Source organism: Actinoplanes sp. L3-i22, from assembly GCF_019704555.1.
Taxonomy (GTDB): domain Bacteria; phylum Actinomycetota; class Actinomycetes; order Mycobacteriales; family Micromonosporaceae; genus Actinoplanes.
On sequence record NZ_AP024745.1, the window covers coordinates 4979585 to 5206509 of the forward strand.

Genomic DNA, 226925 nt, shown 5'->3' on the forward strand with positions numbered 1-226925 from the left:
CCGCGGGTCAATGCCGGCTTTGGCACCCGGGAGCGGGCCTGCCGCACGGTACGAACCTCTCGTGGGAGCCCAATCCGATCAGCTTTGTCGCGCGAAACCTGCCGCTCGAATAATGCCGATATGGGCGATCTGCAAGATCGTCCATCATTCGTCCACTTTAGTCGGCTGAGTACGCGCCTTCCACCGGACCTGCTAGGCAGGGGCCGGATGAAACCGACCCGGAAGGCGGAACCGATGCTGATCAAACGAATCGTCAGTGCCCTGACCGTCGCCGTCACGTTCGTCGCCGTCGCGCTGTGGATCTCGCCGGGCGCGGCGTCGGCGGACAGCGGCTGGTACCGGCTGAAACCGCGGGCGAACACCGGCGTGTGTCTGAACAACCCGAACAGCAGCATGGTCAACAACACCCAGATGATCATCTACACCTGCCACTCGATCTCCCAGGTGAACGAGCTGTGGTCGTTCATCCCGTCGGTCAACTTCGCGAGCGGCAAGTGGATCGAGAACATCGCCAGCAACAAGTGCCTGACGACGAAGAACGCGGACACCGCCCCGAACACCGTGGTCCTGCAGTTCACCTGTAACGACAACGGCAACGAGGTCTGGAAACCGACGCTCGCCCAGCGCGACGTCGACGGCCACGACTACTACGTGCTGAGCCCGGAGAACGCCGGCGACAGGTGCCTGGCCCCGCTCGGCAGCAGCACGGCGAGCGGCACGAAGATGGTCATCCAGGCGTGCACGTACTCCTACGCCCAGCAGTGGACCTGGTATTGATCGGCGGGCGGCTCAGTCGACGATGAACAGGGTGGCGCCGGTGACCGTGCTCGACCGGTGCGGCTCGCTGTCGTCGCCGACGGTGTAGCAGTCGCCGGGATCCAGTGTCGAGGTCCGGCCGTCGGCGAGCTCGGTGCGCAGGCTGCCCTCGACGCACAGCAGCACGTGGCCCTTCGTGCACCAGTGATCGGCGAGGTAACCGGGGCTGTAGCTCACCCGGCGAACCCGTACGTCGCCGAAGTTGTGGGTTTGCCATTGGGCCGTGCCGGTCTCACCCGGATGCAGCGTGACCGCCACCCGGTCCCAGTCGATGGTGCCGAACGGATGACGGGAGATGTGCACGCGCGCCCCTGAGCCGAGATCCACTGAAGATCCAGACTCTACCTTCGCCCGCCCGGGCCGCGCCGCCATCGGGCTACGGAGCGGGGCGAGTGACATTTATTGGACATATTTGGATAATTGACTCGTGACCGCTTCACTGGTGCGATCGGCGTCCTAGGGTACGGACATCCGCGCTCGCTGCTCCCGGCAGCGCGCGGCTGTCCCCTTGACCCGGCAGCATCAGGAGGCGCGGTGACCCGGCTGGGCGATTACCAGGTGAAGGCCGCGGACGGCGAGCGGACCCTGATGGTCAACGTCTCGGGTGCCGAGCACGGCTGGCCCATCTTCCTGCTGCACGGAACACCGGGCAGCAGGACCGGCCCGATGCCCCGGCCGGGGGCGCTCTACCGCCGGGGGATCCGGCTGATCTCGTACGACCGGCCCGGCTACGGTGGCTCCACCGAGCACCGTGGCCGCCGGGTCGTCGACGCCGCCGCGGATGTCCACGCCATCGCCGAGCAGCTGGGGCTGACCCGTTTCTCGGTGGTCGGCCGCTCCGGCGGCGGCCCGCACGCCCTGGCCGTCGCGGCCCGGCTGGCGTCCCGGGTGCACCGGGTCGCCACCCTGGTCAGCCTGGCGCCGAGCGCGCCGGACCTGGACTTCGCCGCCGGGATGACACCGGACAACGCCGCGGGGTTCGACCGCTCCGCCCAGCCCGAGGCCGCCGGTCTCAGCGAGCGCCTGCTCCGGCGGGCCCGGCGGGTCGCCGACGATCCGCGCGTCCTGCTCGACCAGCTGCTCGCCGACATGACCGACGCCGATCGGCTGATCGTCGAGGAGCCGGCCATCCAGCGGCTGCTGTTGATCTCGTACCGCGAGGCCGTCCGCAGCGGCCCGTACGGCTGGATCGACGACGTGCTGGCCCTGCGCCGGGACTGGGGGTTCGACGTCGGCGAGATCAAGCTCCCGGTCTACCTCTGGCACGGGGCGCAGGACAACTTCGCGCCGGCCGCACACGCGCGCTGGCTGGCCCGCAACATCCCCGGCGCGATCCTCGACATGCAGAGCGCACGGGCCCACTTCGGTGCCGTCGAGGCCCTGCCCAAGGTCCTGACCTGGCTGGCCGGCGGTGACCGGCCCGAGTCGTTCGAGATGCCGGAGATCGCCGGACCGGTCTCCGTCGAGCCGGTCTGATCCGTCAGAACGGCAGCGGATCGATCAATCGCGGCAGCAGGCGCCGGTTCGCGACGGCGGCGACCGCGGGATGCTCCGTGCCGCAACGCTCGCCGATCCGGCGCCCGATGGTGTCCGGATCGCCGCCCGCTCCGGTGCGTTCCAGCAGGATCGCCAGGTTGGCCTGGCAGCTCAGGGTGTCCGGATGGGTGGGGCCCAGCCTGGTGAGCGCGCGGTCGACGGTGGATCGCAGCGTGGTCAGAGCCGCGTCGTCGCGTCCCGTCCCGGCCAGGCAGACGGCGAGGTTGGTCTCGGCCGCCAGGGTGTACGGATGGTCCGCGCCGAGCGCTTCCGCGAACTGCCGGGCGGCCTGTCCGGCCAGGTCGTGCGCCGAGTCCCCGGCCTGCCCGGTCCCCGTCGCCAGCACGGCCATTGCCAGGTCGTTGACGCAGACCAGCGTGTGCGGATGCGCCGGGCCGAGCCGGCTCCGGTACGACTCGTGCACCGCCCGCAGTTCCGGCAGGGCCTGCTCGTCCGCGAAGCCGAGCAGGCTCACCGCCCGGCTGAGCCGGCAGGCGAGGGCCGGCACGCTGGGGGAGGCCTCGTTCAGGAGCCCGTACACGATGTCGAGCAGCCGCCGGCCCTCCTCGACCCGGCCGGCGGCGCGCAGCGAGATCGCGAGGTTGACCTGGGCGTTGAGGGTGTCCCAGGCCTCCGGGGCCAACTCCTCGGCGAGGGCCTGCGCGACGTGGCGCAGGTGGGCCACCGATCGCTGGTACTCGCCGGCCTCCCGCAGGTCGATACCGATGTTGGTCATCGAGAGCAGGGTGCCCGGGTGCCGCTCGCCGAGGACGTCCCGCCGTCCCGCCAGCACCTGCTGATCGAGCTCCAGGGCCCTCTCGTAGTCACCCGTCAGCCGCCAGGACGTGGCCAGATTGTTCAGGCTCGCCAGGGTTCGCGGGTGCTGCTCGCCGAACACGTTGCGCCAGCGTTCGTGGGTCGCCCGGTCCAGGTCGACGGCCTGCCGGTAGTGGCCCAGGCCGCGCAGGTCACCGCCGAGGCCGCCGGCGGTGGTGAGGGTGTGCGGGTGGTCGTCGCCGAGCAGCTCGCGTTGCTCGCCCAGGGTCGCCTCGTCGACCGCCCGGGACTCGGCGAAGTGGCCCAGCGAACGGATCAGGCCGGCCTGGTGGAACCGCAGATGCAGCAGCTGGCGGCGCAGAGCGCGCTGGTCGCGGTCGTCGCCGTCATCGCGGGACATCTCCTCCAGCTGTTTCTGCCAGGCGGCCTCGGTCTCCTCCGCCTGCTGAAGTCCGCGCGGGAAGTCGCCGGCCAGCCAGAGGTAGCGCACCCGCTCGATGAAGAGCTGACGCACCGAGGCGTCCGGACAGTTGATCGCGCCGGACTCGGGCAGATGCGGCCAGATCATCGCGAAGGCCGGCCAGTTCTGCGGGTCGTCGATCTCACCCCCGGGCCGGAACCGGGCCAGCGCGAGGTGTACCCGATGCCGGACCTCGCCCAGCTCCGGCTCGCTCATCCGGGCTCGGACGCTCTCCTGGATCAGGCGGTGCACGGTGACCCCGTCGGCTCGGGATTCGATCCGGGCCAGGGCGAGCCGGCTGAGTTCGCGGATCAGCCGCCCCCGCAGCAGCCGCTCGCTCAGTTCGGGATCGATCGGCAGCAGCTCCTGGTTGAGCTCGTCGCTGTAGACGAAGTCGAGGGCAACCGAGGCGTCCAGCACCGAGAGGAACTGCAACAACCGGTACGCGGCGGGCGACCGCCGCTCGAGTTCGTCGAGGGAGGCATCCCAGACGGCCGGCAGCGGCCGGTCCCGCGGCTCCCCGCCGGCCGACTCGTCGCCGGGCACCGTGAGTGGGACCAGCCCGCGGGTGCGCACCGCATCCAGGAACTCCTCGACCGGGAACCTCGTCTCGGCCAGGAACGCGGCGGCCGCGGCGACCGCGAGTGGCAGGTCCCCGAGCCGGGCGGCGACCTGGTCCGCCTCCTGCGGGCCGATCCTCGGCACCCGGGTGCGAAGCAGTTCGATGCTCTCGACCCGGGGGAACACGTCGACCGGGACGACCGCCGCGGCCGACCCACCCCAGCCCGGGCTGCGCGAGGTGACCAGGACGTGGCCGGACCCCGTGGGCAGCAACGGGCGAACCCGTTCGGGATCCTCCGCGTTGTCGAAGATGATCAGCCACCGGCGGTGCAGCGGATCGCGGCCGAGCGAGTCCAGGACGGTCCGGGCATTCTCGATCGAGGCGCCGGCGAGCGGGAGTCCCAGCCGCAGCCCGAGCTCGGCCAGCTGGGTGTCGACGAAGGTGACCGGGTCGGCCTTGACCCACCACACCACGTCGTAGGCGGCCCGGAACCGATGCGCGTACTCCAGCGCGATCTGGGACTTGCCGGCACCGCCCATGCCCTGCAGGGCGACGATCGACACCGGACCGGAGCCGCCGGCCAGCAGCTGACGCCGGACCTCGCTCAGCTCGGACTCCCGGCCGGTGAACCGCTGGTTGCGCGGATCCAGGTTGGACGCGAGGGGCTCGTCGAGCGGGTATCGGACGGCGCCGGGCCCGACCGCCCCGGCGTGTCCGACCAGGCGCAGCACGGCCTGGATCGCGTCCTGTTCGCCGAGCCCGGTCAGGAAGGTCGCACGCCGGTCGGCCGGCGGCGCGGTCCGTGCGCTGCCGGTGACAACGACCGCCAGGGCGGTGGGCCGCAGCCGGCTGACCGAGCTCAGCCGCGGATCGCCCTCGACCTCGGAGCGCTCCGACACGATCAGCAGGTCCCGATGGCCGCCGGTGTCCGCCTCCGGGTCCGCACCCGGGTCGGCGACCCGGATGCCGGCCCGGTTCAGCACGTCGGTCAGCCATTCGGCCCAGATCCGGTCGCCGCGGGCGTACCACAGCGCGATGCCGCGCTCGGCCACGGTCAGCCGCCGCTCGAACATCTCGTTGACCCGTTGCCGTACGTCCGGGTCCATCCTCGGCAGGGCCGACACCTCGCCGTCGGTGAGCCGGCTCGTCAGCAGCTCGTACGCCGCCAGCAGCGTGCCCTGGGCGCCGGGCGTGTCGCCGATGGCCGCCAGCCGCTCCTCGTAGTTGTAGTACGCCTGGTAGGGAACGAAGACCTGATCCCAGTACGCCTCGCGGGCCGCCCGGTCCGGGGCCTCCGGCAGGCCTTCGAAGCGCTCCTTGGCGAACGCCCGGGCGGCGTCGGACCGGTCCTTCTCGGCGGCGTCGATCCGCATCGGCACCGGCAGGATGCGCACGTGCCGCTGGTGGTCCTCGACCTGCCGGGCCACCGTGGCCGAGCCCTCGATGCTCTGCTCGTTGAGGGTGAAGCAGACCACCAGCGTGTCCGGCATGTGCACGGTGCAGACGTCGGCGATGTCGCTGTATCCGGTGCGGCTGTCGATCAGCACGTAGTCGTAGTCGCTCTTCATCCGCGCGCGCAGCGCGTCGAGGAAGTGGCCGCCGGCGTGCCGTTCGTAGAAGTCGTCCCAGTCGAGCCCGGCGAGCACGGTGGCGTAGTCCCGGTTCAGGCGCCCGGCCGCCAGCAGGTCGAGCCGCCCCGGAGCGGGGAACCCCGCCCACCGCAGCGGGATCACCCGATCGGCCAGGTCGGCGTGCCGGGCATAGTCGGGTTCATCCAGGTCGATCTCGTCGCGGCGGGCCATGTGGTCCTGGAAGTCCTGGATCAGGCCGATCACGGTGCGCCGGCGCTTGATGGCGTCCCGGTCGAGGAACGGCGAGAAGTACCGGTTCAGCGCGGGCGACTCCAGGTCCCAGTCCACGGCGAGCACCCGTTTGCCGTTCGCGGCCAGGATCCAGGCGACGTTGGCGAGCGCCATGGTGCGGCCGGTGCCGCCCTTGAACGAGTAGAACGTGACGACCTTGCCGAGCGGTTCCGTCGTCATCGTGGCTCGTCCCTGGTGGGCCGGCGCCGTGGCTCGGCCGTGGCCAGCCTCGGCTTCTTCGGGTACCGCCGGGGCATGTCGTGCAGGTAGCGGCTGCGGGCCTGGGTGAGCAGGCCCGGCAGGAACTCCGCGAGGGCCCCGGCGTGATCGGCGACCGGCAGGGCCGATCCGGCGCCGAGCGCATCGAGACGGGCCCGCAGTTGCCGCGCCTCGGCCGGCCGGTCGCGGTCGGCGATCACCAGGGGGAGCACCCACCGGGGCAGCGCGCGCAGCACGCCGGCGAGCTGCTCGCGCCGGTCCGGGTCCGCGGCCAGTCCCGCGTCGATCAACAGGACCGCGGGCCGGCGCTGCCAGAGCCGCACCGCGCCCGGCATGGTCACCACGGCGGCCGTGAGGTCCAGCCGCCGGGCCACGCCCCGGGCGTGCTCGGCGATCGAGTCGTGCGGCGCGCCCGAGTACGGCGCCCACTGCTCCGCGGTGGTGCCGGCGGCCGGGTGGACCGCGATCAGCACGGCCGCGCCGGCCGGGCCGACCGGGCTGTCCGCCGCGACCTCGGGCACCTCCGAGGGGCCGATCGGCGCGCGCTCGGCGGTCCGCACGATCCGGTCCGCCACCCGGTCGACGATGGTCCGGTACGCGTGGTCGAGCCGCCCGGCGTGACACAGCACCCCGAGCCCGAGCTCCTTGTACCGCGGGACGTCGTCGTCGAGGCCCCGCAACCCGAACTGCTCGGCGTCCTCGCCGGGCAGCCACAGCACGGGTTTGATCCGATCGGCCGGATCGGCGTGGGCCAGCTCCACGCGTTTGGCGAAGCAGCGGCGCTCCCACGCGGTCCAGTCGCTGCGGGCGTATCGCGCCGAGCACAGCGGCACGAGCACCTCGGCCCGGCCGAGTCCACGGCGGACCGCGGCCCGCTCGTCGGCGCCCGGATCGAGCACGCCGTCGTAGAGGCCGACCTGCGGCGAGCCGCCGCGGGCCAGCCGTCCCACCGATGCGGACAGGTCGGTGAAGAACGTGTGGACCAGGCCGTCGCGGCGCTCGAACGGCCGGCCGAACGCCGGTGGGACCTTCGCGTAGCTGAGGTAGAAGTACAGACTTCCGGGCGGGACCATCGGGCGCACCCTTCCTGCAGGTACCGTTCCTCAGCGTATCGGCCATAGTTGGTCAATGCGTCGGTCCCGACCGGGGGTCGGGGGCCTCGCGAGCGGTCTTCGAGGCCGGGGAACGCCGGGGTTTCTGGTCGGGGCCGGGCGCGTCTTGTCCACGGGTGTGGTGCGTGCCGTCTCGACCGGGCCGTGTTGTTCCCTGACGCCCGTGGTGTGGGGTGCGGCCTGGCCGGTAGTTTCCCGGGCACGATCCGCTGGTCGTGTCCGGGTGACACCTGACCGTCGCCGCGCCGTGAAGCCGTGGGCGCGTCGTGCGATCACCACCGCGGCGGCGTGATGCCGGGTCGCGGTGGGAGTCTTGCTGGTGAGGGCGGGTTTCCAGTGCTGGCCGCCCCATTTGGAGGTGTATGCGGGGTCGACGGCGATCACTGCGATCCCGGCGGTGGAGGCCATGCCGGCGAGACGGTCCCGGAACTGTGCGGTGGGGATCCCTGCGACCGTGCGCCGGAACCGCTTGCCGCGCACCGCGGCCGAGGGTCTCCCGGCCGGTGGCACGGGCGTCGGCGAAGCCCAGGTTCTCGACCGCGATCGCCGGGCAGCCGTGCAGGTGCGCAAGGTGCAGGGCGTGGCTGATCGCGGCGCGCAGCCGTCCGTCACGCTGTGAAGCCGGGCCGGAAAGGTCGAGCGGGATGGTGATCGGGGCGCCGACCGGGTTGCCGTGCGCGTCGATGACATGCGCGGCGAGATGATCCGCGTTCAGGTCGATACCCAGCAACCTGCCGCCGGCGAGCGCGTCCAGGCCGGGCGTGTAGGCCGGAACTGTCCAGGACGCGTCCAGGTACCAGCGGCCCCGCACCGCATCGAAGCGGATGTCGTAACGCACCGACCGGTCGGCGGTGACCCGGTCGGCCCACTGCCCGGCCCGATGCGTGAACGCGACCGGTTCGGTGAGCCGGTATCGCCCGCGTCCGGCGTTCGCCAGATGCTTGAGCTGGGACGGGAGCGCGATCGACACGACGCCGCCGGGCGTGACGGTGATCGTGTAGTTGCCGTGCGGGACACCGGTCTCGCCGTCGGCGGTCAGGAACATGCGGGACGCGTCCCACCGGGCCCGCCACTGCGCCGCGGTGAGCCCGGCGCTGCCGAGCCGGTGGCGGGTCTTGGCCAGCCGCCGTCCGCCCGCAACGATCGCCGGACGACCATCGGCCAACCGATCTCGGGCGGCGGTGTGGCGGGCGGCCACGGCTTGGCGGCGCTGTTGCTTGGCGGCCCGCTCGCGGCGGCTGGCATAACCGAATGTCCGGCCGGCCCGGCCGCCGACCGGGGCGCCGATCCGCCCCTCCAGGACGGTCAGGGCCTTGCTCAGGCTCGACACGTCGGCTTTGAGAGCCCGCATGCCGAGTTGGTATTGGTCTTCGGCGGTCCGGGTGATCGAGCCGGCCCACCGGGAGGTCGTGACCGCGGTCAACTCCCGCTTACGTCGCGCGCGCTGGGCGTCCTTGCCGGACACGTTGCCGAGCCGGACACGCCTGGCCAGATCAGCCCGGTACAGCCCACCGAGGAAGGCTCCGACCTGTGCCAGGACAGCAGCCTCGCCGGTGCTGGGCCGCAGCCTAGTCCGGATGCGGGTGCCCGTAGGCGGGGCGACGACGAACGGCGCCGCGATCGGCCGCAACGCCTTCCTCCGCCGCTTCGCCTTCACCCGGCGAATAGTACATCCGTTCGACGGCGGCCAACAATGACCAACAACCTGGTAAGCAGTTTGGGAACCCGTGCATCGTAGAGAGCCGTCACGATGCGTGTCGACACCCGGACGGGTTCACCCGGCGATCTGGTCGAGGACCGCGGTGTACCGGATCCGCCGGTCCGGCCGGGCGTGGGCGGCCGCCCGGGTGAGCGCCGGAACCGCCGCCGGTCCGAACCGGACGAGCCCGTCCGCGGCGGCCCGCCGCACCGTGACGTGCGAATGCCCGAGCAACTCGACCATCGCCGCGATCGCCGGCCGATACCCGGCATGGCTGAGCGTGTTGATCGCCGACCGGACCACACCGGGCTCGGGATCGTCGAGCAGCACCACGGTGTGCCCCAGATAGGTGGCCCGGCTCAGCGCCCGCCGCCCGATGCGATGCGCGTGCAGCCGCACCCGCGCCTGCGGATGCTCCAGCAGCCCGGCCAGCAACTTCTCCAGTTCCGGATCGTCCGGACAGGTCTCGGCGAACAGCGTCAGCGCCCGCCGCACCTGCTCGGCCCGACCGGTTCGGATCAGCTCGACCAGCTCCTGCCGCGACGGCCCGCCGGCGGCCGGCGCCGGCCGCTCCCGCAGCGCCGCCAGCGCGGCGGCGTCCTCGGCTGCAGCGCCCGGATCGCGTAGCGGCCCGTCCACCAGCACCAGCGGATCCTCGCGCCCCTCGGCCCGCAGCCGCCGGGAGAGCTCGGTCAACGCCGGCGTACGCAGCAGCGGCCGCCCGGCCAGCAGATCGAGGAACCCCCAGGCCCCGGCGTCGAGCCGCTCGCGCAGATTCTCGGCCAGCGCGTCGGCGGATCCGGGAGACCCGCGCAGCGCGCGCCCGGCGGCCGCCCGGGTGCGGGCGTCATCGTGCTCCCACCACTGCAGCAGCGCCGGCACAAGCCGTTGAAAGGCCGCCGCGTCGAGCTGCCACGCCAGCCGAGCTGTCCGTTCCGGATCGGCGCCGGCCTCGATGAAGTCCACCGTGCCGGTGATCGTCACATCGACCCGCCCGTGCAGGAACGCGTGCACCACGGCCTGCCGGATCTCCGGCTCGGGCCACTCCAGCAACGCCACGGCCGCGGCATCGCGCCGGCTCGCGTCCGCCGATTCCAGAAGAGCCAGCAGACGTGCGCGCTGGGCCGCCGACCGCGGTTGATCCAGGTCACCGTCGTGCGGCTGCCGGGCAACCTCGGCGGGGCGTCGCGCGCTCTCGGCGATCGTCCATCGTGGCGCGTCGATCGGCTGCAGGGCCTCCATCCAGTCGAGCAGCACGCCGCGAACATCCTGACCCGCCGCCGGGAACACCGCGATCAGCGCGTTGAGTCGCGCCGCCGAGGCCACCGTGCGATCACCATCAAAAGACCGAAATTCCTTGATTTGGTACGTCGTGCGCACCGCCGCCTCGACCGCGACCCGCCACGCCGCGTCCTCGTCCGGCCCGGGCTCGAACGCCTCCCGCAGCAGAGCCGTCTCGGCGAGCCACGGATCAGGCCCCAGCCGCGCCGCGGCGAGCGCCTGCTCCACGTCCGTACGAGTCAGAATCGCACCGCACCGCCGAAGCAGCGCCAGCGGCGAGCGCCGCCCGCCCGCGCTCGGCGCCAGCCCCCGGATCCGCGCGGCCACCTCCAGCGCCCGCGCCGCTTCCATGGCCGGCACGACCGCCTCCAGCACCGCGAACAGCTCGTCGCGCTCACCCGCCAGCCCGTCGACCAGCGCGGGGACCGCCCGCCCGAACGCGTCGACCTCGCCGGCCGACCACGGCGCGGGGCAGATCCGCAGCGCCAGCCGCAGCGCGCCCGTCCGGACCTCCGGCACCAGCGTGGCCAGCCGGAGCCACCCGGCCAGCGTCGGCCGCAGCCGGTCGAGCTGCCCGGCGCCCAGCGACGCGCTGCGGTCCAGGATCCGCCGGGCGATCCCGTCGTCCCAGTCGTCGAGCGTGAGCAGGTCGATGTCGTCGTCGCCGGGGGTCACGGCCGGCCCGGCCGGCGCCGCGATCCCGTGCGCCGCCAGCTGCGCCGCCAGGTCCTCGACCGTCCCGGCGCCCAGTGGCACCCGGCCCGCGGCGACCAGCTCCAGCAGCATCGGCGCGACCGGCGAGCCCTGCTCGGCCAGGGCGCCGACCGCGCGCGCCGACAGCGCGTGCCCGAGCCCGTCGAGCAGCAGCTCGCGCGTCCGGTCGTCGCCGGCCCGCTCCGCCGCCGCGAGCACGGTCGCCGGGTAGGCGGTGCCCAGGACGGCCCGCAACGCCTCGACCAGGGTGGCCCGCAGGCCCGGGTTGTCGTGGTGGCCGAGCCAGAACAGCAGCGCGGGCACCGCGGCCGGCGTGCCGGCCCGCACGAGCGCCGCGGCGGCGGTCTTCTTGACGTTCATCACCGGGTGTTGCAGGCACGCCGCGATCGCCGGGGCGGCCCACCGGGCCCGCAGCTCGCCCAGCGCGAGCAGCGCCGACCGGACGGTCTGCGGGTCCGGCGCGGTGGTCAGCGCGATCAGGCTCGCCGAGAGCGCCTCGGCGTCGTCGCCGGTGAGCACGGCGATGACGTGCTTGCGGACGTGCGGGTCGGGGTGCCGCAGCAGCCGGTGCACGCGGGCGCGGGTGCCGGGGTACGGGGCTTCGCGCAGCAGCGCCAGCAGCACGGCCCGTTCCGGGTCGGACAGATCGGGGCGGTCGAGCAGGTCCAGCGCGATCGTCGCGACCAGCGCGTGCCCGGCGGCGTCCGCGCTGCTCGCCGCGCGCAGGCAGAACGGCCGCAGCTTGCCGCGCTCGTGCAAGCGGGCACCGAGCGCGTGCACGGCGGCCACCACCTCGCCGGGCACGGCGGGTTCGCCCGGTTCGGTCCGTACCGTCACATCGGCCGTGACGCGCAGCAGGAGATCGGCGATGGCCGGCAGCACCGTCGCGTCGCCGTTGCGGGCCAGCCGGATCAGCGTCCGCACCGCGTCGCCGGGATCGGCCCCGGCCCCGGCCCGGGCCGGTTCGCCGCGGTCGACACCGGCGCTGAGCAGGGCCAGTTCGTCGCGGTCGGGTCCGCCGAGGTCGCTCCGGATCCGGCGCGGCACGTCGCGCGGGTCGAGCCGGGCCAGGATCGCGCGCCGCAGGCCGGGCTCGTCGGCGAGATGCCAGAGCAGTTCGAGCGCGCGATGGCGCACCGGACGCAGATGCGCCGCGACGCCATCACCGGCCGGGCCCAGTCCGAGCCCGTCCCGGAGCACGGTCACAGTCGGCGCACCGCCGATGGCTTCGAGCGCGTCCAGCGCCGCCGCGGGCGCCCGGGGCAGCAGGTCGAGAACCGCGGTTTCCGCCGGCTGGTAGCCCAGCGTACGGATCGCGGCCAGGAGGACCTCGGGACGCGAGGCCGAGGGCAGCAGCCGGGTGACGGCGTCACCCACCGCGAGGTCGTCGCTGCCCTGCTGGGCGAGAGCGACCAGCAGCGCCAGCCGCCGCGGCCACCCCGGATCGTCGGCTTCCCCGCTCACCAGCGCGTCGAACGCCTGGTGCCGGCAGGTGAACAGGATCGTGGCGACCCGCGCCGCGTCGATCGTGTGGTCGGCGAGCGCCAGGGCCACCACGGCGGCCGCGTCGTCACCGCCGGGGAACAGCCCGCGCCGGTGCATCGCCCGCAGGCAGTCGACCGCGGCCGCGCCCAACAGCAGCGGGTCGGCGTTCGCGGTCGCGATCAGCTCCGGGAGGTGCTCGCGCCCGGCCAGCTCGCCCAGCGCCCGCAGCGCCGCCTGCCGCGCCCGTGGCGGCCGGGCCTCGTCGGCGAGGATGTCCCGCAGCAGCTCCGGGTGCCCGTGCCGGGCCGCGACCGCGATCACGTCGTCGACGGCCGGCAGGCGCTCGCGGGGGATCGGCGTCACCGCGGCCCAGGGCTCGGCCAGCTCACGCAGCGCGGCGGCGGCGCTCGGGCCGTCGAGCAGCTCGACCAGGTGCTCGCGGGCCCGGCCCGGGGCCAGCAGCGCGCCGTGCACCCCCTCCCGGATCAGGCGCACCGCGGCTTCCCGCAGCACCGGATCCCCACTGGCGGCCAGCTCACGCACCAGTTCCTCGGGCCGGACCGCGTCCGCGGCGGTGATCGACTCGACGGCCTGGTAGAGCAGCTCACCGGCCGGTTCGTGCCGTACGGTCGCCGGCTCGTTGCGGAGCTCGGTGCGCAGCCAGGCGATCCGCACCCGGGCCGGCAGGCCGGCGGTCCGCCACCGCGGCCGGGCGGCGTAGCGCCAGAGCCGGTGACAGAGCTCGGCCAGCAGCAGCGCGGTCTCCGGCGGCCCGTCCGGGGTCCGCGGCAGCAGCTCGGCCAGTTCGGCGAGCTCGGCCGGGTCGGCCCGGTGCGCCGAGAGCCGCGCGTCGAGGCGGTCCAGGCCCAGGTGCCGCAGCCGCGGATCCGCGTGGCGGACCAGCAGCCGCAGCACCGCCGGCGTGCACCTGCCGGCGCCGAGGTGGGCGCTGAGCCAGTCGAGGTCGGCACGGTGCACGGCCGCCCGGACCGGCCCGCTCACCGGTGTCATCGGAGCCCTTCGACCGGCCGGGTGGCGAGCTTCGTGGGCAGTGCAGCAACCATGTCCGGCACCGTACCGTCCGTCGCGCCGCGGCCGCGCCCGTAGGCGTTCCAGCCGGCGATCGACGCGATGCCGGCCCCGCCGACCGGGCCTGTCGTCGATGGCCGTTGCTGGCTTACTCTGTGCACAGCCGTCACCGCGGCGGTGCAAGCTTGCCGGAAGGGTCCTCATGTCGGCCGATGAGCGGGACCAACCGGGGGAGCCCGCCGAGGCGGCTTCCCGGCTCACGTTTCCGGATCTGCCTCGCCTGGAGCTGGACCAGCTGCTGAGTCAGCTGGTCGGCCGGGCCGAGGAGGTGATGGCCACACAAGGCCGGCTGCGCGGCCTGCTGCGGGCGAACCGGTTGATCGTCGGTGAGCTGAAACTGCCCGTGGTGCTGCAGCATGTCGCCGAGGCCGCCCGGGAGCTGGTCGGCGCCCGCTACGCGGCGCTGGGCATCATCGCCCCGGGCGGGGGGCTGAGTGAGTTCGTGCACGTCGGCATGCCGGACGACGCGGTCGACCGGATCGGGCATCTCCCGCACGGCAAGGGCCTGCTCGGCGCGCTGATCGACGATCCGCGGCCGATCCGGTTGCGCCGCATCGCCGACGACGCCCGGTCCTCGGGTTTTCCGTCCGGGCATCCGCCGATGGACAGCTTCCTCGGCGTGCCGATCGAGATCCGCGGAACGGTCTTCGGCAACCTGTACCTGGCCGAGAGCGACAAGGGCGAGTTCAGCCAGGAGGACGAGGAACTGGTCCGCGCGTTGGCGGCGACCGCGGCGGTAGCGATCGAGAACGCCCGGCTGTATGAGTTCGCGCGGGGCCGCGGCGAGTGGTTGCAGGCCTCCGCGGCGATCACCGCGGAGCTGCTGGCCGCCGACGACCAGGAGGGCACGGCGCTGCGTCTGATCGCCGACCGCAGCCGCGAGCTGGCCCGGGCCGACCTCGTGGTCGTGGTGCTGCCGGTGCCCTCCGGGGATGCGCTGGGTATCGAGGTGGCCGTCGGCGACGGCGCCGACGGCCTGGTCGGCCGGGTGCTGCCGATGGACGGTTCACTGAGCGGCAAGGTCTACCGGGAAGGGGAGCCGCTACGGCTGAACGAGCCGCACGAAGCCGGCATCAGTCCGGCGCCGGTCGGCGCCCTGGACGTGGGACCGACCATGATGCTGCCGCTGCGCGGCCCGTCGCGGGTGCTCGGCGTGCTCGGCGCGTTCCGCCGCCGCGGGTCGGCCGGCTTCGCCGCCGAGGAGCTCGAGATGGCCGGCAGTTTCGCCGCGCAGGCCGCGGTCGCCATCGAGCTGTCCGAGGGCCGGGCGGAGCAGCAGCGCGCCGCGATGCTCGACGATCGCGAGCGGATCGCCGCCGACCTGCACGACCACGTCATCCAGAAACTGTTCGCCGCCGGCCTGTCGCTGCAGACGGTCGCCGCCCGGGTCGGGCCGGGCGCCGCCGGCGACCGCATCGGCACGGTCATCGACGAGCTCGACGACACCATCGGCCAGATCCGCACCACGATCTTCGCGTTGCAGCAGAGCCGGCGCCACGACGCCGGCACCACCCGGTCCCGGCTGCTGGAGCTGGTCGTCCAGTCCCGCGATACGCTCGGGTTCGAGCCGTCGCTGCGGTTCTCCGGCCTGCTCGACACGGTTCGCGGTGAGCTGGTCGACGACCTGGTGGCGGTCCTGCGCGAGGCGCTGTCCAACGTCTCCCGGCATGCCAGGGCGCGTTCGGTGGAGGTGACCGTTGCCGCCGCCGACGGGTGGCTGACCCTGCAGGTGTGCGACGACGGCATCGGATACGCCGCCAACGGCCGCAGCAGCGGGCTGGCCAACCTCCGGCAGCGGGCCGAGCGTCACGGCGGCACGCTGACCGTCGAGGCCGGCGCGAACGGCGGCACCGTCCTGACCTGGTCGGTGCCCTGCTCCTGACCCGCGGGTCCGCGGGTACAACGCCGGGACCAGCAGGCACGCGACTGCCAGCCCGAGGAACTGGGCCAGCAGGAAGGCCGGCACGTCGGCCGGCGCGATACCGGACTCGGTGCTGGTCAGCGTGCGGGCCAGGGTGACCGCCGGATTGGCGAAGCAGGTCGACGACGTGAACCAGCAGGCGGCGCCGATGTACGCGCCGACGGCGGCCGGGCCGTGGGCGCCGCGACCGGTGCGGACCAGCGCGGCGATCAGCACCAGGAGGCCGGCCGTGGCGACCACCTCGCTGAGCATCAGATGCCGGCCGGCGCGGGCGGTGCTCGCGACGGTGATCGCGGGCCGGTCGAACATCAGATTTCCCAGCACGGCGCCGGCGGCGGCGCCGGTGAGTTGGGCGCCGGCATAGCCGGCCAGCTCACCGGTGGTGAGCCCGGTGCCGGTGCGACGGCCGAGGAACCAGTCCGCGGCGGACACCACGGGATTGAAGTGCGCCCCGGAGACCGGGGCCAGGGCGACGATGATCGCGGCGAGGGCGAGCGCGACCGTGCTGGAGTTCTCCAGCAGCCGTAGCCCGGCATCGTGGGGCGAGAGCTCGGCGGCCATGGCGCTCACCCCGACCACGGCCACCAGGAGGAGCATCGTGCCGAGCAGCTCGGCGAGCAGCCGGCGCCACAGCGGTGGGATCTCCATGAGCGGCTCCGGGGTAGGGGCGACGCCCGGCCGTGAGCGCCGGTGCGCCGCCACCGTAGGCCCGATGCCGGGCGGCCGGACAGGGCTTTCGGCCCGGTTGGTGGCGGGCCGTAGTCCTCGAACACGACGACGGAAAAGCCTTCTCGCGACCGGGACCGATGGCCCCGACGGAAGGTCTGACGGTTCTGTCCGGGCAGGTCGCTCCGGCCATACCGTCAGGTGTGGCCGGGCCGCGTTTCAGCCGCTCGGCAACGATCAAGCCGTTGACCAGGAGGTGGGTCATGACGTCGTTGAGCGTCTTCGATCAGTTGGTCATGCACGACTTCGCCGCCGACCTGCCGGCCGAGTGGTTGAGCCGGTGGGCGGCTCACGGGCGGCCGGTGTCGCACGCCGGCCGGACCCGGCTGTTCTCGACCGGCGACCCGGCGAACCGGTTCTGGTTGATCAACTCGGGATCGGTGGTGCTCGATCTCCCGGTTCCCGGTCGCGGCGACATCGTCATCGAACGGCTGCGGCACGGCTCGGTTCTCGGCTGGTCCTGGCTGTTCGCCCCGTACCGGTGGCGCTTCGGCGCCCTGGTCGCCGAGGACATGCACGCCATCGAGTTCGACGCCGCCCGGGTTCGCGAGCTGATCGCTGACGACCCGGAGATCGGCCGTGATCTCAACAGTCGTTTCCTGGCGGTGCTCGCCGACCGGCTGCACGCCGCCCGCGGGCGGCTGGCCGAGCTGTACGCCTATCCCGATGACCCGCCGGACCGGCCCACGACGGGATGAGGTCACCGGGACGAGATCGCCGGGCGACGCCGTGCCCGGTGGTGCGCCGTTCCGCGCGACGCGTGTCGGGGCCAGGGTGCATGTCCGGTTCAGCCGGTGACGGTGTTCAGGAACGTCGCGAGGTCGTCGGTGACGGTGTGCACCTTGCCGGCCGCCTCGGCGAGACTGCGGGTGATCTCCTGGTTGGTGGCGGTCTGCTCCTCCACGGCGGCCGCGACCGAGTTCTGGTTGGCCCGGACCGCGTCCACGATCGCCGCGATCTTCGAGATCTCGCCGCCGGCGAGGGTGCTCAGCGTCTGCACGCCGGCGATCAGTTCGCCGATCCGCTGGGTCGCCGCCTGGGTGGCGCTGGACAGATCCTTGACCTCACCGGCGACGACGGCGAAGCCCTTGCCGGCGGCGCCCGCCCGGGCGGCTTCGATCGTCGCGTTCAGCGCGAGCAGGTTCGTCTGCCGGGCGATCTGGGAGATGGTGCTGACCACCTCGTCGATCCGGCCGGATGCCTCGGTGAGCCGGTCCATCGTGCTGGTCGCGGCCTCGATCGCGGCCACCGCGTCGACCACGACGCCGGAGGCCTGGCTCTCGCTGCGGGCGATCTCGGCGACCGTGGCCGACAACTGCTCCATGGCGCTCGCCACCGAGTGCAGGGAGCCGCTGGCCTGGCCGGTCATGGTCAACGTGTCCCCGAGCCGGTTCGTCACCACCCGGGAGTGCTGTTCGGCCGCGGTGCGGGCGCTGACGTCCTCCCAGGCCACGACGTATCCGACGACCGCGCCGCCGGTGTCCTTGACCTGGTTGATGTGGGTGTCGAGGGTGATCGAGCCGAAGGTGAAGGCGGCATCGCGGGGCTGGAAGGCGGGATCGGTGAGGATCCGGTCGATCCGGCCGGGGTCCTTGTGGAAGCGGTGGATGCTGCCGTGGAGGATATCGGCGATCCGCACCCCGAAGACACGTTCGATCTCCGGCCCGATCAGGTGCAACGTGCGCATCGCCCTGGGGTTGGCGTAGACGATGTTCAGGGCGAGGTCGGCTACGAAGATGTTCGCCTGGACGCAGTCGAGGATGTGCCGAGCACCTGCTCCGGCGATGATCATCGCAGCCTCGTCGTCGGGTGACGGGCCGGCGGCCGTCGTCGTTCGTCGTTCGTTCGACTTCCGGGACAGAGTGGTGATCATGTCGGCGGCATCCCTTGATCTCGTGGTGGATGTACGGGAAGCGCGAACGGACGACCTGACTCTCAGGCATCGGCAGCCGCGTGTCCGGATAGTTCGTTTTATAGCTTTGATGAGGAAATGATCGGCGGCTAGGGCCGAAAGTCCCGCGACCCGCTCCGCACCCGGGGCGCGCGCCATCCGATCACGGGCCGGACGCCTGCCCGTGATCGGATGATCGTCGGCCGCGCGGCGCGTCGTCGCCCGCGCACCGATGTCGTCAGCGGGCCGCCGCCGCGCCGCCGGCCCCGTTGGTGATGCCCGTGCCGGGCTGTCCGGGAACGCCGCGGTGGCTGGCCTCGCTCTCGTGGGTCAGGAAGTTGCCGAGCTCGCCGATCGTGCTCATCAGCGGTGCGGGGAAGACCACGGTGGTGTTCTTGTCGACCCCGATCTCGACCAGCGATTGCAGGTTGCGCAGTTGCAGGGCCAGCGGGTGGGCCATCATGGTGTCCGAGGCGTCGCCGAGTGCGGCGGCGGCCAGGGACTCGCCCTCGGCGTTGATGATCTTCGCTCGCTTCTCGCGCTCGGCCTCGGCCTGCTTGGCCATCGCCCGCTTCATCGCCTCGGGCAGCTGGATGTCCTTGAGCTCGACCAGGGTCACCTCAACCCCCCATACGACGGTGGTGACGTCCAGGATCATCCGGATGTCGTCGTTGATCTTGTCGGTCTCGGAGAGGGTCTCGTCGAGGGTGTGCCGGCCGACGACCTTGCGCAGGGTGGTCTGGGCGATCTGGTTGATGGCCGCGCGCACGTTCTCGATGGCGACGACGGACTTGATCGCGTCCACCACCCGGAAGTAGGCGACGGCGGAGACGTCGACGCTGACGTTGTCGCGGGTGATGATGCCCTGCGACTGGATCGGCATGGTGACGATGCGCAGCGAGACGCGGTGCATGATGTCGACGATCGGGATCAGGAAACGCAGGCCGGGATTGCGGGTGCCGACGACCCGGCCGAGCCGGAACACCACGCCGCGCTCGTACTGCTTGACGATGCGCACCGACAACAGCAGCAGCGCCAGCGCCACCAGCCCGACAACGACCAGAACAACGGTGAGCGTATTCATCGCAGGCTCCTTCCGCACGGGTGGAGCGGACGGGGAGCCCGCCGGCCCGCGTGCCTCACCTCAACAGCTACGCCGCCGGCGACGCGGACAGCAGGGCCGGACGTCCTGCGTGAGCCGTCCGTTGGACGGCCGGACCGGATCCGCGAACAGTCCGGCCGGCCGCGGAAGCGGCCGGCCGGACTGTGGTCTGCTGCGATCAGATCAGCCAGCGGTTGCGCTGCACCAGCGGAAGTCCGGCCCACCAACGCCCCAGGCCCCAGGTGTGCCCGGCGTAGGTGAGTGCGGTGACGATCGCACCGATCGCGTAGATGATGTGGTAGTCGACGATCGGATTGGTGGAGTGGGTGGCCTCGCCCGCGTCGGTGGTCTTGGCCGGCGGGAACTCGGCGAACCACATCAGCGCCATCATGAGCGTGGCGGCGACGGCGGCGATCCGCATGCCGATGCCGAGGACCAGGGCGATCCCGATCCCGAGCAGCCCGAGCATGAACAGCCAGTCCGCCCAGCCCTGCCCGGCGATGTCGTTGAAGAAGCCCTGGAACGGGCCGACGTCGACGCCGGACAGGAAGCCCTTGGTCGGCGAGCCGCCGTTGATCCAGGAACGCTCGGACGGTGTGGCGTAGCCCCACCCGAAAGTCTTGTCGAAGAACGCCCACAGGAAGACGAAACCGGTCGCGATCCGCAGCACGGCAAGGCTGCGAGCCGCAGCGGTACTGAGCATCGATCCGGGCGCCGGGACGTGCTCGAGACGGTTGGCCGACTCGCGGCCGGTGGTGGTCATGGTCTCCTCCTCGTTGATTGACTCCTATGACTGACTATTCGCCGTACCTCTGCTTGGTCACCTGGGCTGCTGGACCCGACCACGCCGGGCCGAAAGGCCCGGATGCCGGGCTCAGGGCGGCCAGCGCCCGATCGGTGCCGCCCGGGGTGTCGGTGTCGATCACCGTGGCCTGCGGCCAGTCCGCGGCCTCCCGGATCATCGCGGCCGCGATGCCGGCGTCGGCGTCGGAGAGGCCGCCCGCGGGTCGCCGGGCCAGCCGGGCGGCGATCGTCGCCGGTTCGGCGGCACATCGCAGCTCGGTGAGCTCACTGTGCGTGCAGGCGGCCAGGCGCCGGGCACACACGCGTCGCTGTTCGCTGGTCCAGGACGCGTCCAGCAGCACCGACTCGCCGTGCTCGAGCAGATGGCGCGCACGCCAGAGCATCTCGGCGTAAGTGTGCTCGGTCCACTGCTCGGTGTAGATCCCGGTGCGGTAGGGGACCGGCGCGCCGCCGGCGAGGCCGGTCCCGGCCAGCTCCTTGCGGATCCGGTCGGTGGACAGCACGGTGGCGCCGAGACGGTCGGCGAGGTGCCCGGCCAGGGTGGTCTTGCCGGTCGCCGGCGAGCCGCCGACCAGGACCAGCCGGACGGCGCCGCTACGCAGGTGCCGCAGCGTGAGACCGGTGTAGGCGGCGACGTCGGCGGCCGCGGCCGGGTCCGCCTGCTCGTGCCGCAAGCAGCCGACCTTGGCCCGCACGAACGCGCGGTAGGCCGTGTAGTGGTGCACCAGCGCCGCCGGCGCCACGTCGCCGCTGAACTCCAGATAGGCGGCGAGGAAGATCTGCGCGAGGTCGGCCGCGCCCAGCTTCTCCAGGTCCATGGTCAGGAACGCGACGTCGTCGAGCACGTCCAGATGGCGCAGCCGGTCGTCGAACTCCAGGCAGTCGAGCACTCGGGGACCGTCGTCGAGCAGAAAGATGTCGTCGGCGATCAGGTCGCCGTGCCCGTCCACGATCCGTCCCCGCGCGACCCGTTCGGCGAACAGCGTCTCCCGGCCGGCCAGGAACTCGTGGGTCAGCCGCTGCACCTCGTCGGCGTCGGTGGTGTCCAGCACCCCGCCGCGGAATCGGCGGACCTGGTCGAAAGTGGCGTCCCACCGGTCGATCAGCGCGGTTCGCGAGCCGTCGAGGTCGATGGCCGGCCCACGTTGCGCACCGCAGTGGAAGACGGTCAGCATCCGGGCCAGCTGCCGCAGCTGTCCGGCGATCGGCGCCGACTGCCCGGCCAGTGTTGACAGCCGGCGCTCCGCCGGCATCCGGCGCATCACCACAAGATGATCGCAGCTCTCCCGATCGGGGCCGAGCACGTCGGCGACCCCGAGGTAGACGTCCGGCGCCAGCCGCCGGTTGAGCTGTACCTCGCGGTGGCAGACCCGGAACCGGGCGGCACGGGTGCGGAAGTCGAGAAACCCGAGATCGACCGGCTTCTTCAGCTTGTACACCCGGTCACCGAGGAAGAACAGCACCGCGGCGTGTGTCTGGAGCATCTGCGCCGCGAAGGGCACGTCCATGAGCCACCGCCTCTCCTGGCCTCTGTCTCCACCGTGGCCGCCGCACGGCGGCACCGGTAGGGAACATCGGACCGGAATCGGGACCAACAGCACTGTCTGGCGGCGGGCACCGGCATTGGGATGGGAGAAAAGCCGACCGTGAGGGGGCAGTGATGATCCGCACCCGGACGTGGACTGTCGAGATCACCATCGACGAGCACGAGGACGAACGCCGGACCCGGGCCGTGGCGGTCCTGCGTACCGAGGCCCGACCGCAGGTGCGGGGTGAGGGCTCCGCCCACCGCGCACCCCGGGACCTGGAGGTGCCGGAGATCGGTGACGAGCTCGCCACCGCTCGGGCCCTGGCCGACCTGGCGTACCAGTTGCTGGACGCGACCGCCGCCGACATTGAGGCGATCACCCGCCGGCCGGTGCATCTGAGCAGCTGAAACGGGCGGCGCCCTCAGTGGACCACCAGCACCGGGCAGTCCGCGTGGTGCAGCAGCTGCGAGGTGGTCGAGCCGAACCAGGCCCGCCCGAGCAGCCCGTGACCGCGAGCGCCGATGACCACCAGCTGCGTGCCGTGCGAGATCTCGGTCAGGGTGGCCGCGGCGCCCTCGCGCGACAGCAGCATCTCCACCGGCACCTGGGGGTATCTCGCCTGCCACGGGGCCAGCTGCTCGGCCAGCCGCCGGCGTTCCAGCGTGTCCTGATCGGGCATCTCGTCACCGAGCACCGGCACGTCGCCCAGGTGCGCGGCCATCGGCGGCAGGTAGGACCGGACCACCACCAGGGTGGCGTCGCGAGCCGCCGCGGTGGCGAACGCGGCGCACAGTGTCCCGTCGGCGGACGCGGAGTCGTCGACCCCGGTCGCGACCGGCCCGGCCGGTGGATCGTCCCGGCCGCGCACCACCACGACCGGGCAGTGGGCGTGGGCCACTACCCGCCGGCTCACCGAACCGGGCAGCAGCCCGGCGAGCCCACCCCGCTCCCGGTCGCCGATCACCAACTCGGTCGCGCCGGCCGAGAGGTTGAGCAGCTGGGCGACCGGGCGCCCGAGCGGCAGGTGTGCTCGTACGTCCACTCCCGGCGCCGCCTGCAGGGCGGTGCGGAGAGCTTGCTCGGCCACGGCGCGAGCCGAGCACCGGGCCGCCTCGAAGGCCAGACCGCCGAAGTCGTATCGCGAAACCGCCCAGTCCCACTCCAGGACGTGCACGACGCGCAGCGGCAGGTCCCGGCGGGCGGCCTCGCACGCGGCCCAGCGGACCGCGGCGGTGCCGTGGTCGGTGCCGTCGGCGCCGACGAGAATCCCAGCAGTCCGCATCACGGGCTCCTTCCCGTTTCCTGTATCGATCGTCGACCGCGCCGGTCGGCATCGGTTAGAGCCATTCGGCCCTGACCACGGCATGTGCCGCGCGCTGCGATGGAAGTGGAACACCGGAAGGAGGAGAAACATGACGTCGCTGTTGCCCCGGCTGTTCGGGGACATGTCAGACTGGCTGGAGGTCGACTTCCCGCGTCCGCTGCCGGCCATCCGCGTCGAGGACCGGATGACCGACCAGGAGTACGTGCTGCGCGCCGAACTGCCCGGGATGGACCCGGAGAAGGACGTGCGGATCACCGCGCTCAACGGTGTGCTGACGGTGAACGCGGAACGTCGCGAGGAGAAGGCGGCTGCCGGTCGCACGGAGTTCCGGTACGGGCTGCTGCACCGCTCGGTGCGGTTGCCGGCCACCGCCGACGAGACCGCGATCACCGCGACCTACGAGAAGGGCATCCTGGAGATCACGGTGCCGCTGACCGCCCCGGAGCAGGGTGGCCGGCAGATCGCGATCACCAAGAAGTGAGACCGCCACAGTGATCGGGCCCGGGCCGGCGCACCGCGCCGGCCCGGGTGTTTCCGACGTCCCCGCGCAACCGGGACGTTCGGCCCTGACCGGGTCCGTGTCGCCGGGCCAACCCTGGGGGCATGGCTCAGACGATGACTGCTCCGGCCGAGGTCGACGAGCGACAGCCGCCGACCGAACTGTTCCGGCACCTGCGTTCCGGGCCGGCCGGGCTGCGCTCGCGCGAGGCGGCCCGCCGGCTCACCGTGTACGGGCCCAACGAACTGTCCCGCCGGCACACCCGGCGCTGGCCGCGGCAGTTGCTCGCCCAGTTCACCCAGCCGCTCGCGGTGTTGCTGATGATCGCCGCGGTGCTCGCCTGGGCCGGGCACACCCCCGCGCTGGCGCTGGCCGTGGTCGCGGTCATCCTGCTCAACGCCGCGTTCGCGTTCGTGCAGGAGCAGCAGGCCGAGCGGGCCGTCGAGGCGCTCGCCGCGTTCCTGCCGGAATCGGCGCGGGTGCTGCGCGACGGGATGCTGATCGAGGCGCCGGCGCGTGACCTCGTACCCGGGGATGTCGTCGAGATCGCCGAAGGCGATCGCATCTGTGCCGATGCCCGGCTGATCGACGGCAGCGTGGCGGTCGATCTGTCCGCCCTCAACGGCGAATCCGTGCCCGCATTGCGCGCCGCCGACGCCGAGCTGGTGCCCGGCCCGTTGCTGGAGGCCCGGGAGCTGGTGTTCAGCGGCACCTCGTGCACCGCCGGGCAGGCCCGTGCGGTGATCACGCACACCGGGATGCACAGCGAGATCGGACGGATCGCCGCGCTGTCGCAGCGTGGCCGGGCCGAGGACAGTCCGCTGGAACGGCAGGTCCGCCGGGCCACCTGGATCATCGCGGCCGCCGCGGTGGGTGCCGGGGTGGCGTTCCTGCCGATCGGGGTGCTGGCCGGGCTCGGCTGGGCCGCCGCGATCAGCTTCGCGATCGGCCTGATCGTCGCCAACGTCCCGGAAGGTCTGCTGCCGACCATCACGCTCGCGCTCGCCGCCGGAGTCCGGGAACTGGCCCGCGCCGGCGCGGTGGTCAAGCGGCTGTCCGCGGTGGAGACGCTCGGATCGACCACGGTGATCTGCACCGACAAGACCGGCACGCTGACCGAGAACCGGATGCGGGTCACCGAGCTGTGGCTGTCCGACGGTGAACGCGACGCGGCGACCGCGGCCGGCGACGGCCGCGCCCGGGCCCTGGCGATCGCGGCCGCCACCTGCACCACCGCCCACCCGGCCGGCGACGGTGCCCCGTCCGACAGTGGCGATCCGACCGAACTGGCCCTGATCCACCTGGCCGCCGCGCTCGGCGTCCCGGTGCGGGCGACCGTCCGCGACGCCGCCCGCAGCACCCTGTACGCCTTCGACCCGCGCACCAAACGCATGTCCACCGTGACCGGCGGCCATCTGCACACCAAGGGCGCCCCCGAATCGGTGCTGCCGCTGTGCGCCCGGATCCTCGACAGCACCGGGCGTCCCGCCGAGCTCACCGACGCGCAGCGCGCGGACGTGTCGGCCGCCGTCGACCGGTACGCCCGCAGCGGCCTGCGCGTGCTGGCCGTGGCCGAGCGCACCGCCGCCGCCGAGGTGCTCTCGGCCGGGCGGGACAGCGCGGAGAGCGGGCTGACCCTGCTCGGGCTGGTCGCCATGGTCGACCCGCCCCGCGAGGCGGTGCCGGCCGCGGTCGCCGACGCCCACCGGGCCGGGATCCGGGTGCACGTGATCACCGGCGACTACGGCACGACCGCGGCGACCATCGCCGCTCAGGTCGGGATCGGCGACGGCCACCAGCAGGTGATCACCGGCGCCGACCTCGAGGCGATGAGCGACGCGGACCTCGACCGGCTGCTCGGCGACCAGCGCGAGGTGGTCTTCGCCCGCTCGTCGCCGGAGGGCAAGCTGCGGATCTGCGAGGCGCTGCGGGCACAGGGACACATCGTGGCGATGACCGGCGACGGCGTGAACGACGCCCCGGCGCTGCGCCGTGCCGACATCGGGGTGGCGATGGGCCGCTCGGGCACGGACGTGGCCCGCGAGGCGGCGACCATGGTGCTCACCGACGACAACTTCGCCACGATCGTGCGCGCGATCGAGGCCGGCCGCCGGGTCTTCGACAACGTGCGCAAATTCGTGCTCTACATCTTTGCCCACGCCGTACCGGAAGTCGTGCCGTTCTTGATCTTCGCCCTGTCCGGCGGTGCGGTGCCGTTGCCGCTGACCGTGCTGCAGATCCTCGCCATCGATCTGGGCACCGAGACGCTGCCGGCCCTCGCGCTGGGCCGCGAGCGGGCCGAACCCGGTCTGATGGATCGGCCGCCGCGGTCCCCGAAGGAGGGCGTGATCGACCGCCGGCTGTTGTGGCGGGCCTGGGGACTGCTCGGCGTCACCTCGGCGATCCTGGTCTCGGCCGGATTCTTCTGGACCCTGTGGCGCGTCGGCTGGCAGCCCGGGGTGACGCTGCCCGCCGCCGACTACGCGCGGGCCACCACGATGACCTTCGCCGGGATCGTCGCCTGCCAGATCGGCACCGCGTTCGCCGCCCGCACCGACTACGCCGCGCTGCGCGCGATCGGGGTGTTCAGCAATCGGCTGCTGCTCGGTGGGATCGCGTTCGAACTGGCCTTCGCCGCCGCGCTGATCTACCTGCCGCCGTTGCGGACGCTGTTCGGCACGGCCGCGCTCGGCGGCACCGAGCTGCTGTTCCTGACCCCGTTCCCGCTGGTGGTGTGGGGTGTCGACGAGTTCTACCGCGCGCGGCTGCGGCGCCGCGCACCGAAGGAGGAGGAATCATCATGCGAGTCCACGACATCATGACCAGCCCGGCCCAGGTCGTCCGGCCCGACGCGCCGGTGGAGACGGCCGCCGACCTGATGACCACGTATGCGGTCACCGCCCTGCCCGTGGTGGACACCGGCGACCGCCTGCTCGGCATGGTCAGCGACAGCGACCTGCTGTGGCATCGGGTCCCCGCCGAGCCACGAACCGATCCGATCCGGCATCCCGACGTCGTCGTCCACCCCGGGCACCGGCCCGGCGTGGTGGTCGAGGTGATGTCCGACCACCCGGTCGTGGTCGGACCCGGCGCCGACGTGGCCGACGCCGCCCAGCTGATGCTGGAGCACGACGTACGCAGCCTGCCGGTGGTCGAGGACGGCGTGGTCGTCGGCGTCGTCAGCCGCCGCGACATCCTGCGGGCGGTGGTCCGCGACGACAGCGTGCTGGCCGCGGACGTGCGGCGCCGGCTCGACGACTACGCGGGTCGCCGCGACCGGTGGACCGTCTCGGCCGAGGCCGGCGTGATCACCGTTGCCGGGGAATTCCCGAACGAGCAGCAGCGCGCGGTCGTCGCCCTGCTGGCCCGCACGGTTCCCGGTGTCGCCGCGGTCCGCCTGCCCGGCGAGCCCGCCGCCGACGAGGCGCCCGTGCCGGCCTAGCGGTTGCGGGTGCGCGAGGGCCCCGGGCGGTCACCGCCCGGGGCCCCGGTGTGGGCGCGATCTCGTCGGCCCGGGGAAAGGTCCAGGATCAGGCCCGCATCAGGGTGTCGTGCACCACCGCGACCGTGCAGGAGCTGTGGCGCAGCAGGTGCTGGCTGACCGAGCCGAGCAGCAACCCCTGCACGACATTGCGGCCCCGGCTGCCGACGACCACGAGCTGGGCGGCGGCACTCTCCCGGACCAGCGCCGCCGCCGGGTGCTCCACGATCGCCTCGGACTCCACCGTGATCTCCGGGAAGGTGTCCCGCGTCTCGATCACCAGCGAGTCGAGGCGATCCCGCTCGCGGTCGCGCGCCTGGGCCAGCGGCCACGCCTGCACCACGCGGAGCGGCACCCGGCGGGCGGACGCCTGCGCCGCGGCGAAGTCCAGCACCGGCGTCGCCAGCGCGGAGCCGTCGATTCCGGCCACCACCCGGGCGTTGCTGGAAGCGGCGCCACGGATGACCACCACCGGGCAGTGGGCGTGCGCGCTGACCGCGGAGCTGACCGAGCCGAGCAGGTCCGCCACCGCGCTGTGGCCGCGGCCGCCGACCACGATCAGCCGGGCGCGGCGGGACCGGTCGATGAGCGCGGGCCCGGGGAAGGCGCGCACGGTCTTCGTGGTCACGTCCACCATCGGGTGGGTCTGCCGCGCCGTGGCCAGGGCACGCTCCATCATGCCGCCGATGACCTCGACGGCGTAGCTGTCCGGGCGGTCCGGTCCGGACGAGGCGCCACCGGTCGGCGTCCAGGCCGGCCACTCGTCGGCGTAGAACAGCTCGACCGGGCAGTGGGTGCGGTCCGCCTCGTCCAGCGTCCAGTCGAGCGCGGCACGGGCGAGCGGCGAACCGTCGTACCCAATAATGATCTTTTTCAGCATGGTGATCACCCGCGCTCCTCGACGCCCGCGGCGCCCCCACCGGCCGGTCGCGTCGCCGGTGCCCGTCTTGACGACGGTGGGTCTGGTGGCTCGACGGCCACGCTGGTCGTTCCGGCGGCGGTGACGCTCCGGGTGGGGCCGGAGGGGCGCCTGGGATCAGCGTCCCTCGGGATCGGTGGCGCCGGACAGTGTCGTAGGTCCTGACTGCTGCCATTCGGCCCTATCGGCGCCCCCGCCGCCCGCGCACGCTTCAGGGGCAGACGAAATCCTTCAACGACGAAGGAGAAAGACCATGAAGGCACTTGTGTACGGCGGAGCCGGACAGCGCACCTGGGCCGAGGTCCCGGACGCCACCATCCACGATCCACACGACGCGGTGATCCGCGTGGACGCGGTCACCATCTGCGGAACCGACCTGCACATCCTGGCCGGGGACGTGCCCGAGACGACACCCGGGCGGATCCTCGGGCACGAGGCGGTCGGCACCGTGGTCCAGACCGGCGCGGCGGTGAGCCGGCTGGCGGTCGGCGACCGGGTGCTGGCCTCGTGCATCACGGCCTGCGGCAGCTGCCGGTTCTGCCGCGAGGGGCACTACGGGCAGTGCCGCGGCGGGGGCGGCTGGCGGCTGGGCCATCACCTCGACGGGGTGCAGGCCGAGCTCGCCCGGATCCCGTTCGCCGAGCTGTCCACCTACCAGCTGCCCAAGGGCCTGCCCGACGAGCAGGCGGTGCTGCTGGCCGACATCCTGCCGACCGCGTACGAGGTCGGCGTGCTCAACGGCGGCGTCCGCCCGGGCGACACGGTGGTGGTGATCGGCGCGGGCCCGATCGGGCTGGCCGCGATCATCACCGCGCGGTTGTTCTCGCCGGCGCACATCGTGGCGATCGACAAGGCGGAGAGCCGGTTGCAGGCGGCCAAGAACCTGGGCGCCGACATCACCCTGATTCCGGAGCGGGTGCCGCTGGGCTCGATCCGTGCGCTCACCGGCGGCCTGGGCGCGGACGTGGTGATGGAGGCGGTCGGCATTCCGGAGACCTTCGAGATGTGCCAGAGCCTGGTGCGTCCCGGCGGCCGGATCGCCAACATCGGGGTGCACGGCAAGCCCGCGACGCTGCACCTGGAGGAGCTCTGGATCAAGAACGTCACGATCACCACCGGGCTGGTGGACACCTACTCGACCCCGCGGCTGCTGGACATGCTGGTCGCGGGGCAGTTCGACGTCGCGCCGATCATCACGCACCGGTTCGGCCTGGACGAGTTCGAGCAGGCGTACGACGTGTTCGCCCAGCCGGCGCGCACCGGGGCGCTCAAGGTGGTCCTCAGCCGGTGAGCCGGGGTGCCGAAGGTCGTGCCAACTCGGGGACATCGGCTCTGACGGCAGTTAGCAGTGCGCGGCTAACCTGCTAATTGAAGAGGAAGGGAGGTTGCGATGACCACCACGACCACCCGGCCCGCCAAGCAGGCCGAGCAGAGCAAGGAGCCGGTCCCCGCCGCGAAACGGCGCCAGATCGGCCGGGAGATCGGCACTCTGGCCGTGAACGTCTACGAGCGTGGCGTCGCCGGCTTCGTCGCGTTCGAGAAGGACGCCGCGAAGATCACGCCGTACCCGTGGATGAAGAACACGCTCGCCGTGAGCGCGGGACTCATCGAGGACGTCGGCGCGGCCTACGTCCGGACGGCCCGTCAGATTCTGCGATGACCGCCGCCGTGGGCGGCCCGGGACCACTCAGGTCCCGGGCCGCCCGTCGTTTGCGGGACCGCGTTCGCGCCCGCGCCGGGCGATCGTGACCTGGGCCATGGCGGAGTAGACCTCGCCGAGCGCCTGCCGCTGCCGGGCGGTGAGGTTCGGGTCCGCCGCGATCGCCCGCAGCACTTCCGGCGGCCCGGGCGTCGCCGGGCTCGCCTGCGCCACCAGCGCGTCGGCCGTGGTCCGCAACGAGGTCGCGATCGCGTGCAGCACCCGCCCGGACGGCGCGCGCAGCCCACGCTCGATCTGCGACAGGTACGGGTTGGAGATCCCCACCATGGATGCCAGCTGCCGCATCGACAGCTCGGCCAGTTCCCGCTGCCGCCGGATGATCTCCCCGAGCGTCACCCGGGACTCCTCGTCCTCCATGGTTACGAATGGTGACACGAGCCGACCGGCAGGACGGGACATCCGGCCCTGCCCGGGGGCGGCCTCCGGAGCCACGGTGAAGGGGTTGATGACCCACCGCGCGAAGGGGACTGTCATGGATCAACTGAGCCCGCTGGACACGTCCTTCCTGGATGCCGAGGACGAGGACCCGCACGTCTCGCTGGCCATCTCGTCGACCGCGGTGCTGGACGGGCCCGCGCCCGGCCTGCAGGAGTTCGCCGCGCTGATCCGGGGCCGGCTGCCGCTGGTGCCGCGATACCGGCAGCGGGTGCGCCGGGTGCCGTTCAACCTGGGCCGCCCGGTCTGGGTCGACGACCCCGGCTTCGATCTCGACTACCACCTGCGGCGCACCGCGCTGCCGGCGCCCGGCGGCGACGCCGAGCTGGCGAACCTGGTGGGCCGGGTGATGAGCCAGCGCATGGACCGCGACCACCCGCTCTGGGAGGACTGGCTGATCGAGGGGCTTCCGCAGGGCCGCTGGGCGCTGCTGTCCAAGGTGCACCACTGCCTGCTCGACGGGATCTCCGGCAACGAGCTGTACCGGATCATCTGTGACACCGGCCCGGAGCCCGGCGCACCGGTCCCGGACCCGTGGACGCCCGAGCCCGCCGCCGGCGCCCTGGGGCTGTCGCTCGGCGCGCTCGGCGACCTCGCCCGGTTCCCGCTCGACCAGGCCCGGCTGCTGTGGGCGACGCTGCGCGACCCGGGCCCGGCCGGCGAGACCGCCGCCGGGCTGGCCGTGCTGGCCGAGGGGTTCCTGCCGGCCACCGAGACTTCGCTGCTCGGCCCGGTCGGCCAGGCCCGCCGGTACGCGATCGCCCGGGCACCACTGGCCCAGCTGGCCGAGACCGCCCACGCGCACGGCGTGACCGTCAACGACGTCTACCTGGCCGCGGTCGCCGGCGCGCTGCGCCGGCTGCTGCTGAGCCGGGGCGAAGAGCCCGATCCGTACGCCGTGCGCACGCTCGTGCCGGTCAGCACCCGGCGCGCCGACCAGCACGACCGGCTCGACAACCGGCTCTCCGCGCTGCTGGTGCAGCTGCCGGTCGAGCTCGCCGACCCGGTCGCCCGGGTGGCCGCGGTGCACCAGCGCATCGCCGGCCTGCGCGCCGCCCACGAGGTCGAGGCGACCGCCGGGCTGATCGATCTGGCCGACCACGAGCCGTTCGCCGCGGTGTCGCTGCTGATCCGCACCGCGTTGCGGCTGCCGCAGCGGGCGCTCTCGACCGTCACCACCAACGTGCCCGGCCCCCGCAACGGCCTCTACATCCTGGGCCGCCCGATCCGCGAGATCCTGCCGTACGTGCCGATCGGCGACCGGATGCGGGTCGGCGTGGCCGCCTTCACCTACACCGATCAGGCCGCGTTCGGCGTCACCACCGACCAGGTCGCCGTGCCCGAGGCCGGTGACCTGGCCGGCTGGCTGGCCCAGGAGCTGACCGCGCTGCACGAGACGGCGCCGCGCGGCAAGCGCCGGCGGCGGTCCGCGACCACGGCCCGGCGGCCGGCCTGAGCACAGAAACGGAGCCGACGATGTTGAACCTCGCAGTCATCCTGCGCGAGTCGGCGAACGCCCGTCCCGGCGCGCCGGCGATCATCTGCGATCAGGGCGCCATGACGTACGCCGAACTCGACGCCCGGTCCGACGCGGTGGCCGCGGCCCTGACCGCCCGCGGCGTGCGGCCCGGCGACCGGGTCGCCCTGCAGCTGCCGAACGTGCCGGAGTTCCCGATCGCCTTCTACGGCATCCTCAAGGCGGGCGCGGTGGCCGTCCCGCTCAACGTCCTGCTGCGCGCCCCGGAGATCGCCTACCAGCTGAGCGACTCCGGCACCCGCCTGCTGATCACCTGGGGCACGCTGCTCGGTGACGCCACCAAGGGCGCGGCGCAGGCCGGGGTGGCCGACTGCTACGCCGCGGGCCCGGGGCCGGTCGATCCGGTGCGTCCGTTCGCCGAGCTGACCGTGCCGGTGCCGCTGCGGCAGCCGCTGGCCGACCGGGAACCGCAGGACGTCGCGGCGATCGTCTACACCTCCGGTACCACCGGACGGCCCAAGGGGGCCGAGCTGACCCACCTGCAGCTGTACATGAACGCCGACATCCCGGGCCGGCTGTTCGAGCTGCGCCCCGACGACGTGGTGCTCACCGTGCTGCCGCTGTTCCACGTCTTCGGCCTGTCCAGCACGATGAACGCCGGGATCCGCTTCGGCGCGGCGCTGTCGCTGGTGCCACGGTTCACCCCGGACGCCGTGCTCGGTGCGATCGCCCGGGACCGGGCCACCATCTTCGACGGCGTGCCCACCATGTTCACCGCGCTGCTGGCACATCCGGATGCCGCCCGCTACGACACCTCCTGCCTGCGGGTCTGCATCTCCGGTGGCGACGCGATCCCGGCGCCGGTGATGGACGGCTTCGAACAGCGCTTCGGGGTGCCGATCCTGGAGGGCTACGGGATGACCGAGACCGCCGCGACCATCTCGTTCAACTGCACCGAGAAGGACCGCCGGGTCTACAGCGTCGGGCGCCCGGTCTGGGGCGTCGAGGTGCAGGTCTGGGACGAGTCCGGGTATCCGCTGCCGGCCGGATCGTCGAACGTGGGGGAGCTGGTCACCCGCGGCTACCACACGATGCGCGGCTACCACGACGACCCGGCGGCCACCGCGGAGGCGTTCGCGGGCGGCTGGTTCCACACCGGCGACCTGGGATATTTCGACGCCGACGGCTTCCTGTTCATCGTCGACCGGAAGAAGGAGATCATCATCCGGGGCGGGTACAACGTCTACCCCCGGGAGGTGGAGGAGGTGCTGCACCAGCACCCCGGCATCCTGACGGCGGCGGTGATCGGTGTCCCCGACGAGCGGCTCGGCCAGGAGGTCAAGGCGTTCGTGGTGCCGCGGCCCGGGCCGGCACCCACCGCGGCCGAGGTGATCGCGCACTGCCGCGAACGGCTCGCCGCGTACAAGTACCCGCGCGTCGTCGAACTCCGCAGCAGCCTGCCGCTCAGCGGCGCCGGCAAGGTGCTCAAGAAGGAACTGCGCTGAGCGTCGGCGCCGACGCCGACGCCGACGGCCAGTTCTCCAGGACGGCGGCGAACCTGTCGTGCAGCTCGGCGACCTGCGCGTTCAGGTCGTCGGTCGTCCAGCCGCCGGTGGGGATCGGGTCCAGCACCGCGACGTCGACCGTGCCCGGGCTGACCACCAGTGACCGCCGCCAGGCCAGCTCGCCGGTGTTGCGCAGCACGATCGGCACGATCGGCACCCCGGCCTGCGCGGCGAGGTGGAAGGCGCCCTTCTTGAACCGGCCCGGGCGGGGCGTCGGCATCCGGGTGCCCTCCGGCAGGACCAGCACCGACTCGCCGTCGCGGATCCGGCGGACCGCCCGGCTCATGCTCTGCCGGGCTCGCTGCGGATCCGACCGGTCGATCCACACCGGATCGAGGAACGTGCCGATCAGCGCCATCCGCGGGTCGAAGCGGGCCTCCTGCTTGGCCACCGCGGTGAAGTCGTGCCGCAGCAGCGCGGCCAGCACCAGCGCGTCCAGCGTGCTCTGATGGTTGGCGACGAACACCGCCGGGCGGGCCTTCTCCAGGTTCTGCGCGCCGGTGACGTTCACCTTCACCCCGGCGAAGGCCAGACCCGTGTCGGCGGCCAGGCCGATGCCGAGATTGGCGCCCCGCCGGTGGTCGCCGGTGAGCCAGCCGTAGGCCATCCCGAGGCTCAGCCCGGTGTCCACGCTCAGCAGGGCGCCGAGGGTGCCCAGGTAGGCCCACGGGCCCGGCGAGGCCGGCTCCCGCAGCTCCAGCACGGGCCAGCCGTGCCGGTCCGCGGCCTGGTGCAGCGACGGGTGCGGGTTCACCGCGTACGGCCGGCCGACCGCGCCCAGGAACGCCACGTCCTCGGCCCCGTCGGCGTAGCCGTAACTGCGCCGCAGGCTGATCCGCGAGGCCCGGGCGAACTCGCGCACCGCGCGGGCCTTGGCCTCCCCCCACAGCATGCCGCCGGTGCTGCGCCCGGTGAGCACGCCCTCGTGCTCCTCGAGCTCGGTGCACAGGATGTGCCGGATGCCGAGGTCCTCGGCGATCGGCTCGACCTGCATCCGGCTCGCCGAGGAGGCCACCACGACGGTGTGCCCCTGCCGCCGGTGGGCCCGGATCAGCTCCCGGGCGTCGGGCCGGATCGTGCCGGCCACCTTCTCGGTGAACAGGCGCCCGGCCAGTGCCGTCAGCTCGTCGACGGTGTGGCCACGCAACTGCGCGAACCCGGTCCGGCCCAGCGCCTCGCGGCCGCCGTCGGCCGCGGCCAGCAGCAGGCGCGCCAGGTCCCGCGGCCCGGCCTGCCCGCGGCGGATCCGTTCCTGAAGGGCGGCGGCCGCGGTGTAGCCGCGCACCAGGGTGCCGTCGAGGTCGAAGAACGCGCCGACGCGTGCTCCGGACGGGCCGGTGCGGATCTGTTCGACCAGGTCGGCCGCGGTGACGTTCATGACGACTCCCCTTCGGCGAGCCCGGCGATCGTGTGCACGCGCCGGAGCGTTTCGTCGATCTCCCGCAGGAACGCGGCGCGGCGTTCGGCTAGCCCCGGCGTTCCGGCGATGACCAGATCACGGTGGCGGGCCAGCCGCAGGGCCGGCTTGAACAGCTCCAGCGACACCGACTCCTCGCTGGCCAGCCGTTTCTGCAGGGCCCACTGCCGGCCCACCCGCAGGCATTCGTCGAGGAACCGTTGCTCGACGATCGGATCGTCGCAGGCGTCGGCCAGCCGGTCGGCGACGACGTGATAGGCGTCCAGGAACGGCCGCAGCACCAGGTGAGCGACCAGCGGCCGGGTCTGCCGCAGCCAGCGGCGCGCGTCGGCCGGGCCGAACTCGTGCGGACCGTCCGCCTGGCCGGGGTCGGCCAGCGCCAGCTCCGCGGTCATCTGCTCGGCGAAGGCCCGGCGCGACGGGAAGAAGAAGTCGAACTTGAGCAGGTCGCGCAGCCGCAGCGCGGCCCGGCCGGCGACACCGAGGCCGTCCTCGCCGCCCTCGGCCGCGGCGATCAGGGCCAGTTCGCCGATCGCCCGGTCGACGAGCATGTGTACCGCCGTGTTGCGGTAGAACGCGGCGACCAGAAACTGGCCCGGGGCGATCCGCCAGATTGCGTCGGTGCCACCGTCGTAACCGGACAGCACGCCGGAGCGGACCAGATCGTCGAGGGTGCGCCGGATGGTGGCCCGGTCGGTCAGGTCCGCCGCGCCGGCCACCGGCCGCCCACGTCGCGTCAGGTACCGGGCCAGCGGCGTGATCGTGGCGAGCACCTCGTCCAGGGTCATCGCCCGGTCGGCGGCCAGCAGCGCCAGGCACACCACCGCGGTGGTGGTCACCGGGGTGGCCTGATTGATCCGGTGGCAGGTCTCCAGCGCGATCCGCTCCACCAGGTGGGTCTCCCGGGGGTCGCCGGCGCGCAGTTCCGCCAGCCGGTCCGGCAGCGGGATGGGCTCGCCGAACTCCAGGTAGGCGCGCCCGAACCGATCCCGCTGCGAGCGCCCGAAATTCCACAGCCAGCGCAGATCCTCCGGGCGCTTGCGCAACCCGCGGGCCTCGCCGGTCACCGACGCGACCTCGTGCAGCTGCTCGTAGACGATCGACACCGGGACGATCAGCGCGCGGTCGCGCTCCGAGGCGTCGAGCGCGTCGACGACATAGCGCAGCACGCCGTACGCCGGCGGGCGCAGCTTGCCGGTCCGGGTCCGCCCGCCCTCGATCGACCAGCACAGGTTGCGGCGATCGCGGATCAGCTCGGCGATGTAGCAGCGCAGCGTCAGCCGGTAGACGGGTAGATCGGCGGTGGACCGGCGCACGTAGACGAACCCGGAGCGGCGCAGCAGGTGATTGAACGGGAACACGTCGAGGTTCGCGCCGGCCAGCACGAACGAGGGCGACATGCCGTTGCCCGACACCGCGGCGGGCACGGTGATGCCGTCCAGGTAGGACCGGTGCGAGAACGGGAACAGCAGCGACCGGGTGTCGTCGAGCGCGCGCAGCCGGCGCAGCTGCTCGGGATCCAGGACCAGCTCGTGCGCCCGGGCCAGCCACCGGCTCATCCGGCCCCAGTCGTCCACGGCCCGCCGGGTGTGGGTGGCGCCCATCTCGCGCAGGTGACCGGCAGCCTCCGCGCGTACCTCGCCCGGATCCCGGCCCAGCGTACCGGCGAGTGCGGTGACCTGATCCAGGAAGCCCTCGTCGCAGAGCAGGCGGCTGACCTCGGGCGGGTCGGAGGGCAGCGGTTCGGTCGGCTCATCGACGACGCCGAGGTACTGCAGCGGGCGGCGCGCCGCCACCCGGTCGAGCGCGGCGACGACCGGCGGCCGGCGGACGGAACGGAGCGCCCCGGTCGGTGTCACGTGGCTGAGCACGGCGAACGATCGGCCGGTCAGTGCTCTTCGGATCTTCATCGCTGCCTCCCTCAACAGCTGTCCGGTCCGCGCAGGCGGCGCAGGGCCGGGTCGGGTTCCTGCCCTGCCGGGGCCAGTCGCAGGTCGGCGTCGTGCACCCACAGCCCGTCCGGGGCGGCGAGCACGTCCAGGTCGAGCCCGGCGACCTCGGGATGGTTCTCGGCCAGCCGGCTCAACCGCAGCAGCAGATCCCGCAGCGCGGTGCCGCCGGATCCGGTCAGCAGCGGCGCCCGGCGCAACGTCCGGCACATCGCCGCCGCGTCCGGTTCGGTCAGCGGAGTCAGCCGCACGGCCCATTCGCCGGGCAGCCGGGCCGGTCCCTCGCCGAGCAGGACCATCGCGCCGAACAGCGGATCGTGCACGGTGGCGGCGACCAGGTGCACCGCCGAGTCCGGGCGGCGGCCGGCCACCCGGATCCCGTAGGCGTCCAGGATCCCGGCGGTCCGGGCGGCCGGCTGCCGCCCGGACCCCTCGGTCAGGGCCATGGCGATCAAGCTGCGCGCCCGGGGCGGGGACAGCCCGGGTGGGCCGGCCGGGGCAACCGGCGGGGTGCGGCGCCACCGCGCGTACCCGGCGGCGTGCGCGAGCGCCTGCGCGGCCCGCTCCGGCAGGTCGTAGACGGGCACGCCACGGGCGCCCAGCCGCGGCGGCGGGTCACCGGCACCGACGACCGCGGCGGCGACCGGCAGCGCCGGGTGCCGGTCGACGACCGGGGCGAGGGCGGCGAGGATCTCCTCGGCCGGATGAGTCCGCGTGCCGGTGATCACGAGCAGCAGCAGGTCAGCGGCGCCGGTGACGGATTCGACGGCCGCCGCGATCTCGGCCGCCGGGGCACCGCTGCCGAGCTCGGTGAGCACGTCGGCGTCGCCCAGCCCGGGGATCGTGGCCAGGCCGGCCGTGTTGCCGACCACGGCGAGCCGGCGGCCGGCCGGGAGCGGCTGGCCGACCAGCATCCGGGCCGCGTCCATCAGCTCGCCCAGGTTCTCGGTACGGATCACGCCCGCCTGGGTGAACAGGGCGTCCACCGCGGCCGGCGCTCGGGGATCGCGCAGGGCCAGCACCGGCTTGTGCCGGGACAGGGCGCCGGCGAGCCGGGCGAAACGGGCCGGGTTGCCGAACGACGTCAGGTGCAGGGCCACGGCGGTTGTGGCCGGGTCGTCGTACCAGTAGGAGAGCAGCTCGTTGCCGCTGACGTCGGCCTTCTCGCCCAGCGAGACCAGGCTGGAGACGCCGAAGCCGGTCCGCACCGCGTGCTCGGTCATGGCCAGCGCCACTGCGGCGGCCTGCGCGGCGATCGCCAGCCCACCGGGCGGCGGCAGCACCGGCAACAGGCCGGCGTGGAGCCGGACGCCCGAATCGGTGTTGAGCACGCCGAGACTGCCCGGGCCGATCAGGCGGAGTTCCAGCGAACGGGCCAGCCGCAACAGCTCCGCCCGCCGCCGGTGCCCGTCCGGCCCGGGCAGCCCGGTGAGGATGACGGCGGCCCGCGCCCCGGCCGCGGCACCGTCGCGCAGCACGCCGGCGATCTGGTCCGCGGGGACCGCGACGACCAGCAGCTGCACCGGCTCGGGAAGGTCACGCAGAGCGCGGTGGGCGGGTGTGCCGGCGACCGGGGCGCCGCTGCGGTTGACCGCGTAGTACCGGCCGGTGAAGCCGTACTCCTGCAGCGCCCGCAACGCCTCGTGCCCGGCGCCGCCCGGGCGATGACCCGCGCCCACCACGGCAATGGTGGCCGGAGCCAGGACCGCGCGCAGCGAGGCGCGTTCGGCGACCCGGTCGCGGACGTCGATCACCGAGTCCAGGCAGTCGACGTCGCCGGTGTCCACGGTGACGTCCACGATGCCCTGGACCACCTGCGCGCGGCCGTCCGGGCCGAACTCGCGGGCGACCCGCAACATGCCGGTGTTGCTCGGCAGCACCTCCCCGGTCAGCTCGGTGATGCCGTGCCGCCGGGCCCGGGCCGCCAGGTGCTCCAGCAGCAGGGTGCCGATCCCGCGGCCGTGGTGCCGGTCGGCGACGAAGACGGCGAAATCGCCTCGCGGTCCGTCCCCGGCCCGGTCGCAGGACGCCACGCCGACCAGCTCGGCACCCTCGTAGCCGACCATCGCCAGAAAGTGCGGCGACTGGGTGCGGCACAGCCGGTCGACCTCGGCGGCCAGGGTCGCGGCGGTCGGCTGGGCGAAGAAGCGCAGCCGCAGATTCTCCGGAGCGGCCCCGTCGTACAGCGCGGCGATGGCCTGACGATCGCCCGGAATCACTGGCCGGATCGAAACGATCCCGCCGTCGGTTGTCAGCGCGTCCGCCGGCAGGGTGCTCATCGGCTCGTCGCCGGCGTGCCGCAACGGACGACCAGCGCCGGGGCCCCGCAGCCGCCGCCGATGACGCTCCGTGTCCGCATGATGTCCGTTCCTTCCCGGGCTCCTTCCCGAATCGTCATTCCGGCCGATGCCGTTCGGCAGAGGCATAGGTCCCGGAGGCGCCCTGCCGGTTGAGGCCGCAAGTCCCTACTGGCCGGGCCCGGGGACGACCACGGTGGAGGACAGGAGAACAACGAAGGAGGGATTGCGGTGAGGACCTGGAGGGTCGAGGACGTGATGACTCGCGACGTGGTGTCCGTCACCGAGGACGCTTCCTACCGTGAACTGGTGGATCTGCTGGTCGGGAAGCGAATCAGCGCGGTCCCGGTGGTCGACGCGCTGGGCCGGGTCGCCGGCGTGGTGTCCGAGGCGGATCTGCTGCGCAAGATCGAATATGCCGGTGTGGACCACCCCCGGATCCTCGAGCGGCGCCGCCGCCGTGACCAGCGGGCCAAGGCCTCGGCCCGGACCGCCGCCGGTCTGATGAGCGCGCCACCGGTCGTGGCGATGGGGCGGACCTCGATCGCGGCCGCGGCCCGGCGGATGGATGCCCACCACGTGAAACGGCTGCCGGTCACCGACGACCTCGGACGCCTGGTCGGGATCGCCTCGCGCGGTGACCTGCTGCGCATCTGTCGCCGCTCGGACGAGCAGATCCGCGACGACGTACGGACCGGCGTGCTGCGCACGTTCCTTGTCGACGAGGCCGATGGGGTCACCGTGCAGGTGCGCGACGGCGTGGTCACCCTCTCCGGCAAGGCCGAGCGCCGCTCGTCGGCGGAGCTGGCGCGGCGGCTGACCCGGCAGGTCGCCGGCGTGGTCGCGGTGGTTTCCAGCCTGACCTGGTCGTTCGACGACCGGAAGTTCGACAAGCCGCACCCGCCGTACGCGACGGACTGAGCGGCCGCGCTCAAGCGGCGCCGCCCACCACCACCGGTGGTGTGGCGGCCCGCTGCTGTTCGGCGAGCGCCAGGTACATGCGTCCCCAGTCGCGCTGTTTCTGCTCGGCGTGCCGCAGGCCCTGGGCCGGTCCCGACAGCCGCCACCGCCACAGGGCGGTGACCTGCAACTGCCGATCCGACATGCCCCGGAAGCGGGGATCCTTGCGGGCGGCCAGCGCCCGGACGCGTTCCCGTTCCCGGTGCAGGCCGGCGTCCCACTGGTCGCGGTAGCGCTCGGCGGCGCGCAGGCAGGCGACGGCCTGGTCGTTGAAGGTGATCCGGCACTGCCGGCAGCCCGGCGGAACCCAGACCGGCCAGCACCGGGGATCTCCCTCGGCCGGTCCGACCAGGCGCCCGGCGCACGGCACGACCCCGTCGCGGCCGGCGTACGGGCAGGACCCGGCCGGCGTGGGCCCCTGGCAGGTTCCGGTGACCGCTCCGGTGGCCGGATTCCGGATCTCGACTACTCGCGTGTTCATCGTGTCCGCCTCCCTCGGCCGGCGACGTTGCCTACCGCCAGTGTCCCGGGCGCCCGGGAAAGGTCAGCAGGGCCGAACGGACCGGCACGACAGGGCGGGCGTCGGTGTCCCGGCGCCCGCCTGATGATCCGTAGCGGCTCCCGGCGTCAGTGCGCCGGCTCGATCCGGGCTCGCGGTCCCGGGTAGATCAGCGTCGTGTGGCCGTTCTCGAGCCACTGCACCCGGTACGGCGGAAGCCCGTCGGCCCGCCCCACCGCGGTGATGATGCCCTCGCGACGGTGCCCGTTCGGGCCTTCCACCTCGATCACGATCCGGTCGCCGACCCGGGCCTTCATGACAGCTCTCCCGACTCGCCGAGGTCGTGCACGATCGCCACCGGGCAGGCCGCGTGCCGCAGCGCGGTACGGCTCACCGCGCCCAGCAACAGACCCCGCACCGAGCCACGGCCACGGCTGCCGACCACCAGCAGCCGGGCCGTGCCACCGGCGGCCACCAGCGCGGCGGCCGGGTTCTCCGGAGGGGCATCGATCTCGACCCGCAGGCCGGGGAACTCGTCGGTCAGTGAGCCGAGCAGTTCGCCGACTGGGTCGTGGTGGTCATCGACCCGTTGCAGGCGGATCACCCGCAGACCGGCCCGGTGCCCGGCCGCCTGCTCGGCGGCGAAGCGCAGCACGGCCGCGGACAGCGGCGAGTCGTCGACTCCGGCGACCACCGGCCCGACGCCGGTCACCTCGCCGTGCACCACCACGACCGGGCAGTGGGCGCGCGCGCCGACCGAAGCGCCGACCGAGCCGACCAGCCCGGCCAGGGCGCTGTGGCCACGGGTGCCCAGCACGATCATCCTGGCCCGGTCGGAGCGGCCGGCCAGCCCGGCCGCCGCGAACGCCTGAACCGTGGTGGCCGAGATCGGGACCGTGGGGTGGGTCTGCCTGGCCGCGGCGACGGCGTGCTCCAGCATGCCGCCGATCACCTCGTCGGCGTAGCCGTCCGGGCGCAGCGCGGGCGCCGGCACCATGCTGGCGGCCGGAGCCCAGACGGGCCACTCGTCCGCGTACACCAGTTCGGCGGCGGCACCGGTGCGGTCCGCCTCGTCCAGCGCCCACGTCAGGGCGGCCCGGGCGGTGGACGATCCGTCGTACCCGATGACGATCTTCTGTCGGTTCATGGTTGCGGGCCTCCTTCCGGTCCCCTTCCATCGGACCCCCGAGGCGGCCGTGCCGAACAGGGCGTCAGGTCCCGCCGGGACGGGCCGGCCGCCCCGTCCGGCGAGGCCGCATGTGGGCCGGCGGCGGGTCCGCGCCGGTGGGCGGTTCCACCGTCCAGCCCGGTGGGATCAGCACCACCGGGCACAGGCCGTGATGCCCGCGCCGGCGACCGTCGGCCGGACCGAGCAGGTCGGTGAGCTCACCACGGCCACCGGTTCCGGCCACCAGCAGGCGGGCCCGCCGGGAAGCCCGGTCCAGGGTGTACGGCACGTCCAGGTCGGGTACGACCAGCGGCCGGACCGCGACCTGCGGCAACTGCCAGGAAAGCGCGGCCAGGGCCGCCGCCAGCGCGTCGGCAACCGCCCTGCGCTGCGGATCCTCGGCTTCGATCGGCAGCGGGTGTCGTCCGGCGCGGCCGGCCGGCCGGCGCCAGGCATGTACCGCGACCAGGTCGGCGCCGGTCTGCGCGGCCTGGGCGAACGCGTACCCGAGCGCGGGTTCTCCCGGCCGTGCCGAGACGCCGACGACGACCGGACCGTGTGCGTCGAAGCGCCCCCGGTGCACCAGCAGCGGACAGTGGCAGATCCGGGCGAGCGCGCGGGCGGTCGAACCCCAGTCCAACCGGTCGAGCTGGCCGTCCCGGTGCCCGATGACGACCAGTTCGGCGTCATGGGAGCACACGGCGAGCACGTCGGCGGGCAGCCCGGCGCTCATCCGGGTCTCCACGGGCGGCCCGGCCCCGGCCGCGGTGGCGTGGGCGGCCGCCTGCGCGAGCAGGCCGCTGCCCTCCGCCTGGCCGTGATGGGGACCTCGGATGCGGAACCGGCCGCGATAACGTCCGGGCCAGGCGTGCACGATGAGCAGGCGGCAACCGCGGCGGGCCGCCTCGGTCGCGGCCAGATCGACGGTCACCGTGCTGGTCAGGGTGCCGTCGACGCCGACCACGACGGTTCGGTGATCTTTCGACGTGAGGGCATTCTCCATGACCGTACGTTATGGAGTCTTCACCGCAGGCCGATACGGCCGGTGGTCCGGCATGCGCGGGCCGATGAGCCCTGACAGCCCGGTGCCGGCCGGTCGACGATGGAGGCAGGGAAGGAGCACGGCCATGATCTACGCCTACCCGCACTTCATGCCGACCGGATCCGGATGGGCCGGCATCGTCATCCCGCTTCTGCTGGCGGTCGCCGTGGCCGGCCTGATGGCCTTCTGGCCGGCGCACCACGACAGCGGCGCCGACCCGGAGCGGAGACCCGGCTCACGGTCCGCCGGTGGCGAGACCGGCATCGGTGAGCACGAGCGGCACCCCCGGACGCCCCAGGCGGCCCATCGCTGAGCGGCAGCCGTCGCCGTCGCTTACGTCGTGGAGGAGGGCCTGCCGATCGACGATCTGCGGCGGGTGGCGGCCTCGGTAGGGGCCGCGGGCCCGGGCGGCCGGTGTCGCGGTGGTCACCGGCGACACCAAGGCGGTCGGACGCGGTGCCGGCCGCGATGCCGGCCCCGGTGCCGGAGGGCGCCGGCGCGGTCCGCATCGGCGAGGTGTACGTGGACGGGCCGGTGGCGGTGCGCACCGCGGTCGGCTCGCGGCGGGTGCTGGACATGCCGCTCGGCGAGCAGCTACCCCGGATCTGCTGAGCCGGCGGGGACCCAGGCGCAAAGGTAGTCGACCGACTTGACCTCGGCGGGTTCCGGTCAGATCGAGGCGCTCGGTGGCGTCGCTTCTGGACACGGTGCATCCCAGGGTTGTTCCTTCGGCAAGCCTGGCATCCACGGGACTGCCGACGGCAGATTCGAAGGAAGGCAGTGCGGCCGACATTCGTCACGTAGCAAGGCTTCCGATGGGCGGGTGCTCACCAGGAGACGCGGCGGCGAGCGGCGACCAGCAGACCGAGCACTGTCCAGGCTGCCAGCACCGCGAGGTGGCCGGCCGCGAACCCGGGACCGGTCACGGCCGGATCGGTGGCGGCCAGCACCGCACGCAGCAGGTGGCGCAGTGGAAGGACGTTCGCGGCGGTGGTGAGCCAGCCCGGTAGCGGCTGGTCGCCGACGACGAAGATCTCCGAGGCGAAGCAGAGCGGCAGGAGCGTGCCGAGCGTGACGGCGATGAGCGAGCGGGCCGCCGGCATGAGCGTGACGATCGCCAGGCCGAGCGCGGCGAAGCAGAGCGAGCCGGCGACGATCGCCAGCAACAGCGCCGGGAGCCGCACCAGGTCCAGCCGGACCCCGAGGAAGCCGACGCCGACCGCGGTGAGCAGGACGGCGGCCAGGGCCGAGACGACCAGCGCGGCGCAGAGCCGCCCGGCGAAGTACCAGCGGAATCGCAACGGAGTGGCCCGCAGCCGTTTGAGGACGCCGGCCGAGCGGGCCGCGACCACCGACTCCGGCAGGTTGACGTACGCGGTGAGCGCCGCCGTATAGGCGATCATTGCGGCGTACAGGTACTGGGCCAGCGCCATCCCGTGTACCCGGCCACCGCCGAACACCGCCGGGAACAGCGCCAGCAGCAGAGCCGGGAAGGCCACCGAGAAGAACACGCCGAGCATGTCACGGCTCTGGCCCAGCAGGGCGTACGCGATCTGCCCGGACAACAGCGCCGGCGCGGACCGGCGCTGCCGGATCGGCGGCGACAGCCGCACCGGCGCCGGTGCGGCCGGCTCGGGGACCGTCCTCGGCGCCCGGACGCCGCGCGGCTGCCAGGCGAACCACCTGCCCGCTACCAGGGCACCGGCCACCGCCCAGACCACGAGCACGGTGAGGTGCCCGGGGGAGAAGCCGTACCCGGGGGTGGGTTCGAAGGTCTCGGCCATGGCCCGCGCGAAGTGCTTCAGCGGCAGCGCCGAGCCGAGCCCCTGCATCCAGCCGGGCAGGGTGACCCCGGCCAGGAAGACGTCCGAGAGGTAGGCCAGGGAGATCAGCAGCCCCTGCGCCAGCGACTGCGCGGCCAGGACGGTACGGGTCAGCGCGGCCAGCGCCAGCCCGAGCGCCGCACAACAGCAGGTGCCCAGCAGCAGGGTGATCAGCATGGCCGGCACCTTGCGCCCGATGATCTGCACGTCGTACGCGAGCACGCCCACCGTGGTCAGCAGCAGCACGGCGAGCCCGGCGGCGAGGACCGCCGCGGCGATCCGGGATGCGAGCACGGTGCGCGCCGCGACCGGGGTGGCCCGCAGGCGCAGCAGCACGCCGCTCTCCCGCAGGCTCGCCGTATCCGCGGCGACCAGCACGAACGACGCCTGGGCGGCGCCGAAGACGGCGAACGGCGAGACCAGGTACTGCACGATCGGGACGCCGTCCTCGGTGCGCTGGTCACCGATGATCGCGGCCAGGATGATCAGGAAGGCGAGCGGGAACACGAGGGTGAAGAACGCCGCGACCGGGTTGCGGGTGAAGGCGAGCACGGCGTGCCCGGTCAGCGCCCACATCGCGGAGCGCGGCCGCGCCCGGCGCTCAGCCAGGACGGTCATCGGGACCCTCCTCCTCGGTGAGTGCGAGGTAGACGTCCTCCAGCGTCGGTGGGCTGACAGCCAGGTCCGGCAGGTCGACCCGGTGCTCGTGGGCCCACCCGGTCAGCCGCCACGTGTCGGCGACCGGATCCCGCGAGGACACCTGGGCCGTCGCGCCGAGTACCTCGAGCGGCGCGCTGAGCGAGGGCATGCCGGCGGCACCGAATTCCGGCGTCCGGGCGAACGTGATCATGGTGGGTAGCTTGCTGCCGGCGCGCAGGTCCTCCGGGGAGCCGGCGGCGAGCAGCCGCCCGGCCCGCATCACGGCGACCCGTTCGGCGAGCCGTTGCGCCTCCTCGAGGTAGTGCGTGGTCAGCAGGATCGTGGTGCCGAGCCGGCGCAGGTCGGCGATCAGCTCCCAGGCGTGGCGGCGGGCGGCCGGGTCGAAGCCGGTCGTCGGCTCGTCGAGAAAGAGCAACTCGGGCGCGCCGGCCAGGCCGAGGGCCAGGTCCAGGCGCCGCCGCTGGCCGCCGGAGAGCCCCTTGACCCGGGTGCTCCGTTTGTCACCGAGCCCGACCAGGGCGATCAGCTCGTCCGGGTCGTGGCCGTGCGGGTACAGCCGGGTCTGGAGCCGGACCAGCTCCCGCACGGTGAACTCCTCCTCGAATCCGGCCGACTGCAGCACCACACCGATCCGGGCGCGGTACGCCGGCCCACCGGTCGCCGGGTCGTGGCCGAGCACGCTCACCGTGCCCGCGTCGCGGGTGCGATATCCCTCCAGGATCTCCACCGTGGTCGTCTTGCCCGCCCCGTTCGGGCCGAGCAGCGCGAAGATCTCTCCGGTGCCCACCGCGAAGCTGACGCCGTCCACGGCCCGCACCGATCCGTATACCCGGGTCAACCCGTCTACCTCGATGGCGGCCATGTCCCCAGCCTTACCCTCCGGCCGGCGCCCGGGGCAGCGCGCAAGGACCTGCCGTGGCGGGTCGTTCGGCCGCTGCCGGCGACGGCGCGCCGATCCACGATGAAGGTATGCGGAACTCGGTTCCCGGCGAGGTCTGGCCGGCGTGGGTGGCGACCGTGACGGTGGCCGAGTTCGCCGGCTTCGCGGTGCCCGCCACGGCTGGGGCGCTCACCGCCTGGTCGGCGGCGCCCGTCGCCGCCGGGACCCTGCTCATGGCCGGTGCGGTGGAGGGCATGCTGCTCGGCTGGGGGCAGGCGGTGGTGCTGCGGCGGGTGCTGTCCGGATTTCCGGTACGGCGCTGGGCCACGGTCACCGCGGCGGCGGCGGTTCTCGCCTATGGAATCGGTCTGCTTCCGTCGAGTTTCGCCGGCGTGTGGCCGCACTGGCCGCTCGCGCTGCTGATCCCGGTCGCCGTGCTGCTCGGCCTGGCCCTGCTCAATTCCGTCGGGGTGGCGCAGTGGACGGTACTGCGCCACCTCGTCCCGCGACCCGGCCGGTGGGTGCTCGCCAGCGCGTGCGGCTGGCTGGCCGGGCTCACGGTCTTTCTGGCCTTCACCATGCCGCTGTGGCACCCGGGCCAGGCGCTCGGCGTGGTGATCCTGATCGGTGTCGCCGGCGGGCTGCTGATGGCGGGCACCATGGCGGCCGTCACCGGGGTGGTGGTGCGTTCCTGGAGCCGGACGAGCCCGACCGAACTCGGGCCGGCTCCACGACCGGGGGGTGTGCGGCGATGAGCGTGCCACCTGTCGTCGTCGGCGTCATCGGTGCGGATCCGGCCGAGACGGCGCTGCGGTACGGCTTCGAGGAGGCCGGCCGGCGCGGTGCCCCGCTGACCGTCGTCGGCGCCGGCCCGGCGTCCGCGGAGGAGGACATGCACCTGATCGACCTGGTGAGCCGGTGGTCCGGGAAGTACCCGGAGGTCGTGGTGAGCCTGACGGCGCGTCGCACCGTGGACGCCGTGATCACGCTGGCCGCCGCGAGCCGCCGGGCCGGGCTGCTGGTGCTGGAGGCCGGAGCGACGCCGCGCACGGCGGCCTCCGTCGCCGCGCTGGCCCGCCGGGCGCACTGCGGGCTGCGGATCGTCGGCGGTCCCGCCGTGGCGCTGACGGCGTGCCGCCTGCGGGGAGGCCGGATGGCCCGGCCCTGCCCGGCCGGCAGGTGACCTGCGGCCCTGCCCGCCCCACCGGTTCCCGGGTGACGGTGGGGGTACGGACCCGCGCCGAGGAGAGAAGGTGGACCACCATGACGACGACGTCCGGTGTCCCGGCCGCGCATCCATCGGGAGACCTGCGCCAGACCGCGCTCACCCGTCTACGGAAACGCCGTGAGCTGCAGGCGCATGTGCTGGCCTACGTGCTGTCGAACCTGTTCCTGGTGACCATCTGGTGGCTGACCACGCCGGATGGCTTCTTCTGGCCGATGTTCCCGCTGTTCGGCTGGGGTATCGGCGTCGCGTTCCACGCCTGGGACGTGCTGGTCGGCCCTGAGCCCTCCGAGGACGCCGTCCGGGCCGAGATGGACCGGCTCAGCAAACCGTGACCGGGCGTGGCCAGGACCAGTACTGCGGACGCGGCGGCTGTTGCCGGCCGCGTCCGGGACTGCTGGTCCGGCGGCCCGCCGCCGCGCCGGGCAGGGCCGAAAGCCCTTGACCGCCCGGCCGGATCGCGGCCTTGTGGGATCGGCCGGTGCCGCGGATAGCCCCGCGTCCGACGGCCACTGCGGCAACCGGGCCGGACGGCCCGCGAACAGGTCCAACAGCACTGTCGCGGACGGTGGATCCGCGATGACATGGAGTCAGGAGCGCCGGTAACGTCGCCGGCGCCCCGGCCTTTTCGGGGCGCCGCGACAGTTCCCGCGCGCACAGGCGGATGGGTCGGGAGGCGGTCATGAGCGACCTCGACAAGTTCAATGTGGAGCAGCAGGCTCGGCAACGAGCCGGTGACCCGCATCGGATATCGCCCTACCACGAGATGATCAACCGATACCTCAGGACCTTCTCGTACGTCGATCCGTATGTCCCGGCACCCGCGAGGACGCCGGTCGCCGCGGCCCGGCCCGCCGCGGACCCGGCCACCGCGGGCACGGTGATCGTCGGCGTGGACGACATGCCCACCAGCCACGTCTCCGTCGATCAGGCGGCGATCGAGGCCGAGCTGCACGGGGCCGCGCTGCTGATCGTGCACGCCGGAGCGCCGCCCCGCGATCCCCGGCTGCTGGAGCACCTCACCGAGCGGGTGCGTTCGTTCGCCCCGTCGGTCCCGGCAACGACTCAGGTCACCGTCGGGATGAGCCCGGCCGAGCTGCTGCTGGCGGCGGCCGGCGCCACCGATCTGATCGTGGTCGGGCACCGGCACGGCCGGGCCCGGGGCGCGCTGCGGCGTAGCGTTGCGGACCACGTGGCGGCCGAGCACACCGGCCCGGTGCTGGTGGTGCGGGAGCCCGGCTGGCCACCGGGGCCGGAGCTGGCCACCCGGCCACTGGTGGTCGGGGCGAACGGCTCCGCCGCCTCCACCCGCGCGTCCGAGTTCGCCGTGCAGGAGGCGAAGGCCCGCGGTTGCGACATCGTGCGGCTGCGCGTCACTAAGGAACCCGTCGAGGAACTGGATCGCACGGATCGGATCGGCGGCGTGACCGTCCGGAGCCGGACCGTGGCCGGGAACCCGGTGAACGAGATCGTTGACGCCTCCAGCCGGGCCGCCGCGGTGGTGCTGGGCCGGTCCGCCGGCCGCGGCCGGCTCAGCTCGGTAGACCGGGCGGTCCTGCACCACGCCCACTGCCCGATCTTCTTCGTCGGCTGAGCGATGCCGGGCCGATGGGCGCCCGCCCACCGGCCCGGCGTTCCTACTCGCTGGAGGTGGCCTGCCATGGTGACGCCGTCGCACAGTGGCCCGCGGACGCTGCGCCGCAGCCGGTCGGATCGGGTGATCGGCGGGGTCTGCGCCGGGCTCGGCCGGTATTTCGACGTCGACCCGGTGCTGCTGCGGATCGTCGCGGTGGCCCTCGCCCTGGCGAGCGGGGCCGGTGCGCTGGCCTACGTCATCGCCTGGATCGTCGTCCCGGACGACGACGGCGGACCGGAACCGGCCGGGCCGAGGCCCCCGGCCGGCCTGCTGACCTGGTATCTCGGTCTGGTGCTGATCGCGCTGGGCGGCGTGCTGCTGCTGCGTCTGTTCGTGCCGTGGCTCGCCTTCGAGATGGTCTGGCCGGCGATCGTCGTCGTCGGCGGGATCCTGGTGCTGATCGCCGCGACCCGGGACCGGCGGCCGTGAGGAGCACCGGGCGGGCCGGTGGCTGAGTGGGGACCTTGTGCCCTGACCGCCGTTGGTGTGGCGGAGCAGGATCGGATCAGGGAGGTGGCTGCGATGGCACGCATTCTCGTGGCCTTTGCCACCAGGAAGGGATCCACTCGCGAGGTGGCCGAGATGGTGGCGACCGTCGCCACCGCGGACGGGGCGGACGTGGTGCTGACGCCGGCCCGGGCCGTCGGTGAACCGCTGGGGCAGTGGGATCTGATCATTCTCGGCGCTCCACTCTATTCCGGACGCTGGCATCCCGACGCCCGCAGGTTCCTGCGGCGGCACCGCGACGAGCTGGGCGCGATACCGGTCGCCGTGTTCGGGATGGGGCCGCGCCGCGACGACGAGGAGGCCTGGCGCAGCAGTTCGGACCAGCTCGGCCGGGCGCTGGCCCGCCGCCCGTGGCTGGTGCCGGTCAGCGTCGGCGTGTTCGGCGGCGCCGACCCGCCGGGCCGGAGGTATCCCCGGCGTGATCTGCGGGACTGGACCGCCATCGCGGAGTGGACCCGCAAGGTGCTGGTGATGACCGGTGACGGGGCGGGGGAGGACCACTGATGGGCACGGCACGCAACGGCGACATCGATATCGCGTACGAGGTGGAAGGCCCAGAGGACGGCGTCCCGCTTCTGTTGATCATGGGGCTGGGACTGTCGATGTCCTTCTGGCCGGAAGGGCTCCGCCGGGAGCTGACCGAGCACGGGTTCCGGGTCGCCCGCTTCGACAACCGTGACGTCGGCTCCTCGACCCGCCTCACCGGGCTGGGCCTGCCGTCGCCATTGGTCTGGGTGACCCGGCGCTGGGACGGGTACTCCCTGGCCGACATGGCCGGCGACGCGCTGGCCGTGCTGGACGACCTGGGCTGGGGCGACGCCCACATAGTGGGGATATCGCTGGGCGGCATGATCGCCCAGACGCTCGCCGGCCGGCATCCGGAGCGGGCGCGCACCCTGACGTCCATCTCGTCCACCCCGGCGGCGCACATCGGCCGCCCGCACCCGAGTGTGCTGCCGGCGCTGATCCCGCTGCCTATGCACGACCGGGACGCGGCGGCCCGGCGGATGGTGCGCATCTTCCGGATCATCGGTTCGCCCGGTTATCCCCGGGACGAGCAGCTCATCGCCGAGGCCGCGCGCCAGAGCTTCGACCAGGGGCATGACGCCAACGGTGTCCGCCGTCAGCTGGCGGCCATCCTGTCGGGCGAGGACCGGCGCCCGCTGCTGCGGGGTCTGCGCATGCCGGTGCTCGTCGTGCACGGCACCGAGGACCCGCTGATCCGGCCGGCCGGCGGACGGGCCACCGCACGGGCGGTCAGCGGCGCCAAACTCGTGGAGTTCACCGGCATGGGGCACGACCTGCCGGACGCGTTGTTCCCGGCCATCGCCGGCGAGATCGCCGACCTGGCCTCGCTGCGTGCCCGGCGCGGCTCCGCCACCTAAGGGATCAGCCGGGTGCGGTGCAGGGGGCTGCGTCCCGGCGGCTGCGCCGGCGTCGCGGTCAGTGGCGTGATCGGCGGGATCGGCCGGGCCACCGGGGCGGCCGTGGTCAGTACCAGCGGCTCGCCGTGATGGGTCAGCTCGAGCTTCGCGTCACCACCGGCCGCGCGCAGCGTGTAGACGGCCTCGGCGGGCCGTACCGTCACGTGCAGCCGCAGCCCGCGCCACAGCATGGCGAAGGCCAGCCGGTCGATACGGCCGGGCAGCCGGGGCGTGAACGAGAGCGTGCCGCCGTGGTCGCGCATCCCGCCGAGCCCGGCAACCAGGGACAGCCACGCCCCGGCCAGTGATGCGATGTGCAGCCCGTCGCGGGTGTTGTGGTGCAGGTCGTACAGATCGGTCAGGACCGCCTCGCCGATGTAGTCGTGCGCCAACTCCAGGTGCCCGACCTCGGCGGCGAGGATCGCCTGGGTGCACGCCGACAGCGAGGAGTCGCGGACGGTGCGGCGCTCGTAGTACGCGAAGTCGCGGGCCTTGTCCGCCAGGCTGAACTCGTCGCCGCACCAGTGCAGCGCCAGCACCAGGTCGGCCTGCTTGACCACCTGGGACCGGTACAGATCCAGGTACGGGAAGTTCAGCATCAGCGGGTAGTCCTCGGCTCCGGTGGCGGCGAAATCCCATTCCCGCATCAGGGTGAACCCGTTCACCTGCGGGTGCACCCCGAGTTGCTCGTCGTACGGGAAACTCATGGCGGCCGCCGCGGCCCGCCAGGCCGCCGCCTCCTCTTCGCCGACCTTGAGCTCGCCGGCCCGATCGGGATGGCGCGCCGCGGCGTCGGCCGCGGCGATCAGGTTCCGCCGCGCCATCAGATTCGTGTACACGTTGTCGTCGGCGACGGCGGTGTACTCGTCCGGGCCGGTGACCCCACCCAGGTGGAAGCGACCGTCGCGGTCGTAGTGACCGAACGAGGCCCACAGCCGGGCGGTCTCCACCAGTAGTTCGAGGCCGACATCCCGGTCGAAGGCAGTGTCGCCGGTGGCCTGCACATAGCGGACCACCGCGTCGGCGATGTCGGCGGCCAGGTGCACCGCGGCGGTGCCGGCCGGCCAGTAACCCGAGCACTCCTGCCCACGGATCGTCCGCCACGGGAAGGCCGCGCCGGCCCAGCCCAGCGTCGCCGCCCGTTCCCGGGCCAGGCCCAGCGTCGCGTGCCGCCAGCGCAGCGCTCCGGAGGCGGCGTCCGGCCGCAGGTAGGTGAGCACCGGCAGTACGTATCGTTCGGTGTCCCAGAAGACGTGCCCGTCGTACCCGGCGCCGGTCAGGCCCTTGGCGGCGATCGGCCGGCGATCGGCCCGCGCCCCGGCCTGCAGCACGTGGAACATCGCGAGCCGGACCGCCTGCTGCACCTCGGCGTCGCCGTCGAGCTCGATGTCGGCACCGTCCCAGAACTCGTCGAGCCACGCCCGCTGCGCGGCGAGCAGGCCGTCCCAACCCTCGAACCGGGCGCCGGCCAGCGCGGCGGCGACCTGGTCGTGCACCGCGGGCCGCGACCGGCGGCTCGACCAGCCGTACGCGATGATTTTGACAAGCCGCAGCCGCTGCCCGGGTGTCAGCCGGCAGGCGATCGTGGTGCGCGCCAGATCCGGTTCCGCCTCGGTGTCGTACCGCAGCCCGGATGGGCCCTGCACCAGATGGTCCATCGCCGCGGCGACACGCAGGCCACTTTCGCGGGTGACGTGCGACAGCACCGCATGGGTGCCGTCGGCGTGGTGCTCCTCGGCGATCAGCGGCGCGCGCAGCACCGCCGACACCCGGGGATCCCGGAGCGGACCGGGCAGCGTCTCGTTCGCGACCAGCTCGGACTGGACGATCACCCGCAGCGGGGTGTCCACCGGAGTCACCTCGTACTCGATCGCGGCTATCGAGCGCTGCGCGAAGGAGACCAGGCGGGTGGAGCGCACCCGGACCGCCCGCCCGGCCGGTGACTCCCACTCCACCTCGCGGCGCAGCACCCCGGCGCGCAGGTCCAGCTCGCGCTCGTGCCGGAGCAGCCGGCCGTCCCGCACGTCGAACGGCTCGTCGTCGACCAGCAGGCGGATCACCTTGCCGTCGGTGACGTTGACGATCGTCTGGCCGGACTCGGGGTAGCCGTACCCCGCCTCGGCGTAGGGCAGCGGCCGTAGTTCGAAGAACGAGTTGAGGTAGGTCCCGGGGGTGGCGTGCGGGTCGCCCTCGTCGAGGTTGCCGCGCAGCCCGAGGTTTCCGTTGGACAGGGCGAACAGCGACTCGGAGCGGGCCAGGATCTCCCGGTCCAGGTACGTCTCGCGCACCCGCCAGGGCTCCACGGTGTACGCCGGATGCCGGATCACGACTCCTAGTCCACCTGATCGGCCGCCCGGCGGACAGGGACTTCCGGCCCTGCCCGCGCGGTCGTCGTTGTCCGACGGTGGAGATGAGCGACGAGAGGGGGACCGGATGCGGTGGTGGTCCCAGCGGCGTGAGCAGGTCCTGTTCGCCGCGACGACGCTGTTGTCGCTGGCCGGGTTGTCGCTGGCCGCGGCCGATGCCCGGGGCCCGGCGGACCGGGTGTGGGCCTCCGCGGCGCTGCTGGGTCTGGCGTACTCGACGGTGACGCTGGTCGCTGCGCTGCGCCGTGGTGAAGCCGGCGTCGACGTGATCGCCTGGCTCGCGCTGGCGGGCGCGCTGTGGGTGGGGGAGGCCGCGGCCGGCGCGGTGATCGCCGTCATGCTGGCCAGCGGGGCGCTGCTGGAGGCCCGCGCCCAGGCCCGGGCCCGCCGCGAACTGAGCGTCCTGGTCGCGCGGGCGCCGCGAACCGCCCGGCGCCAGACCCCGGCCGGCCCGGTGGAGGTGCCGGTGGCCGAGGTGGCCGTCGGTGATCGGCTGGTGGTCGGCGCCGGCGAGATCGTTCCGGTGGACGGGCGTCTGCTGGGGCCGGCCAGCCTGGACGAATCCGCGCTGACCGGGGAGCCGCTGCCGGTCGAGCGGCGGGCCGGTGAGGACGTGCGAAGCGGCGTGGTCAACGCCGGCCAGGCGGTGCGGCTGACGGCCACCGCGACCGCGGCGGCCTCCACGTACGCCGGTGTGGTCCGACTGGTCGAGCAGGCGCAGGCGGGCAGCGCGCCGTTCGTGCGGATGGCCGACCGCTTCGCGGTGGCGTTCGTGCCGCTGACGCTGGTGCTGGCCGGTCTGGCGTGGGCGCTCGCCGGTGACCCGGTGCGAGCGGTGGCGGTGCTGGTGGTGGCCACCCCGTGCCCGCTGCTGCTGGCCGCTCCGATCGCGATCATCTCGGGGATCTCCCGGGCCGCGCGCGGTGGTGTCGTGGTCAAGGGCGGCGGCGCCCTGGAGCGGCTGGCCGCCGGCCGGGTCCTGCTGTTCGACAAGACCGGCACGCTGACCGCGGGCCGGCCGGTGCTCGCCGGCGTGGTCACCCGCGCGGGTGCGACGGTGCCCGCCGACGAGGTACTGCGCCTGGCCGCCAGCGTGGATCAGTGCTCGGCGCACGTGCTCGCCGGGGCGATCGTCACCGCCGCGCGAGACCGGGGACTGCCGCTGTCGGCCGCCGACGCCGTCGAGGAACGTCATGGGTACGGCGTCGAAGGTGTCGTCGACGGCCACCGGATCCGGCTGGGCAAAGCGGCGAACGTCGTGCCCGGCCCGCTGCCGGCCTGGGCCAGGCACGCCCAGCGGCGTGCCGCGCTCGACGGCTCGCTGACGGTGTTCGTGGCGGTCGACGGCGTGCCGGCCGGTGTGCTGGTGCTGGAGGACCGGGTGCGGCCACAGGCGCCGCGCATGGTGCGAGCCCTGCGGGCCGCCGGGATCAGCCGGGTGGTGCTGGTGACCGGCGATCACCCGGACGCGGCCGCGGCCGTCGGGCGCATCGTCGGCGCCGACGCGGTGCACGCCGACTGTGACCCGGCGGACAAGCTGGCCCTGGTCCGCGCCGAGCAGGACCGGGCGCCGACGATCATGGTCGGCGACGGGATCAACGATGCCCCGGCGCTGGCGGCGGCGGGCGTCGGGGTCGCGCTGGCTGCCCGCGGCGCGACCGCCTCGGCGGAGGCCGCCGACGTGGTGCTCACCGTCGACCAGATCGGTGCGCTGGCCGACGCGATCCTCGTCGCCCGGCGCTGCCGCCGGATCGCGGGCTGGGCGGTCGGGGCCGGGATGGGAATGTCGTTGCTGGCGATGGTGGCGGCGGCCGCCGGATACCTGTCGCCGGTCGCCGGGGCGGTACTGCAGGAGGGCATCGACCTCGTGGCGATCGCCGTCGCGCTGACCGCGCTGATCCCGGGGCGGGCGCACACCGTGGCGCTGCCGACCGCGGACGCGGCCATCACCCGGCGGCTGTACACCGAGCACCAGGAGGTGCGGCCGCTGGTCGAGCAGGTGCGCACGGTCGCCGACGCGCTGGACCGGCCGCCGTACGACCTGGGCCCGGTCCGCGGATTGCTGGGCGATCTCGAACTGCGGCTGCTGGCCCACGAGCGTGCCGAGGAGGCGGAGCTGCTGCCGATCATGGCAAGGGCCTTGGGCGGGGCGGAGGCGACCAGCGGGCTCAGCCGCACGCACGCGGAGATCGAACATCAGATCGGCCGGCTGCGCCGTACCGTCGACGACCTGCTCCAGGAGGCGGAGGCCGAGGACGTCACCGACGTGCGGCGGCTGCTCTACGGCCTGTACGCGATTCTGCGCCTGCACAACGCGCAGGAGGAGGAGGCCGCGTTCAGCCTGGTGTCGTGACCGGCCGTCAGGCCAGTGACAGGAACAGCTTCTCCAGCTTGGCCACATCGACGCTGGAGTCTTGACCGTCCTGCTCGGCGGTCACGCACTGGCGCAGGCCGGTAGCAATGATCTTGAAGCCGGCCCGGTCGAGGGCCTTGGACACCGCGGCCAGCTGGGTGACCACGTCGGCGCAGTCGCGCCCGGACTCCAGCATGGCGATGATGCCGCGGATCTGGCCCTCGGCGCGGCGCAGTCGCTTGATCACGTCGGTGAGGGCGGCGCCGTCGATCTCCATCGCCCAAACGTACCCCCGCGGGTATGCGCTCTTCACCAATGGGGTCTCGCGGTGACCGCGGCCCGGGCCTGCCGCGCCGTCCCGGCGGGACCTTCGTCCCTGCTGATCTCGGTCGTTGAGGGGCAGGGTGAGCATTGATGGGAGGTGACCGTCATGCTGGGCCTGATTCTCTACATCTCGCTCATGATGCTCTTCCTCGGCCTGGCCGTCCGGTCCGCGTTCCGGCCCGCCGGGACGAAGACCTCCGGCGCGAGCAGGGAGGAGGCCGGGGCGCCTGGTGGCCCCGAGGCCGGGAACACCGCGGCGGAGCCGGCGAGCCTGGAGGGTGTGCTGGCCGCACAGCTGCTTCGCGGTGAGATCAGCCACGGGCAGTACCAGCATGCGCTGGAGCGGCTGGCCGCCCGCGACGACGTCGAGCGCCCGCTGTCGGTGCCGCGGAATGGCGACTCCGGCGCCGGTACCTGAGGAGCGGCAGGCGGTGACCGATGGATTGCACTGCCCGGCCCAGGAGGGAGGACGCGAAGCCCGTGTCCGGCGTCGTTCTGGTCGTCGAGGACGACCGTGAGTTGCGGGAGTTGGTCCGGCGTTATCTGGAGCGGGCCGGCCACCCGGTGCGCACCACCGGCACCGGGGCCGAGGCCATCGGCGTGCTGGCCGGCGGCGGGGTGGACCTGGTCGTGCTGGATCTCGGTCTGCCCGACGTCGACGGCCGGGAGGTGCTGTCGGCGGCCCGGGACGGCCGCGACCTTCCGGTTATCGTGTTGACCGCGCGCAGCGGTGTCGAGGATCGCATCGAGGGGCTGCGGCGGGGCGCGGACGACTACATGACCAAGCCGTTCTCCCCGATCGAGCTGGTGCTGCGGGTCGAGGCCGTGCTGCACCGGGCCCGGGGCGCCGCGGCGGCCGACGACATGACGAGCTTCGGCGGCGGCCGGCTGCGGTTCGACGAGGTCCGCCACGAGGCGTGGCTCGACGGTGCCCGGATCGAGCTGACCCGGACCGAGTGGGGGCTGCTCACCGCGCTCGCGTCGGTGCCGGGCCGGGTCTACTCCCGGTACGAGCTGATCAATCAGGTGCGTGGGTACGAGTTCGCCGGCTACGAGCGCACCGTCGACTCGCACGTGAAGAACCTGCGCCGCAAACTGGGCCCGGACGCGGCGCGGATCGTGGCCACGGTGCTGGGCGTCGGGTACCGGCTCGGGTGGTCACGTGACCAGTGACCGGGCCGCGCTGACCGGTCCGCTGGGCCGCCGGCTGCTCGCCGCCTTCCTGCTGGTCGCCGTCTCGTCGGTCGCGGTGCTCACGGCCGGCGCGCTGATCGCCGCCGGCCTGGGCCTGGCCGGCGCCCGGGAGCAGGACCGCCGGCAGGTCGCCGGCCGGGTCGCCGCGGCCGTCGCCGACACGTACGCGCGGTCGGGGGGCTGGGACGGGATCGACCTGTCCGCGGCGTCGGCCGCCGCGGCCGCGGTCGGCGCACGGCTGACCGTCACGAACGCCACCGGCGCCATGGTGTGGCCGGGCCACGGGATGGGGCCCGGCATGGGCGGCACGCAGAGCATGGGCAACGCCGCCGGCCTGGTCGTCGAAGCGCCGGTGAGCGTGCGGGGCGAGCGGGTGGGTGCGGTGCGACTGACCTTCCCGGCCGGAGCGTCCAGCGTCCGTACGGTGGCCTGGTCCTGGATCGCGACCGCGGCGGTGGTGGCCCTGCTGTCCGGGTTGACGGTCAGCGCGTTCGTGGCGCGCCGGCTCGCCCGGCCGCTGGTGATCCTGGCCGCGACCGCCCGCCGGTTCGCCGCGGGTGAACGCACCGCCCGGGCCGGCCTGCGCGCCCCGGGCGAGCTGGGCCAGGTCGCCGCCGCCTTCGACACGATGGCCGACGAGGTGGTCCGGGCCGACAGCGTGCGCCGCCGGCTGGCCGCCGACATCGCCCACGAACTGCGGACGCCGCTGGCCGGGCTGCAGGCCGGACTGGAGGAGCTGCGCGACGGTCTGCGCGCCCCGGAGCCGGAGCGGCTGGCCGCGCTGCACGACCAGAGCCTGCGGCTGGGGCGCGTCGTGCAGGACCTGGCCGACCTGTCGGCCGCCGAGTCGGCGGCGTTGTCGCTGCACCGGGTCCGCACCGACCTGGCCGGGATCGCCGCGGCCGCGCTGGCGGCCCAGCGGGCCGGGCTCGACGCCGCCGGCCTGACCGTGACCGCTGACCTGGGCATGCCGGTGCCGGTGCACGGAGATCCCGACCGGTTGCATCAGGCGGTGGCCAATTTGTTCGCCAACGCCGCCCGGTATTGCCGGCCCGGCGACCAGGTGCTGGTCCGGGTGCGCGCCGAGGGCGGCTTCGCGGTGCTGACGGTCGCCGACACCGGTCCCGGCATTCCGGCCGATGAGCTGCCCCACGCGTTCGAACGGCTGTGGCGCGGGCGCGGCGCGACCGGCACGGCCGGCACCGGCATCGGGCTGGCCGTGGTCCGGGAGTTGATCACCGCCCACGGCGGCACGGTCGCGATCACCTCACCGGACGGGGTCACCGTCACCGTGCGGCTGCCGTTGTGGCAAGCCGGAGCCGCCGGCCGTGCCGCATCGCGGTGAACGGCGAGGTTGTCACGTTTCCCCTGCCGGTACGGCCGGTCGGCTCTACCCAGCGTGACTTTCCGGCTCCAGGATCGAGATAGGTACGGACGTGGCCCTTGAGGAGGCGAGTCCGGTGAATGGGCACAGATCTGATGTTCTGGCCGACGTGACCGGCATGACAGCGGACACCGGGATCAGCAAGGAACAGGCGAACGGATCGAGGGCTCCCGCGATCGTCAGGGTGGCCTGCCGGTTCACCGGCGCCCGGAACCGACCCGCGTTGTTCCTGCTGCTGGGTGAGGGTGATCTGGCCGCGGACCGGCTGGACGTGCCGATCACCAGGCGGATCGTCGACCACGTGATGAGTGCCGTCGGCGACGACCGGTTCCACGACCTGGATCTGGTGATCAACTCGTCCGGCGGAGACATCCACGCCACGTACCGCATGATCGCGATGCTGCGTGGCCGGATGATCGGCGACGGTGAGCTCGCCGCCTGTGTTCCACAGCGGGCGCAGAGTTCCGCGACGCTGCTGTGTCTGGGCACAGATCGGATCCTGCTGGGCGAACTGGGTGCTCTGGGCCCGCTCGACGCGCAGATCCACACCGGCGTCACCGACGCCGGCACGCCGGACTTCTCGTCGGCGCTGCACCTGTTGAAGGCCCTGAACCGGTTGCAGGACTTCGCGCTCGACACGTTCGTCGAAACCGTGGCCCGACTGTACGAACACCGCGCTGTGCGCCCCGACGACCTGCTGCGTTGTGGCATCGACATGACGCGGGTCATCACCGCGCCGCTGTTTGAACGGATCGAGTCGCACCGGGTCGGCTACTGGGACCAGATGCTCAAGACCGGCGAGGCCTACGGGCGGCGGCTGCTCTGCGGCGCGGACAACAAGTTGCTGCTCAACCCACGGCATCTCGACCGCGACGACCTCGTCCAGGACGTGCTGCACGATCTGGTGTACGGCTTCGCCTCGCACGAGTCGGTTCTCGGCGTCCGGGAGTTGGCGGGCGAGCTGGGCCTGCGCGCCGAGTTGCTGCCGCGTGACCTGCTGCCGATCGCCCACGAGTTCAGTGTGTGTTCCCCCGAGACGCTGATCATGCTGGTCAGCCCGGCCGACGACGACGGCTCCGGCGATTCCGGGCCGAAACCGCCGGGCGTCGGTATGGTGCGCGAGGGCGATCGGGTCTACCGGACACGGCTCGGGCTTTACCTGCCGCGCATGGTCAAGACCCGTAACCCGTGGCGCCGGGAGAACGGCAAGCCGGGCGAATACGCGCCGGCGAGTCAATTCATGGCCGGGGCCGCGCTGATTCCGGGAAGTCTGCCGGGCGACACCATCGGCCTCAGCACCGATCTGCCGGGTGGCCCCGGAACGGCGCCGTGGCAGATGCCGGCGCCGGATACGCGCTGATCAGTCGCGGGCCGCCCAGGCCCGCAACTGATCACCGGTCGGCGGCATCGTGTCGTGGGCGTCGGCCGCCTGCGACAGATGCCGCCGCAGCGGCGTGAGCCGGTTGCCGGTCACCTCGGCGCGCAGGACGGCCAGGCTGTCGATGCCCTCCTCGATCAGCATGCTGATCCAGGAGGTGGCGAGTTCGGCGTCGGGACATGCCTGAGCCAGTTCGCAGACGCCGCGGATCCAGGCCATGGTCGCGGATGTCACCTTGAGCTGATCGACCAGGTCGTGATCCTCGGCTGGACCGCGGCGCAGCAGCTGGGCCGGGTGGAAGATCCCGTTGCGGTGCAAGGCCTCGGCGTGCGGACCCAGGACACCGATGGCGGCGATCTCCGGCGGACCGCTCGTGATCGCGCGGAACCGTGGATGTCCGTGCAGCGCCACGAGGTACGGGTCGGCGGCGGCGCCCCGCCGCAGGTTCGCGTTACCCACGGCGATTTCCAGCAGGTCCAGCACCTCGTCCGGCCGGCCGGTGCCGGCCAGGAAGCAGGCCTGGGTGTAGTAGGAGTGTAGTGAGGCCAGCCCGGCGGCCGGCCGGTCGGCGGACCGCGGGGGCGGCTCGGCGTCCGGTATCGCGTTGACGTGCGCGGACAACTGAGCGGCCAGCGGACGTACGGTCTCGAGGAATTCCACCAGGCCCTTCTCCCGAGGCCGTGTGTCGTCGTGCACCTCCGCGTCCAGCCAGGCGGCATACTGCTGGGCCCGTCCCGCGATCCGGTTCCGGGCAGCCCCCTCGCTGTGGGCCCGATACGAGTTGCAGGCGGTGGTGGTGAGCATGTAGAGGACGCGGATCCGCAGGGCGGTCTCGTCGTCGAGCTTGCTGCGGCTCGCGATGTCCCTCCACAGCGTCTCGAGCAGTTCGACCCGGCGCTCCAGCGCCTCCGGATATGGCCGGGTGTACCGCATGTGCTGCAGGTAATTGAGCCAGGCCGAGGCGTTCGCCGGGTCGGTGTCAACGGCTTGGGCGAGCAGCCTGGTCAGCAACCGTGCGTCGCCACGCCAGGGCGGTGTGCCGGCCAGCACCTGGCAGGCGTAGCTGCTCCAGCGGGTCGCACCGCCGAGTCCCTGCCGGATTTCCCGGTAGGCCCGGGTGAGCTTGAACAAGATGTACGTGGACGCCACCGTGAGCAGCGCGGTCGGACCGCCGGCCGGCAGCCCGAAGTCGGCGGCGAAGATCACCGTGGAGTCGACCTGCCGGCCGTTGCGGCTGATGACCACGGTGACGGCGTGGTCGTCGACGAGCGTCACATGCGCGTGCCACGGCGTTATCGAGGCCACCGCGCGTATCGCCATGATCAGCACGGCCGCCGTCCTTGCCTGCGGAATGGTGGAGATCGCGGCCTCGGGCAGCCGGACGATGTCGCTGCCCTCCGGGGCGCTCAGCCCTCCGGGGTGACCGGAGCCCATCGCGTCGATCCGGGTCGCCACGTACGCCGTGCCGGCGCCGCTGACAGTGCCGTCGGGACCGCGGACGTCCACCGTGACCCGGAGCCGGAAGCCGAGCCCCGATCCGAAGACGATCACGCCGGCGCTGCTGCTCAGGGCGGCAGTGACCAGCAGGGGCACCGATCGGCCGGCTGGCGCCCCGGAGGTCGCCGCCGCGGTCCACATACCCGCGCCGGCGATCACCAGGCCCATCCCGGCCCAGGTGAGACGACGCCAGACCGCCTCGGTCCACGGCCAGCGGCTGTCCGGCCGCACGACGATCCAGCCGAGCAGCCGAGCGACCGTGAGGCTCGCCAGGAAGACGCCGGTGAACCAGGTCAGGATGTTGACGGTGGGGCCGCCGACGTCGGAGTACCAGCGGGCCAGGGCGTCAGCACGGTCCTGGAGCCAACCCTGGGATCCGGCCGCCAGGACATTCATGGCCTCTCCCTACCGGTGCAGGCAGTCCGCCCGAGCCGCCGGCCTAGATGAACAACAGTTGGGCGCCGTCGGTCTTCTCGATGAAATCCGCGGCGCTGATGATGTCCTCGACGCCGTCGTAGAGGTCGTCGAGGCCCAGCCGCATCATGTCGGCGGACATCCGGCAGGCCCACAGGTGGCCGCCGGAGGCGACGATCTGGTCCAGGAACTCCGGAACCTCGGGTATGCCGATTCCGGCGATCTGCTTGCGCATCTGGTGGGTGGCCATCGTGGTCATCCCGGGCAGCCCGCCCAGGCCCTGCGGCAGGTGTGTGGCGGTGTTGCCGAGCATGGTGAACTTCAGCTGCCCCATCCGGGATTTGGTGATCATGTCGAAGCCCCAGAACGTGAAGAACAGGTGGGTCTCCACGCCCTCCCCGAGGGCGGCGTTGGCCAGCACCAGGCCGGGGTAGGCCATGTCGAGATTGCCCTTGGAACAGATGATGGCCAGTTTGCGGCCGGAGTTCTGCTGGTCGTCGAAGTCCGGCACGATCGCCGGCCCGGCATCGGTGGTCATGGCGAGCCTCCTGGGGTCAGACGCAGCCGTGTGGTTTGGGTAGACCGGCGATGTACGCCATCTTCTTGGCCGGCTTCTTCGGGAAGAGCGTGAACAGCTCCTTGACCGGGATGCCGCCCTGGGTCGAGACCCGGCGCAGGGTCGCGGTCTCGCCCTGGCGGGCGTAGTCCTGGCGCAGGAAGGTGAGCGCCTTCCAGTGGGCGTCGGTGAGCGTGACGCCGATCTGCGCGGCGAGGCGTTCGGCGAGCTCCGGGCTCCATTCGTCGTACGAGGTCAGGAAGCCTTCCTCGTCCACGTGGATCCGGTGGCCGTCGATGGTGGTGACGGGCATGGTTGACTCACTCCTCGGGCCTGTTCTTGCCGGCCATCGACATGTGCGCCGGCAGCGGGACGGGACGACCGGGCAGCAGCAGGTGCCAGTACATCCACCGGAACGCGAGCTTGCCCCAGTGGTTGACGGCGGTTTCCCGCAGCAGCCGGAACGGGCCGAGGCCGGGCACCGGGTAGGTGCCCGGCAGCGGCTCGGTGTCGTAGTTGAAGTCGATCAGCAGGCCCTTGCCGTGCCCGGACTCGACGAAGCAGTTGGCGTGCCCGTCGAAGCTGCCGGTCATCGGGCGGCCCGCGGCGTGCTCGACGAAGTTGGCGGTGAAGACCTCGGCGGCGAAGTGCGCGACCGAGCCGGCCTTCGAGGTCGGGATGTCGTTGGCGTCGCCGAGCGCGAAGATGTTGTCGTACCCCGTGGCCAGCAGCGTGTGCCGGTCCACCGGCACCAGGTTGAGCTCGTCGCCCAGGCCGGAGCGGGCGACGAACTCCGCGCCCACGTTCAGCGGCACGGTCACCAGCAGGTCGAACGGGATCTCGCGCTCGTCGTAGGAGACGAGCTTGTGCCCGTCGACCCGCTCGACCAGGAAGTCGGGCTCGACCGCGATCTTGCGCTCGTCGAGCATCGAGCCGAGCCGGGCCGCCGCGATCGGCTTGGTGAACGCGCCCGGCAGCGGTGTCGCGTACGTCAGGTCGACCCGGTCGCGCAGGCCACGTCGCCGCAGGAAGTCGTCGGCGAGAAAGGCGAACTCCAGCGGCGCCACCGGGCATTTGATCGGCATATCGGTGATGTGCACGACCAGCCGCCCGCCGTCGAACCGGTCCAGGGCCGGCGCCAGGGCGACGGCCCCGTCGTAGGTGTAGAAGTCGAAGATGCTGCGGCGCCACTGACCGCCGTCGAGCATGCCGGGCGTCTGGTCCGGGCGCGGGCGCACCCCCGTGGCGATCACCAGGTAGTCGTAGGGCAGTTCGCAGCCGTCGGACAGCACGACCCGGTCGTGCGCCGCGTCGACCTGCCAGATCTGCCCGCGGATCAGCTCTACGCTGTCGTCGAGCAGCCGCTCGGTGGGCTTGGAGACCTGCTTCGGGGCGTACCGCCGGAACGGCAGGAACAGGAATCCCGGCTGGTAGAAGTGCCGGTCGCGCTCCTCCACGACGGTGATCCGCCACTGGTCCCGGTTGAGCCGGCGCCGCAGCTTGTTGACCACCATGGTGCCGGCCGTGCCGGCGCCCAGAACGAGTAGCCGTCGCATCTCGACCACCTCCCGATACCCCCTACGGTATGCGCGGGTGGTGATGGCGCCCAGGGACCTACGGCCCCACGGCCAGGTCCGGCCGCCCCACGCTCGCCGAGACTCGCTCTCAGCGTTCGTGCACGACGGCGACGGTGCAGGCGGCGCGCCGCAGCAGGTGCTGACTCACCGAGCCGAGCAACAGGCCGCGCACGGGTCCGCGTCCGCGACTGCCCACCACGATCAGCTGGGCGGCGACGACCTCGTCGAGCAATGCGGTCACCGCCTGCTTGACGTCGACCGGCGGGCCGGCCGGCGGAGTGGGCACGTAGCTTGCTCCGGGGATCCAGAACGGCTCCTCGAACGCGTGCCGGATCTCGACCGGGGCTCCGGTGCGCGGCGTGGCCGAAAGCCTATGTCGCCGCGGCACGGGAGTCCGGCGATCCGCCGTAGCCTACGACGATCTTCTGCGGACTCATGGCGGCCTCCTCACCCGGGGCCGGAGGATCAGTTCACGGTACGGATCGCGGCGGTGGCCCCGTTGTTCCACGGGATCGCCTCGCTCTTCTGCGGAACCGTGGCGAGTTCGACGGTCAGCTCGCCGCCGCCGGCCGTGGCGGCCCGCCGGAAGGCGAACGTGTAGTCGGCGCTGCCACCGGCCGCGGGTGCGGGGACCGTCACGCTGAACGAGGTCGGCTCGACGGTCACCGGCGGCCATCCGGTGCCGGCCCGCTCCAGCCCGGCCGGCGGGTAGAACCACAGGGTGACCTGTCGGGTGTGCACGCCCCAGCGATGCGTGACCCGCACGTCCAGGGTGCCGTAGCGGTATCCGGCGGTCACCGGGCCGAGCACCAGGTCTCCCGCGGTGATCCGGCACTCGGTGACGTACGGGTCCACCGGCATCCGGGTCGGCCCGGCTACCTGCTCGAAGCGGCCGTGCCGCAAGGCGTACCCGCGGGTCTGCCAGGTCTGCGGGGTCTGGTCGTCACAGCAGCGCTGGTAGTCGCCGACCAGGGCGGTGACGGTGCCGGACGCGGCCACCCGGGCACTGCCGGTGCGGATGTCGCGGACCTGGCCGGTGGTGGCGGCCACCTGGCCGACGGCGACGATGTGGCCGGCGCGGTCCCGGTCGTAGGCGACCAGTTGCTTGCTGCCACCCTCGTTCAGGCAGCCGAGCTCGACGACGGTCTCGTCGGCGCCGTCCCGGTCGACGTCGCCGTAGGCGACCGACAGGATCACTACGGACGAGCCGTAGGGCGGCTGCCCGGTGGCCGGGATGCGTTGCTCGACCGGCGCGGATCCGTTGTGGAAGCGCACCCGGCCCGACGGGCCCTGGGTGTTGTCGGCCGGCCAGCGCGGCACGTAGAGCGTCGCCTCACGCAGTGTCGCCAGGGTGATGTGGCCGTCGGGCGCCGCCGGCCGCGTGCTCGGGCCGGTCCCGGAGACCGACGGCACCGGCGAGGACGGCGAGGCGACCGGGGGCGGCTGCGCGGGCCCGGCCCGGTTGCTGTCCGGACCGCGCATCAGCAGGTAGACGCCGAGCGGCAGGGACACCGCCAGAGTCACCAGAGCGACGATCAGGGTGGCGAGCCAGCCCCGTCGCCTGTGGCCCGGCGCAGGAGGGTCGGGCAGGTCGGGAACGGGAGGGAATTGGACAGTGGGCCGGTCCGACATCGCGCACCTCCTGTGCCGCGGTCACCGTGCCATCACTTCGAGGCTCGACCGGCCGGGCGCACCGTTGCCAGAGCCGAAGGTCGGCTACCGCGGGCGGAGGTCCCGATCCGGTTGAACCGGACGGACAGGACGGCTGCAGTCGTGCACTAGGAAGCCAACGCGGCCCCGCCGGCAGGCGCGCGCGCCGCGGGCGCCGGGGACAACCGGCGCAGGGTGGCGTCCGGCACGGCACCGACGACGTCGAGCCTCATCCGGGCGTCGGCGGCGATGATCCCGTCCGGGCCGGCGAAGACCGGCGCCAGCTCCAGCGCGGCGATCTCCGGATGGTCCTCGGCGAGGCGGCCCAGCCGGAGCAGGAGATCCTCGGTGCCGGCCGCCTCGGACGGCGGCAGCCGGTGGCCGCCGGGCCGCGGCGCGCCCAGCAGTTCGGCCCGCATGCGCCGGGCATCGAGATCGGTCAACGGCTCCAGGCGTACGGTGTGCCGGCCGCCGGCCTCCAACCGGACCAGCGACCCGAACAGCGGGTCGTGCCGGATCCCGGCGCTCAGTCGCAGCGTCGCCGCCAGCTGTCGTTGGATCAAAACGCCGGCCGACCGGCCGCTCGTCGCGGTCACCGCGTCGAAGGCGTCGCGGACCGCGGTGGCGCTGGTCAGATCGAGCCGGACGGCTCCGGGGTGATCACCGGCCGCACCGTCGGCCCGCATGACGACCGGATAGCCGAGACGTTCGGCGACGGCCACCGCGGCCACCCCGGTGGATGCCGGGAAGACCGGGATCACGACGATCCCGTAGGCGTCGAGGATCGCGCTCACCTGATGCCGGGGCAGCCATCCCGGTCCGTTCGCCAGGCACTGCCCGATCAGTTCGCGGGCGCGGGCGGGCACGACCCCGGACAGCTCGGGGCGCCGGCCCAGCGGCTGGTCGTGCCATACCGCGTACCGGCGGGCGTGGGCGAGCGCCCGGATCGCCTGTTCAGGCTGCTGGTAGACGGGGGCGCCGCGGGCGCCGAAGGTGGCGACGTCGGCGTTGCCCCCGGTCAGCACGGCCGCGATAGTGACGTCGGGGTGGTTGTCCGCGACCTCGCCGAGCGCGACCGTCATACCGATCGGGCAGTTGGCCCGGGTGCCCACGATCAGGAGCAGCAGGATGTCGACCTCGCCGCTGTTGGCGACGATCTCCGCGGTCGTCGCGATCGCCGCTGAGGTGGCATCGATGCCCAGGTCGACGGGGTTGTCGCGGCCCCGCGGCAGCTGGCGCCGGGTGTCGGGCGACAGCGGCGCGCAGGTGAACCCGGCCGCCTCGGCCTGGCCGGCGGCGAGCGCGGTCAGGCCGCCGGCGTTGCCCACGATCCCGATCCGGGTGCCGGTCGGCAGCGGCTGGCCGATCAGCATCCGCGCGGTGTCGAGCATGTCCCCGATGCCGGTGGTGCGAATGATGCCGGCCTGCGTGTACAGCGCGTCCAGCAGGTCCGGGGGTGTGGTCCCGGGACGGTGGCTCTCGATCGCCAGGACCGGCTTGCGCCGGCCGAGGGCCCGCACGATACGGGCGAACCTGCGCGGGTTGCCGAACGACTCCAGGTGCAGGGCGACCGCCCGGGTGGCCGGGTCGTCGTACCAGTAGGCGATCAGATCGTTGCCGCTGACGTCGAGTTTCTCCCCCAGGGACACGAAACCGGCGATCCCGCAGCCGGCCCGGGCGGCCTCCGCCAGCAGGGCGATGCCGATCGCGCCGGACTGCGAGGCCACCGCCAGACCACCGGCCGGCGGCCGCACCGCGGACAGGCAGGCGTCGAGCCGGACGTGCGGATCGGTGCTGAGCACGCCGATGCTGCCCGGTCCGAGCAGGCGGATGCCGCTGTCCCGGGCGATCCGCAGAATCTCGCCACGGCGTTGCCGGGCGGCCGGACCGGTGCCGCCGAAGCCCTTGCTGAGCACCACCGCGGCTCGTACACCCCGTTGCCCGGCCGCCTTCAGCACGTCGGCGACCAGATCGGCGCGCACCGCGACGACGGCCAGGTCGACGCCTTCGGGCAGGTCCGCCAGGCTGCGCAGCACTGGCACGCCGCAGACCGGCCGTCCGGACGGATTGACCGCGTACAGCCGGCCGGTGAACCCGAAGTCGCGGAGCGCGCGCAGGGCTTCGTGACCGGCGCCGCCGTGCCGTTGCCCGGCGCCGACGACCACCACCGAGCACGGTGCCAGCAGCGGGCGCAGCGAGGCCCGTTCGGCGACCCGGTCGCGGGCGTCGACGGCCCGGTCGAAGGCCGGCTGGTCGGTCAGGTCGATGTCCAGGTCGACCAGTCCGGCCCGGGTGCGCGTGCGGGTGTGCTCGTGGAAGTCGCGGATCATGCGCAGCACCCCGGCGTTGCCGGGCAGGGCCTCACCGATGAACTCGGTGATGCCGGCCCGCCGGGCGCGGGCGGCCAGGTGCTCCAGCATCAGCGTGCCGATACCCCGGCCGTGGTGGTCGTCGGCGACGAAGACGGCGATCTCGGCCATCCGGCCGGTGGTGTCGAGGCGAACGCAGGTGGCGACCCCGATGATCCGGTGTCCGTCCAGGGCGACGACCGTCAGCTGATCACGGGTGTCCGCCTGGACCAGCAAGTCGAGCTCAGCGGCGATCGTCAAGCGGCTCGGCACGATGAAGAACCGTAGCCTCAGCTCTCGGGAGGCGCCGCTGTACAGGCCGGCCAGACCCGGGCGGTCGTCCGGCCGGACCCCTCGGATGGTGACGATTGATCCGTCGGAGGCCAGCGCGTCGGCGCCCGCCGCCTCGTCGATGAACTGGTCGTCTTCCATCGATATCACACCTCTGCGGACGGACACCCACCCTCCGAGCATCGGGCCGGCTGCCCCGTACCGGCCAGGGCCACAGGTCCCGTCCGGCGGCCGGATCAGGCCCGACTCCCGCTCCACCTCCGGTGGGGCGGGTCCCCGCCGGAGCCCACCCCTGCGAACCGCGGCCGGATCTCGCGGTCCCGCCGCACCGGGCCGGCCGGCCCTGTTCGACCCGGACGAGATGTGGCAACGCTGGAACCGGCAACTGTGGTGGGGGAGGTGGCGGCATGTCCGTCGTAAGGCTGGAAAATCTCACGAAGGTCTTCTCCGGTAGGACCACCGCGGTCGACGACGTCAGCCTGACCATCGGCGATGGCGAGTTCCTCGTCCTGGTCGGGCCGTCCGGCTGTGGCAAGTCGACGATCCTGCGCATGATCGCGGGCCTGGAGGAGGCGACCGGCGGGGACGTGTTCATCGACGACCAGCAGGTCACCGAGTGGCCACCCAAGCAACGGGACATCGCCATGGTGTTCCAGAACTACGCCCTGTACCCGCATATGACCGTGCAGGACAACATGGGCTTCGCACTGAAACTGCGGCGGGTGGCGAAGGAACGGATCAACGAGCAGGTCGGCGAGACCGCCCGTCTGCTCGGTCTCGCCGAGCTGCTGGACCGCAAGCCCAAGGCGCTCTCCGGTGGCCAGCGTCAGCGCGTCGCCATGGGCCGGGCCCTGGTCCGCGAGCCGCGGGTCTTCCTTCTGGACGAGCCGTTGTCCAACCTCGACGCCAAGTTGCGGGTGTCGATGCGGGCCGAACTGGCCCGGCTGCACCAGCGGTACCGGGTCACCACCGTCTACGTCACCCACGACCAGATCGAGGCGATGACGCTCGGCGACCGCATCGCGGTGCTGAATCAGGGCCGGCTGCAACAGGTCGGGAGTCCGGAGGAGTTCTACCTGACACCGGCGAACCAGTTCGTCGCCGGCTTCATGGGCTCGCCCAGCATGAATTTCGCCACCGTCGGGCTGGGCGGGGGCCCGGATCGGATCACCGTGCTGCTCGACGGGATCGAATGGGAGATCCCTGACGCGTCCAGCCGCTATCCGGGCCTGGCGAAGCATGTCGGATCACCGGTGGTGCTGGGGCTGCGCCCGGCCGCGCTGAGCCTGGCCGGTCCCGGATCGAAAGCCGTGGTCGACGTCGTACCGCTGGGCGTGGAGTCGCTCGGCGACGAGAAGCACGTGCTGTTCGAGGCGCCGCGTGACGGCAGCCATGGCAGGCCCACCGGCATCGACGACGTGCCGGTGGCGGTCGACGAGGCCGGGGCCGCCCAGCTGTGGACGGCCAAGGTGACCCAGCACGCCGACCTGGCGATCGGCCGGCCGGTCCGGCTGGCGGTGGACCTGAGCCTCGCGTACTTCTTCGAGGCCGACGGTGGCCAGGCGATCTGCCGCCGGGAGCCGGCCGCCGCCGTGACCTCTCAGGCGGCGTGACCGGAGCGGTCCAGCGGGTGGCGCCGCGCCGCCGGGACCGGGCGCACGACCGCGACCGGGCAGCCGGCCCGGTAGATCAGGTGCTGGCTGACCGAGCCGAGCAGCAGACCGGCGAAGCCGCCGTGCCCGCGGCTGCCCACCACGACCAGTTGCGCGTCGCCGGACAGATCGGTGAGCAGCTGGCGGGCGGTGCCGTGCCGGACCTCCCGCTGGACGGCCAGGTCCGGGTGCCGCTCGGCGATCCCGGCCAGCGCCTCGGCGAGTACCCGGCGGTGCTCCTCCAGGCTGTCCCAGCTCTCGTAGGTCATCGGGAGGGTGTCGTTGAGCTCGGTGGTCGACGTGGTGTTCCAGGCGTGCAACGCGACGAGCCGGGCGCCCCGGCGATCGGCCTCGTCGGCGGCGAAGTCCAGGGCCGCCGACGAGCCGGGGGAACCGTCGACGCCGACGACGACCGGGCCGTCCGTGCGACCGCCGCGAACCAGCATCACCGGGCAGCGGGCGTGTGCGGCGGTGTGCGCGGCGACCGAGCCGAGCATCATCCCGGCGAAGCCGCCGACACCGCGGGTGCCGAGCACCAGCAGCTCGGCCTGGTCGCTGAGCTCCAGCAGAACGGCCGCCGGGTCGCCGAGCACGGTGCGGACGTCGCCGGCGACCCCGGGGGCGACCCGGGCGGCGTGCCAGGCCGCGTCGTTGAGGATCTCGGTGGAGCCCCGGCGCAAGCTCGTGTCGGCCGAGGCGGCCACGCCGGGGGAGAACGGAAGGGCGACGGGGGGCCAGACGTAGGCGTGCACGATCAGCAATGGGCGGCGCCGCAGGGCGGCCTCGGCCGCCGCGTACTCGACTGCTCGCAGCGAGGGTGCGGAGCCGTCCGCGCCGACGATCACCGGTGCCGAGGTACGGGAAGTCATGATCTCTCCTAACAGGTGAGGTGTCAGTGCGCGACGGCGATGTCCCGGCGGGCGAGCCGGGGTGCCGCGGCCGCCATGACCAGCACCGCCACCGCGGGCATGGCCAGGTAGGCCCAGCGGAATCCGGCCCCGATCGGCCCGCCGCTCATCGCCTGGTCGAACGGGGACAGCGGGCGCCACGGCTCGATCGAGGTGACCAGCTGCCCGGCGACGTAGAGAAGATAGGAGGCGACCGCGGCCGCCGCGGCGACCCCGATCGCGGTGGCCCGGCGTCCGGTGACCGCGCCGACGGCCAGCGCGAGAGCGCCGAACTCGAAGGCCAGCAGCACCATCGCCAGCGTCGCGAACAGCAGCGGGCCCAGCCCGATGCCCAGGCCGAACAGCGCCGATCCGAGCAGGATCGCGGCGTACAGCACGGCCCCCAGCGCGAGCAGGCCGCTGAGCAGCGCCGCGGCCTGCTGCACCAGCAGCCCGGTCGTGGTCACCGGAGTCACCAGCAGCACGTCGAGGGTGCCGGACTCCTCCTCGCCGGCGATCGCCCGGGCGCCCCGGCCGATCGCGTAGGTCAGGAACAGCACCGGGACCAGCGCGCTGAACAGCTCCCCGTTGACGAAACCGGTGCCGGTCCCGAAATCCTGCAGGTTGAACAGCTTGCGCATCGCCTCCGGGTAGTCGGCGAGGAACTGCTGCAGGTTGGTCATCTTGCCGATGGACGGCCACAGGGCCGACTCCAGCAGAACGACCAGTGCCAGGCCGAGACCCCAGCCCAGCAGGGATCGCCGCTGGTCGTGCAGGGCCTTGGCGAAGACCGTACGCATGGCTGTCTCACTCCTGCCGGTCGTAGTAACTGAGGAAGACGTCCTCGAGGTCGGGCTCGTGGGTGACGATCTGCTCGACCCCGTAGGGCGCCGCCACCCGCAGCAGCTCCGTGGTGTGGCCCTCGACGACCAGGTGCGCGGTGTGCCCGGAGACGGTGATCTCGCGCGCCGCGGCCACCTTGGCCAGCAGCCCGGCCGGCGGAGTACCGGTGAAGGTCAGGTCGATCCGGCGCACCGCCTGTGCCTTGAGCTTGTCGACCGCCTCGACCACGGCGAGCCGGCCACGCACCAGGATGCCGACCATGTCGGCGACCGCCTCCACCTCGTAGAGGTTGTGCGAGGACAGGAACACGCTCTGCCCGTGCTCGCGGGCCTCCCGGACCAGGCCGAGGAACTCCCGCTGGATCAGGGGATCGAGACCGGCGGTCGGCTCGTCGAGCACGAGCAGGGCCGGCTCGTGCATGAACGCCTGCACGATGCCGACCTTCTGCCGGGTGCCGTGCGACATGGCACCGATGCGCACCCCCAGATCCAGGTCGAGCCGGTCGGCCAGCGCGCGGATGCGGGCCCGGTCCGGCCCGCCGCGCAGGTGACCGAGGAAGTCCAGGTAGGCCGCCGCGGTCAGCCGTGGGTAGGCGGCGAAGTCGCCGGGTAGGTACCCGATCTGGCGTTGTGCCTGCTCCCGGGCGCTGACCACGTCGTACCCGCCGACCTCGGCGCGTCCGCCGGTGGGCCGCAGCAGCCCGGCGAGCAGCCGGATGGTGGTGGTCTTGCCGGCGCCGTTCGGGCCGAGACAGCCGAAGACGACCTCGCGCGGCACGATCAGGTCCATGGCCGACAGCGCCGGCCGGCCACCATAGGTCTTGCTCAACTGCCAGGTCTGGACCGCGTTGGGCACGGTGTCCTCCTGTCGGACGGATGTGGGTCAGGGCCGCGCCCCGACGTCATGGGCGGCCGGAGCGCCGCCGAGCCGGACGACGCCGACCACCCGGCCGACGTCTCCGGAGGTGAGCACGCCGCACGGCCGTTCCTGATCGACGACCACCAGGGTGCGCAGCGGGTTGTCCAGCCCGTTGAGCACCCCGAGCAGTGGCTCCGAGGGCTGGACCACCGGCAGCCGGCCGGCCGGGATCATCAGCTGCGCGAGCCGGGTGCACGCGCGTCGCTCCGGCGGCACCGCGACCAGGGCGCCGACCGTGACCAGCCCGGCCAGCCGGCCGTCCAGGTCGGTGACCGGGTACACCTGGTGCGGGCACCACTGCGCGGTCCGGGCCACGAACGCGGTCACGGTCTGCCCCGCGTAGCCGCACACCGCGGGCGTGGACATCGCCTGGCTCACCGTGACACCGCGCAGCTTCTCCGACAGCTCGGCCCCGGCCTGTTCGCGGCGGGCGGCGAGCCCGAGGTACCAGCCCAGCACGACCAGCCACAGTCCGCTGGGCGTGGCGTACCCGAAGACCAGCGCCAGGCCCAGCCCGGTGAGCAGGATTCCCAGCGCCGTGCCGGCCCGCGTGGCCACCCGCCGGGCCGCCGCCCGATCGCCGCGGGCCCACCACAGGATCGCGGTGAGGATCCGGCCGCCGTCCAGCGGCACCCCGGGCAGCAGATTGAAGATCGCCAGCACCAGGTTGGCGCCGGCCAGCCAGGTGAAACCGAGCTGCGGCAGCCGCGAGGACATCAGCCCGGCCGGATACGTCAGGGCGGCGAACAGGCCGGCCGCGACCAGGCTGGCGGCCGGTCCGGCGAGGGCGATGAACAGCTCGGCCCGCGGGTGGCGTGCCTTGTCGTCCAGGGTGGAGACCCCGCCCAACGCCCACAGCGTGATCGATTGAACGCTGATCCGGTAGTGCTGGGCGACCAGGGCGTGCGCCAGCTCGTGCCCGAGGAGGGCGGCCATGAACAGCACCGTCGTCCAGGCCGCGGTCAGCCAGTAGGCCACGGCCGGGTAGCCGGCGGCCCCGGCCGGCAGCAGGCCCACCGCCAGGCTGTCGGCCACCAGCAGAAGGACGACCAGGACGGACCAGTGGGCTCCCACCGGGATTCCGCGGATCGTGCCGAGGCGGACGGTCTGCCGCATGACGGCCACCTTCTTCGCGTCATTCGTCGGCTGTGTCGTGCCACCGGATGCCGCGCCTCCGGCCGGTGCGCGGCGCCCGGTGGACGTGTCAGGCCCAGCGTCCCCCGTCGCGGCGTGGCGAGGCCAGGGCCGTAGGTCCCAACGGCGCGCGTCCGCCGGCGGCGGCAGCGAGTCATCGCCGGACGCGGCGCGCCCGTTCCGGTGTCGCCGGACCGGGGCTCAACGCCACTGCCGTGGCCGCCAGTACGGACAGCTCCCCGTCGGTTCCGGCGCGGCGCCGGGACGTCGGCCGGATCAGGCGGCCGGCGACGCGCCGGGCGTCGAACTCGATCGCCGCGACGGCGTTCTCGTCGAGCTGGTGATCCAGGCGCATCCGGGCGATCAGCGCCGCGATCGGGTCGAGGTGCTCCCGGCCCGCGCCGGTCACCATGGTGAGCATCCAGGTGGAGTCCCAGGCCCGGACCGCTTGTGCCGCGCCGGCCGCGGCCGCCGCCACCGCCTCGACGTCCCAGCCCTCCACCGTCAGCGTCCTGCGGATCCGGCCGTGATGGCGGGTGAACAGGGCGCAGACGCGATCCGGGCCGGCGAAACGGGCCAGCTGGACCGACACCGTCCGCGGGGGCGGGTCGACCGCGACCGGCAATGGCCGCCGGCCGACGATCAGGAGCGTGTCGGCGGGCCCGAGGGCGGTCCCGATTCCGGCCACGACGGCTTCGGTGCCGGGTCGCCGGGGTGGGCGGCTCAGGGCGGCGAGGCGCCGCAGGACCATCATCCGATGGAGCAGATCGGTGCGCTCCAGGGCGGGCAGCTCCGGCGCGAGGCCGCTGGTGGTCCGGGATTCGCCGGCGTACGCCGTACCGGCCTGGTCGTGTCGTGGCATGTCATCGCCTCCGTTGCGGGGTCCCGGGTCCACCGTGGTATCCGCGCGGAATACCGGGCAGAGGCGGACATCATCGAGTTCCCGCCGTTGGGCCCCGGCGCTGCCGGCCGGTTCGGTGATCGGGACAGCGGCGGGACCAACGGCCCTGGCCGGACCGGGCGGTTCGCAGTCTGGTGGAGGGAAGAGTCCGGTGTCCGCGAAGGAGGAGCGATGAACACATCCTTCGTCCCGCCGTCGCGGGGGATGCTCACCGAGTGCGTGGGGTCCGCCGTGCACGCGCCGTCGCTGCACAACAGCCAGCCGTGGCTGTTCCGGATCAGGCGGCCGGCGATCGAGGTCTACGCCGATCCCACCCGCAGCCTGCCGGTGGTCGATCCGGACGGCCGCGAGTTGCTGATCAGCGTGGGCGCGGCGGTCTTCACCCTCCGGACAGCTCTGCGGCGGGCCGGCTACGACTCGGACTGCGAACTGTTGCCCGATCCGGGCCGGCCCACACTGGCGGCCAGGGTCACCGCGACCCGGGTGCGGCCGGTGGACGCCACGATCGAGGCGCTCGCCGCGGCGATCCCGTACCGGCACACCGATCGCAGGCCGTTCGCCCAGGTGCCGGTCCCGCCCGATCGGCTCGGCCGGCTGCGGGACGCGGCGCGCCGCGAGGGCGCCGTACTGACCAACGCCGACCAGGCCGGCCGCGACGCCGTGCTGGACCTGGCCCGGGCCGCCGACCGGTGGTTGCGCGACCAGCCGGAATACCGCCAGGAGCTGGATCACTGGACGGATCACCGGCGTCGTCACGACGGTGTCCCGGTCTGGGCGGCGGGGCCGTGGGACGCCCTCGAGCTGGTGCCGCTTCGCGACTTCGCGGCACTTTCCCCGGTGCGCCGCGAAGTCGAGCCGTTCGAGCCGTACCCGACGATCGGGCTGCTCTCGACCGCCGGCGACACGCCGCGGGACTGGCTGCGCGCCGGGCAGGCACTGCAGCGGGTGCTGCTGACCGCCACCTGGCAGGGGCTGGCCACCATGCCGATCAGTCAGCCGGTCGAGGTGCCCGCGATGCGCAAGGCGCTGGCCGGCCGGGCGGCGGGCAGGTTCCCGCAGATCGTGTTGCGGGTCGGCTACGGCCGGGTGCAGATGCCCGGTGCGACGCCGCGGCGGTCGGTCTCCGAGGTGCTGATCCAAACCGGCTGATCCAAACCGGCTGAGCCGTCGTTGGTCCCGCCCGGCCGGGCCGATGCGTCCTGCCCCTTCGCCCGGTACCGGCCTAGCGTTGCGGGCGAAGGAGCCGATCCCGGGGAACCGGCTGGCGAGTCCGGCCGGCTCGCGCGGTTCCGCATGCGGGAGGTGGCAGCATGCCGCGGCCGAACACATCGAGGATCATCGCCGGGTACGACGGCTCGGTGCCCGCCGGCGCCGCGCTCGAGGTCGCGGCGCGGCTGTCGCCGAGCGCAGACGCCTCGATCGCCTATGCGTGGGCGCCGCCGTTCGCGAGCGAACCGCTGCGGCGCCGGCTGTGGCACGGCACCCGCAATGTCAACGACTTCGTCGCTGCGATCGAACGCGAGGGTGACGCGGAGGCCCGCCGCCTGGCCGCCGTCGGCGTGACCCTGGCCCGCGCGTACGGCTGGTCGGCCACCCCGGTGGTGGAGCGCGAGTCCGGCGCGGAGGGGCTGGAACTGGCCCGGATCGCCGGTCGGCTCAAGGCCGACCTGCTCGTCGTGGGTGCCCGTGGTCTCGGTGGCGCGCGGGCGGTGCTCGGCAGCGTCTCGGACATGGCCGTGCACTACTCGCCGTGTCCGGTCCTGGTGGTGCCGTATCCGCTGCTGGTGTCCGAGCGTCTGGCCCTGGCCGAGGGGCCGGTGCTGGCCGGCTGGGACGGTTCGCCGTGCGCCGCGGCCGCCGCCCTTGCCGCCGCCCGATTGTTCCCGGGCCGCGAGGTGGTGCCCGCGTTCGTGCGCGACGGCGACGAGCCGACCGGTTCACCGCCTGAGGGCCTGGTGAGCCTGCCCCGGCACGGCACCGGGATGGAACACGGCCGGTCGATCGCCGCGGCGCTGATCGGGCAGGCCCGCAGCCGTGGCGCGGCCCTGATCGTGGTCGGCTCGCTGGGCCGCTCGGCACCCCAGGAGATCCTGCTCGGCAGCGTGGCCATGGCCACGCTGCATCATGCCTACCGGCCGGTGCTCGTGGTGCCGCGCGGACCCGACCAGGAGCCCTGACGCCAAGGGACCTCCGGCCCTACCACCCGTGCCGCGGCCCGGGCGAGGCTGGTCGAGGCACGCCCCGCTTCCGCCGATGCGGGGCCGGCGGCCCCGGGTCCGGACCTGACGGCCGGAACCCGCCGCTGGTCCCCGGCCGGATCCGACTCCTTTCCGGCCGGGGACCGGTCGGGCCGCCGGAGCGGGACCTTCGTCCCTGTCGATCCGGGAAGCGTGCGACGACAGTGATGGGTGACGGAGGTGGTCAACATGTTTTTCCTGGTCCTGTTCATAGTGGTGCTGCTGGCCATCGCCGCGTTCGCCGCGCTTCCGGCGCTGCGCCCGGCGAAGGCGCCCGGCGGCACCGTTTCCGGTGACGCGCCGAAGGGCGGCGTGACTCCGCAGCCCACCACCCTGGAGGGCGCGCTGGCCCGCCAGCTGATGCACGGCGAGGTCAACCGCTCGCAGTATCGGAACGCGCTGGAACGGCTGGCGGCCCGCGACGACAAGGAACATCCGATGTCGGTGCCGGACCGGGGCGACTTCAGCGCGGGTGCCTGACCCGGCGGATCGACGCCCCGGGGGCGCACGGCCCGGCCGTGCGCCCCCGGCGTGACCAGGGTCAGCTCGCGTTCAGCGGTTCGCCCTGCAGCAGCCCCACGGTGTTGCCCGCGGGATCCTGGAACATCGCGAACGACAGGGAGTCGTTGATCCGGGTGGGTGGCACGAGTTGCCGCCCGCCCAGCCCGGTGACGGTGCTCAGGGTCTCCCTCAGGTCCTCGACGTCGACGTAGATCGTCACGTAGGGCGGCATCTGGCCGTGGGTCTGCATCAGCCCGCCCCCGGTTCCGCCGTCGACCGGCCGGACCAGGCAGTAGCCGTCGCCGGCGTCGTCGATGGTCCAGGCGAAGGCCTTGGCGTAGAAGTCGCGCAGCGCGGGCAGATCCCGGCCGGCGATCTCCCAGTGCACCACCGCGTTGGTCATCGTGATCACCTCGATGTGGTTGCCGTTCGCCGCCAGTGTGCGTCCCGGTCGGCCGGGCCGGCCAGGGCCGGTGGTCCCGGATGACCGGCCCGGGCGGGCGTTCACCGGCGGGCGTCGGCCGGGAACCGCTCCGGCCCGTGTGCGGCCATCTCCTCGTACACCCGCCAGCGCTGGTCGACGGCTTCCTGCGCGAGCCGCGCCAGCCGCTCGGCCTCGGCCGGGTCGGTGTCGCGCAGCTGCCGGAACCGCAGCTCCCGATCGGTGAACTCGGTCAGCGGCAGCCGAGGGCGAGGCGAGTCGAGCAGGAACGGGTTGGCGCCGGCGGAACGCAGCACCGGGTCGTAGCGCATCAGCGGCCAGTACCCGGTGGCCACCGCCCGGTGCTGCTGGGTCAGGCCGTCGCGCATCTCGATGCCGTGGGCGATGCAGTGCGCGTACGCGATGACCAGTGACGGCCCGTCGTAAGCCTCGGCTTCGCGCAGCGCCTGCAACGTCTGCTGCGGGTCGGCACCCATCGCCACCCGCGCGACGTAGACGTTGCCGTACGCGATGGCCTGCAACGCCAGGTCCTTCTTCGGGGTGGTCTTGCCCCCGGCGGCGAACCGGGCGACCGCGGACAACGGGGTGGCCTTGGACATCTGACCGCCGGTGTTGGAGTACACCTCGGTGTCGAGGACCAGCACGTTCACGTTGCGGCCACCGGCCAGCACGTGGTCGAGGCCGGCCGCGCCGATGTCGTAGGCCCAGCCGTCGCCGCCGACGATCCACACACTGCGGCGGACCAGATGATCCAGGACGCTGCGCAGATCGGCGACCACCGGATCGCCGGCCGGCAGCGCGGCCAGGCGGCGTTCCAGCTCGGCCAGCCGGTCCCGCTGGCCGGCGATCTCCGACTCCCGCCGTTGCGGCGCGTCCAGGAGCGCGTCGACCAGCTCCGGGCCGAGCGGCTCGCGCAGTTGGCGCAACCGGCTCTCGGCCAGCGACCGGTGCAGATCGGCGGCGAGCCGGAAGCCGAGCCCGAACTCGGCGTCGTCCTCGAACAACGAGTTCGACCAGGCCGGTCCCCGTCCCCGGGCGTCGTGGGTCCACGGTGTCGTGGGCAGGTTGCCCCCGTAGATCGACGAGCAGCCGGTGGCGTTGGCGACCATCAGCCGGTCGCCGAACAACTGCGAGAGGACCTTGAGGTACGGCGTCTCCCCGCATCCGGTGCAGGCCAGCGAGAACTCGAACAGCGGTTGCAGGAACTGCGTCCCGCGCACGGTGCCGAAGTCGACCCGGGACCGGTCGGCGTACGGGAGGGTCTCGAAGAAGTCGATGCCGGCCCGCGCCGTCGTCAGCTGTGGTTCACGCGGTTCCAGGTTGATCGCCTTGTGCTGTGGCGTGCCGATCGGGCACGCCTCGACGCACAGCCCGCAGCCGGTGCAGTCCTCCAGATAGACCTGCAGGCTGAACGCGGTGTCCGGCAGCCCGCGAGCGTTGAGCGGCGCGGCCGGGAAGCCGTCCGGCGCGGCCTCGAGCTGCTCCTGATCGAGCAGCTTGGCCCGGATGACGCTGTGCGGGCACACGAACGCGCAGGTGCCGCACTGGATGCAGGTCTGCGGATCCCAGGTGGCGACCAGGTCGGCGAGGTTGCGCTTCTCGTAGGCGGTGGTGCCGCCCGGATAGGTGCCGTCGACCGGCAGTGCGCTCACCGGCAGCCGGTCACCGCGCCCGGCCAGCATGGCCGCGGTGACCTCACGCACGAACCGGGGCGCGGTCTCCGGGATCGGCGGCGGCGATTGCCGGGTCGAGGTTTCCCGCTCCGGTACGTCGATGTGCCGCAGCCCGGCGAGCGCGGCGTCCACCGCGGCATGGTTGCGGGCCACCACCTCCGGGCCCCGCTTGGCGTACGTCTTGGTGGCGGCCGCCTTGATCCGGGCGACCGCTTCGTCGGCCGGCAGCACGCCGGAGATGGCGAAATAGCAGGTCTGCAGCACGGTGTTGCTGCGCCCGGGCAGCCCGGCCGCGGCGGCCACCCGGTCGGCGTCGATCGCGTACAGCCGCAGCCGCCGGTCGATGATCTGCCGCTGGACCGGCCGCGACAGCGACGCCCACACGTCGTCCGCGGCGGTGTTGAGCAGCAGGACGGCCCCGGGAGCGGCGGCCGCCAGCACGTCGACGCGGTCGAGCAGCGCGGCGTGATGGCAGGCGACGAAGCCGGCCGAGCCGATCAGGTAGGGCGCGCGGATCGGCTCAGGCCCGAAGCGCAGGTGCGAGACGGTGAGCCCGCCGGATTTCTTCGAGTCGTACACGAAATAGCCCTGGGCGTGCACGCCCGGGTCGGCCGCCAGGATCTTGATGGTGTTCTTGTTCGCGCCGACCGTGCCGTCCGAGGCGATCCCGAAGAACACCGCCCGGTTGGTTCGCGGCGACTCGATGTCCAGTTCGGTCCAGGGCAGGCTGATCCCGGTGACGTCGTCGAGGATGCCCACGGTGAACCGCGGCCGGGGCCGGGCCGCCGCCAGCTCGGCGAAGACGGCGGCGACCATGCCGGGGGTGAACTCCTTGGAGCCGAGGCCGTACCGGCCGCCGATCACCGCCGGCATCGGCCGTCCGGCGGCGGCCAGCGCCGCCACCACGTCCAGGTGCAGCGGCTCGCCGGCCGAGCCGGGCTCCTTGGTGCGGTCCAGCACGGCGACCCGGGTGACGCTCGCCGGCAGCGCGGCGACCAGTTCGTCGGACGGGAAGGGCCGGAACAACCTGACCTGTACGACGCCGACCCGCTCGCCGAGCCCGGTCAGATGTGTGACGGTCTCCCGGGCGGTCTGGGCGCCGGAGCCCATCAGCACCAGCACCCGCTCGGCGTCCGGCGCGCCGTGGTACTCGACCGTGCGGTACCCGCGTCCGGTCCGCCCGGCCAGCTCGTCCATCACCGCCTGCACCACCTCGGGCACGCGGGCGTGGAACGGGTTGACCGTCTCGCGGCTCTGGAAGTAGACGTCCGGGTTCTGCGCCGTGCCGCGGATCACCGGCCGTTCCGGTGACAGCGATCGGGCCCGGTGCTCGCGAACCAGCTCCTCGGGCACCAGGGCGCGCAGGTCCTCGTCGGTCAGGACATCGATCGTGTTCAACTCGTGCGAGGTGCGGAAACCGTCGAAGAAGTGCACGAACGGCACCCGGGTGCGCAGCGAGGCGGCCTGGGCCACCAGCGCCAGGTCGTGCGCCTCCTGCACCGAGCCGGCGGCCAGCATGGCGAACCCGGTGGCACGGACGGCCATCACGTCCGAGTGGTCGCCGAAGATGGACAGCCCCTGGGTGGCCAGCGATCGGGCGGCCACGTGCAGCACCGCCGGCGTCAGCTCCCCGGCGATCTTGTACATGTTCGGGATCATCAGCAGCAGGCCCTGCGACGCGGTGAACGTCGTGGTCAGCGCGCCGCTCTGCAGCGCGCCGTGCAGGGCGCCGGCCGCCCCACCCTCGCTCTGCATCTCGACGACCGAGGGCACCGAGCCGAAGATGTTGCGGCGCCCGGCGACCGACCACTGGTCGGCCAGCTCGGCCATCGGCGAGGACGGGGTGATCGGGTAGATGCAGCAGATCTCGTTGAGCCGGTACGCGACCGACACCGCGGCCTCGTTGCCGTCCACGATCGCGCGGGTCATGGCCGTACCTCCGGAATGAGTTCGATCGCGTGCACGGGACACTGCGCGAAGCAGGTGCCGCAGCCGGTGCAGCGGTCGTAGTCGAAGCGATACCTGCGGCCTGGTCCCAGTTTGATCACCGCGTCCTCCGGGCAGGCGCCCAGACATCCGTCACATTCGAAACAGTTGCCGCAGGAGAGGCAGCGCCCCGCCTCGAAGCGCGCGGCGCTCTCGTCCAGCCCGGCGACCACCTCGGTGAAGTCCGCGACCCGGGCGGCCGGGTCCCGCTGCGGCTGGACGCGGCGCGCTGCGTCGCCGAAATACCACGGATGCAGCAGGTCGAAGCTCGCGATCGGATGTTTGGCCGGTGCGCTCGCCGGCAGGCCGCTGAGGTAGGCGTGGATGTGCCGGGCCGCCTTGCGGCCGTGGCCGACCCCGACGGTGACCGTGCGCTCGGCCGGCACCATGTCCCCGCCGGCGAAGATCCCGGGGCAGCCGGTCATGAACGACTCCGACACCAGCACGGTGCCGTCGGGATCGAAGGCGACGCCCGGCACGTCCCGCAGGAACGCGGTGTCGGCCCGCTGCCCGAGCGCGAGCACCACCGTGTCGGCGGCGAGGGTCTCGGTACGCCCGGTCGGCACCGGCCGGCCCTCGCCGTCGAGCTCCATGACCTCGACGGTCAGCTCCGGACCGTCGAACGCCTGGATGGTCCGCAGCCAGTTGATCGTGACGCCTTCGCGTTCGGCCTCGTCCGCCTCCTCGGCGTGCGCGGGCATCTGCGCCCGGGTGCGCCGGTAGACGATCAGCGCCTCCGCGGCGCCCAGCCGCTTGGCGACCCGGGCGGCGTCCATCGCGGTGTTGCCGCCGCCGTAGACCGCGACCCGCCGCCCGATCGCCGGACGCTCGCCGGAGGCGACGCTGCGCAGCAGGCCGACCGCGTCCACGATCCGCCCGGCCTCCCGGGCCGGGATGTCCACCCGCCGCGACAGGTGCGCGCCGACGGCGACGAACACGGCGTCGAACCGGCCGGCCCGCCGCTCGGCCTCCAGGTCGTGGACCGGGTGCCCGGTCTCGATCACCACGCCGAGCGCGGTGATCCGGGCGATCTCCGCGGCCAGCACGTCCCGGGGCAGCCGGTAGGCGGGGATGCCGTAGCGCATCATCCCGCCCGGCTCCTGGCCGGCGTCGTGGATCTCCACCTGGTGGCCGAGCCGGGCGAGGTGGTAGGCGGCGGAGAGCCCGGACGGCCCGGCGCCGATCACCAGGACCCGCCGGCCGGTCGGCGCCGCCGGCGGGTCGAACGCCCAGCGCTGCTCCAGCGCCAGGTCGCCGAGGAACCTCTCGACGCCGTGAATCGAGACCGCGCTGTCCAGTTGCAGCCGATTGCAGACCGACTCACACGGGTGGTAGCAGACCCGCCCGTGCACCGCGGGCAGCGGATTGTCCGCGGTGAGCACCCGCCAGGCCGACTCGTAGTCGCCGGCCCGCGCGTGCGCGAGCCACGCCTGGATGTTCTCCCCGGCCGGACAGCCGGCGTTGCACGGCGGCAGCAGGTCCAGATAGACCGGTCGCCGTTCCCGGACCGGGCCGCCGCGCGCCTGGTCGTGCACCAGGTCGGGTAGCGGCGTCATGTCGGGCCGGTCGGCGTGCATGACCGGCTCCCCGCGGTGTCCGGTCCGGGCACGATCGCGATTCTCTTCCATGGGACGGACCTCCTTGCCGGACGCGGCCGTCTTTTCTCCATCGGACGCAGGACGTGCCGGTCCCGGCAGGGCCGGACGGCCCGGTCTGCCGGGACCGAAGTCGCCGCGTCGCTCAGGCCGAGGTGGTCGAGAGCGGTGGCGCCGCGGCCGGCTGCGACAGTCCCCGCCGGGCCGGGAACCTCGGGTCCTTCGCCCCTGACCGTGAGCAGGGCCGGTCCGTAGCGTCGGCGCAAAGGACCGCGCCTGCGTGAAGGAGGCGGCGATGACCACGGTGGGGGTGCTGCGCGAGACGGCCGAGCACGAGCGACGGGTGGCGCTGACCCCGGAAGCGGCGCGCCGGCTGCGCGACCGTGGCATCGCTGTGCTCGTGGAATGCGACGCGGGGAAACGCTCCTGGTACGGCGACCGGCAGTATCTGCTGGCCGGAGCCGCGCTGGGTGACCGCGAGCAGGTGTACCGCGACAGCGACGTGCTGGTCTGCCTGGCGCCGCCCCCGGATGCCGACCGGGCCCGGCGCGGGCAGATGCTGGTCGGCCTGCTCGCGCCGCTGAGCGACCCGGCCTGGGCTAAGCGGCTGGCCGCCGCCGGGGTGACCGCGATCAGCCTCGATCTGCTACCCCGGACCCTGTCGCGGGCGCAGCCGATGGACGCGTTGACCTCGCAAGCGAATGTGGCCGGTTACAAGGCCGCGCTGGTCGCCGCGGAAGCCTACGGCGGCTACTTCCCGCTGCTGATGACCGCGGCCGGCACCGTCCGGCCCGCCCAGGTCCTGGTGCTCGGTGCTGGCGTCGCCGGTCTGCAGGCCATGGCCACGGCCCGCCGGCTCGGCGCGGTGGTCACCGGCTACGACGTACGGGAGCAGGCGCGGGCCGACATCACCTCCACCGGCGCTGCCGTGCTGGACGCGGGCGGCCCGCAGGTGTCCTCGGCGGACGGCTACGCCCGCGCGCTCACCGCCGAGCAGAGCGAGGCCCAGCGGCAGCTGCTGGAGGCCGCGGCCGCCCGCTTCGACATCGTGATCACCACGGCCCGGGTGCCCGGGCGCCGCCCGCCGCTGTTGATCCGAGCGGCCGCGCTGGCCGGCCTGCGACCGGGTTCGATCGTCGTCGACCTGGCCGCCGGCCCGGACGGTGGCAACGTCGAGGGCTCGGTGCCGGGCACCACCGCGGTGCTCGGCGGGGTCACCCTGATCGCCGCCGGCGACCTGGCCGCGACGGTGCCACGGGCGGCCTCCACGGCGTACGCAAGAAATCTTCTCGCTCTTCTCGAGACCCTGATGCCGGGCGGCGTGCCGATGCCGGATCTGACCGACGAGATCCACGCGGCGGTGACCGTCTCGCACGCCGGCGAGGTCGTGCACCCCGCCGTCCGCAAGCTGCTGGAGGCGAACGAGCCGTGAACTCGCTACTGATGGCCGATCTGACCGTTTTCACCCTGAGTCTGCTCGTCGGTTTCGAAGTGATCAGCAAGGTGCCGGCCACCCTGCACACTCCGTTGATGTCCGGCGCCAACGCGGTGCACGGCGTCGTCCTGATCGGCGTCATGCTGCTCGCCCTGACCGTCACGACCGCCGCCGGGTACGTGCTGCTCGGCACCGCCGCGTTCTTCGGCGCGGCCAACGTCGCCGGCGGCTACGCCGTCACCGACCGCATGCTGACCATGTTCCGGAGCCGGTCATGACCGGCTTCGACACCACCGTCCACCTGATCTACCTGGTCTGCGCCACCCTGTTCGTGGCCGGGCTGCACCTGATGAACGCCCCGGGCACCGCCCGCCGCGGCAACCGGTTGTCCGCGGCCGGCATGGCCGTCGCGATCGCCACCACCGCCGCCGTCCTGATCCACGACGGCCGGCCGGCCATGACGGCGGTCACCGTGCTGACGCTCGGCGCGGCCGCCGGCGCCGCGGCCGGCCTGATCGCCGCCCGGCGGGTGCGGATGACCGCGATGCCGCAGCTGGTCAGCCTGTTCAACGCGGTCGGCGGCGGCGCGGCCGCGCTGATCGCGCTCGGTGACCGGGCCACCGGGACCCAGGCGGCGATCACCGGAGCCCTCGACGTGCTCATCGGCGCGATCACCTTCGGCGGCTCCCTGATTGCCGCCGGGAAGCTGGCCGGACGCATCCCCGGGCGCCCGATCGTGGTCCCCGGGGGCCGGGTCGCCTCGGCGCTGCTGATCGTGGCCGCCGTGGTCCTGGCCGTGCTGGCCGGGTCCGGCCGGGCCCCGGGACCCCTGGCCGGGGTGGCCGCCGCCGCCCTGATCGTCGGGGTGCTGGCCACCCTGCCGATCGGTGGAGCCGACATGCCGGTCGTGATCTCGCTGCTCAACGCGTGCACCGGCACCGCCGTGGCGATGGCCGGCTTCGTCCTGGGCAGCACACCGCTGATCATCGCCGGGGCGCTCGTCGGCGCGGCCGGTGCCATTCTGACCAAACTCATGGCCGACGCGATGAATCGCCCGGTCCGCGCGATCCTGGCCGGCGGCTACGGCAGCGGCGACACGGTCGCGGCCGCCCCGGTGCCGGGTGCGGCCGGGGTACGCCGGATCGCCGCCGACGACGCCGCCATCCAGCTCGCGTACGCCACCCGGGTCGTCATCGTCCCCGGGTACGGCCTCGCCGCCGCCCAGGCCCAGCACGAGGTGGTCGCCCTGGCCAAGGTGCTGACCGGCCACGGGGTCGAGGTCAGCTACGGCATCCACCCGGTCGCCGGCCGGATGCCCGGGCACATGAACGTGCTCCTGGCCGAGGCCGACGCCCCGTACGAGCAGCTCAAGGATCTCGACGAGATCAACCCGGTGTTCCCGGCCACCGACGTGGCGCTGGTCGTCGGTGCCAACGACGTCACCAACCCGGCGGCACGCCGGCCCGGCAACCCGGTCTCCGGCATGCCGATCCTCGACGTGGACAAGGCCCGCAGCATCATCGTGATCAAGCGGTCGCTGGGCCACGGCTACGCCGGCATCGACAACGAGCTGTACCAGGACCCGAAGACCGCGATGCTGTTCGCCGACGCCAAGGCAGGCCTGGCCGCGCTGCTCGCGGCCGTCCAGACCTACGCGGCCTGACCCGGCCGGCGCCTCGTTCCCGCAGGCCTGCGCCTCATCAGGGCGGGCCTGCGCTTCATCACGGCGGGCCGACGCGGACCTGCTCGCGGGCGCTGACCGGATCCAGGTAGCGCCCTTCCGGCCCGGTGACCGGACGGCCCCGGCGATCGAGGCGATAGCGCATCGGTACGGCGGTCGGGATGTCCAGCCGTTCCACGTCGGCGGCCCCGATGCCCTCCAGGTGCATGACGAACGCCCGCAGACTGTTGCCGTGCCCCACCACCAGCGGCGTGCCCCCGGCCAGCACCAGCGGCCGCAGCACATCCGCCCAGTAGGGCAGGGTCCGGACCCGGACGTCGGCGAGGCTCTCGGTGCGCGGCCGGGCATCGGGTGGCAGGTCCGCGTACCGGGCATCGGCGTACAACGCGGCGGCGTCGGTATCGGCCATCGCCGGCGGGGCGATCGCGTACGAGCGCCGCCAGTCCCGGAACGTCTCCGCGCCGGACTCGGCGGCGACAGCGCGCTTGTCCCGTCCGGTGAGCGCGCCGTAGTGGCGTTCGTTGAGCCGCCACGACCGCTGCACCGGCAGCCAGCCGCGGCCCAGCGCGTCGGCGATGATCTCCGCGGTCGCGATCGATCGGCGCAGCAGCGAGGTGTGCACGCTCGTCGGGCGCACGCCGATCTCGCGCAGGGTCCGCGCGGCCTGGCGGGCCTGCGTGACGCCGAGCGCACTCAGCGGCGGGTCGGACCAGCCGGTGAAGACGTCGGCCGCGTTGCTGACGCTCTGCCCGTGCCGCAGCAGTACCAGGGAGCCACCGTCACCAATAGCGGTCACGTGGCTCAGGCTAACGGCGAAGGCATCCGGTACGAACCGCGCGGGAGTGTCTCGGCGGCTGCGGGACCTTCGGCCCTTGGCCGTCCGCGAGTGGCGAACCAGTCTGAGCTTGACCACGGTTCTCCGGACGGGAGGAAGCCATGAAGGCTCGCATCGGCGACCGGATCATCATCGAGAACAACCGCCTCGGGGAAAATCGGCGGATCGGGATCATCACCCGGGTGGGGCATGACGACGGAGGTCCGCCGTACCACGTGCGCTGGCTGGAGGACGACCACACCACGGTGGTGTTCCCGGGTCCCGAGGCGCGGATCGAGCCGGCCATCGGGAACGAGTCCCCGGCCGCCGGCTGACCGCTCATCGGCTGCGCTTGCTCGGCCGCCGTCGTCGGCTGCCGAGCAAACGCAGCAGGTCGTCGACGACGAAGACCGGCTTCGTCAGCTGCCGAGCAAACGCAGCAGGTCGTGGACGACGAAGACCGGCCAGATGATCGACTTGAGCACGCCCAGCACGCCGACCCAGAATCCGTCCGCGGCCCCGATGTAATAGATGAGGGCGCCGATCAGGCCCAGGCCGTAGACGGCACCACCGCCGGCCCCGGCCGGGCCACCGCGCGACTGCCTTTCGTTCATCTTGTGCCTCCTTCCGAAACGACTCCGACGCGCATGTCGCGGGCGGCGACCGGGCGGGCGCGGCGAACCACGACCACCGGTCCGCGCCCGTGGTGCAGCAGTGTCTGCGCGACCGAGCCGAGCAGACCGTGGTAGGGCATCTCGCCCCGGGCACCCACCACGATCAGCGAGGCATCCCGTGCCTCCTCGCGCAGCACCTCGGTGGGGTCGCCGGTGAGGACCCGGAACCGCAGGCCGACGCGATGGTCGAGCGCCAGCCCGGTGACCATGGCCTCGACCGCGTGCGCCCGTTCGCCGATCTCACCGACGTGCACGACGATCAGGTCCGTGTCCTGCCGGGCGGCTTCCTCGACGGCGAGGCGGAGCACCTGCTCCGAGTCCGCGGCGCCGTTGATTCCGACCAGGACCGGACCGGCCGGCGGGCAGGCGGCCCTGGTCACCATGACGGTGCCGAAGGCACGCGCCGCGAGCTGGACCGCCGTCGCGTCCCGCGGCAGACAGACCCGGTCGTTCAGGTCGCCGTCGCCGATCACGGTCAGGCCGGCCCGCCGGGACAGCCGCAGCAGCCCGGTCACCGGATGGCCCTCGATCAGCTCGGTGGTGATCCGCAGGCCCGGAGCGGCCGCGGCGGCGAGCGCCTTCGCCTGGCGGAGCAGCTCCGCGCTGCTCCACTGGTGTTCCGCCAGATCGGGCAGCCAGCTGAACGCGTGCACCAGCCGCAGCGGGCACCCCCGCGCGGCGGCCTCGGCGGCGGCGGCCTCGACCGCCCGCCGGCTCGCCGCGGAACGGCTGACCCCGGCGACGACTGGATGGACCGGTTCCGTACCGGCCAGCCGTTCGAGCATCACGATCACCCCCGAGTTCACGGGACGGGATATTTGGCCAGGATCTCGCGGAGCCGGTCGACCAGACGTAGCGAAGCGTCGTGGTCGCGCTGCCACACGTTGCGCCCGAAGATCAGCCCGGTGGCGCCGGCTGCCATCGATTCCTGCGCCTTGACCAGCATCGCCTCGTCGCCGGCCTTGCTGCCGCCGGAGACCAGCACCAGCGTGCGACCGGCGGCGCGGACCACCGCCTCCATCGCCTGGGGTGCGGTGAACGCCGAGGTGTAGGCATCCGGCACCGCCGTTTGTTTCTCCGGATGCGGGAAGTTGACCTTGACGACGTCGGCGCCGAGCTCACTGGCCACCCGGGCCGCGTAGTGCACGGCGTAGAAGGAGTCCTTGCCGCCCTTCTGCTCGATCGCCTCACCCCGCGGGTAGGCCCAGACGATCAGCGGGATGCCGAACCGCTGTGCGTCGCGCCGTACCTGCTGCAGTTGGGTGCAGTCGGCGGCCTGCGCCGGCGATCCCACATACAGGGTGTAGCCGACCGCGTCGGCGCCCAGCCGCACCGCGTCCTCGACCGAGGCGTGCAACGGGGACAGGGCCTGCAGGTCCGGAGGGATGTCGGTCTTGCCGTTGAGCTTGAGGATCAGCGGCACCTCACCGGCGTAGTCCCAGTAGAACTTCTCGGCCAGTCCGATCTGTACGGCGATGCCGTTGAACCCGCCCTCCAGGGCGAGCTTGATGATGTACCGCGGGTCGGTGGCGGCCGGATCCGGGAAGAAGTCCCGCGGTCCGTGTTCCAGACCCTGGTCGTACGGCAGGAACAACGCCGTGCCGTTGCCGAGTCCGTGCTGGTAGAGGATGCGGTGCAGGCGGGCCCGTTTGCCCGCGCTCAGCCCGCACCGGGCCAGCCGTAGTCGCGTGGTCATGGTGAACCTCCAATCCATCACCCTCCACCTTCGACCACGGCCGGACCCGTTGGTCAGGGCCGGTCGGCCCGCGCCGCGGCCGCAAGCGTCCCGCCCTCGGCAGATCCGGGCGCACGTGGGACGGCGCGAGGCGGTTCGGGACTTCCGCCCCTGACGGTGACCTGCCGGCGGAGTGACAGTCGAGATGTGGCATCCGGTCGCGTGCGCCTCCACACACCGGCGGCCGGGCGCCCGGATGCCCGTCCGGCAATGCGGTGAGGGGAGACCCTGATGTTCGTCCGATGTCGCGCACTCCTGCTGTCCGTCGCCGCCGTCCTGCTGTGTGGGGCGGCCGTGATCGCCGGAGTGACCACACCCGCCGCGGCGGCCGCGCCGGCCGCGGCGGCCGATCACGTACTGACCGTGCTGGGCGCCGGTCCCTATCGGATCGGTGGCAGCCTCGACCGGCTGGTCACAGCCGGTCTGATCACCGAGCCCAGCGCGCCCGACGCGAACGGGGCCCAGGTGGCCACGTCGCTCGGCGACTGGCCGGGCGAGCTGTTGCTGACCTTCTACCACGGCCGACTGGCCGTCCTGGACACCTCGGCCGGCACCGTGCGCACCGCGGCCGGTGCGCGCGTCGGCATGTCCTTCGACCAGGTCGACGCGCTCTATCACGGCACCGGGCGGCTGATCACCGGCACCGGCGGGAGCACGGCCTACGTGCTCTGCTACCCGCCGATGGCCATGGTCTTCGGCGACCACCCGATCCGGCCCGGCGTCGGCTCCATCACCGTCGGGCCCGCCTGGCTCGTCCTGCGGAACGTCACCAGCTGAGAAAGGCGTCCAGGTGACCTGGTCCGCGACCGCGCACGGAGGCCCGTATGAAACCGCAAAGCTATGCCGCGCGCACCCGCTACCGCCCGCCCGCGCCCTGGTACCGGCGTCTCAACCGGCTCGGGGTGCTGCTGACCTCGATCGGCCTGGCACCACGTGACGCCGTGACGCTGCAGGTGCGCGGGCGTACGTCGGGCAGGCCACGCCGCATACCGATTCTGCGTACCCGGTACCTGGGCGACGACTACCTGGTCGCGCTCGCCGGTGAAGCCCAATGGGTCCGCAATGTCCGGGCGGCGCGCGGCCAGGCGGCGATCCGCCGCGGCCGGACCCGGCAGGTGCACCTCGAGGAACTCCCGGCCGCCGAACGGGCGGAGATCATCCTGCAGTACCTGTGGGCGCTGCGGGGACGCAGCAGCGCGACGTCCGCGGCGGACCAGGCGAGGTTCTATTTCGGGCTCGGCGTCGAGGCGACCCTCGGTGACGTCGCGACGATCGCCGCCTTCTACCCGGTATTTCGGATCACCTACCGGACGTGAGGCCGAAATGACTCGATGTGAAGCGGACCCGGCAGCCGGCGGCCCGGGATGGGAATCGTTGTACCGGGCCGGTGCGGTCTGCGCGATGTCGGCGGTCGCCGCGTACGTCGCGGCCCTGATCCTGGTCACCGTGACGGATCCGCCGCCCACCAGCGGTGGTGCCGCCGTGCTGGCGTTCGTCGCCGCGCACCGGACGGTCTACGTCCTTCGGCAGCTGCTGTGGCTCACGCCCGCCGTGCTCCTGATGGTGGTCTCCCTCGCGCTCGCCGTGGCGCTGCGCGAGCGCGGCCGAAGCTTCGCGGCGGTGGGGGGCCTGATCGCGATCGCCTCCTGGGCGATGTCGTTGGCCTGGCCGGCCACCGGTGACGGCGCACTGGCCATGGTGGTTCTCAGCGACAGGTACGCCGATGCGGGCACCGCCGCCGGGCAGGCGCCCTTCGCCGCCGGCGCGGAGGTGCTGATCGCTCTCAACGATGTGCCCGCCGTGATCGGGGTGCTCCAGTCGATCGGCGTCCTGCTGATCGCATTGCTGATGCGCCGGGAGCCGTCCGCCGCGGCACTGGCCTGGCTCGGGATCGCGACCGGCGTGGTCGGGGTGATCTCGGAGTTGCTGCGGCCGGTGCTCGGCTGGGCCTACGCGATCTACGGCGTGCTGCTGTTCGCCTGGCTGATCGGAGTCTCCGGCACGCTGTGGCGCCTGGGCTCCGGTCAGTCACGGTGGAGCACCCGGTAGTCGCCGGGTTCGACGGCGTCGGCGTGGGGCTCGCCCGGAGTGGGCCGGCGCGTGACAATGCCGACGGTGGTGATCGTCAGGGTGGTCCAGGCGGTGCCGAGGGCGAAGCCGCCGAGGACGTCGGTGAGCCAGTGCGCTCCCAGGTACAACCGCGAGAATCCGACGAGGGCGACGATCAGCACGGCTACCGTCCACACGGTGACCCGGTGCCCCCAGCGCTGGAGCCGGCCGGCCAGCAGGTAGGCGATGGCACCGTAGGCGGCCGCGGCTTGGGCGCTGTGCCCGGAAGGGAACGCGTATCCCGGCGCCGAGGTGAGCAGATCGGTGATGTCGGGCCGGATCCTGGTGGTGAGCAGCTTGATCGCATCGATCAGGACTGCCGTGCCGGTCACCACGACGGCCAGCATGACGGCGGTGGACCACCGGCGTCCCGGCCGCGCGAGCACCAGCACGGCCAGGACGAGAAGCACGGTCACGACCCGGCCGCTGCCCAGAGCGGTGACGACCCGCATGACGGCGGTCAGCCAGCCGGTGCGATGATCGACCAGCCAGGCGGCGACCGGGCTGTCCCGGGTGGCGAGCTCGTTCTTGTGCAGCACGCCGACCAGAATGCCGCCGAAGGCCCACCCGGCGAGTCCGATGGCGATCAGGCCCACGGTCAGCGAGAGCCCCAGTGCCGTACCGGGTGTGAAGCGCCGGCCCACGAAGGCCAGTTCCCGGCGGTAGCGCCGGCGCAGCCGGAGCATCCCTGGCCGGTCGATCGCCCGGCCGAGCAGGGCCCGCAGGCGTTCCGGATGTTTGGCCACCCATCGGGCCGCCGCCGTGGTCACCCCGATCAGCGCCAGCAGGACGACCAGGACCAGCCCGGCCGGACCGGTCACAGCGGCGACCCGCTGATAGGAGTTCCCGGCGAAGTAGCCGATCAGTACCGAACCCGGACCCCAGATCAAACCACCGATCACGGCGTACGTCGTGAAGGTGCGCAGACGCATCCGGGCCATCCCGGCCGCCATCGGCATCACCGCGCGCAACACTCCGATCAGGCGCCCGAACAGAATCGCCCGCGCGCCCCGCTCGATCAAGGCCTGGTCCACCGCGGCCCACCGCGCCGGGCCGATGCGCCGCCCCAGCCGGCTGGTTCGCAGAGCCGGCCCGAACCGGCGCCCGATCGCGTACGCGAGCAGGTAGCCCCCGACGGACCCGGCGCCGGCCAGAATCAGCATCACGGTGAGGCTGACCCGGCCGTGGAAGGCGAGCAGCCCGCCCAGGACGAGCACCAGCTCACCGGGCAGCACCAAGCCGAGAAACATCGATTCCGCCGTGGCCAGGACACCGACCACCAGGTACGCCAGGGCAGGCGGCACCGCGGCCATGACCGCGCTGAACCAATGTCCCATCACCGCTGCCCTTCCTGCGGGCCGGCGACCACGCCGGGTGGCCGCGCCTCATCCCGTTCGCGGTCGGCCCCACCTGCTCACGACTGCTGGAGCAGGTCGGTGCCGTCACGCGGTTCGAGCACGACCACGGCAGTCTCCCTCTGCCGCCGCGCGGCGTACGCGTCGAGGTGTTCGTCGATCTCCGCCCAGCGGCGCCACAGGCGTTCACGCTCGTCCGGGCGGGCCGGCCGGGCGTGGAAGGGCCGCCTCCCGTCGCGGGTCTCGACCATGGCATCCGGGTTGGCCCGCAGGTTCAGCCACCACGCGGGCTCGGCCGCACCCCATCCGTTCATCGCCAGCGTGATCAGGTTGCGGCCGTCCGCGATGTAGCCGAGAACGACCTGCCGGGGCTGCCCGGTCCGCCGGCCCGTCGCAGTGAGGCGCAGAGCTCCCCAGCCGTCCGGCTTCGGCCGCCACAGACCCACCCGGCCGCGGGTCACCCGCACCAGTGCGCGATGACCGTGCCAGAACAGTGTGATGAACCAGCGCGGTGGCAGCCAGGGGCGCCGTACCGGCACCGAGGCGTCTCGTGGCGAATGCGTGTTCGACATGTCCCCGCCGATCGTCGTCGGTCGACCGGTCGAGATCACCGGGCCCGGCGGCGTCGCCGCCACCGTCGCGGTTGGATCACCTGGCCGTACCGATGGATGTTGTCCGCCGCCGAGCCGGCCGGGGCACGGCCGGCTACGGTTCAGCGGCGCCCGTCGACCGATCGTGGCCCGGTCTCCCGTCCGCGGGGTAGAGGCGAACGTCCCCGCTCGCACAGGGGTATCGGTGCCCGGACCGGACGCCGGCCGGGGCCGCCGACGGGGGCTGTTCGGCGGTATTCTGACCGGGATCCTCGTACGGGAGGACGTGATGGCTCGGCACAGAGGGCGGGTGGTCGGGGCGATGATCGCCGTGGCGGCGGTCATGGCGGCGACGGCCTGCGGTTCAGCAGGTGGTTCCGGCCCGTCGCCGGGCATCCCGGTGGTGATGCCGTCGAGCGGCACCGCCACGGTGACGATCGGGGGCCGGCCGGTCACCGTGCACGTCCCGGACTCCTACGACCCGGCTCGTCCCGCGCCGCTGGTTGTCGCGTTGCACGGCTACACCTCCGACGCCGCGGAACTGGAGACGTACCTGCGGCTGACCCCCGAGTCGCAGCGGCAGGGATTCGTCTACGCCTACCCGGACGGGTCGACCGATGATCACGGTGATCGTTTCTGGAATGCCACCGACGCGTGCTGTGACCTCTTCGGAGCGAAACCCGACGACTCGGGCTATCTGAGCGCACTCATCTCTTCGATCCAGAGTACCTATCGGATCGACCGTGGCCGCGTCTACCTGATCGGCCACTCCAACGGCGCGTTCATGGCCTTCCGGATGGCCTGTGATCACGCCGGCCAGATCACCGCGATCGTCGCCGTCAACGGTGCCGGCTGGAACGACCCCGCACGGTGCCGGCCGTCCGAACCGGTGAGCGTGCTCGCCATCCACAGCACCGACGACGAGAGCATCGCCTTCGCCGGTGGCGCGATCGACGGCGTCACCTACCCGTCGGCGGCCGCCACCGTCACGCAATGGCTGGGCTACGACCGGTGCGTGGCGGAGGGCCGCGACGCTCCGGGGCTCGATCTGGTCACCGACCTGCCGGCCGCGGAAACGTCGGTTCGTACCTACCAGCAAGGTTGTGCCGGTGGATCGAGTGTGCAGGCATGGACGATCAACGGTGGCACGCACGTGCCCCGGCTGGGGCCCGCCTTCGCCCCCGCGGTGACCGGTTTCCTGCTCGCCCGGTCCAAGCCCGCTCGTTAGCCCGGCACGACCGGTCGCGGGGGAGGGCCGGCCCTATCGCCGCGGGGCGGGGGTGACCGGCGTGTCGTCGTGCAGCACCGCCCATACGACCTTGCCATCCGGTGTGGGCAGGGCACCCCAGGACCGGGCGGCGGCCTCGACGATGCGCAACCCGTACCCTCGCTGTTCGTGCGGCCCGGTGTAGCTCAGCTCCGGAGCCGGCAGCCGGGGCAGCTGTGGGTCGCGGCCGTAGACGGAGACCCGAAGCCGGCTGGGACCTCGGACGATGCCGCGCCGGAGCGGGCCGAGCCGGGTCACCACGAAGTCGAGATAGGTGCCGGCGTGCTCGACCGAGTTGCCGACCAGTTCGGAGACCACGAGCTGGGCCCGGGGCAGGAGCGTCTCCAGGTGCCACTCCTGGCAGGCCGCTCTGATCAGATCACGGACCACGGCCGCGGCGATCGGCTCGGGGGCGAGCTTTAGACGGATCTGATCGGTCGACGGCCGGCGGTCGTTCAGGGCGGCACGCACCTCCTCGAGGTCGGCGTCGACCGTGAGGCGGCGGCGTGCACCCAGCCGTTCCAGTCGCTCGGTCAGGACCGATCCGATCGGCAGACACGCCGCAACCGGGACCGGTGGCTGCAGCCGGGCCGCCTGCTCGCCGACGCTGAGCCAGAGCGGTGCACTACCCGCGGCGGGATCCTCCAGGTACTTCAGGTCGAGCAGCAGGCCCGGTGGGTGGGCGGACAGGTTCTCGCGCACGCTGTCGTGCGCCTGCTGCCACAACGGCCGCCCCCAACTCCCGGTGACCGTCATCTCGATGATGGCCGTCTCGTGGTCCACGAGCGAAAGGACCTGACATTGCACCTCGAAACCTCCGTCTCCTGGCGGCTGACCCGGCTCGGTCGACCGACGCGAAATGCATGGATCATTATCGATATGGAAAGTCGTTCGACCGACGGCGGCTGCGAAACCCTTCGAGTAACGGGAGAGGGCTCACCGCCGCGGCCCGTCCGCGCCCGGCCGGAAGGTCAGCCGGCCGGCGAGGGTCTCGGAGACGACCTCGTGTATCGACCGCGCGTTCTCCTCGGCGTAGGCCCGGAGCAGGTGCAGCGCCGCGTCGGCGTCGGTGCCGGTGTATGCCATGACCATGCCGACGGCTTGTTGCACCGACGCGGCGCCGACCGGCATCGTCATGGCGGGGTGGCCGGTCCCGTCGGACTTGATGGTGTCGAGCAGCAGCACCGCGGCGGCAAGCGCGTAGCGGGAAGCAATCTCGCCGGCGTGGAGCGTGAGCGGCCCGGCGACGCCGCGGTAGAGGGTGAGAACGCCGATCGGCTTCCCGTCGTGTGTGACGGCGAAGGCGAACACGGCACGAATGCCGCGGGCCGGCGCCTGGGCGGCGAAGGCGGGCCAGCGCCGGGCCGCGGCCGGTGTGCTCAGATCGGCGACCGCGACCGGCTCGCCGTGGGCGAAGCTGTCCAGGCGCGGTCCCTGCCGCAACTGGTCCTGCAGGTCCTCCAGTTGATCGGACCGCGGGCCGCTGTCGCTGAGCAGGAGCCAGCCCGACGACCCGGCGTGGATGCTGAGAGCGACGCCGTCGAGGTCGGGTAGCTGCCGGTGACAGTCGGTGGCCAGCGCGGTGATGCCCCCGCGAGCGCGAAGCGCGGAGACCAGCTGACGCAGTAGCCGGTGTGCTCGGCCGTCGGGTGCGGTCATGGATTCTGCCCGGTTTCCGGGATGCCGTCGTCCGCGGGCGCCGGGAAGGTTCCGGAGACGACTCGCGCGGCGAGTTCGTGAAGGCTCTGGTTGGTGTCGCGGGCCACCTGACGGAGCCGGGTGAACGCGGCATCCGGGCTGGTCCGCCAGTACACGGCTAGCATGCCTTTGGCCTGCTCGATGGTCACCCGGCTGGCCAGCGCGGTTTCCAGGTGCTGGATTCGCAGACGACCGCGGCGCAGCGCGTCGAGCTGGCGTGCGGTGTACGCGGCGGCCTCGGCCAGCGCGCTGGCCGAGGCGATGGTCTGCTCGTCGAGCGGCCCGGGCTCGGCGTGGAAGAGGTTGAGCACCCCGAGTGGCCGACGCCGGCCACCCAGCATCGGGATGGCATGCACCGACCGGGCGCCGGTGGCCAGGATCGCCGGTCCCAGGCCCGGCCAGCGGGGGTCGGTGATCTCGGCGTCGGGGTACACCACGGCAACAGCCCGGCGGTGCGACTCCACACACGGTCCGCGGCCGGCCGCCAGTTCCGCCGCTTCGAGGCGTCCCACCTCCGGGGAGGTCACCGCGACCACCCGGAGTCGATCCTCGGGATCGGCCAGTGACACCCCGGCGCCGCTGGCGTGCAGGAGCCGCCGGCTGGATCGCAGCAGGGCACGGACCGGTTCCAGGTGGTCGTCGCCCCCGGCGCCCGCGGTAATGATCTCCAGGATCGCGGTGCTGAGGTGATCGGGGCCGGGCCCGGTCACGGTCGCGTCATCCGTCATCACCGCCCCTTCCCCGTCCGGTCGCCTCGTCCTGTACGTAAGAGCCCGGCCCGACGCCCGATCGGGCACCGCCTGGCCCCATCACCGTGACGGCCCCGGCCGGCACGGCGTCCGCAGCCCGCTCGTCAGTCATCGTCGGCATCCAACGGATCCACCAGCAGCGGAAAGTCGACCGTTGCGGTTCCCGTGAGCACCGCTTCGGCGAGTTGCCCCACCCGCAGCCGCCGGGCACGAGCGGTATGCCGCAGCACCGCCGACACGGTGTCCAGATCGAGTCGCCACCGGACCGCGAGCATGCCCTTGGCCCGCTCGACAACGGTCGCCTCGGCCAGCGCCGCGGTCAACTCGTCGATCCTGACCGGGGCCTGGGCGTGCGTCTGGAGCCGGTGCACGGTTTCGCCGGCCGTGGCCGCCATCGACCGGGCCAGTCGTGAGTCCGGCCCGCCCAATCCGCCCGTGCTCGGCCGGAACAGGTTCAGTACCCCGACCGTCGCGTCCCCGGCGAACAGCGGGATCGCGTGGATCGCGCGGATGCCGTTGGCCCTTGCCAGCACGCCGAGCTCCGGCCATCGCTCGTCGGTGACGTCGACATCGGCGAACACGAGTTCGCGAGCCTGACGATGCGATTCCACGCAAGGTCCGCGGTCCGCGGCCAGCTCCTGTTGTTCGAGCAGGCGCACGGCCTCCGACGACACCGCCATCGACGTCAGCATGCCGCGCTGATCGGGCAGCATCACGCCGGCACCGCTGACATCCAGCAGCCGCAGACTCCATCGGGCCAGGGTGTGTGCGACGTCCAGCTGGTGGCCCCCCTCGCCGCCGATGGCCGCGAGCTCGACGAAGGCCTGCGAGATCGACCCGTTCCGATCGCCCGGCGGTGTGCTCTGGTGAGGGTTCATGGCCGGCTCCGTCCGCTGGTCCGACACCGCGGTCTGGAGCTTGTCGGGCATACCAGATCACCTGGATGTGTCAGTCTCATGCCCACCATGCCAGAGCCGGCACCCGTCGCTCACTTCCGTCGGTCGGAGCCGCGTCCGAGGCAGCCATCGCACAGCGGCCAGCTTGCTGAACCGAGGACATCATGGCAACTCCGAAACGCCGCGTGGATCAGAACTAGTGGGCGGATGGACGGTCGACGCACCGGCGGCCACTGGCTGCGAGCCGAGCGGGAAGGCCTGCGCGGGTCGCTAATCGTCGTACGGCGCCGGGATCCGAAGGTCCAGCAGCAAGGTGGTGCCGGTGCGGTCGCTGCTGAGCCTTACCTGATCGCACACGTAGTTGATCAGCCACAGCCCGCGTGGCGGCATCACCCCGTCGCGTCGTCGATGACCATCGAGGTGCCATTTCGCGGGGATGCCGGGCCCCTCGTCGGTGATCCTGCAGCACAGGCGATCCGCTCGCCGCCACAGGACCAGCCGGCCCCGTCCGCCGCCGTGCTGCACGGCGTTCGCGCACCCCTCGTGCACCGCGAGCACGAACCGCGCCAGCCGCGGACCGGCCAGTCCCCAACCGCGGCTGCGGTCACGCACCGCGGACCGCAGACGACCCAGGTCAACCGCGCGGAAGTCGACAGTCAGCAAGCCGGCGTCCGGCTGCGCACCGGTGTCGTCCTCGGCTTGTCGCATCTGATCATCCGGTGTTGCCGGAGACCGTGACGGATCCATGACCGCTCCACGAACGGACGCACGTGTGACTCGCCAAAGGTCGCCGCCGGGGTCTGGAGCAGCGCCAGGACCGTTGCACCGGGCGGACTGAACAGCCCTGGGTCACGGCCCACTACCCGGACATGCTAGCTACACGTGACCAACCGTGCCAGCGAGGAGCCCCCGTTTGAGTGGATCCCAGGCCGGACGCGGACAGATCCGGGCCACAGCTCGAGTATGCCAATCGGGGGGCCGTGACCGCCGCACCCAGGCGGCCACTCCGATTCGGTGGGCTCACAGCTCGGGCCGAGGGGCCGGATGACAACTCGTCGGATCAGCCCCTGAGCCTTACGCCACCGGGGTGTGGCCCAGCAAGGAAACGGCTGTCCGCAAAGCGGGGACACCGGCGGCGGGAGCATCCTTGAAGGCAACCGCAAGGCATCCGGTGAGGGATGCCCGGCGTGCTCTCGCCCCGGACCCCGGCGATCCTCAGCCGATGCTGTTCCGCAGGAGGGCGCCATGTCCCGATCAGATCCCGAAGCCCCGGTGGCCCGCCGGGACAGTCGGCCGTCCGCGGTCGTCGATGATTCGTGGCGGGACCCGCCCGATCCCAAACCGGTCATGCGCGGCTGGTCGCACCTGGTCTGCTTCGAGGCCTCGCTGATCCTCGGGACGCTGGTCGTGGTGGCCGCCGACGGGGTGCTGGCCACCGTCGGGGCGGCCGTCTACGCGGTCAGCGTCGCCGCGATGTTCGGCACCAGCGCGCTGTTTCACCTCGGGCGGTGGCGGCCCCGGGCCCGGCGGGTGCTGCGGCGCGCCGATCACGCGACGATCTCACTGCTGATCGCGGGGACCGCTACCCCGATCTATCTGCTGGCGGTGCCGCGTACGTACGGAATAGTTTGTCTTTCGGTGTTGTGGTTGTTGACCCTCGGCGCGGTCGGCATGCACCTCGCGTGGCCGCGGACCCATGATCGGTTCCGGGTCGTGATGTACCTGGCCATGGGCTGGACCGCGTGCCTCGCGCTGCCCTCGCTGTGGGTGCGCGGCGGGGTGGCCGCCGCCGTGCTGGTCGCGGCCGGGGGAGTGCTGTACACCGTGGGTGCGCTGGCCTATCACCGGCACCGCCCGGACCCGAGCCCGGGCGTGTTCGGCTATCACGAGGTGTTCCACGCCTACGTCTGCGTCGCCGCCGCCTGCCAGTACGTCGCCATCGCGATCTTCGTCCTCTGAGGCGGGCCGGCCCGGTTCGGCCCGACCCGCCCCGTCCCGTCCCGCGGATCAGAACGAGTACATCCCGCTGACCAGCGCCTGCCAGGTCATCGGGCCGACGATGCCGTCGACCGCCATGGACGGCTCGTCGGCGCGGACCGCCTGCTGGAAGCCGCGCACGGCGGCCTCGGTCTGCGGGCCGAAGATGCCGTCGATGGCCAGCCCCTGAGCCGGCTCGCCGGAGAGGTCGCGGTACTGGAATTCCTCCTGCACGCCGCGGACGGCGTCGCCCTCGGCGCCCCGCTGGACCTCGATGATCAGTTTGCCCCAGGTCTGCGGGCCGACGATGCCGTCGACCGTCAGACTTTTCTCCCGCTGGAAGCTGCGCACCGCGGCGTCGGTGTTCGGGCCGAAGATGCCGTCGACCGCGACCGTGTGCCCGCGGGCCCGCAGCAGGTACTGCAGGGTCGGTACCGGGTGTTCCTTGGCGCCTTTCCTGACTTGCGGCCAGGGTTGCAGTCCGTTGGCCATGTCACCGGCCTCCCATCGGTATCGCTCGGGAGCCGGGTCCTCGCACAGCCCGGCTCCGGGGGCCTCCCCGATCGGGGAGGTTTCGGCTTTCCGCACCAGCACAACCGGGCTCGGCGCATGGTCGCCAGGGTCTTTGGTCCCGGACTGCCGGCTCGGGCCGCACGCACCGGTCGGTCAGGCACGTCCGTCGGGCACCTCGCCGGTCTCGACGATCTCGGCGGCCAGGTCGTGGATCTTCCGGTGCCGGTGTCGCGAGGATCGTCGCAGGACCTCGAAGGCCTGCTGGGCGGTCACCCGGCGCTGGTTCATGACGATGCCCAGCGCCATCCCGATCAGCCGGTTGGACCGCAGCGCCTCGGTCAGTTCCGTATTGCGGGCCCGGGTGGCCGCGCCGGACAGCGCCAGAGCGCCGTGCAGGGCGAGAGCGCCGCCGAGGGTGACCGACGACGGCCCGAACGCGCGGGGCGACCGGGCGGCCAGGGTCAGCGCGCCCAGCATCTGTGTGCCCGCGGCGATGGGCAGCGTCAGGACGCATCTGAGCCCGGACACCTGCTCGGCGCGCCGGCTGACGTCCGGCCACCGGTCGTCCTCCAGCAGGTCCGGGACCTGATGGACACCGCCGTCGCGGATCGCGACCGGGCACGGGCCCGCGTCCGTGGCGTGCCAGAGGCGGTCGGCCGCCGCCACCGGGTCACTGGTCGCGGCGGCCGGCACGATCTGGCCGTGCCTGGTGAGCAGGCACAGCGCCGCTTCCTCGCCGCCGGGCACCAGCTCGGCGGCGGCCGCGGTCATCTGCTGGGCGATGACGCCGGGATCGGCCAGGTACCACGAGCGGGTCAACTCCGCGAACGTCTCCACGAGCTGCTGGTCACCACGCATGACCGTGCCTCCTTCCGAGGTCACGGTCGCCGACCTGGGTTCGGGCCCACCAGGGGCCGAGGTCCCGGCTATCGCGTGCGGACGGCTTCGCCGGCCAGTTCCGGCAGCGTCGGGAAGAGCATGCGCAACATCAGCGGTGGCCGGAAGGGACGCCAGTCGTCCTCCGGCTGGGCCAGCCGGTCGGCGACCGCCCACAACACCGCGGGATGCTGCCCGAGCCCGAAATGGCTGCTCATGACCGCGATGTTCGCCCGGTTCGCGCCCGGCGGAAGCATCGACGCCCGGTAGGCGACGATCCCGTCGCAGCGGGACAGGATCGACGTCGCCGGCATCTTCAGCGGCGGCTGATCCCACTCCGAGGGCGGCAGCAGGCGCTCGGGCACGTGCCGGTGGGCGTTCCACCGGTAGTAGGCCATGGCCCGGGTCTGGGCCGGATGCGTCATCCGGACCGGACTGCCGAGGGTGATCACCTGACGGACCAGGCCGGGATGAGTCCGCGCCGCGGCGTAGGCGTAGATCCCGCCGAGGCTCCAGCCGACGAGACTGACCCGGCGCTCGAAGCGGTCGGCGAGCGAGGCGACCCGCTGCGGAACCTGTTCGATGACGTCCGCGGTGGGGCCACGGTTGCGGCCCAGGTCCCAGCCGTGCACGGCGTAGCCCAGGTGGTGCAAGGTGCGGCGCAGAACGATGGTGGACCAGTCGCCGGCGCCCAGACCCGGCAGGACCAGGACCGGATGGCCGTCGCCCCGGGGGGCCGCCAAGAGGATGTGGTAGCCGAGCGCGCTCAGCCCGGCTCCGGTGATCGCCCGCCCGGCGTCCGTGCCGGACAACAGCCAGCTGGGTGGCCGCTCGTGCGGCCGCGGCCGGTGGCCGGGGTGAGCGGCGCCGGGTGTCCATGACCGTTCGGATGGTTCCGTGGCCCAGTCGTCCTCCGGAAAGGGGACCGTCATCAAGCTGCCGCCCTTCGCGGCGCGCCGGCCTGCTCAGTGAGCTCTGGCGTACCGGACGACCAAAGCGTAGCTCGCGATCATCGGCGTCAAGAGGTGTGTCACCCGGGACGACTGCCGCAGGAGGATCGCGACGGCGGCCTGGACCCAGCCGACCCGCGGGGTACCCGGCAACATGGCACCGGCAAGCTCAGGACTTGCGGCCCTGTCCGGGGCACCGGACACCGGGCAAGTATGAAAGTGCGCCCACCGGCGCAGGGGTGCGACACCTCGACGGCGGACTGAAGGAGAACGGCTTTCCGGCCGACGACCCGCCATCGCCACAACGGGTCAACCGCCGTCGGTGGCCGCCGGTCCGCCGGTGGGCGCCCGACCGTGTTTCTGGGGTGGTTACGCATGAGCGGACTGCAACCGATCACGACGGCTGACGTCGCGGCCGTGACCCACGGACGTGTTCCCGCCGATCTGGTCGACTACACCCGGCACAAAGTTCTCCAGGCCTGCCGCCACAGCCGGCAACCGATCCTGCACGTACGCCTGAAGCTCACCTACTTCGAGGACGCGGGGGAGCCCCGGCCGGCCCGGGCCCAGGCGAACCTGGACGTCAACGGCCGGCTGGTGCGCGGCCAGGTCACCGCCTCGTCCCTGCGGGAGGCGGCCGATCTGCTCGAGGACCGGCTGCGGCAGCAGTTGTCACGCAGCGCACGGCACTGGGAGGCACGGCGAGGCGGCCGGCCGCGGCCCGGCGAGTGGCGGCACGCCTCGGACGAGCGGCATCCGCTGGCCTACTTCCCTCGTCCGGAGGCGGAACGCCAGGTGGTACGGCACAAGTCGTACGAGCCGGCGAGGACGACCCCCGACGAGGCGGTGTTCGACATGGACCTGCTCGACTACGACGTGCATCTGTTCACCGACGACGGCACCGGCCAGGACGCCGTGGTCTACCGGGGCGGCCCCACCGCCTACCGCCTGGCCCGGCTGCGTCCGGTCGACCGGCCGGAGCCGGTGACGGCCGTGCCGCTGTCGGTCAGCGATCGTCCGGCGATGCGCCTCACCCTCGCCGAGGCGGTCGCCCGTCTCAACCTGACCGGGCAGCCGTTCCTGTTCTTCGCCGACGCCGCCGACGGGCGTGGCCGGCTGCTCTACCACCGCTACGACGGGCACTACGGACTGGTCACGCCGGCAACCTGAGCCCGGTCAATCCTTGTCACGGACGACGACGACGGGGCAGTGGGCGTGGTGTACACACCGCTGGCTGACCGAACCGAGCAGGCCCCCGGTGAACGTCCCGTGCCCGTGCGAGCCCACCACCAGCAGCGCGGCACGCCCGGATGCCTCGATCAGGACCTGCGCCGGGTGGCCGGCCACGACACTCTCCAGGACCGGCACGTCCGGCGCGCCGACGCCGAGCGCTTCGCGCACCGTCTCGCCGAGCACTTTGCCGGCGGTCGCGGGCAGATCCTCGTACGGGTAGGCGGGCGCCCAGCCGTAGAAGACCGGAACCTCCCAAGCCATCACCGCCAGCAGCCGGCCGCCGGTGATCCGGGCCTGATGCGCCGCCCAGCGCAGCGCGGCTGTCGACGACGACGAGCCGTCGACCCCGACGACCACGTCGTCGGCGCGGACGTCGTTCAGCTGCGAAGTTTGTCCTGTCATCGCGAATCTCCTCGTCGAGCGATTGTCACGGATGGCCCGTCCGGCGGGTCATCGCCCGCCACACATCGCGGGCCGGCGAGATGCCCGGCCGATCGTCCATCCGGCGCAGCGCGGCCACGCCGACCGCGATGCCGCAGCCGCCGGCGAGCAGGTACAGCACCCGGCTCCCGTCGACCGGCCCCTCGACCGGCCCGAGGACCATCCGCCAGGAGCCGGTCAGCCCGGCAAGAGCGCCGGCGGACGCGACCGCCAGCAGCAGCACCACCCGGGCCGCGGACTGGATCACGCTGAACACCCGGCCGCGGACCGCGTCGGGCACCTCGGCGCCGATCAGGGTGATGCCGTACAGGAAGGCCATCCCGGCACCGGCGCCGGTGAGCATCACCTCCGGCAGCGCCACGGTGAGCCAGGGGGTGACCGCCAGCAGGACCACGCCCAGTCCGGCCAGCTGCACCGACAGACCGAACAGCCGGCGCCGCGAGAGACGCCCCACCAGCCGTGGCCCGGCCAGCACGCCGAGTCCGAACCCGACGAACAGGGCGCCGAACAGCAACCCGAAGGTGGCGTCGCCGCCGCCGAGCGAACGGGCGTAGAACCGGGCCGCGCCGATCACGATCCCGGCCCCGGCGAACGACCCGAGCAGGCCCACGACCAGACCACGCAGCAGCGGAGTACGGCTCACGTACCCGACGCCTGCCGTGATCGCCTCCCGCGCCCCTTCGCCGCGGCCCGACGGCCGGCCGCGGCCGGAGATCTCGCGAACCCCGAACCCGACGACGCCCGCGCAGGCCAGGAACGTCAGAGCGTTGAAGTAGAGGGCGGCCGCGGCGGCGCCGTCACCGCCGATGACCGGCAGCCGGAAGGCGCCGGCGAAGACCAGCGCGGCGAGCACCGGCGTGACGCCGTAGGTGGTGATGATGGTCAACTGGTTGGCCGTCTCCAGCCGGCGCACCGGCAGCAGATTGGGAACCGCGGCCTCTTTGGCCGGCGCCCACAGCATCGCGCCGACCTGGGCGGTGAACGAGGCGATCGCGGCCCACCCCACCGCCACCGCGTGATCACCGGTCAGCGACGCCATGGCCGGGATCGAGGCGAACAGCGCGAACCGCGCCACGTCCACCGACACCATGATGTGCCGGCGATCGAAACGGTCGGCCAGCACACCGGTGAGCGGGCCGAGGACCAGCCAGGGCAGCAGCTGCACGACGATCACCCCGCCGAAGGCCGCGCCCTGCGCCTTCGGCGAGCTGAGCTGCGTCGACGCGAACGACGACGTCGCGAGCAGACCCAGCCAGTCGCCGAGCGACGACAGCCCGAACACCAGCCACAGCCGGCGGAACGGCCGAAGGCTCACCACCTCAGCGAGCGCCGACCGCGACAGGTGCGCGGTGATCGTCACCCTTTCACCATCCGCCGCAGCCGGCGGCGTGCACAGGGTCGAAGGCCCCGGCGGCGCCCCGGACCGGACGGGACCAACGGCCGCGACTACGCCGGTGTCGCCTCGGCGGGCGGTCCGGAAGCGGGGTCGCGGGTCGCCGCCGTCCAGCCCGCCTGCTGCGCCACGTTCAGCACCGCGTCCACCACGCCGGTCATGCTCACCAGCGCGTCCCGGCCGGCGGCGTCGTTGAGCATCCGGGCGATCGCCACGATCACCACCACCACCGCGGCGTCGACGCCGTCCCGGCCGCCGGCCAGTTCGTGCACGTCCCGGTCGGTCAGCGGCCCGATACTGATCCGGCGGCCCGTCTGCAGCTCGACCCCGGCGATCAGGTGCCCGGCAGCGGTGAGCGCCGTCCAGGTGCCGGCCACCCGGAAGCCGGTGTCCAGGCCGGTCTCGTAGTAGGTGTCCTCGTCGGCCAGCCGCAACAACGTGGCGATCGACGCCGCCGTCAGCGGCTGCTCGCACACGCTCAGCTGCGCGCTGGGCCAGGTGGCGTACGCGCCCGGCCCGGCATCCTCGAACTCGAACCGGTCGAGCCAGCTGCGCAGGTATTCCTCGTCGACGTCGAACACCGGTGGCGGCGGCACACCCCGCACCGCCCGCTCCACGTCGAGGCACACCAGATTCCGGTTCAGCGGGCTGTCCCAGCCCCGGCTCTCGGCCCAGCCGTCGACCGCGAGGTCGCCGATCGTCGACCGGTACCGGTTGAGCTCGGCGACCTCGGCGGCGATGCAGGCGGCCTGCCGCAGCGCCTGCGGATCGAGATCCAGCGCGCCGGTCGCCGGCAGGCCGGGATGACCGGTGATCTCCGGGTCGAACCAGCCGACCCGGCCGGTCCCGTCGCGCAGGATCAGCGGGCGGATGTCGTGCACCACCAGGCTGTGCGCGTCCGGCGCCACCTCGCGCACCAGGGCCCCGGCCAGTTGCAGCCGGACGACGGCGTACTGCTCCAGCGCGGTGTGGAACGCCAGCCAGGCGGCGTGCGACTGCTGCCGCAGCGCCGCCAGGTCGGCCCGCCCGGTGCCCGAGGTCATCGTGATCCCTCCCGCCTCAGATGAGCCGGCTCTCGTCATCCTTGTCGTACGGGCGGATCTCGGCCAGCCGCCCCTCGCGCACCTTGGTCGGCCAGGCCGGCTCGGACAGCAGCGCCCGCCCGAGCGCGACCAGATCGAACTCACCCCGCTCGAACAGCTCCAGCAGCGGCGCGATGCTCAGCGTCGAGGCCGGCTCCTCGTGCTCCCCGCGGAAGGCCTGCGCCACGCCCACCGACCCGATCGCGACGACCGGCAGCCCGGTGACCTTCTTGGTCCAGCCCGCCAGGGTCAGCGCCGACTCCTCGAAGCCCGGCAGCCAGTACCGCCGCGTCGAGACGTGCAGCCCGGTGACGCCCGCCTCGACCAGCGGGGTCAGGATCTGCTCCAGCTCCCCGGGCGTCTCGGCGATCCGCGCGTCGAACGCGCCGCCCTTCCACTGGGAGAACCGGAACAGCACCGGGAAATCGGGCCCGACACTCGCCCGGACCGCGGCCACCACCTCGGCACCCAGCCGGGCCCGGTTCGCCGCGCTCCCGCCGTGCCGGTCACCGCGCCCGTTCGTCCCCGACCAGAGGAACTGGTCCAGCAGGTAGCCGTGCGCCCCGTGCAGCTCCACCCCGTCGAACCCGGCCAGCTGCGCGTCCCGGGCCGCCCGCGCGAACGAGGCCACCACCGCGTCCAGCTCGGCGGTCGTCGCCGGCTCACCGACGACGCTGCCGTCGGCGCGCCGCCCGGACGGACTCAGCACCGGCGCGTCCGGATGCGGCGGCGCACCCGCGGCCCGGGTCGCGCCCAGATGCCACAGCTGCGGCACGATCTTCCCGCCGGCCGCGTGGACGGCCTGGGTGACGCCGCGCCAGCCGGCCAGCGCGTCGTCACCGTAGAACCGCGGCACCCGATCACTGGACCCGGCCGACGGATGGTCGACGTAGGTGCCCTCGGTGACGATCAGCCCGACGTGCGGGGCCCGCCGCGCGTAGTAGGCCGCGACGTCCGCGCCGGGAACCCCACCGGGCGAGAACTGCCGGGTCATCGGCGCCATCACAAACCGATTGACCAATTCAAGATCACCCATTGCGTACGGGGTGAACAACGGCGCCGCATCGACGGCCGCCGAAGCGCCGCCCGTGGTCGATTCGAGAGTCACAACACGATCAAATCAGCGGCACCCACCCTTAATCCGGCAGCCGCAAAGGTGTGGCCCGTCTCATACGCCTGGGCACGCGCCTATCCGTGTTCCGGTGGATAGCCGATCTCGGCGAGGTCTTCGGCCAGATCGACGAGCCGGACGTCCGGATTCAGGCGTTGCACCAGCTCGTCGGTGAGCGGACCCAGTGCGAAGATCGCAGCGACGGCGTCGCCGTGGACCGCGGTCTCGTAGTAGTCCTCCGCGAAGCGCTGGTAGGCCGTCCCTGTTCCGTCGAGCAGGGTCTCGAACAGCCAGTCGGCTCCGTCGGGATCATCGCCGTCGGGCAGCTCGACATCGCCCGCGTGCCAGCGGTCGTCACCGTGCTGGCGCCACAGGCAGACCGTGGCCTCCAAGACGCCGCTTCGGTGGCTGAAGGCGGGTTCGTCAAGGCTGCCGGCGAACACGTCCGGGCGGATCCGTCTGAATGGCGCCGGCATAGTCGGGGCTGCGATCCGGTACCAGCTCACCGATCAGGAGTCAGCCGATTCGATCACGGCTACCGCCCCGGCGCAGCGGCCGTATCACGGGCCGCACATGGGTGCCGTCGGATGAGCGACATCACCCTGCGGCTTCTGGCTGACACGAACGCGAGCAGCTTCGCGCAGGCCTCCGATGCATGGGACCGGGTGGCCGCGGGCCTCGACTCCAGCCTGGGCAAGTTCATCACCGCGTCGCAATACCTTTCGGCGGTCTGGCCGACCGGCGACGCCACCCAGGAGAAGGTTGACGCGCTCCGGGCGGAGCTGAGCAGCACCCACGACCCATGCCAGAAGATCAGCCGGGCGTTGCGCACGCACGGCGACACGATCCTGAGCCTGCAGTCCATGCTCGGCGACATTCAGCGCGAGTGCGCGGCGGAAAACCTGGTGATCGACCTGGCCACCGGGACCGTCTCCGCGCGCAGCATCCCGGACAGCGCGCAGGCCGCGCGTATCCCCGCGCTGGTGCAGGACTACACCCGGCAGTTGGGTGAGCTGCTGACCAGGGCGAAAGGCTTGGACCTTGAGACCGTGCAGGCGCTCGGCCAGATTCCACCGACGCCGGGCTCGGGCAGGACCGGACCGAGGATCACCGCGAACGACTTCGCCGCGCTCACGGGCAAGACTCCGGCGCAGGTGCACGACTGGTGGGAAAGCCTTACCCGAGATCAGCAGGATCAGGCCATCCGCGACTTCCCGCGGGAGGTCGGCTGGATGGACGGCGTGCCCGCCGGCGACCGGGACAGGGCCAACCGGATCGGACTGGCGCAGGAGAAGCAGTTCCTGCAGGACCGGCTCGAGATCGACGACGGGTCGATCGACCAGAACGAGGTTCTCGATCAGCTGTATCGCGTGGAGGCGATCGAGCGGGGCCTGGAGATGATGGGCCCGCGCGGAATGCTTCTCGGATTCGACACCACCTCGTATGCCGGAGACGGCAAGGTGATCATGGCAATGGGCAACCCGGACACGGCCCGGCACACCGGCGTCTGGGTTCCCGGCCTGAGCACGACACTCGAAGCCAGCATGGACGAGAACATCGGCCGGATCATGGCGATGAACAGCAGGGCCGACGCTTTGACTCCGTGGCGAGCAGGCGATGTCTCCACCGTCTACTGGCTCGGCTACGACGCGCCGGACCTGAACAACACGTCCGTCGCCTTCAACGACCGCTCGCTGGCCGGCCGGGATCCGTACCTGAGCTATATGCAGAGCTTGCGCGTCACTCACGAAAGCGACGTCGGGCATCTGGTCGCCATCGGCCACTCGTACGGGACGACCGTCATCGGCGAGGCCGCGAAGAGCGGCCAGCTCCCGGTCGACGACATCGTGACGGCCGGGAGCCCGGGCATGCACGTGAACTCGGCAAGCGACCTGATGGCCGATCCGCGGCATGTGTGGGCCGGCGCTTCCACCGGCGACCCGGTTGCCAGGGCGTCGGCGGCCGAGCCGTGGGACACCCTTGGTGCCGCGGTGGTGAACCCGATCGCACCCCTCGCCGTGCCGTTCGTCGAGGTCGCCGCCGACGATCTGCATGGCGTGGCGCCGACCGACCCCGGCTTCGGCGGCAACAACTGGACGGCCGACACCAATGGTCACACCCACTATTGGGATCCCGACAGCGAGAGCCTGAACAATCAGTCCCGGGTTCTGGCCGGTGCCTACGACCAGACCACGCTCAACAGCGGAGAAAGACCGGAGAACTGGCGATGACCCGACCGACGACGAGCCGGATGGCGGCGGTGTGGATGGCCGCCGCGGCCTTGACCTTGGCCGCTTGCCTGGGCGGCGACGTGGAGACCAAGTCCGAGAAGGACGTGAACACCGAGGTGCAGCAGCACGCCGACGGTGTCGCCGCGGTCGCCCACCAGGCGTTGCAGAACCCGAGCCTGCTCTCGCGGGGATGCACCGGCCGGGCCGGCGAGATCAGCAAGTCGGTCTTCACCGTCCAGGGCGTCTACAACCTGCCGGCGCCCACCAGCGAAACGCACCTGGAGTTGATCTCCCGGGTCCGTGCGGACTGGACGAGCAAAGGCTACGAGATCACCGACGACCGCACCGTCGACACGGATCGAGGCGTCCTGGCCGCCAAGACCCCGGACGGCTACAAGCTCGACATCGAGACCGGCGAACCCAGCGGATTCGCCGTCTTCGTCGACTCGCCCTGCTTCGAGCGCCCCTGACCGCCGCGGCGGCACTGGCCATCAGATCGAGCGGAGTGCGACCGGGAAATCGAAGTAGGTGTCCGGGTACGGCTCCCCGGCCAGCGTGTAGTGCCACCACTCCAGGTCGTAGTTGGTGAACCCGGCATCGGTCATGATCCGCTTGAGCAGCAGCCGGTTGTCCAGCGGCCGCCCCGTGACCCGCGGATCCAGAGTGTTCGCGAGCGTGTCGAAGCAGTCATACCCCGTACCCATGTCAATGGTGTTGTCCGGAAAACGCTCGGACACCGGCGCCTTGCAGGACACCAGCGGCTTTCCCGGGCGATAGGCCGGCTGCGCCCGAGGCGGCAGTTTCACCAGCGTCAGGTCGAGCGTGCTGCCCCGGCTGTGCCCGGACTTCGCCGCGATGTAGCCCTGCTCGAACAGCACCGATTTGTCCAGATCTGGATAGAACTCGGCCTTCATCGCCGTGTCCCCGAGATCCTCGGCCCACGCGACGAAATCGTCGACCGCACGTTGCGGCCGGTAACAGTCGTAAACCTTGAGCGAATAGCCCCGACGCACCGCCGCCCGCTGCGCCACACTCAACGCCGTCGCCGCCTCGGTCGTCAGGATGCAGAGCGGCTCCCGGTATCCGTCGATCGGCCGCCCGATGAAGTTGTGCCTGCTCGCATACCGGATGTCGGACAGGATCGAGGGGTCGGCCCGCGAGATCGCCACAAAGCCGGGCACCCGCGCCGCGGCCGGCGCCGGCGCCACGAACGCCATCGACAGAGCCGCGACACCGGCCAGCAGGCGTGCCAAAGCCATCATGAAAGATTTATATCCCTCTATTGTTTCGCCCGCTCGCCCACACCCAAGATCAAGATCAAATTCCGTCTCCCGTACGTCGTGAGCAGCCCACCGCGTTCTAAACTGCCGTGCCCGCCACCAAGCGCAACGAGACCGCAGCAGAGGAGCAACGATGAGCGACATCGCCGACCGCCTCACCGAACTCGGCCTGACCCTCCCGCCCCCGCTCGTCCCGCCGCCCGGGGTGCGTCTGCCGTTCCGCTCCGTGCACGTCGTCGGCGACCTCGCCTACATCGCCGGGCACGGCCCGCAGACCGCCGACGGCAGCCTGTCCCCGCTGCGCGGCAAGGTCGGCGCCCAGCTCACCCCGGAGCAGGGCTACCAGGCAGCCCGGCTGACCGGCCTGTCGATCCTGTCCAGCCTGGCCCGCGAACTCGGCGACCTGGACCGCATCGCCGCCTGGGGCCGCGTCTTCGGCATGGTCAACGCCGCCCCCGGCTTCGACCGCCTGCCCGAGGTCATCAACGGCTTCTCCGACCTGGTGCTCGACGTGTTCGGCCCGGAGACCGGCGCACACACCCGCAGCGCGGTCGGCCTGGCCGAGCTGCCGTTCGGCCTCCCGGTGGAGATCGAGGGCCAGGTCCACCTGCGCCGCTGACCGCCCACGGGCCGGCGCGACGGGCGTCCATCATGGAGTTGATCCGGTTACGCTGTGGGCGTCATGGGCTTTTTCAGCGATCTGATCCGTGCCTGGGGTGTCTGGCTCGACGGCCAGTCGACCAGCGCGCTCACGCTCGCCGGGTGGCCGATGCTGCTGTGGGCCCGGGGCGGCAAGCTGCTGCAGTTCGCGGGCGGGCTCATCGTGCTGCTCGACCTCGCGGACGCGGACAAGTTGCGCGACCGGGGTGAGGCCGCCAAGGAGCGCTGGCGTGAGTTGCGGCGCTCGGTCAGCCGGATCCGGAAGTACCGGGACTCCGTGGAGGTGGCCGACCGGCTCTTCGACCGGCTCACCGTGCGGGTCGGGCGGCACGGCAAGGCGAAGTTCCGCTATCTCCGGGAGGTTCGCAGCCCCATGGAGCTGGAGCGGGCGTTCGATCTGGGGGAGTGCCAGAAACTCTTTGACGAGATCGTCGCCAAGGTGCCGACGGCGCATTCGCACGATGCGGAGATCCACGGTCCGGAGAAGCGCCTGTGCGGAGATCAGATCTTGTTCATCCAGCGGGAGATCAACCGGTTCCTGCAGTATTGGATGCAGCCCGACCAGTTGCGGGGCCGGGCCGAGACGGGCGGGCCACGACTGATCGCGGAGCTGTCGGGCACCGTCGCCTTCTTCATCATCGTCATCCCGCTGGCCATCTGGTACACCGGCGATTCGGATCGGGTGCGTGCCACCCTGATCGCCGCCGTCACGTTCGCCGTGGCATGGCGGGTGTTCCGCCGCTTCGACTGGCTGGCGACGCTCGGACTGGCGGTGACCGCCGGCATCCCGATCGCGGCGCACCGGATGGTCGGCTTCCTGTTCGCCCGCAAACGGCCCGGCCACCATCTGCGGTGGCTCGCCTTCATCGTCTTCGTCGTCGGTTTCCACTTCGACCTGCTGGCATCCTGATCGCATGGCACAGCCGCCGGCTCGGAACCGGGTCGCGCCGACCGGTCTGATCGTCGCCAGCGCCGGCCGCGGCGCCTGGATGGGCAACCGCGGCCGCCTCCACGAGGGCCGCGGCACCCGTGACGTGGTCCGCAACCATCAGGTCAAGGCGTGGATCACCTGCGCCCTGACCTACCGGGACTGCCGGCTGCCGCAGTGGGAGCCGCGGCACTACACCCAGCTGTTCTTCCTCGACGAGGCGGTCGCCCTCGCCGCCGGTCACCGGCCCTGCGCCAGGTGCCGCCGCGGCGCGTACAACGCCTACCGCGACGCCTGGGCGCTGGCCACCGGCGAGCAGCGGCCGCGCGCGTACCAGATGGATGCCCGACTGCACGCGGAACGCATCGGCCGTGGCCGGCGGCACCCGCACCCCTGGCGTGAGCTGCCCGACGGCGTCTTCGTCGACACCGGCCGCGGCCCCGCCGTCCTCACCGGCGACCACCTCACCGTGTGGGACGAGGCCACCAACACCTACCACCAGCGGCTGTCCCGCCCGCCCGCCGGCACCGCCCAGGTCATCACCCCACCCAGCACCGTGAGCGTCCTGACCGTCGGCTACCCGGTGCAGATCGGGCCGCCGCCCGGTTGAGCGCCGGTCTCAGCCGGTGGCCCCGGGTGCCGATGAAAGGGCAGCTATCGCCGCAGGTCACGAGGGGACGTTCATGCCGCAACGCACCGAAACGGCCGAGCAGGTCGCCGACCTGCTCCGGACCGCCCGGCAGTCGCTCGGGATGGGCCTGGCCTTCCTGAGCCGGATGGACGGGACGGTGCAGACCCTCGAGGTGGTCGACTCGGAGCTGCCGTTGCCGGACGGCACGACCCGGCCGCAGGCGACCTCGTTCTGTCAGGTGATCATGGATGGCGAGCTACCGCCGGTGATCCCGGACGTCACCGGCTTCCCGGCGGCGATGCGGCTGCCCGGCGCCCAGCTGGGCATCCGCAGCTACATCTCGGTGCCGGTGGAGCTCAGCGACGGCAGCGTCTACGGGACGTTCTGCAGCGCCGGTTTCCAGGCCGACCCGCAGCTCGCCGACCGCGACCGGGTGCTCATGCAGGTGCTGGCGCACGCCGCCGCGCTGATCATCGAACCGGACGTCCGGCGGCGGCGCCGCAACGCCGGGATCGAGCAGCGGCTGCGTCCGCTGATGGACTCCGGCCCGGTCGTGTTGCTGCAGCCGATCATCGACCTGGCCACCGGGCGCCGGGTCGGCGCCGAGGCGCTCAGCCGGTTCCCGCGGGAGTGGAATCAGCCGCCGGACGAGGTGTTCGCCGACGCCGGCCTGATCGGCGAGCGGGAGAGTCTCGAACTGGCGGCACTGCGCCGGGCCGCGGACCATCTCCCGGACGTCTCCGGTTACGTCGCGATGAACATCTCCCCGGCGACGCTGTTCACGCCGGCCGGCGTGCAGCTGCTCAGCGCTCTGCCGCTGCCCCGGATCGTGCTCGAACTCTCCGAACACGACCCGATCCACGACTACGACCACCTGACCGCGGTCCTGGCGCCGCTGCGGGCCCGGGGGATGCGCCTGGCCATCGACGACGTCGGCGCGGGCTTCTCCTCGCTGCGGCACATCGTCGCCACCGCCCCCGACGTGATCAAGCTGGACCGCAGCATCGTCGCCGGCGTGGCCGGCGACCGCGTGCTGTCGGTGGTGGTGCACGCCCTGGTCGAGCTCGCCGACGCGGTCGGCGCCACGGTGGTCGCCGAGGGGATCGAGGTCGCGCCGGACGCGGCCGCGCTGGCCGGCCTGGGCGTGGGCCTGGGCCAGGGCTGGCACTTCGACCGCGCCACCACGGCCGACCAGCTGCGCGACGACTACCAGCTCACGACAACCGCCGTCTAGTACGTAGGCCGGTTACGCCGTCCGCTCCATCTCGACGGAGCGGACGGCGTAACCGTCTCCGATCGCGGGTCGGCGTGGCCCGTCGCCCCAGTCGGCCGCCGTCGCCGGCAGCCGGCCCCGAACTGGGATCGACGGCTCAGACTCGCGGACCGCAGGCGCCGTTGACCACGCGGAAGAGATGAATCTGCCAGTCGTAGTTCCACCAACTGCTGTTGTAGTCACCGGCGCCGGGATAGGTGACGGGCCCCACGCCGGCGACGGCGATGTCCCAGGCGGCGGTGGTACTTCCGGCCGTCTTCCGGTAGGCGGTGAAGCAGTACCCGGAGCCGACGTAGAACTTCGATGCGTGGTCCCAGCCCCACTGGTCTTTCGTTTTCGAATATGCCGACAGGACGCCGTCGTAGGTTCCGGAGTGATAGTCGTGCCACACGCCGATACCGACCGAGCTGTTGTTGAAGATGTAGTTGTTGGGCACGGCGGCGTGCGCCGCGCTCGGCGTGATGGCAACGGCAGCCAGGACCGCTACCAGCAGTGCCAGTAAGCGGCGAGGGAACGATTCCAGGAGGAGTATGCGTTTGCGATTCATCTGTATCCCTTATCCCTTCTGCGGAACGGAACGGATCGGTCGCCGCGCGATCGCGGCTCTGGTCCTCGAGGTCCTGATGACAGGCGTTTCCATCGACTGCCACCGAGGGCCTGAGTCCATCGGTAGTGACGAACATGCCTGTTCTCCCGGGCGAGAAGAAGCGGCACGACGGCCAAGGATCGAGGGTTTCGTGCCATCATGCTGCGGTGAGTGCCTTCCACCATGTGGTCGCCTACGCACCCCCCGGCGTGACCGGGCTGAGCATCGGCGTCGTGAGTGGAGTCTTCGCCCCCAGCGGAGTTTTTGATCTCCGACCCGGTCTGCCCGCCTTCGACCTGACGCTCTGCACCCGCCGGCCGGGCACCCTGCGGACCGACGGTGGCCTCACCCTGCAGATCGAGCACGGTCTGGAGGCGTTCGCCAAGGCAGAACTGATCATGGTGCTGCCGGGGACGAGCTTCCGCGAGGATCTCAACGACTGTGCGCTGGACGCGCTGGGCGCCGCCCACCGACGGGGCGCAATCGTGGCCGGTCACTGCGTCGGTTCATTCCTGCTGGCTGCCGCCGGCCTGCTCGACGGACTGGACGCCACCACCCACTGGCAGTATGCCGATGAGATGGCCGCCATGTTCCCGAAGGTCGTGGTCCGCCGCGACGCGCTCTATATCGACCACGGTCAGGTCTCGACCGGCGCGGGAGCCACCGCCGGGCTCGACCTGAGCCTGCATCTACTGCGGGCACACCACGGCGCGACGGTGGCGAACCGGATCGCCCGCGACCTGGTCACCCCGCCGCACCGGACCGGTGGCCAGGCTCAGTACCTCGACACCCCGGTGCCCAGCTACGACGACTGCCGCCTCGAAGCGGTACTCACCTGGGCCAAGGCGAATCTCGGCGAGCGGCCATCGGTGGACCAACTCGCCGCCCGCGCCATGATCAGCCGCCGCACCTTCCTGCGCCGGTTCAAGCAGACGACCGGAACTTCACCGCACGCCTGGCTCACCAGCCAGCGCCTCAACCAGGCCGAAGAGCTGCTGGAGACGACCGACCTGCCGATCGAGCGCATCGCTCACCACGTCGGCTACACCAGCGGCAGTGCGCTGCGCGACCAGTTCGTCCGGCAGCGCGGAGTGCCACCCCAGGACTATCGGCGCACCTTCCGCGGCCAATCGGTGCAGGCGAAACGTCATGCCCGCGGCAAATCCGCCCAGTGAAGCCGGGTGGTCACGGCCGGGACGGGGTGGGCAGGGACTGTTCGACCCAGCGGCGCAGCACCGCGGCCGGCGCCGCCCCGGACTGGCGGGCCTTGACCTGCCCGCCGTCGAGCAGCAGCAGCGTCGGCACGGCCTGCACGGCGAACCGCCGCGCCAACCCGGGCGCCTGGTCCACGTCCACCTTGACCAGCTTGACCCGGCCGGCCAGCTCGCGCGCCACCTGTTCCAGCGCCGGCCCGACCGTGCGGCACGGCCCGCACCACGGCGCCCACATGTCCACCAGCACCGGCATCGGCGACTTCTCGGCCACCGCGGCGAACGTGTCGTCGCCGGCGTCGGCGATCCAGGGCAGGGCGGCACGGCACTTGCCGCACACCGGTTTGCCGGTCGCCGCCGCGCCGATCCGGTTGCGCTGCCCGCAGGCGGGGCAGGCCACGATGTCGGCCATCGCACTCAACTCCTCGAGGAAAGCTTTTCGACGCCAGTAGAGACAACGCGGACGGCGGGCGCATTCCTCCGCCGTACGTCGCAATCGGTTTGGTCTTAAGGGAGGCGCAAGCCGACCGGATCGGGCAGGCCGTAGCGCAGGTTGAGCACCTGGATCGCGGCCCCGGCGGCGATCACGTCGGTGCCCAGGCCGGTCAGCGTGACCTCGGCGGTGAGCCAGTCGGCCCGCGGGACCTGGGTGCGCACCGCGTCCTCGACGACCTGCCGGTAAATCTCGCCGTGCCGCAGCAGGTCGGCCCCGGCCAGCACGATGTGGCCCAGGTCGAGCGTCTGCAGCAGGTTGACCACGCCGACGCCGAGGATCGCGGCGGCCGCGGCCGGGTCGGCGGCCCGGTCGTGGACGGCTTCCAGGCAGCCGCGGCGGCCGCAGGCGCAGGCCGGCCCGTCGAGCTGGATGACGGTGTGCCCGAACTCGCCGGCGTTGGTGTGCGTGCCGCGGTGGGCGGCGCCGTTGAGCCACAGCCCGGCCCCGACCCCGCTCTCCACCATGATCAGCGCGGCGTCGCGGAAGCCGGCGTCGCGGCGCCAGGCCTCGGCGGTCACCGCGGCGGTGACGTCCTTGTCGACCAGGACCGGCCGGCCGAGCCGCTGCCCGGCGAGCTCGGCGAGCGGGATGTCGTGCCAGTGGCGCAGCCGGTGGGCGTCGCGGACGGTGCCGGTGGCCTGGTCGAGCGGCCCGACCATGCCGATGCCGACGCCGATCAGGGGCCGCGGGCCGTCGTCGTCCAGCCGGTGTTCGCGGATCATCGCGGTGACCCCGGAGTCGAGCCGGCCGAGCAGGTCGTCCGGGGTGAAGTCGGCCGGCAGGGCGGTCGTCGCACTGGCGTGCACGGTGCCGGCCAGGTCGGTCAGGACCAGGCGCAGGGCGCGCCGGGTGACGTGCGCGCCGATCGCCCACCGGCTCTCCGGCACCAGGCGGTAGACCGCGGCCGGTTTGCCCAGCGCGGCCCGGCGCACCCCGGCGGTGGCGATCACGCCGTCGTCGAGCAGCCGGGTGAGGACCTTGGAGACGGCCTGCGGGGTCAGGCTGGTGATCTCGGCGACGGTGCCGCGCTCGATCGTCGGCCGGGTCCGGGCCAGGGCGATGACCAGGGCCTCGTGGTAGTCGCGCAGGAACGCCAGGTGCACAGGCTCACACTACAACTAACGCAACGGCGTTGCTAAAGTCGCCGCCATGACCCTCGAAGGCAACAGCGTTGCGGAAGTCGGCGACGTGCACCACCGCACCCGCCGACGATGGCCGGCCCTGCTCGCGCTCGCCTTCGGCGCGGTCGCCATCGGCCTGACCGAGTTCGTGCCCTCCGGCCTGCTGCCGCAGATCGCCGCCGACGTGCTCGGCGCCGAGTACGCCCGCTCGCAGTCCGGCGCGGTCGCGCACGCCGGGTGGATGGTCACCGCGTACGCCCTCGGCGTGGTGGCCGGCGCCCCGCTGATCGCCGCGCTCACCGCCCGGCTGCCGCGCCGGCGCCTGGTGCTCGGCCTGCTGGTGCTGTTCGTGGCCGGCACGCTGGCCTCCGCGCTGGCCCCGAGCTTCGAGCTGGTGCTGGCCGCCCGGTTCGTCGCCGGCCTGCCGCACGGCGCCTACTTCGGCGCCGCCGGGCTGCTGGCCGCGTCCCTGATGGGGCCGGGCAGCGAGGGCCGCGGCTTCGCGATCGTGCTCAGCGGGCTGACCGCGGCCAACGTGGTCGGCGTGCCGGCGATCACCCGGCTCGGCCAGGCCGCCGGCTGGCGGGTCGCCTACCTGGTCATCGCCGCGGTCTTCGGGCTCGCCCTGCTGGCGGTCGCCGCGACGGTGCCGGACACCCCGGCGGCGGACAGCTCACCCGCCGCCGAACTGCGCTCGCTGCGCCGTCCGCAGGTGTGGCTGACCGCGGTGACCGCCGCGATCGGCTTCGCCGGGTTCTTCGCGGTCAGCAGCTACCTCGCGCCGGTGACCACCGAGGTCACCGGGCTGTCCGCGGGCGCGGTGCCGTGGGTGCTGGTCGCCATGGGGCTCGGGATGACCGTCGGCAACGCGCTCGGCGGCTGGTACGCCGACCGTGACCTGCGCCGGGCCACCCTGCTCGGCTTCACCGCGCTGATCGCCGCGTCGGCGTTCTTCGCGCTGGCCGTGACCAGCACGCCCGGCCTGTTCGCCGGCGCCTTCCTGATCGGCGCGACCAGCCTGTTCCTCGGCCCGGCCCTGCAGTCCCGGCTGATCGCGGTCGCCCCCGGCGCCCAGCTGATGGGCGCGGCCGTCAACCAGTCCGCGATGAACATCGCCAACAGCCTGGGCGCGGCCGTCGGCGGCGCGGTCATCGCGGCGGGCCTGGGCTACCGCGCCCCGGCCTGGGTCGGTGTCGCCCTGGCCGTCGTCGGCCTGGCCCTGGCCGCCGCCGGCTTCACCCTCGACCGCCGCCGCCCGGCGACCCGGTGACGACCGGGAGTCCGCGTCTCGACCCGGCGGCAAGCGGGGAACGGGGCGGTGGCCGCCGGGTTCCGGGCATCGGTGCGTCCACCGGGCACTGACGGTCGGGTCAGGAGAGGTGGGCGGCGTCGAGGGCGGACTGCAGCGACTCGAGGTAGCCGTTGCTGGTGACGGTCGCGCCGGAGACGGTGTCGATGCCGGCGCTCTGCGCGGTCAGGGTCTCCTGCCGCAGAACGGGCAGCGCGTAGGCGTTGATCTCCTGGTCCCGTCCGTTCTCGCTGGGGTAGACCGGAACTGCCACGTCGGTGATCTTGCCGTTGGCGACGGTGATCGTGACCTGCACGTCGCCCCAGCGGGTGGCGGCCACCGATCCGGTGTAGGTCTTCGCCGCGGTCGACGTGCTGGTGGTGCTGCTGCTGGTCGTCGGCGCGGCGCCGGTGCCGCTGGTCGTCGGTGACGTGGTGGTGCCGGCGGAAGCCGTGGGGGACGGGCTCGCGCCCGTCGTCGCGGGTTCGCTGATCGTGGTCGTGGCCGCGCCGGCCAGTGCGGGACTGCCGGTGCTGGTGCGGTAGCTGAACAACAGCACCAGGGCCGCCACGGTGGAGAACAACCACCAGGTGATTCGTCGCATCGTCGAGATCCTCTTCGGTTACCAGGAGAACAGTTCGGTGTGCAGGTTCGCGGGCTCGACCCCGGCGTCGTGTGCCGCGGTACGGGCCGCCTCGGTCCACGCGTCGGGCCCGCAGACGTAGACGTGCGAGCCGGCGATCCGCGGGGCGATCTCGCGCAGCGCGTCGGCGTCGGCGCGATCGGCGTACTGGGCCGGCAGCCAGGACGGCCGGGTCGCGCGCGGGCCGAGCAGGTAGACGATCCGGACCCCACGCTGCGCGGCGAACCAGTCCAGTTCGGTACGGAACGCCACCTCGGCCTCGTTGCGGGCTCGGTAGATCAGGGTCGCCTCCCCGGGCCGGTAGGGGAGTTCGCCGAGCAGGGCCAGCAGCGGGGTGACACCGATTCCGCAGGCGAGCATGACCACCGGGCCGCCGGTGTAGGTCTCGCCGGTCAGCCTGCCGTACGGGCCCTCGACGATCGCCGTGGTGCCGGGCCGCAGGGCGGCCGCGCGGGAACTGCCGTCGCCGAGGTCTTTCACGGTGATCCGCAGCAGCTGCCCGTTCGGGGTGGCTGACAGGGAGTAGGGATGGGCGCGGGACCAGCCGGGGCCGTCGAGGAATCGCCACTGGAAGAACTGCCCGGCCCGGGCCGGCAGCGTGTCCAGGTGCCGGCCGGTCAGGTAGACCGAGGTCAGACCGGGACCCTCCGGAGTGACGTGGCTGACCACCAGGCGGTGCCGCCAGGAACGCCAGGCGGGCAGCCCGAGCCGGTAGACCAGGACCCCGCCGGCGGAGACCGCATACAGGGTCCACCAGTAGGCGATCGCGGCCGGCGAGCCGATGAAGTCCGTCCCGGTCCAGAGCTGATGCGGCAACGCGAGCCCGACGCCGAGGTAGGCGTACAGGTGGATCAGATGCCAGGACTCGTAGCGCAGTTTGCGGCGGGCCGCGCGGATCGAGGTGACCACGACCATGATCAGCGCCAGAGTGCCGGCCGTGGCGAGGAGCATGCCGGGGTACGTCCAGATCATGTCCCACAGTTCGGCGAAGGCGTTGGCGTGCGCCGTGCCGGCATAGCCGAGGGTGATCAGCACGATGTGGGCGATCATCAGCCAGAACGAGGTGAACCCGGCCCACCGGTGCCATCTGGCCAGCCGGTCCTGGCCGAAGGCCCGTTCGACCAGCGGGACCCTGGCCATCAGCAGCACCTGCAACAGCAGCAGGTCGGAGGCCCAGAGACCGGTCAGCCGGCCGATCGCCGACACCGCGTCCGGGCCGCCGCCGGCGACCTGCCGTGCGCTGCCGTTGCTCACCCACAGGGCGGTGACGATCAGCAGGCTCACGCCCGCGCCGAGGCCGCCCGCGTCGCCCCACCAGCGCGGGGTCGCGCGGCGCCGCGACGAAAGGGCGCGGGGCGGTGCGGCCGTTGGCGGGGCGTCGGTCGTCGTGGTCATGCCGTCACCATCGGGCCCGAAGTTGAGAAAGCGAGGCCCGCAAGCTAGGGATCGGCTATGTGTTCGCTATGAACGCCCGTCACCGATCTGCGGGCGCCCCCGTGCACCGTTGCCGGCCGGCCCGCCGCGGTTGATGCCACGAGGCGAATCGCTCAGTGGCGACCACCGGCCTGCCGATCAAGAAGGTTCCGGGACCCAGGAGCGCGAGGAGGCGACGAGCGATGGTCGGCCGATCCGGTTTGGCGCGCGCTGCTCGTTACTCGGCGCTGTTCCTGGGGCTGCTGGTGCTGGTGGCCAGCGTCGTCGCCAGTGTGGTGACCGCCCGGGACAAACAGGCAGCCGCTCAGGACAGTCAGTTACGCGTCGAGCTCCGACAGCAGATCGATGTCCTGGACAGCTATTTCGAACGGGCCCGCAGCATCGACGCGTTGCTGGCGGCCAATCCGGTCTTCGCCGACTTCTACCGGGTGCCGGGGACGAATCCTGCGAAGATCAACGCCGGTGGGGCGACGATCACCCGGGTCAACAACGCTCTGGCGTATCTGGAGGAGATGTATCCGGGCCGGATCGGTGAGGCGTGCTTCATCGACAGCAGCGGAGCTGAGATAGCCCGGGTCGTGAACGGTGTTCCGGCCCGGCCCGACAAGCTGTCGCAGGACGAGGGCAGCAACGCGTTCTTCGCACCCACCCTCGCGCTCGGCGCTGGGCAGGTCTATCAGGCCGAGGAGTACGAGTCGCAGGACACCCACGATGAGGTGATCTCGAACTCGACCGTGGTGGCAGCGGCAGGTCACGTGGGCATCGTGCACTTCGAGATCACCCTCGAGAGCTTCCGGACCCCGACATCGGCCGACGGGTTCGCCGCCTCGATCCTCGATGCCGGTACCGGCCGGGTCATCGTCGACAGCCGGGCCGCCACCACGACGGCCGGCCGGCCGGATCTGAGCCTGGACACGCTGATCGGCGGCGGCTCGGATTCCGGGGTGCGCACCGCCGGTGGGCGGCGTTTCGCCTACCAGCACCTGCCGTCGGTTCCCGGCAACGTGAACAACTGGTACGTCGCGGTCTCGGCGCCGGCATTCGGCAGCGGCTGGACACGCGGGCTCAGTGTCGGCTCCCTGGCACTGGTGGCGGCGGCGATGCTGACCGTGCTCATCGCCGGCGCGAGCTGGGCCGGTCACCTGCGTGCCGCCCGTCGAGCAGCGGTGTACGACCCACTCACCGGTCTGCCCAACCGGATCCTGCTGTCCGAGCGCATCGAGGCGACGCTGCGGACCGGCCGGCCCGCCACCGTCGTTCTTCTCGACCTGCAACGGTTCCGGGAGGTCAACGACCTGTTGGGGCACCACCTCGGGGACGTGCTGCTGAATCAGGTCGCGGAACGTCTCCTCGCCGCTGTCGGACCGGACGCCATGGTCGCCCGGCTCGGTGGCGACGATTTCGCCGTCTTCCTGCCCGGCTACGCTGACCTGGCCGTGGCCGACAAGAGCATTCTGGCCGCGTTCGGCTCCGGGTTCGTCGTCGGCGGCCTGACCGTCGATCTGGATGCCGAGATCGGCGTTGCGTACGGGCCGCAGCACGGCGAGGACGCGGCTGCGCTGCTGCGCAACGCGGACAGCGCGCTGCGGCTTGCCAAGCAGTACTGTGCGCGCCTCCAGGTCTACGATCCGGCGGCCGAGCAGTCCGCGCCGAACCGGCTCGCGCTGCTCGGCGATCTGCGCCGCGCGCTCGACACCGGCGACCAGATCACGGTGCACTACCAACCTAAGATCGACCTGCGCACCGGCGAATTGGCCGGAGCCGAGGCCCTCATCCGCTGGCACCACCCCGAGCTGGGCCGGATGAACCCGGACATGTTCATCCCGACGGCGGAGACCACCACCCTGATCCACGCCCTGACCGACCGGGTCCTCACCCTGGCGGTGGCCGAGGCCACGGCCTGGGCCGGCCAGGGACTGCAGGTGCCGGTCGCGGTCAACCTCTCCACCCGCTGCCTGCTCGACCCGACGCTGCCGGGCCGCGTTCTCGAGCTGCTCGACCGTACGGGTCTGCCGGTTGCCTCGCTCGAGCTCGAGGTCACCGAGAGCATGGTCATGGCCGACCCCGTTCGCGCGGAGATGACCCTTCGCGAACTGCACGACGCCGGTATCCGCTTGTCGATCGACGACTTCGGCACCGGTCACTCGTCGATGGCCTATCTGCAGCGACTGCCGGTCGACGAACTGAAGATCGACCGGACGTTCATCCGCGACATGGCCGGAGACCGGGAGAAGGCCGTGCTGGTGAGCACCATGATCACCCTCGGTCACAACCTAGGGCTCTCGGTGGTGGCCGAAGGAGCCGAGACCGAACAGGACGTCGCGGTGCTGCGCGATCTCGGCTGCGACATCGTCCAGGGCTACTATTTCGCCCGCCCGATGCCCGCCGGCGAGTTCCGTGCCTGGTGCGCCGCCTGGGTCGCCGCGCATCCGGACCCGCAGCGTGCGCAACCGCTGGCCAACGCCGGCTGACCCGGTCCGTACCGGCGGCGGTGGCTCAGTCGCCGTCGCGCCGGCCGGGCCCGTCCTGGCGGGCGGTGGAGCTGAAGTTGCCGGTCCAGGACGCTTTCGCGCCGGAGTCGCCGATGCGGTACGTGTCGTAGACGGCCGAGCCGGCGATGACGACGGCGAGCACGGCGACGATCCGGGTGAGCGTGGTGGACCCCGGCGCCAGATAGCTGCGCTGCCGGACACCGGCGGCGACCGCTGCCGCCGCGGTGGCCTCGCGCTGCCGCCACCAGACCACCAGGGCCAGCACCGCGACCGGAAGAGCGGCCCAGATCGCGGTGTCGCCGAGCTCGGTGTGGTCGCGCAGCAACGCGGTCTCGGCGACCCGGCGTTCCAGCCATTCACCGGCGCTCGTCGTGACCGGGACGAGGCCGACGACGATCACGGCCAGGATGGCGTTCGGGCCGGCGAGGCGCCGGCGGGCCGCAGGCCAGACCGCGGTCAGCACCAGCAGCAGGGCGGCCAGCGGTAGCAGTACCACGACGGCGTGGACCAGCAGGATGTGTGCCGGCAGTCCGTTGACGGTGCTCATGAAATTCCTTCCGGAACGGCCGAGGAGGCGACGTGGTGGCGACAGCGGCCGGCCGTGGCGTCGCAGCGAGGGCTGGAGTCGCAGGAAAGGCTAGGCAGTGAATCTTCACGTCCTCCCATTTTCGGCCGGTCAGGCTCGACGGGTACCGGAACGAGAAGGACGGTCGTGATCGCCGGGTCTTCCGGTCCTGCGTACGACCGTGACCGCCTGCGAGAGTGACACCATGACCGATGCCGCTGTGCCCGCCGCGAGCCTGCTGGTGGTCGAGGACGACCGGGAGCTGGGCCCGTTGCTGGTGCGCCTGTTCCGGGGCGCCGGGTACGGGACGGACCTCGCCCCGGACGGGCAGGCCGGGCTGCACCTGGCGCTGACCCGTCGCTATGACGCGATGATCCTCGACCGGGGTCTGCCGGCCATCGAAGGCCTGGATCTGCTCGGCCGGCTGCGGCGCTCCGGGGTCACGGTTCCGGTGCTCGTGCTGACCGCGCTCGGCACGCTGCCGGACCGGGTGGCCGGCCTGGACGGCGGAGCCGAGGACTATCTCGTCAAGCCGTTCGAGATCGACGAGCTCCTGGCGCGGGTCCGGGTGCTGCTGCGCCGCCGTCCCGGCTCGGCGGACCGGTTGACGGTCGCGGGGGCGGAGTTCGACCTGATCTCCAGGACGGTGACCGGACCGGCGGGCACGGCGGTCGCGCTGTCCGGGCGCGAGAGCGATCTGCTGCGACTGCTGGCCCGGAATCCGGCGCGGGTGTTCACCCGGGAGGAGATCGTGGCCCAGGTCTTTCCCGACGCCTCCAGCGTCACCCTGGCGGACACGTACGTGCACTACCTGCGGCGCAAGCTCGGCGCCGAGGTGGTGTCCACCGTGCGGGGCGTGGGCTACCGGCTCGGGCAAGGATGAAACGCGCCGCCCCGGTGAGTGCCGGACCGGATCGGGTGATGCTGGCCCGGGCCCGGCGGATCATGGCCCTGCAGACCGCCGCCGCGATCACCGTCAGCCTGCTCGTCCTCGGCGCGCTGGTCCTGATCGTGGTGACCTACAGCCAGAATGCCGCCGCCCGGACGCTGCTGCGGGAGACCGCGGCGAGCGCGGACGACGTGAAGGACCCCGCACCCGGCGTGTGGATCTTCGTGCAGGATGCCGCCGGCACGGTCGAGGCCACCGAGGACGCGCCCCGCGGGCTACCGGACCGCGACGCGCTGGACCGGGTCCGTGCCGGCGGGGCCGCCGAGACGGTCCGCATCGGTGGCCGGGAAGGCGGCTACCTCGCGCTGACCAGGCGCCGTGGCGCCCGGGTGGTGCAGGTCGTCATGAGCCGGCACGAACAGCACGACGAACGCGAGCGCCTGCTCGGCGCCCTCGCCGTCGGCGAGCTCATCGGACTGCTCGTCGCGCTGTTGTCAGCGGCGCTGCTCGCCCGGCGGGCAACCGCCCCGCTGGCCGAGGCACTGGCCCGGCAGCGGCACTTCGTCGCCGACGCCAGCCATGAGCTGCGCACCCCGCTGACCCAGTTACACACCCGGGCCCAGCTGCTGCAGATGGACCTGCGCGCCGGTGCGGGCCTCGCGGACGTCACGACGGACGTCGACCACCTCGTTACCGGCACCCGGCACCTCGGCGAGGTCGTCGAGGACCTGCTGCTCTCCAGCCAGCTCGGCCGCCGCGACGATGTCCGCGTGCCCGTCGACCTGGCCACGGTCGCGGCGGAGGTGCTGGCGGAGCAGACCGATCGGGCCGGCGCGCAGCGGGTGGAGCTCACCCTGCTCGCCGGCGCCGCGGACACGTTCGTGGTGCTCGGCCACCGAGCCGCGCTACGCCGGGTGCTGACCGCTCTGCTCGACAACGCGCTGAGCCACACCCCGTCCGGCGGACACGTGAGTGTCGAGCTCGGCACGGCCGGCGCGGCGGTCGCGGTCGTCGTCCGCGACGACGGCACCGGCTTCGACCCGGCCGACACCGAGCGGCTGTTCGCCCGCTTCGCCCGCGGTGGCCACGGCGATCACCGCCGCTTCGGGCTCGGGCTGGCGCTGGCGAAGGAGGTCATCACCGGGCACGGGGGCACCATCGACGCATGGGGACGCCCCGGTCAGGGCGCGGCGTTCACCATCCACCTGCCCTCGGCGAACCGGGACGAGCAGTAGGGCCGATCGGCCCGCCGACAGGTGCCGGCCGGGGATTGACGGTGACGTGACGTCACAGCGGAGACTGCCGGTGTGCGCATCAAGGAGCTCGCGGAGCTGGCCGGCACGACGGTCCGCACGATCCGCTTCTACCACCAGATCGGGCTGCTGGCGGTGCCGCGGCCGACCGGCGGGCGCCGCGACTACGACCTGGCGCATGTCGCCCGCATGATCCGGATCCGCTGGCTGGCCCAAGCCGGGATCCCGCTGTCGGGTGTCGCGGAGATGCTCGACGGTCAGCCGGTGGACGATCGGCGGGCGACCGTCCTGGCCGACCTGCACGCCGTCGTGGCGACGCTGGACGACCAGCTGCACGAGCTGCGGGTGCAGCGGGACCGGATGTGCCGGCTGATCACGACCGTGCGGCGCGACGGTCACCTGTCCCCGTTGCCGGCGCCGATCGCCCGGTTCTACGACCGGATGTACGAGCGGGCCACCGACGAGCGCACCCGGCGGGTCATCCGCGACGAACGCGACTTCATGGAGCTGGCCTGCTACCGCGGTGACATGCCGCCCGAGGCGGCGATCGTGTACGAACGGCTCACCGCCGCCGGTCTGGCCGACAGTTTCGCCGCGTTCGGGCAGATCGCCGAGCGAGTGGACCGCGCGCACCTGCTCGGCGACGAGGAGATCGCCGGGATCGCCGGTGACACCGCCGACCGGCTGATCCGCCAACTGGGCGAGGACGCGCCGGGCGCGCTGCGCTCGATCGACCCCGACCTGGCCCGGCAGGCGGCCGACCTCTACGTACAACTGGCCGAACCGGGTCAGCGGCGCCTCGCCCGCGCGATCGGCGACGCCCTGCTGGCCACGATCGAGAAGGGCCGGACACCGTGAACGACACGCTGGTCATCGACGTCGGCGGCCTGGTGAAGAGGTTCGGCGCGTTCACCGCGGTGGACGGTCTCGACCTGGCGGTGCACCGGGGCGGCGTGCACGGATTCCTGGGCCCCAACGGGGCGGGCAAGTCGACCACCATCCGGGTCCTGCTCGGGCTGTACCGGGCGACCGCCGGACGGGTACGGGTGCTCGGTCTCGACCCGGCCGACCGGGCCGCGGAGATCACCCGGCGTCTGTCGTACGTACCGGGCGAGGTGACCCTGTGGCCCAACCTGACCGGCCAGCAGGTCCTGGACGCCTTCGCGGGGTTGCGTGGCAGCCGCGACGAGGCGGCCGAACGCCGGCTGTGCCAGGAGTACGCCCTGGATCCCCGGCGCCAGGTGCGCACCTATTCCAAGGGCAACCGGCAGAAGGTCGTGCTGGTCGCGGCGTTCGCCGCGCGCACCGACCTGCTGGTGCTCGACGAGCCCACCGCCGGCCTCGACCCGCTGATGGAGGAGGTGTTCCGGCGCTGCGTGCGCGAGGCCGCCGCCGCCGGGCGCACCGTGCTGCTGTCCAGCCACATCCTCGCCGAGGTCGAGCAGCTCTGCGACGCGGTGACGATCATCAAGGACGGCCGGCTCGTCGAGTCCGGCCGGCTCGCCGACCTGCGCCACCTCGCGGCGGCGACGGTCACCGCCCGCCCGTCCGCGGCACAGCTGGCCGAGGTCACCGCCCGGCTGCACCGGCTGGGTGTCAGTCCGGCCCACGATGACGGGCAGCTGCTCGTGAGCGTGCCGCGGGTGCTCGTCCCGCCGGTTCTGGGCGTGCTCGCCGAGGCCGGCGCCGACGACATCACCTGCACGCCGGCCAAGCTGGAGGACCTGTTCCTGCGGCACTACACGGTGGCCGCGCGATGACGCTGACCCGCCTGCTGCTGCGCCGTCACCGGCTCACCCTGACCAGCTGGCTGTCGTTGCTGATCGCGATGTCGGCCGGCACCGTGACCGCCTACCAGGACACCTACGCCGACGAGCGGCAGCGTCGCCTCGCGGTGGACCTCGCCCAGCACAACGCCGCCACCACCCTGATGTACGGGCGGCTACCCGGCCCCGGCACGCCGGCGCAGATGTACGCCTGGGAGATCGGCGCATTCGTCACGATCCTGGCCGCGGTGATGGCCGTGCTCGTCGCGGTGTCGCTGACCCGCGCGGCCGAGGAGGACGGCACCCTCGAGCTGCTCCGCGGCTGCGGGCTGGCGCCGAGCCGGCCGTTGCGCAGCGCGATGAGCATCCTGGTGGCTTGCGCGGCGGCGCTCACCGCGGGGTGCGCCGTGGCCGCCGGCCTGCACGCCGGCACGGTCGACGGGGTGAGCTGGGCGTCGGCGGCCGCCTACGGCACGGTCATCGGCGCGACGTTTCTGGTCGTCGCCGCGGTCACCGTGCTGCTCGCGCAGCTCACCCCGGCTGCCGGCCAGGCCCGTCTGCTCGGCCTCGGCGTGGTCGGCCTGTCGTTCGCGGTCCGCGCGCTGGCCGACACCCGTCGGCTGAGCCGGCTCAACTGGGGCACACCCCTCGGGCTGCGGGCGACCGTCGGCCCGTTCACCGCGGACCGCTGGCCCGCCCTGATCGTGCCCGTCGTGGCCGCCTGTCTGGCGGCGGCCGCGGCCGTACGGTTGTCGAACCGGCGTGAATTCGGCGCCGGCCTGCTGCCGCGGCGCGACACGCGGGGCGGCCGGCTCCGGATCCGTTCGGCCACCGGTCTGACCGCCCGTCTGGACCGGAGCACGGTGCTGACCTGGACGGCGGCGGTCGCGGTGATCGGGGCGCTGTTCGCGGCGATGGGCTCCGGCGTCGTCGAGCAGCAACGTGGCGGGGACGTCGGCGGCTTCCTCGGCGCCCAGCTGGCCGGGGGCGACCCGGCCGCGGGCTACCTGTCCTATTGCGGCACCGTCGTGGGCATCATCGTCGGTGTCTACGCGGTGCTGTCGGTGTCGCGGAGCCGGACCGCGGAACGCCTCGGCCGGACCGACCTGGTACTGGCCACCGGCGTGCGGCGGTGGGCCCCGTTGGCGGCCCAGTGCGCGGTCACCGCCGCCGGCGCCGCGGTCGTGCTCGTCGCGACCGGCGCGCTCACCGCGCTGATCGCGCCGGCGGTCATCGACGGACCGCACGTCGCCGCCCGCGCCTTCGTCTGCATCGCCGGTCAGTGGCCGGCGGCCGCGGTGCTGATCGGCTGGTCCGCGCTGCTCGCCGGGGCGCTGCCGCGGCTGCTGCCGCTGGCCTGGCTGCCGCTGCTCGCCGGTGCGACTCTGGCCCTGCTGGGCGACCTGCTGCGGGTGCCGCAGCGGGTCCAGGACCTCGGCATCTTCGAGCACGTGCCCGACGCCACCGGCGCCGGCCCCTCAGTGACCGCGTCGCTGCTGCTCACCGGTGCGGCGGCGCTGCTGTGCCTGGCCGGGCTGGCCGCGCTCGACCGGCGCGACCTGCGGCCCGGATGACCTCCACCGGGCCGGCCGGGTGCCACCTCGGTCCGGGACCTTTGTCCCTGACCCCGGGCCGGTGCCCGGACGACGCTGAAAGGAGAGGCAAGGAGGACGACGATGACCTACCGCATCGCGATCAACGGCTTCGGCCGGATCGGCCGCAACTATCTGCGCCGCCTGGCGGCCAAGGACATGGTCAACAGCGGCCTGCAGGTGGTGGCGATCAACGACCTGTACGACGCCGCGACGCTGGCCCATCTGATCGAGTACGACTCGACCTTCGGCCGCCTGGACGTCGAGATCGGGCACGACGACGACCAGCTGATCGTCGGCTGGCACCGGATCCCGACGTTCGCGAGCCGTACGCCCGATGCCCTGCCCTGGGGCGAGCTCGGCGTCGACCTGGTCATCGAGGCCACCGGCCGGCTGCGCACCCGCGACGACGCCGCCCTGCACCTGAAGGCCGGCGCCGGGCGGGTGCTGATCTCGGCACCGGGCCGGAACGTCGACGCGACCCTGGTCCCCGGCGTCAACGCCGACGGCTACGACCCGCACGAGCACCAGATCGTGTCGGCCGCGTCGTGCACCACCAACTGCGTCGCACCGCTGGTCAAGGTGCTGCACGAGACGTTCGGCATCGAGCGCGGCCACCTGACCACCGTGCACGCCTACACCAACGACCAGAACGTGCTGGACGCGCCGCACAAGGACGCCCGGCGGGCCCGTGCGGCCGCCGTCAACATCATCCCGACCAGCACCGGCGCCGCCAAGGCGGTCGGCCTGGTCCTGCCCGAGCTGGCCGGGAAGCTGGACGGCGTGGCCCTGCGGGTGCCGGTGGTGGACGGCTCGATCAGCGACCTGACCCTGACGCTGGCCGCGGAGGCCACGCCGGAGCAGATCAACGAGGCGGTCGCCGAGGCGGCGGCCGGGCCGATGCACGGCATCATCCGCTACACCGAGGCGCCGCTGGTCTCCACCGACGTCATCGGCGACCCGGCGTCCTGCGTGTTCGACGCCCGGCTGACCCAGGCCCGGGGCAACCTGGCCAAGGTGTTCGGCTGGTACGACAACGAGTGGGGCTACACCAACCGGCTGGTCGACCTGACCACGCTGATGGCCGGCCGCGCGGCGTGAACGAGCGGGACCGACCCGGCCGGTGCGCGCCATGGGCACCGGCCGAGCGGCCGGGTCAGAGCTTGCCGGCGGTCCGGGTGCGGATCAGCGCGATCAGCCGGGCCGCGGTGGCGCGGTCCGCCTTGTCCGTCGTCTCGGTGACGACCTGCAGGTAGCAGGCCCGGTTGGCCAGCACGAAGTTGGCCGTGCTGTCGGCGGCGAACCGGATGCCGTCCGGCCCCTTCTGCGCGGCGCCGGCCAGCACGTCGGCGGGCAGCTTGCCCTTCGGGGCGGTGCCGTCGACGCCGATGTTGACCGTCACCGAGTGGAAGTCGGTCGGGTTCTCCCAGACGCACAGGCTGTCGCCGACCCCGGCGCCGGGCTGGCCGCCGTTGCTGGCGCCGATGATCGCCTCGACCTCGGTCTTGTCGAGCAACGCGCACGCGTCGAGGTCGGTCGACGCTGGGGTGCTCGCGGCGGCGCTGGCCGCGGGTTGCCCGGCGGTGGTGGTCTTGGGGTCGTCGGAGCACCCCGCGACCGTGCCGAGCAGTGCCAGAAGGGTGGCGCCGGTCAATATCCCGTGACGGTTCGATCTCACGCGGGGATCATCGCAGGGCCGGTCGAGCCCATGGTCACCCGGGGTGTTCGGCCCGCTCAGAGCACGGCCGCCCGGCCGGCGGTCAGCCAGGCCGGCAGGTCGTCGCCCGGCATCGGCCGGGCCAGCAGGTAGCCCTGGGCGATGTCGCAGCCCGCGGCCTTGAGCAGCGCGGCGACCTCGGTCGTCTCGACCCCCTCGGCGACGACCTGCAGGCCCAGGTTGTGGCCGAGATCGATCACCGACCGGACGATCGCCGCATGGGCCGGGTTGTCCGGCAGGTCGTCGACGAAGCTCTTGTCGATCTTCAGCTCGTGCAGCGGGAGGGTGGCCAGGTAGCCCAGCGAGGTCTGCCCCCGCCCGAAGTCGTCGATGCTGATCCGGATCCCGGCCTCGGCCAGGCGGTTCAGCACGTCGGCGGCGACCGCCGGGTCGGTCATCAGCGCCGTCTCGGTGATCTCGACGACCAGCCGGGCGGCGGGGACGCCGGCCTCGGCCAGGGTGGCCAGCACGGTGTCGGCGAAGTCGGCGCGGCCCAGGTTGCGGGCCGACACGTTGACCGCCACGCTCAGCGTCTCGCAGGCCGCTCCCCACGCCGCGACCTGGGCCAGGGCGGTGGCCAGCACCCAGCGGGTCAGCGGGTCGATCAGGCCGGTCTGCTCGGCGACCGGCAGGAACGCGTCGGGCGGCACCGTGCCGCGCCGCGGATGCTGCCAGCGGATCAGCGCCTCGACCGCGCAGATCGTCCCGGTCCGCAGCTCGGCCTTCGGCTGGTAGTGCAGCACCAGCTCGTTGGTCTCGATCGCCCGGCGCAGCTCGGCGACCAGGGCCAGCTGGGCCGCGTCGTAGTGGTCGCGCCGCCGGTCGTAGCGGGCGGTGCCGCTGCGGGTGCCCTTGGCCAGGTACATCGCCATGTCGGCGCGCCGCAGCAGGGTGTCCACATCGGTGCCGTCGTCGGGCGCCAGCGCGTACCCGAAACTCGCCTCCGGCGACAGCGGCAGCGTGCCGACCATCGCCTCGGCCTCCAGCGCGGCCCGCAGCCGGTCGAGCAGCGGCCCGATCCCGTCCGGCCCGATGTCCGGCAGCACCAGGCCGAACTCGTCGCCGCCGAGCCGGGCCACGGTGTCCCCGGAGCGCACCGTGGCGGCGAGCCGGCCGCCCAGCTCGCGCAGCAGGGCGTCGCCGGTGCGGTGCCCGAGCGTGTCGTTGACCTCCTTGAACCGGTCGATGTCGGCCAGCACCACGGCCGCCGTGCGGCCCTCGCGCCGGGCGGCCTCGACGGCCGCGGCCGCCCGGCGCTGGAACACCGTGCGGTTCGGCAGTCCGGTGAGCGCGTCGTGGCCGGCCTGGTGGGTGATCCAGCGCAGGGTGGAGCCGCTGATCGCGGCCAGGATCATCCACAGTGCCAGCAGGCCGGCGGCGAGGGCGAGGTAGACGGTGTGCAGGCCCTGGCTGACCTCGCGGGCGATCGGGTCGTACGGCAGGTAGATCTCCAGCACGCCGAGCACCGCGCCGCCGCGCACGATCGGCTGGTAGACCTCGACCACCTGCTGCCCGGCCGGCCCGATGTCGTTGCGGTCGGAGTTGAGCCTGGTCAGATGGGCCACCACGGCGCCGCCGGCGGCGTCCAGCACCTCGTCCTCGATCTCGGTGCCCAGCCCCGAGCCGTCGTCGGAGAAGACCACCCGGCCCGCGGTGTCGCGCAGCCGCAGCCGCACGACCGCGCCCGAGCCGACCGCGCTGTCGGCCAGCCGGTGCAGCTCCCGCAGCTCCTCGGCCGTCAGGGGAGCGGCCAGGGAGCGGTCGCCCAGGTTCGGCTCGATCGCGGTGCGTGCGACCAGGGCAGCCTCGACCCGGGCGACACCGATTCCGCGGTCACGGGCCTCGTGTGCCAGTGCGAACGACAGCACCACGCCCAGCAGCAGCACCGGGACGAGACTCGCGCCGGCGTACGTGAGGAACAACCTCCACGACGAGGGCACGGGGGCACGGTACGCCGTCTCGACGGATCGCGGGGTCCCGGTGACCCGCCGGCGACGGTCAGGGCACGGTGAACGCGAACGTGTAGGGCTTCTGCATCGGCACCCCGTCGGAGACCGCGCTGGTCACCTGGTTCACCGTGGCCGTGTACGTGCCGGCCGGCAGGCTGGCCGCGGGCGTCCAGACCAGCGTTCCCGGCTCGGTCTCGGCGACCGTGCCGGCCACCCCGGTCACCGTGATCGATGCGGACCAGTCGGTCCCGGTCGGCTGGACGTCGCGCTGGAACCGCACGGTGACCGCGCTCGCGCTCGCGGACGTGCTGACCACCAGCGGGTCGCGCCAGAACTGGATCGCCTTGTGCAGGTCGGGCCCGTCCCCCCAGGTGGTCGCGGTGTCGTCGACCAGCATGGTGTGCGTGATCCCGCCGTCGACGCTGACACTGCGGTTGTTGGTGCCGGTGATCGAACCCCACTCCTCGACCGTGTCCCAGCTGCCCCGGGTGTACTTGTACTGCAGATCCGTGCCGTCCAGGATCGACACGGTCGCCTCCCAGACGCCGTTGCCGCGGTCGGTCATCGGCTGCTTGGCCGGGTCCCACGGGCCGAGCTGGGCGATGCTGCCGGGGACGTAGAGCGTCGCGTCCGGCGGCGTGCCCGGCGGCGCGAGCACCCGGAAGGTCACCGCGACCGGTGCGAGGGGCACGGTGAGCGAGGCGGGCACGGCTCCGGCGCTGCCATCGGGATTACGGTACGTGATCTGCACGGTCACCGGCTGGGTCCGCGGCGAGGCCCCGGCCGGCGTCGCGTCGTACCGCGCGGTGAACGTGGCGCCGGGCGCGAGCGAGGCCACCCCGGTCGGCCCGCGCGGCGTGACCACCCAGCCGGCCGGCGCGCTGACCGCCGCCGAAACGCCGGTGATCGTGCCCGGCCCGTGGTTGGTGACGGTGGCCACCAGGGTGCTGGTCGCGCCGGACTGCAGCCCGTCCGGTGCGACGAAGGTGGTCTCGACCGCGGGCTGCTGGCCGGGCGAGAGCACCGCGCCGTCGTGCTCGACGGTGACCGCCCGCCCGGACGCGGTCGCCGGCACGGTCACGGTGAGTAGATGCCGGGCGGCGTCGTAGCTCCACGACGCGGGCCGCCCGCCGACGCTCACCTGGTGCGGGCGGGCCACGCCGGCGAACGCGACGGTGTAGCGGCGGGTGGCCGGAGCGCCCGGATAGCCGCCGGTGACCGGACCCACGGTCAGCGCGGAGCGCCGCCCCTCGGTGTAGCGGACCGGGATCCGCGCGGACTGCCCGGTGCGGTAGCCGAGGCCGTCGCCGGCGTCCTCGTACACCGAAGTCGTGGTCGAAGCGTGCGGGTAGGCGGTCAGGGTGAGTTGGTCGCGGGCCTGACCGGCGACGTTGACGTCACCGGCGCGCTGGGCGAGCACGCCCCCGGCGCGTACGTAGACCGGCATGTGATCGGGGGTCGCGCCGACCGTCCGGGTGGCCGGCCCGCGGAACGTCTCGCCGGTGAAGAAGTCGGTCCAGGTGCCCGGCGGGAACCAGACCGGCACGGCGGTGCTGAGCCCGGGCGTGGTCACCGGCGCGACCAGCAGCGAGTCGCCCAGCATGTACTCCGTGTCGTGCTGGTAGGCGGCGGCCTGCTCGGGCCAGTTCAGGTAGAGCGCGCGGGCCATCGGCAGCCCGGTGTCGTAGTTCTGCCGGGCCGCGGTGTACAGGTAGGGCACCAGCGACTCGCGCAGCCGCAGGAAGTCGGCCGCCGGCCCGCCGACCACGTCGTTGTACTCCCAGGGCAGCCGGTCGCCGTGATCCGAGTGCAGCCGCAGGATCGGCTGGAACGCGCCCAGCTGCACCCACCGCAGGTACAGGTCGTCGCTGAGGTGCTTGCCGGCGAAGCTGCCGATGTCGTGACTCACATAGGACTCGCCGATGCCCGCGCCCTCGGCCGGGGTCATCGCCGCGGCGAAGGCCAGCGTGGCGAAGGTCGCCTCGGTGTCGCCGGTGAAGTGCACGGTGCTGCGATGTTCGGCCCAAGGACCGGAAGAGCCGACCATTTGGTACGACGGGAAAGCCGCCCCGATCCGCGACAGCGCGAAGCCCCGCAGCCCGCGCGCGTCCCCGTCGCGCCGGTACAGCTCGTTGACCCAGCTGTCCGGGGTGACCCCGGGCGTGCTCACCGTGCTGTCGTCGCAGCAGTAGTCCAGCCACCACTGGCGCACGCCCTGCTGCTCGAACTGCTGGTGCAGCTGGGTGAACGCGGCCGCCTGGTCCGGGTCACCCCAGTCGAAGCGGTACGGGTTCGGCGCGAAGCTGTTGGCCGACGGCTGCAGTTTGCCCTTCGCGGTGGCCTGCGCCTGCGCGAACCGCGGGTCGTCGCCGCTGATCGCGGCGTGCACGTTGAGCGTGGCGTTGACGCCCTCGGAGCGCAGCCGGGCCAGGAACGCCGCCGGGTCCGGGAACAGCGCGGGGTTCCAGTTCCAGCCGGCCCACTGGTTCGGCGCCTTCCAGTCGGTGTCCATCACCAGCGAGTCCAGCGGCACCCGGTGGTTCTTGAACGCCGGCAGCAGCTCGTTCTCGTAGTCGGCGGTGCTGTAGGCCTGGTACTTGGAGAACCAGGTGCCGAACGCCCACTCCGGCGGCAACACCGACGGACCGGTGAGGGTACGCAGGTCGGCCAGCGCCCGCGGATAGTCGTGGCCGTACCCGAACAGGTAACCGTCCTGATAGGTCCCGGCGTGCGCCGGGCGGGCGGTGAGCTGGTCGCCGGCCGTGCGCACCGCGGTCGCCGTGTCGTCGAGCAGGTACCAGCCCCGCTTGTCGAGCAGGCCCGGGTGCAGGCTGAGCTGGTCGACCGGGCCGGCCTGCCCGGCGTAGTAGTCCAGGCCGCGGTACCAACCGCCGAGCGGCTCCCCGGCCGGCACCCCGAAGCCCGGGTGCACGCTGGTGCGCCGGCCGGCGACGGTCAGGTCGAGGGTGGTGTTGGCCGGCGTCACCGGGCCGCTGTCCAGGTCGTAGTGCAGCGTCACGGCGCTGGTGCGCACCCGCAGCTCGCCGCCGCTGGTGCCGGCCTGGAACCAGGTGTGCCCGGGCGCGCGGTCGACGGCGTTGAACGTCGCCCGGTCCTCGAATTGGTCGTCGGCCGCGTACTCCAGCCGCAGCATCGTCGGGCTGAGCACCTGCACCCGCAGGTGCCCGGCCTGCACGACCTGACCGCGGACCTGCGGCGGTTTCGGTGCGGCCAGTGCCGTGCCCGGCGTGGCGACCAGCGCCAGCAGCCCGGTCAGCAGAACAGCCAGTCTGGTGGTGAGAAAGCCGCGGCCCGCCATGACGCCCCCTCGACACTCGTCGCCCAGCGGAGTTCAGCCTTCGCCCGCGCGGTCGGCGGTGTCAATAGGCGCACGTCGATATCGGCCGTTCGGTCGGTGGCCGGCTGATATTGCACTCACAGTGCAAACACTTTAGCGTCGGGGTATGCCTGATTCGTGGACCTTCGCGGTCCTCCGCGACGACCTCGCCAAGACCACGCTCACCGCGGGGGTGACGCCCGCGCCCGGCGACGGCGAGGCGCTGCTGCGGGTGGACCGGGTCGGCCTGACCGCCAACAACGTCACGTACGCGGTGCTCGGCGAGGCGATGCGCTACTGGCAGTTCTTCCCCGGCGGGCCCGGGCCGCAGTGGGGACTGCCGCCGCTGTGGGGGTTCGCCGACGTGATCGCGTCGCGGGCCGCCGGGGTCGAGGTGGGTCAGCGGGTCTACGGCTACCTGCCGCCGGCGTCGCACCTGGTGGTGCGGCCGGAGCGGACCGACGCGTCCGGATTCCGCGACGCCAGCGCGCACCGGGCGCAGCTGCCCTCGCCGTACAACGCCTACCGGGCCACCACCGGCGACCCGGCGTACCGGGCCGACCAGGAGGACCTGCTGGTGCTGTTCCGGCCACTGTTCTTCACCTCGTTCATGCTGGCCGACCAGGTCGCCGACAACGACTTCTACGGGGCGCGCTCGCTGGTGCTGTCCTCGGCGTCGAGCAAGACCGCCTACGCCGCCGCGTTCGAGCTGCGCGGCCGCGGCCCCCGGGTGATCGGGCTGACCTCGCCGGGCAACGCCGAGTTCACCGCCGCGCTGGGCTGCTACGACCAGGTGCTCACCTACGACCAGGTGGACCGGCTCGATTCGGTGCCGACCGCCTACCTCGACCTGTCCGGCGCCCCGGCGCTGCGGGCCGCGCTGCGCGAGCGCCTCGGTGACCGGCTGGTACGCGACGTCGCGGTCGGGCTCACCGGCCAGGTCCCGAACGCCGAGCAGGCCGGCGAGGTGTTCTTCGCGCCGGTGCAGATGCGCAAGCGGCGCCTGGACTGGGGCCGCGACGGGCTCGACGAGCGGTTCGCCGCCGCCTGGCAGCGGTTCGCCGCGGTGGTGGGGCAGTGGCTGGAGGTGCGCGAGGGCGCCGGCCCGGAGGACCTGCGGCAGGCGTGGCTGGACGTGCTGGACGGCCGGGTCCCGCCCCGGGTGGGCAACATTGTGTGTCTCTGAGCAACGGTCAGATCGCTCGGAACCGGGCGGCGATATCGCGAAACGGCGGGCCGCCCGACCCCCGGGTGTCGATAGTGAGGGGGACAGCGACCTCGGGGGACAACGTGGCAGCCAGGAACTGGTTCGGCGATCTGGGCGTGCAGACGAAGGTGCTCGCCGCGGTCACGGTGGCCGCCGCGGTCGCCGTGGCGGTCGGCACCGCCGGGCTGATCGGGCTGGCCAAGACCAGCGAGGTCGCCCGGCTGATCTCGACGAGCAACGTCGCCAGCATCACGGCGGTCGGGCAGCTACGGACCGCCGCGGAGAAGACCCAGGCGGACTCGGCGAACCAGGCGCTGTCGCCGGACGCGACGGTCGCCAAGGCCTTCACCGAGAGCTTCACCGCCGACCTGCAGGCGTTCACCGACGCGATGACCGCGTACCGGGCCAGCAATCCGGCGGGAAACCCGGACACCATCGCCGACCTGGACACCGTCTGGGGTCAGTACGTCACGCTCGCCAACGACAAGCTGCTGGCCCTGGGCACCGCGAACAAGCTGTCGGACTGGTCGACGGTCCGCGACACCGCCGTCAAACCGGTGATCGACAAGGTGCGCACCGACCTCGAGGAGTTGGACAACGCCGAGAAGGCCGACGCGGTGAAGAACGCCGACAAGGCCCAGAGCACGTACTCGTCCAGCCGCACCCTGGCCCTGGTCCTGCTGATCACCGGCGTACTGGTCGCCCTGGGTCTCGGGTTGTTCGTGGCCCGCCGGATCGTGCAGTCGCTGACCAAGGTGCGCGAGGTCTGTGACGCCCTCGCCGTCAACGACCTGACCAAGCTCAGCGGGCTCACCACCGCCGACGAGCCGGGCCGGATGGGCCAGGCGCTCGACGCGGCCATCGTCAACCTGCGCCAGACCGTGTCCACCATCGACGAGTCCGCGTCGTCGCTGGCCGGCGCGTCGGAGGAGATGACCGGCACGGCCAGTCAGATGGCGAACTCGGCGCAGGAGGCGTCGGCGCAGGCCCAGGCCGTGTCGGCCGCCGCCGAGCAGATCTCGCGCAGCGTCGACACCGTCTCGGCGGGCAGCGAGGAGATGGGCGCGTCGATCCGGGAGATCTCGCAGAACGCGTCGGAGGCGGCCCGGGTCGCGGCCGAGGCGGTCGGCGTCACCGAGAGCACCTCGGCGATCATGAACAAGCTCGGCGAGTCGTCGGCCGAGATCGGCAACGTGATCAAGGTGATCACCTCGATCGCCGAGCAGACCAACCTGCTCGCCCTGAACGCCACCATCGAGGCGGCCCGGGCCGGCGACATGGGCAAGGGCTTCGCCGTGGTCGCCTCCGAGGTCAAGGACCTGGCCCAGGAGACCGCCCGGGCCACCGAGGACATCTCCGCGCGGGTCGAGGCGATCCAGGCCGACACCAGCGGCGCGGTCGCCGCGATCGAGGAGATCTCCCAGGTGATCTCGCGGATCAGCGACTTCCAGACGACCATCGCGTCGGCGGTCGAGGAGCAGACCGCGACCACCGCCGAGATGAGCCGCAGCGTCTCGGAGGCGGCCGGCGGCACCAACGAGATCGCCCAGGGCATCACCGGGGTCGCCAACGCGGCCGAGGCGACCAGCCGGGGCGTCGCCGAGACCCAGCAGGCGACCGCCGAACTGGCCCGGATGTCGCAGCAGCTCAGCACCCTGGTCGGCACCTTCCGCCGCTGACCGGCCCGGATAGGGTGCGTGGATGGCCGATGTCCTGCCCTACCTCGACGCCGACGACGTGTTCGCGCTGCCGCCGGCCGAGGCGGTCGCGGCGATCGAGGCCGCGCTGCACGCCGGTCTCGACCCGTCCGCCGGAGTCCCGCGCAGCAGTGTGCCGCTGCGCCACGGGTCCATGCTGGTGATGCCCGCCGAGTCCGGCACGCACGCCGGGGTCAAGCTGGTGACGATCGCGCCGGGCAACGCCGAGCGTGGCCTGCCCCGGATCAACGCGCTCTACACCCTGTTCGACGCGGTCACCCTGCGACCGGCCGCGATCCTCGACGGCACCGCGCTGACCACCCTGCGCACGCCGGCGGTCTCCCTCGCCGCCGTCCACCGGTTCCTGCCGTCGGCGCCCCGGGTGGTCGTGTTCGGTGCCGGGCCGCAGGGCGCCGGGCACCTCGCGACGCTGCGCGCGCTGGTCACGCCCGCCTCGGTCACGGTGATCACGCGCAGCGGCGACGTCGGGCCCGGCGAGGCCGAAGCGGCGCTGCGGGCCGCGGACATGGTCGTCTGCGCCACCACCGCCCGGGCGCCGCTGTTCGACTCGGCGCTGCTGGGCGAGCGGGCGATCGTGATCGCGGTCGGCTCGCACGAGCCGGACGCCCGGGAGGTCGACGCCGCGTTCTGCGCCCGCGCCACGGTGATCGTCGAGGACCGGGCGACCGCCCTGCGCGAGGCCGGCGACGTGATCCAGGCCGTCGCCGCGAACGCCTTCGACCCCGGCACGCTGCTCACCATCGCCGACGTGCTCCGGGGCGCGCCGGTGCCCTCCGGCCCGATCCTGTTCAAGGGCACCGGCATGGCCTGGCAGGACCTGGTCGTCGCCGAGGCGGTCCTGACCCGCTTCCGGAGCGCCCGATAGCGTGTCGCGGTGATTGATGGATCGGCCGGATGGCTGCCGTGGGAGGTGGCCGTGGCCCTCGTCGAGCACGGTCACGCCGAGGTGGCCCGCCGCTACGCCGCGGACGGGGACGGGAACTGCGCCCGGGCGCTGGCCGGCCGCGACGAACCGGACGCCGCGCCGGCCGTGCCGCGCGACGGTGATCATCCGCACGAGCCGGCGCACGGGCCGGCCCGCAACGATCGGGAGGCGGAGCTTCGCGCGCTGCCCGGGCCACATGCGGCCGGCCGGCTCGCCTCCTGGTTGCAGGGCCAGGGCCGGATCGAGGAGGCGGTCGCCGTGCTGGAGCCCTGGGCCGGCGACGCGAACCTCGCCGCCGAGCTGGCCATCATGCTTGCCCGGCACGGCCGGGTGGACGAGGCCGCGGCGGTGCTGCGTGGCTTCCTGGCGGCCCACGAGCACGTCGAATGGGTGCTCGACCTGCTGTGTGACCTGTTGAGCCGGCACGGGCGGGCCGACGAGGCGCTGGCCGTCCTCGACGAGTGCGCGGGGCGGTATGCGGGTCTGACACCGGAGCTGCGCTACCGGCGCAGCGCGGTGCTGGTCGACTGCGGCCGGATCGAGCAGGCGGTCGCCGAGCTGCGGGATCATCCGGTGGAGGCCGCCGAGTTGCTGCTCGAGGCCGGGCGCCCGGAGCAGGGCCTGGCCGTCCTGCAATCCGGGCCGCACGGCAATGCCGGTCTGCTGGCCAGGCTGCTGATCCGGCTGGGCCGGGTCGAGGAGGCCCTCGAGCCGTTCCGGGCGGAGGCCGCCGCCCGGGCGGACGCGGACGGAGCGTTCTGGCGCCGGTTCAGCGCCGATCGCTGACCGCCGCCGGGGACTGGTCGCCGGGCACGCTTGAGCACTTTTGCTTCCTCTGACAAAAGTTGGCGTTGGTCGATGGGAAAGATGGACACCGGGATTCAAAACTTTTAATGTCCCGGTAACAAGCGCCGATCGGCGTGTGTCAATCAACGTGTGGGGCGCCCGGGCATCCGTATGCCGGAAATGCCCCTCCGGGGAAGGGGCTCACTCCCATGCCAGCCGTCCCTCGCCGCATCACCCCGTACCGAAGCAAAGCTCTTGCCTTTGCTCTTCTTCTTGTCGCCGGGCTCGTCGTGGTACCCGCCCCGGCGGCCGCGCATGACATCGATCCGAGTGACTTTCAGCAGGTCACCCTGGCCAAGGGCGAGCCCGAGGTGGGGGAGCCGATGAGCCTGGCGGTGCTGCCGGACCGGTCGGTCCTGCACACCGCGCGCAACGGGACGCTGCGGCGGACCGACGCGTCCGGCACCACCGCCGTGGTCGGCACGCTCGCGGTCTACTCGCACGACGAGGAGGGGTTGCAGGGCGTCGGGGTCGATCCCGGGTTCGCGAGCAACCGATTTGTCTACCTGTACTACGCGCCGCCGCTGAGCACCCCGGCCGGCGACTCGCCGGACTCCGGCACCGACTTCTCGGCCTGGCAGGGCGTCAACCGGCTGTCGCGGTTCACGCTGACCGCGGACTGGAAACTGAGCGCCGAGAAGACCGTGCTCGATGTGCCGGCCTCGCGGGGCATCTGCTGTCACGTGGGCGGCGACATCGACTTCGACGCGGCCGGCAACCTGTACCTGTCGACCGGTGACGACAGCAATCCGTTCCAGTCCGACGGGTACGCGCCGCTGGACGAGCGCACCGACCGGAACCCGGCCTTCGACGCGCAGCGCTCGGCCGGCAACACCAACGACCTGCGCGGCAAGATCCTGCGCATCAGGGTCGGCGCGGACGGCTCCTACACCAGCCCGGCCGGGAACCTGTTCGCGCCGGGCACCGCCGGGACCCGGGCGGAGATCTACGCGATGGGCTTCCGCAACCCGTTCCGGCTCAGCGTCGACAAGCCGACCGGCGTGGTCTACGTCGGCGACTACGGGCCCGACGCGGGCGCGAGCTCGACCCGCGGACCGGGCGGGCAGGTCGAGTTCAACCGGATCACCGGGCCCGGCAACTTCGGCTGGCCCTACTGCACCGGCACGAACACCACGACCGAGACGTACGCCGATTTCAACTTCGCCACCGGCACGTCCGGCGCCAAGTTCGACTGCGCCGGCGGGGCCACCAACAACTCGCCGCGCAACACCGGCCTGAGCAAGCTGCCTCCGGCAAAACCCGCATGGATTCGGTACGGCGGTGACGCCGGCACGCCCCCGGAGTTCGGCACCGGCTCGGAGTCCCCGATGGCCGGCCCGGTCTACCACTACGACGCCGCCAACCCGTCGGCCACCAAGTTCCCGGCCGACCTGGACGGGCACTTCTTCGCCGGCGAGTTCGGCCGGGGCTGGATCAAGCCGATCCACCTGAACGCCGACGGGTCGGTCAACGAGATCGCGAACTTCCCGTGGAACGGCAAGCAGGTCATGGACCTGGCGTTCGGCCCGGACGGGGCGCTCTACGTGCTCGACTACGGCACCGGGTACTTCAACGGGGACGCGAACTCGGCGCTCTACCGCTACGACTACGTGGGCGGCGGCAACAAGGCGCCGACCGCGGTCGCCACGGCCGACAAGACGAGCGGGCAGGCGCCGCTCGCGGTGAACTTCTCCTCGGCCGGATCCTCCGACCCCGAAGGCGGGGCGCTCACCTACGCGTGGAACTTCGGTGACGGCGCGACGTCGTCCGCGGCGAACCCGGCTCACACCTACAGCAGCAACGGCACCTACAACGTCACGCTCACGGTCACCGATCCGCAGGGCGCGACCGGCAGCGGGGGAGTGCAGATCGGCGTGGGCAACACCGCGCCGACCGTCACGATCACCACGCCGCTCAACGGGCAGCTGGTCAGCTTCGGCGACACCGTGCCGTACAGCATGACCGTCAGCGACCCCGAGGACGGCGCGGTCACCTGCGCGCGGGCGAAGATGACCTACGTGCTCGGCCACGACCAGCACGGACACCAGATCACCTCGTCGGCCGGCTGCACCGGGACGATCACCATCCCGGTCGACGGCGAGCACGACTCGGCCGCCAACATCTTCCCGATCTTCGACGCCGAGTACGCCGACAACGGCGGCCTGATCACCCACAAGCAGCACATCCTGCAGCCGCGGCACCGGCAGGCCGAGCACTTCAAGACCTCGGCCGGGGTGGCCGTCTTCGACAAGCCGGAGGCCGAGGGCGGCAAGACGGTCGGCAACATCGAGAACGGCGACTGGATCGCGTTCGACCCGTACAACCTGGCCAACGCCAAGACGCTCAGCGCCCGGGTCTCGTCCGGCGGGGCCGGCGGCACACTGCAGGTCCGGGCCGGCTCGGCGACCGGGACCGTGCTCGGCTCGGCGACCGTGCCGGTGACCGGGGCATGGAACGTGTTCACCGACGTCAGCACGGCGATCACCAACCCGCCGGCCGGCACCACCACGCTGTACCTGACGTTCGCCGGCGGGGCCGGGGCGCTGTTCGACGTGGACGCGTTCACGTTCACCACCGGCGGGACCGGGGCGGTGCGCGGGTTCGCGAACAAGTGCCTGGACGTCAACGGGGGCGCGGTCACCGACGGGACGAAGATCCAGCTGTGGACGTGCAACGGGTCCGCGGCGCAGACCTGGGCGATCTCCGGGCAGGTCTGGCGCAACCCGCAGTCCGGCAAGTGCCTGGACGTGGCCGGGGGAGCGACCGTCAACGGGACGAAGGTGCAGCTCTACACGTGCAACGGGTCGGCGGCGCAGAACTGGGTGGCGTACCCCGATCACACCGTACGAAATCCGCAGTCGGGTCGTTGTCTTGACGTTTCCGAAGTGAAGTCCGACGACGGGCAGCAGATCCACATCTGGGACTGCCTGGCCGCCGCCAACCAGGTTTGGACGCTGCCGTGATTCGCATTCTGCTCAGTGTGCTGATGACGTTGACCGCGGCGCCCGCGGCCGACGCCTCCTACGACGTCCTGGTCTTCTCGAAGACCGCGGGTTTCCGCCACGACTCGATCGCCGCCGGCACCCAGGCCATCCGGGAACTCGGGGCGGCCGGCAATTTCACGGTCACCGCGACCGAGGACGCGGCGGCCTTCACCGACCTGTCGAAATATGAGGCGGTGGTCTTCCTCAACACGACCGGGGACGTGCTCGATGCGGCGCAGCAGACCGCGTTCGAGTCCTATGTCCGGGGCGGTGGCGGCTATGTCGGGGTGCACGCGGCGGCCGACACCGAATACGACTGGCCGTTCTACGGCGAGCTGGTCGGGGCCTGGTTCGCCTCGCATCCGGCCATTCAACCGGCGACGGTGAAAGTGGAGGATCGGGCGCAGGCGGCCACCGCGCATCTGCCGCAGAGCTGGCCGCGGACCGACGAGTGGTACAACTACCGGACCAATCCGCGCAGCACCGCGCACGTGCTCGCCACCCTCGACGAGAGCTCCTACTCCGGTGGCGGAATGGGCGCGGATCATCCGCACGCGTGGTGCAAGACGCTCAGCTCCGGCCGGTCGTTCTACACCGGCGGCGGGCACACCATCGAGTCGTATTCGGACCCGGCTTTCCGGGCCCATCTGCTCGGCGGGATCCGGTATGCGGCCGGGCGCTCGCACGCCGACTGCCGCCCGGAGAACGGGTACACCGCGCTCTACAACGGGACCACTACCGGCTGGTCGCAGGCCGGCCCCGGCGGTTTCACCAACGCCGACGCGACACTGTCGTCGACCGGCGGAATGGGGCTCTACTGGTATTCGGCGAAGCAGTTCACCAGCTACTCGCTGAAACTGGACTGGAAGCTGACCGGGGACGACAACTCCGGGGTCTTCATCGGTTTCCCGGCGTCCAATGATCCGTGGTCGGCGGTGAACAACGGCTACGAGATCCAGATCGACGCCACCGACACGGCCGATCGGACCACCGGCAGCGTCTACACCTTCCAGGGCCCGGACTCGGCGGCGCGCGACGCCGCACTCAACCCGCCCGGCGAATGGAATGCCTACGAGATCCGGGTCGAGGGCGAGCACCTGCAGGTCTTCCTCAACAGCGTCAAAATCAACGACTTCACCAACACCGATTCGGTACGGTCATTGGCCGGTTACGTGGGCATCCAGAACCATGGGGACGCCGATCACGCGTCGTTCCGGAACGTGCGGATCAAGGAATTGGGCGGTCCCGCCGCGGCCGGCCCGGTCCGCGGCTTCGCGAACAAGTGCCTGGACGTCAACGGGGGCGCCTCGGCCGACGGGACGAAGATCCAGCTGTGGACGTGCAACGGGTCCGGGGCGCAGAACTGGGCGGTCAGCGGGCAGGTCTGGCGTAACCCGCAGTCCGGCAAGTGCCTGGACGTGGCCGGGGGCGCGACCGGCAACGGGACGAAGGTGCAGTTGTGGACGTGCAACGGGTCGGGGGCGCAGAACTGGGTGGCTTTCGCGGATCACACCGTACGAAATCCGCAGTCGGGTCGTTGTCTTGATGTTTCCGAAGTGAAGTCCGACGACGGCCAGCAGATCCACATCTGGGACTGCCTCGCCGCCGCCAACCAGTTGTGGACCCTGCCCTGAGTCGTTGATGCGGCCGCCCGATTCCGAGGTTGCGGATGCGGGCGGCCGGGTCCCGTTGCCGACGTGCTTTAGCTTGATTGAGGACTTCTCGAAGCGGACCCGTGGTGAAGGGCAGGCGGCCAGGTGATCATCACGGGTGGCGGCGAGCGGCTGCAGCTGCGGGATCGTCGCCGCCGGGCGTTCGACCTGCTGCTCGTGGAGGGACTGCTGCCCCCGGTTCTGCTCCTGGCCGGCGTGGTGATCGTCCGGTCCGGGCCGGCCGACTACCGGTGGCTGCCCGCGCTGGCCGGCATCACGGCCGGGTACTGGGGCCTGCTCGTGCTGCCGGCGTTCGTGGTTCGCCGCACGCTGGGCCGGCGGCGATCGTCGGCGCTGACCCCGGTGGGCATCGAGGGCCTCTCCCCGTCCTCGCGAGGTCTGATCCTGTGGCCGGAAGTGGCCGGCATCCGCGCCGTCTGGCGGCCGACCGGCCGCCGCGTGCGAGTGGTCGGAAAAGACGGGCAGGCGGTACTGCTCTCCGGGCCCCGATCCGGGTGGTTACCCGATCGGCACTTCGATCGGGAACTGGCCGAGCTGCGGGAGTTCGCCGTCCGGCGCGGCGCCGCGATCGTTACGGGCGAGCCGGTCCGGACGCGGTCGCCGCTGGTCGCCGCCGGGCTGATCCTCGTCGCAGTGCTCACCGTCGCGGCCGGTCGGGTGGCCGACCGGGGAGCGGTGCTGCCGTGGACGCCGGTCGCCGCCAGTGCCGACGCTGCCTGCCCGGCACTGGACGCCGCCGGACTGAACAGCCGCTGGCCGGCGGACACCCGCGAATTCTTCGGCCGCGAGGAGAAGCGCTACGACATCGAGGACTACTCGCGCTGCAGATGGCGCAAGCCTGACCATCTTGACCTGAGGATCGGGGACCCGCCGTTCCGGTACCTGACCGTGACCATCGGCCGGTTCAAGCCGGACGCGGCGTCCAGCGCGGTCGCCTGGGCGGTGGGTGGCTATGACGACTACCGCACCAAGGTGGCCGGGGCCGAGCCGCTGGCCGGGGTGGGCGACGAGGCGGTCATCGGTGCGGTCCCCGACGACGAGCCGAACCTCGGCCCCACCGACGACGAGGTCCGCGTGCTGGCCCGCAAAGGCAACGTCATGGTTTACCTCACCCTGGAACGCAACTCGGTCGGGGGCAGTTCCATGGCCGAGACCAGGTCGACGGCTCAGACCCTGGTCGCGGCAATGCTCGCCGGCGTTCCCCTCGACTCGACGGAGCTGCGCCTGGGCTCCACCGAGCGCCGGTGACCCGGCGACCAGTTGTGGGCCTGCCTTGAGCCGTTGAGTCGGCCGCCCGCTCCGTGCGCATCGGAGCGGGCGGCACCATCGACATGCTCGCCCTGAGCTCGTCACGACCCGGTTGAATTCCACCACCGGTCAGTTCCGCAACCCACCTCGAAATGCCACCAGCCCTGCGACTCGCCGTCCGCGAGCACCTGCTGGATTCCACCGAAATCGGCGTCGGCCGGCACATCGAACGCCGCGAGCGGCAACTCGGCGCTGAACACCTCGCCGCCCAGACCGAACCGCTCGAACGCGGAGTGGACAGCTGACGCGTAGGCACGCGCCGCCAACCGTGAGCTGATCACGACCCTCAACCGAGCCCGGGCACGGGGCCACGCATGATCGATAGCATCGGGCGTGGCCACTTCCCCGCATGCCCTGAACCATCCCACTGTCGTCTTCTACGGCGATTCGATCGTCACCGGATGGCGCGGCACCACTCACCCTCGCGCCCGCTGGTCCAGCCTGGTCAGCGACGAACTCGGCTGGCGCGAGGTAAACCTGTCCATCAACGGCATGGGCTACTTCCGGCGCCGCGGCGCCCGCGGCGGGGACGACCGCTACCTGCCGTCGGCCACCGACACGACACTTCTCGACGCCGCCATCCGCCTCGAACCGGACGCCGTCATCGTGTGCCTGGCCGCCAACGACATCCGCATGCTTCCTGAGCATGCGGCCGAGGTCCGTGGCGCCATCGAGCGCGACCTGACCCGGCTGCACGACGAACTCCCCGGCCGGCCGATTCTCGTCACCGTCTACTACACGGGTCTCGAGCTTTCCGAGCGCGCCATCCTGATCAACGGCTGGATTGCCGACACCGCGAAGCGCCTCGGCCTGCCATACTTCGACGCCTTCCCGAAGGCCATCAACTACAACTACGCCCTGCTCTGCGACGACCACACCCATCCGAACGACGACGGGCACCGCGACCTCGCGGACGCAATCCTCCCAGTCTGCCGCTCTCTCCTGTCGCGCTGATAACAACCTGGGCGGCCAGCGTCCAGACGCTGTCCCCGGGCCAGCTCAGCAACAGTGAACTGGCCCTCCCGCGCACAGGCAAGCGGTCACCCCCAGAGAACGACGGGACCCGGGAATGGCGTGCGGCCTCGGGAGCCGGGCACGTAGTCTCGGCCGGCGTGCGCCGGGCAAAGGCGGATGGGAAAGTCCGTTACCAGCAGATTGTGCTGACGACCGCAAGGTATGAGCCGGTTCGAGTCCGGTAGCCCGGCGCGCTGCCCTTGGTGCTCGCGCTACCGCCGGCGGGCCGGAATGGAGCGTCCTTCCGTCCGAGGTGGACGCGATCGTTCGACTTTTAGAATGCGCCAATGCCTGAGGACTCAGTCATGGTGAAGGCGGCGCTGATCGCCTGGATCCTGGCCGTGCCGCTGTGGTTCGTGACCAAGTTCTTCGTGGTGATCGCTCATGAGGGCGGCCATGCTCTCGTCGGGCTCGCGCTGCTCAACCGGGTGCGCCGGATCATCTTCGACCGCGATGGTGGCGGCGGTACCGAGTTCGTCTCACCTCCGGCGTGGCCCTTCGTCATCCTGGTGGCCTTTGCCGGCTATGCCGGGCCGTCGCTCTTCGGATTGCTCGCGTCCGCTCTGCTGCTGCACGGGAAACCGGAGATGGTGCTCTGGGCGAGCATGGCCTTCCTGTTCCTGATGATGTTCACCGTTCGCGGCTGGGTCGGCTGGATCGTCATACCGCTCCTGATGGTCGGGCTCTACCAACTCGCCACCAAGGCGTCCGCCGAGATGAGCACGCTCGGGGCGTACGTCTGGACCTGGTTTCTCCTGATCGGTGCCGTCCAGCGGATGCTGGTCTATCTGAGCACGAAGAACTATCTGGTCGCCGGGACCGATACCGTGCGGCTGCAGAAGGCCTCGCTGGTGCCGAGTGAGATCTGGAGCCTGATCCTCCTGCTGGCCACCGGGGCGGCGCTGGTCTGGGGCGGCTCGATGCTGCTGCGCATGCCAACCTGACGGAGAAAGGGCGCACGACATAGGCCCGACGGCTGGTCGGATGCTTCGATCAGTACGCCCTTCGGCCGCTATCTCGTCGTTGATTCGAGGAGGGCAATCAACGCCGGGAGTTCAGCGGCAGCGGCCTCGATCACCGCCTCGACCGAGCGTGCCGAGGCGCCGGTATGCCGCCGGGCGAGATCGACCAGCGGCGGGATCGGGTGTGGGGAGCGGTGGAGACCGTCGACCATCTCCAGCGGTCCGACACCGTTCGCCAGCAACCAGAGGTAGTCACCCAGGTTCTGCGCGATGATGTCCAGCTCGCCCTCGGAACCGAGAAACACCATGGGTTCGGTCTCGATCGCAGCGGCTGGCGTACGGATCCAGAAAGCCGCGGCCCCACCACTGCCATCGCGTCCGAAGACACGAAACGGCGACACCCCGGCGGCCGGGTTGCCGGTCCACGCGTGCCACCACTGCGTGGTCTCGACGGACCATTCGAACATGTCGTCCGGCTGGAAGTCGTGCCCATCGTGATCCTCGAAGAACCCGAGCGAGTGCGCTTCCACCAGCGCGGCCGGCAGCGTCCTGTCCTCGGCAGTCACCGATGGAGCGTATGCGGATGGCGTCGAGGCGGCATCCGGGCATCGCCAAGGACATGCGTAGGGGACGCCAGAGACGCCGCTATCCGCCGGTGAAGGTTTGGGCGAAGGCGCCGTTCAGGAGCGGCGTAGCCACCAAAGGTCGTCGGCCGGCGTCTGCGGATCGTGATACGTGCGCCCCAGCAATGTGTCGTCCAGGCGGGTGATGACGGTGCGAAGCTCGCGCGCGGCGTGTGCCGGCAGCTTGGTGGCTGCCTCGTCCAAGCGCGTTCTCGCCCAGCCCACACCGCAGCAGGAACACGTGAACTCCGCTTCCCACGGCTTCCACCGGCGCTGATTGCCGTGCACGTGCGCGCTCCACACACTCACCGCGGCGGCCACCACGCCCGGCAGCCACAGCCGCTGCTCCAGCAGGCGGACCGCGGCATTGGCGGGGCCGGACAACCCGGGAACGTCACGATGACGGATCCATCGGCTTCGGTTGACGGTCGAGCGGTGACGTAGCGATCCAGGCGATCTACGCGGCACGGCCCCTTCGGCGAATTGTCATGCCGCAGATCATCGCACGGCGGGCAACGCCGATCGCCGGGTTGGATCATCATGAATGGGTGAACCTGCGCCGTTCGATCAGTTCCCGGGTGTTCGCGGTATTCGGCGCGGCGCTGCTGGCGGGTCTCGTCGTCTTCCTGGTGAGCTGGCAGGTCACCGAGGGCCTCTCGGCGCGCGGGCTGCTTCTCGTCGGGTTCTACGCGCTGGTCGGGCCGTTGCTCGGGGCCACCGCTGTCCGGTACGCGTTCCAGCCGTTCGAAGTCGGCGTCGACCCGGACGGCTGGACGGTGCGGATCGGCCGGTACCGGCGGGACGTGCGATGGGCCGAGATCTCCGCGGTGGTGATCGAGAATCGGCCGGTCCAGACGCGGCGTCGCGCGCCGGTTCCCGCGCTCTTTCTGGTACCCGAACCGGGCGTCAGCCTCGACCCGCCGAGCGACCTGCGGGCCACCGTGGACGGCCGGCCGGCGGTGCGGCTGTTCGACCTGAGCGACCCGAAGATCGACGAGCAGCAGTTCGTCCGCGACCTCGCGATCCTGGCCGGTGACCGGCTGGAGGTTCGGCTCTACCCGCTCGGCCTGGCGCTGCTGACCGAGGACGGCCGCAAGAGGCTGAACGAAGCCGCCCGGGGCTGGCTGGACGACGGGCGGGCCCTGCCCGCGTTCCCGCCCGGCGCGGCGGGCCGGCGGACGCAGCGCTGGCTGAACCGGCGGCGCTTCGTCCTGTTCGTCGGCTGGTACCTGCTCGCCGTGCTCCCCGCGCTGTTGCTCACCGGCTTCGCGGCCCGGGTGTACGAGCTGCTCGGCGCCGCGGTCGCGGTGCTGGGCCTGCTCGCGGTCCTCGACGCGTATGACCGGTTCGTCACGCTGTTCAGCCGGGCCACCGAGCTCGTCGAGCACGAGCTGGTGATCTCCGGAACGGACCTGGTGCAGGTGATCGGCGACGGCGTCCACCGCTGGCGCCTGCACGACGGTAAGGCCGTGGTGCTGCCGCCGAAACGGGGCTACGGCAAGGCGTGGGTGCTCGGCCTCCCGCACCCCGTGATGCTGCTCGGCGATCCGCGGACCGGGCGGCTTCGCGACCACGAGGACCTGCGCGCCCTCGCGGCGGTGCTGAGCGAGTCACCGCACGAGGCCGATCGGGCCGCCGCGCGGGAGGTCGACAGCCTGGCCGGGCAGTCCCGGGTCGGCGACCCGGCGGAACCGGGCGGCGCCGGGGGTGCGCTGTGGATGTCGCTGACCAAGGCCGGCCGCGTCCTGGCCTGGGCCGTCGTCGTGAGCACCGTCCTGGTGGCCGGCGGCTGGATCCTGGAGAGCGCCCGCTACCTGGGCGGCGCGGTGATCATCCTCGGCCTGGCTCTGGCGGTCGTGTGGGCCGGCTACGCGCTGTTCCGGATCTCCGGGCTGGTCGGTGCGGCCTGGCAGGCGATCCGGAAGAGCCACTAGATTCCACGGCCTCGCGCCGGCCGCGGGGTCAGGTCCTCCGGAATCAGGTCGGCCATGTCTCGCCGGTCTGCCCACGTCGACCGGCTCGATCGGGATGACGCGGCGCGCGTGCTTGTCGCCGTACCGAAGAAGCTTTGTCGGTGTTGATTTTGTGGGGAACTCAGCTGGCGGTGACGACGGAGAGCAGGTCGAGTTTCTGGTAGGTCTCGCTGCCCGGCGCCGCCGTGTAGACCAGCAGCGACTGCGACTGGTCCGGGTCGACGAGTTGCTGGCAGTGCAGGTCGAGCCGCCCGACCAGCGGATGCAGCAGCCGCCGGGGCGCGCAGTAGGGACCGGCCACCGGCTGCTGCCGCCACAGCTCGGCGAACCCGGGGCTGGCGGCGTGCAGCGCGGTGACGATGTCGCCGGCACGCGACGAGGCGCCGTCGCGGGTGCACGCCGCCAGCAGATGCGCCACGACCATCCGGCCCTGGTCATCGTGATCCTCCGGCGGGTAGAGCGCCCGCTCGCCCGGATCGGTGAACCACCGGTAGTGCGGACTGCGCTCCAGCCCCCGCCGCACACTGTCGTCGCCGAGCAGCGCCCGGGCGAGCGCCGTCTGCCGCAACGTCTCGCCGACCCCGTTGACCACCAGCGCGGCCGCGTCGGCCAGCCCGTCGAAGACCCGCATCATCCCCGGGTTGACGTGGTCGGCGGCGGTCACGCCACGGCGCGGCGGCACGAACCCGCCCAGCCGGAACAGGTGATCACGCTCGTCGACGGTCAGGCGCAGCCCGCGCGCGACCGCGGCCAGGGCCTGCTCCGACGGATGCGGCCCGCGCGGCTGTTCGAGACGCGTGTAGTAGTCCACCGACAGGTCGCTGAGCAGCGCGACCTCCTCGCGCCGCAGCCCGGCCGTCCGGCGGCGCAGCCCGCGCGGCAGCCCGGCGTCCTGCGGCTGCAAGGCTTCGCGGCGGCTGCGCAGGAAGGCCGCGAGTCGTTCCCGCTCCACCCCGCTATTCTCCCGCGCCGATGCCGGTGAGCTGGTGCAATACTCGCCACAGTCGCTCGCCGTCACCGGGCCGCCGGGCCGAGCGATACACCGCCAGCTCGGTCGGCCCGCCGGTGAACTCGCCGAAGCCGTCCGGCCCGTAGAGCCGCCCACCCGCGTCCGGCGCCGTCGCCGCCATCAACGGCGGAAGCACCCCGCGCGCCGGGGACTGCGCGAAGCGGCCGGTGATCGCGCGCAGCGGCCCCGGCGTGGTCCGGTAGAGATTGGTCAGCGTGGTCCCCGGATGCGCCGCGTTGCTGCTCACGGCCGCTTCGCGACGATCAAGTTCCAGAGCGAAGAGCAAATTCAAGAGCTTCGAGCGCCCGTACGCCCTGGTGCCCCGATACTTGCGCTCAGCGGAAAGATCGTCCCAGTCGATCCGGGCGTGCTTCGCCGCGGCGCTGGTCAGCGTGGTCACCCGGCCGTGCGCGGCGCGCAGCAGCGGCAGCAGGCGCAGGGTGAGCGCGGCGTGGCCGAGCACGTTCGTGCCGAACTGCAGCTCGAATCCGTCCACGGTGACCTGCCGCTGCGGCGGGAGCATCACGCCGGCGTTGTTGACCAGCAGGTCGAGCGGCCGGCCTTCGCCGAGCAGCGCGTCGGCGAACGCGGTCACCGACGCGAGATCGGCCAGGTCGAGCCGTTCGAGGCGGATCTTGGCGGTCGGGTTCGCCCGGCGGATCAGGGCGGCGGCCGCCTCGCCCTTGGCCGGATTGCGGACCGGCAGGACCAGATCGGCGCCGGCGTGGGCGAGGTGGGTGGCGAGTTCGCGGCCGATGCCGTCGCTGGCGCCGGTGACGACCGCGAGGCGGCCGGTCAGGTCGGTTGTCATGGCCCAAGGCTGCGTCGATCGCCCGCCGCCGGCCATGCCCCGTCATGACAAGGATAAAAAAGATCAACACCGGTTTCCGGTACGGCGTGCAGCCCGCCCGGAAACCTATCGGGCCGGCGTGGTGACCGAGTGCAGCAGGAAGTCGACCAGGCTGCGGGCGTGCTCGGCGGCGGTCGCGGCGAGCGCCGCCCGCTCGGCCGGCGGCGTGGTCAGCGCGTGCATCATCGCCCCGCCGGCCAGGGTGTCCAGCAGCAGCGTGACCGAGGTGGCGGCGGGCAGCTCGCCGCGGGTGATGCCGCGCCGGATGATGTCGCGGGCCGCGGCGATCTGCGAGGTGCGGATCTGGTCGTAGTGCCGGGCGATCCCGGCGATCGAGGCGGCCTCCAGGTTCAGCCGCAGCGCGGCCTTGCTGCACGGCCCGGCGTAGAGCGCCACCATCTGGGTGGCCAGCTCGACCAGGTCGCCGTGCAGGGTGCCGGTGTCCACGTCGCTGACCCGGGGCAGGCCCGCGGTCAGGGCGTCGGTCAGCAGCGACTCCTTGCTGGTCCAGCGCAGGTAGAGGGTGGCCTTGCCGATCCCGGCGCGGCGGGCCACCGGCTCCATCGCGAACCCGGCCCAGCCGGCGTCGCCGAACACGTCCAGCGCCGCCTGGGTGATCCGCCGGTCCACCTCCGGATCGCGGGGCCGGCCCGGGCCGGTCGACGCAACGCTCATGACCCAACCTCCGCATTGCTGAACGGTCCCCGTCAGGATACGCCGAGGTCAGCCGGGGGAGCGGGTAACGTCAGGATCGACGTTCCAGACTGTACGATCCGACTCCCCGCCGTCCGGACCAGGAGACAGCCCCGTGGCGACCGCCCTCCCGATCAGCGCGTACGTCGTGCTGGGCCTGCTCAGCCGGCACGACGACGCCACGCCGTACCAACTGGACCAGGAGATCCGGCACAGCATCGGCTACTTCTGGGTCTTCCCGCGCTCGCAGCTGTACGCGGAGGCCGACCGGCTCGTCCGGCGCGGCCTGGTCGAGGAGCGCCAGGAGCAGGCCGGCCGGCGCCGCCGCACGCTGTCGCTGACCGCGGCCGGGCGCCGCGAGCTGGACCGCTGGCTGGCCGTGCCGACCTCGGCGCTCTCCGAGGTGCACGACGAGGGGCTGCTGCGACTGTTCTTCCAGGACTCCGCGGGCACCGGCGCGCCGGCCACGATCGAGCGGCTGGCGACCGAGCAGATCCGCGCCCACGAGGGCCGGTTGCAGGAGTACCAGCAGCTCATGGGCTCGGGCCGGCTGCGCCCGCGCTCACCCGAGCGGGCCACCCTGGAGGTCGGCCTGCGCCTGGAGACGATGATGATCGGCTTCTGGCGGGAGATCGCCGCCGCCCCGGCCGACCTGATCGGCGAGTAGCCGGCACTTTATTCGGCGGCGCGCCCGGTCCAGTGGACGTTCACCGGCGATCGGTAACTTTCGGTCCGCCGGGAACGGTGCGGCCGCGTCAACCCGTCCGTGGTCTTGCCGTTCCCGCTTCTCCGGTCCGGTCCGGCGGTGTGCCTCGCGGCGTGTCACGGCGAAAGCGTGGGTGGCGCCGGGCCGGACCGGTCCTCCCGCTCAGTACAGCTCGGCGTCGGCGACCCAGTTGCCGTGGAAGCCGAACGGGATGCGGCTGGGCAGGTGGACGGTGGCGACCGCGCTCAGGTCGGCCGCGTCCACCACGACCAGGTCGGCGCGGTCGGTGGTGGCGTCGTGCACGACCGACAGGATCCAGCCGTCGTCCTCGGCCGTGGCGTCCGGGCGGGGGACGAAGGCCGGCTCCATGGTGACGCGGCCATCGCCGTACCCAAATGTCTCGGTCTTTCCGTTTTTGGTGTCGACCTTGACCAGCGGGCCGGTGCCGAAGCCCTCGGCGGGATCGCGCCGCACGTCGTCGGTGATCAGCAGGCCGCGCGAGCTGAAGCCGGCGAACCAGCCGTAGCGGTGCGGGCGGCCGGTCAGTGCCGGGTCGACCCGCGGGAACTCGACGCGATGGTCGCTGATCACCTCCTCCCGCACGGTCCCCCGATCGGGGTTGACCACCCAGCGCACCAGCGTCGGCGTGGCGTCGCCGGGCCCGCGCACGTCGCGGGCGAACATCTCGCTGTACCGAACCACGTCCATGGTCAGCGTGCCGTCCGGATTGTCGAACGCGTTGAGCACGTGGAAGACGAAGCCGCGCGGCGTCTCCACCCAGCGGACCTGCTCGGCCGTGCCGTGCACCGGCAGGATCCCGATCCGCGACGGGTGCCGCTCGTCCCAGGTGAACGGCAGGTCGGAGACCGGCTGGCCGGCCTGCATGCGGCGCTTGGCGGCGGCGAACGTGACCGGCAGGTCGAGCACCACCACCCGGGTCTGGGTCAGCGCCATGTCGTGCACCATCGGCCCGTCGGCGACCTCGATGTCGCTGGTGTGCACGGCCGTGCCGTCCGGGCCGAGCACGACGTAGCGCACCGTGCTGAAGCCCGGGTGGTAGGTCATCGCGTGCATCTCGCCGGTGACCGGGTCGACCTTCGGGTGGGCGGTGAACCCGCGCCCGAGCGCGCCGTCGCAGTCCCAGACCGCCATCTCGGCCAGGTCCGGGCTGATCGCCACCGGCGGCTTGCCGGCCTCGATCAGGGTCAGCAGCCGCCCGGCGTGGCTGACGATGTTGGTGTTCGGCGCGCCCTGCTCGCTCTCGACGAACCGGCTGCGGTACCACTCGGCGTGCCCGTCGCGCAGCCGGACCCCGTGCACCATCCCGGCACCGCGGAACCAGTGGTGGGTGGCCGGGTCGATGCCGCCGCGCGGGTTCGGCCCGATGCGCAGGTAGCGGCCGTTGAGCTCGCGCGGCAGCGCGCCGGTGACCGGCAGCCCGGTGGCGTAGCTCTCCGCGGCGAGCGGCGCGTAGTTGTGCTCCAGATAGCGGTTGGTCATGCCGTCCTCCAAACGTCAGATCCGACGGTACGCCTCGGACGGTCCAGTCTGTAATATTAAGATTCAGACCATGTGACGGTGAGGCGGTACACTCCGCACCGTCCGTGCAGATCCGGGGGTGGAACGACGGTGGGTTCGCCGCGACTGCAGATCCTCGGCCCGTTGCGGATCTGGCGGGATGACGCCGAGGTCGATCCCGGGCCCCGCCAGCAGGTGTTCCTGCTGAGCGTGCTGCTCGCGCGCGCCGGGCAGCCGGTCAGCGTGCACGAGCTGGTCGACCTGCTCTGGTCCGAGGACGCCCCGACCAGCGCGGTCAACGTCATCCAGAAGCACATCGGCACCCTGCGGCGGCTGCTCGAGCCGTGGCTGCCGGCCCGCGAGCCGGGCTCCTACCTGCGCCTGCACGGCAACGGCTACCTGTTCGTCGCGGACCGCGAGGTGCTGGACCTCGTCGAGTTCCGGGCCCTGGTGGCCCGGGCCGAGGCCGGGCCGGGCGGCGAGGCCGCGCTCGACGACTACGCGCGGGCGCTCGCGCTGTGGAACGGCCCGGCCGGTGGCGCCGCCGCCGACGGGCCGGCCCGGCCGATCCTCGCCGCGCTCGACGAGGAGTTCTTCGCCGCCTGCACGGCCGCCGCCGGCCTCGCGGTCGCGCTCGGCCGGCCGCAGCCGGTGCTGCGGCCGCTGCGCCTGGCCGCCTCGATGGCGCCGCTGCACGAGCTGGTGCAGGCGAGCCTGATCACCGCGCTGGGCGCGGCCGGGCAGCAGGCCGAGGCGCTCGCCCTGGCCGCCCGGGTCCGCGACCGGCTCGCCGACGAGCTCGGCATCGATCCCGGTCCGGCGCTGCGGGCCGCCCACCAGCAGGTCCAGGGCGGCCCACCGGCCACCGACACCGGCGATCACCTGCCGCCCGCCGGCCCCGCCGCGAGCGGCCTGGTCGGCCGGGCCGAGGAACTGGCCGTGCTGCGCCGCGCGGTGGAGCAGGCCCGGACCGGCGGCGCCGGGCTGGTCGTGGTCGAGGGCGAGCCCGGGGTCGGCAAGACCCGGCTGCTCGAGGAGGCGGCCGCCGAGGCCGGCCGGGGCGGCACACTCGTGGTCTGGGGCCACTGCCTGGAGGGCGCCGGAACCCCGTCGATGTGGCCGTGGGTCGAGGCGGTCGGCACGATCCTGGACAGCCTGCCCGAACCGGCCCGCCGGCAGTGGCTCGACGGCGACCTGGGCCGGCTCGTCGCGCCCGGCCCGACCGCGCTCGACGCGCCGCTGCAGCCGGACAACGGCACCCAGTTCCGCCTCTTCGAACGGGTGGTGGACGCGGTCGCGCAGGCCGCGGCCCAGCACCGGCTGATGCTGATCGTCGACGACCTGCAGTGGGCCGACCTCGGCTCGCTGCAGCTGTTCGGGCATCTGGCGGCGCGGCTGCCGGCCGGGGTCACGCTGGTCGGCGCGATGCGCACGCACGCGCCGCTGCCCGGTTCGCAGCTGACCCGGATGCTCGCCGGGGCCAGCCGGGCGCCCGGGCACCGCCGCGTCCCGCTCGGCCCGCTCGGCGAGGACGAGGTCGCCGAACTGGTGCGCCGGGAGATCGGTCAGGCGCCGGCGCCCGGGGTCGGCCGCGGCATCCGGGCCCGTACCGGCGGCAACCCGTTCTTCGTCCGGGAGCTGGCCCGGCTGCTGACCGCCGACGGCGGCGCCCTCACCGAGCAGTTCGCGGCCCGGGCCGGGGTGCCGGCCACCGTCCGCGACGTGGTCCGCGACCGGATGGCCGGGCTCGACGACACCACCCGCGGGCTGCTGCAGATCGCGGCGCTGGTCGGCCGGGAGGTCGAGGTCGGCCTGCTGGCCCGGGTCGCCGAGGTGGACGTGCCGGCCTGCCTGCGCGCCCTGGAACCGGTGGAGGCGCTCGGACTGCTCGGCCCGATCCCGGGCAACCCGTTCGCGCTGCGCTTCGCCCACGACCTGATCCGCGAGTCGGTCGCCGACACCACCCCGCGGCGGCGGGCGCCCCGGCTGCACCTGCGCGTCGCGGACGCGCTGAGCCTGGGCGACCCGGGCGGCGAGGACACCGTCGAGCGGCTCGCGCACCACCTGTGGGCGGCCGGCCCGCTGGCCGACCCGGCCCGGACCGCGACGGCGCTGGCCCGCGCCGGCCGGCGGGCGGCGGTCAAGGCCGCCTGGGACGCCGCCGAACGGCACCTGCGGGCGGCGGCGAAGGTGGCCCGCGCGGCGAACCTGGCCGAACTGGAACTGGCCGCGCTCTCGCAGCTGACCATGGTGCTCGGGATGCAGACCGGCTACGTCGGCTCCCCGCTCGACCTGTTGGAACGCTCCGAGGAGCTGGCCCGCGGCCTGGGCCGCGAGCTGGAGGCGACCAGTTTCCTGTTCACCCGCTGGACCGGCTGCTCGCAAGGCCTGCAGATCGAGCCGAGCGGGCGGCTGGCCCGCCGGCTGCGCGAGCGCGGCGAGGCGTCCGCCGATCCGGTCGTGCGCGGCTACGGCTGGCTGGCCTGGGGCATGCACCAGTGGGAGACCGGCCACATCGGCGAGGGGCTGCGGTTCCTGACCATGTCGGTGGCCGCGACCGCCGAGGGGTCGGTGCGGGAGGCGGACGTGCCGCTGGTGCGGGACCTCAAGCTGCTCTCGGCCGGGATCCTCGGGCTGATCACCGCGCTGCACGGGGATGTCGCCGGGGCCCGCAAACTGCTCGACGCGATGGAGGCCGACGCGGGCGGGGATCCGTACGCGATCACGTTCTGGGCCACGTTCTCGGCGATCACCGCGATGCTGTGCGGGGATCCGCAGTGGGCGCTGCGCGCGGCCGAGCGGGGGATCGCGGTCGACCCGGAGTTGTCGTTCGAGTTCCTCGGCACGTACCAGCGGCTGGCCCGCTGGTGGGCCCGGGCGGTCACCGGGCAGGACCCGGCCGGCGCCGCGGTGGAGCTGGAGCGGCTGATCACCACCGGGCTGCTGGACCCGCCGCGCTCGTGCATCGTGACCTGGTACGGGGCGCTCGCCGAGGTCCGGATGACGATCGGGGCCCTGGACGGGGCGCAGGCCGCCCTGGAGCAGGCCGAGCAGAGCCTGGACCGGTACGGGCAGCGCTACGCCGAGGGCCTGATCCTGCTGCTGCGGGCGCGGCTCGCGCAGGCGCACGGGGAGCCCGACGGCGTGGTCCGGGCCGCCACCGAGCGGACCCGGCAGCTGGCGGCCCGCACGGACGCGCACCTGTTCGCCGGGGCCCGCGCGCCGGTCACCGGCGGGTGAGCGCCGCGCTATCGTGGTCGCCGTGATCGGGACAGCCGCGGCGACGATCGGGCGTAACGCCCGGACCGTGCTGCTGCTGTGCACCGTGTTCGGCCTGGCGATGATGCACACCCTGGGGCACGCCGGCGTCCGCGCCGAGCACTCCGGCAGCCCGGCGATGACCACTGCCGTGACGTCCTTCGTCGCCGCCCCGGCGACCGAGGCCTGCCCCGACGATCACTGCGCCGGCCATCACGACCACGAACAGATGAGCATGTGGAGCGTGTGCCTGGCCGTCCTGGGCGGGCTGGCCGTCGTCGTGCTGCTGGCGATGGCGTTGCTGGCCGCCGCCCGCGCCGGCGGCCGTCCGCAAAGTGCCACGGCCATCCGGCGTCCGGCCACCCGGGCACCCCCGGCCGGCGGGGCCGGACTCGTCCTCGCTTCGACAGCGGTGCTGCGCATATAGGAGCCCTCGTCCCGGAGAGCTTGCGCACACCCGTTTCTGTCGAAAGGTGAAATCGTTGTTTTTCTCCACCCGGCGCGGCCTGCTGGCCTGCGCCGCTGCCTGCGCCATGCTGGTGGTGTCCGCCTGCGGCGGCACCGCCCCGGCACCCACCGCCGGCCCGGCCGCGGCCGGGGCCTCGGCGACCGCGACGTTCAACGCCGCCGACGTCGCCTTCGCCCAGCAGATGATCCCGCACCATGAGTCGGCCATCGCCATGGCCAAGATGGCCACCGGCCACGTCGGCGACCCCCGGGTGGCCGCGCTCGCCGGCAGGATCCAGGCGGCGCAGCAACCCGAGATCGACACCATGAACCGATGGCTGACCGCCTGGAAGATGCCCGTGCCGAGCCCGAGCGGCGACGCGATGGAGGGCATGGAGCACGGCGAGATGGCCGGCGTCGACGAGCTGGACATGACCGCGCTGATGAACGCCAAGGGCACCCCGTGGGACAAGGAGTTCCTGGCGGTGATGGTCAAACACCACCAGGGCGCCCTGATCATGGCCCAGCAGGAGATCGCCGCCGGCGTCAACCCGGACGCCAAGGCGCTCGCCCAGCGGATCGTCACCGATCAGCAGGCACAGATCACCGAGATGAAGCAGATCCGCGCCGGCCTGTAGACGCGGTGTCGGGCAAGGGGCGGCGCTCGGCCGCCCCTTGCCCGACCCGGACCGTCAGACCGCGACGGGCACGGCGGGCTCGGCCGCGGGCTCCGGGGACCGGTCGGCGGTGTAGTCCTCCGGCACGGTGTCGTCGCCGTCGTCGCGGATCTTCGCCGCCCGCAGCGCCAGCGTCACCAGGGTCGCCACCAGCAGGTTGACGGCGACCGCGAGGAAGCCGACGTACAGCGTGCGCGGCGAGTCCAGGCCCAGCTTGGACAGCGCGATCGCGGAGCCGCCGAAGTGCGCGTGGTGGGTCGCCGGGTTGGGGATCAGATACAGCATCCACAGCCCGGCGGTCATCCCGGCCGCCCAGCCGGCGATCAGCGCACCCTTGTGGAACCACCGGGTGTACAGCCCGATGCCCACCGACGGCAGCGTCTGCAGGATGATGACGCCGCCGATCAGCTGCAGGTCGATGGCGAACTGCGGGCTGATCGCGACCACGAACAGCAGCGCGCCGAACTTCACCAGCAGCGAGACGATCTTCGAGACCTTGGCCTCGCGGGCCGGGGTCGCCGAGCGGTCGAAGAACTCGGTCCAGATGTTGCGGGTGAACAGGTTCGCCGCCGCGATCGACATGATCGCCGCGGGGACCAGGGCGCCGATGCCGATGGCGGCGAACGCGACCCCGGCGAACCACTGCGGGAACAGCCCGTCGAACAACGCCGGCACGATGGTGTTGTTGTCGTTGAGCACCGGCGTGGTGTGCGCGGCGATCGCGCCGTAGCCGAGCAGCGCGATCAGGCCCAGCGCCAGCGAGTACGCCGGCAGCGCCGCCATGTTGCGCTTGATCACCCCGCGGTCGCGGCTGGCCAGCACCCCGGTCGCGGTGTGCGGGTAGAGGAACAGCGCCAGCGCCGAGCCCAGCGCCAGCGTGACGTAGTTGAGCTGGTTGTTGGCGTTGAGCAGGATCCCGTCGTTCGGGGCCGGGCTGGCCTCGAACTTGGCCGCCGCCGCGTCGAAGATGTGCCCCCAGCCGCCGAGCTTGATCGGCAGGTAGATCACCGCGGCGATGATCACCAGGTAGATCAGGCTGTCCTTGACGAACGCGATCAGCGCCGGCGCGCGCAGCCCGCTGGAGTAGGTGTAGGCGGCCAGGATGGCGAACGCGATCAGGATCGGCAGGTGCCGGCCGAAGCCGCTCGCCCCGACCAGGCCCATCGTCTTGAGCGCCGCCTCGATCCCGACCAGCTGCAGGGCGATGTACGGCATCGTCGCCACGATCCCGGTGACCGCCACGACCAGCGCCAGCGCGGGCGACCGGTAGCGCTTGCGCACGAAGTCGGCTGGCGTGACCAGCCCGTGCCGGTAGGACACCGACCAGAGCCGCACCAGCGCGACCATCACCAGCGGATAGACCAGCACCGTGTACGGCACGGCGTAGAACCCGGTCGCCCCGGCCGCGAACAGCAGCGCGGGCACCGCGACGAACGTGTACGCGGTGTAGATGTCCCCGCCGAGCAGGAACCAGGTGGTCCAGCCGCCGAACCTGCGCCCGCCCAGCCCCCACTCGTCGAGGTGGTCGAGGGTGCCGGTGCGCCGCCACCGGGAGGCGGCGAACCCGAGCGCGCTGACGCCGAGGAACAGCACGGCGAACACGATGATCTGGGTCAGATGATCACGCCACATCAGCGGTCACCGCCGCGCTCGGTGCGCCGGTACACGACGGTGGTGACGAGCACGACGACGCCGACGTAGGCCAGTTGCAGCCAGTAGAACAGCGGGAAGCCGCCCAGTCGCGGCTCGTCGGTGTTGAACAGCAACGTCAGCAGCGGCAGGACGATCGGAATCACCAGCAGCCAGTGCCACGGGCTGCGCCCGGTTCGATTGCGAGTTGTCATGCCCTGCAAGAGTGCGCCGGCACTCCGGAAGTTCGACCCGTTTCGCGGTACGCCGTGTGAGCTGTATCAATTCGTCCGGTAGGCGACAATAACTGTAAAGATCATTGGAAGTATCCGGTTCAGTCGATCTTCAGTGGTCCTCCACTGGCCCTGACTAGCTTCAGGGGCTGCTTCGTGGGGGAGAGGGATTTGATTGACCGATCAGAATGCGTTGCGCCTGCAGATCATGGGCCCGTTGCGGGTCTGGCGGGGTGACCTGGAGATCGACGCCGGCCCGCGCCAGCAGCGCTGCCTGCTGGCGCTGCTCGCCGCCCAGGAGGGCCGGCCGATCAGCATGGCCGACCTGGTCGACCTGATCTGGGAGCAGGCCCCGCCGGCCAGCGCCGTCAACGTCGTGCACAAGTACATCGGCGCCCTGCGCCGGCTGCTCGAACCCGGCCTGCTGCTGCGCTCGGCCGGGTCGTACCTGACCCGGCACGACAGCGGATACCGCTTCACCGCCGGGCCGCAGACGCTCGACCTGGTGGCGTTCCGCCGGCTGGTGCGTGGGGCGAAGGAGGCGGCCGGGCAGAACCGGCTGCCGGCGGCGCTCGACGACTACGTGGCGGCGCTGCGGCTGTGCCAGGGCCCGGCCGGCGACACCCTGGCCGACACCACCGGGGCCACCGCGACGTTCGCCGGCATCGACGGCGAGTTCTACGACGCGGCGGTGGCCGCCGCCGCGATCAGCGCCCGGACCGGGGCGCCGGCGCGGGTGCTGCCGGCGCTGCGGCTGGCCGCCCGGATGAGCCGGCTGCACGAGCCGGTGCACGCCGCCCTGATGACCGCGCTGGCCGCGGCCGGGCACCAGGCCGAGGCCCTGGACGTCTACCGCAACCTGCGCGAACGTCTGGTCGACGAACTCGGCATCGATCCGGGCCGCGACCTGCAGGAGGCCCACCAGCGGGTGCTGACCCAGGCCGCGCCGCCCGCCGCCGAGCCGGCCGCCGTGGTGGCCGCCGCGCCGCTGTTGCGCCCGGCGCAGCTGCCGCCGGACCAGCCGATGTTCGTCGGCCGCGAGTACGAGCTGCGCGTCCTGCACGACCTGCTGCTGAGCATGCGCGACACCGGCCGGACCAGCCCGATGGTGGTCGGCGTCGACGGGATGGGCGGGGTCGGCAAGTCGACGATCGTCGCGCACTTCGCCCACCAGGTCGCCGGTGACTTCACCGACGGGCAGCTCTACCTGGACCTGCGCGGCAACGAGGGCGAGGACGGCGGGGTCCCGGTCGGCGACGCGCTGCGCTCGCTGCTGTACGCGCTGGGCCTGCGCGCCGGGGACGTCCCGGACACCTTCGACGCGCTGGTCGGCACGTACCGCAGCCTGACCGCCGGCAAGCGGATCCTGGTCCTGCTCGACGACGTGCGCGACGCCGCGCAGGCCCGCCCGCTGCTGCCCAGCTCGGTGGAGAGCCTGGTGCTGATCACCAGCCGGCGCCCGCTGGTCGGGCTGGCCGCCTCGGACGGGGCGCGGCTGTACCGGGCGTACGTGCCGGAGCTGCCGGACGCCCGGGAGATCCTGCTGAAACGGCTGGTCGCCGCGCGCGGGCCGGGCGCCGCCGGGCTCGAACCGGGCGCCCTCGACGAGATCATCGAGCTGTGCGGGCGGCTGCCGCTGGCCCTGGCGATCCTGGCCGCCCGGCTGTGCGTACGGCCGAATCTGTCCCTGACGACGGTCGCCGCCGAACTACGTGACGGCGCCCGGCTGGCCGCCTTCCCGGAGGGGCGCGGCGTCACCGATCCGCGCACCGCGTTCTCCTGGTCGTACCGGCAGCTGAGCCCGGACGCGGCCCGGCTGTTCCGGCTGCTGTCGGTGGCACTGACCCCGGGGATCAGCCTGGCGGCGTGCGCGAGCCTGTCCGGGCGCGACCTGGACCGGACCCGCGCCGAGCTGGAGGAGCTGGCCGGGGCGGCGCTGGTCGCCGAGGGCGACGACGGCTCCTACGCCTCGCACGTGCTGGTCCGCGCGTACGCCGAAGAACTTCTGAGCACGGCGGACCCGGCGGCCGAGCGGCGGGCCGCGACCACCCGCCTGCTGCAGTACTACCTGCACAGCAGCTTCAACGCGCAGGTGGTGCTGGCGCCGAACCGGATCCCGATCGCGCCGGAGCCGCCGGAGCCCGGTGTCGTGCCGGAGCGGCCGCTCACCTACCCGGAGTCGATCGGCTGGTTCGCCGGCCAGCGCGAGGTGCTCAAGGAGGCGGTCCGGGTGGCCGCCGACCTCGGCTACGGCATCGTGCCGTGGCAGCTGGCGATCACCATGCAGCAGTACTTCGAGTGGTTCGGCTACTTCCAGGACTGGGAGGACGTGATGCGCTTCGCGCTGCGGGCCGCCCGCGAGCAGGGCGACGTGATCGGCGAGGCGCACGTGCTGCGCAGCCTGGCCGGGGCCCGCTGGTTCTTCGACGCCAACGACGAGTCGCTGGCCCTGCTCTCGGCCGCGCTGCAGGTCTTCGTCGAGCACGGCATGCTGCTGGAACAGGCGCTCACCCAGGTCAACTTCCACTCGGTGTTCACCGTGCTCGGCGAGCACGAGCAGGCGCTGGCCCGCGCCGAGGAGGCGGTGGCGCTGTGCCGGGCGGTCGGCAACGCCACCTCCGAGGTGCGCAGCCTGGACTGCAAGGGCCGCTCGCTGGCCCGGCTCGGCCAGCACGAGGCGGCCGCCCGGGTGCTGCAGCAGGCCCTCGAGCTCAACCTGCGGGTCGGCCGCCGGCACGAGGAGGCCATGATCCGGGTCTCCATCGCGCACAACCTGGTCGACCTGGGCCGTACCGACGACGCGGTCCACCAGCTGAAACTCGGTGCCGAGGCGGCCCGCTCGGTGGGCCAGGGCCCGTATCACTTCGAGGCGTTCCGGAGCCTGGCCGAGCTGCTGATCATGACCGGCGACCTGGCCGGCGCGGGCGAGGCGTTCGACCGGGCCAGCGAGGTGCTTGAATCGTTCCAGGGCGGCGGGCCGCGGCACATGCAGGCCGGCCTGCGCGAACTCGCGCTGAAACTGTCCCGGCCGGTCTGAACCGGGCAGTGAACGATCGATCGGGTCCACGTCAAGTGCGGTTCAACAGGGCCGACCTACCGTCGAGTGGTCTCGGTCACCACTCGCGATTGGACACCCCCGATGCCCCACGACTCGAACGACCCGTCGATCGTGCCGTGCGATCCGCTGCCCTCCGACGCGGCGATCGCCGCGGCGACCTGCGCCTGCGGCCAGGATCGCCCGGACCACCCGCGCCGTGGTCCGGGCCGCGGGTGCGTGACCTGTCCGCCCGGCGAATGCCCACGACTTCGCCGTACGGCGTGGTGGTCCTGGTGATCAGTCGGCGAGCCGCACCTCGCGCACCTGACCCTCGCGTTCGTGCAGCACCCAGGTGCGCGTCGCGGTCTCCCAGACGGTGATGCCCGGCCCGGCGATCACCTCGACCGGCCGGTGCCGCAGGCCGGCCGCCCGGTCGTGGCGCAGCGTGTCGAGCACCGACGCCAGCCCGGCCGTGCGCCGGCCGTCCGGCCACCAGACGTCGGTGTCCCACGCCCAGCGCCCGCGCACCGCCCGTGGCAGCGCGCCGGCCGGGGTCGCGGCCAGCACCGCGTCCGCCTCCTGCCACCGTGCGGCGGTCAGCGCCGCGAAGTCCGCGTGCCGCTCGTCGCGCACCTGCGGCAGCACCGTGGCCAGCTGCCGGCGGCCCTCGCTGAGCCGGCTGCGGACCGTGCCGACCGGGATCCCGCACAGCGCGGCGATCCGCTGGTAGGAGTTGCAGGCCAGGAAGTAGCGCAGCATCGCGACCGGCCGGGCCGCCGGGGACAGCCGGCCGATCGCGTGCCGGATCCAGTCCCGCTCGGCGTCCCGGTCCACACCGGCGTGCGGGGCGTCGCGGTCGTCGGCGGTCAGGTCCGCGGCCACCACGTCGAGCGGGATCGGCCGGCGTACCCGCAGCTTCGACCGGCAGGTGTTGCGCACGATGGTGTGCAGCCAGGCCCGGACCGCGGCCGGGTCACGCAGCTCCCGGATGGTGGCCAGCGCGGCGATCGCCGAGTCCTGGCAGGCGTCCTCGGCGTCCGGGCCGGCGCCCAGGATCTGGTTCGCGACCGACCGCATGCCGGCGTAGTGCGCCTGGAACAGGGCGGTGAGGCTGGTCGCGTCCCCCCACTGGGCGGCGCGGACGAGCAGTTCGATCTCCGTCTCGGGCAACAGCATGGCGGCGACGCTAGAGACGCCCACTGGAGAAGTTCTTGACGCGCGGATCGAACTTCCGGCCGTCGGCGCGCATCTGGGTGAACGTGAACAATCCGAAGAGCCCCCGGCCGGACCGGCTGGCGGACGCCTGGCTCGACGCGCTCCGGCGACTGGCCGACGCGACGCCCCGGGGCCGGCGCACCGAGCGCGGTGCGGCCGGCACGATCGTGACCGGGGCCGCGATCGCCACGCTGAACGTGGCCTACACCATGACGGCCGAGCCCGACCTGGTCGCGCTCGACGGGTGCGCGGCCGAGCTGGCCCGCCTCGGCGTGCCCTGGTCGATCGTCTGCCGCGCCGACAACGCCGACGCGGTCGCCGCGACCGCCGCCCGGCACGGCCTGACCGGACGCGCCGGGATGCCGCTGATGGCCTGCGCCGCCGCCGACGCCGTGCTGGACGTGAACACCGCACAGGCCGGCCGGGTGCGACCGGCCGGCGCGGACGCCGGCGACGTCTACACCGAGGTGCTGGCCGCCGGATTCGAGGCGCCGGTGGACGCGTTCGGCACGCTGATGGGCGGGGGAGTGCTGGCCGCCCCGGGCTTCACCGGCTACCTCGCACACGTGTCCGGCGTGCCGGTGGCGACCGGCCTCGGCGTGCTCGGCGACGCGGTGATCGGCGTCTACAACATCGCCGTCGTCCCGGCCGCCCGCGGCGGCGGCCTGGGCCGGGCGATGACCGCCCGGGTGCTGGCCGACGGCTTCGCGGCCGGCGCCGACGTGGCGTACCTGAACCCGTCGGCGGCCGGCCGGCCGCTGTACGAATCGATGGGCTTCCGCGTCGTGGCGACATGGACGACGTTTTCCGCCCCTGAGGAGAGGTAAGAATTTGACCGCGAAGGTGTACTACGACGACGACGCCGATCTGGCGATCATCCAGGGCCGCCGGGTCGCGGTGATCGGCTACGGCAGCCAGGGCCACGCCCACGCGCTGTCGCTGCGGGACTCCGGCGCCGAGGTCGTCGTCGGCCTGCCGGCGGGCTCGAAGAGCCGGGCGAAGGCGCAGGAACAGGGCCTGACCGTGCAGACTCCGGCCGAGGCGTCCGCATGGGCCGACGTGATCATGGTGCTGGCGCCGGACACCGCCCAGCGCAAGATCTACACCGAGTCGATCGCGCCGAACCTGACCGCCGGCAAGGCGCTCTTCTTCGGCCACGGCCTGAACATCCGCTTCGGCCTGATCAAGGCGCCGGCCGACGTGACCGTCGCGATGGTCGCCCCGAAGGGCCCCGGCCACCTGGTCCGCCGCCAGTACGTCGACGGCAAGGGCGTGCCCTGCCTGGTCGCCGTCGAGCAGGACCCGGCCGGCGACGGGCTCGCGCTCGCCCTGTCGTACGCCAAGGCGATCGGCGGCACCCGGGCCGGCGTGATCGAGACGACGTTCACCGAGGAGACCGAGACCGACCTCTTCGGCGAGCAGGCGGTGCTGGCCGGCGGCGTGAGCGCGCTGGTGCAGACCGGCTTCGAGGTGCTCACCGAGGCCGGCTACGCGCCCGAGATCGCGTACTTCGAATGCCTTCATGAATTGAAGTTGATCGTCGACCTGATGTACGAGGGCGGCATCTCCCGGATGCGCTACAGCGTCTCGGACACCGCCGAGTTCGGCGACTACGTCTCCGGCCCGCGCGTGATCAACGCCGCGGTCAAGGCCGAGATGGTGCAGATCCTCGCCGAGATCCGCTCGGGCGAGTTCACCCGGCGGCTGATCGAGGACGACGACAACGGCCGCCCGCTGCTGACCAAGTACCGCGAGCAGGGCGCCGCGCACCCGATCGAGGTCACCGGCCGGCAACTGCGCGGCATGATGAGCTGGGTGGACCGGCCGATCACCGAGACCGCGTGAGCCCCGGGGCCGCCGGCGCCCGGCCGGCGGCCCCGCTCCAGTGATCGTTCACTCGTCCTCCAGTGGCCCCGCCTAGCTTTTCCCACTGTCGGAGCGACACGATGAGGGTGGGGGCAGGAAAATGGGCAGACCGGTGGTTTTCGTTCACGGGCTCTGGGTGCACGCGGTGTCCTGGCAGCCGTGGCAGGAACTTTTCGACAAACAGGGCTTCACGACGTACGCACCGGGCTGGCCCGGCGACGCCGAAACGGTCGACGCCACCCGGGCCGACCCGTCGGGGCAGGCCGGGGTGGGCGTGGAACAGATCACCGACGCGTACGCCGCGTTCCTGGCCGGACTCGACGAGCCGGCGATCGTCATCGGCCACTCGTTCGGCGGGCTGATCGTGGAGAAGCTGCTCGACCGTGGCCTGCCCGCGGCCGCCGTCGCGATCTCGCCGGCCCCGATCAAGGGGATCCGGGCGCTGCCGCTGAACCTGCTGCGCTCCAGCCTGCCGGTCACCTCGCGCCCGGCCAACCGGCGTAAGGCGGTCACCCTGACCGAGAAGCAGTGGGCGTTCTCGTTCGGCAACGCCCTCGACCGGGCCGAGTCGGACGAGCTCTACCGGCGGCTGAGCATCCCGGGCCCGGGGCGCCCGCTGTTCGAGGCGTCGTTCGCGAACTTCACCCCGAACGCGGCGACCACCGTCGACCCGGCCCGCGCCGGGCGCGGCCCGCTGCTGCTGATGGCCAACGGCCAGGACCACACCGTGCCCGAGGTGGTGGTGAAGGCGGCGCACCGCCTCTACGCCACTTCGCCGGCCACCACCGACCTGATCACCTACTCCGACCGCGGCCACAGCGCGCCCTTCGACCACGGCTGGCGCGCGGTCGCCGACGACACCCTGGCCTGGCTGGCCCGCCAGAGCCGCTGATCACCGCACGCAGGAGTCACCAGCATGAGCAACCTCAGCCCCGGAACCCACGCCTTCACCGCGCACGGCGTGCGGCAGGTCTACCACGTCGCCGGCGACGGGCCGGTGCTGGTCGCGCACGCCGGCGGGCCGGGCGTCGGCTGGCCCTACCTGCGCTCGCCGCGGTTGGAGCAGCACTTCACGATGGTCTACCCGGAGCCGGTCGGCACCGGGGACTCCGGACCGCTGCCGACCGGTGCGACGTACGTGGACACGTACGTCGAAATGCTCCTGTCCTTGATTGATCATCTCGGGGTGGAGAAGGCGCATCTGCTGGGGCACTCGCACGGCGGGGTGATCGGGCAGCGCTTCGCGATCCGGCACCCGGAGCGGGTCGCCGGGCTCGCGCTGTACAGCACGACCCCGGTGATCGACGCGGCGTTCTGGGCGGCCGTCGCCGCGAACGCCGCCGCCTACCCGGCCCGTCACCCGCACGTGCCGGAGGCGGCCGAGGTGGCGGCCGTGATGGCGGACCCGCAGGTGGTGCGCGGCGACGTGGCCAAGACCGCCCGGATGCGCGCCGTCCTGCCGATCTACTTCGCCGACTACTGGGGCCGGCGCGCCGAGTTCGAGCCGCTGCGCGACAGCATCCAGGTCTGGGACGTCCGGTTCGACGCGAGCGACGTCGACCACCGGCCGGAATTGGCCTCGATCCGGGCGCGGACCGTGGTGGTGACCGGCCGGCACGACTTCGCCTGCGGGCCGGACCGGGCGACGATGCTGCACGACGGCATCCCCGGCTCGCGGCTGGTGCTCCTGGAACACAGCGGCCATTTCGGACATCTCGAGGAGCCGGCCGAGTTCCTGGCCGCGGTGCTGTGGCTGCGCGACGTCAGCTTCCAGGACGCGGTGCGCACCACGTTCCGGCGCGGCGACTCCGCGGCGGTCCTGACCATGGCCGAGGCCGAAGTCGCGCGGGCCCGGGCGGCGGGGGAGCCGGCCGGGGAGGTCGAAGGGCTCTACGCGATGGCGCGGGTCGCGTTGCGCGGCGACGACCTGGTCCGGGCCGAGGACCTGGCCCGCACCGCGCTGGACGTGGCGGTGCGCTCCGGCGACCGGCGGCTCGAGGAACGGCCCCGGCACGTGCTGGCCGCGGTCGCCCGGCTGTCCGGCGACTACCCGCTGGCCCGCGAGCGGTACCTGGCGAGCATCGCGCTCAACGAGCAACTCGGGCAGGACGAGCACGTCAACGCCGAGTACTACAACCTGGCCTTCATCGAGCTGTACCTGGGCAACCTGGACCGGGCCCGGGAACTGTTCGCCGAAGGGCGCGAACGGGTGTTCCGGGCCGGGTACCGCAACTTCGTGCCGTACCTGGGGATCGCCGCCGCCGCGATGGCCGCCGCCGACGGCGACCACCCGCGGGCGGCCCGGATGATCGGATTCACCGACAGCGCGTTCGCCGCGGTCCGCCAGGTGCCCGACCCGGACGACGCGGTCGAGGTCGCCCGCGCCCGCACCGCCGCGGTCGCCGCCCTGGGCCAGGATCGCTACGCGTTCGACTACGCCGGCGGCGCCGTCCTCGACCCGGTCGCGGCGTTCGGCATCAGCTGGGGGGAGTGAGCCCGGTCCGGGACTCCAGGTCCGCGTCGGTGATCTCGCGGACCACCCGGCACGGCACCCCGACCGCGACCGTCATCGGCGGCACGTCCCGGCTCACCACGCTGCCCGCGCCGATCACCGCGCCGTAGCCGATCCGCACCCCCGGCAGCACCACCACGTTGCTGCCGATCCACACCCGGTCCTCGATCACGATCGGCTCCGAGAACCGCCGGAAATCCTCCCGCAGCGCCGGGTGGATCGGATGCCCGGTCGTGGTCAGGGTGACACTCGGCGCGATCATCACCCCGTTCCCGATCCGGATCTCCACATCGTCGACAAAGGTCAGATTGACGTTGCCGAAGAAGTCGTCACCGAGGTGCACATTTGCTGCCGAACCCGGCGTGGAACGGCGACAGCAGCACGGTCCGCGCGCCGACCGACCCGAGGATCCGCTCCAGCAGGGCCCGGCGCCGCTCGGTGTCGCCGGGCCGCACACTGTTGTACTCGAAGACCAGGTCCGCGCGCCGCAACGGATCCTGGAACGACGCCTCCGACTCGGTGTAGAGCAGCCCCTGCCGGATCCGCTCCAGCACCCCGTCCTGATCCCGCATGATCGCCACGCCTCCGGTCTACCACACCATCGGACCTTCACCCCAAGATCAAATCCGCTTTCCGGTACGGCGTGAGTCAGCTGCCGGAGGCCAGCGCGATCCCGAAGTTCTGACCCTTCTTCCGGACGATCCAGGTGCCGGACACGACGCCCAGGCGCACGGTCACCAGGGGCAGCATGGTCGTGAGGTCGGAGATGAACATCGGGAAGTGATGGCCGTCGGCGTCCCGCCAGACCAGATACTTCGCCGACCGCCCGGACCGCATCGAGTCAAGCGTCAACGTCGCGTCGAAGGCGACGTTGGGCCGCATGGTGTACGCCACCCAATGCACGTCGTCGTCCAGGTAGGAGTGGCCGCGCGGCCCCTCGACGTAGAACAGCAGGTTCCCGCGCTCGTCATACGGCACCTCGACGACGGAACTCTTCCGCGTTACCACCACTGCCTCCTGTCACTTCACCGGCTGACGCGAAGGCAGGTTAGCCGGTCCGATCTTGTCGTTCACTCGTCGGCCGCCGGTAGATTCCGCCCTTGGAACTTGACGACCTCGTGGCCTTGCTGGACTCCGAGGACGAGGGTTGCCCATGCTGACTACCGTGGCCGGGGCTTGTCGATCTGGGTGCGGAGCTGTTTGGCGAGCGGTCGTGGCGGGGCGTCGCCTGCGGTTCGCTGGGTAGGGATGCCGTGTGTGGTGCGTTCGCAGCAATGCTGCCGCGGCAGAGGGAGCGCCATGAATGTGGCTGGTGGTCGGGAGCTCGCGTGGGACGGGTGTGTCAACGTCCGTGACTTGGGCGGCCTCGGCCAGGTGCGACCCGGTGCGGTGGTCCGGATGGAAGCGCCGACCCGGTTGAGCGAGTCGGGGTGGGCGACGGCCTGGGCGCACGGGGTCCGGACCGTGGTCGATTTGCGCAATGCCGACGAGTGCCGGCCGGACGTCGCGTCGAGACCGCCGGGGATCACCACGGTGCGGGTCCCGCTGGAGCCGCTGGGTACACCGTTCTACGAGCACTGGCAGAAGATCGACGACCTGGCCTCACCGCTCTACTACCCGGCGATGCTGGCCGAGCATCCCGAGCGGGTGGTCGCCGCCACGCGGGCGATCGCCACTGCCGCCCCGGGTTGCGTGGTGTTCCACTGCGCCGGCGGCAAGGACCGTACCGGGTTGCTCGCTCTGGTGCTGCTGACGCTGGCCGCGGCGTCACCCGAGGAGATCATCGCCGACTACCTGCTGACCTACGAGCGGATGAGGCAGCGGTACGCCGAACTCGGGTTCGGTGACCAGCTCGCCGCCGTGAACGAATGCCTGGCGAGCCACGGCACCACCATCGCGGCGTCACTGACCTCGACCATCGGGTCGCTGACGATGCCCGACTTTCTCCTGGACAATGGTCTGCCCGAGGCCGACCTCGCCACCCTGCATGCCCGCTTGACAACCTGAAACGTGGGTCCTGTCGCGAGAGTGTGCGGGCCGGTCATCGGCACTTCCTGGCGACGGCATGAGCGCAAGTGCCCTGGCGGTGGATGGCCGCCCGCAGCTGGCAGAATCTTTGCCATGGTGCCGCTGAAAGTCACGTACGACGAGGTGGCAAATGCGGCTTACATCTACTTCCAGCAAGCCGGCGCCAAGGTGGCCAAGATGTATCCGTGCGATCCGATCGACGTAGCCGGCATGATCAATCTAGATTTCGATGCGACCGGCCGCCTGATCGGCATTGAAGTGCTGGACGCACGGGCAAAACTCGCGCCGGAACTCTTGGCGCAGGCCGAAGACATCACCCGGCGAACCTCGGGCTGAGGATGACGTGCCGCCCGTTTCATCAGTCCGCTTCGTCAGTCCATCGGGCGACTGACTCGCGGCAGTAAGCGCGGTCGCACACTGTCGAGGGCACTGGCTCTCGTCGGCAGATCCGGATGCCGCACGCTGATGGCGGCCTCAGCACGATGCTGCTATCGTCGCCTTCGGCGTGGCTCGCGCCCAACCTCCGGTGACCGCCCCCGACGCGCGGTCCTCGTGGAGGCAAAGGGACTTTCGTCTCGGGTCGCTGTCATCATTCGCTGGTTCCGGACGTCTTGATCGCGCGGGGGATCGACGCACGGGACAGCGGAGGACCCCAAATGACAGCCAACAGGAACTTCAAGCGTCAGGTACGCGCTCGCGCCGCCAAGACCGGCGAGTCCTACACCGCTGCGCTACGGCACCTCCTCCGCACGACTCCGCAAGGAGAACCGATGCCACGGAACACCCTGATGCGACTGTCCGTCGCCCAGCTCGCCGTCCAGCCCGATCCCGGCGACACCGCGGCGCTACGCGACTGCGGCGACCGGATCCGCCACCTCATGCGGGCGGCCCACGAGGCGGGAGCCCGGCTGCTGCACCTACCCGAGGACGCGCTGAGCTGCCCGAACAAGAGGATCATGTCGGCCACCGGACCCGAGCAGGTCGGCCCGGCCGACTGGGACCGCGCCGACTGGGCAACGCTCGCGGACGAGCTGGAAGCCATCGCGAATCTCGCCGGCGAGCTGCGGCTGTGGACGGTCCTCGGCTCGATCCACCCGCTGACCGCACCTCGCCGTCCGCACCTCAGCCTCTACGTCATCTCCGACAACGGCACCGTCGCTACCCGGTACGACGAGCGGATGCTGTCGAAGACCAAGGTCAGCTACATGTACACGCCCGGCTCGGCGCCGGTCACGTTCACCGTCGACGGCGTCCGTTTCGGCTGCGCGATGGGCATGGAAGCGACGTTCCCCGAAGTGTTCATGGAGTACGAACGACTCGACGTCGACTGCGTCCTGTTCTCCACCCACGGACCGGGCACACCCACCAACAACGGCCCGTTCGCCCTGCAAGCCCGGGCGCTCGCCGCCGCCAACAGCTACTGGGTCAGCTACGCCACCACCGCCCAGGATGCCCCGAACGCCTCTTCGGGAGTCGTCACCCCGGACGGCGAATGGCTCACCCGATGCCCGCCCGACCCGGTAGCCGCCATCGCCACCGCCGACCTCGACCTCACCACCGAGAACTACGCCCGCCCGTGGCGCCGCACCGCCAGAAGCGGCCTGTACCTCCGATACCAGGCCCCCGACGATCCCCTGAGCCACAACCGAACCCACCCCTGACGCGCCCGCCGCGACAGCTCGGCCGGTTGACCGCCGGCACGGCCGGAGCGGCGGGAGAACGTGTAGCCCGATTGTGTGGTCAGCCGGTCTGCTCATCGTCGGGTAACAGGGAGACCGATCGCGTCGCGGCGTCGCGGATCAGCTCGGCGTCCACCTCGGCCCGCGATTCGCCGATTGCGTGTGCCGGCCATTCGCAGACGAACGTCATCGGGCCGGGCGGCGGCAGCGGCCACACCCAGTAGCTCGTCTCGTACCGTCGCCCGCCCCCACCGCCACTGCCGTGCATCAACAGCGGGCCGACCGGGTCTGCCGACGGGTCCAGATGCGGATGGCGGCCCAGATTGCTGGCGGCGGCACCGTCGGCGAACTGCACGCCGAGACGCAGGAACCCCGGCGAAGGCGGGTCCTCGTCATAGAAGTCGCGGTGAAAGGCCTGGTTGAACAGTTCACCACGACGATCCTCCTGCCGCAGGACCACGGTGAGGGTGAACGCAAATCCGTTCGGGTAGGCAGCTATCCCGCTCACGGCGACGACGGCGTCACTGCCGCGGGCCAGGATGATCTCCTTGGCGACCAAGCCGCCCAGCGCGTCGTCCGGCCTCGCCCATCCAGGTTGCCGCGACGGCGCCGACTCCGGCTCAGGGACAGCCGGCCTCGGAAAGCGATCGAAGAAGCTCATTCCGGCAGCTTGCCACTTTCCCTGGAAATCGGAGTGCCCGGCTGGACGACCTCCCACCGGCAACCCGCGCTCCGATCGTCGCCGTGCGTGAAACCCCGCAAACGCGCACGGCCTGCGGCGTTCTCGCGGCTGGAAGGAATCTCCCCGGACCTGGGTCAGCGTGGTTCGGTCGGAGCCGGTTCCTGTTGTGTCCGGCGCAGGCGGCGAAGTGGACCGCGGAGGCGCCGGCTGTTGAAGACCGAGATCGCGGCACACACGATGGCCAGCAGGATCGTCTCGACCGGGTTGTCGGCGCCGCCCGCGAGGATCGCGATCATCAGGACGGCGCCGATGCCGAAGAAGACCGTCCAGATTCCGAAGAAGAGCACGCCGAGGACCCCGAGGATCCGGTCTCTGCCGCTGATCCGCACGTCCGACTCGTTCATGATCAACGAGGGTAGGCGTCGCGATCAGGTGTCGCCGGGTAGGGGGTCGCCGGGGCGGAGCAGGTCGTTCTGGTAGGCGAAGACGACCAGCTGGGCGCGGTCGCGGGCGTTCAGTTTGACCATCGTGCGGTTCACGTGGGTCTTCACGGTCAGCGGTGAGACGTAGAGGCGCTGGGCGATCTCGTCGTTGGTCAGGCCGTGCGCGACCAGCAGCAGGATCTCCCGCTCCCGGTCGGTGACGTGCCGCAGCGCCTCCGGGGCCGGGGCTGTCGGCGGGCGGATCTGCTGGATGAACCGGCTGACCAGGCCGCGGGTCGCTTTCGGGGAGAGCAGGGCGTCGCCGGCCGCGACCACCCGGACGGCGCTGACCAGGTCGGCCGGGGCGACGTTCTTGCCGAGGAAGCCGCTGGCGCCGGCCTGCAGGGCCAGGACCACGTTGTCGTCGTTGTCGAACGTGGTCAGCACCAGGACGCGGACCCCGGCGAGCCGTTCGTCGCCGGCGATCCGGCGGGTGGCCTCGATGCCGTCCATCTGCGGCATCCGGATGTCCATCAGGACGACGTCGACCCGGGCGGTGTGGCACAGGTCGACGGCCTCGCGCCCGTCGGCGGCCTCGCCGGCCACCTCCAGGCCCGGGTCGGCGTCGATGATCATGCGGAAGCCGGCCCGGATCAGCGCCTGGTCGTCGGCGAGCAGCACGCGGATGGTCACGCCGGCGCTCCCCGAGTAACGGCGTGCGACATCCGGCCATCAAAACCGGCCGGGTCATCAAAGTCGGCCGGGCCATCAAGATCAGCGGCGCTGCCGAGCCCCGGGGCGGCGAGGACGGCGTGGACCCGGAACCAGCCGCCGGCGACCGGGCCGGCGGTGACCGTCCCACCGGCCGCCGACGCCCGCTCCTGCATCCCGATCAGCCCGTACCCGGACCCGGTCGCTTTGCTCCGTGGCCAAGCGATCTTGTTGGTGACCTGCACGGAGACCGTCCCGGGCGCATAGGTGACGTCGAGCAGCGCGCTCCCGTCACCGTACTTGTGGGCGTTGGTCAGCGCCTCCTGCACGATCCGATAGGCGGCCAGATCGGTCACCGCCGGCAGCCGCCGCGCGTCGCCGTGCTGTTGGTGGCGGACCGCGAAGCCCATCGTGCGCAGCGTGGTGAGCAGCTCCGGCAGCCGGTCCAGGCCGGGCGTGGGCTCGGTGCTGTCCAGCTCGCCGGGGTCGCGGAGCACGCTGATCACCGACTTGATCTCATCGAGGACGGTGTCGGCGGCCTCCCGGATGTGCCCGAGCACCGGCCACACCTTCTCCGGCTGGCCCTGCAGCGCGTGGGTGGCGGCGCCGGCGTGCACGCTGATCACCGCGATGTGGTGGGCGACCACGTCGTGCAGCTCCCGGGCGATGCGCAGCCGCTCGTCCATGACCCGGCGGCGGGCCTCCTCCTCGCGGGTCAGCTCGGCCTGCCGGGCCCGTTCGACGACCGCGGCGACGTAGGCGCGCCGCATCCGGATCGAGTCGCCGACCCCGGCCCCGCCGAAGACCCACGCGAACAGGCCGAGCAGGTTCAGATTCCACCAGGTGGTGAAGTGGAAGATGGTGCCGGCCACCATCAGGGCCACGAACACCGCCCGGGCGTAGAACCAGGGCCGGCGCACCGGGCTGTACAGCGCCGCCGAGTAGAGCAGCACCCCGGCCGCGATGAACACGCCCGGGACCGGCGGGTCCACGGCGAGCGTGCCGCAGGCGAGCGCGGTGACCACGGCCAGACTGCCGCGCGGGAACCGGCGCCGGGCCAGGACGGCGGCCGCGACGATCCCGGCGAAGGCCAGGGCCAGGCCGGTGAGCGCGGTCTGCTCCATCTTCAGGATGATCGCCACCACGACCGCGGCGAGCCCCACGTCGCCGAGGCGGGCACGCTGCCGCAGCAGCCAGAACGGAACCCACCGGGCCATGACGTCGTGCATGACGCCGACGGTAGGCGGGCGCGCGCCGATCTTCGACCTGTTCCCGTGGTATCCGCCCGGCCGGAAGATACCGCGCCCGCAGTACACCGGCGCCTGCGTCGGCGGGACGCCCCGGCGGCGCGATCCCGGAACCGTAGGGGACGTGGCTACCTTGCTCTACCGGCTCGGCCGGTTCTCGTTCCGCCGTCGACGGCTCACCCTCGCGGTGTGGGTCCTGATCCTGGCCGTGCTGGGCCTGGGCGCGGTCACGCTGTCCGCGCCGACCAGCAGCGCCTTCGAGATTCCGGGCACGGAGTCGTCGCGGGCGCTGCAGGTCCTGCGGGAGAAGTTCGGCGCCGACTCCGATGCCGCCACCGCCAGGGTCGTCTTCACCGTGACCGGCGGCGCCAAGCTGACCGACGCGGGCCCGAAGGCGGCGATCGAGACGGCGGTCGCCGCCCTCCAGCAGGCGCCGCGGGTGGCCGCGGTCGCGGACCCCTTCAAGACCAAGACCATTTCCCAAGACCAGCAGACGGCGTACGCGACGATCACCTACCCGGTCGCGGCCACCGACGTGAGCACCGCGGACCGTACGGCGCTGCTGGCCGCCGGCGCGACCGCGGAGACGGGCGGCGTCCGGGTCGAGTACTCCGGCGAGGTCACCGACACCACCACCGAGAGCCACGCCGGCGAGGCGATCGGCATCCTGGTCGCCGCGTTCGTCCTGCTCATCACGTTCGGGTCGCTGGTCGCGGCCGGGCTGCCGCTGCTGACCGCGATCGTCGGGGTCGGCCTGGGCATGCTCGGCATCCAGACCGCGACCGGGTTCTTCGACCTGTCGTCGTCGACCTCGGCGCTGGCCACCATGCTCGGGCTGGCCGTCGGCATCGACTACGCGCTGTTCGTGGTCTCCCGCTACCGGCACGAGCTGGGCCGGGGCCATGACGGCGAGGAGGCCGCCGGCCGGGCCGTCGGGACCGCCGGGTCGGCCGTGGTCTTCGCCGGCCTCACCGTGATCATCGCGCTGGCCGCGCTGTCGGTGACCGGGGTGCCGTTCCTGACCGCGATGGGCATCGCCGCGGCCGGCACGGTCGCCGTCGCCGTGCTGGTCACGCTCAGTCTGCTGCCCGCGATCCTGGGCTTCGCCGGCCGCAAGGTGCTGCCCCGCAAGAACCGGGACGCCCCCGCGCAGCCCGGCCACAAGCTGCCGTTCGGCGAGCGCTGGGGCCGGGGCGTGCTGCGGCACCGCTGGGTGGCGCTGCTGCTCTCGCTGGGCGTGCTCGCCGTGGCCGCGGTCCCGGCGCTCGACCTGCGGCTCGCGCTGCCCGACGACGGCACCGCCGCGGTGGACTCCACCCAGCGCAAGGCCTACGACCAGCTCGCCGAGGGGTTCGGCGCGGGCTTCAACGGGCCGCTGGTGATCGTGGTCGGCGCCGCCGAGGCGGGCCGGGCGCAGCAGGCGATCGCCACCCTGCCGGACGTCGCCGCGGTCACTCCGCCGACGGTGAACCCGGCCGGGGACACCGCGATGCTGACCGTGGTGCCGTCCAGCGCGCCGACGGCCGAGGCGACCAAGGACCTCGTGCACGCGATCCGGGGCCGGCACGTGCCCGGCCTGGCGGTGACCGGGCCGACGGCCGTCAACATCGACATCTCGGAGAAGCTGAGCGCGGCGCTGATCCCGTACCTCGCAATCGTTGTCGGTCTTGCCTTTGTGCTCTTGATGTTGGTGTTCCGCAGCGTGCTGGTGCCGCTCAAGGCGACGGCCGGCTTCCTGCTGTCGGTGGCCGCCGCGTTCGGGGCGCTGGTCGCGGTGTTCCAGAACGGACATCTCGCCGGGCTGATCGGGCTGGAGTCGACCGGGCCGATCGTCAGCGTGATGCCGATCTTCCTGATCGGGATCCTGTTCGGGCTGGCCATGGACTACGAGGTCTTCCTGGTCACCCGGACCCGGGAGGAGTTCGTGCACGGGGCCGGACCGGACGAGGCGGTCGTCGCCGGGATGCGGCACGGCGCCCGGGTGGTCACCGCGGCCGCGCTGATCATGATGAGCGTGTTCGCCGGGTTCATCCTCGCCGACGACACGATCATCAAATCGCTCGGTTTCGCGCTCGCCTTCGGCGTCGCCGTCGATGCTTTCATCGTACGGATGACCATCGTCCCGGCCGTGCTCTCGCTGCTCGGCCGTGCCGCCTGGTGGCTGCCGCGCTGGCTCGACCGGGTGCTGCCGGACGTGGACGTGGAGGGCGAGAAGCTGGCCCGGCAGCTGGCCGCCGAGCCGGAACCGCGGGAGCCGGCGCTCAGCGCTCCCTGACCCCGCCGAGCAGCGCGGCCGCGACCCTGGTGAACTCCTCGACCAGCGGGCCGGTCTCCCCGGGCCGGGCGGCGACCAGCACCCGGCACGGCTCGACGTCGTGGACCCGGACCCAGGTCAGGTCCCGGCGCAGGGCCGTGTCGTCGCCGCCCAGCGGGGCCATGGTCAGCGCGTCCCCGGCCGCGACCAGCTCGAGCTTGTCCTCCATGGTCGCGGCGACCGGCCCGTCCGGGGCGGGCCGGCCGTCCGGGCGCGGATCGATCCGCCAGTACGCGTCCAGCGCCGGATCCGGGTAGCGGACCAGCGGCTCGTCGGCGAAGTCGGCCAGGCTCACCGACTCCTTGCCGGCCAGCCGGTGGGTGACCGGCACGACCAGCACCTTCGGCTCGTCGTAGAGGACCGTGACGCGCAACCGGCCGGCCGGCAACGGGGTGCGGGCGAGCACCACGTCGACCCGGCGGTCGAGCAGGGCCGCGGCCACGTCCGGCTGGGTGAGGTGCCGGGTCCGCGCGCTGATGCCACGACGGCGCAGCTCGCGGACCACCGGCGTGACGATCAGGTTGCCGGTGTGGCCGATCAGCAGGGTCGGCGAGCCGTTCGCGGACCGGGCCCGGTCCACCGCGCGCTCGGCCGCGGTCAGCAGCGCGAGCGCCTCGGGCAGGAACGCCTGGCCGGCGGCGGTCAGGTGACTGCCCTGCCGGGTGCGCTCGAACAGGCGCACGCCGAGCACCTTCTCCAGCTGCTGGATCTGGCGGCTCAGCGACGGCTGGGCGGTCCGCAGGGCGGCGGCCGCGCGGTGGAAGTTGCCGTGCTCGGCGACCACGGTGAAGTAGCGGACCAGCCGGAGGTCGATGTCCACCCAGCCATGATGCCTGATCGGTATCACCCGAGGTGAAACCGGTCTTTTACGCCGGGGTGCCGGCCTTCCTAGCGTGGGCGCATGACTTCACGCACAGCGCTCATCACCGGCGGGACCAGCGGGATCGGGCTGGCCACCGCCGCCCTGCTGCACCGGACCGGATACCGGGTGGCGGTCACCGGTTCGACGGCCGAGTCGGTCGAGGCGGCCCGGGCGCAACTGCCGGACGAGGTGGTCGTTCTTCGGGCCGACGCGCGATCACTCGCGGACACCGATCGGGTGGTCGGGGAGCTGCGCGAGCGGTTCGGGTCGCTGGACGTGCTGTTCCTCAACGCCGGGCTGGTCCGCGGGCTGCCGATCGAGGACTACGACGAGGCGACCGTCGACGACCTGCTCGCGGTCAACTTCAAGGGGCAGTTCTTCACGCTGCAGAAGGCGCTGCCGCTGCTCAACGACGGGGGCAGCGTGATCTTCACGGTCGGGATCGGGGTGACCCGGGGGATCGGCGCGGGATCGGCCGCGGCTGCCAGCAAGGGGGCGGTGCTTGCCCTCGTACCGTCGCTGGCTCTTGAACTTGCTCCTCGGGGTGTCCGGGTGAACGCGGTCAGCCCCGGCGCCATCGCGACTCCGATCTGGTCGAAGTTCGGGATGAGCGTCGAGGCGGCGCAGGCCGCGATGGGCGGGCGGATCCCGTTCGGACGGCTCGGGACCGCCGACGAGATCGCCGAGGTGGTCGCGTTCCTGGCCTCGCCGGGCGCGTCCTACCTGACCGGCGAGAACATCGTGGTCGGCGGCGGCTCCGGGCTCAGCGCGTGAAACGGCCGGGCCGGCAGCTCGCCGGCCCGGCCGCAGATCAGCGGAATCAGCAGGTGGGCTCGCCGGACTGGGCCGGCAGGCTGACCGCGTTCCAGGCGGCCTTGACCGCGTTGAACTGGGTGCAGCTGCCCGGGTACAGGTTCTTCGCGGCCTGCAGCGTCCACACCCGGTACTTGGCGTAGGACGAGCTGGACGTCTTCAGCAGCATCGCGTTGTACATGATCTTGATCGCGGTCTGGATGCCGACCCCGGTCACCGTGGAGCTGTTGCAGGTCGGGCTGGCCGGCTGGCCGTTGCCGCTGCTGCCCTGGGCCAGCAGGTAGAACCAGTGGTTGCCGGGACCGGCCGCGGCGTGCACCTCGGAGCCCGGCGTGCTGGACGAGTAGCAGTTGCTGTCCCCGGCCAGCGACGGGTTGTACATGTACCGGATCGGGCCGCTGCCGACCAGGTTGACCTCTTCGCCGACCTGGTAGTCGGCCGGGTCGTTCGGGTTGGCCGCGAACGCCTCGGTCGCCGCCCCGATGGTGTCGGCGACGAACTCCTGGGTGCCGCCCTTCGAGATGCCGCCCGGGGTCTTGTCGTCGATGCCGTGACCCAGCTCGTGGCCGACGACGTCCAGCGACGAGATCCACTTACCGGCGGTGTTCTTGCCGATCTGCACCTGGGTGCCGTCGTAGTACGCGTTCTGCTGGTTCAGCCCGACCCGGATCGGCCAGGCGCCGCCCGAGCCGTTCTGCGCGTTGCGCCCGAGCCACGACGACAGCATCGAGACCTGCTTCTGCGCCACGTACAGCGCGTCCACGCAGCCGGTCTCCTTGCTGGTGCCGACGCCGTTGCCCCACACGTTGTCGGAGCCGGTGAAGGTCGCCCGGGTGGAGGCGTCCTGGCAGCTCAGGTTCGTGACGGACGGGTCCTTGAGCGAGTACGTCGAGCCGGACAGCGTGGTGTTCAGCGACACCGAGCCGTTGATCCAGCCGGTCCCGGAGCCGGTCACCTCGGTGACGTGCTCCTCCGAGCCGAGCACCGCGCCGGTCACCGCGTCCACGTCGACGGTCAGGCGGCTGACGCCCTCGGCGCTGGTGCCGTTGACCGTCGTCTCGTAGGCGAGCCGGGCCGCCTGCCCCTCGGCGGCGACCACGATCAGCTGCGTGCCCTCGACCCCGCTGACCGTCTTGAGCTGCTTCTTCGCGGTGGCGGTAGCGGTGTTGGCGGAAATCTTCGCCGTGGTGGAGATTTCCCCGATCGGGCTGCTCTGCGCGACCGAGGTGTACCGGGTCTGGCCGGCGCTGTCGGTGACGATCACCAGGTCGCCGCCCTTGACCGTCAGACCCTTGTAGGTGCGGTCGTATGCCGCGTACGTCAGGCCCTGCGACTGGACGACCTGGCTGCGCCGGAAGGCGTCATGCCCGCTCGCCTGCAGAACCGCCGGCCGGGCGGCCACCACGGCGTCGGCCTGGGCGACCGCGTCCACCGCCGGGGCGCTCGGCTGCGCAACCGCCGGGGCGGACACCGCGACCAGCGCCGAGGCCGCGGCGGTACCGGTCGCCAACGCGACGACCAGGGATTTTCGCACCATGTCAGGTACTCCTTCCCCGCCCGCGGGGGTGGCGGGCAGGCTAGGCCTCCGGTGCGGCGGTCTGGCCGTCACCGGCTGTGACAGGTGTGACGCTATCTACATCCATCTATTTTTGGAATAGCCGGGACCATCCCGTGCCCCGGGCGGAGGACCATATTCTTTGCGTACGACCTGGGCCCGCGCCCGCATCGGTGTCGACCGCGGTGCAGACGGTGTCCAGGTGCGTCGTGGCCTGCTGCCGGCAGGGGGTAGTGATGGTTTCCGGCGCCGCGACCGCATCCGGACCTCGTCGCCTGACGCGGCTTCGCGCAGCCTTTTCGTACTTCCGAGGTGCCTTGCCCGGCGTGCGGAAGGGACGCTGCTCCATGGCGCGTTGGAGGGACGAGCCCATTTGAGTGGTGGATCGAAGCCGTGGCCCTCTCTGTGCGCTCGCTGAGAACCGCTCAGCTTCCTCCCAATGACGTCTCGTCAGACTTTCCGCCGGAAGTCGATTCTGGCTGGAGGCCGATTTCATGCACATGTCCCGCCGTAGATTGCTGGGAATGGCCGCCGCGTCTGTCGCCGCGCCGGCGCTCACCGGTACAGCCGCGCACGCCGCACCGCAGGCGCAGCGCATTCCGCTGCGGTTGAGCTTGCCGGCGCCGACCGGCCCGTACCGGGTGGGCGTCACCGATCTGCACCTGGTCGACCATTCCCGTCCTGATCCGTACATGACCGGGCAGCCCTATCGGGAACTGATGGTCAGCGTCACCTACCCGGCCGACGACATCCGAGGTCATGAACGGTCCGGCTGGCTCACCCCTGGCCTGGCGGCGGTCGCGGGGGAGCGATACGACCCGCTCGTGGACGAGCGGCCGGGCCTGGTCGATTGGGCCGGCGCCCGTACGCACGCCTACACGAACGCACCGGTGAAGACCGTCGAGGGTGGATGGCCCATCCTGGTGCGGCCGCTCGAACATTGGGGAAGCGCGTCACACATCCGGATCGCCATGGCGGAGATGGCGAGCCGCGGTTACATCGTCGTGGCTTCCGAGCCGACGTTCGAGACTCCGGTGCTCTTCCCCGGCGGCCGGAGTGTGCCCGCTGATCCGGCGGCGAATCCGCCGACCGATTTCCCCGACCTGGTGCAGTTCGTGCGGGAAAAAGTCTATGGCTCCCGGGTGGCTGACGCCAGATTCGTCCTGGACCAACTGCAGTCACTCCAGAACGGCAAGAACGCCGACATCAGCGGTCAGGTGCTTCCCCGAGGACTGCGCCGGGCACTCGATCTACAGCGGGTCGGGGTGTTCAGCGGTGGCTGGTCCACCGGACTGATGAGTCTGCAACTGCTGCACGACGACCCGCGGATCGACGCGGCGTTCGTAGGGGACACCGTGGTGAGCGTCCAGGATGAGAACAGCGACCTCCGCCTGCCGTGGCTTCCCGCTGTGCGGGTGGACCGCCCGACGTTCGTCATGGGTCCGACTCTGGTGGGTGCGGATCCGATGTGGGACAGCCAGTGGCAGAACCTGCATGGCTGGCGGCGGGAGACCGAGTTGGTCGATGCCGGCCAGTTTTCCTTCCTCGACTTCCAGTCGTTGTTGCCGCAGATCCAGGTCGGCCTGGGTCAGCCGGCCGAAAAGTACTCCGCTTTTATCGGCACGATCGCGCCGGGGGAGTCGCTCCGGACCCAGCACACCTATCTGGCCGCGTTCTTCGACAAGTTTCTTCGGGGGCGCGACAACCGCCTGCTCGACGGCCCGTCAAAACGCTTCCCGGCCGTGCGATTTACCCGCCGATAATCAAGCCACGCATCGAACGCGTCGCTGGGCCGTCCGTTCGTTGATGTCCGAGTGGCCGACGGGTGACCGGCCAGGGCAGGGCGAGGCCTTCGTCAGTTGTCGAAGTGGGTGAGCCGCTGGAAGTTGAGGGTTGCCGGCGTGTGGAAGAAGGTCGCGGCGAAAGCGTGGGCGGGTTCGACCGAGGTGACGAGCCAGCCGAGGCCGGGTATCTCGAACATCCTGCCGGGCGTCGGGTTGCCGTCGATGGTTGCGGTGACGAGGGCTCCGCCGGACGAGACGAGTTCGATGAGTTGCTCGGTGGCGTCTGGTACCGAGAGGTGCTGGCTCTCCGCGAAACGGTCCGAGAATGCCAGTACGGCTTGGAGGGACGGACCGGAATAGACGCCCGACAAGCGTTCCGGCGCGAAGGACCACACCGTGACGCCGGGAAGATCAGACTTGTTCTCGTCGTCCGGGGCGCCTCCGCGGACCCGTGCTACTCCGACGACCGCTCCTCGGGTCTCCATCCACCCGTCCCACGCCGGTTCTCCGAGTTCCTCGCGCACCGCGTCGAACACGGGGAAGGAGATGTCGCGGCTGGGATCGAGCGAGGGAGTCTCCACGCCCTGAGCGTAGAAGCGACGGCGCACTGCCGCGATGAGGTGCGCTGACAGCTGACTCCGGCGGCGGCTGCGCGGAACCCGGCGGCTTGCTGCGGACCGGGTCCAGGCGCACGACGGTGACCCAGGTGTGGGCCGGCGCTTGTATCGTGCGGGCTGTGGAACCGGCTGAACCGCCGCGGCGGGCGTGGAGCACGCAGCCCGTGCGCGATCACCGCCGCCCGCGCGCGAACTGGCTGACCACGACCCTCGGCGTGCTCGGCTTCGTCGGCGTCTGCTGTGGGCTCACGGTGATCAAGACCTCGGCCCACTTCGCGGCCCGCTGGATCGGCCTGCTCCCGACGCTGGGCCTGGTGGTGCTGGGCGTCGTCGTGGCGATGGTGCGGGCGGACCTGCTGCGCCGGCGGGACCAGCGGATCCGCCGGGAACTGGACTCCTATCTGGAGCGCGAGGACTGGTCACCGGTCACCGGACCGACGTCCTGGCCGTGGACGGCGCCCGAGGGCACGGTCACCGTGGACCGGGCGTACGGCGGACGGTTTTCGATGGTCTTCGGGGAGATCTCCTGGAGTCGGGACGCACTCGGCGGCAGCACCGACAACTCGACGGGCCGGGGCGTTTTCTGGGTCGTCACCCTGCCGCGGCCCGTTCCCGACGCGGCGGTCCAGCGGCGCCGGGGCGTTCCGCGCCGCCGCGCCGGCGAGGACGAGTTCCGGCGGCGGTTCCGCTGCATCATCGACGAGCCGTGGATCGCCGATCGCCTCGCCGGCCCGGCCGTCCGCGAGGCCTACGTGAGCGGCCGGATCCCACCGTGGACGGTCCGCGGCGACCAGCTCTACGTCGTGATCAGGACGAAGCGGCAGCTCGATCCGGCGCTGGTGGCGACCCTGGTCGACCAGGCGCAGACCCTGAGCCGGTTGCTGACCGCGCCGGCCGGCCCGGACCCGATCCAGGAGGCGCCACCGGGAATCGCCGGGTAACGCCGGGCCGATCCACGGGCGGGTGCGCTGGACCGGGCCCGTTGCGGCCGGTGTGCTCACGCCGTACGCAAATCGGTGTTTGATCTTGGGTTTTGACTGGTCTTTCGTTCGTAGTGGCGGCGGGCCTTCATGCGGTTGCCGCAGATGGCCATGGAGCACCAGCGGGCGCTGTTCGACTTGCTCTGGTCGAGCAGGAACAGCCGGCACTCGGTGTTGGCGCAGGCCCGCAGCCGGCCCGGGCTGTGCACCCGCAGCGCGTCCCAGGCGAGCACCGCGCGGGCCGCTGCCGTCCGGCCGGCGGGCAGGTCGAGCACCCAGGTGATCCCGTCCGCGCGCATCTCGGGCCGGCGGCTCACCCCGGCGGTGAAGCGGGCCAGGCCGTCGGTGCCGCCCGTGCCGCGGACGAGTTCCTGCAGCTCGGACCGCACGTCAAGCAGCGCCCGCCACTCGGCGTCGGTGGCCGGCTGATCGTGAGCGGTGAGCCAGTCCGGGCCGGTGAGCTCGTCCTTCGGCGTCCCGTCGAGTACGGGCGTCGAGTTGAGCAGGGCCAGCAGCAGGGCCTCGTCGGTCGTCGGCATGTCGCAATCCTAACCCCCATACGTCGCTTGACAGGTTACAGGCGTCATGCTTGAGTTCTAACCATCAACGCCGTCAACGGAGGTTAGCAATGAACGTCGTGCATCACCGCTACGTCACCGTCCAGGGTCGGCGGCTGTTCTACCGGGAGGCCGGACCGGCCGACGGCCCGGTGGTCGTGCTGCTGCACGGGTTCCCGACCAGCTCGTTCATGTTTCGTGAGCTGATCCCCGCGCTGGCCGGGCGCTACCGGGTGATCGCGCCGGACCATCTGGGCTTCGGGCTGTCGGATGCCCCGCCGGCCGACGAGTTCGGCTACACCTTCGACGCGCTGACCGAGCTGACCGCGGGGCTGCTCGACCAGCTCGGGGTGGTCAGCTACGCGATCTACGTGCAGGACTACGGCGCGCCGATCGGCTGGCGGCTCGCGCTGGCGAACCCCGGCGCGATCACCGCGATCATCACGCAGAACGGCAACGGGTACGACGCCGGCTTCGTCCCCGGGTTCTGGGCGACGGTGTGGGCGTACCACCGCGAGCGGACGCCGGAGACCGAGGCCGGCGTGCGCGGCGCGCTGACCCGCGAGGCGATCCGCTGGCAGTACCTGACCGGCGTCCCGGACGAGACCCTGGTCAGCCCGGACACCTGGGAGCACGACTTCGCGCTGGTGTCGCGGCCCGGCAACGACCTGGTTCAGCTGGCGCTGTTCGGCGACTACGCGACCAACCCGCCGCTGTACCCGGCGCTGCACGAGTACCTGCGCACGCACCGCCCGCCGGTGCTGGCGGTCTGGGGCGAGGGCGACGAGATCTTCGGCCCGGACGGCGCCCGCGCGTTCGCCGGGGACGTCCCGGACGCCGAGATCCACCTGCTCGCCGGCGGCCACTTCCTGCTGGAGAGCGCCGGCGACCAGGTCGCCGACCTGATCAACGACTTCCTGGACCGCAGGGTCAAGTCGTGAGCGACCTGACCGGGCGGACCGTGCTGGTGGTCGGGCGGGCCGGCGGCATCGCCCGCGCGATCACCCTGGCGGTCCGCGAAGCCGGCGGGCAGGTCGTGGTCGCCGGCCGGGATCCGGAGGCGCTCGCCGCCGCCTACGACGACCCCGGCGTCACCGCGGAACAGGTCGACCTGACCGATGAGCGCAGTGTCGCCGCGCTGGCCGGGCGGCTCGGCCGGGTCGACCACGTGGTGTCCACCGCCTCGGCGCGGGCTCGCGGCGTCGTGGGGGAGCTGGACCACGACACCGTGCTCGCGTCGTTCGACGTGAAGGTGCTCGGGCCGATCCTGCTGGCCAAGCACTTCGCGCCGCGGCTGCCGGCGGACGGCTCGTTCGTGCTGTTCTCCGGCTCGTCGGCGCGCAAGCCCACGGCCGGCATGCTCGCCGTCGGGGCCACCAACGCCGCGGTCGACGTGGTGGCCCGCGGCCTGGCGGTCGAGCTCGCGCCGATCCGGGTGAACGCGATCTCGCCGGGCACGATCGACACCGGGGCGTACGACGGGCTCGGCGAGCAGCGCAAGGCCGAGCTGTTCGCCGCCCGGCGAGCCGGCAGCCCGGCCCGCCGGATCGGCACCGCCGCCGACGTGGCCGAGGCCGTGCTGTTCGCGCTGACCAGCACGTTCGTGACCGGCCAGGTGCTCGGCGTGGACGGCGGCGAACCGCTCGTCTAGGACTCGAAGGCGCCCAGGTCCGGGGCGGCGCCGTTGTACGACAGTCCGACGTTCGTGCCCTTGTCGATCAGGGTGCTGCCGGCGGCGAGACGCAGGTACGGCAGGACGGGCAGGCTGCCGTCGGACTGGCGCGAGACGTTCCAGCCGGTGGTGGCCACGCTCTGGAACTGGGCGTCCGACATGGTCACGCCCAGGTTCCACGAGTTGTACGACGCACTCGTGCCGCTCATGTTCGCGGTGAGCGTCCCGGCGTACGCAATATTGTTCCTGAGGTTTCCGAGACCGACCGCCGAGCCGCCGGAATTGATCCCGAGCATGTCGAAATCGACGCCGTTGCTGTAGGCGGTGTTGTTGAAGTAGTCGTTGGCGACCGTGTGATGGTTGCTGTAGAAGCCCTGCGACCGGTTCAGGAACGCCACCGACTGCCGGACCGTGTGCTTGACGCCGCCGGAGACGTAGACACCGCCGTATCCGCCGGCCTTGAACCCGGCCCCGTTCCCGGCCGCCGTCGTGGTCTGCGGCAGGTAGCCGTTGCGCCACGACCACGAGTTCTCGATGGTCACCGGCGAATACGCGTTGATCAGGTCGAAGCCGTCGTCGGAGTTCCACCACGACCGGCAGCCGCGGAACACGTTCCCGGACTTCCCGGCCGCGATGTGCGCGCCGAATCCGTCGGCGTTCTCGCCGGCGCCGTTCGAACTGTACGGATCGTAGTTGTCGTGCGAGTCCGAGTTGAGCACCAGATTGTTGCCGCCGCCGGCGACGAACACACCCGGCCCCATGTTGTTGTGCGTGTTCAGCTTCTCGAACGTGTTGTTGCTCCCGGAGATCCAGACGCCCCACGACTCGTGGTTCGCGCTGTTGTTCTGCCGCACCCCGCTGATCTCGAAGCCGCGCAGGTAGACGTAGCTGCCGGTGACGTCGAAGCCCTTGATCCGGCAATTGACGCCGGTCATCCCGGAGAAGTCGAACAGCACCTTCTCGCCCGGATAGTTGACGTAGCTGATCGGGCTGCCGGAGGTGCCGCTCTTGTTCAGCGTGATCGCGTCGACGACCGCGGTCTGGCTGGAGCAGCTGGTGGTCGCGGCGGTGTAGGCGTACGTGCCGGCCCGGAAGTTGACCGTGTCGCCGGCCGCGGCGACGCTCTGCGCCTTGGCGATCGTCTTCCACGGCGCGGCGATCGTGCCGGACGCGCTGTCACTGCCGCCGGGGGAGACGTAGTAGACGGCGGCCGCGTGCGCGGCGGACGGGACGGCCACGGCGATCGCCGTCACGCCGGTGGTGAGCAGACACGTCAGTGCCGCCCGGAGTCGGTGCTCTCGCATTGGTGCTCCTCAGGCTAAGGGGGATTGAGGAGCGTCAATTAAGTCACTTAAGTTACGGGCCGGTCAAGGTTGCGGCCGGGACATAGGCTGCCGTCCATGATCGGCGAGCACGTGCGCGACCTGGCCGTCACCGCGGCGATCTTCGGGTTCTTCGCCTCCTCCTGGTTCGGCTGGGCGCAGGAGGCGCCGCCCCGCCGCTGGCGCCCGTGGCTGATCGCCGGCTCGGTGACCAGCGTCCTCACCCTGCTGGCCGGGCTCCTGCTGGCCTGGCCGCACTGGAGCGACGGCACCGTCTTCGACGAGGACACCAGTCGTACGTTCGGGATCGTCGTCGGGATCGAGTTCGGCGCGGCGGCCCTCGGCGCGGGGCTGCTCGCCCTGCGCCGCAAGACCGAACTGATGTCGGTGTGGATCGCGTTCGTCGTCGGTGTGCACCTGTTCCCGGTCGCCGCGATCATGCACTACCCGGCGATCCACGTCGTCGGCGCGCTGGTCACGCTGGGGTCGCTGGCCGCGGTGCCGGTCGCGCGCTCCCGGGGCCTGACCCCGAGCGCCGTGGTCGGCGCGTCCACCGGAACCATCCTGGTCACCGGCGCGATCCTCTCGGCGGTGGCCGCGGCCGCCGCCTGATTCCCGGAACCTCGACAGTATGAACACAACGGTCATCGTCGATGGGTTCGGGCGCACGGTGGGGGCATGACACCACTGTTCGCGGCAACCGCCGCCCTGCTGTTCCTGGTGCCGGCCCCGGCGACGGAGACGGCACCGGGCACGATCACCGACCGGCCGGTGCACACCACCGGCTGCGGCAAACGGCCACCGGCCCCGGCCGGCACCTCGATCACCCGGACCGTCACCAGCGGCGGGATCGACCGCACCTACCTGCTGCACCTGCCGGCCGGCTACCGCCCGGGCCGCGCCACGCCGGTCGTGCTCAGCTTCCACGGGCGCACTCGTACCAGCGAATACCAGGAAGAGCTCACCCGGATGGACGACCTCGACGCGATCGTCGCCTATCCGCAGGGCACGATCGGCACCGATGGCCAGCCGTCGTTCCAGGGCGCGCCGTACTCGTCCGGCGTGGACGACGTGCGGTTCACCGGCGACCTGCTCGACGACCTCCAGCGGCGGCTGTGCGTCGACCCGGCCCGCATCTTCGTCTCCGGCAAGTCCAACGGCGGCGGCTTCGCGGGCCTGCTGGCCTGCCGGCTGGCCGGGCGGATCGCGGCGTCCGCACAGGTCAGCGGCGCTTTCTACCCGCAGGGCGGGGACTGTGCGCCGAGCCGGGCGATCCCGGTCGTCGAGTTCCACGGGACGGCGGACGCCACGATCCCGTACGCCGGCAATCCGGCCAAGGGACTGCCGCCGATCATGGAGTGGCTCGGGGCCTGGGCCGTACGCAATCGATGCTCTTCCGATTTCTCGCAGCGCACCCCGGTCGCCGGAGTGACGAGATTTGCCTGGTCACGATGCGCCGCGGCGGTCGAGCACTACCGGATCGACGGGCTCGGGCACACCTGGCCGAGCACCACGACGAACCCGGACTCGGCCACGCCCACGGTGCTCGACGCGACGCCGATCATCTGGCGCTTCTTCCGGGCCCACCCGCTGCGATCCGCGGTGGAGGGCTGCGTGTTCACTTAGCGGTGTGGATCGTCAACGGCTGAGCAGCATCGCGCACACCCACCACCCGATCGCCGCCCCGATCTCCGGGGTGAACGTCAACCGGCTCCTGCGCCGCGCCGATCGCCGGCCGGCCGCCCGGATCCTCGACCTGGGCTGCGGCGAGGCGGCCTGGTCGCTGCAGGCGCTCGCGCACTGCCCGGACGGGCACGCCGACGGCGTCGACCTGAGCCCCTATGCGCTGGAGCGGGCCGCGGCCACCGCCGAGATGCGCGAGCTGTCCGACCGGCTCACCCTGCACCGGCGCGACGCCCGGACCTACGTGCCGGACGGCGACTACGACCTGGTCCTGTGCGTCGGCGCGACGCACGCGTTCGGCGGCTTCGCCGAGACCCTCGAACTGGCCGGCCGGCACGTCAACCGCGACGGCGTGCTGATGGTCGGCGAGGGTTTCTGGGCGGTGCCCCCGACGAAGGCCGCGCTGACCGGCCTGGACACCACGCCCGACGAGTTCACCGACCTGCCCGGCCTGGTCGAGCAGGCCGCGAAGGCGGGCTGGGCGCCGACCTACGCGCACGTCAGCGAGGCCGCCGAGTGGGACGACTACGAGTGGTCCTGGACCGGCTCGCTGACCGGCTGGGCCCTGGACAATCCCGGCCATCCGGACGCGGCCGACGCCCTCGCCGCCGCTCAGACCCACCGCGACGGCTGGCTCCGCGGATACCGCGGCGTCCTCGGATTCGTCACGCTGGTCCTGCGCCGGGCTTCTTAATTCAAGATCTTCATTTCCTACGTCCGCCGTGGTCCGGATCGCCGCTCCCGCGGGGACCCTTGCGGGCTTCGCAAGGGCGCGGGGCGCCCAGAACGCGAAACCCGCAAGGGCGACGTCCGTGGCTGGGCACGGTTTACCCCGAAAACCATCAACGGCGCACCGGATAGCGCAGGTGAAGCACCCGATCGCCCGGGATCACCAGGTCCGGATCCGCCAGCGACGTCCATGCGCACCTCGTCGACCAGGCCCGCGGCCAGCACCTGACCACCGGCATCGCCCGCGGCGACCTCGACCAGGCGGTCACCGGCGAGCTCCCGCGCCCGGGCCACGGCCGCCTCGACACCGTCGACGAAGTGGAACGGCGCCGCGGGATCCCAGCCCTCCGGCGCCGGCCGGTGCGTCACGACGACCACGTGGTCCATCCCGCCCGGCGGCTTGCCGTCCCAGCCGTCCGTCAGGTCGAAGACGTGCCGCCCGACGATCGTCACCCCGATCTGGTCCCAGTACGGCCGGATGTAGTCGTAGGACGTCTTCGACACCATCAGCACGCCGCTCTCGTCCAACGGGACGTCACCGCTGGTCAGCCAGTCGAACAGCGGCCCGGGCTGGTCATTGTCGTCCGCGACGAAGCCGTCCACCGACACCGAGCTGTACAGGACCACCTTGCCCACTGGTCTCTCCTCTGCGTGTGGTGCCCTCCGAATTAGCGTGTCATTCGCGGTCGTTCCTGTTCTGCCGCCTATCGCATCGCGACAGTCTGCAGGTCCGCCACACCGCGCGAGTGCAGGGCTTTGAACAGGGAATACGCGAACTCCGAGGGGATGGCTGCCAGCGCATCGGACGTGATTCCCCGGCTCTGCCACTATGTCCGGTCATGGACTACCACGATCGATTTCTGCGGGCCGCGACCGAGCAGGGTGTGCCGCGGGACGAGGCGGCCCGCTACGCCGAACTGGTCCTTCGATTCCGGATCAGGGCCGGCGCCGGGCCGGACGGGGTGCGCGCCGGACGCTTCGGCGGGCTGCCGCACCTGCCGGCCGACATCGCCTGGCCGTGCATCCGGCCGGGGGTGCCGCTGCCGTACCTGGCGGCGGTCGACTGTGCAGCGCTCCCCCGGATCGCCGGGTTCGCCCTGCCTGCGGGCGGCTCGCTGCTGTTCTTCCTGTCGCCCGAGGCGGCCATGTCGTCGTGTTCGGTGCCGGAGGAGCAGCAGTTCGCCCGGGTCGTGCACGTGCCGGCCGGCACGGTGACGGCGCCGACCGGGCCGCCGGCCGACGACTGCGACGACGAGCCGCTGACCGGCCCGGAACACGACCTGTACGCGCGGGTCGAGCCGGACCTGCCGGACTGGCTCGATCAGCCCCCAGAGTTCCTGACCGACCTGGAGAAACAGTTGACCCGCGACATTCCGGGCATGGCGCAGCTCACCGCGGTCGTCGACCGGCTCTGGCCGGGCCGGGTGCCGTGGATCGAGGACGACCTGCTGCTCGGTGGGTACTCGGTGTCGGCGCAGGACAGCCCCGAGTCGATCCTGGCCGACGACAGCTCCGAGGAGGCCGTGCTGCGCGGGTGGGTGGCGCTGGCCCAGTTCGCGGTGCCGCACGAGGAGTACGTGAACGGGCGGTTCCTGATCCGGCACCAGGACCTGGAGGCCGGGCGGTTCGACAAGGCGCTGTCGTTCTGTGAGTTCACCGAGTGAGCCGTCACGGCGTACCAGGAAGAATGTCGAGCCAGGCGCGAACCGCCCGCCCCGAGCCGAGCAGGACCACCGGCGCCGCCGCGCCGCGCGCAGCCGCGCCACCGCGCCACCGCGCCACCGCGCCACCGCGCCACCGCGCCACCGCGCCACCGCGCCACCGCGCCACCGCGCCACCGCGCCGCGCGCAGTCGCGCAGTCGCGCAGGGCCGAGCTTCCCGATACCGCGGGCGGGGTCGTTCGTGACGCTGCCGTGCCGCGCGCGACCGGGCCCCCGGCAAGCGCGGGCGCAGGCCGTCGAGTTCGGGCCCCTACTTCAGGGCGTTCGCGGCCAGTCGGAGGTCGGTGAAGGCCCAGTCGAGGTGGGCGTGCAGATCCTCGGTGCGGTCGGCACCCCAGCGGCGCACGGCGATCCCGTAGGTGTCCATGCCGACCTGGGCGCACAGCGCCGCCAGCCGGTCGGCGACCCCGCGCGCCCGGAGCGCGTCGGTGAGCGCGCCGACCAGCGCGGCGTTTTTCGCCAGCGCCCGCTCCTGCAGCGCCGGTGTCGCCGCGATGACCGGGACCCGCCGCTCGGTGACCGGCAGGTTCTGCTCGATCAGGGGAACCGCCTGGTGGAACGCGGTTCGTAAGGTCGGCAGCGGCTTGGTCCCGGCCGGGACCGCCGCGACCGCGTCGGTCAGCAGCTCGCGCAGCTGCGCCTCGCCGTCGAAGAAGACCTCGCGCTTGTCCGTGAAGTGCCGGAAGAACGTCCGCTCGGTGACGCCCGCCCGGACCGCGATGTCACCGGTCGTCGTCTTGTCATAGCCATGCTCCAGATACAGCTCCAGCGCGGCCTCCTGCAGGCGCAGCCGCACATCATCCGAATTCCGTGGCACGCCATCACCCTAACACAGCCGACAGTGACTGACACACCCTTGCGTCAGTCACTGTCGCGAGATAACGTCAGCGACTGACAGCACGAAGCGTCAGTCACTGACAGATGGGGGCCGACCACGGACCACCGTTTCACCGGCAGGACGGTCGTCGTCACCGGCGCCAGCTCCGGCATCGGCGAGGGCATCGCCCGGCGGTTCGCCGCCGAGGGGGCGAATCTCGTGCTCGCCGCCCGGCGCACCGAGCGGCTCGACGCACTCGCCGCCGAGCTCGGCCCGGCCCGCACGCTCGCCGTCACCACCGACGTCACCAGCCAGGCCGACGTGCGGGCGATGATCGAGGCGGGCGCTGCCCGGTTCGGCGGCATCGACGTCCTGGTCTCCAACGCCGGCGTCGGCCTGGCCAGGGATTTCGAGGAGACCAGTCTCGACGACTGGCGACTGGTGATGAGCACCGACGTCGACAGCTGCTTCTTCGGCGCGCAGGCCGCGCTGCCACATCTGAAGGAGAGCCGGGGCTGCATCGTCCAGATCGCCTCCGCGTCCGGGCTCGGCGGCGATCGCCGGCTCACCGCCTACAACGCGGCCAAGGGCGCGGTCGTGAACCTCACCCGCGGGCTCGCGTTCGACCTCGGCCGGTTCGGGATCCGGGTCAACACCGTCGCCCCGTCCCTGACCATGCCCGCGGAGCTCGCGCCGGCCCACGCGGACCTGATCGCGCGCTTCGACCAGCGCCGCGCGCTCGCCGGGTTCAGCACCCCGGCCGACGTCGCCGCGGCGGTCAGCTTCCTGGCCTCGGCCGACGCCCGCTTCGTCACCGGCACGATCCTGCCCGTCGACGGCGGCATCACCGCCGGCAGCGGCCAGCCCAACCTTTTCCTCTGACCTCGTCTTCATCTGACCTCGTCCTCCGAAGGAGTCACCATGCCCGTCAACACCGAAGCCCTCGACCCCGAAGTCGCGGCCGCATTCGACGCCCTGCCCAAGGCGGCGAACGGCACCCTGCTCGACCTCTCCGACATCCCGGGGCTACGCGCGCAGTTCGGCGCGCTCCGAGCCGGGATGCCGGCCCGCACACCGGACCCCCGGGTCACCATCGAGACGCTGCGGATCCCGCGTGCCGACCGGACCGATCTCGAGGTCGTGCTGTACCGGCCGGTGAACGTCCCCGAAGCCCTCCCGGCCCTGCTCTGGTTCCACGCGGGCGCGCAGGTGCTCGGCGACAACGCCCGCGACGACGACGAGTACCACACCGCCCTGGCCTTGGACCTGGACTGCGTCCTGGCCGCCGTCGTCTACCGCCTCGCCCCGGAGACACCCGCCCCGGGCGCGGCTGAGGACGGCTACCTCGCCTACACCCACCTCGCCACGCACGCCGCCGAGCTGCGGATCGACCCGGCGCGGATCGGCCTGGCCGGCGCCAGCGGCGGTGGCGCACCCGCCGCGGCGACCGCGCTCATGCTGCGTGACCGTCAGGACCCGCCGCCGTGCCTGCTGGGCCTGCTATACCCGATGCTCGACGACCGCCTGGCGACGCCGTCGAGCCAGGAGAGCGCGGCCGAGGTGGCCTTCACCCGCCAGGACATGCGGCTGGCCTGGTCCGCGGTGCTGGGCGACCGGCTCGGCGCCGATGACCTGCATCCGTACTGCGCGCCCGGACGTGCCGGCGACCTGCGCGGCCTGCCGGACGCCTTCGTCGCGGTCGCCCAGTTCGACACGCTGCGCGACGAGGGCCTCGACTTCGCGCGCCGGCTCGTCGCCGCCGGTGTCCCTGTCGACCTGCACCTCTACGCCCGGGTGTTCCACGCGTGGGACCGGTTCGCCCCGGCGTCGGCGCCGGCCCGCTCCTTCGAACAGACCTGGCGCGACTTCCTGCGCCGCCGCCTGCGAGCCTGAGCACAATCGGCCCGAGCGGCGGCCCGGCCGCGTTCGAGCCGAATGTAGTGGTCGACGCTGACCCCGGCGCCGGGATCAGCAGCACGGTGACCGCGCGGCGACACGCTTCGGCTCCCGGCCCATCCCCGGTAGCCACCGCCCGCAGACCACCGCGAGCCGGAGCTGGGATCGGCACCGCCCGCAGACCACCGCGAGCCGGGGCTGGGGTCCGCACCGTCCGCAGACCGCTGCGGGCTGGACCACCGCCCGCAGACCGTCGCGAGCTGGGGCTGGGATCCGCACCGTCCGCAGACCGCTGCGGGCTGGGCCACCGTCCGCAGGCCGCCGTGAGCCGGAGCCGGGCCCGGGGTTCGCGTCGTCCGCAGACAGCCGTGGTCTGGGCCGGGATGCGCGCCATCCTCGGACCGCCGCGGGTCGGGCCGGGAGCCGCGCGTTCCGATCCCGGTGGGACCGTCCCGCGCCGGGGGTATTCACCGCTGCCGATAGCATTTCGGTCCATGATCACAAGACGCGTCCTGGCCGTTCTGGCAGTCGTCGCGATGGTGCCGGCGGGCTGCTCCACCTCGACGCAGCCCGCGCCGGTTGCCGCGCCCGCCGAGAGCCCGAAGGCCACCCTGCACCGCACCGCCGAGGAGATCCGCAAGGGTAACTACTCGTACGACACGATCTGGGGCGGCTACCTCCGGCAGGGCTACCTGGCTCTGCCGGACGGGCTGAGCTTTGCCCTTCACCGGCGCGGTGCCGAGAAGCGGACCGAGTACGACTATCGGCGCATCGGTGAGCAGCGCTACGTCCGGCTGGGCGGGGACGTCTTCGACGCCCAGCACTGGTGGCGCCTGGACAGCAAGGACGCCGCCTACGTGCGGCCGGACATCGAGTTCGCCGAGGCCGCCGGTGCTGACCTCGGTGGTGTCGCCGTGGTCCTGGACCAGATCGTCGACGGTGCGACCCGGGACGGCAACACGATCACCGGCACGGTCGACTTCGCCGGCTCGACCGCGCGGACCGTCCCGCTGGTGCTGGCCAAGCCGGGGCGGCCGTTGCCGTTCACCGCGACGGTGGACGCGAAGGGTCTGCTGACCCGCATCGAGGTGCAGGTCCCGGCCGCCGAGGGGCAGGAGGCCGACGTCTGGCGGACGTCCGTCTACGACTTCGGCACGACCAAGGCCCCGGAGATGCCGATCAAACAGCTGATCATCAAGTGACCGGATGATCGGCGAGGCGCTGACCAGGTCCGAGCGGCGGTAGCGGGTGGCGGCGGGCCGGCGTGCGCGGCTCGGCGGGGGAGGCGTGCGGCGGTCGCGGGTGGCGACGGGCCGGCGTGCGCGGCTCGGCAGGGGTGGCGTGCGGCGGTCGCGGGCGACGACGGCCGGCGTGTGCGGCTCAGCGGGGGTGGCGTGCGGCGGTCGGGGGCGACGACGGCGGGCGTGTGCGGAGAGGCCGGCGTGTGCGCGGGCTTCGGCCGGCGAGGGTGGGCTTGGTGGGCGGCGTCAGCGGGTGAGGGCGGCTCGGGTGGCTTTGGCGAGGGCGTCGACGTCTTCCGGGGTGGTGTCGAACGATGTCATCCAGCGGGCTTCGCCGGTGGGCCAGTCGTGGAACGTGAACTGGGCGTGCAGTTCGGCCAGGGCGGGCTCGGGGAGGCGGATGAAGACCGCGTTGGCCTGGACCGGGTGGGGGATCGTGACGCCGGGCAGGTCGCGGACCTGGTCGGCGAGGCGGGTGGCCATCGCGTTGGCGTGGGTGGCGCTGCGCAGCCACAGGTCGTCCTCGAACATCGCCAGGAACTGGGCCGAGACGAACCGCATCTTCGAGATCAGCTGCATCGACGACTTGCGCAGGTAGTCCATGCCCCGGTTCAGCGCCGGGTTCAGCACGACCACCGCCTCGCCGAGGACCATGCCGTTCTTGGTGCCGCCGAACGACAGCACGTCCACCCCGGCGTCGGTGGTGAACGCCCGCAACGGCACGCCCAGGTGCGCCGCGGCGTTGGCGAGCCTGGCACCGTCCAGGTGCAGCAGCATGCCGTGCTCGTGCGCGAGGTCGGCGATCGCGCGGATCTCCGCCGGGGTGTAGACGGTGCCCAGCTCGGTGGACTGGGCGAGCGACACCGCCTGCGGGCGGGCCCGGTGCTCGTCGTCGAAGCCCCAGGCCTCACGCCGTACGTCAGCAATTTTGATCTTGCCGTTGGTGGCCGGAACGGCCAGCAGTTTGAGGCCGGCCACCTTCTCCGGCGCACCGCACTCGTCGACGTGGATGTGGGCGGTGTCGGCGCAGACGACCGCGCCCCAGCGGTCGCAGGCGGCCTGCAGCGCGACGACGTTGGCGCCGGTCCCGTTGAGCACGGGGTAGGTCTGGGCCGCGTCGCCGAAGTGCTCCCGGAACACGTCCTGGAGCCGGGCGGTGAAGGCGTCGCGACCGTAGCTGACCTGGTGCCCGGTGCCGGCCGCGGCGAGGGCGGCGAGCACCTCCGGATGCGCGCCGGAGTGGTTGTCGCTGGCGAAGGTGGTCACGTCACCCAGTCTATTTATGACCTGCGCGCATGAATGGTCCGCGAACGGCATTTCCCGGCGCGGTCACCGGTCGCCTACCGTCGGCGGTATGCGAATTCTGCTCGTCGGGGCCACCGGCACGCTCGGCACGGCCCTGCACAAGGAACTGTCCGGCCGCGGCCACGAGGTCCTGGCCGTCGCCCGCACCGGCGGCGACCTGCGCTACGACGTCACCGACCCGGCCCAGGTCACCGCGCTGTACGAGCGCGCCGGCCGGCTCGACGCGGTGGTCAGCGCGGCCGGCCACGTGCCGTACAAGCCGGTCGTCGAGATGACCCCGGAGGACTACCTGGCCGCGTTCCACGGCAAGGTGCTCAGCCAGATCGACCTGGTCCGCCAGGGCGTGCCCCGGATCGCCGAGCGCGGGTCGTTCACGCTGATCACCGGCGTGCTGGCCCGCGAGCCGATCCCGACCGGCAGCGCCGCCTCGATGGCCAACGGCGCGGTGGAGGCGTTCGTCCGGGCGGCCGCCATCGAGATCGCCCCGCAGCGGGTCAACGCGGTCAGCCCGACGGTGTTCACCGAGAGCCTCGACGCGTACGGCGCGTTCTTCCCGGGCATGGAGCCGGTCGACCTGGCCCGCGTCACGCAGGCGTTCGTCCGCAGCGTCGAGGGCGCGCAGACCGGGCAGGTCTACGCGCTCTGAGCGGCTTCCTTCCGGATCTGGTCGAACTGCGCGTTCATCGCCTCGGCCAGCGCCTGTGCCGCCGACAGCGGGCGGACCATCACGGTCAGCTCGTCGATCAGCCCGTGCTCGTCGAGGTGCAGGAAGTCGCAGCCGCTCAGGGCCTTGCCGCCGACGGTGGCCTCGAAGACCAGCGCGTGGTCGCGCTCGTCGGCGCCGGCCAGCTCGCGCACGTACCGGAAGTCCTCGAAGACCCGCAGCACGCCGCGCAGGATCGCCGCGGTGATGGCCTTACCCGGGTACGGCTTGAACGCGACCGGGCTGGTGAACACCACGTTCTCGGCCAGCAGCGCCTCGATCGCGGCGGTGTCGCGGGCCTCGACCGCGTCCCGGAATGCCTTCATGACCTGCTCCTCAGAGGGTGATGACGATGCCGACGGCGGCCGGGCGCTTGATGTGGAACAGCCGGCTGAGCGTGCCGCCGATCCGCGCCGAGACGTAGCGGCCCTCCAGCAGGCGGCGCGCCCGGTCGGTCTCCGAGTCCGGCAGCAGCACCGCGGTGCCGCTGACCGTCTGGGCGCCCGGCGGCACCTTCCCGCGCAGGTCGCAGGCGGTGATCTCGACGCGCGGGTTGTTGCGGATCCGCTTGACCTTCCAGGCGTCGGCGGCCGACACGGTGGTGATGGTGTTGCCCTCGGCCACGTGCCACACCGCGGTCGGCACCGGCGTGCCGTCCTTGCGGAACGTGATCAGGCTGATCTGCTTGCTGGCGGCGATCTCCGCGGGGACGGTCATGACGCGATCATAGGGTCGTCCCCACTCGAAGCGACGAGGTGTCACGATGACCGATCCGCTGGCCCTGTTCCGCGCGATGGCCGAGACCGTGCCCGCCTACCAGGACTTCCTCCGTGAGCAGGGCGTCGACCCGGGCGCGGTGCGCACGCTCGGCCAGATTCCGCTGATGACAAAACAGAACTACCACCTGAGGTACGGCCTGGAGCGGCGCTGCCCGGGTGGCAGTCTGCGCGGGGCCGACATGGTGGCGGTCTCGTCCGGCTCGTCGGGCCGCCCGACCGTCTGGCCGCGCTCGATCCGCGACGAGCTGGTGGTCGCCGAGCGGTTCGAGCAGGTGCTGGTCGGCGGTTTCCGGGCGGGGGAGCGCAGCACCCTGGCGGTGATCTGTTTCGCGCTCGGCAACTGGGTCGGCGGCATGTACACCACGGCGGCCTGCCGGCATCTGGCCGCGCAGGGGCACCCGATCACGGTGGCCACGCCCGGCAACGACGTCGCCGAGATCCTGCGCGTGGTCGGCGAGCTGGGGCCGCTGTTCGACCAGGTGGTGCTGCTCGGCTATCCGCCGTTCGTGAAGAACGTCATCGATGCGGGTTCGGGCTGGGCGCCGTACCAAATCAAGCTTGTTCTTGCTGGTGAGGTTTTCAGCGAGCAATGGCGGGACCTGGTCGCGGCGCGGGCCGGGATCACTGATCCGGTGACCGATGTCGCCGCGCTCTACGGCACGGCCGACGCCGGCGTGCTGGGCAATGAGACCCCCTTGAGCGTACGGATCCGCAGGTTCCTGGCCGAGCGACCGGACGTCGCGACGCCGCTGTTCGGGGATGCGCGCCTGCCGACGCTGGTCCAGTACGACCCGGGCGCGCGGTTCTTCGAGGCGGTCGGCTCGACGCTGGCGTTCACCGCGGACGGGGGCGTGCCGATGGTCCGCTACCACATCGCCGACGAGGGTGGCGTGCTCGGCCGCGCCGAACTGGTCGGGCTGTGCCGCGAGCACGGCTTCGATCCCGGTGACGGGCCGGACCTGCCGTTCGTCTACCTGTTCGGGCGTTCGCTGTTCACGGTGTCGTTCTTCGGCGCGAACGTCTACCCGGAGAACGTCACGGTCGGCCTGGAGCGCCCGCACATCGCCGACCGGGTCACCGGCAGGTTCGTGCTGCGCAGCGTCGAGGACGCCGACCGGGACCGCCGGCTGGCCCTGGCCGTGGAGCTGGCCCCGGACGTGCCCGCCGGCGCGGACCTGGCGGCCGAGGTGGCCGCCTCGGTGCGCGCCGAGCTGCTGCGGCTCAACAGCGAGTTCGCGCACTACGTGCCCGCGGACTACCAGCTGCCGGTGGTCGAGCTGCGGCCCGCCGGCGACCCGGAGTTCTTCCCGCCGGGCGTGAAGCACCGCTATACGCGCCCGTCCTGACAGTCCATGGTTCCGGAATTGCAAAGACTCGTCCAAGTATTGCAAACATGTGTCCGCGCTGTAACGATGGCCATCAATCGATGACAGGAGTTCCGCATGGCCGTCTCCCGGCGCACCCTGCTGTCCACCGCCGCCCTGGCACCCGCCGCGATCGCCCTGACCGGCGCGGATCCGGCCAGCGCCGCCTCCCCGCCCGGCGACGTCGTCGGCAAGATCAGCGTCGGCTACCAGGGCTGGTTCGCCTGCCCCGGCGACGGCGCCCCGATCGGCGGCTGGTGGCACTGGAGCCGGGACCGGTTCCAGCCGCCGTCGACGGGCAACACCACGATCGTGTCCTGGCCGGACGTGCGCGACTACACGCACACGTACCCGACGGCGTACCCGAATCTCGGCGGTGGCGGCCCGGCCGCGCTGTTCTCCTCCTACGACCAGCAGACCGTCGACGTCCACTTCGACTGGATGAAGACGTACGGCATCGACACCGCCGCGCTGCAGCGGTTCAACCCGTTCGGCGACGAGGGCCCGACCCGCGACGCGATGGCCCAGAAGGTGCGGGCCGCCGCCGAGCGCACCGGCCGCAAGTTCTACGTCATGTACGACATCAGCGGCTGGGCGAACATGCAGTCCGAGCTGAAGACCGACTGGACGACCAAGATGTCCGCGCACGCCGCGTCGGGCGCCTACGCCCGGCAGAACGGCAAACCGGTCGTCTGCGTCTGGGGCTTCGGCTTCAACGACGACAACCACAACTTCAGCCCGGCCGCCTGCCTCGACGTGATCAACTGGTTCAAGGCGCAGGGCTGCTACGTGATCGGCGGCGTGCCCACCTACTGGCGGGAGGGCAAGAACGACAGCCGCGCCGGATACCTGGACGTCTACCACGCACTGAACATGATCTCGCCGTGGATGGTCGGCCGCACCGGCGACCTGGCCGGGCTCGACTGGTTCTACACCAACGTCAACACCGCCGACCAGGCCGACTGCAACGCCCGCGGCATCGACTACCAGCCGTGCGTACTGCCCGGCGACCTGTCCGCCGGGCACCGCCGGCACGGCGACTTCTACTGGCGCAGCGTCTACAACATGGTCCGGCTCGGCGCGCAGGGCCTCTACGTGTCGATGTTCGACGAGTTCAACGAGGGCAACCAGATCGCCAAGACCGCCGAGACGGCCGCGTCCGTGCCGGCCGGGACCGGGATCCGGGCGCTCGACGAGGACGGGACGTTCTGCTCGGCCGACTACTACCTGCGGATCACCACCGACGCGGGGAAGATGTTGAAGGGGCAGATCGGGCTCACCGCCGTACGGCCGACGTCTCCGACGACCGGGACCACGCCGCCGCCGCAACCGACCGGCGACCTCGCGCGGGGCCGCGGCACCGCCGCGAGTGGGTGGACGCAGAACTATGTCCCGGCGAACGTGGTCGACGGGGACGCCGGCAGTTACTGGGAGAGCGTCAACAACGCGTTTCCGCAGTGGTTCCAGGTCGACCTGGGCTCGGCGGTGACGGTCGGCCGGGTGGTGCTGAAGCTGCCGGCGTCGTGGGGGGCGCGGACCCAGACGCTCGCGGTGGCCGGCAGTGTGGACGGCGCCGCGTTCGCGACGCTGTCCGGGTCGGCGGGGCGCTCCTTCGACCCGGCCTCGGCGAATACCGTGTCGGTCACCTTTTCGGCCGGGACGGTCCGCTACCTGCGGGTCACGTTCACCGCGAACACCGGCTGGCCGGCCGGGCAGCTCTCCACCCTGGAGGCCTACGCGAACTAGCTACCTTCCGTCGGCGAGGCGCGTGGGGCATCGGACAGCGGAGTCTGGCCGGGCAGGTCCCGCCGGACGTTGTCCACGATTCGCCACGCGGTCAATGGTTGCGCGGCGATGCGGGATCGGGCCTGCGCGAGCCGGTCCACCAGCCCCGTCCGGCCCGCCACCGTTGATCCGGCCTGGTCGCCGAAGGCCCGCAGCAGCGTCGTCGTGTGGTACAGGTAGGCCCGGCACTGGGCCACTGCGGGGTCGTCCGGCGCCTGCAGAATCAGGTTCTCCAGCGGATCGGCGACGGCCGGGCACTCGCCGGCCCGGGCGATCCACGCGATCACCGTGCTTGCGGCGCCTGCTGCCTCGGCCTCGCGCAGCTGCGCCGGCAGGATCGTCGCGAGATCGTCGGCGACCAGCCGGGTGGCGAGCCGACCGAAGTCGCTCTGGCCGCTCAGCGAGCTGAGCGTGGCCAGGTCGACCACGGTGCGCAGCAGCTCGCGGGGTCGGCCGCCGGACAGGGCGTGGCACAGCCAGAGGAACGGTTGCGGCATCACGATCCCGCGCAGTTCCAGCAGCTGACCGGCCTCCGCGACGGACAGTGGCGAGACCACCACCACCCTGGTGAAAGCGCTGTCGAAGGTGGTCCGGACCCCGAGGGCGCGCTGGTCGAACGCGGCCAGCGCGTCCTCGGAGACGGCCACCACGAAGAAGCAGCCGGGAACGTTGAAGGTGGCCTTCAAGTCGTTGAGGAACTGCTCGGCGTCGGCGGGGGACGCCATCTTGTCCAGCTCGTCGATGCCGATCACGATGCGGTTGCCGCGCGAGCGTCGCTCCAGCGCGGCCTGTTCGAGCAGCGCCCGGAACTGAGCCACCAGCTCCGGATAGGTCCGCAGGTTCTCGGTGCGCTGAACGCTGCCCTCGGTGGAGACCTCGAAGCCGCCGGGCAGGCTGATCTTGCCGGCGGCCTTCTCCGAACGCGCCGACTGATATCGCAACTCCTGGAGATATCCGGCGGCCGCCAGCGCCGACTCGCTGCCGGCCCGGCGAGCCGGCCGGCCCCGCCTGGCCGACCACAGGATCGGCGCGGCGATCAACGCGCCGCCGAGCAGGAGCACCGGGATCCGCGGCTCCGTCACGATCCCGGTGAACCATCGGGACAGAAGTTCGCCGAACAGCGTGGCGACGATGAGAGCGGCGCCGACGGCCGGCACCACGACCGTGATCATCGTCCCGGCCAGCCGCCGGCGCCGACCGGCCAGAGCCGGATCGCCCGCGGCGTCCGGGTTGAGCCGGACACACAGCTCGCTGAAGAGATGCACCAGGAACTCGCGCCGCTCGTACGCCGTCGGCGCCGTGACCAGGAGCAGGACGTCCTGCTCGGCGGTCCGGAACCCCTCGCCGCAGAACCGCTGCAACAGGGCGCTCTTGCCGGCGCCGCGGGGACCGCTGATCCCGATGCTTGCCGAGGTGAGATTACGCAGCGTCCACTCGACCTGCGTCGCGGCGGCCCGGTCCACGAGCTGGTCCGAGCGGCTGACCTCACCCAACCGGGACGGATCCAGCGCGGGAAGGGCCGCGTCATGTTCGTCGCGGCCGGCCCGCAACCGGGCGCGGATCAGTGGCAGGACACCGTCGCGGGCCAGCGCGGCGATCCAGTCCCGGTGCGCCTGGATCGCCGCCTCGTGATAGCGCCGGGTGCCCGGGGTGGGGCTCGGCCACCGTTCCGGGTCGGTGGATCGCAGACCGCGTGCGGCCTCGAGGTACGGACGGGCCCTGCGCCGCAGGAACACCAGGAACGGCGCGGCGATGCCACAGCCCACGGCCGCACCGTAGAGCCACGGGTTGTCGGCGGGTTCGTCCGAGACGGCCGCCAGCAGCCAGGCGAGCGCGGTCCACGAGGCGGCCGCGGCCCCGTAGGCCCGCAGCCGGGTCTGCGGCCGGACACCCGCCGACGATTCCGTGCCCGGCAGCGCGCCCCGGACGAGGACGATCAGGATCGCCAGGACCAGTAGGAGCGGGACGATGGATGCGCCCACCACCACGGCGGCCATGGCGGCGAGTGCGTAAGGCGACCTGCCGAAGGTCAGCACCACGCCGGTGACCACACCGCAGGCCATCAGGACGAGCAGGATCTCCGGGCGGAGGTTGATCGCCGCCAGGGTGGTGAGCGCGATGCCGATGCAGGCGTGGGCGAGGATCGCGTAGGCCCGGCCCGGGACCGACCAGTACCGCGGCACGGTGGCCCCGACCAGGCTGTTCCGGGCCTCCAGGAACCGGGTGTGCCGTGCCTCGCCGGCCTCGGCGATGGACGCCGACCGGGCGTCCAGGGCCCGGCGCGCGAACTCCCGCACCTCTGCGCGCCGCGTCCCGGCGGCGTCCAGGCCGATGTAGGCGGCCGCCTCGGGCATCTGCAGCACCTCGTCGAGAAGCTGCTCGGCCGCGGTATCCAGGGACGTCACGGGCCGCTCGGCCTGGTCGGCGAAGAAGGCCAGGACCGCCGGATGGCGGAACCGATAGACTTCGTTGTCGCGCACCAGAACACCGGCGCGGACCGCCTCCGCCAGGAAGGCACGCCAGCGGAGCGGAATCGCCTGCGAGGCGGTGAGGCTCAGCCGCACGGTGAGGTATCGCCCCCACCGGGTGCCGTCGAGAAGCACCACGGCGAACGACACGACCGCGAGGCCGGCGATGTCCCACGATCCGCTACCCGGGGTGAACGACCAGAAGACCGTCGTCACCCCGGCCACGGCGGCGGACGACAGCAACGCGGCGGCCCGCTCGTCCCGGTGCCCGCTGTACCACGGGTCCCCGAATAGGACGGCGAGTCCGGCCGCGGACGGCAGCAACAGCAGCAGACGCCCCACCGGCAGGTCGGTCAGACTCGCCATGATGACGGCGAGCACACCGAGCCCAGCCGCGGCGGGCCACAGCCGGGGCCGGAGCGGTTGCGCCACGGGCCGCCGCTCCGCCATGTCGAACACGACGAGCCCGATCAGCGGCGCCGCCAGCACGAGAAGCCACCACCAGGAGCGGGCCACGACCCCGGCGGCCAGCAGCGCGGCCGGCAGGCCAACTGCTCTCGGCCAGCCGGACCATCGTCCGGCGTCGGGCAGGATCTCGATGAGCCGGGTCCAGCTGAGTTCCGGCACCCGGGCGGCTCGCATCGCCTGCCCGAGGCGGCTCAGCCGGCGTCGGGTGTCGTCCGGCAGCGCGACGGTCCACCGGTCGTACAGCACGGAACCGACCGCCTCCGGGTCGGGCTGGCCGCACAGGGGTGACGGATCCGCCGCCGGCTGCCAGAACGTCTCCACCGCCAGGCTGGCGATCCCGGGGCTGGACAGGGCCGTCGCGAGGGGTCCGTGCGGGTCGGCACGCAACTCGTCGGTCACCTGCGCCCAATTCGGGCCCTGCCGCCGCAGATAGGCGATGAGCGCGTCGGTCCCGATCGGCCGGATCGATACCTGCAGGGCCCGGGGCAGCACCACCCGGTGTCGTTGCGTCAGGCGGGCCAGCTCATCGGTGCCGCAGGTCAGCACGAGCGCGCCGCTGTAGCCTTGCAGCGCCGTGACCGCGAGGTCGCGACGGCTCTCCGGCAACTCGTCCAGCCCGTCAAGGACCGGAAGCACATCCCCCTGGCGGACCAGCTGTTCGATGGCGCTCGCGGTGCCGACGGTCTGCTCGTCGCCCCGGACCGCGCGGGCCACGAACGCGTCCAGCAGCTCGGCCGCCGGGTCCCAGGCGTGTGCGGGCAGCAGCACCGGGACCGGCACGTCGTCCGTGTCCCGAAGGTTGAGCAGGTCCTCCGCGAAGAGCGTGGCAAAGGCGGTCTTGCCCGATCCAGGACCGCCGTGGATGACCAGCCGGCGCTGGGGCAGTGCCAGGAACAGGCCTTGGACACCATTGCTGCCGGCGCCAGGAATGTCCGCCAGGGGCTCGTCGGCCTGCCACCCGAGCGGAATCGGTGGGCCGTTCGTGTGCAGGTCCCGCAGCGCGGCTTCGACCCGGCGAACGCTTTCCCGGGCAAGGGCGTCGCGGGTGGTGGACCGCCGCTGGACCGTCGAATGCGGTGATCCGGCCATGGTGACGAGCCGGCGCTGTGCCACCTCGCTCAGAACTATAGCGATGCCGATCGGTATGGCCAGCCACATCCACGAGTTGGTCCGAACGTCGACCAGCCCCGAGACCAAGGCGGCGATGGACATCGGGACCAGGACGGCCGACGTCACCAGCAGTGCTGTGGTTGACGTGAACCGGCGCATGCCGCCATGGTGGACGACCACCCGCCGAAGAGGAATCGCCCGATCAGCGCCGGAACAACGGCGCTTCGCGCGGTATCAGCACAGCGCCGCCGTGATGGGATGATCACCATGCCGACCAGCGCCGAACGCCTTCCCGAGCCGCCCGCCCGGCGGCCCGACCTCGACGACGACTTCGCCGGGCCGCGGCTGCGCGACGACCTGTGGATCGACCACTACCTGCCGCACTGGACCACGCCGGACCGCTCGCTGGCCCGCTACGACTTCGACGACGCGGGGCTGCGGCTGCGCATCGACGAGGATCAGCTGGACTGGCGGCCCGAGGACGCCCCGCTGCGCGTGTCCAACGTGCAGACCGGCACCTTCCAGGGCACCCACCGGCACCGCCCGGACGGCCTGGTCGTGCGCACCGAGACCCCGACGCGCCTGCTCTGGGCGCCGGCCGCGGCACGCGTCGACATCACCGTCACCGCGAGCACCGACGCCGGCTGCATGCTCGCCGCCTGGACGGTCGGCACCGAACACCTGAGCCCCCGCGACAGCGGCGAGATCTGCCTCTTCGAGATCGACGCCGGATCAGTCGTCGCGCGCACCGGCATCAAGGCCCACCACGACGACCGCCTGGTCACGGACATGTCCGAGGTCCCGGTCCCGGCCGGCCGGCACACGTGGACCGTGATCTGGGGGCCGCAGGGCACCGTCATCGGCTGCGCGGGCGTCGTGGTGAAGCGGTCCACGCAGGCCCCGCTCTACCCGCAGTTCCTCCTGATCGACCTGTGGGAGATCGGGCCCCGCACCGGCCCCTATCCCAAGACCGCAAACCTTCATCGCGTACGAGGGTGGAACCTCACGCCTTGACGATGTTGCCGTCGCTCTCCTTGACCGCGGTCTCCGCCAGTGCCTTGGTGGCCGGACCGCCGGTGGGCGCGCCGGTCGCGATGTCGAACGTGCTCTGGTGACAGGGGCACTTGATCGCCTTGTCGACCACCTCGGCGACCTTGCAGCCCTGATGCGTGCACACGTTGCTGAACGCCTTGAACGTCCCGGACGCGGGCTGCGTCACCACGTAGGTGTCGGTGATGACCCCGCCGCCGACCGGGACGTCGGCGGCCTTGGCGATCGCGTCGCCGCCGCTGCTGTCGGACGCGGCACTGCTCTCCGACGTGGCCGCGGTCGTCGCGGTCGTCGCCGTCCCCGTCCCGCTGGAACTCGTGTCGTCGCTGTCGGAGCTGCCGCAGGCGGCCAGGACCGTCCCCGCGCCGGCCGCCCCGGCGATCCGGATGGCCGCCCGTCGATTCATACCGTCCGCGCTCATCGTCCCTGCTTCCCCCGTGAGTCCAGCCGTCCGGACCGAATTCTACGGAAAGTCGGAGTCCGGTCCGGCGGTCAGCCGATTTCCATCGCGTCGAGCGACGCGATGGCGCCCTCCACTTTTCCGTGGTTTCCGCAGCTCGGACAGGTGTGGTGGGTGGTCGTGGAACGCCAGCAGGCGAGCTCGCCGCAGTGGCAGCGCACGTACTTGTCGGCCCCGCAGCCGGGGCAGCCGGGGTAGTCGCCGGCCATGCCGAACGAGCCGGTCATCGTGACCCGGCCGGGCATGGTCGCCTCCTCGGGAACGGTGTCGGCGCCGACCTCGCTCAGCAGCCATTCGCTGCCCACGTGCCGGAAGGTCGCGATCCGGGTCTTCTTGTCGGTCTCGCAGCGAAAGTTGAGCCACGCGTTCTCAGCCATGGTGACCTCCTGATCGGAGGGTATGGCGGCCGGTCAACGACACGGCGGGCTGAACTCCGGTCAGGCCGGCGCTGCCGGCGGGCTGAATTCCTCGAAGACCAGCAGCGTACGGGTGTTGACCACGCCCGGCATCCCCTGGATCTCGTCCAGGACCAGCCGGCGCAGGTCGGTGTTGTCCTTCGCCCGGACCAGCATGATCACGTCGAACTCGCCGCCGACCAGGGCGATGTGCACGACCCCGGGCAGGGTGCGCAGCCGCTCGCCGACCTCGCGCCACTCGGCCTGGTGCAGGTTCACCGTCACGTACGCCGAGGTGCCCAGCCCGGCCGCGGCGTGATCGATCTCGGCGCGGAACCCGGTGATCACGTTGGTCTCGCGCAGGCGCTGGACCCGGGCGTACGCGTTCGCCCGCGAGATGTGCAGCGTCTCGGAGAGCTGCCGGATCGACATCCGGCCGTCCCGGCCGAGCTCCGCGAGGATGTGCCGGTCGATGTCGTCCAACTCACTGGCCACGTGTCTGCCACTTCCCGCCTTAACGCCCGATAAGTTGGACGTCCGGCGCGCTGACGCCGTACGCCGAACGCATTTTTCTTGATCTGTCTCAGATTATGGAACAACTGTGGTCCAGGGCACAGCATTACCGCATGACGCCTGACTCCCGTCGGCTGTTGCCGTCCGATGCCCCTGTCACCCTCCTCGACCCCGATGGAAAAGCGACCGGCGACGTCCCCGACGACGCCACCCTGCTGCGGTCGCTCGGGCTGCTGACGACCGCGCGGCGGCTCAACGACCAGGCATATGCGCTGGTCCGGCAGGGCCGGCTCGCGGTCTATCCGTCGTCGCACGGCCAGGAGGCCTGCCAGGTCGCCGCCGCGCAGGTGCTCGACGCCGGCGACTGGCTGTTCCCGACCTACCGGGACACGATCGCCGCCGCGGTCAAGGGCGTCGACCCGGTCGAGGCGCTGAGCCTGCTCAAGGGCGACTGGCACTGCGGCTACGACCCCTACGAGCACCGCGTCGCCCCGCACACCACGCCGCTGGCCACCCAGCTGCCGCACGCGGTCGGCGTGGCACACGCCGCCCGGCTGCGCGGCGAGCCGACCGTGGTGATGGCGATGTGCGGCGACGGCGGCACCAGCGAGGGCGACTTCCACGAAGCGTTGAACTTTGCCGCCGTCTTCCGGGCACCGGTGGTTTTCTTCGTGCAGAACAACGAGTACGCGATCAGCGTCCCGCTGGCCCGCCAGACCGCCGCGCCGTCACTGGCCCACAAGGGCATCGGCTACGGCATTCCCGGCGAACGCGTCGACGGCAACGACATGGCCGCCCTGCTCAGCGTGCTCGGCACCGCCGTCGAACGGGCCCGCGCGGGGGAGGGGCCGCAGCTCGTCGAGGCGCACACCTACCGCATGCAGGCGCACACCAACGCCGACGACGCGACCCGCTACCGCGACGACAGCGAGGTCGCCGCGTGGGCCGGCCGCGACCCGATCACCCGGCTGCGCGCCTACCTGACCGGCCGCGGCGCGCTCACCGACGAGGTGACGAAGGAATTCTCCGCCGACGCCGAGCGCGCGGCAGCGCACCTGCGCGACGGCCTCAACCAGGACATCACCCCCAACCCCGAAGACCTTTTCGCGTACGTGTTCAGCACCCCCACCCCGCAGCTGCGGGAACAGTCGGCGCTGGTCGCCGACGAGCTGAGCCGGGAAGGAGCCCAGCGATGAGCACCGCGGTGCACCACAAGTTGTCGATGGCCCACGCGCTCAACCGGGCGCTGCGCGATGCCATGGCCGCCGACCCGGGCGTGGTGATGTTCGGCGAGGACGTCGGCGCGCTCGGCGGCGTCTTCCGGATCACCGACGGGCTGACCGCCGAGTTCGGTGAGGACCGGTGCTACGACACGCCGCTCGCCGAGTCCGGCATCGTCGGCATGGCGGTCGGGATGGCGATGAACGGCATGCGCCCGGTCGTCGAGATGCAGTTCGACGCGTTCGCCTACCCGGCGTTCGAGCAGATCATCAGCCACGTCGCGAAGATGCACAACCGGACCCGGGGCCGGGTCACGCTGCCGATGGTGATCCGGGTGCCGTACGCCGGTGGCATCGGCGGGGTCGAGCACCACTGCGACTCCTCCGAGGCGTACTACGCGCACACGCCCGGCCTGCAGGTGGTCACGCCGGCCACGCCCGCCGACGCGTACGCGCTGCTCCGCGCGGCGATCGAGGCTCCCGACCCGGTCATCTTCATGGAGCCGAAGAAGCTCTACTGGAGCAAAGAGGAGATCGAGTTCCCGGTCCGGGCGCCGGGCATCGGCACCGCCCTGATCCGCCGGGCCGGCACGGACGCGACGCTTATCGCGTACGGGCCGTCGGTGCCGGTCGCCCTCGAGGCCGCCGAGGCCGCCGCCCAGGAGGGGCGCAGCCTGCAGGTGGTCGACCTGCGCTCGATCGTGCCGTTCGACGACGAGACGGTGTGCGCGGCGGTCCGGTCCACCGGGCGGGCCGTGGTGGTCACCGAGTCGTCCGGGTTCGCCGGGGTCGCCGCCGAGATCGCCGCCCGGGTCACCGAGCGGTGCTTCAGCAGCCTGGCGGCGCCGGTGCGCCGGGTCACCGGGATGGACATCCCGTACCCGCCGCCGAAGCTGGAGCACTTCCAGCTGCCCGGCGTCGACCGGGTCCTGGACGCCGTCGACGACCTGCAGTGGGAGCAGTGATGATCTTTCACCTGCCGGACCTCGGCGAGGGCCTGACCGAGGCGGAGATCGTCCAGTGGCTGGTCGCCGAGGGGGATGTCGTCGAGATCGACCAGGCGATCGCCGAGGTCGAAACGGCGAAGTCGATGGTGGAGGTCCCGTCCCCCTACGCGGGCAAAGTCGCAACGTTGCACGCCGCAGCCGGCGTCACCCTCGCAGTCGGCGCCCCCCTGATCACGGTAGAGCCCGCCCCAGCAGCAGCCAGCTCAAGCCCATCAGCGTCAGCCGTCTCGAGCCCCACAGCGCCGGCCAGCTCAAGCCCGTCAGCGCAGGCCAGCTCAAGGCCTCCTGCATCGGCCGTGTCGAGTTCCTCGGCGTCGGGTGGGGCGGGTCCTTCGGCGCCTGGTGGAAAAGTTCCTTCGGCGGCGGGTGGAAAGGTTCCTTCGGCGCGGGCTGGGACCGAGTCTCCGGCGGCGGGTAGGAAAGTTCCTTCGGCGGCGGGGGAGGCGTATCGCGAGGAGGAGAAGGCCGGGTCCGGCAACGTTCTCATCGGGTACGGCACCACCGCGTCGTCGAGCTCGGGCCGCAAGCGCCGGCCCCGCGGACCGATCCCGCCGCCCACGCACATCCGGCCGCCGCAGGTCGTGTCGCCGCTGGTCCGCAATCTGGCGCGCAGCAACGGCCTCGACCTGAGCAAGGTCGAACCGACCGGCCGCGGCGGCGTGATCACGCGTGCCGACGTCGAGCGCGCGTTGGCCGCTCCGCCCCAGGCGGCGAAATCTTTCGCCGACCCTGCGGAGATCTCCGCAGAGAGGGCGGAGGTTTCCTTCGCGGTCGATGCCGCGGATGCCCCGGCCAAGACGTCGAAGATTTCCTTCGGGGCTACGGAAGCCTCGGTCGAGACGGTGGAGGTTTCCTTCGCCGGTGCTGAGGCCCCGGCGGAAGCGACGGAGGTTTCCTTCGCTGGTGCTGGTGCTGGTGCTGGTGCTGGTGCTGGTGCGGGTGCGGGCGTGGGGGCTTCGGCCCAGGCGGTGGAGGATTCCTTCGCGGCGGGCGGGGAGCGGCGGGTACCGCTCAATGGTTTCCGGAAGGCTTCGGCGGCGGCGCTGAGCCGCAGCCGGGCGGAGATTCCCGAGGCGACCGTCTGGGTTGACGTGGACGCGACCGCGTTGTGGCAACTGCGCGAGAGCAACCCCGGCGGGCCTGGTCTGCTGGCCTACATCGCGCGGTTCACGGTGGCCGCGCTGCGTGAGTTCCCGGTGCTCAACGCGCGGTTCGACGCGGAGCGGCAGGAGATCGTCGAGTCCGGTGCGATCAACCTCGGCATCGCCGTGCAGGGCAACCGGGGTCTGCTGGTGCCCGCGGTGATCGGCGCGGAGAAAATGACTACCACCCGGCTCGGCGAAGAAATTCGTCGCCTGACCGCGGCGGCGCGCGAGGGGCGGGTCAGCGCGAAGGAACTTTCCGTCGGGACGTTCACTCTCAACAACTACGGCAGTCTCGGTGTCGACGGCAGCGCGGCGATCATCAACCATCCGCAGGTTGCGATCCTGGGCTTCGGGCGGATCCTGGACCGGGCCTGGGTCGTCGACGGCGCCCTGTGCGTTCGTAAGATCACTCAGATGAGCTTCGTCTTCGACCACCGCGTCTGCGACGGCGTCGTCGCGGCCGGCTTCATGCGCCGGGTTGCCGACGCCATCGAAAACCCGGCATCGGCGATCGCCCACCTGTGACCCAGCACGACGACGAGGTCGACGCCGGCCCGGCCACCGTTCCGCACGCCGGCCCGGCCACCGTTCCGCACGCCGGCCCGGCCACCGTTCCGCACGGCGGCCCGGCCGGCGACAACCCTGCGTCCATCCCTCGCCACCTCTCGGCCACTGGCGCTGGCGCTGGCTCGGCTGGTGGTGGGGGCTCGGCTGGTGGTGGGGGCTCGGCTGGTGGTGGGGGCTCGGCTGGTGGTGGTGGCTCGGCTGGTGGCGGCTCGGGGATTGTGCTGCTTCGCGAACCGGTTGGCGGTGGTCCGGAGCAGGACGCCGAGCTGGGGCCGCTGCTGCTTCGGCGTGGCCTCGGCGACGCCGTTGACATCCTGCGGGTCTATTCGCCGGGGCCGACGGCGGCCTTCAGTCGGCGGGACACGCTGCGGCCCGGTTACGACAGGGCCGCGGCGGGGGTTTTGCGACTCGGGTACGTGCCGGTTGTTCGGCCGCAGGGTGGCAGCCTCGCGGTCTATGGGCCGGGCAGTGTGGTGATCGACCACGTCCACCGGTCCGGGCCGTTGCCACCGGACCCGGCCGGGCGGTTTCGTCATTTCGCGGCGATGCATGCTGCGGTGCTGGTCGAGCTGGGGGTTCCGGCGCGCATCGGGCCGGTTCCGAACGAGTACTGCCCTGGCGAGTACAGCCTCCATGCGGCCGGTGCCAAGATCGTCGGTTCCGCCCAGCGGGTGACCCGTGACGGCTGGCTGTTCAGCACGGTCATCCAGGTCAGCGGTGTCGCCGACCTGCGCGCGGTCCTGACCCCGGCCTACGCCGAACTCGGCTATCCCTTTGACCCGTCCACGGTCGGCGCCGTCGAGGACACCGTCCCCGCCGCAACGCCGGAGGCGGTCAGGTCGGCGTTCCGGAATGCCTACAGACTGGCCGAGAACACGGTCCCGCTGCCGGATCCGTTGCGCGCCGCCCTCGCCGGGGAGTCCCCAGCCGCGCCGAACGCGTAGTTGTCTCCCCAGCCGTGCCGCGTCGCCATCGCGCCGTGCTGCAGTCGTGGCGCGCCGCACCGCGTGGGCAAGTCGCTGTTTCATTTGTTTCATGGGTTCCGGAACTGGAACGTATTGACGGGGATATTGGCTTGTAACAATTCTGGACTCACTCGGTCGAGTGAGGAGACGTCATGCGGCGTGGTGCGGCGGCCCTTTTCGGGCTAGGGCTGGTTCTCGGCGTTCCCGGGTCGGCGGCGGTGGCCGGGCCCCGGCATCATGAAACAACGCAGGCGCGGGTCTGGGTCACCACCGTGGATCGGAGTGAGCTTCTGCACGAGCGGGCGCCCGTCGCGCTCCGCACGGGGGCGAGCACGCAGCCCACGATCGTCGTCAATCCGGAGTGGACCTATCAGCGGATGGACGGATTCGGGGCGGCGATCACCGATTCGTCGGCCAGCGTGCTCTATCGGCTTGCGCCTGGGGCGCGCGACGAAGCCGTACGCCAATTATTTGGTCTTGAAAAAAATGGGATCGGCGTGAGTTTTCTGCGGCAGCCGATCGGGTCATCCGATTTTACGGCGGCCGCTGAACATTACACCTATGACGATGTTCCGGCCGGGCAGACGGATTTCGGGCTGCGGCGGTTCAGCGTCGACCACGATCGTGCGCAGATTCTGCCGTTGCTGCGTCAAGCCCGGAAAATCAACCCCCAACTGCGCATTCTCGGTACGCCGTGGAGCCCGCCCGCCTGGATGAAGTCCGGTGATTCGCTCGTCGGCGGGCGGCTCAAGGACGACCCGGCGATCTATGACGCCTACGCGCGTTACCTGGTCAAGTTCGTGCAGGCCTATGCCGCCGCCGGAGTGCCGATCGACTATCTGACGGTGCAGAACGAGCCGCAGAACCGTAAGCCCGGCGGTTATCCCGGCACCGACATGCCGGTCCGGCAGGAGGCCGCGGTGATCGAGCGACTCGGGCCGCTGCTGAAAAAGGTCAGCCCGCGGACGAAGATTCTCGGGTACGACCACAATTGGCAGACCCATCCCGGTGATGTCGCGTCGACGCCCGCGGGGGAGGATCCGGAAACCGATTATCCCTACCGATTGCTGGACACGCCGGCCGCGAAATGGATCGCCGGGACCGCCTACCACTGCTATTCCGGTGACCCGAGCGCACAGACGGCGCTGCACGACGCGTACCCGGAAAAGGGTGTCTGGTTCACCGAGTGTTCCGGTTCGCACGGCGTGGGCGACACCGACGAGCAGATCTTCCGGGGCACGCTGACCTGGCACGCCCGCACCCTCGCCATCGGCGTCACCCGCAACTGGGGAAAATCCGTGGTGAACTGGAACATCGCCCTGGACAGCACCGGCGGGCCGCACCTGGGCGGCTGCGCCACCTGCACCGGCCTGCTGACCGTGCTGCCCGACGGGACGGTCCGCCCGGACGCGGAGTTCTTCACGATCGGGCACCTGTCGAAGTTCGTGCGGCCCGGCGCGGTCCGGATCGCCAGCACGTCGTTCGGCACCACCGGCTGGAACGGCCAGATCATGGACGTGGCGTTCCGCAATCCGGACGGCTCGACGGCGATCGTGGTGCACAACGAGAACGACGATCCCCGTACGTTCGCGGTGGCGCTCGGTTCGCGGATCTTCGAGTACACGCTGCCCGGTGGGGCGCTCGCCACGTTCGTGCTGCCGCGCTCGGTGGACGCGCGGCCCGGCGAGATCCCGCTGACCGGGGCGACCGCGCTCGCGTCGCCGCCCGGTGAGGGTGCCCCGCTGGCCGTCGACGGTGACGCCGCCACCCGCTGGTCCAGTGGCGCCGCGCAAGCACCCGGCCAGTATCTGCAGGTGGACCTGGGGGCGACCCGGGTGTTCCGGAAGGTGGCGATCGACAGTGGCGGGAACCTCGGCGACTACGCCCGGGCCTGGCAGCTGGCGGTCAGCCGGGACGGCGTGACGTGGACGACCGCGGCGAGCGGGACCGGGACCGGCCAGCTCACCACCGTGGACCTGCGGCCGACCCGGGCCCGCTACCTGCGGATCACCTCGACCGGCAGCAGCACCAGTTGGTGGAGCGTCGCCGACCTGCGCCTCTACCGCTGACCGTCGCCGGACAGGGCGCCCAGCTCCGCGACCACGGTGCCGGGCGCCCGTAGCGGCACGAAGTGATCGGCGGCGGGGACCTCCACGAGGCGGCAGCCGGGGATACGGCGTGCCGCCTCGACGCAGGCCGGGACGAACGACGGGCGTTCGAGGTCGCCGAGCAGCAGCACGCTGGGCGTTTTCACCTGTTCCAGCCGGGACCAGGCGTCGCCGTCGTCGGCGAGGGTGTCGCCCCAGCCCAGCCAGAACCGGATCGACGACCGCAGCTGCTCGACGACCAGCGGGTCGCGACCGGCCCGCGCCCACCGGGCGACGCCCTGCTCCAGGAACACGTCCGGATCGGTGCTGTCCGGCTCGTCGCCGGGATCCTGCGGGATCGGGGCGCCGGAGATGCCGGGGCAGGCCAGCACCATGCCGCGGACCCGGTCCGGCTCGGCCAGGGCCAGGTCGAGCGCGGAGCCGCCGCCCATGCTGCAACCGGCGAACAGCGCCGGACCGACGTCGAGCCGGTCGAGCACCCGGCGCAGGTCGTCGAGCCGGGAGAACCGGCCGGTCGGCGGCTCCGAGCGGCCGAAGCCCCGGACGTCGTACCGGATCAGCCGGTGCTGCCCGGCGAGCCGAGCCCAGACCGGGTCCCAGATCCGGGAGTCACCGACGCCCGGGTGCAGCAGCACGACCGGCGGCAGGTCGCCGCCGGTGTCCTCGGCCCAGACCGATCCCGCGCCTACATCGATCAGCTTCTCCATGGGAGGAGCCTTTCACGCGGGCTCAGCTGGGGCTCGCCGGGCTGACCGGCTTTCCCTGCAGCATCGGCATCAGCACGTCCAGGGCGTGTTCGAGGTCCGGGCTGTTCCCCGAGCAGTCGTCGGCGGTGTACGTCCACGCCGGGGTGGTCAGCTGGTAGACGAAGCCGTCGGCGCAGATCGCCGACTTCGCGGACGGTTCCTTCGGGCTCTCCGCGGGCAGGACCTGCTCCAACGCGGCCAGCACCGGCGCGCCCAGCTGCACCGGCTGGGCGGTGTTCCCCTTGTGGGCGACCGTCATCGTGCCGTCCGGGTCGATGTGCACGTGGTCGTCGAGGCCGGCGATCCCGCCGGTCCGCGAGAAGTCCAGCGGGAACATCGTGGTGGCGCCCGTCGTCGCGGGGACGTTGCTGGTCTGCGGGGTGGCGCCGGCCGAGGTGCCGGAGTCCTGCTGGGCACAGCCGGCGATCGTGGCGAGGCCGATCGTCAGCACGAGGGTCGACATGCGGGTCCGAATCATGACGTTCTGACGTACCCGGTGGGGCCGCGGTTCCCACCTGCCGATGATGCGCTCGTGCCGGGCGATACTGATCGGCGTGGACGAGGTTCAGGTGGTGGTCGCGCACTCCGAGCGGGTGACGCTGCGCGTCGGTGACGTCTTCCTCAAGGTGGACGCCGATCCGGCGCGGCTGGACGCCGAGGCCGCGGCGATGGCCGCGGCGCCGATCCCGACCGCCCCGATCCTGTGGCGCCAGCCGTCGGTGATCGCGCTCGGCGCCCTCCCCGGCGAGGCGCTCGGCCTGCTCGGTGAGCCGTCGCCGGCCTCGCCCGCGGCCTGGGCCGCCGCGGGGGCCGTCGTGCGCACCCTGCACGACGCACCGCTGCCCGAGCGGGCCGGGCGCGGGGTCGACCCGCTGGTCCGGGCGGAGCTGGAGTCCGAGTGTGAGCTGCTGGTCGCGGACGGGGTTCTCCCGGCCGGGCTGGTCGCTCGCAACCGTGCGGTCGCCGAGGGGGCCTTTCGGCCGTACGCCCCTCGGTTCACCCACGGCGACCTGCAGATCACGCATATCTTCACCGACGGTGATCGGGTCACCGGGGTGCTCGACTGGTCCGAGGCCGGGCGTGGCGACCCGATGTTCGACCTGGCGACGCTGACGCTGGGCCATGAGGATCGGCTCGCCGACGTGCTCGCCGGCTACGGGCCCGGCTCCGACCTGGCCGCGATTCGGGCCTGGTGGTCGCTGCGGAGCCTGCTCAACGTGCGGTGGCTGGCCGGGCACGGCTTCGACCCGTTCGCCCCGGGCTGCGAGGTCGACGTCCTCAAAGCCCGGATGTAGACGGCCTCATCCGCGTACCCGACGAGGGCGTTCCCGGCTGCGGGCGGTCAGCCAACCGGCCAGCAGCGCTCCCGCCACGACCGTCGCCGCCGTCGCGGCGTTCCGGCGATGCGATCCGGCCGTGCCGCCGACGGGGTGACCGTGCGGAGGAACCCGGCCCGGATCCGGGTTGACCTGCGGCGGTCCGGCCTCGACCGCCTTGCGGTACTCGGCGTCGGCGACGCGGGCCAGCCGCCGGTAATCCGGGTTGCCGGAGTTCAGCCACAGGGTCCGGGCGCCGGCCCAGAACGTCCGGCCGGGCTCGGTGCCGAACACCTCCGGGAAGATCTCCAGGCGTAGGTCGGCCTCGGCGATGACCTCGGTCGCGTATCCGAACGCGTAGTACCGGAACGCCCGCCCGAGGAAGACGTGCCTTCGCACCTGAAGCGGGGTTTGACCGATCAGCTCGCGGTTCAGCGCAGGCGCGTAGGTCTCCGGGTCTGCGCAGATCATGTTCAGGATGTCGGCGTGTTGCTCGCGCACGGCTTGAACCCGATGCTGGCCGACCGAACGGGCCTGATAGACGAGCGATGCCGTGACGCCGGCGAGCGCGAGGGCCGAGAAGATCGCTGAGGCGGCGCCGTAGGCCTGGCCGATGTTGCCGAGGCGAACCCAGTCCTCGGCGATGAGGTCACCCACCGCGGCGAGGGCCAGCGGTGACAGGCCCGCGCAGAGTGCGGTGCCGAGCGCGATGGTGACGAGCGTGTAGACGGTGACGCGGCGTCGAGTACCCATATTATGTGAATACATCGACGGATGATGGCGTGTCACCTCACGTGCCGGAGGCCGCCAGAAAATACTTTCCCGACAGCGGCGTGGCGAGTCGCGAGATCGCCCGGGCCGCCTAATATCTGATCTGTTTACGAGACTGTAGTGAGCACGCAGGCAGAAACTCCATTGCTGATCGACGAGTTCATGCCGCACCCGATCGGAGCGCAGACCGGAGATCGCGCATGACCGGATCGGCAATTGCCGTCCGGCCTGCTGAGTGAGGCGTTGACGAGGTCGGACGGAGCGACCCTTCGCGGAGATGTCGTCGCGGAATCTGTGAGCTGGCAACTTTCCCCGAGTAACAGATGAAATCCTACTGGAGCAGGACTATGTATATCGATAGCCAGGCGGCTGACCTTCCCTGGCGTACCTCATCATTCTGTAACAACACTTCTTGCGTGGAGGTCGCGGCCACCCCAGAATTTGTTGCCGTGCGGGACTCGAAGAGCCCACGGCAGTTGGTCCTGGTGTACAGCAAGGGGGAGTGGCAGCAGTTCATCGCTGGCGCCAAGAATGGTGAGTTCGATTTCGAATAGGGCAGGAAACTGATTGGTCGAGCCGGCGCCGTCACTCGTGGTGAGTACGCCGGCTCGTCAACCGATCAGCCGGGGAACGGGCTCAGGTGCTCGTGGACGGCCAGCCAGCGGCCGTCCGGCTCGCGGCGGAAGACGATGGTCTCGCGCTCGTCCAGGGACTCCTCGCCGTCGCCGGTGCGGACCACGGTGTGGACCCGGTGGGTGAAGACGGCCACCTCGCCGAGCATCTGGACCTGCTGGTCCGACGACTCGCAGGAGATCACGTGGAAGCCTTCGCGCTCCCACCCGTACCAAATGTGCTGGTAATCGGCGAGCGACCGCAACGGCGCCGGATGGGTGTGGAAGACGAAGGTCGCGTCGGCGGCGAAGCTGCCGAAATAGGCGGCGGTGTCGTGGGCGCCGAAGGCGGACACCAGGGCGCGGGCGGCCGCGAGGACGGTCATCAATCTTTCCTAGGGGCTAAAGCGGACAGGATCTCGTAGACGGCGTGGGACGCCGCGATCCCGGTGATCTCCGCGTGGTCGTAGGCGGGGGCGACCTCGACGACGTCCGCGCCGACCAGGTTCAGGTCGCCGAACGTGCGCAGGACCGCGAGCAGTTCCCGGCTGGTCATGCCGCCGGCCTCCGGCGTGCCGGTGCCGGGCGCGAACGCCGGGTCGAGCACGTCGATGTCGACGGACAGGTAGACCGGGCGGTCGCCGACGCGTTCGCGGATGCGTTCGGCGATGCCGCGGGCGCCCAGGTCGTCGATCTCGACGCTCGGCACCACGTGAAAGCCCAGCTCTTTGTCCTCGGCCAGGTCGGTCGTGGAGTAGAGCGGACCGCGCGTGCCGACGTGCAGGCATCCGGAACGGTCGATCAGACCCTCCTCGGAGGCGCGCCGGAACGGTGTCCCGTGGGTGTGCGCGGCGCCGAAGTACGTGTCCCACGTGTCGAGGTGCGCGTCGAAGTGGACCACCGCGACCGGGCCGTGCTTGGCCGCCATCGCGCGCAGCAGCGGCAGCGCGATGGTGTGGTCGCCGCCGATGGTGACCAGGTGGGCGGCGCGTTCCAGCATCGCTCGGGCGCCCGCCTCGATCTGATCGATCGCGGACTCGATGTCGAACGGGTTGACCGCGAGATCGCCGGCGTCGGCGACCTGCTGGCTGGCGAACGGCTCGACGTCGGCGGCCGGGTTGTACGGGCGCAGCAGCCGCGACGACTCGCGGACGTGGGCCGGGCCGAAGCGGGCGCCGGGGCGGTAGGAGACCCCGGCGTCGAACGGCACGCCGATCACGGCGACGTCGACGTCGGAGACCTCGTCGATGCGGGGGAGCCGGGCGAAGGTGGCGGGGCCGGCGAAGCGGGGGACCACGGTCGCGTCGACCTGGCCGACGCGACCGTTCCGGATGATCCGGGGAGCGGACATTTCGTTATTCCTCACAATATCTCAGTGCATAACGACCAGCTCGCGCCGGGCTGAACACCCGACTAGCGCCGGGCTCACGGCCGTGAGCGGTGGATCACAGCCGCAGGTCGTTCAGTCTGGAACCGTTCAGTCCGGGACCGAGGCGGCCCGCGCCCGCACCCGATGCGACGAAGCGCCATGATCATCCACGATCTCCGGCATCGGACCGTCCGAGCTGGGCACCCCGAGCGGCCCGTCCGGCCCGAACACATACCGCGGCTCCGGGAAGATGAAGATCAGCGCGAGGTAGGTGACCGCCGCCGTGCCGATCGACACCGGCAGGCTGATGTCGATGCCACCGGCCACGTTCCGGAACGGCCCTTCGATCAGCGGCGGATAGTTGGCGAACAGCAGCCCCACGATCGCCGACGGGATCCACGCGGCCATCCCGCGCCAGTTGACGCCCTTGTGGAACCAGTACGCCCCACCGATCCGCCCCTTGTTGAACACCTGCAGGTCGCTCTCGCGATAGTGGGCGCGGCGCACGACGTACCCAATGGTCATGATGATCATCCAGGGCGTGGTGCAGATGACGATCGCGCCGATGAACGCGTTCACGCTCGCGAGCAGGTCGAACGCCAGCCGCCCGACCAGGATGAAGACGAACGCGAGCGTGCCGATGCACAGCGACGCCTGCACCCGGTTCAGTCGCGGGAACACCGAGGAGAAGTCCAGGCCGGTGCCGTAGAGCGAGGTGATGCCGGTGGACAGGCCGCCGAGGAACGCGACCACGATCAGCAGCAGCGCGTACCAGGCCGGCGAGATGTTGATCAGCGCGACGATGTAGTCCGCCTCGCCGGCCACCAGGGTCGCGGTGAAGACGCCGAACAGGAACGGCACGAGCGTCGCGAGCTGGGCGAAGAACGTGGCGCCGAGCAGCCGCGACGGCTTGGTGCCGGCCGGGATGTAGCGCGACCAGTCGCCGAGGAACGCCCCGAACGAGATCGGGTTGCCCATCACGATCAGCGCGGACAGCACGAACGTCGGCCAGAACGAGCCCAGCGCGTAGGCCGAGGGGCCAGGATCATAACCAAGATCCAATTTCCCGCTGTACGCGATGATGCCCAGCAGGATCAACAGCGTGTTGCCGACCACGACAACCTTGTTGACCAGGAGCATGAACGCGTAGCCGTAGATCACCACGACGATGACCGCCGCGCCGAGCACCGCGTAGACGACCCCGCGCAGCAGGTCCGAGTCGGGCACCCCGGCCAGCCGGATCAGCGCGCCGACCACCGCGTCGCCGCTGACCCAGACCGAGATCGAGTAGAAGGCGATCGCGGTCAGCAGCGACAGGAACGAGCCGACGATCCGGCCGCGGACGCCGAAGTGCGCGCCCGAGGCGACCGCGTTGTTGGTGCCGGTGAGCGGCCCGAACAGGCCCATCGGCATGAGGAACAGCGCGCCGACGGCGACCCCGGCGACGGTCGCCGCGATCGCCTGCCCGAGCGAGAGGCCCAGCAGCACCGGGAACGTGCCGAGGATGACGGTGGCGAACGTGTTGGCGCCGCCGAACTGGATGCGGAACAGGTCGAGGGGCCGGGAGTGCCGGTCCGACGCCGGGATGGTGTCGATGCCGTGCTGTTCGACCTCGGTGATGCGGGGGCGCTGGGGCTCTGTGTCAGTCATGGCGTTGTGTCCTTCGTCTCGGACCGATGCGGGGAGACTAGGACCGAGTTTCCTCTGAAGCAACCTTTGTTGCGTGGATTTAACGATGGCCGGTCCGGGAAAATGCTCCCGGATCTTGATAGGGGGCGGTGGGCAGATGGCAGGCCAGGTGCGACGGGTGGCCCAGCCGCCGGCGACCAGCGCGGCGATCGGCGGGCGGTTGCGCTCCGCCCGGCAGGCCCGCGTGCTCACTCTGCAGCAGGTCGCGGACGCGACAAGTCTGAACAAGGGCTTCATCAGCCGGCTCGAACGCGACGAGGTGTCCCCGTCGGTGGCGTCGCTGGTGTCGATCTGCGAGGTGCTCGGCATCCGGGTCGGCGAGCTGTTCGAGCCGCCGCCGACATCGCTGGTCCGGGCCGGCGAGGGCCGCCCGATCAACTTCGGCGGCAGCAACGTCAGCGAGCTGCTGCTCACTCCGGGCACGCAGAGTCACCTACAGGTGATCCACTCGACCGTCGAGCCGGGCGGCAGCGGCGGAGCGGAGCTCTACACGCTCGACTGCGAGGTCGAGTTCGTCTACGTGGTCCGCGGCCAGCTCACGATCACCCTGACCGGCGAGTCGGTGCTGCTCAGCGCCGGTGACGCGTTCACCTTCCCCGGCCGCGAGCCACACACCTGGGCCAACGCCGGCGCCGGCGACGAGTGCGAGGTCGTCTGGGTGCTCGCCCCAGCCCCCTGACCCTCAGCCAAGCCCCGACGCCCCGCAGCCCGACGCCCGCAGCCCCGACGGCTGACGCCCGCAGCACTACGCCCCGACGGTCAGCCGGGGATCCTTGTCCCGGCGGCCTGACCGTCAGCCGGGGATCAGATCCGGCTCCGCCGTGGTCCCACGATCAAGGTCAAATTCCTGCGACGGTACGGCCTGAGCAGCGGAATCATCGTCGAACCGCACCAGATAGCCGGTCGGCGGGCCGCCCGCGGTCCACTCCGCGCCGACCACCGTCCCGTCCCGCCCGTCGAGACACACCCGGGTGCCCGGCGGCCGGGCCCCGTGCGGCCCGGCGAGCAGCGCGTCCAGAATGTGCCGGGCCCCGTCGACCGACCCGCGCAGGCTGGTCGACCGCAACTCCTGACCCAGGGTGATCGCCGCGTCCCGGACCCGCCGGTCCCGCGCGTCCTCACCGGCGGTCAGCGCGGCGTCGATCCGGGGCCACAGCCGCCAGCGCTCGCCGTCGAGCAGCCGGCGGGCCGCCCGGTCCAGATCGGCGCAGGGGACGTCGACCGCGGACTCCTCGCCCAGGTCGGCGGCCCAGGTGAGTTCATCCGGCCGGGGTAGCAACTCGGGTGACTCGTGCACCAGAACGGCGTACAGCATCGCGATCAGCGACTGCCGGTGTTCGCCCGCGTAGAGCGGCCCGGCCGTGTCGATCGCACGCAGCGGCGGAAACCGGCGGACCAGATGCTCGGCCCGGCCGGTCGGCAACTCGGTGGCCAGCCGGGTGTCGTGCACCCGGGCGTGGAAGGTCCGGTTCGCCCGGGCATGGAACATCCAGGCCCGGTGCTCGTCCCCGCCGGTCGGGAAGCCCGGCTGGGAATGCCGGGTCGGCGCCGGGGCCGGGGCGGCCAGCAGCCGGGCTGCGACCGAGTACGCCACACCGAGCTCGGCGGCCAGCGCCCGGATGGCGCGCTTCCGGGCTCGGTCGGGCACGGGTCGGCGGTCACGCGTTGCGGTCATGGGCGTCCTCCCACCCTCATCGTAGGCTGTCGCCGTTGTAAGGTGGTGGAGCAGCGCGCCTGCACGAGCGTTGCGCGGCTCCCCACGCGGGCCGCGCGCGAACGCCAAGAGGCTCTGACTCAGCGCACGTGACACCTGTCCGTTTCCGCACGTGCGCGTGCGTTCCCTGGGGCGGGGCGCGTGGGGCTTCGCTGCGAGGACGTGAGTGTCGTGTTCGAGCGGTTCACCGACCGGGCTCGCCGGGTGGTCGTCCTGGCCCAGGAAGAGGCCCGGATGCTCAACCACAACTACATCGGGACGGAACACGTCCTGCTCGGCCTGATCCACGAGGGCGAGGGCGTCGCCGCCAAGGCTCTGGAGAGCCTCGGGGTCTCCTTGGAAGCCGTCCGCCAGCAGGTCGAGGAGATCATCGGCCAGGGCCAGCAGGCGCCGGCCGGCCACATCCCCTTCACTCCCCGGGCCAAGAAGGTGCTGGAGCTCTCCCTGCGGGAGGCGCTGCAGCTGGGCCACAACTACATCGGCACCGAGCACATCCTGCTCGGCCTGATCCGTGAGGGCGAGGGCGTCGCCGCCCAGGTGCTGGTCAAGCTCGGCGCCGATCTCGGG

The 226925-nt window shown here is 72.2% G+C and carries 207 protein-coding genes and 6 pseudogenes (1 of these 213 cut by a window edge); 106 read left to right on the forward strand and 107 right to left on the reverse strand.

Annotation, left to right across the window (positions count from 1 at the left end):
• Positions 1-234: 234 nt before the first annotated feature.
• The gene (locus L3i22_RS22100; RefSeq protein ID WP_221328856.1) at positions 235-777 is read left to right on the forward strand and encodes an RICIN domain-containing protein; all 543 of its coding nucleotides are present in this window, start codon (positions 235-237) and stop codon (positions 775-777) included.
• A gap of 12 nt (positions 778-789) precedes the next feature.
• Here L3i22_RS22100 and L3i22_RS22105 read toward each other — a convergent pair whose 3' ends face one another.
• Positions 790-1119 carry a DHCW motif cupin fold protein gene (locus L3i22_RS22105; protein ID WP_221328857.1) on the reverse strand — a complete coding sequence of 110 codons (330 nt, stop codon included), beginning with the start codon at positions 1117-1119 and terminating at the stop codon, positions 790-792.
• A gap of 231 nt (positions 1120-1350) precedes the next feature.
• Here L3i22_RS22105 and L3i22_RS22110 point away from each other — a divergent pair, with 231 nt between their 5' ends.
• Positions 1351-2292 (forward strand): alpha/beta fold hydrolase, encoded by a 942-nt coding sequence (locus L3i22_RS22110; protein ID WP_255658484.1) that lies wholly within the window; start codon positions 1351-1353, stop codon positions 2290-2292.
• 4 nt (positions 2293-2296) lie between these two features.
• Here L3i22_RS22110 and fxsT read toward each other — a convergent pair whose 3' ends face one another.
• From fxsT to L3i22_RS22130, 4 genes are all read right to left on the reverse strand, one after another.
• A complete protein-coding gene (gene fxsT / locus L3i22_RS22115) occupies positions 2297-6193 on the reverse strand; it encodes an FxSxx-COOH system tetratricopeptide repeat protein (protein ID WP_221328858.1) in 3897 nt (1298 codons plus the stop codon).
• Positions 6190-7305: a hypothetical protein gene (locus L3i22_RS22120; protein ID WP_221328859.1), complete on the reverse strand. Its 1116-nt coding sequence runs from the start codon at positions 7303-7305 to the stop codon at positions 6190-6192. Before L3i22_RS22120 ends, fxsT begins: the two co-directional genes overlap by 4 nt.
• 52 nt (positions 7306-7357) lie before the next feature.
• The gene (locus tag L3i22_RS22125) at positions 7358-9001 is read right to left on the reverse strand and encodes a hypothetical protein (RefSeq protein ID WP_221328860.1); all 1644 of its coding nucleotides are present in this window, start codon (positions 8999-9001) and stop codon (positions 7358-7360) included.
• A gap of 117 nt (positions 9002-9118) precedes the next feature.
• Entirely contained in the window at positions 9119-13534 is a 4416-nt protein-coding gene (locus L3i22_RS22130; protein WP_221328861.1) for a HEAT repeat domain-containing protein, read from the reverse strand.
• A 220-nt stretch (positions 13535-13754) separates the two neighbouring features.
• Between L3i22_RS22130 and L3i22_RS53615 the strand changes: the two genes are divergently transcribed.
• Positions 13755-15494 carry a GAF domain-containing protein gene (locus L3i22_RS53615; protein WP_255658485.1) on the forward strand — a complete coding sequence of 580 codons (1740 nt, stop codon included), beginning with the start codon at positions 13755-13757 and terminating at the stop codon, positions 15492-15494.
• A gap of 234 nt (positions 15495-15728) precedes the next feature.
• Here the strand turns inward: L3i22_RS53615 and L3i22_RS53620 are convergent.
• Positions 15729-16181: pseudogene (locus L3i22_RS53620) on the reverse strand (aquaporin); the annotation flags it as partial.
• 281 nt (positions 16182-16462) lie between these two features.
• On the opposite strand from L3i22_RS53620, the gene L3i22_RS22150 reads away from it, so the two are divergent.
• Entirely contained in the window at positions 16463-16957 is a 495-nt protein-coding gene (locus L3i22_RS22150; protein WP_221328862.1) for a Crp/Fnr family transcriptional regulator, read from the forward strand.
• Between the two features lie 89 nt (positions 16958-17046).
• On the opposite strand, the gene L3i22_RS22155 is transcribed toward L3i22_RS22150, so the two are convergent.
• The 4 genes from L3i22_RS22155 to L3i22_RS22170 form a co-directional block, all read right to left on the reverse strand.
• Positions 17047-18132 carry a methyl-accepting chemotaxis protein gene (locus L3i22_RS22155; RefSeq protein ID WP_221328863.1) on the reverse strand — a complete coding sequence of 362 codons (1086 nt, stop codon included), beginning with the start codon at positions 18130-18132 and terminating at the stop codon, positions 17047-17049.
• 256 nt (positions 18133-18388) lie between these two features.
• A complete protein-coding gene (locus L3i22_RS22160) occupies positions 18389-19234 on the reverse strand; it encodes a slipin family protein (RefSeq protein WP_221328864.1) in 846 nt (281 codons plus the stop codon).
• Positions 19235-19430: 196 nt separating this feature from the next.
• Positions 19431-20015 carry a DoxX family protein gene (locus L3i22_RS22165; RefSeq protein ID WP_221328865.1) on the reverse strand — a complete coding sequence of 195 codons (585 nt, stop codon included), beginning with the start codon at positions 20013-20015 and terminating at the stop codon, positions 19431-19433.
• A 34-nt stretch (positions 20016-20049) separates the two neighbouring features.
• A complete protein-coding gene (locus L3i22_RS22170; protein ID WP_221328866.1) occupies positions 20050-21564 on the reverse strand; it encodes a bifunctional aminoglycoside phosphotransferase/ATP-binding protein in 1515 nt (504 codons plus the stop codon).
• Positions 21565-21716: 152 nt separating this feature from the next.
• Here L3i22_RS22170 and L3i22_RS22175 point away from each other — a divergent pair, with 152 nt between their 5' ends.
• Complete coding sequence (locus L3i22_RS22175) at positions 21717-21992, forward strand: DUF1876 domain-containing protein (RefSeq protein WP_221328867.1); 276 nt, start codon at positions 21717-21719, stop codon at positions 21990-21992.
• A 14-nt stretch (positions 21993-22006) separates the two neighbouring features.
• Here the strand turns inward: L3i22_RS22175 and L3i22_RS22180 are convergent, their stop codons facing one another.
• Positions 22007-22867, reverse strand: coding sequence for a universal stress protein (locus L3i22_RS22180; protein ID WP_221328868.1), 861 nt, complete (start codon positions 22865-22867; stop codon positions 22007-22009).
• A 130-nt stretch (positions 22868-22997) separates the two neighbouring features.
• Here L3i22_RS22180 and L3i22_RS22185 point away from each other — a divergent pair, with 130 nt between their 5' ends.
• From L3i22_RS22185 to L3i22_RS22195, 3 genes are all read left to right on the forward strand, one after another.
• Positions 22998-23390, forward strand: coding sequence for an Hsp20/alpha crystallin family protein (locus tag L3i22_RS22185; RefSeq protein WP_221328869.1), 393 nt, complete (start codon positions 22998-23000; stop codon positions 23388-23390).
• Positions 23391-23512: 122 nt separating this feature from the next.
• Positions 23513-26230 (forward strand): cation-transporting P-type ATPase, encoded by a 2718-nt coding sequence (locus L3i22_RS22190; protein ID WP_255658487.1) that lies wholly within the window; start codon positions 23513-23515, stop codon positions 26228-26230.
• Positions 26209-26850, forward strand: coding sequence for a CBS domain-containing protein (locus L3i22_RS22195; protein ID WP_221328870.1), 642 nt, complete (start codon positions 26209-26211; stop codon positions 26848-26850). The genes L3i22_RS22190 and L3i22_RS22195 overlap by 22 nt, the downstream gene beginning before the upstream one ends.
• 88 nt (positions 26851-26938) lie before the next feature.
• On the opposite strand, the gene L3i22_RS22200 is transcribed toward L3i22_RS22195, so the two are convergent.
• Positions 26939-27769, reverse strand: a complete 831-nt coding sequence (locus L3i22_RS22200; protein ID WP_221330093.1) for a universal stress protein — start codon at positions 27767-27769, stop codon at positions 26939-26941.
• Between the two features lie 292 nt (positions 27770-28061).
• Between L3i22_RS22200 and L3i22_RS22205 the strand changes: the two genes are divergently transcribed.
• Both L3i22_RS22205 and L3i22_RS22210 read left to right on the forward strand, forming a co-directional pair.
• A complete protein-coding gene (locus tag L3i22_RS22205) occupies positions 28062-29099 on the forward strand; it encodes a zinc-dependent alcohol dehydrogenase family protein (RefSeq protein WP_221328871.1) in 1038 nt (345 codons plus the stop codon).
• A 99-nt stretch (positions 29100-29198) separates the two neighbouring features.
• On the forward strand, positions 29199-29468 hold the full coding sequence (locus L3i22_RS22210; protein ID WP_221328872.1) for a hypothetical protein: 270 nt from the start codon (positions 29199-29201) through the stop codon (positions 29466-29468).
• A gap of 27 nt (positions 29469-29495) precedes the next feature.
• On the opposite strand, the gene L3i22_RS22215 is transcribed toward L3i22_RS22210, so the two are convergent.
• A complete protein-coding gene (locus L3i22_RS22215) occupies positions 29496-29885 on the reverse strand; it encodes a helix-turn-helix domain-containing protein (RefSeq protein ID WP_221328873.1) in 390 nt (129 codons plus the stop codon).
• Between the two features lie 115 nt (positions 29886-30000).
• Here L3i22_RS22215 and L3i22_RS22220 point away from each other — a divergent pair, with 115 nt between their 5' ends.
• Positions 30001-31419: a wax ester/triacylglycerol synthase family O-acyltransferase gene (locus L3i22_RS22220; protein WP_221328874.1), complete on the forward strand. Its 1419-nt coding sequence runs from the start codon at positions 30001-30003 to the stop codon at positions 31417-31419.
• Positions 31420-31439: 20 nt separating this feature from the next.
• Positions 31440-32945, forward strand: a complete 1506-nt coding sequence (locus L3i22_RS22225) for a long-chain fatty acid--CoA ligase (RefSeq protein WP_221328875.1) — start codon at positions 31440-31442, stop codon at positions 32943-32945.
• Here L3i22_RS22225 and L3i22_RS22230 read toward each other — a convergent pair.
• The 3 genes from L3i22_RS22230 to L3i22_RS54390 are packed head-to-tail and all read right to left on the reverse strand — an operon-like array spanning position 32926 to position 38650.
• Positions 32926-34383: an HAD-IB family hydrolase gene (locus L3i22_RS22230; RefSeq protein WP_221328876.1), complete on the reverse strand. Its 1458-nt coding sequence runs from the start codon at positions 34381-34383 to the stop codon at positions 32926-32928. The two genes, L3i22_RS22225 and L3i22_RS22230, sit on opposite strands and share 20 nt — an antisense overlap.
• On the reverse strand, positions 34380-36332 hold the full coding sequence (locus tag L3i22_RS22235) for a lysophospholipid acyltransferase (RefSeq protein WP_221328877.1): 1953 nt from the start codon (positions 36330-36332) through the stop codon (positions 34380-34382). The genes L3i22_RS22230 and L3i22_RS22235 overlap by 4 nt, the downstream gene beginning before the upstream one ends.
• An 11-nt stretch (positions 36333-36343) precedes the next feature.
• Positions 36344-38650 carry a GNAT family N-acetyltransferase gene (locus tag L3i22_RS54390; protein ID WP_304523470.1) on the reverse strand — a complete coding sequence of 769 codons (2307 nt, stop codon included), beginning with the start codon at positions 38648-38650 and terminating at the stop codon, positions 36344-36346.
• Between the two features lie 249 nt (positions 38651-38899).
• On the opposite strand from L3i22_RS54390, the gene L3i22_RS22245 reads away from it, so the two are divergent.
• The gene (locus tag L3i22_RS22245; RefSeq protein WP_221328878.1) at positions 38900-39589 is read left to right on the forward strand and encodes a CBS domain-containing protein; all 690 of its coding nucleotides are present in this window, start codon (positions 38900-38902) and stop codon (positions 39587-39589) included.
• A gap of 10 nt (positions 39590-39599) precedes the next feature.
• Here the strand turns inward: L3i22_RS22245 and L3i22_RS22250 are convergent, their stop codons facing one another.
• The 4 genes from L3i22_RS22250 to L3i22_RS22265 form a co-directional block, all read right to left on the reverse strand.
• Positions 39600-40109, reverse strand: coding sequence for a hypothetical protein (locus L3i22_RS22250; protein WP_221328879.1), 510 nt, complete (start codon positions 40107-40109; stop codon positions 39600-39602).
• 146 nt (positions 40110-40255) lie between these two features.
• Positions 40256-40444, reverse strand: coding sequence for a DUF1918 domain-containing protein (locus tag L3i22_RS22255; RefSeq protein ID WP_221328880.1), 189 nt, complete (start codon positions 40442-40444; stop codon positions 40256-40258).
• Complete coding sequence (locus L3i22_RS22260; RefSeq protein ID WP_221328881.1) at positions 40441-41274, reverse strand: universal stress protein; 834 nt, start codon at positions 41272-41274, stop codon at positions 40441-40443. Before L3i22_RS22260 ends, L3i22_RS22255 begins: the two co-directional genes overlap by 4 nt.
• A gap of 64 nt (positions 41275-41338) precedes the next feature.
• Positions 41339-42298: a universal stress protein gene (locus L3i22_RS22265; protein ID WP_221328882.1), complete on the reverse strand. Its 960-nt coding sequence runs from the start codon at positions 42296-42298 to the stop codon at positions 41339-41341.
• 124 nt (positions 42299-42422) lie between these two features.
• Here L3i22_RS22265 and L3i22_RS22270 point away from each other — a divergent pair, with 124 nt between their 5' ends.
• Positions 42423-42650, forward strand: coding sequence for a hypothetical protein (locus L3i22_RS22270; protein WP_221328883.1), 228 nt, complete (start codon positions 42423-42425; stop codon positions 42648-42650).
• Between the two features lie 155 nt (positions 42651-42805).
• Entirely contained in the window at positions 42806-42949 is a 144-nt protein-coding gene (locus tag L3i22_RS22275; RefSeq protein WP_221328884.1) for a hypothetical protein, read from the forward strand.
• 215 nt (positions 42950-43164) lie between these two features.
• Here the strand turns inward: L3i22_RS22275 and L3i22_RS22280 are convergent, their stop codons facing one another.
• Both L3i22_RS22280 and L3i22_RS22285 read right to left on the reverse strand, forming a co-directional pair.
• On the reverse strand, positions 43165-44778 hold the full coding sequence (locus L3i22_RS22280; RefSeq protein ID WP_221328885.1) for an ABC transporter permease: 1614 nt from the start codon (positions 44776-44778) through the stop codon (positions 43165-43167).
• Positions 44762-45682, reverse strand: coding sequence for an ABC transporter ATP-binding protein (locus tag L3i22_RS22285; RefSeq protein WP_221328886.1), 921 nt, complete (start codon positions 45680-45682; stop codon positions 44762-44764). Before L3i22_RS22285 ends, L3i22_RS22280 begins: the two co-directional genes overlap by 17 nt.
• A gap of 107 nt (positions 45683-45789) precedes the next feature.
• Here L3i22_RS22285 and L3i22_RS22290 point away from each other — a divergent pair, with 107 nt between their 5' ends.
• The 7 genes from L3i22_RS22290 to L3i22_RS22320 all read left to right on the forward strand — a co-directional run bounded on the left by L3i22_RS22290 (position 45790) and on the right by L3i22_RS22320 (position 50453).
• Entirely contained in the window at positions 45790-46455 is a 666-nt protein-coding gene (locus L3i22_RS22290) for a hypothetical protein (protein ID WP_221328887.1), read from the forward strand.
• Positions 46452-46883: a hypothetical protein gene (locus L3i22_RS22295; protein ID WP_221328888.1), complete on the forward strand. Its 432-nt coding sequence runs from the start codon at positions 46452-46454 to the stop codon at positions 46881-46883. Before L3i22_RS22290 ends, L3i22_RS22295 begins: the two co-directional genes overlap by 4 nt.
• Positions 46884-46963: 80 nt before the next feature.
• On the forward strand, positions 46964-47260 hold the full coding sequence (locus L3i22_RS22300; RefSeq protein WP_221328889.1) for a 2TM domain-containing protein: 297 nt from the start codon (positions 46964-46966) through the stop codon (positions 47258-47260).
• Between the two features lie 347 nt (positions 47261-47607).
• A complete protein-coding gene (locus L3i22_RS22305) occupies positions 47608-48519 on the forward strand; it encodes a universal stress protein (RefSeq protein WP_221328890.1) in 912 nt (303 codons plus the stop codon).
• A 66-nt stretch (positions 48520-48585) separates the two neighbouring features.
• Positions 48586-48990 carry a PspC domain-containing protein gene (locus L3i22_RS22310; protein WP_221328891.1) on the forward strand — a complete coding sequence of 135 codons (405 nt, stop codon included), beginning with the start codon at positions 48586-48588 and terminating at the stop codon, positions 48988-48990.
• 93 nt (positions 48991-49083) lie between these two features.
• The gene (locus tag L3i22_RS22315) at positions 49084-49572 is read left to right on the forward strand and encodes a flavodoxin domain-containing protein (RefSeq protein WP_221328892.1); all 489 of its coding nucleotides are present in this window, start codon (positions 49084-49086) and stop codon (positions 49570-49572) included.
• Positions 49572-50453: an alpha/beta fold hydrolase gene (locus L3i22_RS22320; protein WP_255658489.1), complete on the forward strand. Its 882-nt coding sequence runs from the start codon at positions 49572-49574 to the stop codon at positions 50451-50453. The genes L3i22_RS22315 and L3i22_RS22320 overlap by 1 nt, the downstream gene beginning before the upstream one ends.
• Here L3i22_RS22320 and L3i22_RS22325 read toward each other — a convergent pair.
• Entirely contained in the window at positions 50450-52819 is a 2370-nt protein-coding gene (locus L3i22_RS22325; protein WP_221328893.1) for a glycoside hydrolase family 65 protein, read from the reverse strand. The genes L3i22_RS22320 and L3i22_RS22325 overlap by 4 nt on opposite strands.
• A gap of 49 nt (positions 52820-52868) precedes the next feature.
• On the opposite strand from L3i22_RS22325, the pseudogene L3i22_RS22330 reads away from it, so the two are divergent.
• Both L3i22_RS22330 and L3i22_RS54630 read left to right on the forward strand, forming a co-directional pair.
• A pseudogene (locus L3i22_RS22330) lies at positions 52869-54755 on the forward strand (heavy metal translocating P-type ATPase); the annotation flags it as partial.
• A gap of 21 nt (positions 54756-54776) precedes the next feature.
• Entirely contained in the window at positions 54777-55211 is a 435-nt protein-coding gene (locus tag L3i22_RS54630; RefSeq protein ID WP_370644546.1) for a hemerythrin domain-containing protein, read from the forward strand.
• 7 nt (positions 55212-55218) lie between these two features.
• On the opposite strand, the gene L3i22_RS22335 is transcribed toward L3i22_RS54630, so the two are convergent.
• Positions 55219-55488 carry a metal-sensitive transcriptional regulator gene (locus L3i22_RS22335; RefSeq protein ID WP_221328895.1) on the reverse strand — a complete coding sequence of 90 codons (270 nt, stop codon included), beginning with the start codon at positions 55486-55488 and terminating at the stop codon, positions 55219-55221.
• Positions 55489-55641: 153 nt separating this feature from the next.
• Between L3i22_RS22335 and L3i22_RS22340 the strand changes: the two genes are divergently transcribed.
• The 4 genes from L3i22_RS22340 (at position 55642) to L3i22_RS22355 (ending at position 59473) form a co-directional block, all read left to right on the forward strand.
• Positions 55642-55953: a hypothetical protein gene (locus L3i22_RS22340; RefSeq protein ID WP_221328896.1), complete on the forward strand. Its 312-nt coding sequence runs from the start codon at positions 55642-55644 to the stop codon at positions 55951-55953.
• A gap of 62 nt (positions 55954-56015) precedes the next feature.
• Positions 56016-56708 (forward strand): response regulator transcription factor, encoded by a 693-nt coding sequence (locus L3i22_RS22345; RefSeq protein WP_255658490.1) that lies wholly within the window; start codon positions 56016-56018, stop codon positions 56706-56708.
• On the forward strand, positions 56698-58074 hold the full coding sequence (locus L3i22_RS22350) for a HAMP domain-containing sensor histidine kinase (RefSeq protein WP_221328898.1): 1377 nt from the start codon (positions 56698-56700) through the stop codon (positions 58072-58074). The genes L3i22_RS22345 and L3i22_RS22350 overlap by 11 nt, the downstream gene beginning before the upstream one ends.
• Before the next feature lie 157 nt (positions 58075-58231).
• Positions 58232-59473: a hypothetical protein gene (locus L3i22_RS22355; protein ID WP_221328899.1), complete on the forward strand. Its 1242-nt coding sequence runs from the start codon at positions 58232-58234 to the stop codon at positions 59471-59473.
• On the opposite strand, the gene L3i22_RS22360 is transcribed toward L3i22_RS22355, so the two are convergent.
• The 7 genes and pseudogenes from L3i22_RS22360 to L3i22_RS22390 form a co-directional block, all read right to left on the reverse strand.
• On the reverse strand, positions 59474-61384 hold the full coding sequence (locus L3i22_RS22360; RefSeq protein WP_221328900.1) for a hypothetical protein: 1911 nt from the start codon (positions 61382-61384) through the stop codon (positions 59474-59476).
• A gap of 43 nt (positions 61385-61427) precedes the next feature.
• Entirely contained in the window at positions 61428-61940 is a 513-nt protein-coding gene (locus L3i22_RS22365) for a DsrE/DsrF/DrsH-like family protein (RefSeq protein ID WP_221328901.1), read from the reverse strand.
• A 16-nt stretch (positions 61941-61956) separates the two neighbouring features.
• Positions 61957-62271: a TusE/DsrC/DsvC family sulfur relay protein gene (locus tag L3i22_RS22370; protein WP_221328902.1), complete on the reverse strand. Its 315-nt coding sequence runs from the start codon at positions 62269-62271 to the stop codon at positions 61957-61959.
• A gap of 7 nt (positions 62272-62278) precedes the next feature.
• Positions 62279-63514 (reverse strand): NAD(P)/FAD-dependent oxidoreductase, encoded by a 1236-nt coding sequence (locus L3i22_RS22375; RefSeq protein WP_221328903.1) that lies wholly within the window; start codon positions 63512-63514, stop codon positions 62279-62281.
• 109 nt (positions 63515-63623) lie between these two features.
• A pseudogene (locus tag L3i22_RS53635) lies at positions 63624-63770 on the reverse strand (universal stress protein); the annotation flags it as partial.
• 230 nt (positions 63771-64000) lie between these two features.
• The gene (locus L3i22_RS22385; RefSeq protein WP_221328905.1) at positions 64001-65059 is read right to left on the reverse strand and encodes a hypothetical protein; all 1059 of its coding nucleotides are present in this window, start codon (positions 65057-65059) and stop codon (positions 64001-64003) included.
• A gap of 254 nt (positions 65060-65313) precedes the next feature.
• Complete coding sequence (locus L3i22_RS22390) at positions 65314-67965, reverse strand: GNAT family N-acetyltransferase (RefSeq protein ID WP_221328906.1); 2652 nt, start codon at positions 67963-67965, stop codon at positions 65314-65316.
• A gap of 266 nt (positions 67966-68231) precedes the next feature.
• Between L3i22_RS22390 and L3i22_RS22395 the strand changes: the two genes are divergently transcribed.
• Positions 68232-69437 (forward strand): ABC transporter ATP-binding protein, encoded by a 1206-nt coding sequence (locus L3i22_RS22395; protein ID WP_221328907.1) that lies wholly within the window; start codon positions 68232-68234, stop codon positions 69435-69437.
• Here L3i22_RS22395 and L3i22_RS22400 read toward each other — a convergent pair.
• The 5 genes from L3i22_RS22400 to L3i22_RS22420 all read right to left on the reverse strand — a co-directional run bounded on the left by L3i22_RS22400 (position 69425) and on the right by L3i22_RS22420 (position 74120).
• The gene (locus tag L3i22_RS22400; protein ID WP_221328908.1) at positions 69425-70345 is read right to left on the reverse strand and encodes a universal stress protein; all 921 of its coding nucleotides are present in this window, start codon (positions 70343-70345) and stop codon (positions 69425-69427) included. The two genes, L3i22_RS22395 and L3i22_RS22400, sit on opposite strands and share 13 nt — an antisense overlap.
• 23 nt (positions 70346-70368) lie before the next feature.
• Positions 70369-71163, reverse strand: coding sequence for an ABC transporter permease subunit (locus tag L3i22_RS22405; protein ID WP_221328909.1), 795 nt, complete (start codon positions 71161-71163; stop codon positions 70369-70371).
• A 7-nt stretch (positions 71164-71170) separates the two neighbouring features.
• A complete protein-coding gene (locus L3i22_RS22410) occupies positions 71171-72061 on the reverse strand; it encodes an ABC transporter ATP-binding protein (protein WP_255658491.1) in 891 nt (296 codons plus the stop codon).
• A gap of 27 nt (positions 72062-72088) precedes the next feature.
• On the reverse strand, positions 72089-73240 hold the full coding sequence (locus tag L3i22_RS22415; RefSeq protein ID WP_221328910.1) for a site-2 protease family protein: 1152 nt from the start codon (positions 73238-73240) through the stop codon (positions 72089-72091).
• A 172-nt stretch (positions 73241-73412) separates the two neighbouring features.
• Positions 73413-74120 carry a hypothetical protein gene (locus tag L3i22_RS22420; RefSeq protein WP_221328911.1) on the reverse strand — a complete coding sequence of 236 codons (708 nt, stop codon included), beginning with the start codon at positions 74118-74120 and terminating at the stop codon, positions 73413-73415.
• A 210-nt stretch (positions 74121-74330) separates the two neighbouring features.
• Here L3i22_RS22420 and L3i22_RS22425 point away from each other — a divergent pair, with 210 nt between their 5' ends.
• The 3 genes from L3i22_RS22425 (at position 74331) to L3i22_RS22435 (ending at position 76876) form a co-directional block, all read left to right on the forward strand.
• On the forward strand, positions 74331-75308 hold the full coding sequence (locus L3i22_RS22425) for a nitroreductase family protein (RefSeq protein ID WP_221328912.1): 978 nt from the start codon (positions 74331-74333) through the stop codon (positions 75306-75308).
• A 161-nt stretch (positions 75309-75469) separates the two neighbouring features.
• Positions 75470-76336: a universal stress protein gene (locus L3i22_RS22430; protein WP_221328913.1), complete on the forward strand. Its 867-nt coding sequence runs from the start codon at positions 75470-75472 to the stop codon at positions 76334-76336.
• A 249-nt stretch (positions 76337-76585) separates the two neighbouring features.
• The gene (locus tag L3i22_RS22435) at positions 76586-76876 is read left to right on the forward strand and encodes a hypothetical protein (protein ID WP_221328914.1); all 291 of its coding nucleotides are present in this window, start codon (positions 76586-76588) and stop codon (positions 76874-76876) included.
• Between the two features lie 61 nt (positions 76877-76937).
• Here the strand turns inward: L3i22_RS22435 and L3i22_RS22440 are convergent, their stop codons facing one another.
• From L3i22_RS22440 to L3i22_RS22450, 3 genes are all read right to left on the reverse strand, one after another.
• Positions 76938-77300, reverse strand: a complete 363-nt coding sequence (locus L3i22_RS22440; protein WP_221328915.1) for a VOC family protein — start codon at positions 77298-77300, stop codon at positions 76938-76940.
• A gap of 101 nt (positions 77301-77401) precedes the next feature.
• Positions 77402-80941, reverse strand: a complete 3540-nt coding sequence (gene nifJ, locus L3i22_RS22445; RefSeq protein ID WP_221328916.1) for a pyruvate:ferredoxin (flavodoxin) oxidoreductase — start codon at positions 80939-80941, stop codon at positions 77402-77404.
• Positions 80938-82626 (reverse strand): NAD(P)-binding protein, encoded by a 1689-nt coding sequence (locus tag L3i22_RS22450; RefSeq protein WP_221328917.1) that lies wholly within the window; start codon positions 82624-82626, stop codon positions 80938-80940. The genes nifJ and L3i22_RS22450 overlap by 4 nt, the downstream gene beginning before the upstream one ends.
• 262 nt (positions 82627-82888) lie before the next feature.
• On the opposite strand from L3i22_RS22450, the gene L3i22_RS22455 reads away from it, so the two are divergent.
• From L3i22_RS22455 to L3i22_RS22465, 3 genes are read left to right on the forward strand one after another with little or no spacing between them, the layout of a single operon-like run.
• Positions 82889-84025 (forward strand): NAD(P) transhydrogenase subunit alpha, encoded by a 1137-nt coding sequence (locus tag L3i22_RS22455; RefSeq protein WP_221328918.1) that lies wholly within the window; start codon positions 82889-82891, stop codon positions 84023-84025.
• 11 nt (positions 84026-84036) lie between these two features.
• Complete coding sequence (locus L3i22_RS22460; RefSeq protein WP_370644547.1) at positions 84037-84306, forward strand: NAD(P) transhydrogenase subunit alpha; 270 nt, start codon at positions 84037-84039, stop codon at positions 84304-84306.
• On the forward strand, positions 84303-85691 hold the full coding sequence (locus tag L3i22_RS22465) for an NAD(P)(+) transhydrogenase (Re/Si-specific) subunit beta (protein ID WP_221328920.1): 1389 nt from the start codon (positions 84303-84305) through the stop codon (positions 85689-85691). The genes L3i22_RS22460 and L3i22_RS22465 overlap by 4 nt, the downstream gene beginning before the upstream one ends.
• Before the next feature lie 58 nt (positions 85692-85749).
• On the opposite strand, the gene L3i22_RS22470 is transcribed toward L3i22_RS22465, so the two are convergent.
• Positions 85750-86496 (reverse strand): 2,3-diphosphoglycerate-dependent phosphoglycerate mutase, encoded by a 747-nt coding sequence (locus L3i22_RS22470; protein ID WP_370644548.1) that lies wholly within the window; start codon positions 86494-86496, stop codon positions 85750-85752.
• A 149-nt stretch (positions 86497-86645) separates the two neighbouring features.
• On the opposite strand from L3i22_RS22470, the gene L3i22_RS22475 reads away from it, so the two are divergent.
• Positions 86646-86858, forward strand: coding sequence for a DUF1918 domain-containing protein (locus L3i22_RS22475; protein ID WP_221328922.1), 213 nt, complete (start codon positions 86646-86648; stop codon positions 86856-86858).
• 84 nt (positions 86859-86942) lie between these two features.
• Here L3i22_RS22475 and L3i22_RS22480 read toward each other — a convergent pair whose 3' ends face one another.
• The 3 genes from L3i22_RS22480 to L3i22_RS22490 are packed head-to-tail and all read right to left on the reverse strand — an operon-like array spanning position 86943 to position 88893.
• On the reverse strand, positions 86943-87137 hold the full coding sequence (locus L3i22_RS22480) for a hypothetical protein (protein WP_221328923.1): 195 nt from the start codon (positions 87135-87137) through the stop codon (positions 86943-86945).
• The gene (locus tag L3i22_RS22485; RefSeq protein WP_221328924.1) at positions 87134-88003 is read right to left on the reverse strand and encodes a universal stress protein; all 870 of its coding nucleotides are present in this window, start codon (positions 88001-88003) and stop codon (positions 87134-87136) included. Before L3i22_RS22485 ends, L3i22_RS22480 begins: the two co-directional genes overlap by 4 nt.
• Entirely contained in the window at positions 88000-88893 is an 894-nt protein-coding gene (locus L3i22_RS22490; RefSeq protein ID WP_221328925.1) for a class I fructose-bisphosphate aldolase, read from the reverse strand. Before L3i22_RS22490 ends, L3i22_RS22485 begins: the two co-directional genes overlap by 4 nt.
• Positions 88894-89163: 270 nt before the next feature.
• On the opposite strand from L3i22_RS22490, the gene L3i22_RS22495 reads away from it, so the two are divergent.
• From L3i22_RS22495 to L3i22_RS22505, 3 genes are all read left to right on the forward strand, one after another.
• A complete protein-coding gene (locus L3i22_RS22495) occupies positions 89164-89709 on the forward strand; it encodes a hypothetical protein (protein ID WP_221328926.1) in 546 nt (181 codons plus the stop codon).
• Between the two features lie 47 nt (positions 89710-89756).
• Positions 89757-90248, forward strand: coding sequence for a nitroreductase/quinone reductase family protein (locus L3i22_RS22500; protein ID WP_221328927.1), 492 nt, complete (start codon positions 89757-89759; stop codon positions 90246-90248).
• A gap of 85 nt (positions 90249-90333) precedes the next feature.
• On the forward strand, positions 90334-90981 hold the full coding sequence (locus L3i22_RS22505) for a hypothetical protein (protein ID WP_221328928.1): 648 nt from the start codon (positions 90334-90336) through the stop codon (positions 90979-90981).
• Here the strand turns inward: L3i22_RS22505 and L3i22_RS22510 are convergent.
• On the reverse strand, positions 90957-92378 hold the full coding sequence (locus L3i22_RS22510) for a bifunctional DedA family/phosphatase PAP2 family protein (RefSeq protein WP_221328929.1): 1422 nt from the start codon (positions 92376-92378) through the stop codon (positions 90957-90959). The genes L3i22_RS22505 and L3i22_RS22510 overlap by 25 nt on opposite strands.
• Positions 92379-92455: 77 nt before the next feature.
• The gene (locus L3i22_RS22515; protein ID WP_221328930.1) at positions 92456-92968 is read right to left on the reverse strand and encodes a nitroreductase/quinone reductase family protein; all 513 of its coding nucleotides are present in this window, start codon (positions 92966-92968) and stop codon (positions 92456-92458) included.
• A gap of 307 nt (positions 92969-93275) precedes the next feature.
• Between L3i22_RS22515 and L3i22_RS22520 the strand changes: the two genes are divergently transcribed.
• Positions 93276-94214, forward strand: a complete 939-nt coding sequence (locus L3i22_RS22520; protein WP_221328931.1) for a PHB depolymerase family esterase — start codon at positions 93276-93278, stop codon at positions 94212-94214.
• A gap of 33 nt (positions 94215-94247) precedes the next feature.
• Here L3i22_RS22520 and L3i22_RS22525 read toward each other — a convergent pair whose 3' ends face one another.
• The 5 genes from L3i22_RS22525 to L3i22_RS22545 all read right to left on the reverse strand — a co-directional run bounded on the left by L3i22_RS22525 (position 94248) and on the right by L3i22_RS22545 (position 98343).
• A complete protein-coding gene (locus L3i22_RS22525) occupies positions 94248-95036 on the reverse strand; it encodes an ATP-binding protein (protein WP_221328932.1) in 789 nt (262 codons plus the stop codon).
• A gap of 153 nt (positions 95037-95189) precedes the next feature.
• Positions 95190-95912, reverse strand: coding sequence for a GAF and ANTAR domain-containing protein (locus tag L3i22_RS22530; protein WP_221328933.1), 723 nt, complete (start codon positions 95910-95912; stop codon positions 95190-95192).
• Positions 95909-96679 carry a GAF and ANTAR domain-containing protein gene (locus tag L3i22_RS22535; protein ID WP_221328934.1) on the reverse strand — a complete coding sequence of 257 codons (771 nt, stop codon included), beginning with the start codon at positions 96677-96679 and terminating at the stop codon, positions 95909-95911. Before L3i22_RS22535 ends, L3i22_RS22530 begins: the two co-directional genes overlap by 4 nt.
• A gap of 125 nt (positions 96680-96804) precedes the next feature.
• Positions 96805-97629, reverse strand: a complete 825-nt coding sequence (locus tag L3i22_RS22540) for a GAF and ANTAR domain-containing protein (protein ID WP_221328935.1) — start codon at positions 97627-97629, stop codon at positions 96805-96807.
• 237 nt (positions 97630-97866) lie between these two features.
• Complete coding sequence (locus tag L3i22_RS22545) at positions 97867-98343, reverse strand: ATP-binding protein (RefSeq protein ID WP_221328936.1); 477 nt, start codon at positions 98341-98343, stop codon at positions 97867-97869.
• 498 nt (positions 98344-98841) lie between these two features.
• Here L3i22_RS22545 and L3i22_RS22550 point away from each other — a divergent pair, with 498 nt between their 5' ends.
• Positions 98842-99555 carry a hemolysin III family protein gene (locus tag L3i22_RS22550; RefSeq protein ID WP_221328937.1) on the forward strand — a complete coding sequence of 238 codons (714 nt, stop codon included), beginning with the start codon at positions 98842-98844 and terminating at the stop codon, positions 99553-99555.
• 48 nt (positions 99556-99603) lie between these two features.
• Here the strand turns inward: L3i22_RS22550 and L3i22_RS22555 are convergent, their stop codons facing one another.
• The 3 genes from L3i22_RS22555 to L3i22_RS22565 form a co-directional block, all read right to left on the reverse strand.
• A complete protein-coding gene (locus L3i22_RS22555; protein ID WP_221328938.1) occupies positions 99604-100065 on the reverse strand; it encodes a peptidoglycan-binding protein in 462 nt (153 codons plus the stop codon).
• A gap of 174 nt (positions 100066-100239) precedes the next feature.
• Positions 100240-100944 carry a GAF and ANTAR domain-containing protein gene (locus L3i22_RS22560; protein WP_221328939.1) on the reverse strand — a complete coding sequence of 235 codons (705 nt, stop codon included), beginning with the start codon at positions 100942-100944 and terminating at the stop codon, positions 100240-100242.
• A gap of 68 nt (positions 100945-101012) precedes the next feature.
• Positions 101013-101774 carry a triacylglycerol lipase gene (locus L3i22_RS22565; protein ID WP_221328940.1) on the reverse strand — a complete coding sequence of 254 codons (762 nt, stop codon included), beginning with the start codon at positions 101772-101774 and terminating at the stop codon, positions 101013-101015.
• A 513-nt stretch (positions 101775-102287) separates the two neighbouring features.
• Between L3i22_RS22565 and L3i22_RS22570 the strand changes: the two genes are divergently transcribed.
• Complete coding sequence (locus tag L3i22_RS22570; RefSeq protein WP_221328941.1) at positions 102288-103082, forward strand: HPF/RaiA family ribosome-associated protein; 795 nt, start codon at positions 102288-102290, stop codon at positions 103080-103082.
• Between the two features lie 6 nt (positions 103083-103088).
• Here the strand turns inward: L3i22_RS22570 and L3i22_RS22575 are convergent, their stop codons facing one another.
• The 5 genes and pseudogenes from L3i22_RS22575 to L3i22_RS22595 form a co-directional block, all read right to left on the reverse strand.
• Positions 103089-103547, reverse strand: a complete 459-nt coding sequence (locus L3i22_RS22575; protein ID WP_221328942.1) for a universal stress protein — start codon at positions 103545-103547, stop codon at positions 103089-103091.
• Positions 103548-103572: 25 nt separating this feature from the next.
• Positions 103573-104946, reverse strand: a complete 1374-nt coding sequence (locus L3i22_RS22580) for an MFS transporter (RefSeq protein ID WP_221328943.1) — start codon at positions 104944-104946, stop codon at positions 103573-103575.
• Positions 104947-105032: 86 nt separating this feature from the next.
• A complete protein-coding gene (locus tag L3i22_RS22585; RefSeq protein ID WP_221328944.1) occupies positions 105033-106022 on the reverse strand; it encodes a hypothetical protein in 990 nt (329 codons plus the stop codon).
• 16 nt (positions 106023-106038) lie between these two features.
• On the reverse strand, positions 106039-107169 hold the full coding sequence (locus L3i22_RS22590) for an NADH:flavin oxidoreductase (protein ID WP_255658494.1): 1131 nt from the start codon (positions 107167-107169) through the stop codon (positions 106039-106041).
• Positions 107170-107249: 80 nt separating this feature from the next.
• Positions 107250-107621: pseudogene (locus L3i22_RS22595) on the reverse strand (hypothetical protein); the annotation flags it as partial.
• A gap of 138 nt (positions 107622-107759) precedes the next feature.
• Between L3i22_RS22595 and L3i22_RS53640 the strand changes: the two are divergent.
• Positions 107760-109403 carry an alpha/beta hydrolase gene (locus L3i22_RS53640; protein WP_255658496.1) on the forward strand — a complete coding sequence of 548 codons (1644 nt, stop codon included), beginning with the start codon at positions 107760-107762 and terminating at the stop codon, positions 109401-109403.
• Positions 109400-109873, forward strand: coding sequence for a hypothetical protein (locus L3i22_RS22605; protein WP_221328945.1), 474 nt, complete (start codon positions 109400-109402; stop codon positions 109871-109873). The genes L3i22_RS53640 and L3i22_RS22605 overlap by 4 nt, the downstream gene beginning before the upstream one ends.
• 21 nt (positions 109874-109894) lie before the next feature.
• On the opposite strand, the gene L3i22_RS22610 is transcribed toward L3i22_RS22605, so the two are convergent.
• Positions 109895-110665 (reverse strand): M15 family metallopeptidase, encoded by a 771-nt coding sequence (locus L3i22_RS22610; protein WP_221328946.1) that lies wholly within the window; start codon positions 110663-110665, stop codon positions 109895-109897.
• Between the two features lie 151 nt (positions 110666-110816).
• Between L3i22_RS22610 and L3i22_RS22615 the strand changes: the two genes are divergently transcribed.
• The 4 genes from L3i22_RS22615 to L3i22_RS22630 all read left to right on the forward strand — a co-directional run bounded on the left by L3i22_RS22615 (position 110817) and on the right by L3i22_RS22630 (position 114136).
• Positions 110817-111302 (forward strand): RidA family protein, encoded by a 486-nt coding sequence (locus tag L3i22_RS22615; protein WP_221328947.1) that lies wholly within the window; start codon positions 110817-110819, stop codon positions 111300-111302.
• A 63-nt stretch (positions 111303-111365) separates the two neighbouring features.
• Complete coding sequence (locus tag L3i22_RS22620; protein WP_221328948.1) at positions 111366-112253, forward strand: hypothetical protein; 888 nt, start codon at positions 111366-111368, stop codon at positions 112251-112253.
• A gap of 4 nt (positions 112254-112257) precedes the next feature.
• Positions 112258-112881 carry a hypothetical protein gene (locus L3i22_RS22625; protein ID WP_221328949.1) on the forward strand — a complete coding sequence of 208 codons (624 nt, stop codon included), beginning with the start codon at positions 112258-112260 and terminating at the stop codon, positions 112879-112881.
• 73 nt (positions 112882-112954) lie between these two features.
• The gene (locus tag L3i22_RS22630; RefSeq protein ID WP_221328950.1) at positions 112955-114136 is read left to right on the forward strand and encodes an EAL domain-containing protein; all 1182 of its coding nucleotides are present in this window, start codon (positions 112955-112957) and stop codon (positions 114134-114136) included.
• A gap of 136 nt (positions 114137-114272) precedes the next feature.
• Here L3i22_RS22630 and L3i22_RS22635 read toward each other — a convergent pair whose 3' ends face one another.
• Entirely contained in the window at positions 114273-114722 is a 450-nt protein-coding gene (locus tag L3i22_RS22635; RefSeq protein ID WP_221328951.1) for a hypothetical protein, read from the reverse strand.
• Between the two features lie 206 nt (positions 114723-114928).
• Between L3i22_RS22635 and L3i22_RS22640 the strand changes: the two genes are divergently transcribed.
• Positions 114929-115936 (forward strand): GlxA family transcriptional regulator, encoded by a 1008-nt coding sequence (locus L3i22_RS22640; protein WP_255658497.1) that lies wholly within the window; start codon positions 114929-114931, stop codon positions 115934-115936.
• A 10-nt stretch (positions 115937-115946) separates the two neighbouring features.
• Here the strand turns inward: L3i22_RS22640 and trxA are convergent, their stop codons facing one another.
• Entirely contained in the window at positions 115947-116384 is a 438-nt protein-coding gene (gene trxA / locus L3i22_RS22645) for a thioredoxin (protein ID WP_221328953.1), read from the reverse strand.
• A gap of 95 nt (positions 116385-116479) precedes the next feature.
• Entirely contained in the window at positions 116480-117571 is a 1092-nt protein-coding gene (locus L3i22_RS22650) for an ROK family transcriptional regulator (protein ID WP_221328954.1), read from the reverse strand.
• A 46-nt stretch (positions 117572-117617) separates the two neighbouring features.
• Between L3i22_RS22650 and L3i22_RS22655 the strand changes: the two genes are divergently transcribed.
• On the forward strand, positions 117618-118859 hold the full coding sequence (locus L3i22_RS22655; protein ID WP_255658498.1) for an MFS transporter: 1242 nt from the start codon (positions 117618-117620) through the stop codon (positions 118857-118859).
• Between the two features lie 100 nt (positions 118860-118959).
• On the opposite strand, the gene L3i22_RS22660 is transcribed toward L3i22_RS22655, so the two are convergent.
• Both L3i22_RS22660 and L3i22_RS22665 read right to left on the reverse strand, forming a co-directional pair.
• On the reverse strand, positions 118960-119481 hold the full coding sequence (locus tag L3i22_RS22660) for an FMN-binding protein (RefSeq protein ID WP_221328955.1): 522 nt from the start codon (positions 119479-119481) through the stop codon (positions 118960-118962).
• Between the two features lie 18 nt (positions 119482-119499).
• Entirely contained in the window at positions 119500-120915 is a 1416-nt protein-coding gene (locus L3i22_RS22665; protein WP_221328956.1) for a ferric reductase-like transmembrane domain-containing protein, read from the reverse strand.
• A gap of 221 nt (positions 120916-121136) precedes the next feature.
• Here L3i22_RS22665 and L3i22_RS22670 point away from each other — a divergent pair, with 221 nt between their 5' ends.
• Positions 121137-123425: a bifunctional diguanylate cyclase/phosphodiesterase gene (locus tag L3i22_RS22670; RefSeq protein ID WP_221328957.1), complete on the forward strand. Its 2289-nt coding sequence runs from the start codon at positions 121137-121139 to the stop codon at positions 123423-123425.
• Between the two features lie 25 nt (positions 123426-123450).
• On the opposite strand, the gene L3i22_RS22675 is transcribed toward L3i22_RS22670, so the two are convergent.
• On the reverse strand, positions 123451-123993 hold the full coding sequence (locus L3i22_RS22675) for a DUF2231 domain-containing protein (protein ID WP_221328958.1): 543 nt from the start codon (positions 123991-123993) through the stop codon (positions 123451-123453).
• 223 nt (positions 123994-124216) lie between these two features.
• Between L3i22_RS22675 and L3i22_RS22680 the strand changes: the two genes are divergently transcribed.
• The 6 genes from L3i22_RS22680 to gap all read left to right on the forward strand — a co-directional run bounded on the left by L3i22_RS22680 (position 124217) and on the right by gap (position 130612).
• Positions 124217-124894, forward strand: a complete 678-nt coding sequence (locus L3i22_RS22680; RefSeq protein WP_221328959.1) for a response regulator transcription factor — start codon at positions 124217-124219, stop codon at positions 124892-124894.
• 14 nt (positions 124895-124908) lie between these two features.
• Entirely contained in the window at positions 124909-126135 is a 1227-nt protein-coding gene (locus L3i22_RS22685; protein ID WP_255658499.1) for a cell wall metabolism sensor histidine kinase WalK, read from the forward strand.
• A 72-nt stretch (positions 126136-126207) separates the two neighbouring features.
• Positions 126208-127011, forward strand: a complete 804-nt coding sequence (locus L3i22_RS22690; RefSeq protein WP_221328961.1) for a MerR family transcriptional regulator — start codon at positions 126208-126210, stop codon at positions 127009-127011.
• Entirely contained in the window at positions 127008-127913 is a 906-nt protein-coding gene (locus tag L3i22_RS22695; protein ID WP_255658500.1) for an ABC transporter ATP-binding protein, read from the forward strand. The genes L3i22_RS22690 and L3i22_RS22695 overlap by 4 nt, the downstream gene beginning before the upstream one ends.
• Positions 127910-129493, forward strand: a complete 1584-nt coding sequence (locus tag L3i22_RS22700) for a hypothetical protein (RefSeq protein ID WP_221328962.1) — start codon at positions 127910-127912, stop codon at positions 129491-129493. The genes L3i22_RS22695 and L3i22_RS22700 overlap by 4 nt, the downstream gene beginning before the upstream one ends.
• 102 nt (positions 129494-129595) lie before the next feature.
• The gene (gene gap / locus L3i22_RS22705; RefSeq protein ID WP_221328963.1) at positions 129596-130612 is read left to right on the forward strand and encodes a type I glyceraldehyde-3-phosphate dehydrogenase; all 1017 of its coding nucleotides are present in this window, start codon (positions 129596-129598) and stop codon (positions 130610-130612) included.
• A gap of 55 nt (positions 130613-130667) precedes the next feature.
• Here gap and L3i22_RS22710 read toward each other — a convergent pair whose 3' ends face one another.
• Genes L3i22_RS22710 through L3i22_RS22720 form a run of 3 tightly spaced genes read right to left on the reverse strand, consistent with a single transcriptional unit; the run spans position 130668 to position 136496 of the window.
• Positions 130668-131189, reverse strand: a complete 522-nt coding sequence (locus tag L3i22_RS22710) for a hypothetical protein (RefSeq protein WP_221328964.1) — start codon at positions 131187-131189, stop codon at positions 130668-130670.
• A gap of 56 nt (positions 131190-131245) precedes the next feature.
• Entirely contained in the window at positions 131246-133168 is a 1923-nt protein-coding gene (locus L3i22_RS22715; RefSeq protein WP_221328965.1) for a bifunctional diguanylate cyclase/phosphodiesterase, read from the reverse strand.
• A gap of 58 nt (positions 133169-133226) precedes the next feature.
• Positions 133227-136496 (reverse strand): TIM-barrel domain-containing protein, encoded by a 3270-nt coding sequence (locus tag L3i22_RS22720; RefSeq protein WP_221328966.1) that lies wholly within the window; start codon positions 136494-136496, stop codon positions 133227-133229.
• A 145-nt stretch (positions 136497-136641) separates the two neighbouring features.
• On the opposite strand from L3i22_RS22720, the gene L3i22_RS22725 reads away from it, so the two are divergent.
• The 7 genes from L3i22_RS22725 (at position 136642) to L3i22_RS22755 (ending at position 147115) form a co-directional block, all read left to right on the forward strand.
• Positions 136642-137700: a DUF2855 family protein gene (locus L3i22_RS22725; RefSeq protein ID WP_221328967.1), complete on the forward strand. Its 1059-nt coding sequence runs from the start codon at positions 136642-136644 to the stop codon at positions 137698-137700.
• A gap of 104 nt (positions 137701-137804) precedes the next feature.
• Positions 137805-139400, forward strand: coding sequence for a methyl-accepting chemotaxis protein (locus L3i22_RS22730; RefSeq protein WP_370644496.1), 1596 nt, complete (start codon positions 137805-137807; stop codon positions 139398-139400).
• A gap of 22 nt (positions 139401-139422) precedes the next feature.
• The gene (locus L3i22_RS22735; protein ID WP_221328969.1) at positions 139423-140304 is read left to right on the forward strand and encodes an ornithine cyclodeaminase family protein; all 882 of its coding nucleotides are present in this window, start codon (positions 139423-139425) and stop codon (positions 140302-140304) included.
• A gap of 9 nt (positions 140305-140313) precedes the next feature.
• Positions 140314-141150, forward strand: a complete 837-nt coding sequence (locus tag L3i22_RS22740) for a hypothetical protein (RefSeq protein ID WP_221328970.1) — start codon at positions 140314-140316, stop codon at positions 141148-141150.
• Positions 141151-141359: 209 nt separating this feature from the next.
• Positions 141360-144173: a PQQ-dependent sugar dehydrogenase gene (locus L3i22_RS22745; protein ID WP_221328971.1), complete on the forward strand. Its 2814-nt coding sequence runs from the start codon at positions 141360-141362 to the stop codon at positions 144171-144173.
• A 23-nt stretch (positions 144174-144196) separates the two neighbouring features.
• Entirely contained in the window at positions 144197-145828 is a 1632-nt protein-coding gene (locus tag L3i22_RS22750) for a ThuA domain-containing protein (protein WP_221330102.1), read from the forward strand.
• A gap of 123 nt (positions 145829-145951) precedes the next feature.
• Complete coding sequence (locus L3i22_RS22755; protein WP_221328972.1) at positions 145952-147115, forward strand: hypothetical protein; 1164 nt, start codon at positions 145952-145954, stop codon at positions 147113-147115.
• A gap of 101 nt (positions 147116-147216) precedes the next feature.
• Here L3i22_RS22755 and L3i22_RS22760 read toward each other — a convergent pair whose 3' ends face one another.
• A complete protein-coding gene (locus L3i22_RS22760) occupies positions 147217-147456 on the reverse strand; it encodes a DUF4265 domain-containing protein (protein WP_255658502.1) in 240 nt (79 codons plus the stop codon).
• Between the two features lie 52 nt (positions 147457-147508).
• Here L3i22_RS22760 and L3i22_RS22765 point away from each other — a divergent pair, with 52 nt between their 5' ends.
• Entirely contained in the window at positions 147509-148129 is a 621-nt protein-coding gene (locus L3i22_RS22765; protein WP_221328974.1) for an SGNH/GDSL hydrolase family protein, read from the forward strand.
• Positions 148130-148476: 347 nt separating this feature from the next.
• Positions 148477-149133 (forward strand): M50 family metallopeptidase, encoded by a 657-nt coding sequence (locus L3i22_RS22770; protein WP_221328975.1) that lies wholly within the window; start codon positions 148477-148479, stop codon positions 149131-149133.
• Between the two features lie 68 nt (positions 149134-149201).
• Here the strand turns inward: L3i22_RS22770 and L3i22_RS22775 are convergent, their stop codons facing one another.
• Positions 149202-149717, reverse strand: coding sequence for an SMI1/KNR4 family protein (locus L3i22_RS22775; RefSeq protein WP_221328976.1), 516 nt, complete (start codon positions 149715-149717; stop codon positions 149202-149204).
• 114 nt (positions 149718-149831) lie between these two features.
• Positions 149832-150158 carry a hypothetical protein gene (locus L3i22_RS22780; protein WP_221328977.1) on the reverse strand — a complete coding sequence of 109 codons (327 nt, stop codon included), beginning with the start codon at positions 150156-150158 and terminating at the stop codon, positions 149832-149834.
• A gap of 164 nt (positions 150159-150322) precedes the next feature.
• On the opposite strand from L3i22_RS22780, the gene L3i22_RS22785 reads away from it, so the two are divergent.
• On the forward strand, positions 150323-151708 hold the full coding sequence (locus tag L3i22_RS22785; RefSeq protein WP_255658503.1) for a hypothetical protein: 1386 nt from the start codon (positions 150323-150325) through the stop codon (positions 151706-151708).
• Between the two features lie 160 nt (positions 151709-151868).
• On the opposite strand, the gene L3i22_RS22790 is transcribed toward L3i22_RS22785, so the two are convergent.
• From L3i22_RS22790 to L3i22_RS22800, 3 genes are all read right to left on the reverse strand, one after another.
• Positions 151869-152699 (reverse strand): helix-turn-helix transcriptional regulator, encoded by an 831-nt coding sequence (locus tag L3i22_RS22790; RefSeq protein ID WP_221328978.1) that lies wholly within the window; start codon positions 152697-152699, stop codon positions 151869-151871.
• Between the two features lie 4 nt (positions 152700-152703).
• Positions 152704-153567 (reverse strand): SDR family oxidoreductase, encoded by an 864-nt coding sequence (locus tag L3i22_RS22795; RefSeq protein ID WP_221328979.1) that lies wholly within the window; start codon positions 153565-153567, stop codon positions 152704-152706.
• A gap of 105 nt (positions 153568-153672) precedes the next feature.
• Positions 153673-154281 carry a TetR/AcrR family transcriptional regulator gene (locus tag L3i22_RS22800; protein WP_221328980.1) on the reverse strand — a complete coding sequence of 203 codons (609 nt, stop codon included), beginning with the start codon at positions 154279-154281 and terminating at the stop codon, positions 153673-153675.
• Between the two features lie 133 nt (positions 154282-154414).
• Between L3i22_RS22800 and L3i22_RS22805 the strand changes: the two genes are divergently transcribed.
• On the forward strand, positions 154415-154966 hold the full coding sequence (locus L3i22_RS22805) for a PadR family transcriptional regulator (RefSeq protein ID WP_221328981.1): 552 nt from the start codon (positions 154415-154417) through the stop codon (positions 154964-154966).
• Between the two features lie 201 nt (positions 154967-155167).
• On the opposite strand, the gene L3i22_RS22810 is transcribed toward L3i22_RS22805, so the two are convergent.
• A complete protein-coding gene (locus L3i22_RS22810; protein ID WP_221328982.1) occupies positions 155168-156505 on the reverse strand; it encodes a carotenoid oxygenase family protein in 1338 nt (445 codons plus the stop codon).
• Positions 156506-156634: 129 nt separating this feature from the next.
• Between L3i22_RS22810 and L3i22_RS22815 the strand changes: the two genes are divergently transcribed.
• The 3 genes from L3i22_RS22815 to L3i22_RS22825 are packed head-to-tail and all read left to right on the forward strand — an operon-like array spanning position 156635 to position 160866.
• Positions 156635-159763 carry an AAA family ATPase gene (locus tag L3i22_RS22815; protein WP_221328983.1) on the forward strand — a complete coding sequence of 1043 codons (3129 nt, stop codon included), beginning with the start codon at positions 156635-156637 and terminating at the stop codon, positions 159761-159763.
• Between the two features lie 22 nt (positions 159764-159785).
• Entirely contained in the window at positions 159786-160208 is a 423-nt protein-coding gene (locus L3i22_RS22820) for a DUF6153 family protein (protein ID WP_221328984.1), read from the forward strand.
• A gap of 46 nt (positions 160209-160254) precedes the next feature.
• Complete coding sequence (locus L3i22_RS22825; protein WP_255658504.1) at positions 160255-160866, forward strand: DUF305 domain-containing protein; 612 nt, start codon at positions 160255-160257, stop codon at positions 160864-160866.
• Between the two features lie 54 nt (positions 160867-160920).
• Here L3i22_RS22825 and mctP read toward each other — a convergent pair whose 3' ends face one another.
• Both mctP and L3i22_RS22835 read right to left on the reverse strand, forming a co-directional pair.
• Positions 160921-162537 carry a monocarboxylate uptake permease MctP gene (mctP, locus tag L3i22_RS22830; protein ID WP_221328985.1) on the reverse strand — a complete coding sequence of 539 codons (1617 nt, stop codon included), beginning with the start codon at positions 162535-162537 and terminating at the stop codon, positions 160921-160923.
• Positions 162537-162749, reverse strand: a complete 213-nt coding sequence (locus L3i22_RS22835; RefSeq protein WP_221328986.1) for a DUF3311 domain-containing protein — start codon at positions 162747-162749, stop codon at positions 162537-162539. Before L3i22_RS22835 ends, mctP begins: the two co-directional genes overlap by 1 nt.
• 193 nt (positions 162750-162942) lie before the next feature.
• Between L3i22_RS22835 and L3i22_RS22840 the strand changes: the two genes are divergently transcribed.
• Positions 162943-165804, forward strand: a complete 2862-nt coding sequence (locus tag L3i22_RS22840) for a BTAD domain-containing putative transcriptional regulator (protein ID WP_255658505.1) — start codon at positions 162943-162945, stop codon at positions 165802-165804.
• A gap of 297 nt (positions 165805-166101) precedes the next feature.
• On the opposite strand, the gene L3i22_RS22845 is transcribed toward L3i22_RS22840, so the two are convergent.
• Positions 166102-166980 carry an RNA polymerase sigma factor gene (locus L3i22_RS22845; protein WP_221328987.1) on the reverse strand — a complete coding sequence of 293 codons (879 nt, stop codon included), beginning with the start codon at positions 166978-166980 and terminating at the stop codon, positions 166102-166104.
• 35 nt (positions 166981-167015) lie between these two features.
• Here L3i22_RS22845 and L3i22_RS22850 point away from each other — a divergent pair, with 35 nt between their 5' ends.
• The 4 genes from L3i22_RS22850 (at position 167016) to L3i22_RS53645 (ending at position 171379) form a co-directional block, all read left to right on the forward strand.
• A complete protein-coding gene (locus L3i22_RS22850; protein WP_221328988.1) occupies positions 167016-167846 on the forward strand; it encodes a GNAT family N-acetyltransferase in 831 nt (276 codons plus the stop codon).
• Positions 167847-167850: 4 nt separating this feature from the next.
• Complete coding sequence (ilvC, locus tag L3i22_RS22855; protein WP_221328989.1) at positions 167851-168864, forward strand: ketol-acid reductoisomerase; 1014 nt, start codon at positions 167851-167853, stop codon at positions 168862-168864.
• Between the two features lie 133 nt (positions 168865-168997).
• Positions 168998-169777, forward strand: coding sequence for an alpha/beta hydrolase (locus L3i22_RS22860; RefSeq protein ID WP_255658506.1), 780 nt, complete (start codon positions 168998-169000; stop codon positions 169775-169777).
• Positions 169778-169801: 24 nt separating this feature from the next.
• Positions 169802-171379, forward strand: a complete 1578-nt coding sequence (locus tag L3i22_RS53645; RefSeq protein WP_255658507.1) for an alpha/beta fold hydrolase — start codon at positions 169802-169804, stop codon at positions 171377-171379.
• Here L3i22_RS53645 and L3i22_RS53650 read toward each other — a convergent pair.
• From L3i22_RS53650 to L3i22_RS22880, 3 genes are all read right to left on the reverse strand, one after another.
• Complete coding sequence (locus L3i22_RS53650; RefSeq protein WP_255658509.1) at positions 171363-171740, reverse strand: DapH/DapD/GlmU-related protein; 378 nt, start codon at positions 171738-171740, stop codon at positions 171363-171365. The genes L3i22_RS53645 and L3i22_RS53650 overlap by 17 nt on opposite strands.
• Entirely contained in the window at positions 171727-171969 is a 243-nt protein-coding gene (locus tag L3i22_RS53655) for a maltose acetyltransferase domain-containing protein (protein ID WP_255658705.1), read from the reverse strand. The genes L3i22_RS53650 and L3i22_RS53655 overlap by 14 nt, the downstream gene beginning before the upstream one ends.
• 76 nt (positions 171970-172045) lie before the next feature.
• On the reverse strand, positions 172046-172405 hold the full coding sequence (locus L3i22_RS22880) for a hypothetical protein (protein ID WP_221328991.1): 360 nt from the start codon (positions 172403-172405) through the stop codon (positions 172046-172048).
• Positions 172406-172696: 291 nt separating this feature from the next.
• Here L3i22_RS22880 and L3i22_RS22885 point away from each other — a divergent pair, with 291 nt between their 5' ends.
• The 3 genes from L3i22_RS22885 to L3i22_RS22895 all read left to right on the forward strand — a co-directional run bounded on the left by L3i22_RS22885 (position 172697) and on the right by L3i22_RS22895 (position 175086).
• Positions 172697-173404: a tyrosine-protein phosphatase gene (locus L3i22_RS22885; RefSeq protein WP_221328992.1), complete on the forward strand. Its 708-nt coding sequence runs from the start codon at positions 172697-172699 to the stop codon at positions 173402-173404.
• Positions 173405-173518: 114 nt separating this feature from the next.
• Positions 173519-173761: a DUF2283 domain-containing protein gene (locus L3i22_RS22890; protein ID WP_221328993.1), complete on the forward strand. Its 243-nt coding sequence runs from the start codon at positions 173519-173521 to the stop codon at positions 173759-173761.
• Positions 173762-174195: 434 nt separating this feature from the next.
• Positions 174196-175086, forward strand: coding sequence for a carbon-nitrogen hydrolase family protein (locus L3i22_RS22895; protein ID WP_255658511.1), 891 nt, complete (start codon positions 174196-174198; stop codon positions 175084-175086).
• A 79-nt stretch (positions 175087-175165) separates the two neighbouring features.
• Here the strand turns inward: L3i22_RS22895 and L3i22_RS22900 are convergent, their stop codons facing one another.
• The 4 genes from L3i22_RS22900 to L3i22_RS22915 form a co-directional block, all read right to left on the reverse strand.
• On the reverse strand, positions 175166-175765 hold the full coding sequence (locus L3i22_RS22900) for a hypothetical protein (RefSeq protein WP_221328995.1): 600 nt from the start codon (positions 175763-175765) through the stop codon (positions 175166-175168).
• A gap of 155 nt (positions 175766-175920) precedes the next feature.
• Entirely contained in the window at positions 175921-176190 is a 270-nt protein-coding gene (locus L3i22_RS22905) for a hypothetical protein (protein ID WP_221328996.1), read from the reverse strand.
• Positions 176191-176214: 24 nt separating this feature from the next.
• Positions 176215-176901, reverse strand: coding sequence for a response regulator transcription factor (locus tag L3i22_RS22910; RefSeq protein ID WP_221328997.1), 687 nt, complete (start codon positions 176899-176901; stop codon positions 176215-176217).
• Complete coding sequence (locus L3i22_RS22915; protein ID WP_221328998.1) at positions 176898-178148, reverse strand: sensor histidine kinase; 1251 nt, start codon at positions 178146-178148, stop codon at positions 176898-176900. The genes L3i22_RS22910 and L3i22_RS22915 overlap by 4 nt, the downstream gene beginning before the upstream one ends.
• A gap of 142 nt (positions 178149-178290) precedes the next feature.
• Here L3i22_RS22915 and L3i22_RS22920 point away from each other — a divergent pair, with 142 nt between their 5' ends.
• The gene (locus tag L3i22_RS22920) at positions 178291-180441 is read left to right on the forward strand and encodes an MMPL family transporter (RefSeq protein ID WP_221328999.1); all 2151 of its coding nucleotides are present in this window, start codon (positions 178291-178293) and stop codon (positions 180439-180441) included.
• Here the strand turns inward: L3i22_RS22920 and L3i22_RS22925 are convergent.
• A complete protein-coding gene (locus L3i22_RS22925) occupies positions 180428-181300 on the reverse strand; it encodes a LysR family transcriptional regulator (RefSeq protein WP_255658512.1) in 873 nt (290 codons plus the stop codon). The two genes, L3i22_RS22920 and L3i22_RS22925, sit on opposite strands and share 14 nt — an antisense overlap.
• Before the next feature lie 81 nt (positions 181301-181381).
• On the opposite strand from L3i22_RS22925, the gene L3i22_RS22930 reads away from it, so the two are divergent.
• Entirely contained in the window at positions 181382-182116 is a 735-nt protein-coding gene (locus tag L3i22_RS22930; protein ID WP_221329001.1) for an SDR family oxidoreductase, read from the forward strand.
• A gap of 46 nt (positions 182117-182162) precedes the next feature.
• Here L3i22_RS22930 and L3i22_RS22935 read toward each other — a convergent pair whose 3' ends face one another.
• Entirely contained in the window at positions 182163-183692 is a 1530-nt protein-coding gene (locus tag L3i22_RS22935) for a M4 family metallopeptidase (protein ID WP_221329002.1), read from the reverse strand.
• A 542-nt stretch (positions 183693-184234) separates the two neighbouring features.
• Between L3i22_RS22935 and L3i22_RS22940 the strand changes: the two genes are divergently transcribed.
• Positions 184235-185473, forward strand: a complete 1239-nt coding sequence (locus tag L3i22_RS22940) for a hypothetical protein (protein ID WP_221329003.1) — start codon at positions 184235-184237, stop codon at positions 185471-185473.
• A gap of 92 nt (positions 185474-185565) precedes the next feature.
• Here L3i22_RS22940 and L3i22_RS22945 read toward each other — a convergent pair whose 3' ends face one another.
• A complete protein-coding gene (locus tag L3i22_RS22945) occupies positions 185566-186075 on the reverse strand; it encodes a hypothetical protein (protein ID WP_221329004.1) in 510 nt (169 codons plus the stop codon).
• 155 nt (positions 186076-186230) lie between these two features.
• On the opposite strand from L3i22_RS22945, the gene L3i22_RS22950 reads away from it, so the two are divergent.
• Positions 186231-187052, forward strand: a complete 822-nt coding sequence (locus L3i22_RS22950) for a hypothetical protein (RefSeq protein WP_221329005.1) — start codon at positions 186231-186233, stop codon at positions 187050-187052.
• 56 nt (positions 187053-187108) lie between these two features.
• On the opposite strand, the gene L3i22_RS22955 is transcribed toward L3i22_RS22950, so the two are convergent.
• Positions 187109-187630, reverse strand: coding sequence for a CGNR zinc finger domain-containing protein (locus L3i22_RS22955; protein ID WP_221329006.1), 522 nt, complete (start codon positions 187628-187630; stop codon positions 187109-187111).
• An 89-nt stretch (positions 187631-187719) separates the two neighbouring features.
• Here L3i22_RS22955 and L3i22_RS22960 point away from each other — a divergent pair, with 89 nt between their 5' ends.
• On the forward strand, positions 187720-188589 hold the full coding sequence (locus L3i22_RS22960) for an alpha/beta fold hydrolase (protein WP_221329007.1): 870 nt from the start codon (positions 187720-187722) through the stop codon (positions 188587-188589).
• Positions 188586-189299 carry an SDR family NAD(P)-dependent oxidoreductase gene (locus L3i22_RS22965; RefSeq protein WP_255658513.1) on the forward strand — a complete coding sequence of 238 codons (714 nt, stop codon included), beginning with the start codon at positions 188586-188588 and terminating at the stop codon, positions 189297-189299. The genes L3i22_RS22960 and L3i22_RS22965 overlap by 4 nt, the downstream gene beginning before the upstream one ends.
• On the opposite strand, the gene L3i22_RS22970 is transcribed toward L3i22_RS22965, so the two are convergent.
• Positions 189296-190624, reverse strand: coding sequence for a right-handed parallel beta-helix repeat-containing protein (locus tag L3i22_RS22970; RefSeq protein ID WP_221329008.1), 1329 nt, complete (start codon positions 190622-190624; stop codon positions 189296-189298). The two genes, L3i22_RS22965 and L3i22_RS22970, sit on opposite strands and share 4 nt — an antisense overlap.
• A gap of 96 nt (positions 190625-190720) precedes the next feature.
• On the opposite strand from L3i22_RS22970, the gene L3i22_RS22975 reads away from it, so the two are divergent.
• The 3 genes from L3i22_RS22975 to L3i22_RS22985 all read left to right on the forward strand — a co-directional run bounded on the left by L3i22_RS22975 (position 190721) and on the right by L3i22_RS22985 (position 193019).
• Positions 190721-191254: a hypothetical protein gene (locus tag L3i22_RS22975; RefSeq protein WP_221329009.1), complete on the forward strand. Its 534-nt coding sequence runs from the start codon at positions 190721-190723 to the stop codon at positions 191252-191254.
• A gap of 66 nt (positions 191255-191320) precedes the next feature.
• Positions 191321-192268 carry a PHB depolymerase family esterase gene (locus tag L3i22_RS22980; RefSeq protein ID WP_221329010.1) on the forward strand — a complete coding sequence of 316 codons (948 nt, stop codon included), beginning with the start codon at positions 191321-191323 and terminating at the stop codon, positions 192266-192268.
• A 4-nt stretch (positions 192269-192272) separates the two neighbouring features.
• Positions 192273-193019, forward strand: a complete 747-nt coding sequence (locus L3i22_RS22985) for a cyclopropane-fatty-acyl-phospholipid synthase family protein (RefSeq protein ID WP_221329011.1) — start codon at positions 192273-192275, stop codon at positions 193017-193019.
• Positions 193020-193167: 148 nt separating this feature from the next.
• Here L3i22_RS22985 and L3i22_RS22990 read toward each other — a convergent pair.
• Positions 193168-193690 (reverse strand): annotated as a pseudogene (locus L3i22_RS22990) (dihydrofolate reductase family protein).
• Between the two features lie 203 nt (positions 193691-193893).
• Here L3i22_RS22990 and L3i22_RS22995 point away from each other — a divergent pair.
• Positions 193894-194718, forward strand: coding sequence for a YwqG family protein (locus L3i22_RS22995; protein WP_221329012.1), 825 nt, complete (start codon positions 193894-193896; stop codon positions 194716-194718).
• A 4-nt stretch (positions 194719-194722) separates the two neighbouring features.
• On the opposite strand, the gene L3i22_RS23000 is transcribed toward L3i22_RS22995, so the two are convergent.
• Both L3i22_RS23000 and L3i22_RS23005 read right to left on the reverse strand, forming a co-directional pair.
• On the reverse strand, positions 194723-194884 hold the full coding sequence (locus tag L3i22_RS23000) for a hypothetical protein (RefSeq protein ID WP_221329013.1): 162 nt from the start codon (positions 194882-194884) through the stop codon (positions 194723-194725).
• Between the two features lie 142 nt (positions 194885-195026).
• Positions 195027-195593 carry a TetR/AcrR family transcriptional regulator gene (locus L3i22_RS23005; RefSeq protein ID WP_255658514.1) on the reverse strand — a complete coding sequence of 189 codons (567 nt, stop codon included), beginning with the start codon at positions 195591-195593 and terminating at the stop codon, positions 195027-195029.
• Between the two features lie 138 nt (positions 195594-195731).
• On the opposite strand from L3i22_RS23005, the pseudogene L3i22_RS23010 reads away from it, so the two are divergent.
• The 3 genes and pseudogenes from L3i22_RS23010 to L3i22_RS23020 all read left to right on the forward strand — a co-directional run.
• A pseudogene (locus L3i22_RS23010) lies at positions 195732-196475 on the forward strand (SDR family NAD(P)-dependent oxidoreductase); the annotation flags it as partial.
• Positions 196476-196514: 39 nt separating this feature from the next.
• Positions 196515-197486 (forward strand): alpha/beta hydrolase, encoded by a 972-nt coding sequence (locus L3i22_RS23015; RefSeq protein ID WP_221329014.1) that lies wholly within the window; start codon positions 196515-196517, stop codon positions 197484-197486.
• A 497-nt stretch (positions 197487-197983) separates the two neighbouring features.
• Positions 197984-198691, forward strand: a complete 708-nt coding sequence (locus L3i22_RS23020) for a hypothetical protein (RefSeq protein WP_221329015.1) — start codon at positions 197984-197986, stop codon at positions 198689-198691.
• Positions 198692-198976: 285 nt separating this feature from the next.
• Here the strand turns inward: L3i22_RS23020 and L3i22_RS23025 are convergent, their stop codons facing one another.
• Positions 198977-199996, reverse strand: a complete 1020-nt coding sequence (locus L3i22_RS23025; RefSeq protein WP_255658515.1) for a low specificity L-threonine aldolase — start codon at positions 199994-199996, stop codon at positions 198977-198979.
• Positions 199997-200084: 88 nt separating this feature from the next.
• On the opposite strand from L3i22_RS23025, the gene L3i22_RS23030 reads away from it, so the two are divergent.
• Entirely contained in the window at positions 200085-200681 is a 597-nt protein-coding gene (locus L3i22_RS23030; protein WP_221329017.1) for a short chain dehydrogenase, read from the forward strand.
• Here the strand turns inward: L3i22_RS23030 and L3i22_RS23035 are convergent.
• Both L3i22_RS23035 and L3i22_RS23040 read right to left on the reverse strand, forming a co-directional pair.
• On the reverse strand, positions 200669-201064 hold the full coding sequence (locus L3i22_RS23035; RefSeq protein WP_221329018.1) for a nuclear transport factor 2 family protein: 396 nt from the start codon (positions 201062-201064) through the stop codon (positions 200669-200671). The genes L3i22_RS23030 and L3i22_RS23035 overlap by 13 nt on opposite strands.
• Before the next feature lie 10 nt (positions 201065-201074).
• Positions 201075-201455: a PPOX class F420-dependent oxidoreductase gene (locus L3i22_RS23040; protein WP_221329019.1), complete on the reverse strand. Its 381-nt coding sequence runs from the start codon at positions 201453-201455 to the stop codon at positions 201075-201077.
• Positions 201456-201501: 46 nt separating this feature from the next.
• On the opposite strand from L3i22_RS23040, the gene L3i22_RS23045 reads away from it, so the two are divergent.
• Positions 201502-202863 carry a phenylacetate--CoA ligase family protein gene (locus L3i22_RS23045; protein WP_221329020.1) on the forward strand — a complete coding sequence of 454 codons (1362 nt, stop codon included), beginning with the start codon at positions 201502-201504 and terminating at the stop codon, positions 202861-202863.
• A 96-nt stretch (positions 202864-202959) separates the two neighbouring features.
• Positions 202960-204627: a discoidin domain-containing protein gene (locus L3i22_RS23050; RefSeq protein ID WP_221329021.1), complete on the forward strand. Its 1668-nt coding sequence runs from the start codon at positions 202960-202962 to the stop codon at positions 204625-204627.
• Here the strand turns inward: L3i22_RS23050 and L3i22_RS23055 are convergent.
• Entirely contained in the window at positions 204624-208715 is a 4092-nt protein-coding gene (locus L3i22_RS23055) for a hypothetical protein (RefSeq protein WP_221329022.1), read from the reverse strand. The genes L3i22_RS23050 and L3i22_RS23055 overlap by 4 nt on opposite strands.
• A 19-nt stretch (positions 208716-208734) precedes the next feature.
• Here L3i22_RS23055 and L3i22_RS23060 point away from each other — a divergent pair, with 19 nt between their 5' ends.
• Both L3i22_RS23060 and L3i22_RS23065 read left to right on the forward strand, forming a co-directional pair.
• On the forward strand, positions 208735-208974 hold the full coding sequence (locus tag L3i22_RS23060) for a hypothetical protein (RefSeq protein ID WP_221329023.1): 240 nt from the start codon (positions 208735-208737) through the stop codon (positions 208972-208974).
• Between the two features lie 5 nt (positions 208975-208979).
• Entirely contained in the window at positions 208980-209726 is a 747-nt protein-coding gene (locus tag L3i22_RS23065; protein WP_255658516.1) for a hypothetical protein, read from the forward strand.
• Here L3i22_RS23065 and L3i22_RS23070 read toward each other — a convergent pair.
• The 3 genes from L3i22_RS23070 to L3i22_RS23080 all read right to left on the reverse strand — a co-directional run bounded on the left by L3i22_RS23070 (position 209716) and on the right by L3i22_RS23080 (position 211112).
• A complete protein-coding gene (locus L3i22_RS23070; protein ID WP_221329024.1) occupies positions 209716-210183 on the reverse strand; it encodes a Rieske (2Fe-2S) protein in 468 nt (155 codons plus the stop codon). The genes L3i22_RS23065 and L3i22_RS23070 overlap by 11 nt on opposite strands.
• Before the next feature lie 71 nt (positions 210184-210254).
• The gene (locus tag L3i22_RS23075; protein ID WP_221329025.1) at positions 210255-210599 is read right to left on the reverse strand and encodes a hypothetical protein; all 345 of its coding nucleotides are present in this window, start codon (positions 210597-210599) and stop codon (positions 210255-210257) included.
• 60 nt (positions 210600-210659) lie between these two features.
• Positions 210660-211112 carry an Lrp/AsnC family transcriptional regulator gene (locus L3i22_RS23080; RefSeq protein WP_221329026.1) on the reverse strand — a complete coding sequence of 151 codons (453 nt, stop codon included), beginning with the start codon at positions 211110-211112 and terminating at the stop codon, positions 210660-210662.
• Between the two features lie 131 nt (positions 211113-211243).
• Between L3i22_RS23080 and L3i22_RS23085 the strand changes: the two genes are divergently transcribed.
• The 5 genes from L3i22_RS23085 (at position 211244) to L3i22_RS23110 (ending at position 218103) form a co-directional block, all read left to right on the forward strand.
• A complete protein-coding gene (locus L3i22_RS23085; RefSeq protein ID WP_221329027.1) occupies positions 211244-212326 on the forward strand; it encodes a thiamine pyrophosphate-dependent dehydrogenase E1 component subunit alpha in 1083 nt (360 codons plus the stop codon).
• Positions 212323-213315, forward strand: a complete 993-nt coding sequence (locus L3i22_RS23090; protein ID WP_221329028.1) for an alpha-ketoacid dehydrogenase subunit beta — start codon at positions 212323-212325, stop codon at positions 213313-213315. The genes L3i22_RS23085 and L3i22_RS23090 overlap by 4 nt, the downstream gene beginning before the upstream one ends.
• Positions 213315-215027, forward strand: coding sequence for a dihydrolipoamide acetyltransferase family protein (locus tag L3i22_RS53660; RefSeq protein WP_255658517.1), 1713 nt, complete (start codon positions 213315-213317; stop codon positions 215025-215027). The genes L3i22_RS23090 and L3i22_RS53660 overlap by 1 nt, the downstream gene beginning before the upstream one ends.
• A 260-nt stretch (positions 215028-215287) precedes the next feature.
• Positions 215288-216013, forward strand: a complete 726-nt coding sequence (locus tag L3i22_RS23105; RefSeq protein ID WP_221329029.1) for a hypothetical protein — start codon at positions 215288-215290, stop codon at positions 216011-216013.
• Positions 216014-216306: 293 nt separating this feature from the next.
• Entirely contained in the window at positions 216307-218103 is a 1797-nt protein-coding gene (locus tag L3i22_RS23110) for a discoidin domain-containing protein (protein ID WP_255658518.1), read from the forward strand.
• Here L3i22_RS23110 and L3i22_RS23115 read toward each other — a convergent pair.
• Together L3i22_RS23115 and L3i22_RS23120 are read right to left on the reverse strand one after the other, a co-directional pair.
• Complete coding sequence (locus tag L3i22_RS23115; protein ID WP_221329031.1) at positions 218094-218849, reverse strand: alpha/beta fold hydrolase; 756 nt, start codon at positions 218847-218849, stop codon at positions 218094-218096. The two genes, L3i22_RS23110 and L3i22_RS23115, sit on opposite strands and share 10 nt — an antisense overlap.
• 22 nt (positions 218850-218871) lie before the next feature.
• Positions 218872-219351, reverse strand: a complete 480-nt coding sequence (locus L3i22_RS23120; RefSeq protein WP_221329032.1) for a hypothetical protein — start codon at positions 219349-219351, stop codon at positions 218872-218874.
• 91 nt (positions 219352-219442) lie between these two features.
• Between L3i22_RS23120 and L3i22_RS23125 the strand changes: the two genes are divergently transcribed.
• Positions 219443-220183, forward strand: a complete 741-nt coding sequence (locus L3i22_RS23125; protein WP_221329033.1) for a phosphotransferase — start codon at positions 219443-219445, stop codon at positions 220181-220183.
• 6 nt (positions 220184-220189) lie between these two features.
• Here the strand turns inward: L3i22_RS23125 and L3i22_RS23130 are convergent, their stop codons facing one another.
• Entirely contained in the window at positions 220190-220957 is a 768-nt protein-coding gene (locus tag L3i22_RS23130) for a DUF6082 family protein (protein ID WP_221329034.1), read from the reverse strand.
• Positions 220958-221322: 365 nt separating this feature from the next.
• Here L3i22_RS23130 and L3i22_RS23135 point away from each other — a divergent pair, with 365 nt between their 5' ends.
• The gene (locus tag L3i22_RS23135; protein WP_221330111.1) at positions 221323-221529 is read left to right on the forward strand and encodes a DUF397 domain-containing protein; all 207 of its coding nucleotides are present in this window, start codon (positions 221323-221325) and stop codon (positions 221527-221529) included.
• 65 nt (positions 221530-221594) lie between these two features.
• Here L3i22_RS23135 and L3i22_RS23140 read toward each other — a convergent pair whose 3' ends face one another.
• The 3 genes from L3i22_RS23140 to L3i22_RS23150 form a co-directional block, all read right to left on the reverse strand.
• Positions 221595-221972 (reverse strand): nuclear transport factor 2 family protein, encoded by a 378-nt coding sequence (locus L3i22_RS23140; RefSeq protein WP_221329035.1) that lies wholly within the window; start codon positions 221970-221972, stop codon positions 221595-221597.
• Positions 221972-222937: an agmatinase gene (speB, locus tag L3i22_RS23145; RefSeq protein ID WP_221329036.1), complete on the reverse strand. Its 966-nt coding sequence runs from the start codon at positions 222935-222937 to the stop codon at positions 221972-221974. The genes L3i22_RS23140 and speB overlap by 1 nt, the downstream gene beginning before the upstream one ends.
• Positions 222938-223063: 126 nt before the next feature.
• A complete protein-coding gene (locus L3i22_RS23150; protein WP_221329037.1) occupies positions 223064-224605 on the reverse strand; it encodes a cytosine permease in 1542 nt (513 codons plus the stop codon).
• A 136-nt stretch (positions 224606-224741) separates the two neighbouring features.
• Here L3i22_RS23150 and L3i22_RS23155 point away from each other — a divergent pair, with 136 nt between their 5' ends.
• The gene (locus L3i22_RS23155) at positions 224742-225323 is read left to right on the forward strand and encodes a cupin domain-containing protein (RefSeq protein ID WP_221329038.1); all 582 of its coding nucleotides are present in this window, start codon (positions 224742-224744) and stop codon (positions 225321-225323) included.
• Positions 225324-225437: 114 nt separating this feature from the next.
• Here L3i22_RS23155 and L3i22_RS23160 read toward each other — a convergent pair whose 3' ends face one another.
• The gene (locus L3i22_RS23160) at positions 225438-226319 is read right to left on the reverse strand and encodes a hypothetical protein (RefSeq protein WP_221329039.1); all 882 of its coding nucleotides are present in this window, start codon (positions 226317-226319) and stop codon (positions 225438-225440) included.
• A 210-nt stretch (positions 226320-226529) separates the two neighbouring features.
• Between L3i22_RS23160 and L3i22_RS23165 the strand changes: the two genes are divergently transcribed.
• On the forward strand, positions 226530-226925 hold the 5' end (the start) of the coding sequence (locus tag L3i22_RS23165) for an ATP-dependent Clp protease ATP-binding subunit (RefSeq protein WP_221330112.1). Its footprint extends 2103 nt past the window's final position; the window shows 396 of its 2499 coding nt (coding positions 1-396); it begins with the start codon at positions 226530-226532; its stop codon lies off the right edge, out of view.

Coding starts and splice junctions, on each gene's coding strand:
- L3i22_RS22100 (WP_221328856.1), top strand. CDS start 235: ATGCTGATCAAACGAATCGTCAGTGCCCTGACCGTCGCCGTCACGTTC.
- fxsT (WP_221328858.1), bottom strand. CDS start 6,193: ATGACGACGGAACCGCTCGGCAAGGTCGTCACGTTCTACTCGTTCAAG.
- L3i22_RS22120 (WP_221328859.1), bottom strand. CDS start 7,305: ATGGTCCCGCCCGGAAGTCTGTACTTCTACCTCAGCTACGCGAAGGTC.
- L3i22_RS22130 (WP_221328861.1), bottom strand. CDS start 13,534: ATGACACCGGTGAGCGGGCCGGTCCGGGCGGCCGTGCACCGTGCCGAC.
- L3i22_RS53615 (WP_255658485.1), top strand. CDS start 13,755: ATGTCGGCCGATGAGCGGGACCAACCGGGGGAGCCCGCCGAGGCGGCT.
- L3i22_RS22150 (WP_221328862.1), top strand. CDS start 16,463: ATGACGTCGTTGAGCGTCTTCGATCAGTTGGTCATGCACGACTTCGCC.
- L3i22_RS22155 (WP_221328863.1), bottom strand. CDS start 18,132: ATGATCACCACTCTGTCCCGGAAGTCGAACGAACGACGAACGACGACG.
- L3i22_RS22160 (WP_221328864.1), bottom strand. CDS start 19,234: ATGAATACGCTCACCGTTGTTCTGGTCGTTGTCGGGCTGGTGGCGCTG.
- L3i22_RS22165 (WP_221328865.1), bottom strand. CDS start 20,015: ATGACCACCACCGGCCGCGAGTCGGCCAACCGTCTCGAGCACGTCCCG.
- L3i22_RS22170 (WP_221328866.1), bottom strand. CDS start 21,564: ATGGACGTGCCCTTCGCGGCGCAGATGCTCCAGACACACGCCGCGGTG.
- L3i22_RS22175 (WP_221328867.1), top strand. CDS start 21,717: ATGATCCGCACCCGGACGTGGACTGTCGAGATCACCATCGACGAGCAC.
- L3i22_RS22180 (WP_221328868.1), bottom strand. CDS start 22,867: ATGCGGACTGCTGGGATTCTCGTCGGCGCCGACGGCACCGACCACGGC.
- L3i22_RS22185 (WP_221328869.1), top strand. CDS start 22,998: ATGACGTCGCTGTTGCCCCGGCTGTTCGGGGACATGTCAGACTGGCTG.
- L3i22_RS22190 (WP_255658487.1), top strand. CDS start 23,513: ATGGCTCAGACGATGACTGCTCCGGCCGAGGTCGACGAGCGACAGCCG.
- L3i22_RS22195 (WP_221328870.1), top strand. CDS start 26,209: ATGCGAGTCCACGACATCATGACCAGCCCGGCCCAGGTCGTCCGGCCC.
- L3i22_RS22200 (WP_221330093.1), bottom strand. CDS start 27,769: ATGCTGAAAAAGATCATTATTGGGTACGACGGTTCGCCGCTCGCCCGT.
- L3i22_RS22205 (WP_221328871.1), top strand. CDS start 28,062: ATGAAGGCACTTGTGTACGGCGGAGCCGGACAGCGCACCTGGGCCGAG.
- L3i22_RS22210 (WP_221328872.1), top strand. CDS start 29,199: ATGACCACCACGACCACCCGGCCCGCCAAGCAGGCCGAGCAGAGCAAG.
- L3i22_RS22215 (WP_221328873.1), bottom strand. CDS start 29,885: ATGGAGGACGAGGAGTCCCGGGTGACGCTCGGGGAGATCATCCGGCGG.
- L3i22_RS22220 (WP_221328874.1), top strand. CDS start 30,001: ATGGATCAACTGAGCCCGCTGGACACGTCCTTCCTGGATGCCGAGGAC.
- L3i22_RS22225 (WP_221328875.1), top strand. CDS start 31,440: ATGTTGAACCTCGCAGTCATCCTGCGCGAGTCGGCGAACGCCCGTCCC.
- L3i22_RS22230 (WP_221328876.1), bottom strand. CDS start 34,383: ATGAACGTCACCGCGGCCGACCTGGTCGAACAGATCCGCACCGGCCCG.
- L3i22_RS22235 (WP_221328877.1), bottom strand. CDS start 36,332: ATGAAGATCCGAAGAGCACTGACCGGCCGATCGTTCGCCGTGCTCAGC.
- L3i22_RS54390 (WP_304523470.1), bottom strand. CDS start 38,650: ATGAGCACCCTGCCGGCGGACGCGCTGACAACCGACGGCGGGATCGTT.
- L3i22_RS22250 (WP_221328879.1), bottom strand. CDS start 40,109: ATGAACACGCGAGTAGTCGAGATCCGGAATCCGGCCACCGGAGCGGTC.
- L3i22_RS22255 (WP_221328880.1), bottom strand. CDS start 40,444: ATGAAGGCCCGGGTCGGCGACCGGATCGTGATCGAGGTGGAAGGCCCG.
- L3i22_RS22260 (WP_221328881.1), bottom strand. CDS start 41,274: ATGAACCGACAGAAGATCGTCATCGGGTACGACGGATCGTCCACCGCC.
- L3i22_RS22265 (WP_221328882.1), bottom strand. CDS start 42,298: ATGGAGAATGCCCTCACGTCGAAAGATCACCGAACCGTCGTGGTCGGC.
- L3i22_RS22270 (WP_221328883.1), top strand. CDS start 42,423: ATGATCTACGCCTACCCGCACTTCATGCCGACCGGATCCGGATGGGCC.
- L3i22_RS22275 (WP_221328884.1), top strand. CDS start 42,806: ATGCCGGCCCCGGTGCCGGAGGGCGCCGGCGCGGTCCGCATCGGCGAG.
- L3i22_RS22280 (WP_221328885.1), bottom strand. CDS start 44,778: ATGACCGTCCTGGCTGAGCGCCGGGCGCGGCCGCGCTCCGCGATGTGG.
- L3i22_RS22285 (WP_221328886.1), bottom strand. CDS start 45,682: ATGGCCGCCATCGAGGTAGACGGGTTGACCCGGGTATACGGATCGGTG.
- L3i22_RS22290 (WP_221328887.1), top strand. CDS start 45,790: ATGCGGAACTCGGTTCCCGGCGAGGTCTGGCCGGCGTGGGTGGCGACC.
- L3i22_RS22295 (WP_221328888.1), top strand. CDS start 46,452: ATGAGCGTGCCACCTGTCGTCGTCGGCGTCATCGGTGCGGATCCGGCC.
- L3i22_RS22300 (WP_221328889.1), top strand. CDS start 46,964: ATGACGACGACGTCCGGTGTCCCGGCCGCGCATCCATCGGGAGACCTG.
- L3i22_RS22305 (WP_221328890.1), top strand. CDS start 47,608: ATGAGCGACCTCGACAAGTTCAATGTGGAGCAGCAGGCTCGGCAACGA.
- L3i22_RS22310 (WP_221328891.1), top strand. CDS start 48,586: ATGGTGACGCCGTCGCACAGTGGCCCGCGGACGCTGCGCCGCAGCCGG.
- L3i22_RS22315 (WP_221328892.1), top strand. CDS start 49,084: ATGGCACGCATTCTCGTGGCCTTTGCCACCAGGAAGGGATCCACTCGC.
- L3i22_RS22320 (WP_255658489.1), top strand. CDS start 49,572: ATGGGCACGGCACGCAACGGCGACATCGATATCGCGTACGAGGTGGAA.
- L3i22_RS22335 (WP_221328895.1), bottom strand. CDS start 55,488: ATGGAGATCGACGGCGCCGCCCTCACCGACGTGATCAAGCGACTGCGC.
- L3i22_RS22340 (WP_221328896.1), top strand. CDS start 55,642: ATGCTGGGCCTGATTCTCTACATCTCGCTCATGATGCTCTTCCTCGGC.
- L3i22_RS22355 (WP_221328899.1), top strand. CDS start 58,232: ATGACAGCGGACACCGGGATCAGCAAGGAACAGGCGAACGGATCGAGG.
- L3i22_RS22360 (WP_221328900.1), bottom strand. CDS start 61,384: ATGAATGTCCTGGCGGCCGGATCCCAGGGTTGGCTCCAGGACCGTGCT.
- L3i22_RS22365 (WP_221328901.1), bottom strand. CDS start 61,940: ATGACCACCGATGCCGGGCCGGCGATCGTGCCGGACTTCGACGACCAG.
- L3i22_RS22370 (WP_221328902.1), bottom strand. CDS start 62,271: ATGCCCGTCACCACCATCGACGGCCACCGGATCCACGTGGACGAGGAA.
- L3i22_RS22375 (WP_221328903.1), bottom strand. CDS start 63,514: ATGCGACGGCTACTCGTTCTGGGCGCCGGCACGGCCGGCACCATGGTG.
- L3i22_RS22390 (WP_221328906.1), bottom strand. CDS start 67,965: ATGGAAGACGACCAGTTCATCGACGAGGCGGCGGGCGCCGACGCGCTG.
- L3i22_RS22395 (WP_221328907.1), top strand. CDS start 68,232: ATGTCCGTCGTAAGGCTGGAAAATCTCACGAAGGTCTTCTCCGGTAGG.
- L3i22_RS22400 (WP_221328908.1), bottom strand. CDS start 70,345: ATGACTTCCCGTACCTCGGCACCGGTGATCGTCGGCGCGGACGGCTCC.
- L3i22_RS22405 (WP_221328909.1), bottom strand. CDS start 71,163: ATGCGTACGGTCTTCGCCAAGGCCCTGCACGACCAGCGGCGATCCCTG.
- L3i22_RS22415 (WP_221328910.1), bottom strand. CDS start 73,240: ATGCGGCAGACCGTCCGCCTCGGCACGATCCGCGGAATCCCGGTGGGA.
- L3i22_RS22420 (WP_221328911.1), bottom strand. CDS start 74,120: ATGCCACGACACGACCAGGCCGGTACGGCGTACGCCGGCGAATCCCGG.
- L3i22_RS22425 (WP_221328912.1), top strand. CDS start 74,331: ATGAACACATCCTTCGTCCCGCCGTCGCGGGGGATGCTCACCGAGTGC.
- L3i22_RS22430 (WP_221328913.1), top strand. CDS start 75,470: ATGCCGCGGCCGAACACATCGAGGATCATCGCCGGGTACGACGGCTCG.
- L3i22_RS22435 (WP_221328914.1), top strand. CDS start 76,586: ATGTTTTTCCTGGTCCTGTTCATAGTGGTGCTGCTGGCCATCGCCGCG.
- L3i22_RS22440 (WP_221328915.1), bottom strand. CDS start 77,300: ATGACCAACGCGGTGGTGCACTGGGAGATCGCCGGCCGGGATCTGCCC.
- nifJ (WP_221328916.1), bottom strand. CDS start 80,941: ATGACCCGCGCGATCGTGGACGGCAACGAGGCCGCGGTGTCGGTCGCG.
- L3i22_RS22450 (WP_221328917.1), bottom strand. CDS start 82,626: ATGGAAGAGAATCGCGATCGTGCCCGGACCGGACACCGCGGGGAGCCG.
- L3i22_RS22455 (WP_221328918.1), top strand. CDS start 82,889: ATGACCACGGTGGGGGTGCTGCGCGAGACGGCCGAGCACGAGCGACGG.
- L3i22_RS22460 (WP_370644547.1), top strand. CDS start 84,037: ATGGCCGATCTGACCGTTTTCACCCTGAGTCTGCTCGTCGGTTTCGAA.
- L3i22_RS22465 (WP_221328920.1), top strand. CDS start 84,303: ATGACCGGCTTCGACACCACCGTCCACCTGATCTACCTGGTCTGCGCC.
- L3i22_RS22475 (WP_221328922.1), top strand. CDS start 86,646: ATGAAGGCTCGCATCGGCGACCGGATCATCATCGAGAACAACCGCCTC.
- L3i22_RS22480 (WP_221328923.1), bottom strand. CDS start 87,137: ATGAACGAAAGGCAGTCGCGCGGTGGCCCGGCCGGGGCCGGCGGTGGT.
- L3i22_RS22490 (WP_221328925.1), bottom strand. CDS start 88,893: ATGACCACGCGACTACGGCTGGCCCGGTGCGGGCTGAGCGCGGGCAAA.
- L3i22_RS22495 (WP_221328926.1), top strand. CDS start 89,164: ATGTTCGTCCGATGTCGCGCACTCCTGCTGTCCGTCGCCGCCGTCCTG.
- L3i22_RS22500 (WP_221328927.1), top strand. CDS start 89,757: ATGAAACCGCAAAGCTATGCCGCGCGCACCCGCTACCGCCCGCCCGCG.
- L3i22_RS22505 (WP_221328928.1), top strand. CDS start 90,334: ATGTCGGCGGTCGCCGCGTACGTCGCGGCCCTGATCCTGGTCACCGTG.
- L3i22_RS22510 (WP_221328929.1), bottom strand. CDS start 92,378: ATGGGACATTGGTTCAGCGCGGTCATGGCCGCGGTGCCGCCTGCCCTG.
- L3i22_RS22515 (WP_221328930.1), bottom strand. CDS start 92,968: ATGTCGAACACGCATTCGCCACGAGACGCCTCGGTGCCGGTACGGCGC.
- L3i22_RS22520 (WP_221328931.1), top strand. CDS start 93,276: ATGGCTCGGCACAGAGGGCGGGTGGTCGGGGCGATGATCGCCGTGGCG.
- L3i22_RS22530 (WP_221328933.1), bottom strand. CDS start 95,912: ATGACCGCACCCGACGGCCGAGCACACCGGCTACTGCGTCAGCTGGTC.
- L3i22_RS22535 (WP_221328934.1), bottom strand. CDS start 96,679: ATGACGGATGACGCGACCGTGACCGGGCCCGGCCCCGATCACCTCAGC.
- L3i22_RS22540 (WP_221328935.1), bottom strand. CDS start 97,629: ATGCCCGACAAGCTCCAGACCGCGGTGTCGGACCAGCGGACGGAGCCG.
- L3i22_RS22545 (WP_221328936.1), bottom strand. CDS start 98,343: ATGGATCCGTCACGGTCTCCGGCAACACCGGATGATCAGATGCGACAA.
- L3i22_RS22550 (WP_221328937.1), top strand. CDS start 98,842: ATGTCCCGATCAGATCCCGAAGCCCCGGTGGCCCGCCGGGACAGTCGG.
- L3i22_RS22555 (WP_221328938.1), bottom strand. CDS start 100,065: ATGGCCAACGGACTGCAACCCTGGCCGCAAGTCAGGAAAGGCGCCAAG.
- L3i22_RS22560 (WP_221328939.1), bottom strand. CDS start 100,944: ATGCGTGGTGACCAGCAGCTCGTGGAGACGTTCGCGGAGTTGACCCGC.
- L3i22_RS22570 (WP_221328941.1), top strand. CDS start 102,288: ATGAGCGGACTGCAACCGATCACGACGGCTGACGTCGCGGCCGTGACC.
- L3i22_RS22575 (WP_221328942.1), bottom strand. CDS start 103,547: ATGACAGGACAAACTTCGCAGCTGAACGACGTCCGCGCCGACGACGTG.
- L3i22_RS22585 (WP_221328944.1), bottom strand. CDS start 106,022: ATGACCTCGGGCACCGGGCGGGCCGACCTGGCGGCGCTGCGGCAGCAG.
- L3i22_RS53640 (WP_255658496.1), top strand. CDS start 107,760: ATGAGCGACATCACCCTGCGGCTTCTGGCTGACACGAACGCGAGCAGC.
- L3i22_RS22605 (WP_221328945.1), top strand. CDS start 109,400: ATGACCCGACCGACGACGAGCCGGATGGCGGCGGTGTGGATGGCCGCC.
- L3i22_RS22610 (WP_221328946.1), bottom strand. CDS start 110,665: ATGATGGCTTTGGCACGCCTGCTGGCCGGTGTCGCGGCTCTGTCGATG.
- L3i22_RS22615 (WP_221328947.1), top strand. CDS start 110,817: ATGAGCGACATCGCCGACCGCCTCACCGAACTCGGCCTGACCCTCCCG.
- L3i22_RS22620 (WP_221328948.1), top strand. CDS start 111,366: ATGGGCTTTTTCAGCGATCTGATCCGTGCCTGGGGTGTCTGGCTCGAC.
- L3i22_RS22625 (WP_221328949.1), top strand. CDS start 112,258: ATGGCACAGCCGCCGGCTCGGAACCGGGTCGCGCCGACCGGTCTGATC.
- L3i22_RS22630 (WP_221328950.1), top strand. CDS start 112,955: ATGCCGCAACGCACCGAAACGGCCGAGCAGGTCGCCGACCTGCTCCGG.
- L3i22_RS22635 (WP_221328951.1), bottom strand. CDS start 114,722: ATGAATCGCAAACGCATACTCCTCCTGGAATCGTTCCCTCGCCGCTTA.
- trxA (WP_221328953.1), bottom strand. CDS start 116,384: ATGGCCGACATCGTGGCCTGCCCCGCCTGCGGGCAGCGCAACCGGATC.
- L3i22_RS22655 (WP_255658498.1), top strand. CDS start 117,618: ATGACCCTCGAAGGCAACAGCGTTGCGGAAGTCGGCGACGTGCACCAC.
- L3i22_RS22660 (WP_221328955.1), bottom strand. CDS start 119,481: ATGCGACGAATCACCTGGTGGTTGTTCTCCACCGTGGCGGCCCTGGTG.
- L3i22_RS22665 (WP_221328956.1), bottom strand. CDS start 120,915: ATGACCACGACGACCGACGCCCCGCCAACGGCCGCACCGCCCCGCGCC.
- L3i22_RS22670 (WP_221328957.1), top strand. CDS start 121,137: ATGGTCGGCCGATCCGGTTTGGCGCGCGCTGCTCGTTACTCGGCGCTG.
- L3i22_RS22675 (WP_221328958.1), bottom strand. CDS start 123,993: ATGAGCACCGTCAACGGACTGCCGGCACACATCCTGCTGGTCCACGCC.
- L3i22_RS22680 (WP_221328959.1), top strand. CDS start 124,217: ATGACCGATGCCGCTGTGCCCGCCGCGAGCCTGCTGGTGGTCGAGGAC.
- L3i22_RS22700 (WP_221328962.1), top strand. CDS start 127,910: ATGACGCTGACCCGCCTGCTGCTGCGCCGTCACCGGCTCACCCTGACC.
- gap (WP_221328963.1), top strand. CDS start 129,596: ATGACCTACCGCATCGCGATCAACGGCTTCGGCCGGATCGGCCGCAAC.
- L3i22_RS22720 (WP_221328966.1), bottom strand. CDS start 136,496: ATGGCGGGCCGCGGCTTTCTCACCACCAGACTGGCTGTTCTGCTGACC.
- L3i22_RS22725 (WP_221328967.1), top strand. CDS start 136,642: ATGCCTGATTCGTGGACCTTCGCGGTCCTCCGCGACGACCTCGCCAAG.
- L3i22_RS22735 (WP_221328969.1), top strand. CDS start 139,423: ATGGCCGATGTCCTGCCCTACCTCGACGCCGACGACGTGTTCGCGCTG.
- L3i22_RS22745 (WP_221328971.1), top strand. CDS start 141,360: ATGCCAGCCGTCCCTCGCCGCATCACCCCGTACCGAAGCAAAGCTCTT.
- L3i22_RS22750 (WP_221330102.1), top strand. CDS start 144,197: ATGACGTTGACCGCGGCGCCCGCGGCCGACGCCTCCTACGACGTCCTG.
- L3i22_RS22770 (WP_221328975.1), top strand. CDS start 148,477: ATGCCTGAGGACTCAGTCATGGTGAAGGCGGCGCTGATCGCCTGGATC.
- L3i22_RS22795 (WP_221328979.1), bottom strand. CDS start 153,567: ATGACAACCGACCTGACCGGCCGCCTCGCGGTCGTCACCGGCGCCAGC.
- L3i22_RS22800 (WP_221328980.1), bottom strand. CDS start 154,281: ATGAGCGTTGCGTCGACCGGCCCGGGCCGGCCCCGCGATCCGGAGGTG.
- L3i22_RS22810 (WP_221328982.1), bottom strand. CDS start 156,505: ATGACCAACCGCTATCTGGAGCACAACTACGCGCCGCTCGCCGCGGAG.
- mctP (WP_221328985.1), bottom strand. CDS start 162,537: ATGTGGCGTGATCATCTGACCCAGATCATCGTGTTCGCCGTGCTGTTC.
- L3i22_RS22835 (WP_221328986.1), bottom strand. CDS start 162,749: ATGACAACTCGCAATCGAACCGGGCGCAGCCCGTGGCACTGGCTGCTG.
- L3i22_RS22845 (WP_221328987.1), bottom strand. CDS start 166,980: ATGCTGTTGCCCGAGACGGAGATCGAACTGCTCGTCCGCGCCGCCCAG.
- L3i22_RS53645 (WP_255658507.1), top strand. CDS start 169,802: ATGAGCAACCTCAGCCCCGGAACCCACGCCTTCACCGCGCACGGCGTG.
- L3i22_RS53655 (WP_255658705.1), bottom strand. CDS start 171,969: ATGCGGGATCAGGACGGGGTGCTGGAGCGGATCCGGCAGGGGCTGCTC.
- L3i22_RS22885 (WP_221328992.1), top strand. CDS start 172,697: ATGAATGTGGCTGGTGGTCGGGAGCTCGCGTGGGACGGGTGTGTCAAC.
- L3i22_RS22890 (WP_221328993.1), top strand. CDS start 173,519: ATGGTGCCGCTGAAAGTCACGTACGACGAGGTGGCAAATGCGGCTTAC.
- L3i22_RS22895 (WP_255658511.1), top strand. CDS start 174,196: ATGCCACGGAACACCCTGATGCGACTGTCCGTCGCCCAGCTCGCCGTC.
- L3i22_RS22900 (WP_221328995.1), bottom strand. CDS start 175,765: ATGAGCTTCTTCGATCGCTTTCCGAGGCCGGCTGTCCCTGAGCCGGAG.
- L3i22_RS22905 (WP_221328996.1), bottom strand. CDS start 176,190: ATGAACGAGTCGGACGTGCGGATCAGCGGCAGAGACCGGATCCTCGGG.
- L3i22_RS22915 (WP_221328998.1), bottom strand. CDS start 178,148: ATGCACGACGTCATGGCCCGGTGGGTTCCGTTCTGGCTGCTGCGGCAG.
- L3i22_RS22930 (WP_221329001.1), top strand. CDS start 181,382: ATGACTTCACGCACAGCGCTCATCACCGGCGGGACCAGCGGGATCGGG.
- L3i22_RS22935 (WP_221329002.1), bottom strand. CDS start 183,692: ATGGTGCGAAAATCCCTGGTCGTCGCGTTGGCGACCGGTACCGCCGCG.
- L3i22_RS22940 (WP_221329003.1), top strand. CDS start 184,235: ATGGCCGCCGCGTCTGTCGCCGCGCCGGCGCTCACCGGTACAGCCGCG.
- L3i22_RS22955 (WP_221329006.1), bottom strand. CDS start 187,630: ATGCCGACGACCGACGAGGCCCTGCTGCTGGCCCTGCTCAACTCGACG.
- L3i22_RS22960 (WP_221329007.1), top strand. CDS start 187,720: ATGAACGTCGTGCATCACCGCTACGTCACCGTCCAGGGTCGGCGGCTG.
- L3i22_RS22970 (WP_221329008.1), bottom strand. CDS start 190,624: ATGCGAGAGCACCGACTCCGGGCGGCACTGACGTGTCTGCTCACCACC.
- L3i22_RS22975 (WP_221329009.1), top strand. CDS start 190,721: ATGATCGGCGAGCACGTGCGCGACCTGGCCGTCACCGCGGCGATCTTC.
- L3i22_RS22980 (WP_221329010.1), top strand. CDS start 191,321: ATGACACCACTGTTCGCGGCAACCGCCGCCCTGCTGTTCCTGGTGCCG.
- L3i22_RS22995 (WP_221329012.1), top strand. CDS start 193,894: ATGGACTACCACGATCGATTTCTGCGGGCCGCGACCGAGCAGGGTGTG.
- L3i22_RS23015 (WP_221329014.1), top strand. CDS start 196,515: ATGCCCGTCAACACCGAAGCCCTCGACCCCGAAGTCGCGGCCGCATTC.
- L3i22_RS23020 (WP_221329015.1), top strand. CDS start 197,984: ATGATCACAAGACGCGTCCTGGCCGTTCTGGCAGTCGTCGCGATGGTG.
- L3i22_RS23030 (WP_221329017.1), top strand. CDS start 200,085: ATGCGAATTCTGCTCGTCGGGGCCACCGGCACGCTCGGCACGGCCCTG.
- L3i22_RS23035 (WP_221329018.1), bottom strand. CDS start 201,064: ATGAAGGCATTCCGGGACGCGGTCGAGGCCCGCGACACCGCCGCGATC.
- L3i22_RS23040 (WP_221329019.1), bottom strand. CDS start 201,455: ATGACCGTCCCCGCGGAGATCGCCGCCAGCAAGCAGATCAGCCTGATC.
- L3i22_RS23045 (WP_221329020.1), top strand. CDS start 201,502: ATGACCGATCCGCTGGCCCTGTTCCGCGCGATGGCCGAGACCGTGCCC.
- L3i22_RS23050 (WP_221329021.1), top strand. CDS start 202,960: ATGGCCGTCTCCCGGCGCACCCTGCTGTCCACCGCCGCCCTGGCACCC.
- L3i22_RS23060 (WP_221329023.1), top strand. CDS start 208,735: ATGCCGATCGGTATGGCCAGCCACATCCACGAGTTGGTCCGAACGTCG.
- L3i22_RS23065 (WP_255658516.1), top strand. CDS start 208,980: ATGCCGACCAGCGCCGAACGCCTTCCCGAGCCGCCCGCCCGGCGGCCC.
- L3i22_RS23070 (WP_221329024.1), bottom strand. CDS start 210,183: ATGAGCGCGGACGGTATGAATCGACGGGCGGCCATCCGGATCGCCGGG.
- L3i22_RS23075 (WP_221329025.1), bottom strand. CDS start 210,599: ATGGCTGAGAACGCGTGGCTCAACTTTCGCTGCGAGACCGACAAGAAG.
- L3i22_RS23085 (WP_221329027.1), top strand. CDS start 211,244: ATGACGCCTGACTCCCGTCGGCTGTTGCCGTCCGATGCCCCTGTCACC.
- L3i22_RS23090 (WP_221329028.1), top strand. CDS start 212,323: ATGAGCACCGCGGTGCACCACAAGTTGTCGATGGCCCACGCGCTCAAC.
- L3i22_RS53660 (WP_255658517.1), top strand. CDS start 213,315: ATGATCTTTCACCTGCCGGACCTCGGCGAGGGCCTGACCGAGGCGGAG.
- L3i22_RS23115 (WP_221329031.1), bottom strand. CDS start 218,849: ATGGAGAAGCTGATCGATGTAGGCGCGGGATCGGTCTGGGCCGAGGAC.
- L3i22_RS23120 (WP_221329032.1), bottom strand. CDS start 219,351: ATGTCGACCCTCGTGCTGACGATCGGCCTCGCCACGATCGCCGGCTGT.
- L3i22_RS23130 (WP_221329034.1), bottom strand. CDS start 220,957: ATGGGTACTCGACGCCGCGTCACCGTCTACACGCTCGTCACCATCGCG.
- L3i22_RS23135 (WP_221330111.1), top strand. CDS start 221,323: ATGTATATCGATAGCCAGGCGGCTGACCTTCCCTGGCGTACCTCATCA.
- L3i22_RS23140 (WP_221329035.1), bottom strand. CDS start 221,972: ATGACCGTCCTCGCGGCCGCCCGCGCCCTGGTGTCCGCCTTCGGCGCC.
- speB (WP_221329036.1), bottom strand. CDS start 222,937: ATGTCCGCTCCCCGGATCATCCGGAACGGTCGCGTCGGCCAGGTCGAC.
- L3i22_RS23150 (WP_221329037.1), bottom strand. CDS start 224,605: ATGACTGACACAGAGCCCCAGCGCCCCCGCATCACCGAGGTCGAACAG.
- L3i22_RS23155 (WP_221329038.1), top strand. CDS start 224,742: ATGGCAGGCCAGGTGCGACGGGTGGCCCAGCCGCCGGCGACCAGCGCG.
- L3i22_RS23160 (WP_221329039.1), bottom strand. CDS start 226,319: ATGACCGCAACGCGTGACCGCCGACCCGTGCCCGACCGAGCCCGGAAG.